Genomic DNA, 226,829 nt, shown 5'->3' with positions numbered 1-226,829 from the left:
CTTCTGCGGGTCGCTGCCGTAGTAGACGTAGAACATGCTGCGCGAACGGCCGATGTCGAGTCCGGAGCTGGCGCCGTAGGCGTAGCCGTGGCGCACGCGTACGTCGACCATCAGGCGCGAGGCGAAGCCGTTGCCGCCGAGCACGTCGTTACCCAGGTCCAGCGCATAGCGGTCGGCGTTCTTCAGGTCCATGTCCAGGTTCTGCGCCATCAGCACGGTGTCCTGCGAGGCGTAGGGGTTGTCCACGACCTCGTAGTGCGCCGGATTCAGCGGCACCTTGTGCGGCACCACCACAGGCTTGTTGCCCTTGGCTTTCCACTGGCCGAAGTACTTCTCGACCGTGGCCTTGGCCTGCTGCGGAGTGACGTCGCCGACCACCACGATGGTGGTCATGTCGGGACGGTAGGTGCTGGCGTAGTAGTTCTTCACGTCGTTCAGCGTGAGCTTCATCACCTTCTGCGGCGTGGCTTCGCGCAGCGCCTCGTCGCCCTTCGGCAGCAGCGCACGCTTCAGCGCCTGGTTCATCTTGTAGCGCGGCGACTGCATGCGTCCGGCCAGCTCGCGTGCGATGGACTGCTGCTTGATGGCGAACGCCTTGGCCGGCAGGGCGGGGTGCAGCTCGTTGTCGGCCAGCAGCTGCATGCCGCGGTCGAAGTCGGCGCTGGGCACGGCCAGGGTGAAGCTGGGGCCGGCCGAGGCGCGCGCGGCGATGTCGTCCAGCGCCTTGTGGAAGGCGTCGCGGTCGAGCGTGGCGGTGCCGTAGTCGAACAGCGCCGACAGCACCTGCGAGACGCCCTTCTGTCCCTCGGGCGCCTGCATGTTCTCGTTCTGGTCGATCTGGCCGTAGACGGTCACCGTCTTGCTGATCTTCTCCGGCTGCACGATGAGGGTGATGCCGTTGTCCAGCTTCATCTGCGTCGGATGCAGCGTCCAGTGCGGCATCTCCAGCCGGTTCAGCGCCTTCTCGGCCCAACTCGGCAGCGGCACGTCCAGCTTGTCGTTGCTGGCGAAGCTCTCGGTGCCGCCGAAACCGGCGCTCTGCGGCGGACGCTTGCCGTCGGGGTTGGGCGTCAGCACCACGGTGACGCGCTGATCGGGTTTCAGATACTCGCGCAGCACGCGATTGACGTCGTCGACGGTGACGTTGCGGATCTGCTCCTCGGCCTGCTGCGGCGAGTCCAGACCCTGCCAGGCCAGCGCCTGCGACCAGGCGCTGGCCAGACTGACCGCGCTGTTCTTCTTGAACTCGGCATCGGCCAGTTCCGAGCGCTTGGCGGCGGCGACCAGATCGGCCGGCACGCCGTGCGTGCGCAGCGCGTCGAGGACGCCGTCCATGTCCTTGCGCGCCTGTTCGGCGTCGCCGCCCTTGGGCACGTCCACTTCGACCACGCCGATGCCGCCGCGGGTGAAGGTCTGCGTGCCGGCGCCGGCGTCGAGCACCTTGCCGTCCGCCGCCAACTTGGACAGCGGGCTGCGCGCGTTGTTGAGCACGTCCATCAGCACCTGCGCCGCCGCCGCGTCCTTGGTCTTGAGGCCGGGCATGCGGTACATGAACTGCACCGAGCCGGTGGCGTCGGGCGTGGTCTTGGTGATGATCCTGGGCTTGAACGGCTTCAGCGCCACGGCGGAGCGCTCCGGCGTGGCGCGCTCGGGAATGTCGCCGAACAGCTGCTTGACCTTGCTAAGCGTGGCCTGCGGATCGACATCGCCGACGATCACGAAGATGGCGTTGTTGGGCACGTACCAGTGGTGATAGAAGTCGCGCAGGATCTTCGAGTCGGTCTTGTCGAAGGTCGGGCGCGAACCCAGCGCGTCTTCGGCGTAGCCGGTGCCGGCGTACAGGGTGCGCTCGGCTTCCTGGAAGGCGAGGTAGCCCGGATCGGAGATGTCGCGCGAGACTTCCTGCTCGATCGCGCCGCGCTCCAGGTTCCAGTCCTTCTCGGTCAGCTTCGCGCCGTTCATGCGCGCGGCTTCGATGTGCAGCAGCACGTCCAGGTAGGCCGACGGCGCCACGAAGTAGTACTGAGTGGCGTCCATGGTGGTGAAGGCGTTGTTCTGACCGCCCATCTTGCCGGTCATCTCGTTGAGCTGTGCGCCGGACAGACCCTTGCTGTCGCGGAACATCATGTGCTCCAGCGCGTGCGCGGTGCCCGGGAAGCCCTTGGGTGTCTCGTAGCCGCCGGCCAGATAGGTGATCTGCGTGGTGACCATCGGCGCCAGCGTGTCACGCACGATGACCACGCGCAGGCCGTTCTTCAGCGTGGCGCGCAGCACCTGTTCGTGCGCGGAAGCGGCAGGCGGCTTGGCCTGGACGGAAGGCGGGACGGCAACGAAGCCGAAGCCGAGCAGAACGCAGGCCAGCACCGGCCGCAACGAGCGGATGGACATGAAACACTCCCTGTGAAGGACGAGAAGACGAGAGCGCGGGCGACGGCCGTTCGGCACATCCATCGCCGCATCCGGCCATGCTACGGCGCAGGGGCGGTCCCGCCAAGCCAACCGATGGCAGGGGCGGTTCGCGACAAGCCGAATCCGGCGAGCAGGTGTGGCCTGCTCGCCGGGGGCGTATTCGGCGCTTCATGTCCTTGAGGTCGTCGCGCGCCCGACAGCAGGGCGATGGCGATCTGCAGCGTGTCGTTGACGGCGCGCTTGCTCAGCGGCGTTTGCAGCAGGGACTCGTCGACATCCGGCAACGCGGCGGGCGAGGCGAGGAAATCCTCGGTCTGGTTGGCCCAGTCGTAGGAGCCGTCGGTCCAGTCGGCGTAGCGCTCGTTCATGTCCGCCAGAATGCCGATGAAGGCGGGCGAGGGCTGGAAGCGCAGCTGGATGTCGAAATGCATGGACGGTTTCCGGCGGGACAGGGGGCCGATGAAGCTCGTGCTCGACATGTGCGGCGCGTGCGCATGTCGTCACGCATGCTACCCGAGCATGCGGTCGGCATCAGCCGGGTTCGTGTTCGCGCCGGGGCGTCGAGCGCGAACGTCTCAGGCGTCGATGGACGCGCCGATGACCTTCGGTTCGGGCTGCAGCAGGATGCCGAAGCGTGCCTGCACGCCGCGTCGGACCTCCTGCGCCAGCGCCCAGAGCTGATCGCCGCGGGCCCGCCCATGGTTCACGAGCACCAGCGCGTGGCGGTTCGAAATACCCGCATCACCTTCGCGCAAGCCCTTGAATCCGCAGGTTTCGATCAGCCAGGCCGCAGACAGCTTGCAGCCGCCGTCCGGTGTCGGCCACTGCGGCATGTCCGGGTATTCGCGCTGCAGCGCGGCGGCGGTTTCGGCGTCCACCAGCGGGTTCTTGAAGAAGCTGCCGGCGTTGCCGATCACGGCCGGGTCGGGCAGCTTGCGGGTACGCAGATGCACCACGGCCTCGGCGACGTGGAACGGCGTCGGCGTGGCGATGCCCATGCGCTTGAGTTGGTCGCCGATGCCGGCGTAGTCCAGACGCAGTTCGCGCTGGCGCGGCAGGGCGAAGCGCACGGCGGTGACGATGTAGCGGTCCGGTTCGCGCTTGAACAGCGAATCGCGGTAGGCGAAGGCGCAGGCGGCCTTGTCCAGCGACACCACCTGCTTCGTGGTGCGATCCCAGGCTTCCACTGCCTCGATGAACTCGGCCACTTCGACCCCGTAGGCGCCGATGTTCTGGATCGGCGCGGCGCCGACCGTGCCGGGAATCAGGATCAGGTTTTCCAGGCCGGCGAAGCCCTGGCTCAGCGACCAGCGCACGAAATCGTCCCAGCGCTCGCCGGCGGCGACGGCGATGCGCGCGACGTCACCGTCTTCCTCCACTAGCACGCCGCGCGTGGCCATCGTCAGCACCGCGCCGTCGACATCGCCGGCGAACAGCACGTTGCTGCCTTCGCCCAGCACCAGCAGCGGCGACTGGGCGATGGCGGGCAGCGCGAGCACTTCCGGCAGGCGTGCGGCGTCGAGCAGTTCCAGCAGCCAGTGCGCGCGCGCATCCACGCGCAGGGTGTTGCGTCCCGCCAGCGAGGCGTTCTCGGTCACGCGGTAGCCGCCCATGTCGACGGCGGGGTTCATGCCTTGCATGCTCGTCCTTATTCGGTGCCGGCGTGGTGCTGGCGGCGGATTTCCTCGACGCATTCGCCGAGCAGCTGCGGGCCGCGGTAGATCATGCCGGAGTAGATCTGCACCAGCGATGCACCGGCGCGGATCTTGCCGGCGGCCGCGTCGCCGTCGAGGATGCCGCCGACGCCGATCAGCGGAATGCGCTCGGGCAGACGCGCACGCATGCCTTGCAGCACGCGGTCCGCGCCGGCCAGCAGCGGCCGGCCGGACAGCCCGCCGGCCTCGTCGGCGTGCGGCGCGCCCTGCACGGCGCTGCGGTCGAGGGTGGTGTTGGTGCAAATCACGCCGTCGATGCCGCTGGCTTCGAGTACGCCGGCGATGGCGTCGAGTTCCTCGTCGCTCAAGTCGGGCGCGATCTTCAGCAGCATCGGCTTGCGCGCGCCGTACTGGCTGCCGAGCGTCTCCTGCTCTTCGCGCAGACGGCCGATGAAGGTGCGCAGCTGCTCTTCGTGCTGCAGGTCGCGCAGGCCCTGGGTGTTGGGCGAGGAGATGTTGACCGTGATGTACGACGCCAGGCCATAGGCGCGACGCAGGCTGTGCAGGTAGTCGTTCACCGCCTGCTCGTTGGGCGTGTCGCGGTTCTTGCCGATGTTGATGCCGAGCACGCCGTCGAAACGGGACTGCTCGACGTTGCGCACCAGCGCATCGATGCCGGCGTTGTTGAAGCCCATCCGGTTGATGATCGCCTCGTGCTCCGGCAGACGGAACAGACGAGGCTTCGGGTTGCCCGCCTGCGGTCGCGGCGTCACGGTGCCGACCTCGACGAAACCGAAACCGAGCGCGCCCAGCGCGTCGAGATGTTCGGCGTTCTTGTCCAGACCGGCGGCCAGGCCGACGGGGTTCGGGAAGTCAATACCGAAGGCGCGCACCGGCAGATTCTTCGGCGGCGGCGCGATGCGGTGGGCGAAACCGCTGCGCTGAGCCACGCCGAGCGCGTACAGGCCCAGACCGTGGGCGGTTTCCGGGTTCAGCGCGAACAGCAGCGGGCGGAACAGTTCGTAGGCATTCATGGCATGGGCCTGGTCGGCGTTCGGAGCAGCTTAGCGGGTCGGTGCCGAGGGATCAGCCGTTCAGCGACTGACCGCCATCGACGGCGAGCACCTGTCCGGTGATCCACGACGCGAACGGCGAGGCCAGGAACAGAGCAGCATGCGCGATATCCTCGGGGCGGCCGTAGGCGCCGAACGGGATGCGCGCCAGGGTGGCAGCGTAGCGGTCCGGATCGTTCCGGCGCACGTCGTCCCACAGGCCGCCGGGAAACTCGATCGAACCCGGCGCGATGGCGTTGACGCGGATGCGCTCGGACGCCAGCGCCTTGGCCTGCGAGGTCGTGTAGTGGCTGACGGCGGCCTTCAGCGCCGCGTAGCAGGCCCCGCTGGGGCGCGGGTTCAGCGCCGCGATGGAACTGGTGTGCAGGATGCTGGCGTGCTCCGACTGGCGTAGGTGCGGCAGGGCATGGCGCGAGGCGCGCACCGCGGCCATCAGGTCGATGCGGAAATCGGCTTCCCAACTGGCGTCGTCGGTGTCGTCGAAACCGTAGCCGCTGGCGTTGTTCATCAGCACGTCGATGCCACCCAGCGCGCCGGCGGCGTGTTCGACCCAGTCCTGCACGGCCTGTGGATCGCGGAGGTCGCACGACTCGGTGTGCACGGTGCCGCCGTGTGCGCTCAGTTCGCCATCGATGGCGGCCAGCGCCTGCTCGCCGCGCGCGCAGACCGAAACCGCCGCGCCGGTCTGCGCGAAAGCCAGGGCGATGCTGCGGCCGATGCCCTTGCTGCCACCGGCCACCAGCACGCGGTAGCCGGAAAAATCGAAAGTGCTGCGCATGGGGATGCCTCGGATGCGGTCGTCGAGTCGGCCATTGTAGAACCCATGCGTGGCGAAGACATGAAAAAGGGGAGCCGGACGCGGGTCCGACTCCCCTCGATGGCGTGCCTGGGCGGTTCGATCAGATCTCGAACTTGATGCCCTGCGCCAGCGGCAGTTCCGACGACCAGTTGATGGTGTTGGTCTGACGGCGCATGTAGGCGCGCCACGCATCCGAGCCGGACTCGCGGCCGCCGCCGGTTTCCTTCTCGCCGCCGAACGCGCCGCCGATCTCGGCGCCGGAGGTGCCGATGTTGACGTTGGCGATACCGCAGTCCGAACCGGTCGCCGACAGGAAGCGCTCGGCGTTGCGCATGTTCAGCGTGAAGAACGCGCTGGACAGACCCTGCGGCACGCTGTTCTGCAGCGCGATGGCGTCGTCCAGGTCCTTGTACGGGATCACGTACAGGATCGGCGCGAAGGTCTCGGTGCGCACGATCTCGGCGTCGCCGGGCAGGCCGGTGACGATGGCCGGGGTGACGAAGTTGCCCTTGCGGTCCAGCACTTCGCCGCCGGTAGCGACGGTGCCGCCCGCGGCCTTGGCGGTATCGAGCGCCTTGGTGAAGCGTTCGACCGAGGCCGGGTCGATCAGCGGACCCATCAGCGTGGCCGGGTCGGTCGGATCGCCGATCTTGCTCTCGATCTGCTTGTACGCCTTGACCAGCTTCTCGGTGACTTCCTCGGCGATGGATTCGTGCACGATCAGGCGACGCGTGCTGGTGCAGCGCTGACCCGCGGTGCCGACGGCGCCGAAGGCGATGGCCGGAATGGCCAGCTTCAGGTCCGCGGTCTCGTCCACGATCATGGCGTTGTTGCCGCCCAGTTCCAGCAGCGAGCGGCCCATGCGCTCGGCCACGCGCACGCCGACCTGACGGCCGACCGCGCTCGAACCGGTGAAGCTGACCAGGTCGATGCGCTTGTCGTCGACGAACTGCTTGGCCAGCGCGTTGTCGCCGTCGTTGAACAGATAGAAGATTTCCGGGAAGCCGCCGGCCTTCAGCGCCTCGTTGCAGATCTTCATGGTGGCGATGGCGGTCAGCGGCGTCTTCGGCGACGGCTTCCAGATGCAGATGTCGCCGCAGGCGGCGGCCAGCATGGCGTTCCACGCCCACACTGCGACCGGGAAGTTGAAAGCCGAGATGATGCCGACCACGCCCAGCGGATGCCACTGCTCGTACATGCGGTGGCCCGGACGCTCCGAATGCATGGTCAGGCCGTACATCATGCGGCTCTGACCGACCGCGAAGTCGGCGATGTCGATCATCTCCTGCACTTCGCCGTCGCCCTCGGGCTTGATCTTGCCGTTCTCCAGGCTGACCAGCGAGCCGAGTTCGTCCTTGTACTTGCGCAGCGCTTCGCCGCACAGGCGCACGGCTTCGCCGCGCACCGGCGCCGGCGTGGTGCGCCAGGTCTCGAACGCTTCGCGCGCGCGCTTCACGATGGTCTCGTAGTCGCCCGCGCTGGTGCCGTGCACCTTGGCGATGACTTCGCCGGTCGAGGGGTTGGTCACCTCGATCAGGCCGGCGCTGGTGTCCGTCGACCACTCGCCGTTGCCCAGGTAGGTGCCTGAATTGACGTCGGAAAGGCCGAGGGCCTTCAGAATCTCGTGCGACATACGTGCTCCTGCGTCGTTGACGGCGGGAATGCCCCGCGCAAAACGGACATTCTATCAGAAGCTTGCGGACGCGCCCGGCGAGCGGACGTGGCGACCCCGGCAGGATTCGAACCTGCGACCTGCCGCTTAGGAGGCGGCTGTTCTATCCAGCTGAACTACGGGGCCGTGAAGCTCAGAAGGATACTAGGTAACGACCTTTTAGACATATGGCTGGTGAGCTAAATAGTGCAGGGGTGTGTACCGTTCAAGAGTCCTAGATGAATATCCTCGGTTCGAGGTACGTCCAGGAATTGCTCGATCAAGGACTCAGTGAAACCCCGAGAGCGTTCAGTGTGGCGGTGCTCATCTTGGCGTCTGCAGGAAGGTTATGCGCGGACTGGAATTTGCGAAGTGCTTGTTTGGTCTGAGTGCTCAGTACGCCATCGATGGCGCCCGGATCATAGCCTTTGGAGTAGAGCGCGGCCTGGACGCGCATGATGATCATCTTGAGTCTGTCAGCCGTCGGCTTCGGTGCGGAATAGAGGCCGTTGACTTCGGGTGATGCCGGGGCGGGCGAGGCCTTTGGGGCTGGAGCGCTGTACGTCGGTGATTGATACGACCCGCCACTCCCTGAGTAATGCGAGCTATGAGAGCTATGCGAACTGTGCCCACCATAGGAACCGCCACTGCTCGAATAATGGGAGCTGTGTGAGCTGTGGCTACTGTGCGATGCATGACTTGCGAACATGTTTACCGCATCGGCCGCATTGGTCGGTACGGCCATGCTGACGGCATAGCTCAGGTCCTTCATCGCGAGGGACGACAGTGCTAGGTGCGCATGGTCCGCTTTGGCATGCGCCACGCCTTGCGCAGCAGCCAGTGCTGTGCCCGTGATGGTCAGAACTTTTTTCATGCTTCCATCCCCTCCTTGATGGGTGAAATGGCTCGACTGGTCCATTCCGCTGTGACCCAGGCGAATACCCCCGCGCATTTGTTTCGCACGGAACAGGTTTGGCAGGCAGGTAAGTACCGTTGTTTCCAGTCCGAGATGCTGCGTTTGGCATATGGCCACAGTGACTGAGGCAGGGCGCATAAGGGCAAGTTGTAGAGCGAGACGTTGAGGCCGCGTCGTGCAAGGTATTCCACGCTATCGAGCAGGACAGGTGCCATGTCCTTTGGGTCCATCCACACGTCCTTATGGTGGGCGCGGGCAAAACCGGTAGGCTCCAACCCCATCAAGGCAATGTGCTCGACGAACGGCAAGTTCCGATACAGGTATTCAGACAACCGCTTGAGTTCTTCGACCACCGGGCGCAGCAAGACCACACGAATCTCGATACGTTGACGTGCGGCGTTCAGGGCATAGAGGCCACGCATCGTTTCGGCAAAGGCTCCCGCGCTTTGCACCACATAATCATGCAGTCCGTAGTGACTGCCGTAGAGCGGCACGCCCCAGGAAAGGCTTGGGTGAAGGTCGATGAATGTGCGGGCATAGTCAGCGTCAGCGAAGCGCCGTCCATTGGACAGGACGTGAATGGCGGTATCTGGAAGGGTTTTGGCACACGTTTCGATGACTCGATTCAATCCCGTGCCAAGCAGCGTGGGTTCTCCCCCAGAGATGGCGAGCGAGATTTCGTCCTTGTCGATGAGTTCGGTGAGACTGCAAAGTTGCGCCACACGCCAATCGTCTTCGACTTGCCGGGGTGGCTGAGAGCACATCACGCAGTAGCTGTTGCAACGCTCGGTGGCGAACAGCACATTGCCATTGCCACCCCTGCGATAGCGAAGAGCTGCTTTCGAAATACGTGGCTGGATCTCAAGTACATCGCCTTGTCCAACACTGGTGCCCACTACGTCCAGAGAGAGCCAAGGGCGTCCGGGAGGAGCGTCTTTGGGATGTTCGACAAGGAATCCCGCCCAGGGGAGCGAACGGAAGTTGTCCGAAGCGAGAGCGGCATCATGGCTGCGCAAGTCCAGAAGCATGCGCTCAAGGTGATAGTGACCGGAAGCAAAGTCGGCCAACCCTGCAACCTTGAACTGCTGGGGACTGTCCCAGCCAGAGGACTGGATTTTGCATTCGAGCGGTCGCATCAGGCGGCCTCTGCTTGCGGGGCACGACTGGCAACGCGAAGCGCCCAGGATTCCAGGATGCGCTTCTCGATCAAAGAGCTCTTATCCCACCGTTCAAGCAGGTGATCGAACATGCCCATCTGCTTGCGGCAAAAGTCACTGCTGGGCCTGTGGCCAATGACATCATGCTGACGGGCGTAGTGGTCGACAGGGTCCGCTCCGCACATCGACACATAGGCGCAATCCGCGCAGGTAGGCAACGCTTCGGCTACGCCAGCTTGCAGAATCTGCGCCATCGCGGGCGAGTTCAGCCATTCGCTGATGGGTTGGTCCACATGGCCGAGGACGAATGAATGATCGCCCATTGCAGCCAGCATTCGGGCTTCGTCAGATGGATAGACCTTGCCGTCGTAGTCGTAGACAACTGCACCGAGTCCGGCTCCAGTGGGCGAGCGCAAATCCACGTAGCCGTGTGAGAAGGGGCTCAAGAGCTGCGACAAAAGCAAGCCAGCATAGATTTCTTCCATGACATAACCCGAGCGATTCATGGCAAGAATGTGGTCGAGGGCGGCGGCGTAAAACCGCAGGAAGTCTTCAATGGGGTAGCCATTGCGGTTGGCGGTTTTCAGCGCAAAGCCGTAGGGACTCAATGGCCGCAGAAAAATGGAGTGAAAGCCTTGTTTCTTGTACTCCTCGACAATCGCTTCGGGTGCTTCGAGGCTGCGCTTCGTCAGCGTGGTCAGGGCAGAGACGGCATGTTCGCCCAGGACCTTGCGGCCCCGCTCGATGCCTTCCAGCGTTCGTCGGTAGCTATCTCGCTCTGGTCTTGGGCGGTTGGCATTGTGCAGCCACTCGGGACCGTCCAACGAGGTTGATAGTTGGAAGCGATGACCTTTCATGAAGGCCAACTGCTCATCGGTCAGGTCATGAAGCGTCGAAGCGATGACGAACTGGATATCGCGGTTTTCATACTTGTTCCGCTTTTCGATGGCCTCGACGAGTGCGCGTATGCGGCCGAAGTGGAGCAAAGGTTCCCCGCCTTGGAATTCTACGGTCAGTGTCTTGGATGGCCATTCGAAGAGGCGCTCAACAGCCTTCAAAGAGGCATTCGCAGGCATGTCGTAGCCACTGTTGGCTTGAGGCTGGCGGGATACTTGGCAGTAGGCGCAGGTATGGTGACAACGAAGAGAGACGACAAAAATATGCAGGGATGGGCCGTGCTCGAGGTAGGACTTCCTTGTCCTGTATTGCGACAAGATCGGCGCAAGTGTTGACCGTTTCTGGTCGGCCATGAGGAGGTGCTTGGCTTGCAGTTCGGCAAACAGGGCTTCGTCCGGCACGATTTGGCCTTCCACGACGCGGGTCAGGTCATCATGTGAAGTGATGAGCCATTCCCCGGACATGGATGAGACGAATACACGTTCTCTGTCCCAGGGGAGGCGGCGGAAACGCAGAGGCAGCAGTTGGTAGGAAGTGTTGCCCGCGAATGCTTGTCGGGGCTGGAACTTCACGGCGCTGGATCCGGTGATAGTGGCTCGGCTTTGAGCAGTGCAGCCTTAACCAATGTGTCGTGAAGTTCTTTGGTTTGCGTTCGGACACTTTCGCGCAGTTGCTCATCAAGCAGGTCGTTGCGAAATTGTCCAACGAGCGCGCTGGTGTCGACCTCCGCAGACTTGGGTGTCAAACGGACGGTGTAATTGCCCTCGGAAGAGAGGATGTTTATGTAGTAATCCGCTGTGTAGCGATGTGTTGTACGCACCACCGCGTCAGCGGAAAAAACACCGCCTTCCAGGCTGATTTCGATAGCGTCCATCGCTACCCCCTTGTTTCCCCTTTTTCCATGGTGCGCTTCTGTCTTGGCAGCTGCAAGTTGGCGGGCATCTGGATGCTTACATCGTGATAACGGCAGGCGTTGTCACGAGTGCGGTCATTTAAGGCGACAGTTTCACGTTGCCAATGGCCCACAGCCCCTGCGTCGGATCGCCGGTGGCGATGAAGCACAGGTCGTGCGTGCCGGTCAGGGGCGGCAGCTCCGCATGCAGCGTGGTCTGCAGTTTGCTGCGGGCGGCCGCAGCCAGCGGCAGGCGCGCGATGCGCGGGCCGTCGCAGGTGTCGCGGTGCACTTCGAGCGCGCCGTGCGGCGAAGCGGTCGGGCGCTTGACCACGCCGGCGGCGTCCTTCCAAAGCGCGTAGTTCCACGGCAGGTTGCCGACGGTCACGGCCAGATGCCGCATGCCGTTCGTCGGCGCCTGCTTCCAGATCCAGCACATGTCGTTGATGTCCATCTGGTAGACCGGGCGCGGGCCGTGCAGCGGGCGGTCGTCTTCGATGCGCAGCACGATCTTGTGCGTGCAGGTGTCGAGCTGGTCGCTGCGGCGGGTGCGCAGGGCGGACGCGTCGATGCGTCGCGTGCGCGGCGCGGCGAGGCGGAAGCCGTCGTCGGCGAAGGTGGCGGCGCGCAGCGTGGTGGTGGCGTTGCCGGACAACGACAGCGGCGCGTCGTAGCGCGGCGACTTTGCTGTCGGTGCGTGGCCGTCGGTGGTGTACCGGATCGCACTCTGGCCGGTCTGGTTGGACAGGGCGACGTCGATGGCGCCGTCGCGTCCGGCGGAGAGCGCGAAGCGCGGCGCCCAGGCGCTGTCGGCATAGTCGATGCCCAGCGCGCGGTAGCGGGCCAGCTGCGCCGGCATGCGGCGCAGGAAATCGTTCCAGTCGTGCGTGCCGGCGGGCGACCAGACGACTTCGGCCAGCGCCGCCAGCCGCGGGAAGATCGCATGCTGGTCGCGGGCGAAGGTCGGCATGTATTCGGCCCACAGGTTGGCCTGCGCGCCGAGTACGTGACGCGCCTGCGAGGCGTCGATGGCGGCGGGGACGGGGTTGAAGTCGTAGATGTCCTTCAGGCTCTCGACCTGCGGCCGACCGGCCGGTTCGTCGGGGGCGTCGCTCTGCAGGTGATCGAGGTACAGCACGGGCGCGGGCGACAGCACCACGTCGTGGCCGGCGTTGGCGGCTTCGATGGCGCCCTTCACGCCGCGCCAGGACATCACCGTGGCGTCGGCGGGCACGCCGCCCTCGAGGATTTCGTCCCAGCCGATCAGGCGGCGATGGTGCGCGTCGAGGTAGGCGCCGATCTTGCTGATCATCCAGCCCTGCAGCGCGTTCTCGTCCTTCAGGCCGAGCTTTTTCATCTGCGCCTGCACTGCCGGCGAGGCCTGCCACTGGTCCTTGGCGGCCTCGTCGCCGCCGATGTGGATGTAGGTGGACGGAAACAGCGCCATCACTTCGTCGAGCACATTTTCCAGGAAGGTCAGGCTGCGCTGGTCGGGCGCGTACAGCCAGGTGTTGATGCCCCAGTCGGTGGACACGGGCGGACGCTTGCCGGTGACGCCCAGCTCGGGATAGCTGGCGAGGGCGGCCTGCGCGTGACCGGGAATCTCGATCTCGGGAACGATGGTGACGAAGCGCTGCTGCGCGTAGCGCACGAGGTCGCGTACCTGCGCCTGGGTGTAGAAGCCGCAGTAGGGCTTGTCCGGGCTGCCGGTCAGCGCGGCGTCGGGGCCGACCGCCTTGCGGCAGGCGCCGATGCGGGTCAGTTCGGGGTAGCGCTTGATCTGCAGGCGCCAGCCCTGGTCGTCGGTGAGGTGCCAGTGCAGCACGTTGAGCTTGTGCAGCGCCATCCAGTCGATCAGTTTCTTGATGTCGGCGACGGACTGGAAGTGCCGCGCCGAATCCAGCATCAGGCCGCGCCAGGCGAAGCGCGGATGGTCGACGATGAGACCGTCGGCAAGCGTCGCGGGGCCGCGTGCTTCGGGCGTCTGCGTGAGCAGCTGCCACAGCGTCACGCTGCCGTAGAACAGTCCCTGCGGCGTGCGCGCATCGATGCGCACGCGGTGTTCGCCGAGGCGCAGACGGTAGCCGGCGTCGCCGGTGATGGCATCGTCGTCGGCCAGCTTCAGCGTGATGGTGGCGTATGGGTCATGATCCGCCGCCAGACGCAGGTGCAGGCCGCGGGTATGTGCGACCAGCGCGATGAACTGCCGCGCGACCGAACGCGTGGCCGCGGTGTCCGGCGTCACCGCGACGGTCGCGCCGTCGGCGAGGCGCACCTGACCGTGCGCGGCCGGCTGCATCTGCGCGGGGCGCGGGATGATCGACCACGCTGAAGCCGCGGGCGGCGTGGCGGCCTGGGCGGCGCAGGAAACAAGCAGGGCGGCGAGCAGCGGCAGGCGGATTCCACGCATCATCAGTCTCGTTCTCCCGGCGCGGTGCGCCATGCGGTTGCGGTCCGAGCGGCCATCATCATGCTGCAGGCCGCGCGGTCCGTTCAAAGTTTCAGGTACAGCCGGCGGCGATCCAGGGTCCACACGATCAGCCACCACAGTGCCGTGAACGCCACGGCGAATGCGAGCGAGGCCACACGCGGTCCCGCCAGCGGCGCGATCCAGTCGGCAAAGCCGTGCCGGTAGATCGGCGTCTGCCAGCCCAGCGCCGGCAGCAGGATCTGCATCAGTTCGGAACCGGCGTAGGCGGTGATCGCGTTGATGCCGAAGCGTCGGCCCCATGCCGGCCAGCCGCGCATGTCGACGGCGAGGTGAAAGCTCAGCAGCGCCAGCGTGGCCCAGCCCGCCGTCCACAGCGTGAAGGACGGCGTCCAGAGATTCTTGTTGAACGGCAACCAGCATGACCACAGCAGACCCAGCGCGAGGCAGGCCAGCGCCAACCCGAGCAGCGCGCGTAGATTCCGCGCGCGCAGCCAGACGCCGGCGCACAGGCCGAGCAGGCTGCTGGCGAAGGCGGGCAGGGTGCTGAGCAGGCCTTCGGGATCGTGGCCGCGGCCGGTCGCCGGGTCGATGCTCCATACGTAGTGCCCGAACACGGCACTGTCGGTGCGGCTGACGATGTTGACCCACGGCGCCAGCGATCCGCCAAGGGCAAGCAGTGCCGCGTAACCGACCAGCAGCGCCGCGATGACGCACCACCACGTGCGCGGACGTGCATACAACGCCAGCAACGCGGTGCCGGCGAAGCACACCCCGATGCGTTGCAGCACGCCGGGCCAGCGCATGTCGCGATGCGGCATCAGCCAGGCCGCCAGCGCGTTGATCGCCAACCCCAGCAGCACGATGCGCAGCGCGCGCCAGAGCGCCGCGTTGCGCAGGGTGGCGGGTGCATCGCCGCGCTCCAGGCGCGGCAGGATCGCCAGGGCCACGGAGACGCCCATGACGAACAGGAAGAAGGGAAAGATCAGGTCGGTCGGCGTGCAGCCGTTCCAGGCGGCGTGTTCGAGCGGGGCGAACACGTGGTCCCAGTCACCGGGATCGTTGACCAGCAGCATCGCGGCCACGGTGCTGCCGCGCAATGCGTCGACGGACGCCAGTCGTGGCGGTTTCGGCGGCATGGCTTCGCTCCCGGTCAGGCGTCCGCGATCATGCGAGTGGCGAGCGGCGGAGAAAAGACCGGCGGCCCGTGCGGCCGCCGGTGCGGAAGAAAAAGACGGATCCGGCACGGAAGTCCGGATCCGCGGGGGAGGTCACGTTGCCTCAGAACTTGAAGCGAGCCGTCAGGTAGTACTGGCGACCGTTGGTATAGAACGAGCGCGGCTGGACGCCGTAGTCGTCACCCTTGACGTAGTAGCGGAGCGTCGGGTTGTTGAGGTTCATCGCGTCCAGCGACAGCGACATCCACTCGTTGACGTTGTAGCCCAGCGACATCGACAGGTAACCGGTGCCGGCCATGTAGAAGAAGCCGCCGCGATCCGGACCCGCGTAGTACGAGGAGCGGTAGGTGTAGCTGATGCGGGCGTTGAACTTGTCGTTCTCGAAGTAGGCCGAAGCGTTGCCCGTTTTCTTCGAGGTGCCCTGCAGGGGTTCGTCGTTGCTCGCGTGTCCGGAGGCGTAGGTGTAATTCATCGCCATGCCGAAGTACTTGCCGATCGGCTGCTGGTAGTTCAGCTCCACGCCCTTGACCTTGCCGTCGGTGTTGCTGGGGATGCTGACGTCGTAGGTGCTGTACACGTCCGGGCCGTTCTGGCTGGCCTGCATGTCCTTGTAGGTACGATTCTGGTGGCTGAAGTTGACGTAATTCTTCAGGTTCATCCGGAAGACGCTGGCCGACAGCAGGCCGCGCGGCGCGAAATACCATTCCAGCGCTGCGCTCACGTTGGTGGCGAGCAGCGGCTTGAGTTTCGGGTTGCCGCCGCTGCCGGTGTGGCCGAGGTCGTCCAGCGATACCGTGCCCGCCATCGCCGAGTAGTCCGGACGCGTCAGGGTCTGCGAGGCCGCGAAGCGGGCCAGCAGGTTGTCGGCTACGTTGATCTTCAGGTTGGCGCTGGGCAGGAATTTGCCGTAGCTGTGGTCGTAGGTGTTGAAGTACCAGCCCGTCGGGAAGAAGGCCGAACCCATGATCGGGCCGACGACCTTGTCTTCCTGTGGCGTGTTGCTGGAGTAACCGATCGCTTCCTTGGTGTGTACGTAGCGCACGCCAAGGTTGCCGCTCCAGTTGTCGCCCTGGAAGTTGGCCTGCAGGTAGGCTGCGCTGTCCTTCTCGTTGACCTTGTAGATGTCGTTCGGATACAGGCGGTCCGGGCCACGGCTGGCGTACTTGGCGTCGTAGGCGGCCAGGTCGCTGGCCGAGTAGTACCAGATGTTGGTCGGGAACGAGCCGCCCAGGCTGCTGCCGAAGTCGCCCGGATAGTGCTGGAAGCCCTGCGGGAAATTGGCTGGGTCGGCAAAGCCGGCCGCCGCGCCCTGCGCGAAGGCGCTCGGGTTCTCGCGGGTGTGGTCGGCGTAGCGCACGCCGAAGTCCAGCGAGGACAGCGTGCCGTCGTCGTAGTACAGCGAGCCGTCGATCTTGCCCCAGTTCTCCTTGTCCTTGGTGTGGATGCCGCCTTCGCCGAAGATCCAGTTGGCGGTGGCGCCGGAGGCGGCCGGCGAGCTGTTGTCGCTGCCCAGCATCCAGTTGGCCGGCTGGCCGGTGCCGCGGAAGCCCCACGCCGCGCCGGTGTTCGGCGAGGTGTTCATCTCCAGCACGTCCTGGCGCGGGCTGTTGCCCTTGCCGGTGGTGGTACCGACCTGGAAGTTGAAGGCGAGGTTGTCGTTGACGTTCCAGTCGGCATCCAGGGTCAGATACTGCGTCTGCGACGAGGCCTTGCGGGCGATCATGTCGTAGATGCCGTAGTTCGTGCCGTCGGCGCTGGGTGCGAAGCTGGCCTGCGTCAGCGTGTTGTTCTGGACGATGTAGCCGGGATTCAGATTCGTCGCGCCGGGGACGAAGTGATTGCCCCAGATCATGTAGTTGCGGTTGTAGTTGTTGGCTTCGAGCTTGCTGTAGAAGCCGTTCAGGTTGAATGTCAGGTTGTCCGCCGCCTTCCACTGGATATCGACGGAGCCGCCCTTGCGCTTGCGCTCCTGGGTGAAGTACACCGCGCCCAGCAGGCTGGGGTAGTACACGCCATTGAGGTCCGGGTGCGCCATCACGATGGGATCGGTGGCCTGCAGCTGATTGAGTCCCAGGATTTCCTGGCCGTTGCGCTGCAGGCTGCGTTCCTCGTAGAAGGCCTGCGCCATGACGCCGAAGGTGTTGTCGTCGTTCTTCCAGTTGAACATGCCGCTGAACTGCGGCTTGGTCTTGCCCGGAAGATCCGCGTACACGCCGCCGATCGAAGCCTGCGCGGTGAACGGCTTGCTGTATTCCAGCGGCTTGCGCGTGATGATGTCGACGGTGCCGGCGCTGCCGCCTTCGACCAGCTTGGCCTCGGAGCTCTTGTAGACCTTCACCTCGCTGACGATTTCCGACGGCAGCAGGCTGTAGCTGACGCTGCGGCCGACGGTGGCGGTCTGGTTGAGCACGAACCAGTCGCCGGTGCCGACGTTGTGGCCGTTGATCAGGGTCTGGGTCATGCTGGGCGCGGTGCCGCGCAGGCTGACGCGATCGCTCTCGTCGAAGCCGCCTTCGCCGGCGCTGGACGTGCTGATGTTCACGCCGGGCAGGCGCTGCAGGGTGTCGGCCACATTCTTGGCGGGAAGCTTGCCGATGTCCTCGGCGGTCACCACTTCCATCTGGGCGTTGGAGTCGCGCTTGAGGTTGAGCGACTCGGCTTCCGAATCGCGAATGCCGACGACCGTGACCGCTTGCAGTTCCTGGATGTGCTTTTTCGCGGCCCGCTGCGAGGACGTGCTCTGGGCATCGTTCTGCTGCGCACCCTGCGCGGTGCCATTGTCCTGGGCCAGGGCGGGACCGGACAGCAGCAATGCCGTCAAGATGCTCGCCGATAGGATGGTCTTGCGCTGATTCATGATCTCCCCTCCAAGTGGTTTTTTTTACTGCGCTTTCGGGTCGCTACAGCGACTGCTCCGTATCCGACCCCAATCAAGATGAGTAACCCGGTGCTCAGCTCCCGTCCTGGTGATCGAGATACCAGCCGGCGGCACCGATGACGCCGAGCTGACCGTGCTCCATCAAACGAATCGGCACGCGTTGCAGGAACGCGCGCATGCGGCCCTTGTCGAGGAAGCGTTCGACGAAGGTGCTGCGTGCAAGAAAACTGCGGATCTGCGGCAGGATGCCGCCGGCCAACCAGATGCCGCCGCTGGCGCCGTACAGCATGGCCAGATCGCCGACGAAACTGCCCAGCAGCGCGCAGAAGACGTCCAGCGCCTGACGCGCGTCCGCATCGCCACCGTGCAAGGCGGCCTCGGTGACCTGTTCCGGTCGCTCGAGCGTGCAGGGCGCCGCGCGCAGGATGCGCAGCGCCTGGTACAGCTGCAGCAGGCCGGGGCCGGACAGTACGTGTTCGTAGGAAACATGGCGGTGCCGGCTTTCCAGCACGCCGAGAATCGCGATCTCCAGTTCGCCGCGCGGCGCCAGAGCGATCTGTCCGGCTTCCGTGGGCAGCACCAGCGGCTGCGGCTGCATCGGCAGAATGGCGGCCGAACCGAGTCCGGTGCCGGGGCCGACCACGACCTGTGGGCCGGGCGTTTCGGGCAGCGGCGCATCGGTCAGCGCCAGCGTTGCCGAGGGTTCGATGTATTGCGTGGCGTAGGCCACGGCTTCAAAGTCGTTGATCAGCGACAGATCGGAAAGATGCAGCGCATCGCGCAGCTCGCCGACCGCCACGCGCCAGGGTAGGTTGTCGTTGACCACCACGCCGTCGATCGCGTAGCCGGCGCAGGCGAGGGCGCCGTGCGTGACCGCCGTGTCCTGGTGATGCGAAAGGAAGTCGCGAAGGATGGCGTCGAGACCTTCGTGCTCGGCGCAGACGTACTTGCGGTAGTCGAGCACGGCCACGCGGCCGCCTTCGCCGACACCGCGGACCAGGCCGATGCGCGCATGGGTGCCGCCGACATCCGCTGCGATGAATGCCCTGGCGGCGGTGTTCACCGCGGACATGGCCGGCTGACTTGCAACTTGCCCCACGCGACGTCCTCCCCGTGACCCTTGCGTGCGTCGCGCATCACCCGCGATGCGCTCGATGGGCCGAGTGTTGCCGAATGATGACAACGTTGTCAAGCGAGTTGTCATGGGGTCACGAAAACGGCTTTCAGGGGGTGCTCCTTGCGTTGCTCGGCGCGCTGTGTGGGCAGGTCATTGCGCATGGATGGCGCACTTGCGGGCCTGTTGCCCGCACAGAATCTATGGATTCCAGCGGCATCCTGCTGCGGGGATGGACGCCTTCGGGAAGGCGATCAGCGAAAGCACTTGACGACACTCGATGACAACGTTAATCCTGATGGGGCTTGATCGGACATTCCGATCTCGGGAGGGGAGTGCATTTCATGACGGGCAATGTCCAGGGCGGCCGCGGCAGCCATTACGCGATGTCGATGTTCATCATCGGCGTACTGTTCTTCATCTTCGGCTTCGTCACCTGGCTCAACGGGCCGCTGACGATCTTCGTGAAGCTGGCCTTCAATCTGGACGACGTCAGCGCGTTCCTGATTCCGGTGGCGTTCTACGTGTCGTACTTCGTGTGGGCGCTGCCCGGCGCGGCGGTGCTCAAGCGCACCGGCATGAAGAAGGGCATGGCGCTCGGGCTGTTCGTGATGGCGATCGGCACCGTGCTGTTCGGCCAGTTCATCGACTGGCGCATGTATCCGGGCGCGCTGGCCGGCCTGTTCGTGATCGGCGCGGGCTTGTCGTTGCTGCAGACGGCGTCCAACCCCTACGTCAGCATCCTCGGTCCCATCGACAGCGCCGCACAGCGCGTGGCGATCATGGGCATCTGCAACAAGGTGGCCGGTGCGCTGGCGCCGCTGGTGTTCGGCGCGCTGGTGCTGCGCGGCATCGGCGATTTCGAGGCCAAGGTGAAGGCCGCACCGACGCCGCAGGACGCCGCGCAGATGCTCGATGCCTTCGTGTCCCGCGTGTACTGGCCGTACATGGTGATGGCCGCGATCCTGGCCGTGCTGGCGATCTGGGTGGTGCGCTCGTCGCTGCCGGAGATCAAGCCGTCCGGCGACAACCGCGAGGATGCTGCGCACACGGGTCGCAGCATCTTCAGTTTTCCGCATCTGTGGCTGGGCGTGCTGTGCCTGTTCATCTATGTCGGCATGGAAGTCATGGCCGGCGATGCCATCGGCATCTACGGGCAGGCGCTGGGTCTACCGCTGGACGCGGTCAAGCACTTCACCTCGTTCACCATGCTGGCGATGCTGGCCGGCTACGTGGCCGGACTGGTGCTGATTCCGCGCTTCATCTCGCAGCAGAGTTACCTGGCGGTGTCGGCGGTGCTGGGCGTGCTGTTCGCCTTCGGCGCGTATGCGACACAGGGCTACGTGTCGGTGGGCTTCGTGGCCGCGCTGGGCTTCGCCAACGCGATGATGTGGCCGGCGATCTTCCCGCTGGCGATCAAGCGGCTGGGCAGCCACACCGAGTTCGGCTCGGCGCTGCTCATCATGGGCATCATGGGCGGCGCGCTGATCCCGCAGATCTTCGTGCACCTGAAGGAACACATCGACTTCCAGCTGGCCTTCCTGCTGGTGATGGTGCCGGGCTACCTGTACATCCTGTTCTACGGTTTGCGCGGGCATCGCGTCGGTCAGCAGGCGTCGGCCCCCGTGTTGGGCGCGGACACCATGCAGTAAACTGCGTGTGGCAACGTTCCGTCCTCGGGCGCGTTGTCCCGATCACCAGTCATAAGGAGTCCGGGTGCCTGCCACCATCAAAGACGTTGCCGAGCGCGCAGGAGTCTCGCTGAAGACGGTCTCGCGCGTCATCAACCACGAAGCGTCGGTCCAGGACGGCACGCGGGCGCGTGTGCAGAAAGCCATCGAGGAACTGAACTACCGGCCGGATCTATCCGCGCGCAGTCTGCGCAGCGCGCGCAACTACGCGCTGGGGCTGGTCTACGACAATCCGAATCCGTACTACATCATCGCGGTGCAGAACGGCGCGTTGTCGGTGTGTCGCGAGATGGGCTTCGGTCTGCAGATCCATCCCTGCGATTCCACTGCGCCGAAGCTGGCGCAAGAGCTGACCGACCTGGTGCACCGCTCGCGTCTGGCCGGACTGGTGCTGGCGCCGCCGATGTCGGAAGACCCGAAGCTGATCCGTCACCTGGCCAAGGCCGGCGTGCATTTCGTGCGCATCCTGTCGGCCGCCGAGGACCCGGACGACGGTTATCCGTGCGTGTTCGTCGACGACCGCGACGCGGCCTACGACATCACCGAGCATCTGATCCAGCTCGGGCACACCCGCATCGGCTTCCTGTGGGGCGGCGAGGAGCATCGCTCCAGTCCGGAACGCTACAAGGGCTACGCCGATGCGCTGCAGGATTACGGCATCGCGCAGGACAAGAAGCTGATAGTGAAGGGCGATTACTCGTTCGACGACGGTTTCCGTGGCGCGCGCAAGCTGCTGGCGCTGAAGGAGCCGCCGACGGCCATCTTCGGTTCCAACGACGAAATCGCGGCCGGCGTGCTGGCAGCGGCGAAGTCGGCGGGCATGGACGTGCCGTTCGACCTGTCCATCGCCGGATTCGAGGACAGCCCGTTCTCCAAGCAGTCCTGGCCGGCGCTGACCACGGCGCGGCAGGCCACCGACGAGATTTCGCGGCACGCCACGCGCCTGCTGATCGCACAGTTGCAGAAGAACGGCCGCTTCGAGGTCCACAACGAGGGTTTCAGCCCCGAACTGGTGGTGCGCGGTTCCACCGCGCCGCCGCGACCGCGGAAGTAGGTCGCAACCCGTCGATCGCTGCGTTCAGCGCGCACGCTTGTCGGCGGTGCTGCCGATATCTTTCTCACATCCCTCATCGCGGCGAAGGCCGGGACCCTGTGACTCGGCGGATAAGGCCCTCAAGGCGCTGGGTTCCTGCTTGCGCAGGAATGGCGGCGTGTGGTCTCTGGCGACGTATGAGGTCTTTTGGAAGGTTTCCGCGGTGTTTGCCACCGGGAGATGGCTGCGCTTATCCGCGATGCGACGATGCTCGAATGGCCGCGGAGTGAGCGAAATTCCTCGGCATGTCATCGCGGTGAAGGCCGGGTCCCCGTGATTCCGCGGATAAGACCTCAAGGCGCTGGGTTCCTGCTTGCGCAGGAATGACGGCGTGTGGTCTTTGGCGACGTATGAGGTCTTCCGGAAGGCTTGCGCGCTGTTTGCCGCCGGGAGATGGCTGCGCTTAACTACGATGCGACGATGCTCGAATGGCCGTGGACGTGGAGTGAGCGGAATTCCTCGGCATGTCATCCCGGCGAAAGCCGGACCCAGCGACTTCATCCAAGCGTGTGTTGAGGCACTGGGCGCTTGGTGTGACGGTCTCGAGGCCTGGTGCCGCCTATCGCAACGCGGCCGCTTCCCGCGCCAGCTGCTCGATGGCGTTCCAGTCGCCGGCGGCGACCAGATCGCGCGGGGTCAGCCAGGAACCGCCGACGCAGATCACGTTGGGCAGCGACAGGTAGTCGCGCGCGTTCTTGGTGCTGACGCCGCCGGTGGGGCAGAAGCGGATGCCCGGCAGCGGGCCGCCCAGCGAGCGCAGCATGGACGCACCGCCGGCGGCCTCGGCCGGGAAGAACTTCTGCAGTACGTAGCCGCGTTCGAGAAGAATCATCGCCTCGCTGGCGCTGGCGGCGCCGGGGAGCAGGGGGACGAGCTGTTCCTCGGCGGCATCGAGCAAAGCGGGCGTGCTGCCGGGCGAGACGATGAAAGTGGCGCCGGCCCGGATCGCTTTGTCCAGGTCGGCAGGGTTGAGTACGGTGCCGGCGCCGACATGCGCGCCTTCGACTTCGGCGGCGATGGCGCGGATGGCGTCGAGCGCCGCCGGCGTGCGCAGCGTGACCTCGATGGCCGGCGCGCCGCCCGCGACCAGCGCGCGTGCCAGCGGCACGGCATCGGCGGCGTTCTCGATGACCACCACCGGCACCACGGGGCCGAGGGTGAGGGTGGCTTCGAGCTGAGCGGTGCGGTCGTTCATGGTCATGGCGTCGTGTCGTTTCGTGTCGGGATGGGGATCAGGCGTCGGCGGCGTGATGCACGTCGGGCGCGCCGAACACGCCGGCGCCGGCGTCGGCCGCGCCGACGGCGTTGCGCATCAACGCGAACAGTTCGCGGCCGAGGCCGCTGTGACTGGCGGAGAGATCGGCGTGCACGAACTCGCGCGCGTTCCACTCGTCGGCGTCGACCAGCGCGTCGAGCGTGCCGGCGTCGGCGTCGAGGCGGATCATGTCGCCGTCGCGCACCTTGCCCAGCGGACCGGCGTCGACCGCTTCCGGGCTGACGTGGATGGCGGCCGGAATCTTGCCCGACGCGCCGGACATGCGGCCGTCCGTGACCAGCGCCACGCGATGGCCGCGGCCCTGCAGCACGCCCAGCGTCGGCGTCAGCTTGTGCAGTTCCGGCATGCCGATGGCGCGCGGTCCCTGGAAGCGCACGACGGCGACGAAATCGCGATCCAGTTCGCCGCGCTCGAAGGCGGCGCGCACGTCGTTCTGGTCGTGGAAGACCACCGCCGGTGCTTCGATCACGTGGCGATCTTCGGGCACCGAGGACACCTTGATGACCGAGCGGCCGAGGTTGCCCTCAAGCACGCGCAGGCCGCCGTCGGCCTGGAACGGTTCGGTGGCCGGACGCAGGATGTTGGTGTTGCCGCTCTCGCCCGGATCGGCCCAGGTCAGCTGGCCGTCGGCGTCGAGCTGCGGCATTTTGCGGTAGGCCTGCATGCCGCCGCCCCACACGGTGGTGACGTCCTCGTGCAGCAGGCCGGCGTCCAGCAGCGAACCGATCAGGAACGGCATGCCGCCGGCGCTGTGGAAGTGGTTCACGTCGGCGTAGCCGTTCGGGTACACGCGCGCCAGCAGCGGCGTGACGCGCGAGATGGCGTCGAAGTCTTCCAGCGTCAACGTGATGCCGGCGGCCGCGGCGATGGCGACCAGGTGCAGCAGATGGTTGGTCGAACCGCCCGTGGCGTTGAGGCCGATGATGCCGTTGACGATGCTGCGCTCGTCGATGACGCGACCGGCGGGCGTGTAGTCCTCGCCCAGCGCGCTGATGGCGACGGCGCGCTGCACGGCGGCGGCGGTCAGCGCATCGCGCAGCGGCGTATCCGGGTTGACGAAGCTGGAGCCGGGCAGGTGCAGGCCCATCATCTCCATAAGCATCTGGTTGGAGTTGGCGGTGCCGTAGAAGGTGCAGGTGCCGGGCGAGTGGTAGGACTGCGCCTCGGCTTCCAGCAGTTGCTCGCGCGTGGCCTTGCCCTCGGCGAACTGCTGGCGGACCTTGGACTTCTCCTCGTTGGGCAGGCCGCTCGGCATCGGGCCGGACGGCACGAAGATCGCCGGCAGATGACCGAAGCTCAATGCCGCGATCAGCAGGCCCGGCACGATCTTGTCGCAGATGCCCAGGTACAGGCCGGCGTCGAACATGTCGTGCGACAGCGCCACCGCGGCGGACAGCGCGATCACGTCGCGCGAGAACAGGCTCAGCTCCATGCCGGCCTGGCCCTGGGTGATGCCGTCGCACATGGCCGGCACGCCGCCGGCGACCTGCGCCGTTGCGCCGGCTTCGCGCGCCAGGCGGCGGATCAGCTCGGGGTAGCGTTCGTACGGCTGGTGCGCCGACAGCATGTCGTTGTAGGCGGTGACGATGCCGATGTTGGGCGTAGCGTTGCCGCGCAGCGCATCCTTGTCATGCGTGCCGCAGGCGGCGAAGCCGTGGGCGAGGTTGCCGCAGGACAGGTGGCGCCGCTTCGGGCCGTTGTCGCGCGCCGCGTCGATGCGCGCCAGATAGGCGGCGCGACCGGGCCGGCTGCGCTCGGTGATGCGTTCGGTGACTTCTTGGAGAACGGGATGCAGGTTCATGGCGTGTCTCGTTTGATGCAGTTCGCGCTGCGGCGATGGAGCCGCGCGCGCAAGGGATTCGGGTTCAGGGGCACCAGTAGGTCTGCAGATTGGGCGCGGCGTTCAGCACCGCGCCGATCGGCAGGTCCGCGCCTTGCGACGCATCGTCCAGCACGCGGCGCTTGGTGTCGCCCTCGATGTGCAGATACAACGCGCGCGCCTTGATCAGCAGGGACAGGCTCAGCGTGATGCGCGGCTCTTCCGCGCCCGGCGCGCGCATCGGCAGGACGCGTGCCGAGCCGTTCGGATCCAGCGCTTCGCGCAGGTGATCGCCTTCGGGAAAGAACGAGGCGGTATGGCCATCCTCGCCCATGCCGAGCACCGCGACATCGAGCGGCAGCGGCAGGGCGTCCAGGCGCGAGGCCACGCGGGGCAGTCCGCTCTCCGGCGTCGGTGCGTGTGCGTACAAGGGGATGAAGGTCGCCTGCGCGGCGGCGCCTTTCAGCAGGTGCGAACGCACCAGACCGGCGTTGGAGCGGGGGTGATCGGCGGGCACCCAGCGTTCGTCGACCAGGGTCACGATGACCTTGCTCCATGCCAGATCGCAGCGCGCCAACTGCTCCATGAACGGCTTCGGCGTGTTGCCGCCGGAGAGCGCCAGGGTGGCTTGTCCGCGGGCCTCGATGGCCGCGCGCAGATCGCCGGTCACGGTTTCGGCCAGGGTGTGCGCGAGTTGTTCGGTGTTTTCGCTGGAATGCCATTGCATGGCGCTTTTCCTCCGTGACGACAGGGCGCTCACCGCGACGCTGCGCAGGGCCAGGCGAACCGGGGTCGTCGCTGTTTGTTCACTGTCCGTCGCCGTCGTGCCAGGTGCGTCCGTCGCGCTCGATCAGCGCCACCGATGCACTCGGACCCCAGGTGCCGGCCGCGTACGGGCGCGGGCTGTCGGTGCTGCGTTCCCATGCGGCCAGGATCGGGTCGATCCAGCGCCAGGCGGCCTCGACTTCGTCGCGGCGCATGAACAGCGTCAGGTTGCCGCGCACCACGTCCAGCAGCAGACGCTCGTAGGCGTCGGGCTGCTGCACGCCGAAGGCCTCGGCAAAGCTCATGTCCAGCGGCACGGCCTGCAGGCGCAGACCGCCCGGCCCGGGGTACTTGGCCATCAGCCACAGCTTCACGCCTTCGTCCGGCTGCAAGCGCAGGACCAGCTTGTTGGCCATGATCGAGCCGCTGCCGGCATCGAAGATGGAATAGGGAATGTCGCGGAACTGGATGACGATCTCGGATACGCGCTCGGGCATGCGTTTGCCGGTGCGCAGATAGAACGGCACGCCGGCCCAGCGCCAGTTGCAGACCTCGGCCTTCAGCGCCACGAAGGTCTCGGTGTCCGAAGACGACTGGCCCAGATCCTCGAGGTAGCCGGGTGCGGACCCACCGTTGGCCGCGCCGGCGCGGTACTGGCCGCGCACGGTGGCCTGGCCGGCGTTGTCGGCGTTGATCGGCTTGAGCGTGTGCAGGACTTTCAGTTTCTCGTCGCGCACCGCGTCCGAGTCGAGCGAGGCGGGCGGTTCCATCGCCACCATGCACAGCAGCTGCAGCAGATGGTTCTGCACCATGTCGCGCAGCGCGCCGGCGGTGTCGTAGTACGGGCCGCGCTGCTCCACGCCGACGGTCTCGGCGACGGTGATCTGCACGTGATCGATGTGCGCGGCGTTCCACAGCGGCTCGAACAGGACGTTGGCGAAACGCAGCGCCAGCAGGTTCTGCACTGTTTCCTTGCCCAGGTAGTGGTCGATGCGGAAGATCTGGTTCTCGTCGAACACCGCGCCGACGGCGTCGTTGATCTCGGTGGCGCTGCTGTAGTCGTGGCCGATCGGCTTCTCGATCACCACGCGCGCGCCGCGACCGTTGAGATCGTGCTGCTTCAGGCGGCGGCAGATGTCGACGAAGATGCGCGGGCTGGTCGACAGGTAGAACACGCGCACATGGTCGTCGACCTCGTTGAGCAGGGCGGCGAAATCGTCCCAGCCCTCGTCGTTGGTCGCGTCCAGCGGACGGTAGGACACCAGGTCGAGAAACGCGTCGACCTTGTCGGCCAGCGTCTGCTTGTCGTTGACCGCCTTGTCCAGCGCCTCGCGCACGCGCTCGCGGTAGTCGTCGTCCGACTGCGTCTCGCGCGCCACGCCGAGGATGCGGCTCTGCAGGGGAATCTGGTCGTCGGCGAAGCGTCGGAACAGGGCAGGCAGCAGCTTGCGCATGGCCAGATCGCCGGTTCCGCCGAAGATCACCAGGTCGAAGGCCGCGACGGGCTTGGCATGGGTGCTCACGAAGTCGCCTCACGAGAAGAATGCTGGTCGATAGCATACCACTACAAAACCACTTCAACGCAAGTTACCGAATGATTACGGTTTCAGTGCGTACCAGTTGCGTGATTGGTATTGCACTGGTATGTTGTCCGCATGGAAAGCGCTCTGCACGACGAATACCGGCGCCAGGCCGAGGACACGCATGCCCCGGCCTATCTGCGCCTGCGCCGTGCCATCCGCACCAGCGTCGAGCGCGGTGCGCTCGGTCCCGGCCATGCGCTGCCGAGCGAGCGCGAGCTGGCCCGTCAGTTGGAGTTGTCGCGGGTCACCGTGCGCAAGGCGCTGGCCGGTCTGGTCGAGGACGGCGTGCTCACGCAGCGCCACGGCGCCGGCACCTTCGTGGCCGAGCGCATCGTCAAGCCGCTGTCGAAGCTGACCAGTTTCACCGGCGATCTGCGCGCGCGCGGCTTGAATCCGCGCTCGGTGTTCATGGAGCGCGAGATCGGCGAAGTCACGCCGGAAGAAGCGATGGCGCTGAATCTTTCGCCGGGTGCGCTGGTGGTGCGTCTGTACCGCCTGCGCTACGGCTCGGACGAGCCGCTAGCGGTCGAGCGCAGCGCGATTCCGCAAGACATCGTCAACGATCCCGAGATGATCGAGGACTCGCTCTACGAAGTGCTCGAAAAACTCGGCTGCCGCCCGGTGCGCGCGCTGCAGCGCCTGCGTGCGGTGAACTTCAACGCCGAACAGGCACGTCTGCTGGATGTGCCCGAGGGCAGCGCCGGTCTGGCGCTGGAACGACGCACCTTCATCGCCAACGGTCGCCTGGTCGAGTACACGCGCTCCTGGTATCGCGGCGATGCCTACGACTTCGTCGCCGAGCTTCAGGGCGAACCATCAAACGGATGACCGCCGGGCCGCGTCGACCGGCGCGGCGGGGGAGCGGTCGAGCAGAGGAATCGATGCCGTGAACGAGCAAGCCGTGGAACCGCAACATACCCTGATGCATCAGGAAGCCGCCGAGGCGTCCCGCGTGGTCGAGCGTCAGCTGGCCGAGAACGATGCCGTCGTGCGCGAACTCGCGGCGCGGCTGCGCGCCGAGCCGCCACGTTTCATCGTGACGTGCGCGCGCGGCAGTTCCGATCACGCGGCGACCTTTGCCAAGTACGCCTTCGAGACGCGCCTCGGCCTGGTCACGGCTTCGGCTTCGCCGTCGGTCGAGTCCGTGTACGCCGCGCCGCAGCAGCTGCGCGACGCGCTGTTCATCGCCATCTCGCAGTCGGGCAAGAGTCCGGACCTGTTGCGCAACGCCGAGGCGGCGCAGGCGTCCGGCGCGCACGTGGTGGCGCTGGTGAACGTCGAGGATTCGCCGTTGGCGGAGATCGCCGACACCGTGGTGCCGCTGCGCGCCGGTCCCGAGCGCAGCGTGGCCGCGACCAAGAGCTACCTCGGCGCGCTGTCGGCGATTCTGCACATCACCGCGCACTGGAGCGCGAACGCCGTACTGCACGACGCCATCGCCGCCTTGCCCGACGCGATGGGCAACGCCTTCCGCCAGGACTGGTCGCCGCTGGTCGACGGCCTGCGCGATGCGCGCAACCTGTTCGTGCTCGGCCGCGGCTACGGTTTCGGCGCGGCGCAGGAGTCGGCTTTGAAGTTCAAGGAAACCTGCTGCCTGCACGCCGAGGCGTTCAGCACGGCCGAGGTCAAACACGGTCCGATGGCGCTGGTCGACGCGGACTTCCCGGTACTGCTGCTGGCGCAGGACGACGGCACGCTGCGCGGCGCACTGGACGTGGCGCGCGAGTTCCGCGGGCGCGGTGCGCGCGTGTGGACGGCCGCGCCCGGCGACCGGCATGCCGACGCACTGCCCATCGTCGCCGCGCCGGACCCGCTGTGCGCGCCGCTGCTGGCGGTGCAGAGCTTCTACCGCGCGGTCAACGCGCTGTCGCTGGCGCGCGGCTACAACCCGGACGTGCCGCCGCATCTGAACAAGGTCACCGAAACCGTATGACGGGCGGCGCGTCCCCGCGCGCGGCCCGACTCCGTCCCCGTTCCCCACACCGTTTACCGTTCGAGATCCACGCCTCATGACCACTGCTTTCATCAACGGACGCATCCTCACCAACCATGGCCTGCAGAGCGGTTGCGCCGTGCTGGTCGAAGACGACCGCATCGCCGGCCTCGCGCTGCCGTCCGACCCGCGCGTGCGCGCCGCCGAGCGGCACGACTTGGAAGGCCGCTACCTGCTGCCCGGTTTCATCGACTGCCAGGTCAACGGCGGCGGCGGCGTGCTGTTCAACGAGGCGCCGACCGTCGAAGGCATCCGCGTCATCGGCGAGGCGCATCGCAAGTTTGGCACCACCGCCTTCTTGCCCACGCTGATCAGCGACGACGTCGAGGTGATGCGCAAGGCGATCGCGGCGGTGGACGAGGCCATCGCGGCCGGCGTGCCCGGCGTGCTCGGCATCCACATCGAGGGGCCGTACCTCGCTGCCTCGCGCAAGGGCGTGCACGATGCCCGCAAGTTCCGCGTGCCCGACGAGGAGGAGATGGCGCTGGTCGCCTCGCTCAAGCACGGCATCACGGTGCTGACCCTGGCGCCAGACCAGATGCCGCTCGACAAGATTCGTCGACTGGTCGAAGCCGGCGTCCTCGTCGCCGGTGGCCACACCGCCGCCGACTACGCCACCACGCGCGCGGCGCTGGACAACGGCCTGCGCGGTTTCACCCATCTGTTCAACGCGATGACGCCGTTCACCAGTCGCGAACCCGGCGTGGTCGGCGCGGCGCTGGAAGACGCCGACAGCTGGTGCGGCCTGATCGTCGACGGCCATCACGTGCATCCGGCCAGTCTGCGCGTGGCCATCGCCGCCAAGGCGCCGGGCAAGATGTTCCTGGTCACGGACGCCATGCCGCCGGTCGGTGCGGACGACCCGCACTTCGTGCTCAACGGCGAGACCATCGAGGCGAAGGACGGCATCTGCCGCACCGCCGACGGCGTGCTGGCCGGTTCTGCGCTGGACATGGCAAGCGCCATCGCCAACTGCGTGCGTCAGCTCGATCTTCCGGTCGCCGAGGCCGCGCGCATGGCGTCGGCGTATCCGGCCGACTTCCTCGGCTTGCAACGCACGCACGGCCACATCAGCGCCGGATATCGCGCCGACTTCGCCGTGCTCGACGATGATTTCGCCCTGCGCGAAACCTGGATCGGCGGCGAACGAGTCATCTGACGCGGTATCCCTGCGACACCACCGCGCGATGGCTCAACGGCGCGTGGCGTCGTGTCTTCCCGGCAGGACGCGCATGGCTTCCTGCGCCGGTGAGCGCTGCCATTCCGGATGCTGCTTGGCGGCTTCCGCCAGTGCCCGTCGCCAGGCCAGGTACTGCGCGGGCGACGGCAGCAGCGGCGTGTGCGCCAACTCCCAGTGAATGCCGTTGATGGGGTCGTCGAAGAACACCGCGTAGTAGCCGGGCGCATACAGCGGATAGGCCTGCGGCGGTTCCGTCACGTGGATGCCGTTCGGCAACAGGAACTCGCGATGGAAGGCATCCACTTCGCGGCGGCGTCGCGCCCACAGGGCGATGTGATGAATACCCACGGCGCGCGCGGCATGGTCGAGACGCTCTCCCGATTTCGCCGGCTGCACGCCGACGTAGCTGTGCGGGAACGGAAAGCGTGCCATGTAGTACGTCGAGCGATAGCCGAGATCGAGCGTCCAGAAGCTGCGGTAGCCGAGCCAGCCGAACATGCGGTCGTAGAAGCGGACCGACGCCTCGTAGTCGAGCACCGAGAATTCGACGTGATGAATGCCGCGCCATCGCATGTCGTGTCCGCCTCCGTTGCATGTGCGTGGCATCGTACGCGAGGCGGGCATGCGGGTGAGTTGATCCTGATCAAGGTGCGCCGTCCGTCGTGCACTTAGGCTGGACATGTCATCCACCCAGCCGGATCGCCGGATAGCGAGGCGATCCAGGAGGCCTGTGTCATGTCCGATGCAAAGACTGCGACGACGTCCGACAACGGCAAGACGCCGTTTCCGCCCGCGCTGCTGAGCGGCGACCACTGGATCGAGGAACTGCACGATGGTCATCACGTGCTGATACGGCCGATCCGTCCGGAGGATCGCGAACGCGAGCGCGCCTTCATCGAGCGACTGTCGCCCGAGGCCAAGCACTACCGCTTCCTCGGCGAGATGCATACGCCGGACGAGCGTCTGCTGGACCTGCTGGTGAACGTCGATGACGAGCACGCCATGGCGTTCATCGCCTTGGTGCACGACAACGGCGAGCTGCGCGAAGTCGGCGTCAGCCGCTATGCCGCCACAAGCGACGAACATCACTGCGAATGCGCCGTGACCGTGGCCGAGGATTGGCAGCATCGCGGACTCGGCGTCGCATTGATGCGCCACTTGATCGACATGGCGCGGCGCCGGGGCTTCAAGCAGATGTTCTCCGTCGACGCCGCCGACAACGAGCCGATGCGCGAGCTGGCAAAGTTTCTCGGATTCCGACGCAGTGCGGATCCGGACGATGCTCGTCAGGTCATCTACACGCGCGATCTGTGAGTGGCTTGCGGTTGGCGGGATCGACAGGCTTGGACGTGCGGGCGACACCGCATGCTTCGATGCGCTCGCGTGTCGCGAAGTCTACGCGCAGGTAGCCCCGATCCGGGCTGTCGATCTTCACTTCGCGAGTGCGTGTCCGATGCATGGGACGCGCAAGACGATCTGAGGCATCGCCGCATGGCGCGCGTTCGGCCCGTGTTGCGCCCCGCAACGGTCGCGCGCGACGTGCGTGTTGGCGTGAGGCGCATGCGGCGCGGTCCGCATCGCGGGACGATTGCGCAAGCCCTTCGGGGCGTAGTATTCGACAGCAAGGAGGGCGACGCATGATCCGACTCAGCAGTCATGGTGCAGCCAAACAGGTGACCGGGTCCTGTCATCTGATCGAGTCCGAGCGGGCGCGCGTGTTGATCGATTGCGGCATGTTCCAGGGTAGCCGCGAACTGGAGGACGACAATGCCGAACCGTTCGCGTTCGACGCGTCGCGCCTGGACGCCGTGCTGCTGACCCATGCGCACCTGGATCACTGCGGGCGACTGCCGCTGCTGCGCAAGCGTGGATTCCGAGGTCCGATTCATGCCACCGACGCCACCCGCGACCTGACTCGACTGCTGCTGATGGACGCGGCGGGGCTGCAGGAGGAAGACACCAAGCGCGCTCGCCGCCGGGCTTCGCGCAGCGGCGAGCGGGTCCCCGAGCCGTTGTACGGTCTCAACGATGCCCTGCGCACCATGGATCTCTTCGCGCGGCCAGTGACCTACGGCGAGACGCGCGAGATCGCGCCGGGCATGCGCGCCACCTTTGTCGACGCCGGACACATCCTCGGCTCGGCTTCGGTGCTGCTGGAGATCGAGGATCAGGGCAAGCGCGTGCGGATGTTCTTCTCCGGCGATATCGGCAACGCCGGCCGGCCGCTGCTGAACGATCCGACGCCGCCGCCGGAACCGCCCGACTACGTGGTCATGGAGACCACCTACGGCGACCGCGATCACCGTTCCTGGGATGCGTCGGTGGACGAGCTGGTCGAGGCGGTGTCCTCGGCGTACCGTCGCGGTGGCAACGTGCTGATTCCGACCTTCGCGCTCGAACGCGCGCAGGAAATTCTCTATGCGCTCCATCACGCCATCGAAGGCGGCCGTCTGCCGCGTCATCTTCCGGTGTTCCTGGATTCGCCGATGGCGATCTCGGCGACGCAGATCTTCACGGAGCATCCGGAAGCGTTGCGCGAAGGCTTTGCCGACGAATTGGCGCGACACGATGCGCTGGAGCTGCCCGGCTTGCGCATGAAGCGGGAAACCGCCGAGTCGATGGCCATCAACCGCATCAGCGGCGGCGCCGTGATCATGGCCGGTTCGGGCATGTGCACGGGCGGGCGCATCCGTCATCACCTCCGGTACAACATCTGGAACGAGAACAGCAGCATCATCTTCGTCGGCTACGCCGCAGCGGGCACGCTGGCGCGGCGGATCGTCGACGGCGCCGAACGCATCCGTCTGTTCGGCGACGACATCGTGGTGCGGGCGAAGGTCCACACCATCAACGGTTTCTCCGCGCATGCGGGGCGCAGCGGATTGCTCGACTGGCTACAGCGCTGCGGCACGCCGAAGCAGGTATTTCTGGTGCACGGCGACTACGACCGCGGCATGCAGGCTTTCGCCGAGGAACTCGATCGACGGGGGCAGCCCTGGCACATCTCGGGCATGGGCGAGCCGATCCTGCTGCAGGCGACGTAACGCGTCTCGGCATCGTGCGAATGCGCGAAGCGCTCCGCAGCCATGCCTTGCGGCACCGCACACCGGAATCGCAGGCAGCGTTGACAGCGCGTGGCGTCGCGGGTGCGATGATGCTTCCGCCGGTATGCATACGCGGACGGGTGGGGCGCGTGCGAAAACCTAAGGCGACGTCGGCTTGATCGACGTCAACGCAGGCGTGCGCGAATGGGACGATACTGATTGCCCATCCCGATGGAGGCTCACGTCATGTATACGCACATTCTGCTTCCGACCGACGGTTCCGATCTCTCGATGCACGCCGTCGACGCGGGCATCCAGCTGGCGTCACGCCTGGACGCCAAGGTGCTTGGACTTCATGTGGCGCCGCGCTATCCGGTCATGAGCTACATGACCGAGATCGTCACCATCAGCGAGTCGCAGTACAACGAGGAATCCGCCGAGCGCGCCGAGCGCTACCTGGCCGAGATCACCGCTCGCGCCAAGGCCGCGGGCGTCGCCTGCGATACGCACTACACCTTCGACGACCACCCGGCCAAGGTCATCGCCGCCATCGCCGAAGAACGCGGCTGCGACCTGATCGTCATGGCCTCGCACGGCCGCCGCGGTTTCGACCGACTGCTGCTCGGCAGCGAGACCCAGCGCGTCCTGCTCGGCTCCAAATTGCCGGTCCTGGTCTGCCGCTGACCCTCGCGAACCGCAACGAAAAAGGCCGCCCCTGCGAGGCGGCCTTTTTCGTTGAATCGAGTGGTGGAGTGGAGCAGAGCGAGCTGCTCGCTCTGTAGGTTGAACATGACGCGACGCCGAGCTTGAGGCAGTCCATGTTCACGTTCGCTCCGTGCATGGATGCCTCTGTCGTAGCCATGTCGTATGGCTCTGAGGCGTCTACAAGATACTGGTCGATTCACGTTTCGGCCCTCGATCAAGACGCTTAAGGCCACATCCCTGGGGCAAACCAGGGCTCGATTGAGTCTCGGAAACGTTTCGGCTTGCTCCCAGTCGGGGGAGGGCACACGGGTTCGTTGTGGCAACAAAAAAAGCCCCGGAAACGCTTGTTTTCCGAGGCTTTCTGTCTGGAATCGATTGGTGGAGCGGAGGAGGATCGAACTCCCGACCTTCGCATTGCGAACGCGACGCTCTCCCAGCTGAGCTACCGCCCCACGTGAGCGGCGCATTCTAGCAGTGCTCGGGGGCGTCGCCAATAGGGGGCGTGCAGATTTATCGATCCGGCAGGCGTGCCATCAGGCGGTCGTGCAGCAGGTCGGTGCGCCAGCCGTGCAGGGTCTGCGGCCAGTCGCGCGTGGCGATGAGTTCTTCGAGCACCTTGCGCGGTGCGAGCAGGCCGGGCGGCAGGTCGAGCGATTCGGCGAGGGTGTGCACGTCCTGCTTCATGGCGGCGAGGATGCGCTTGCCTTCGCTGTCCAGCGGCGCGGGGATGGCGGCGGTCGCCTCGATCTCGGCGTCGTCGACGCCGCGTTGCAGCAGCTCCAGCAGTTCCGCGCGCTGCGGCGCGCGCAGGGCGCGTTGTCCCTGGGTCAGCGCGGTCAGGGAGGCGTCGTTGTTCGGTCGTTCGTCGACTAGGGCCATGATCTGTGCATCCTGCAGCAGCCAGGGGCGCGGTTTGTCGAGTGTGCGGGCGGTGGTCTCGCGCCACAGCAGCACGCGTCGCAACAGGGCCTGCTTGTCCGGCGACCAGAAGGCGCCGCCGCGCAGCGCGCGCTGCGGTTGCGGGTCGATGCCGCGGTCGGAGGCGCGTTGCTTGAGCTGTTCGCAGTCGTGCTCGAACCAGGCCAGGCGATCGCGGTCTTCGAGTTCGCGTCGCAGGTGGTCGTGGATGGCGCGCAGATAGACCACGTCCAGCGTTGCGTAGAGACGCTGCGAGGCGGTCAGCGGGCGCTGCAGCCAGTCCGATCGGGTCTCGCCCTTGTCCAGATGCACGCCGGTGACGTGCTCGACCAGTGCGCGGTAGCTCATGCCCAGGCCGAGGCCGCAGAAGGCGGCGGCGAGCTGGGTGTCGAACAGGTGCGCGGGACCGCCGGGCAGCAACGGCGCCATCACGTCCAGATCCTCGCTGGGGCTGTGCATGACCCACAGCGGTGCACGCGCGCGGTCCATGTTCGCCAGTGCGTCGTCGATCGACAGCGCCAGCGGATCGACCAGCGCGCGACGCTCGCCGTGGCCGAACTGGATCAGCGCCAACTGCGCATAGTAGGTATTGCGGCGCATGAACTCGGTGTCCACCGCCAGCAGGCCGTCGATATCGGCGAGCCAGGCGTCGAGCTGTTCGCGGTTGTCGATCCAGTCGGCGTCGGCGGTGGCGGGTGGCGAAGTGTTCGGGTCCAAGACGGGTTTCCGCAGCGGCGGCGCGCGAAGGCTGACCCTCGTGCGCGGGTTGACTCCAGGGTGATCGGACACGATAGCAGGGCCTCGGGCGCTTGGCATGCCGGTCGGACCGGGTACCATGCGCGCTACAGCCTTTTCACCGCCTGCCCAGCGAGAGTCGTCCATGCCCAGCAGCAAGTCCGAACGTCGTCAGCGCGCCCTCGGTGGCGCCATCGGCGTGGGTCTGCTGGGGCTGGCCATGCTCTATCACTTCTTTCCGTCTCTGCTGCATCTGCCTTCCGAGGCGGATCGTTCGCAGCGTGCGGTGCGCCCGGGTGGTTTCATGGCACCGCCGCTGGGATTCGACCGGCGGCCGCAGGATGCGCAAACGCCGGCGGTGCGGATCAACGAACTGGATGCGGGACCACCGCTTTCGCTGGCGCCGCGCGCGGTCATCGCGGAGCGTTTGCGGCCGGCGGCAGCTTCCTCGGCGACGCCCCAGACCGAGACCCCTGCGCTCACCGATCTGCTCGCGCGCGCGGCCGACGCGCTTGGCAAGGGCAACCTCAGCGGCGATGAAAACAGCGCGATGAATCTGTACATGCAGGCGTTGAAGCTGCGTCCCGACAGCAACCGCGCTCGCACCGGCCTGGCGCATGTGCAGCAGCGTCTGGTCGCCGAGATCGAGGATGACCTGACCAGCGGCGATGCCGATGCCGCGCAGACCACCCTGCAGGCGCTGCAGCAGCTGCCGGATGCCGGCGCCGACAGTCGTCGCCTGCAACGCAGCCTGGAAACGCTGCGTCAGGTTCGTCCGCTGCTGGCGCACGCGGCCGACCTGATGGGCCAGGGCCACGAGATGCAGCCGGACAACGACAGTGCGCTGTCGGTGTATCGCAAGGTGCTCGACATCGATCCGGGCAACAACGTCGCCCGGCAGGGATTGCAGCGCATTCAGCGCAAGCTGCTCGATCAGGCGCTGGGAGCGGTGGCGCAGGACGACTTCGATGGCGCCGACGCGGCGTTGGCCCAGGCGGCCAAGATCGATCCCAACAGCACCGCGCTGCAGGACACGCGCGGGCGCATCGAGGGCATTCGCCGGCAGCGTGCGGAGACCCGACTGCAGCAGGCCGGCACCGCGCTCGACGGCGGCGACCTCGCGCTGGCGCAGAAGCTGCGCGACCAGGCGCTGGCGATCAGCCCGGACGTGCCGGGCGTCAACGCGTTCGATCAGCGGCTGCACAATGCGCGGGTCTACGCCAACTACCGTCCGGGGCAGAATTTCAGCGACGCCTACGTCGACATCAGCGGCAATGCGCCGACGATGGTGGTCATCCCGACCGGCAGCTTCATGATGGGTTCGGCGGACAGCGAATCCGGTCATCAGGCCAGCGAGTCGCCGCTGCACAAGGTCGATATCGAGCATGGCCTCGCCGTGTCGCGCACCGAGATCAGCGTGGCGCAGTTCCGCGAGTTCGTGCGCGAGAGCGGTTACGTGCCGGACTCGGTGCGCCTGCACGGATCGAACATCTACGACGGCCGCCGCGGCACCATGCGCGACGATAGCGACGCGACCTGGGAAGACGACTACGCCGGTCGCCCGTCGCGACCCGATCACCCGGTGGTGAACGTGTCCTGGCGCGACGCCGAGGCGTATGCCGCATGGCTGTCCAAGCACACCGGCAAGAACTACCGCCTGCTCAGCGAAGCCGAATACGAGTACGTGATGCGCGCGGGCACGACCACGCCGTACTGGTGGGGCAGCGGTTCGCCCAAGCGCGAGGTCGAGAACCTGCCGGGAAGCCGCGACCGCTCACCGCTGCGGCGCAGCTGGACGCATGCCTTCAAGGGCTACCGCGACGGTTACTGGGGCGACGCGCCGGTCGGTCACTTCGCGCCCAATCCGTTCGGCTTGTACGACATCGACGGCAATGTGTCCGAATGGGTGCAGGACTGCTGGCACGACAACTACACGCGCGCGCCGCGCGACGGCAGCGCCTGGGTCAATCCCGGCTGCGGCCTGCGCATGATCCGTGGCGCGTCGTGGGGCAGTTCGCCGGAGCAGTCGCGCTCGGCGTTCCGCATCGCGGCCGAGCCGGACACGCGTAGCGGTCGCGTCGGATTCCGCGTCGCGCGCGACCTGTAGACACCCTCGACGCACCCATGCAGAGACGATCGCGGGCCATGCTAGGCTTGCCCGATCGTCCTCAGACTGTTGCGATTCGGGGGTTCCATGGCCTTCGCCACCTTGCGTTCGCTGACCAGCGAGCAGCGTCATACCGTTCTTGCCAGCTTCCTCGGATGGACGCTGGATGCGTTCGATTTCTTCCTGCTGGTCTTCGTGCTCGACGACGTGGCGCGGAGCTTCGGCTCGAACGTCGAAGCGGTGTCCTTCGGCATCCTTCTGACGTTGGCGGCAAGGCCGCTGGGCGCGCTGCTGTTCGGGCGACTGGCCGACCGTTTCGGGCGGCGTCCGGTGCTGATGGTCGACGTCGCGCTGTTCTCGGTGCTGGAATTCCTGTGCGCTTTCGCGCCCTCGCTGACGGTGTTGCTGGTGCTGCGTTTCCTGTTCGGCATCGCGATGGGCGGCGAGTGGGGCATCGGCGCGGCGCTGGCGATGGAGAGCATCCCGGCGAAGGCGCGCGGCGCGGTGTCCGGACTGCTGCAGAGCGGCTATCCGTTCGGTTATTTCCTCGGCGCGCTGGCGTACTGGGTCGTCACCGACGTGCTTGGCTTCGGCTGGCGCGGCATGTTCGTGGTCGGCGCGCTGCCGGCGCTGCTGGTGCTGTACCTGCGCATGAAGGTGCCCGAGTCGCCGGCCTGGGAAGCGCGCGCCAAGACGCAGCGTCGCCAGAACGTTTTCGACGCCATGCGCGGGCACTGGGGACTGTTCGTGTTCATGATGCTGCTGATGGGCGCGTTCAACATGTTCAGCCACGGCTCGCAGGACATGTACCCGACCTTCCTCAAGCAACAACTGCACCTGGGTGCCGGCGCGGTGACGATTCTGACCATGCTGCTCAATGCCGGCGCGATCGTCGGCGGGTTGTCCTTCGGTGCGTGGTCCGAGCGCATCGGTCGGCGGCGCGCGATCATCATCGCGGCGCTGTTGGCGATTCCCGTCGTGCCGCTGTGGATGTTCGGCGGCGCGGTCGCCGCCTGGCTGGGCTGGACGGCGCCGATCGCCTCGCTGGTGCTGCTGGGCGCCGGCGCGTTCCTGATCCAGGTGATGGTGCAGGGCGCCTGGGGCATCGTGCCCACGCACTTGAACGAATTGGCGCCGGGCGCGGTGCGCGGCACGCTGCCGGGCTTCGCCTACCAGCTCGGCAACCTGCTGGCCGCGGCCACGGCGACCGCGCAGGCGGCCCTGGCGGCGCGGCTGCAGGGCGACTATGCCGCGGTGATGGCGGTCTGGCTGGTGGCGGTGGCGCTGCTGCTGGCGTTCCTCGCCTGGCTCGGTCCGGAAGCCCGCGGTCAGCATTTCGACGCGGATCAGGCATGACGGCCGCCGTCTTCGCGGCTATGATCCCTCGCTTTCCCGACGGGTTGGATCGCACGACATGAAAGCCGGCAAAGACAAGGTGGTTTCGTTTCACTACACGCTGTCCGTGGACGGCGCCGAAGTGGAGAGTTCGCGCACAGATAACGAGCCGCTGCACGTGCTGCTCGGTCATGGTCAGATGATCGCCGGGATGGAGCAAGCCATGGATGGGCGCGAGTCGGGTGACTCCTTCAGTGCCCATGTGATGCCGGAAGATGGCTATGGCGCGCATCGCGAGGACCTCGTGCAGCGGCTATCCAAGAAGTACTTTCATCAGGCGACCCGCCTCAAGCCGGGCATGACCACGCTGCTGCAGATGAAGGAGGGAGGCCAGCGTCTGGTGACGGTGAAAAAGGTGGGTATGAGCACCATCGATGTGGATCTGAACCACCCGTTGGCCGGTAAGGAACTGCACTTCGATATCGAGCTTTTGGACGTGCGTGCTGCAAGCGATGAAGAAATCGCGCACGGCCACGTGCACGGTCCGGGCGGCCACGAGCACTGATCGATCAGGCGGCGCCGACGAAGCGCCGCAGCACCGAGCGCACCGCGCCGAGATAGCCGCGACCGAACAGGTTGAGGTGGTTGAGCAGGTGGTAGAGGTTGTACAGCGGCGCGCGTTCGCGCCAGTCGCTGGCCAGGGCCGCATGTTCGGCATACTGCGCGAAGAAGCGCGGCCCCGGATCGCCGAACAGCGTCAGCATGGCCAGATCGGCCTCGGCCCAGCCGTAGTGCGCCGCGCCGGCGTCGATCAGCGCCGGTTCGCCGTTGCTGCAGCAGTGCAGATTGCCGCTCCACAGGTCGCCGTGCAGCAGGGACGGCGAGTAGCGGGGGATGAATTCGGGCAGGCGCTCGCACAGGCGCTGCACGCGTGCGTGGTCGGCATCGTCGATGTACCCGGATCGATGCGCGCGCAGCGCCTGCGGTTGCAGTCGGTGCGTCGCGAAAAAGTGATGACCGTCCGTGTCGACGGTATTGTCCTGCGGACTGTCGCCGCACCAGCCATCGTGTTCGAGGCCGAAGTGCGACGACACGACGAGGTGCTGACGCGCCAGTCCGTGCGCGGCCCGGGCCTGGAAATCCTCGGTCGGCATGCCTTCGCCGAGGTCTTCGAGCAGCAGGGCATGCGGGTATTCCGCGTAGATGTCGGGTACGCGGACGCCGCCGGCGGAACGCAACAGGCGCAGGCCGCGCGCTTCGGCCTGCAGCAACGTGGCTGGCCGATCCCGGCGCTGCTTCAGGAAGGCCGTGCGGCCGTCGCGAAGTCGTACGCGATGCAGCCCGTCGCCCTCGGGGACAGCGCCGTCGATGCTTTCGGATAGGGGGTCGCGTGCCGCATCCATGCCGCAACAGTCAACGCCAGTCTGCGCCCGCATGCAAGTCCGGTCTGCCGCCTTGGCGAGTCCATCGAAGTGCACGAGTGTGATCGGTGTCTCTGGGTACGTCGGGTATCGCCTCGGTATACTGGGCGCTGCGCGCGGAGGAAGCACCGTCGCCGCCTGCGCGTACAGGGGGATTTGCGGATGGTGGACAAGCACATCGACTTCCATTCCTCGCCGCGCGTGGCCGCCGGTCGCGCGCGGGGCGGGCGTGCGAGTCAGCAGGATGCGCTGGTCTGTCTGCATGATGCGGGCGAGGACGCGCTGTTGCTGGTGCTGGCCGACGGCATGGGCGGCGATGGCGCCGGCGAACTGGCTGCCGATGGCGTGGTGGCGGTGGCTCAGCGCCTGTGGTCGCAGAAACGTTGGCTGCAGCAGCCCGCGGCCCTGTTTCTGGAACATCTGTGCGGCGAGGCGCATGAAGAATTGCTGCGGCGTCGCCTGGGCCTGGCCCAGGGCGAGCCGCATTCCACCGTCGTGGCGCTGATGCTGCGCGGCGACCGCGCCAGTTGGGTGCACGTCGGCGACAGCCGACTCTATCTGTTCCAGGGCGCGCGCTGCGTCGATCGGACCCGCGACCACAGTCTGGCCGAATGGCGCGTGCAGCGCGGCGAGCTGCGGCCCGAGGATGTCGCCAGGCATCCCGATCAGCACAAACTGTTGCGCGGGTTGGGTGGGGACGCGATGCCGGAGGTCGAGCACGGCGGCGCGATGCTGCGCGACGGGCAGTCGTTCGCCTTGTGCAGCGACGGCGTGTGGGAGCATCTGACATCGCAGGAGCTGGGCCGTCTCGCCAGCCGCGTGGATCAGGAAGACGCATTGCGCGAGGCGCTGACGCTGGCGGTCGAACGCGGCGGCAGCGAGGGCGACAATGCCGCCCTGATCCTGGTGCGCGCCACGGACGCGGGTCGCCTGCGCGGCGCCGCGGTCAGTTTCTGGCTGCAGATGTCCGATCTGTTGAAGGGAAGGCGCCGCGACGCGGCCGCCTGATATCGTGAATTTCATGGAACGTCTATGACATCGAGATCCAAGCCGCAGCACCGCTATCGCCGCATGCTCCGCATCGCGCCGGCGTGCATTGTCAGTGCGGCCATGCTGGGCGGCTGCGCGCAGATGCAGACGTTCAAGCGCAAGGTGCTGGGCATCCACAAGCCCGAGGTCGTCACGACCACCAGGCCGGTCGCGGCGAAGCCGCCGCCGGCGGTGTCGTCCGAGCCGGTGCTTCCGCTGAAGACGATCATCGCCAGGCAGCTCCAGGTCGGCCATTACGCCGAGGGCCGCAAAGAGCTGCGTCGTTACCTTCAGGCGCATCCGGAGGATCGCTACGCACGCGATCTGTGGCGGCAGCTGACCGTCGATCCGGACAAGCTGCTCGGCAAGGCCTCCAAAATCCATGTGGTGCAGGCGGGTGAGTCGTACGGCTCGCTGGCGGCGCGCTATCTGGGTTCGGCCTCGCGTTTCCTGGCCCTGGCGCGTTACAACCACGCCGCCAACCCGTCGGTGCTGCAATTGGGCGAGAAGCTTCGCGTGCCGGCGAAATCGCCGGATGCGGTCAAGGCCAGCATCGCCGCTGCGCCGGTGGAAAATCCGTCCACGCCTGCGGTGACCGAGTCCCCATCCGAGACGCCGTCTGCTGCGGCAGCGCCTGCATCCGAAGCGCCGCAGGATCGGGCCGAGGCGCTGCAGCGGCAGAGCCTGGCGTTGTTGCACGAGGGGCACAAGCAGCAGGCGCTGGATCGGCTCGGTCAGGCGCTGACGCTGGACCCGAAGCTGAAGCCGTCCGGCAACGACGCGGGCACGCTGCGCCAGCAGCTGCTGGCGTCCTACCACGAGCGCGCCATCGTGCTCTACCGCGACCAGAAGCTCGACCCGGCCATCGCGCTGTGGAACCGGGTGCTGGCGATCGATCCGGACTACGAGCCGGCGATCATCTACCGCGCCCGCGCCCGCGAACTGAAAGACCGGCTCAAGCAGCTCTGAAGCCGCTCAGGACGACGGCGCGTCGTCGTCGGTGTCCTCGTCCCGGGCGCCGGTGTCGGTTGCCGGCAGAATCTGCGTGGTCTGCACGATCCGCTCGACGGTGCGGCGACGCCCGCTCTGACCTGCCGCGCGCAACCGTGCGTACAGCGACTGGTTCATCAGGTTGAAGGCCGTGAACAGGCGACCCAGTTCGTCGTGGCGGACCAGGCGGATGCGGTAGCGGAAGTCGCCGCGGGCGACGCGCAGCAGCGCCTCGCTGAGCAGGTCGAGCAGGATCAGCGGACGGCGGAACAACCAGTAGGCCGCGCCGATCACGGCGGCCAGGGTGACGGCCAGCACGATGGCGATGACCCACAGCGTGGTGTGTTGCGCGGCGATCAGCGGTGCGTTGCTGACGCCCAGTCGCAGGTTGCCCACGACCTTGTCCTGATAGAGGATCGGCGTCGCGAACAGCAGCATTTCGTCCTGCTCGCCGCGCACGCGACTGCGGTAGCTGTCGACGTCGTCCTCGCGCGACAGAAAGTCGTCGGCGCTCAGCGCGGGCAGGGGTTTGCCGACCTCGCTCGGCACGGTGCTGGCGATGGTCGCGCCTTCGTGGTTGGCGATGGCGATGTAGTGGATCTGGCGGTTGCGCGCGATGTCCTCGACCAGCGCGCGGGTCGCGGCGCGGTCGCCGAGCAGCAGGTTCTCCGCCGATTCGTGCGCGATCATGCGTCCGAGCGAACTGCCATAGTCCAGCCCGAGACCGTTCACGGCGGCGCGCTGCTTGCTGTAGATCGCGGCCAGTCCGACCAGCAGGACCAGCGTCAGAGTGACGCCAAGCATGCTGGCCCAGCGCACGCGCAGCGAGATGATGCGGCCGGCGAGCGGGTTTTCCTGCAGGCGTTCGTACTCGCGCTGCGCCAGGCGCAGGTCGTCGATCAGTTCGCGCGCGCTCTGATAGCGCGCATCGGGCGCCTGCGCCAGCAAGGTGCGCACGATGCCGATCAGGATCGAGGGCGTGGACGGGTCGCGCGGCTCGATGCCCGGTTGCGGGTGGCGCTTGCGCTCCTTGACCAGGCGCTGGACATCGCCGATTTCGTTCCACGGCAGCTTGCCGGTCAGCAACCAGTACAGCACCACGCCGAGCGAGAACAGATCGCTGCGCGCGTCGGCGCGATTGCCTTCCAGCCGCTCCAGCGCCATGAAGGACGGCGTGCCGCCGATGAGCCGGCGATGCTCGCCGCCGTCGACGTCGCGCGGCGCGCCGCGGCGTTCGGCAATGCCGAAGTCGCTCAGCTTGGCGTGCTTCCAGCCCTCCATGAACATGATGTTCTCGGGCTTGATGTCGTGGTGGACGACGCCTTCGCCGTGCGCGTAGTCCAGCGCGCCGGCGATCTGCATCGCCATGTTCATGATGACCGGCAGTGGCGGCAGCCCTTCCTTTTCCACGCGACTGGCCAGCGAGTCGCCGGTCAGCCGCTCCATTGCGATGTAGGGGCGGCTGTCCGCAGTCTCGCCGGTGTCGAAAATGGTGACCAGATGCGGGTGGTTCAGATGACCCGCGGCGCGTGCCTCGACCTGGAAGCGGCGACGGTAGCCGGCATCGTCGGCGGCCTCGCGGTGCAGGCACTTGATGGCGACCTTGCGCTCGATCTCCGGGTCGTAACCGGCGTAGACGACGGCCGACGCGCCTTCGCCGAGGATGCCCTCGATGCGATAGCGGCCGACCTGCGCGGGCATGGATTCGCCGTTCATCCGATCAGTGCGTGTACAGCCACCAGGCCAGGGCGGCGAGGCCGCCGGCCGCCGCCACGCCGAGCAGGATGCGCAGCGTGCGCATGCCGCCCAACGGACCGGATTCGCGGGTGCGGAACACGAACTCGGCCTGGCCGAAGCGGATGCGGTCGCCGTGCTTGAGCACCGCGTCGTGCACGCGCTGGTCGTTGACGAAGGTGCCGTTGGTCGACAGCGTGTTCATGATCACGTAGTGGCCGTTCTGATTCATGATCCACGCGTGCGAGGACGACACGCTGAGGTCGTCGATGACGATGTCGCTGTCCTCGTGGCGGCCGATGGTCTGCCGGCCCGAACGCAGCGAGAAGCGCTTGCCCTCCATGCTCTCGCCGACGCCCTGCAGCACCGGGCGATTGGCGCTGGCGCGGTCGAGCGCGTCGTAATGCGGTCCGCTGGCGCTGTGGCGACGCAGTTCCTCGGCCGAGAACAGTTGCGTGCCCTGCGGTCCGGACGTGCGGGCCGGAGCGCCGCGTCTGGGCGGTTCGGCGTGTTGATTCATGGCGGTATCCCCCTGGATGTGCCGGTCAATATACCTGTGTTGCCGCGTTCGGCGTCGAGGCGCAATGGCGAATCGTGCAGCTTGCGATCCCGTGCACATTTGCGCGCGACGGCGGGTTCGACGACGTTCATGCTGGCAACGTCGCAAGGCTTGCGTCGTTCGAGCGGGTCTCGGGTGCGCGCGTGTCGCCGCAGCGGGCCAGATACGGAAAACCCGCCATGCGGCGGGTTTCGTACGAACCGACGATCGTCGTCGGTCGAAGGTGGTGCCGAAGGGGGGAATCGAACCCCCACTCTGTTTCCAGAAACGGATTTTGAGTCCGTCGCGTCTACCAGTTCCGCCACTTCGGCACGGCCGGCGAGTATGCCGCAATCAGTGCAGTTGGTCGAGCGACAGGGCGCGGTCGCCGCGCTCGAACCACTGGCCTTCGAGCGGCGCGAACACGGCGCACTGCGTCATCGGGCCGGAATAGATGTGCAGGCTGACGGCAATGGCGTCGTCGCTGGGGTTGCGGATGCTGTGGTACTCGTGCGGCGGAATCAGGCTGCCGGCCGAGCCGGGACCGGCCTGGATCGCGCCGACCGAGTTGAAGCGGTAGCGGCGCTGCTCGTGTTCGAGCAGTTCGAACTGGGTGATTTCCAGCGCACCGCGCCAGACGCCCTCGACGCACCACATGCCGCTGTGGTCGTGGATCGGCGTGCCCTGGCCGGGTCCCCAGGTCATCGCGGTTACGCAGTAGCCGTGCTTCTCGCTGCGGTACAGTTCGCGGCGCGCGTAGTGCTCGGGATGCGCCTCGTAGACGCAGGCCGGCAGTTCTACTTCCTGGGTGCGGATCAGTCGGCACAGGGTGTTGCGCAGTGCGTCGGTGATTTCGGTGGTGGACGCGTGGTTGACGGCGTCGTCGAGCGCGTCGACCAGGGTGCGACAGCCAGGGAATTCGAGTGCGAGCATACGGCGTACATCGTTGAGCGGGGGACATCTATTCTAGCAGCGTGCACGCCGCGGCACAGGCTTGGCGGGCGGATAGGACGGCGCAGGAATGCTACCCTGTGCCGATTTACTACCTGTCATGACAGTTATTGTGGCCGAATCGCACTACCAACCGCCGAATCAGCTGCTGACCACGCTGGGCCTGTCGCTGGCGACGTTCATGCGCGTGCTGGACACGACCATCGCCAACGTCTCGCTGCCGACCATCGCCGGCAATCTGGGTGTGAGCTACAACCAGAGCACCTGGGTCATCACCTCGTTCACGGTGTGCATGGCGATCTCGCTGCCGCTGACCGGCTTCCTGGCGCGGCGCTTCGGCGAAGTGAAGCTGTTCGTCTGGTGCACGCTGCTGTTCTCGATCACCTCGATGCTGTGCGGCCTGTCCGAGAGCATGGGCATGCTGCTGCTGTTCCGCGCCATCCAGGGCGCGGTGGCCGGACCGATGTACCCGATCACACAGAGTCTGCTGATCGCCGTGTATCCGCCGGAAAAGCGCGGCATGGCACTGGCGCTGATGGGCATGGTGACGGTGGTCGCGCCGATCGTCGGGCCGACGCTGGGCGGCTGGATCACGGACAGCTATTCGTGGCCGTGGATCTTCTTCATCAACGTGCCGATCGGCATTTTCGCCAGCGTCGTCATCGGCGCGCAGCTGGCCGGCAAGAAGGAGATCACTGAACGGCCGCGGGTGGACTATGTCGGCCTGATCGCGCTGATTGTCGGTGTCGGCGCGCTGCAGATCGTGCTCGACAAGGGCAACGATGCGGACTGGTTCCACTCGCCGTTCATCGTGCTGATGTCCATCGTCGCCGTGATCGGCCTGATCGTGTTCGTGATCTGGGAGCTGACCGACCGCGAACCCATCGTCGATCTGCGTCTGTTCCGCCATCGCAATTTCAGCTACGGCACGATCCTGCTGATCCTGTCCTATTCGACGTTCTTCGCGATGGGGCTGCTGCTGCCGCTGTGGCTGCAGCGCACCCTGCATTACACCGCGAGTTGGGCGGGTCTGGCCGGCGCCTCCATCGGCATCATGCCAGTGCTGCTGACCTTCTTCGTCGGCAAGTACGCGCCGAAGACCGACCTGCGCCTGGTCGCCGCGGCCGCCTTCGTGGTGCTGGGGCTGACCTGCTTCGCGCAGTCGCATTTCTATGTCGGCATCGACTTCATGCACGTGGCGCTGGTGCGAGGTTTCCAGGGCCTGGGCGTGGCGTTGTTCTTCATGCCGGTGCTGACGATCCTGCTGTCGGACCTCAAGCCCAACGAGATCGCCGCCGGCTCCGGTCTGTCCACGTTCCTGCGCACGCTGGGCGGCAGCTTCGCGGCGTCGATCACCACCTTTGTGTGGGATCGGCGGGCGGTCGTGCATCACGCCCAGTTGGCTTCGCACATCACGCCCTACAACCCGACCGCGCGCGATGCGCTGGAAAAGATGGGCCAGGGCGGACACGCGCAACGCGCGATGGAGATTCTCAACGACGAGATCACGCGGCAGGGCTTCCAGATGGCGTTCAACGACATCATGCACGTGCTGGGCTGGGTGTTCATCGCCCTGATCGCGGTGCTGTGGCTGACCAAACCGCCGTTCCACGCCAAGTCGAACGCGCGCGCAGCGCCGGTCGAGGACTGAGCTTCAGTCCAGACGATCCAGGAAGCCGCCGATAGCCGGGCCGTAGTGCTCGATGTCGACCAGGAACGCGTCATGCCCCTGCGGCGAATCCAGCGCCACGAACTCCACCTGCGCGCCGGCCGCTTCCAGGCCCTTGGCGATCTGTTCCTGCTGCTCCAGCGGAAACAGGATGTCGGTGCTGACGCCGATCACCATCGCGCGTTCGATGCGGATGCGCTTCAGGCCTTCGTGCACGCTGCCGTCGCCGTATTCGGCCACGTCGAACCAGTCGCTGGCGCGCGACAGGTACAGGTAGCAGTTGGGATCGAAGTGACGCACGAACTTGCGCGCGTGCGCCTGCAGGTAGGACTCGACCTGGAACTCGAAGCCGAACGGGTTGCCGGGGCGTTCCTCGGAGTCGAGGCGGATGCGCGCGAAGCGGCCGTTCCATTCCATCGCCGAGCGGTAGGTGATGACGCCGAGCTTGCGCGCGATGCTCATGCCGCGCTCGGGGTAGGCATCGTCGGAGTAGCGGCCGTGATCCCAGTTGCGGTCCAGGCGGATCGCCTCGCGTTGCAGCGAGCGGATGGCGATCGCGAACGGCTGCGCTTGCGGCGCGGTGTCGACGCTGACGTGGGTGCGCACGGCGCCCGGGTGCTGCAGCATGTAGCCCAGCGCGGCCATGCCGCCCATCGAGCAGCCGATCAGGCAGGCCAGGCATTCGATGCCGAGTCCCTGCACGACGCTGTGCGCGGCGTTGGCGACGTCTTCCAGCGTCAGTTCGGGGAAGTCCAGGCGGTACGGCTCGCCGGTGGCCGGGTTGATCGAAGCCGGCCCGGTCGAACCCTTGTCGCTGCCCAGCGCGTTGACGCAGATGACGAACCAGCGGTCGGTGTCGATCGGCTTGCCGGGGCCGATCATGGCTTCCCACCAGCCATCGGAGGGATCGTCCGCATTGGAGGCGGCGTGTGCGCTGGGCGAGAGTCCGGTCAGGATCAGGATCGCGTTGCCCGCGTCGTCGTCCAGCGTGCCCCAGGTTTCGTAGGCCACGTGTGCGCCATGCAGCGCGCCGCCGCGCTTCATGGCGAAGGGCGAGGGCAGGTCGTGATAGCGGCGGGCGTCGGCCATGCAAAATCCGGTTCGGCGGCGGAGCCGGCACTGTATATCGAGCGCGGACGGAACCCAAACGCCGTCGTCGCATGAGTTCATGCGGGCGGAGCACATGCTCCGCGCATGGGGTCAGTGCACGTGATCGATGGTCACGTCGACCGGTTCGGCAGCGTGCACCGAGACCGGTCCGGCGCTGCCTTCGAGGTCGCCGGCGGTCGCGGTCGGTCGGCCGCTGCGCGAGATGCGCGCCGTCACCGTCACCTCGGGCACGCTGGACAGGCGCATCGCCGGGGTCATGCCCATGCCGTCAGTCAGCATCACCGTGGTCGGCAGCGCCGAAGCCTTCAGGCGTGCGACCGCCAGCGGCATCGGCGGACCGTTCGGCGCCTTGGCAAAGACGTAGAGCGTGTCATCCGGCTTCACCTGGGCGCGCAGGTTCGGAGCCAGCGTCACGCGCACGGCGAGGTGCGCGCCCTGGTCGGCGTCGGCCGGCGCGGCGGTGCTGGCGCTGGACGCGGACGCGGGCGACTGCAGCAGCGCCAGCGCCTGTTCTTGCGTCTTGCCGGCGGCGCGCGCGTTGGCCATCGCGATCTGCTCCTTCACCGCCTCCGCGACCTTGGAGCCGGGTTGCAGCAGCGCCTGCAGGCGCCGCCAAGTCAGCACCGCGTCGGCGAAGTGGCCGTGCTGATAGTCGCTGATGCCCAGCAGCCACAGGCCGCGCTGGTTGCGCGGATCGGCCTTCACGGCGCGTTGCAGCAGCGAGCGCGCGCGGCCTTCGATGCGGTGATCGCTGCGGGCGATGCCGTCGACTTCGGCCCAGGCGACCATCAAATCGGCGTTGTCGGGCGCCAGCTTCAGCGCCTGCGTGTAGGCCTCGCGTGCGGCGGCCGGACGGTCGGTGCCGGCGTAGGTGCGGCCGAGGATCACCCAGCCCTGCAGGTTATCCGGGTGCTGCTTGAGTTCCGCGCGCAGCTTGGCGATGGCCTGGTCCAGCGTCATCTGCGGTTGCAGCGCGGTCTTGTCCAGCGCGGCCGGCGTGCCGACGTGCAGGTACAGGCCCAGCGCCGCCAGCGGCAGCGCGAACAGCGTCAGCAGGGACAGCACCAGCACATGGCGCGGACGTCCGTGACGGCGGCCGCTGCGCAGCATGGGCAGCACGATCAGGGCCAGCGCGATCAGCGTCATCAGGATCGCGGTAAGGGTGAATGCGGTCTTCATTACCAGTCCTCGTCGTCGACGGGCGGCGGGGCGGCGGGCGCGGAGCGGGCGCGCTTGCGAACGGTGAACAGCAGGCCGGCGGCGCCCAGCAGCACGATCGCGCCGGGGCCGAACCACAGCAGCCAGGTGGTCGGCTTCAGCGGCGGATCGTACAGCACGTAGTCGGAATAGCGCGCGACCAGGTACTGCTTGATCTGCGCGTCGCTGCGGCCGTCCTGCATCTGCTTGTAGATGATGTGGCGCATCTGCTGCGCCAGCTCGGCCTGCGAGTCGAGCAGGCTCTCGTTCTGGCACACCAGACAGCGCAATTCGCGCGTGAGGTGCTGGAAGCGCAGCTCCTGCGCGCGGCTGTCGAATTTCAGCGGATCGATGGCGTGCGCGGCGAAGGCGACGCACAGGCCCAGCAGCAGGACGATGCCGTGTCGACGCTTCATGGCGACTCCTGTTTCAGCGCCTGGATCTTCGGTTCCAGCACGTCGGCGATGACCTCCGGCGTCAGCGGTCCGATGCGCTTGTAGCGGATGATGCCCTTGGCGTCGATCAGGAAGGTTTCCGGTGCGCCGTAGACGCCGAAGTCGATCGCGGTGGCGCCGCTGCGGTCGGTGACGACCATGCTGTACGGATTGCCGTGTTCGTTCAGCCAAGCCTTGGCCGCGTCCGGGTCGTCCTTGTAGTTGTAGCCGATCACCGGCACGCCGAGCTGACGCGCCTCCTGCATCAGCACCGGATGCTCCTCGCCGCACGCGATGCACCAACTGGCGAAGACGTTGACCAGATAAGGCTGGCCCAGCATCTCCGCCTTGTTCACGCGCGTGGCCGGATCGTCCAGCAACGGCAGGCTGAAGGCCGGTGCGGGTTTGCCGATCAGCGGCGAGGGCACTTCGCGCTGGTCGTGGCGCGTGTTCCACCAGATGCCGAAGCCGAACAGGCCGGCCAGCAGCACGAAGCCGATCAGGGGCAGCATGCGATTCATGCCTGCGCGCCCTCCGGTTGCGGGTCGCGGTCGGCATGGAGGGCGGACGCGTTTGCCTGTGCCTCGCGACGCAGCCGGAAACGACGATCCGCGGCGGCGATGAAACCGCCGATCATCATCAGGATGCCGCCGCCCCACAGCCAGCGCACGAACGGTTTCACGTAGATGCGCATGGCCCAGGCGCCGTTGTCGAGCGGCTCGCCGAGGGCGACGTAGAGGTCGCGCATCGGGCCGGCTTCGACGGCCGATTCGGTCTGCACCTGGCCGCGTTCGTAGGTGCGCTTCTGCGGATGCAGCACGGTCAGCGGATGGCCGTTCTTCAGTACCTGCACGGCGCCCTGGTCGGCTTTCCAGTTGGGGCCGGTGGTGTGCGTCACGCCCTCGAAGCGGAAGCCGTAGGCGCCGATGGTTTCGGTCTGGCCCGGCGCCATGCGGATGTCGTGCTCGACGCTCAGCGCCGTGGTCAGCAGCACGCCGGCCAGAAAGATGCCGACGCCGAAATGCGCCACCAGCATGCCCAGCATCTCCGCCGGGTAGCGGCGGCCGCGCGGCGCCTCGCGCCAGCGCTTGCGGGCGAAGGCCAGCACGCCGTAGATCACGTACAGCGACGACAGCCCGCCGAGGATGGCGCGCCACGACGGCACGCCGCTCATGCGCGCGGCGAACAGCACGCCGGCCAGGACCACGGCCGACACCGCGGCCTGCAGCCCGATACGCACCAGCAGACGGCCCTCGGCGCGGCCCCAGCGTGCGAACGGCCCCAGCGGCAGCAGCAGGATCGCCGGCGCCATCAGCAGGATGAACAGCGAGCCGAAGTAGGGCGGGCCGACCGAAATGCGCCCCCAGCCGAAGGCGTCGCCGATCAGCGGGAACAGCGTGCCCAGCAGCACCATCGCCGCGGCGCTGGTCAGCAGCAGGTTGACGATCAGCAGCAGCGTCTCGCGCGACAGCGGCGCGAACGGCTTGCCGCCGGCGACTTTGGGCGCTCGCAGCGCGTACAGCAGCAGCGAGCCGCCGATGACGATGCACAGATAGATCAGGATGAACACGCCGCGTTTCGGATCGGCGGCGAACGAGTGCACGCTGGTCAGCACGCCCGAGCGCACCAGGAAGGTGCCCAGCAGCGACAGCGAGAAGGCGAAGATCGACAGCAGCACCGTCCACGCCGGCAGCGAGCCGCGCTTCTCGGTGATGGCTTGCGAGTGGATCAGCGCGGTGCCGACCAGCCACGGCATGAACGAGGCATTTTCGACCGGGTCCCAGAACCACCAGCCGCCCCAGCCGAGTTCGGCGTAGGCCCACCAGCTGCCGGCGACGATGCCCAGGGTCAGGAAGCCCCACGCGACGTTGGTCCACGGCCGCGCCCAGCGCACCCACTGCTTGTCCAGACCGCCGCCGAGCAGGGCGGCGATGGAGAACGCGAACGCCACCGAGAAGCCCACGTAGCCCATGTACAGCACGGGCGGATGGAAGGTCATGCCCGGGTCCTGCAGGACCGGATTGAGATCGGCGCCGTCCAGCGGCGGCGGCAGCAGGCGCGTGAACGGGTTGGAGGTCAGCAGGATGAACAGCAGGAAGCCGACGCTGAGCAGCCCGAGCACGCCCAGCACGCGCGCATGGAACACCTCGGGAAGCCGGGTACCGAAGATCGCCAGCGCCAGCGTCCACAGATTCAGGATCAGCATCCACAGCAGCATGGAGCCTTCATGCGCGCCCCACACCGCGGCGAAGCGGTAGTACCACGGCAGTGCCAGGTTGGAATTGTCGGCGACGTAGGCGACCGAGAAGTCGAAGTGGAGAAAGGCGTAGGCGAGCAGGCCGAAGGCCAGCGCCACGAACAGCGCCTGTCCGATCGCGGCGGGACGCGCCACGGCCATCATCGCCGGGCTTCCGCGCCATGCGCCGAGCAGCGGCAGCACGCCCTGCAGCGTCGCCAGCAGCAGCGCCAGCACCAGCGCGAATTGTCCGAGTTCGGGCAGCATCAGGAGCCTCCCTTCGGATGCGTCATGTGCTTGGGATCGGCGCGTCCGGCCGCCTGGGCCTTGCGGATGGCGTCCGCGACTTCCTTGGGCATGTAGGTCTCGTCGTGCTTGGCCAGCACCTCGGTGCCGACGAAATGACCGTCGTCCATGTGACCGGTGACGATCACGCTCTGCCCCTCGCGGAACAGGTCCGGCAGGATGCCGGTATAGACCACCGGCATGTCGTGGAAACGGTCGGTGACGACGAACTGCACCTTCAGCGACTGCCCGTCGCGCACCACCGAATGCTCCTTGACTACGCCGCCCAGTCGGAACTGATGATGCGGCGGCGCCTTGCCGGCGTCGATCTCGGTCGGCGAGTACAGGTAGTTCATGTTCTGCTGCAGGGCGAACACGGTCAGGCTGATCGCCACCGTGGCGGCCGCGATCACGAGCAGGGCGACGATGAGTCGGCGTTTGCGCTTTGGATTCATGAGTCGAGAGGCGTCGAGGTCGGATCGTGCGGATCCGACGGGGTGCGTCGTGCGGCCTTGCGTGCGTCGCGCGCCTTTTGACGCTGCATGCGGGCATGCAGTTCCCGCAGCAGGCGGCGGCGGCGCAGGTTCGGCGCGAGGAAGTCGATCAGCAGCACGAGGAAGAACACGGCATAGGCCGGCCAGACGTACGCGGCGTAGCCGCCCATGTGCAGGAAGGCGTCCACGTCAGCGACCCTCCCGCTGGGCCAGATCGCGGACCCACTGCTTGCCGCTTTCCAGCGACAGCAGATCGGTGCGCACGCGGCCGCACAGGCTGGCGGCCCAGTACAGGTGGACCGCGCCCATCATCACCAGCAGCGGCCACAGCATGTCGCCCTCGATCTTGGAGGCGCCGAACAGGCGCACCGTGGTGCCCTGGTGCAGCGTGTTCCACCACTTCACCGAGTAATGCACGATCGGCAGATTGATGACGCCGACCAGCACCAGGAACGACGCCGCGCGCGCGCCCTGACGGCGATCCTCGAAGGCGTGGTACAGCCCGATCACGCCCAGGTACAGGAACAGCAGCACCAGTTCCGAGGTCAGGCGCGCGTCCCAGGTCCACCAGGTGCCCCAGGTCGGGTAACCCCACAGCGAGCCGGTGACCAGGGTGATGAAGGTGAAGGCCGCGCCGATCGGCGCCGACTGCATGGCCACCGATTCGGCCAGCTTCAGCCGCCAGACCACGGCGATGAACCCGGCCGCGGCCATCACGCCGTAGACGAACAGGCTCATCTCCGCGCTCGGCACGTGGATATAGATGATGCGGAAGGCGTCGCCTTGCTGGTAGTCGGCCGGCGCGGTGACCAGGCCGCCGTACAGGCCGACCGCGGTCAGGATCACGGCCAGCGCCATGAACCACGGGCGCATCACCGTGGCGAACCGGTAGAAGGTCGGCGGCGAGCTGAGCCGATGCATCCACAGCGGAATCCATTTCATGTCAGCGCGCCTCGTCCGCAGCGATCGGGGTGGATGGAAGGCAACAGGTCATGCATCGACGGCGATTCTCAGGGCGGCGGCGCAGGCCAGCGGCGCCAGGATCAGCAGCAGCGCCAGGGCGGCGCCCAGCCAGGCGATCGGGGCGATCCAGGGGAGGCCCTGCTGCGCCGCGGACACGGCGCCAGCGGCGAAGATGACCACCGGCACGCACAGTGGCAGCAGCATCAGCGCCAGCAGCATACCAGAGCGTCGGGTGCCGGCCGTCAGCGCCACCAGCACCGCGCCGAGCAGGCTCAGCAGCGGCGTCGCCACCAGCAGCGCCAGTATCAGCACCGCGTTGGCGTGCGCGGGCAGGTGCAGCATCGAAGCCAGCATCGGCGCGATCACGATCAGCGGCAGGGCCGTCGACAGCCAGTGCGCGAGAATCTTCATGCCCAGCATCAGCGCCAGCGGCTGCGGCGCGAGCATCAGTTGTTCCAGCGAACCGTCTTCCAGATCGGGGCGGAACAGCGCGTCGAACGCCAGCAGCATCGCCAGCAGCACCGTGACCAGCACCACGCCACCGGCCACGCGCGCCAGCAGGTCGTCGTTCGGACCCAGCGCGAACGGAAACAGGGTGGTGACGATCAGCGCGTACAGCACCGGCAGGGCGATGTCGCCGCGGCGCCGCCAGGCCAGCAGCAGGTCGCGGCGCAGCACGGCGGCGCAGGCGGCGGACAGCGAACCGGGCCTCATGCGCTCAGCCTCAGCCGGCGCGGCTCGCCGTGCAGGAAGGTGACCGCGCCGTGGCTGGTGACCATGACTGCGCCGCCTGCGTCGGCATGTCGCTCGATCAGGCGGTTGACCAGGGCGATGCCTTCGCGGTCGAGGTTGGCGAACGGCTCGTCGAGCAGCCAGATGTCCGCCGGCACGAGCAGCAACCGCGCCAGCGCCGAGCGTTTTTTCTGGCCGGCGGAGAGCTGCCGCACCGGCTCGTGTTCGTAGCCCTGCAGGCCGACGGTGTGCAGGGCCTGTTCCGGCGTGATGGCCTCGCGGCAGCCGTACAGGCCGACGGCCACGCGCAGGTTTTCCAGCGGCGAGAGGTCGGCCTTCAGCCCGAGATGATGGGCGAGAAACAGGATGCGCCCGCGCGACAATTCGCGATCCAGCGCCGCGCCGTCGAGGCGCAGCTCGCCTGCGTCCGCGCGCAGCAGGCCCACGATCACCCGCATCAGCGTGGTCTTGCCGCTTCCGTTGTCGCCCTCGACCAGCAGCACCTCGCCCGCGCACAGGGCGAAGTCGAGCGGGCCGAAGACCGGTTCGTCCTGGCGCAGGAAGGTCAGGCCCTCGGCTTCGAGCAGGGCAGTTGGCGGGTTCTCTGTTGTCATCGCGGTCACGCAGTCAATCGCGCGATTGTCCCAGCGGGTGTGGCGTCTGTCCATGTGACCGCCCGTCGCGGTCCAGGCGTCCCGTGAGGCACGCTGCAGGCGGTTGGGCGCGATGTCGCCACGGTGCATGAACGCTTCGCCGATTTTCCGGTCGATGTCGAGCCCTGCGCATCGGCAAGCGTCGTCACGCGGTGGACATGATGCACGAGCATGCTCGGTCGTTTCTTCCGCGGAATCCCGTCATGCGTCGCGCCCTGGTTCTTCTGTTTGTCTTGTTGCCGACGATGGCCGGCGCCAAGGCCGTGCTGCTGGCCTACGGCAGCCTGCCGGGCACCCACAGCGACCGGGCCGTGGCGACCGCCAAGCGTCTTGCCGACGGCGTGCCGGGCAACCGCTTCGGCGGTCTCGGTTCGGCACTCGACTACGCTGGTTGCGACACGTTCCTGGCCTTGCCCGACCGTGGGCCGAACGCGGTCGCCTGGAATCGCGCGCTCGACGAGACCACGGCCTACGTCAATCGCGTGCAGACGTTGCGTCTGACCCTGGCCAAGGCGGCGTCGGATGGACGTTTTCCCTTGCAGGTGCAGGCGAGGTTGTTGAAGACCACGCTGCTGTGGTCGCGCGAACGCCTGCGTTACGGGAGCGGAGCGGGTCTTCATGCAGCGTCCGGCGTTCCGCCCCTGAACGCGCAACGGCATCGTTTCTATTTCACCGGCCGTTCGGATGGCTACGATCCCGCGCATGCCTCGGACTGGCCCGGCGATGCGCGGCTGGATCCGGAGAGTCTTCGCCTGGCGCCGGACGGACGCAGCTTCTATCTGGGCGACGAATACGGCCCGCATCTGTACCGCTTCGATCGCGCCAGCGGTCGTCGCCTCGGCATCGTGAATCTGCCGGCGGCGTTGGCGGTCGCGCATCCCGCCCCGACGGGCGCTGTCGAGACGAAGCGCAACGCGCGCGGCCGCGTCGGCAATCACGGGCTGGAAGGGTTGGCCATCACTCCCGACGGTCGGACGCTGATCGGCGCCGTGCAGGGCGCATTGATCCAGGACGGCGGCGCGCACGGCGGATTCGCGCGTCTGGTGCGCATCGACCTCGTCACTGGCCGTATGCACAGCTACGCCTACCCGCTGCAGCGGGTAGGTGGTACGGACGCGAAGCCGCGCTACGCGGGCATCAGCGAGATTGTCGCGGTCAACGATCACGTGATGCTGGTCGACGAGCGCGGCGGCGGTGGCGCGGGGAGCGGACAACCCGCGCGCATCAAGCGCATCTATCGCATCGATCTGCGCGGCGCGCGCGCCATCGATGGTCTGCACGGTGTCCGGGCGCTGGCGGCGCGCGCCGTGCACAAGCATCTGTTCGTCGATCTGGTGGCACGGCTCGGACGGCACGGCATCACGCCGGCGCAGGTGCCGGAAAAGTTCGAGGGCTTGAGCTTCGGCCGCGACGTGCGCGTTCACGGTCATTGGCGACATACGCTTTGGGTCAGCACCGACAACGACTTTCTGCCGACGCCGAACCGCTTTCTGGTGGTCGGCTTCGACGACACGGACCTGCCCGGACTGCGGCGCATGCCGAAACCGCTTCGCTGCCGCGACGTGGCCTCGCGGCGTTAGCGTGCGGGCGCGAACGCGAACCGCAGGCTGACGGACAGCCCCGGACGGGCCTGTTCCAGCCGTAGCTCGGCGCCGTGCAGCTCGGCGACCGAGCGCACCAATGCCAGCCCGAGGCCGTTGCCTTGCGTGTGGCGGCTGCTTTCCAGGCGCAGAAACGGTTCCAGCACTTGTTCGTGGTAGGCGTCGGGTATGCCCGGTCCGTCGTCGCGCACGCACAGACGCACGCCGTCCGCATCGCGCGCGAGACCGATGCGGATCGTGGTGCCGGGCGGCGTGTGGCGGATGGCGTTTTCCACCAGGTTCACCAGGGCTTGCATGAGCAGCGCGCGGTCGCCGCGCACGATGGCGTCGGCGGTGGCCTCGCACAGCAGACGATGGTCTTCGCCTTCGGCTACGGCGGCGTAGGTGTCGAACAGTTCCTGCAGCAGCGGGCGCAGGGGCACTTCGGTGAAATCGCGCTGCATCTCGCCGGACTCGACGCGGGCGAGGTGCAGCAGCGCCTGGAACACATGGAGCAGTTCGTCGATTTCGGCCAGCGCCTGTTCCAGCGTTTGCTGCAGGGTCGCCGCGTCTTCGGGCGGGTGGCGCTGCAGGCGTTCCAGGCGCTGACGCACCCGCGTCAGCGGCGTGCGCAGGTCGTGGGCGATGTCCGCGCCCACGCGGCGCACGTCGGCGAGCAGGGCGGCGATGCGGTCGAGCATGCCGTTGATGGTCGCGGCGATCAGATCCAGCTCGTCGCCGTTGTGTCGTCGCGGCATGCGTCGTTCCAGCTGTCCGGCGCTGATCGCCTCGGCGGCGATCGACATCGCGGTGACGCGCCGCGACAGGCGGCGTCCGACCAGCGCCCCGACCAGCAGCGACGCGGCGACGATGAACAGCAGGGCGACCACAAAGATGCGTCCGGCGACGTCGCGCATGCGGTGCAGGTAGAAGGCGTCGCGTCCCACCACCAGCCAGCCGTGCTGCGCCGTGCGCACGGTGTACAGCGCCAGGAGGTGCGACGACGGCACCGGCGCGCGCAGGGTGGCGCGTGGCGTGAAGGTCATGCGGTCCCAGCCGGTGTGCTTGGGCGCGTGCTCCAGATTGCCGGCCAGCTTGATGCCGTTGGCGGCGTACAGGGCGTACCAGCGCGACAGTCCGGCGTTGAGGATGACGCGTTCCTCGATCTCCGTGCTCAGCGCATCCATGCCGTGCTGGTAGGAGAGCAGCGCGAGGTCGCGGGCGTCGGCGCCGATGGCGCGACGCTGCTCGACGCGCGCCTCGTGCGCGGTGCCGATCCACAGCACTGCCGCGGTCAGCAGCGAGAACAGCGTGAACAGTCCGGCCAGCAGCAGGGCCAGCCGGAACGCGCTGGTCGGTCTACGCCGGATCAAGACCGTATCGCAGGCGATATCCGTAGCCGCGCACGGTTTCGATCAACGGCTCGGCGGCGTGCAGATGCACCTTGCCGCGCAGTCGGGACATGTGCGTCTCGACCACGCCGGTGCGCGGGTTGAAATGGAAGTTCCAGACCTGTTCCAGCAGCATTGAGCGGGTCACCACGCGGCCGGCGTGGCGCATCATCACTTCCAGCAGGCGAAACTCCGTCGGCGTCAAATCCAGCGCCTCGCCATGCAGTTGCGCCTCGTGCCGCACCAGATCCAGTCGCAGCGGGCCGGCGCTGAAGCAGGTCTGTACCTGGGCCAGCGCCGGTCGCCGCACCACGGCGCGCAGGCGCGCCAGCAGTTCGGCCAGCGCGAACGGCTTGCCGAGGTAGTCGTCGGCGCCGGCGTCCAGGCCTTCGACGCGCTGTGCAGTCTCGCTCAGCGCGGTGAGCATGATGATCGGCGTGCAGACGCCCGCGGCGCGCGCGGCGCGGATCAGGCCGATGCCGTCGAGTCCGGGCAGGCGGCGGTCCACCACCAGCGCGTCGAACGGTTCGCGCAAGGCCAGCATCAGGCCGTCGCGGCCTTCGCCGACGGTGCGCGTGTTGTAACCCTCTTCATGCAGTCCCGTGGCGACCCACTCGCGGGTTTCCGCGTCGTCTTCGACGATCAGTACGTGCAAGGCCTCTTCCTCGTCCGCCGTGACGGAGCCGGCGACAGCGTCGTCGGGCGCGTCGTTCATCGCGATGTCTCCGATCCGTGGACGATAGGCCGCCAATGTGACGGCCCGGTGAAGTCGCCGGCTGCTTTGTTTCAGTGGTGTTCGAGGTGCGCCCAGTCCACGCCTGGCAGGGTCGGCGTGCCCTGTTTGCGCACGGCTTGCAACGCATCCGGGTCCAGACCCAGCGCCTGCAGCAGCGTCGGCGCCACGGCGGTGGTCGAGACCGGCGCCCGCAGGCGACGTCCCGGATGCGGCAGCATCGGCCCGGATACCAGCAGCGCCACGTGGGTGTCGTCGTCGTCGAAGCCGCCGTGCTCGGCGCGCTTGTTGGCGTCGGGATGGTCGTAGATCACGCCCGCTTGCGGAATCACGATCAGATCGGGCGTGCGCGGGTCCTGCGCGGCCTGCGGAAACTGCAGCGCGAGCCGGCGTCCCCACAGCACCCGCTCGATGCCGAGCGTGCGACGGTCGGCCAGCAGGGTGCGCGCAACGGTGCCGGTGTTGCGCTGATCGTGCAGCCAGACCAGCGCGACCTGGTCGGTGGTCAGCTGCGCGGGTTCGTTCGGCGCCGCATCGTCGATCACCGCGCGCAGACGCTTCATGTCGACGTGACGGATCTGGGCCGGATCGATCGGGCCGTTGCCGTGCTTGGCGGTGACGATGACCAGCGTGCTGGATGCGAGGTGGCGTTGCTTCAGGGTGTCCTGCAGTTCGCCGATCAGGCTGTCGACATGGCTCAGCGCCGCGTCCAGCGACGGCGAGGGCATGCCTTCCGCGTTCTGGTAGCCGGCGAGCTTCTGCGCGACGTTCACGCTCTGCAAGTTCAGGCCTAGCAGGGTCGGCACCGGCGCGCGCGTGCGGCCGTCGTGGCGGAAGCCTTCCAGTTCGTGGATCGTCGCCTGCATCTTGCCGGTGTCGTAGGTCTCGGTGGCCGCGATCGACGCCGTGATGACGTCGGTGTCGCGATGGTCCTCGCCGTCGGTACCGATCTCGGGCGTGTACAGATCGTCGACGCCGTCGCCGGACGGACCCTGCACGATGGCGTAGGCCGGGTGCTTGTCGGACCAGGCGGTGTAGCCGCCGGCCTTGCGCACGACGTTGAAGATCGTGTTCACGCGCAGGTACTGCCACGGATACACGCGGCGGCAGCCATGCGCGGGGTCGCGCGGCAGCCTGGCGGCATCGATGCCGCGACCGCCGGGCTGGTCGATGTATTCGTTGTAGAGCACGTGCGCGCCCGATGCCGTGCACGGTCCGTGGGCGGGCGCCAGGCTGCGGTCCCAGCTGTTGTCGTAGTAGACGCCGGTGACGGCAGGCGTGCCGCCGGTGACCAGCGCCAGCAGGCCGGGAAAGGAGTCGGCAGGCACCACGGTGTGTGCGTCGGTGTATTCCAGTCCGTGCTCGGCGAGCGCGGCCAGGTGCGAATCCGGATGGAAGCGGATGAAGTAGCGCAGGTCGAGGGCATGCAGGCCGTCGACGCTGATCAGCACGACATGACGCACCGGCGAGGGCCGTGCGTGCAGCTTGGCGAATGCCGGGCATGCAGCGGCGGCGATGAGCAAGGCGACGCCCCAGCGCGCCATGAGACTTGAAGGCATGGATGGACTCCCGGTGCGCCGTGGCGCGATAAAAAGGCGGCCCGCGCGCAGAAGGAGAGGCGCGCGGGCCGCAACATGTCCACGGCGCTCAGCGCACCGGGATCTCGAAGCTCGCCATGAAGCTGCGGCCAGGCGTGGCGTAGAACAGCGGCACGTTGCCGGCGGTGTAGCCGGACAGCACGTTGAGCTTGCGCACGTCGGCCAGGTTGAACACCTGCAGGCTGAGGCGACTGCCAGCCGGAAGCACCACGGCATCGGGCAGGGTGTAGTGCACGGAGAAGTTGGTGATCGTGTTCGGCTTGAAGCGATAGATGCCGATGTCGCGACCGCTGCTGTCGGTGCCCATGTCGCCGTAGTTGGCACCGGTGTATTTGGCCGTCAGCGCCGCGTTCCAGGGGCCGTGGTTCCACAGCACGGCCACGGCGCCGAGATATTTCGGCGTGGCGACCAGTTGCAGATTATCCGACTGCTGGGTGGCCTTGTTGTAGGTGGCGTTGGCGTACACGCTCAGCCCGTCGCCGATCAGATAGCTGCCTTCCAGCTCCAGGCCTCGGTACTGCACGCCGCCGACGTTCTGGAAGTAGGTGATGCCGGCGATCTTCTTCTTGGTCACCATGTTGTTGAAGTTGATCGCGTAGACGTCGGCGGTGAAGTTGAAGTCGTCGCCCTGCCACACCGTGCCCATCTGGTAGTTGGTGGTCTGCTCGGGCTTGACGCTGGCGGCCGAGGCCCCCGGATCCGGCACGTAGTACAGGTTCTCGTTCGGCGCCAGATAGCCTTCGGCGGCCTGCACGTAGGCCGACCAGCTGTCGCTGATGGCGTAGTGCAGATCCAGGGCCGGCAGCGCCTTGGACCAGGTTTGGCTGTAGTCCTGCGGCTTGCCGACCTTCTCCTGCACCTCGGCCACGTCGTGACGCTTGAACCAGGCGTACTTCACGCCGCCCGACAGGGTCAGCGCGTCGGTCAGGTTCCAGTCGTATTCCAGATAGGGCTGGAAGGTGGAGAACGTGCCGTCGATGCGGCGATCCTTCTTGCTGCCCGCGAACGCGGCTTCGCGGCTGGGGCCGTTCCAGGCCCAGTGATTGGTCGCGTCCTCGTCGATCTGGTAGCGGTGATACAGCTGCTTGTTGAACCACACGCCGTAGCGCAGCGTGCCCGGTCCGGCATCCTGGGACATGCGCAGGATGTCGCCCCAGTTGCGGTACAGCATGTACATGTTCTGGCCCGGCACGTTGCCGGGGCCGTAGTAGGTGCCGTTGGTCGAGCCGGCGCCCACGGGGAAGGTGCCGTCGCCCGTCGAGCCGGCGGGGCCGTTGCCGGTGCCGTAGTTCAGGTTGCCGCCGTTGGGGTCGAGGCCGTTCCAGCCGCGGTGGTAGTCCGACACCGTGTACAGGTTGTTGTCGATGTGCAGGCCGTCCAGGTCGCTGGTCAGGCGCACGTATTCCATGTCGGTGTTGACGGTGTCGAAGTTATAGCCGGTGTAGGCCTGGCTGGCGGGGTCGTTGCTGAGACCGTAGCGCTTGCCGAACTGCTGCATCTGCCCCGGCAGGTTGCTGGTGGGACCGGTGCCGTCGTTGATCGCGACGTACGGATAGCTGGTGGCTCCGACGATGGCCGCGTTGCTGCCGGTGCCGGTGTTGACCAGCGAGGCGAAGGTCAGCTGGGTGTGGTCGCCGATCGGCTTGATGGCCTTGAAGAAGAAATTGTGCCGGCGCAGGTTAGCTCCGGACAGGTAGCCCTGGGTGGTCAGCTGGCGGTAGTCGATGTAGGCGCGGAGTCCGCCGAGGTCCTGCATGGTGCCGGTGTCCAGCGAGCCGCCCAGCATGTAGCTGTCGAAGCTTCCGGCGCTGCCGTACACGCGCGCGCCGGCCTTGGTGGAGGGATCGCGGCTGTCCATCGAGACGGTGCCGCCGAAGGTCGCGTAACCCAGCGTCGAGGCATTGCCGGGGCCGCGGTCGACGCTGATCTGGCCCATGTCCTGCGCCATGAGGTAGTTCACCGAGTGATGGGTGAAGTCATTGGCGTCGCCGAACGGGATGCCGTCCATGAGCAGGTTGAACTGGCCGTCGGAGAAGCCGCGGATGGTCAGGCCCGTGCTGTTGCCCATGCCGCTGCCGTTGGGCTCGGCGTCGTTGACGCTCGGCGTCAGCGCGATCACGTCGGTGTAGGCGGCGATCGGCGACTGCATGGCGCGGATGGCCTCGCCGGAAACCACGGCGCGAGGCTGCCTGGCTTCCAGCGGCGTGACCGAAGGCAGCCTGGACGAATCGATCACGGTTGCGGTGACGTCGACTTCCGGCAACAGGTTGGGATTCTTGCGGTGCTTCTTGGCCGGCGTCGGTGCCGCTGTCGAGGCTGGCGCATCGATTGCAGGAGTCGCGGCGTGATCCGTGGACGTCGGTGCGGCCGCGAGTGTGGCCGAAAACAGGGTCGATGCGATGGCGAGCGCGATCAGCGTGCGCGAAGGCAGTCGGGAGCGGGGCGGCATGCGGAATCTCCGGGGGCAGAATGGACCCGGGCAGCTTCGGTTCCGCGCATGGCATGCCGCTTACCGGCGGCTCGCAATGTGTCAACGTCCGGTTGACGAAATCGTAAGGTTCGAGGCTTGGCCGAACGCGGCTGTCATGCACGCCTCATGGCGCAGCGCGTGCATCTGTTCGATGAGGATCGAGACAAAACGTCTCAGGTGGGATCGTCCATGACGTGCTGCACCCAGCGCGACCAATGCAGCTCGGCGGGCGAGGCGCCGCGGCCGCGTACGATGGCGAGCTGGTCGAAACGCTGCATCAGCTGGTCGAGCACCGAGTGGCTCGCGTCGACCACGAACAGGCTCGGTTCGCGCCAGCTGCCGAGAGCGCCGCAGGCGGCGCAGAGGCGAGCATTCGGGGCTTGCTCGCGCAGGGCGTTGCGCAGCATGTGCATCGCCCGGCGATTGCTCTCGCGCGGTCGTGTCTGTCCGCGCGGATTGCATGCGGTGATGAAGCCCCAGGGGGTGTCCGATTCGGGGAGCGTATTCAGCAGGGCGGGCGGCAGCGATTCGCCGACGCGGATCACCGCCACCCCGCCGCGTCGCAGGCGCACGCGGTAGCTGGTGCGGTGGAAGATTTCGTGCAGGGGATGCGACGTCGGCATGGCGGCTCAGCCACGCAGCGCCGGCAGCGGTGGCAGGGTGTTGCGCAAGGCGCGTTCGGCCGCGTCGAGATCGAATCCGTCGAGCGTGTCGCGTTCGCCGAGCAACTGTTCCAGCAGCGCGCGCTGCGCGCGTCCGCGCTCGAACGCGTAGGCGTAGGGCAGGTGGCTGAAGGTGACCATGCGGTAGCGCGGCATGAAGTGCGTCGGCACGCGTGCGGCAAGCTGCTGTCCCAGAGCGCGTTGCAGCAGATAGCGCGGATCGGCCACGGAGTCGCGCATCTCGACGTAATTCTCCAGCGCCATCGCGGCGATGGCGTCGGCATTGGGTTTGCGCTGCGCCTGGAAGGCCGCGAACACCGCTTCGGTGTCGGCATCGTCCGCATCGATCAGCATCGGTGCGAGGGCGGCGGCGTCCTCGAAGCCGGCGTTCATGCCCTGGCCGTGAAACGGCACGATGGCATGCGAGGCGTCGCCGATCAGCAGCGCCTTGCCGGCCAGGTGCCAGCGGTCTAGGTACAGCGTGCCGAGCGTGCCGACCGGGTGGGCGTCGAAATCCTCGCGCAGGGCGGGAATCAGCGGCAGCGCGTCGGCGAACTGCGCGCGGAACAGCGCTTCGGCGGCCGTGGCGTCGGTGACCGTGGCAAAGCTCGGCGCGGCGCCTTCGTTGGGCAGGAACAGGGTGACGGTGAAGCTGCCTTCGCTGTTGGGCAGGGCGATGCACATGTAGCCGCCGCGCGGCCAGATGTGCAGGGCGTTGGGCTCGATGGCGAAACGGCCCTCGGCATCGACGGCTGCGGGGCGCAGCGCTTCGGGGAAACGGTCTGGCGGCGGAATCTCCAGTTCCTTGTAGCCGTGCCCCAGCATCTCGGTGCGCTCGCCCAGGTCCTGCACCCGCATCATCGCCGCCCGCAGCGCGGAACCGGCGCCGTCCGCGCCGATGGTGATCGGTGCGTGCAGGTCGCGATGGATGCCCTCGGCATCGGCCAGACGCAGCGTGCCGGTATCGAAGTCGGCATCGACCAGCGTCTGTCCGAAATGCAGCTCCGCGCCGGCGCGTTCGGCGGCGTCCAGCAGCAGCATGTTGAGTCCGCCGCGCGACACCGACCAGATCACCTCGCTGTCGTCGACACCGTAGCGCTGCAGGTTGGTGCGCCCATCCAGGTCGTGCACCATGCGCCCGCGCATCATCACCGCCTGCCGCAGCACCGCGTCGTCCAGTCCGGCGGCGCGCAGGGCGTTGAGGCCGCGTTCGGCCAGGGCCAGGTTGATCGAGCGACCGCCGAGGAAGCCGGCGCTTCGCGGGTCCGGACGTTTCTCGATCAATCGTACCTGGCGTCCGCCGCGAGCGAGCAGCGTGGCCAGCAGCGCGCCGACCAGGCCGGCGCCGACGAGGGTGATCGGAGAACGTTGCATGCGCGGATTCCGTGCGAGTCAGTACGTGACTGTCCGCAAGCGGGGCGCGTTTTGCAATCCCCGGGGGCCGGCCGGGCGCTCAGCGTGAGCGGTCGGTCCCGGTCTTGGCGCCGTTTGCGGTGGCCGATGTGCGCAGTTGCGCCTGCATCGAGCGGCACCATTCGAGATTGCGCTCGACCAGTTCGTGCAGCGTCGTGCCCGGCCCCTCCTTCAGGGCCGCGCCGAGTTCGGCGCGGAACGCCTGCTGCTGGTCGATGAACAACTGCAGGCTGCGTTCCAGATAGGGGCCCATGAAGCCCTGCAGGTCGTCGCCGTAGAAACCGATGATGCGCGTGAGCAGTTGGGTGGACAGCATCGGCTGGCCGTCGTGTTCTTCATGCTCAGCGATGATCTGCAGCAGTACCGAGCGGGTCAGGTCCTTGCCGGATTTGGCGTCGCGAACCTCGAATTCCTCACCGTCCAGCACCAGCTGACGTACCTCTTCCAGCGTGATGTAGCTGGAGATTTCGGTGTCGTACAGACGCCGATTGGGGTACTTCTTGATGGTGCGCTTGGTCTGAGCCATGCGGCGAACCTAGCAGAACATATTGCGCTGCACCAGTTGCCCGTTCAGGCTTTGCCGCCGCCGTGCATCGGCGGTTCATGCGACGCCGTACGCTGTCGGCCAGGGCGCGCTGTAGCGCCGCGGGATGCGCTGCGGATCGAAGTCGTCGACGGCGTGATGCAGCAGGGCGGACACGCTGTCGCCCCGGGGGCGCTCGATGCCGAGAAAGCGCAGTGCCTGACGCAGCGCCGGCAGCGGATCGGCGCGGTCCAGCGGCAGATCGCGGGTGCTCTTGGACAGCTTGCCGCCGTCCGCGCGCAGCGCCAGCGGCAGGTGCAGGTAGCTGGGCGTGGGCAGGTCGAGCAGTTCCTGCAGCAGGATCTGACGCGGCGTCGAATCGAGCAGGTCGCAGCCGCGCACCACTTCGGTCACGCCCTGGAAGGCGTCGTCGACCACGCAGGCGAGGTGGTACGACCAGCAATCGTCGGCGCGCCGGATCACGACATCGCCGACTTCCTCGCGCAGCGCCTGTCGGCACGGGCCCTGCAGCCGGTCCTCGAAGCGCATGGTGCGGTCCGGCACGCGCAGCCGCCATGCGGGCGGGCGATCGTCGAGCGGCGGCGTGATGCAGCGGCCGTCGCGGTGCAGACCGCCGTGGGGCGCCAGATCGTTGCGGCTGCACCAGCAGGCGAAGACGTGGCCGTCGGCGCGCAGCCGGTCGAAGGCGGCCTGGTAGGCCGTTTCGCGCTGCGACTGGTACAGCACCGGCTCGTCGGCGTCGAGACCGTGCTCGCGCAGCGCTTCCAGGATCGAGCGCGCCGATCCCGGCACCTCGCGCGGCGGGTCGAGGTCGTCTACGCGCACCAGCCAGCGGCCGCCGGCGCGGCGCGCGCACAGCCAGCTGCCCAGCGCCGCGACCAGCGAGCCGGCATGCAGTTCGCCGGTCGGCGAGGGAGCGAAGCGTCCACGGTAATGCATGCGCCGATGATGCCAGCGCGGACTTGAAAGTGCGCGTCGCCGCCCCGATTGCTGCGGCATGCCTGCCGGGGAGGGGTTCCCGGCGCTCACCGTTTCCACGTCCTCTATCGGAGCCCGATGCGCATGAACGCGAACGCCACCGAGACCCGCAAGTTTGAAGCCGAAGTTGCCCAGGTCCTGCACCTGGTCACGCATTCGTTGTACTCGCACAAGGAAATCTTCCTGCGCGAACTCATTTCCAACGCCTCCGACGCCTGCGACAAGCTGCGTTTCCAGGCGCTGTCCGATCCGGCCCTGAAGGGCATGGACGCCGACCTGCACATCGACGTGCTGTGGGGCCCGGAGGCGCGCACCCTCAGCGTGCGCGACAACGGCATCGGCATGACCCGCGAGGACGTCATCGCCAACATCGGCACCATCGCCAGCTCGGGCACGCGCAAGTTCCTGGAGAACCTCAGCGGCGACCAGAAGGCCGATGCGCGTCTGATCGGCCAGTTCGGCGTCGGCTTCTATGCCGCGTTCGTGGTCGCCGACAAGGTCACCGTGCACACCCGCCACGCCGGCGCGGACGCCGCACAGGGCGTGAAGTGGGAGAGCGACGGCAAGGGCGAGTACCTGCTGGAAAGCGAGGAACTGCCCGAGCACGGCACCACGGTCACGCTGCATCTGAAGGCCGACGAGGACGAGTTCCTCAAGGCCTGGCAGCTGCGCTCGCTGGTGCACAAGTATTCCGATCACGTCGCGTTCCCGATCCGCCTGCCCAAGGACAAGGACGGCAAGCCGACCGACGAGCTGGAGACCATCAATGCCGCCTCGGCGCTGTGGACGCGGCCGAAGAGCGAGATCACGGACGAGGAATACGTCAATTTCTACAAGAGCATGGGTCACGACTTCAACGACCCGCTGGCCTGGACCCACAACCGCGTCGAGGGCACGCAGAGCTTCACCACGCTGCTGTACGTTCCCGCGCAGGTGCCGTTCGACCTGATGATGGGCGGACGCGACGAGCGCAAGGGCCTGAAGCTGTACATCAAGCGCGTGTTCGTGATGGACGCCGCCGAGCAGTTGCTGCCGGCCTACCTTCGCTTCGTGCGCGGCGTGGTCGATTCGGACGACCTGCCGCTCAACGTCAGCCGCGAGATCCTGCAGCAGAACCGCCAGGTCGACCGCATCCGCGGCGCCTGCGTGAAGCGCGTGCTGGACCTGCTGGACAAGCTGGCCCGCGACGAGGGCGAGAAGTTCGCCACCTTCTGGGGCGCGTTCGGCAACACGCTGAAGGAAGGCGTGGTCGAGGATCCGGACCATCGCGAGCGTATCGCCGGCCTGTTGCGCTTCGCTTCCACGGCGGGCGAGGGCGCGGCGCAGACGGTATCGCTGGACGACTACATCGGCCGCATGCAGGTCGGGCAGGAAGCGATCTGGGTCATCAGCGCCGAGACCCACGCCGCCGCCGCTGGCAGTCCGCAGCTGGAAGCGCTCAAGGCCAAGGGCGTCGAGGTGCTGCTGCTGTCCGACCGCATCGACGAGTGGATGCTGAACTCGCTGACCGAGTACAAGGGCAAGCGTATTCGCAACGCGGCCAAGGGCGAACTGCCGCTGGACGAGAGCGACAAGCAGAAGCAGGAAGAAGCCACCAAGGAAGCCGAGCCGCTGCTGGAACGCATCAAGACCCTGCTCGGCGACCGCGTGGGCGAGGTCAAGGTGTCGGCGCGTCTGGTCGACTCGCCGTCGTGCCTGGCGTTGTCCGATCACGAGATGGCGCCGCATCTGGCGCGTCTGCTGCGCGAGGCCGGTCAGGAGATTCCGCAGAACAAGCCGGTGCTGGAGGTGAACCCGGCGCACGCCTTGCTGAAGCGTCTGCAGGGCACCGAGGACGACGCGCAGGCGGGCGATCTGGCGTTGCTGCTGCTGGAGCAGGCGGAAGTCGCGGCGGGTGCGCCGCTGGCCGATCCGGCGGCGTTCCTGAAGCGCGTCAATCGACTGATCGTCTCGTGAGTCTCGCCGGGAGCGTGGCGCGCGGACGGCGCGCCGCGCACGCTTTCCGCGAACGTGCGAGCATACTCAACATCCATCACTGAGGTCGTTTCATGCACAACCAGATCAACAAAGCCGACGACGAGGCCGGCAAGGGCGAGCGCCGCGACGCGCAGGTCGACAAGCTGATGTTCCAGTCGCGCTTCGTGATGGTGTTCGGCCAGATCGACCATCGTCAGGCGCAGCGCGTGTGCGAGCGCCTGCTGGCGATGTCCGAGGAGTCGGACAAGCCGATCCGCATGCTGGTGTCCTCGCCCGGCGGCCACGTCGAATCGGGTGACGTGATCCACGACATGATCCGCTTCGTGCGCGCGCCGGTCATCACCATCGGCAGCGGCTGGGTGGCCAGCGCCGGCACCCACATCTTCCTGGCGGCGGAGAAAGAGAATCGCCTGTGCCTGCCGAACACCCGTTTCATGATTCATCAGCCCAGCGGCGGCGCGGGCGGTCCGGCCTCGGATATCGAGATTCAGGCCAAGGAAATCCTGCGCACCCGCGAGCGCATCGCGCGCGTCATCGCCGAGCGCACCGGCCAGTCGTACGACAAGGTGCTGGCCGACGTCGAACGCGATTTCTGGATGAATCCGGAGCAGGCCATCGAGTATGGCGTGGTGTCGAAGGTGATCCAGCGCCATTCCGATCTCGACGCGGTCTGAGTCCGCGTTCCGAGCGAAATGGAAACGCGCGGCGAGCATGCTCGCCGCGCGTTTTTTTATCTGCGTCTGCCGTGCGCGACAGTGTTCAGTCGTCGTACTTGGCCGGCGCCGGGTTGAGATGCCCGCAGGCGTCGCAGGTGCGAGCCTCGCGCGAACCGTAGAAGCGGTCGAAGACCGGCGGGAAGTCGTTCTCGATGCTTTCGAGGGTGAAATACGCCTCGAACAGCTTGTGGTTGCACTGCTCGCAGTACCACAGCAGGCCGTCTTTCTCGTGCGGCAGGCGCTTGCGCTCGATCACCAGTCCGATGGAATCCGCCATGCGCTGCGGCGAGTGCGGCACGCGCGGCGGCAAGTAGAACATCTCGCCGGCGCGGATCGGCAGATCGCGCGCCTGGCCGTCGTCCTGCACCTTCAGCACCATCTCGCCCTCGATCTGGTAGAAGAATTCCGGCCCCTCGTCGTAGTGGTAGTCGGTGCGCGCGTTGGGGCCGCCGACGATCATGACGATGAAATCGCCGTCGACGATGCACTTGTTGCCGACCGGCGGTTTCAGCAGGTGGCGATGTTCGTCGATCCATTGCTTGAGATCGAAGGGCGGGGTCAGGGCCATGCGTGGACTCCATTGCGGGAGCCCACGGTAACGCCGGTTCGCGCGTCTGCAAAGTGCGCGCTAGGAGCGTGACCGCTTCAGGGTGCGGTTGATGGTGTCGCACAGCGCGCGTACGCTGCGGTTGCCGCCGGTGCGGAGCGTGATGCCGGTCTCGCCGGATGCCGCGCGTTCGAGAATGCCTCGCATGGCGTCGAGCGGGCGGAAGGTGCGTGTATGCAGGATCAGCACGGCCAGGGCGGCCAGCGCGCCGAGCAGGGCGATGCCGGCAAGCAGCGGCCACGCTTCGGGCGGAATCGACCATCCATCCAGCGAAGCCTGATTCGCGTCCAGCAGCACCAGGGCGGCGCGGCCGTCGCTGCTGCCGATCGGCGTGATCCAGGCACTGGCCATGCCCGCGGCGGTCGGTAGTGACGCGGCGTGCTCGTTGCCGAGGTCGGAGGCCAGCAGTCCGAGATCGTTCGACGTCAGCGCTTGCAGCGTGCTGGCATCCATGCCGGATGCGACCGCCACCGTGGCGCCGGTCTGCGCGGAGGGCACGATGATGGCCACGCCGGTGTGCGCGGTGGCCGTCAGGTGCTCGACGAATCGGGGCTTCACCCGAGTCGCCGCGACCAGCACGCCCTGAAGCGTGTCGCCGCGAAGCAGCGGTTCCACGGCGACGCGGGCCAGCGAACCGTGTCCGGACCACAGGCCGGATGTGGGCTGGTGCGTCCGCAGGGTCTTTTCGACCAACGGGTCGTTGCGGAAATTCGAGTTGCTGCGCAGCGGCAAGCCCGAGCGCGTCACCAGGTCGCCGTTGGGACCCAACACCACGGCGGTGTCGTATCTGTGTCGACGCTCGTCCAGAAGGTTGCTGATCGACGCGCTGTCGATGCCGCCGCCGAGTTGCGGATTGGGTATCAGCGATTGCGCCACGTAATCGACGAAGGCCGGGTCCGCCGCTAGCGTGTGCGCACGCAGCTGCAACTCGCGCATGCGGCTGGACTGCAAGCTGATCGCCATCGCGCTGGACTGCCGGTAGTGCTGGATCAGGTGGTCCTTGGCCATGGCGCGAAACTGCCAGACCACGCCCGCCGCCGCCGCGGCGGCCAGGGCGACCACGAGCAGCAGTCCGTACGCGAGGTAGCGGGTGGCGATAGTCATGAACCGCCACCGACGTCGATTTGCGTCTTCACGCTCGGTTGGTCGATGACCAGTTGCTGCCTGACCGCGGAGAAGGGCAGAGCGATCTGCTGGGTCGCGGCCTGGCTGCGCGGATTCCAGAAGTACAGCGTGCCGGAGACATGCGGCAGATGGCGCAGCCTGAAATGGCCGTTCGCCGATACCGTGGTGACGTAGCGCGAAGGCACCACCAGCACGCCACCCTTCATATAGCGATGCACGTGGCAGCTGATCAGCACCATGCCCGGCTGGTCGAAGCGATGCGGGTCCGACTGTCCTGCCGACTGGTAGCCGAGATCGAAGCCGGCGCCGGGCGTGACCGAGAATACGTTGTGCGTGACCTGGTCCAGATTGGTGAAGGTCACCGTGCTGCCTTCAGGAATGGCCAGCCATGCCGGATCGAAGTCGCGGTTGTGGGTGTAGACGGTGTACGTGCCCGGTCGCGGGCGGGCATCGCCGGTGGAGGGCACGAAATAGACCACGGTGTTGGCAAAATCGGCGGCGCTGACGTGCTGTCCGCCGGCGGCCTTGAGCTGCAAGGTGCCGTTGAGCGCATGACTGTCCTGCGCGACGGACTTTTTCGCCGTCGTGGTTTGCTCAGTGGCAGCCGGGCGGGCAGGCGCGACGCGCTTGGGCTGCGTGGCCGCGGATTCGCGTGCCGTCTGCGGGGCGTGCATGGGCGCTGCGTTCGCGTGAATCGTCCGGGCTGTCCGGTTGGCGGAAGCGACGTCTGGCGTCACTGCCGGAGTGTGCATCGCGGGCGCCGCCTCTGCATGGTGGTTGACCGTTGCCTGGGGCGGCGTACGCGTAGTCATGGCATCGGGCGCGGACGGCGCTGTCGGCGCCGCTGCTTGCGCGGTGGGCGGTGCGGCTGCAGTCGGGGTTGTTGCGCTGGGCTGGGCCGGTGTTGGCGTCGGGGTCGGCGCGGGCGGCGTAGTGGCACAGCCGGCAAGCATCACCAACGCACACAAAATCGATGTGTTGCGATTGAACATGTTCAGCCCCCTGTTTCGTATCGGATGAGCGCATCGAGGAACGCGACCTGCCGTCGAAGCCAGGCCGCGTTCACAACGATCACTGCTTGGTGACGATGTCGCGATGCATCGGCGCCAGCTTGGCCAGGAGCTTGTTCTGCGCCCGGAACGGGATGTTGTGCTTGTTCATGGCCTTCTGCAGGTCCTCGACCAGTGCATTGAAGTCAGCGCGCTTGATGCCGAGGCCGCGGTGCGCCTGGGCCATGCTCGCGCCGGTGTAGGTGCACGGGCCGTCGAGAATGACGCAGAACTGATCCACCAGTTCGTGCTTGATGCGCGTGCGATCCACGTGGGCGAAGAACGGCTGCGTGCGCGGATCGGCCATCAGATTGGCCATGAAGTCTTCCATCAACGCTTTGAGTCCGGCCTTGCCGCCGAAGTCGGCGAAATACGGCTTGAGTGCCGGATCGCGCGGCGCCGATGCGGCCATGGCCTTAGCGTTGCTGCTGTCTTGCATGGCCTGCATCGAACCGCTGGCCTGTTGCGCGTGGGCGCTGGCGCCGAGGAAAAGTGCCGAGGCAAGCAGCCCGGCATATACGAATGCGTTTTTCATGGTGGTACTCCCGAATAGTTGCAACAGCGGTCAGAATCCGACCTGGAAGGAGGCGTAGACGCCGCGTTGCTTGTCCTTGATGACGATGTTGCCGAGGTCGGCGTAGGCCAGCGTCAGCGAGACGTGCTTGGTCGGCGCCCAGGCGACGAAGGCGTCGTACCAGTCGTCTTCCTTGGCGATGCTGAGGTTGTTCGGCTTCTGTCGATACTCGGCGCCGATGGCGACCTTGCGGCTCAGCAGATAGGCGACGGAGCCTTCGAATTCGGCCTGGTAGCCGTTGTGCTTGTCACCGCCGAAGCCGAGGATGCCGATCTGGTTGGCCTTGGTGAAACGCACGGTGGCGTTGGCCAGCAGACTCTGACTCAGGAACAGCTTGGTGGCGCTGATGTAGTAGTCGGTGCCCTGATCGCTTTTCGCGCCGACAAACTTCACGACCGCACCCTGATCGTTCTTCTTGTGCTGCGCGCCGATGGAGACCTGCGGTACCCAGCTGTCCTGCTCGAGCACGGCATCGCCGAACAGGCGCACTTTCACGCCGACCACGGTCTGCTTGAAGGTGAAACCGTTGCCGAGGCCGAGCAGACCGCCGACCTTCTCGGTGTTAAAGCGCTGCTGGGCGACCGAGAATTCCACACGGTTGTACAGGCCGATCATCGCGCCCGCATCGTCGAGGTGGTAATCGGGCAGCTGCACGCGGGTGTAGAACGCGTTGCCGCCGATCTGATCGTTGGTGCCGTAACCGCCGATGACGGCCCAGGGCGTGAGTCCGCCGCCGGCCGCGCCTTCGATCTGACTGACGCCGCCGGTCAGCAGCAGCTTGCCGCCGGTGGAGGTATGGCTGGTGTCCTGTGCCGAAGCCGTCGTGGCCATCATGCAGCCGCTGACAAGCAGTGCCCCAAGCAGAATTGCTGGGGTCGTGCGATGCGTGTCCATGGAATCTCCCGTTGCGCTCAAGGGCGCGTTGCATGCTCAGGAGCAGATACGCAGCGATGGCGGCGACGGATGCACAGCCGTACGAAGACGGCGCACATGCAGCGCGGATGGCGATGCGAATCGGGGTGCAACGCGAGCACAAAAAAACGCCGGCACGAAGACGTGCCGGCGTCGGAGTCATGCCGGGTGCGGCGTCAGGCGCCGGTGATCGAACCCTTGGCGATCACGGGGCCGGTCGGCTGACCGGTCGGCGAACCGCCCTTCGGTTCGACCGAGACGGCGAGCAGGGCCTTGTCGCTCAACTGTTTCACGAGTGCGATGGGCAGGTCCATGCTGTTGGCCTTGTCCGGTATGAACACGCCTACCGAGACCGGTTTCTGGCCCGGCGGGATCAGCCACAGTTGGGTCGAACGGTCGCTGGCGATGGCCTGCGGCGTGGCCGGCACCAGGATCATGCGGTGATGGGTGACGTCCATCGTCGCGGTCCAGCCGGCGACGCCGTTGTCCTGCTCGATCTTGGCGACCATGAAGGTGGTCGGCGGCGTGGGCGTCGTGGCCGTCGGCACCGGCGTAGGCGTCGGCATCGGGCGTGGCAGGGTGACCAGCATGACGACGCAGGCCGCGGCGACGGCGCTGGCGCCGATGCCGATCCAGTGCCACAGGCGCAGGTTGTTCCACAGACCGCCGCTGGCGCTCGGTTCGGGCGCGCTGCGCGCCATCACGCTGCCGCCGAGGCCGAGTTCGGCCAGAATGCGCGGCCACACGTAGGCGGCGGGTTGGGTGGCGGCAATTTCCTCGGCCAGCGGCGCCAGCCGTTCCTGCCAGGCTTCGACGGCGGCGGCCAGCTCGGGGTCGTCCAGCAGTTGCCGTTCGACTTCGCGCCGTTGTTCGGCGTCGAGCACGCCGAGCACGTATTCCGCGCCGCGAAGCTTCTCGTGTCCGTGGGGGTCGGTGGTCGTGGTCATCGTTCCAGACAGGTGCGAAGTTTGATCAGGCTACGGCGAATCCAGCTTTTCATGGTGCCGAGGGGGACCGCACACCGGTCCGCCAATTCGTTATACGTAGCGCCGGTGAAAAAAGCTTCACGCACCGCGTCGCGATGTTTGTTTTCGAGCTCGTCCAGGCAGTGTTCGAGCTGCTGATGCTCCTGGCTGGTCTGCGCGTGGGCGGCCGGCGAGGGCGCATCGTCGGCCAGGCCGTCGATCATGTCGTCGTCGCCATGGGCCTCGTGCCGCTTGCGCAGGCGGTCGATGGACTTGTTGCGGCTCAGCGTGATCAGCCAGGTCATGGCGCTGGCCTTGGACGCGTCGAAGCTCGATGCGCGGCGCCACACGGTGGTGAAGATTTCCTGCAGCGTGTCTTCGGCTTCGCCACGATCGCGCAGCATGCGCAGGCAGACGCCGTAGAGCTTGGCGGAGCTGCGTTCGTAGAGCTGGGCGAAGGCTTTTTCGTCTCCACGTCCGGACAACGTCAGCAACTGTGCGAGTTGCTCCCTGTCGATCGCGGCCTCGGGGCTTTGAACCATGCAGTCACCCTGCGTCATGCATTTGGATTACGGAGTGGCTTGCCTGGGCGGCAGGCGCCGAGCCAGCATGGCATCGGCGTTCGCGGGGCGCAACACGATGTCGCGCGGTGCGTGTTCAGACTTCCAGCGAGGCAAGGTCGCCCTTCTGCTCCAGCCAGGCCTTGCGGTCGCTCGCGCGCTTGCGCGCCAGCAGCATGTCCATGACTTGCGCGGTGCCTTCGTTGTCGTCGACGGTCAGCTGCACCAGCCGGCGCGTATCGGGGTGGATCGTCGATTCGCGCAGCTGCGAGGGGTTCATCTCGCCCAGACCCTTGAAGCGGGTCACGGAGACCTGGCCCTTCATCTTCTCGCGCTCGATGCGTTCGAGCAGGATGCGCTTTTCCTCTTCGTCGAGGCAGTAGAACACCTGCTTGCCGACATCGACGCGGAACAGCGGCGGCATCGCCACGAACACGTGGCCCTCGCGCACCAGCGACGGGAAATGCTTGAGGAACAGCGCCGACAGCAGGGTGGCGATGTGCAGGCCGTCGGAGTCGGCGTCGGCGAGGATGATGACCTTGCCGTAGCGCAGGCTTTCGAGATCGTCCTTGCCGGGATCGCAGCCGATGGCAATGGCCAGGTCGTGGACTTCGTTGGAGGCCAGCACGCCGGAGGACTCCACTTCCCAGGTGTTGAGGATCTTGCCGCGCAGCGGAAGGATCGCCTGGTAGTCCTTGTCGCGCGCCTGTTTGGCGCTGCCGCCGGCCGAGTCGCCCTCGACCAGAAACAGCTCGGTGCGGGTCAGGTCGGTGGAGGCGCAGTCGGCCAGTTTGCCGGGCAGGGCGGGGCCCTGCACGATCTTCTTGCGCACCACTTTCTTGGCGGCCTTGAGGCGCGCGCTGGCATGCTCGATGGCCAGCTGGGCGATGAGCTCGCCTTCGCCGACGTTCTGGTTCAGCCACAGTGTGAAGGCGTCGTGCACGGCGTTCTCGACCAGCGCTGCGGCCGGTCGCGAGGACAGGCGTTCCTTGGTCTGGCCAGCGAACTGCGGATCGCGCATCTTCACGCTGAGCACGAACGCCAGGCGTTCCCAGACGTCTTCCGGCGCCAGCTTCACGCCGCGCGGCAGCAGGTTGCGCAGGTCGCAGAACTCGCGCAGGGCGTTGGTCAGGCCGGTGCGCAGGCCGTTGACGTGGGTGCCGCCCTGCGCGGTTGGGATCAGATTGACGTAGGACTCCTGCACCAGTTCGCTCTCGGGCACCCAGGCGAACGCGGCGTCCACGGTCTCCTCGTCGCGCTCCAGGTGCTGCACAAACAGGTTCGCGGGCAGGCATTCGGCGCCGCCGAGCTCGGTCTTCAGGTAGTCGGCCAGGCCGTCCTCGAAGTGCCACTCGATGGTTTCGCCGCTGGCTTCGTCGGTCAGCTTGACGTTCAGTCCGGCGCAGAGCACGGCCTTGGCGCGCAGAAGGTGCTTGAGCTTGGACAGGGAAATCTTTGAAGAATCGAAGTATTTCGGGTCCGGCCAGAAGCGGAGCGTGGTGCCGGTGTTGCGCTTGCCGACGGTGCCGATGACTTCCAGTTCGGAGGCGCGGTCGCCGTTGGCGAAGCGCATCTGGTACTCGTTGCCGTCGCGGCGGATGGTCACGTCCAGGCGCGTCGACAGCGCGTTCACCACCGATACGCCGACGCCGTGCAGGCCGCCGGAGAAGGCGTAGTTCTTGTTCGAGAACTTGCCGCCCGCGTGCAGGCGCGTGAGGATCAGCTCGATGCCCGGCACGCCTTCTTCGGGATGGATGTCCACCGGCATGCCGCGTCCGTCGTCGCGCACTTCCACCGAGCCGTCCTTGAACACGGTCACCTCGACGTTCCTGGCATGACCGGCCAGGGCCTCGTCGACGGAGTTGTCGATGACTTCCTGCGCCAGATGGTTCGGACGCGTGGTGTCGGTGTACATGCCGGGCCGGCGCTTGACCGGATCCAGGCCCGAGAGAACTTCGATGTCGGCGGCGTTGTAGCGACTGCTCATGTTGCGGTGGTCTTCGATCCGGTCGGGGAATGGCGGTGCAGCATGGCCAGCGCCATGCATGCGGTCAAGTGTGAGGCATGTGCGGACGCCTGTCTGCTTTCTGAATCGAATCCGGCGTCGTTTAGGTGCGATTCGGTCGCGGGTTCCTAGGGTGCGCCCCGTGGTCGGACGCATCTGCGCCGCCACCGAGATGTCCATCCAGCAGGAGGTTTCACCATGAACAAGCTACTCGGCAGTGTCTTGATCGCCAGTGCAGGTTTTCTCGCCGCGCCCGTGTTCGCGCAGGTCGCCATCGGTGGCGGCGCAGCCGGTCATGTCGGCGGACAGGTCGGTGGTCTCGCGAATGGCGTGACCCAGGCCAGCGGTCACATGAGCGCACAGGCGCAGGCGCATACGGCCGACACCATGCAGCGCGTGCAGACCCGCACGGAGCAGGCCAAGGAACGTGCCGCCAAGGCCAAGCAGCGCAGCGATGCCATGGCCGCCGACGCGCGCATGCGTGCCGAGCATGCCGCGCAGGCCAGTGCGGACGCCGCCGAGCGTGCAGGTGGCAGCGTGCGTTCCTCGGATGTGCCGCGCGCCAGCGTGAGCGGGCAGAGCAACCTGTCCGCGCAGGGCATGACCAGTGCCGGTCACGCGACCACCCACGCGTCCGCCGACAGCTCGTTGCATGCGGGCACCAGCGGCGCCAGCGCCGACGCGCGCATGCATGGCGGCGTTTCGGCCAGCGGCGGTCACTGACCCACGAAGTTCTGCGCCGGTTGCGCCCCGGCGGTTTTGAAGCAAGATCACCCACAACAACGTATCCGCATTTCGCGCCCGGCTTCGTGCCGGGCGTTTTTTATGCGGTGTAAGCCAACTGGTCGTGGGTCAGGCCCGGCTTGCGCTTGTCACACCGGCGCGCAGCGTTGCTGCAGCCAGCGGCGGTCTTCGTCGTCCAGCAGCGGCGACAGGGCTTTCTCGACGCGAGCGTGGTAGTCGTTCAGCCATGCGCGCTCGGCGTCGTCGAGCAGTTCGACGTCCAGCGCGCGGGTGTCGATCGGGCACAGGGTCAGGGTCTCGAATTCGAGGAAGCTGCCGAATTCGGTGTCCTGCCAGGTGCGCACGACGGCGAGGTTCTCGTGGCGCACGCCGTGTCGGCCCGACTTGTAGAGGCCCGGTTCGATCGAGGTGATCATGCACGGTTCCAGCGGCACCAGCGCGCCGCCGGGCGCGGGCGGACGGATGCCGTGCGGGCCTTCGTGCACGTTGAGGAAGTAGCCGACGCCGTGGCCGGTGCCGTGGCCGTAATCGCCGCCCTCGGCCCAGATCGGCGCGCGCGCCAGCGCATCGAGCTGCGGTCCGCTGGAACCGGCGGGAAAGCGCGCGCGGCTCAGCGCGATGGTGCCTTTCAGGACCAGACTGCAGTCGCGGCGCTGCTCGGGCGTGGTCTCGCCGAACGCCCACATGCGGGTGATGTCGGTGGTGCCGCCTTCGTACTGACCGCCGGAATCGACCAGCAGCAAGCCGTCCGCATGCAGCTGGGCGTGATGCTCGGGCGTGGCGTGGTAGTGGGGCAGCGCGCCGTTGGCCATGTAGCCGGCGATGGTGCCGAAGCTCTCGCCGACGAAGGCCGGGCGCTGTGAGCGTTTCTCGCGCAGCACGTCGGCCACGTCCAGTTCGCTGACCGTCTCGCCGGCCTGCAGGCGGCGCTCGATTTCGCGCATGCCCTGCACCAGGGCGGCGCCGTCTTCGCGCATGGTGGCGCGGATGTGCTCGATCTCCGCCGCACTCTTGATCGCCTTGAAGGCGGTCGACGGGTTGGCGCGTTCGATCAGGCGCGCCGTGTCGGGCAGCGCGTCGACGATGTCCACGACCACGCGCGCGGGGTCGAGCAGGACGCGTGCGTCGCTCGGCAATTCGTTCAACGCGGTAACGGTGTCGGCGTAGGCGCGCACGACGATGCCGTCGGTCTGCAGTTGTGCGGACAGCTTTGCGTCGATCTTGGTCGGGTCGACGAATAGCGTGCACTGCGCCGGTTCCACCAGCAGGTGCGCCAGGAACACCGGGTTGTACTCGACGTCGCTGCCGCGCAGGCCGGTGATCCAGGCGATGTCGTCGAGGCTGGACACGAGATGGTGACTCGCGCCCGCGGCCTGCATCGATTCGCGCAGGCGTGCGATGCGTTGCGCGCAGGTGCCGTCGCGCCAGCCCTCGGCCTGCGCGCGCACCGGAGCCTGCGGCAGCGCGGGGCGATCGCTCCACACGGCGCCGGGAAGATCCAGGTCGGTGCGCAGATGTGCGCCGATCTTTTCCAGTCGCTTGCGCAGCATGCGCGCGCCGGACAGCGACATGCTGTCGCCGGCCACCGCCAGCGTATCGCCTTCGCCGAGGCGTTCCAGCAGCCAATCCACATGCTCGGCCGTGTGCGGCACGCGCAGCCGCATCAGGGTGACGCCGGTGTCGGCCAACTGCTGCTCGGCCTGTTCGAAGTAGCGCGAGTCGGTCCACAGACCGGCGAAGTCGGCCGTCACCACCAGGGTGCCGGCCGAGCCGTCGAAACCGGATAGCCATTGCCGCGCCTGCCAGTGGTCAGGCAAATATTCGGACAAGTGCGGGTCGGCGCTGGGGACCAGGCAGGCCTGCACGTCGTGTTCGCGCAGCGCGTCGCGCAGCGCGGAGATTCGGGAGGGGATGCGTGCGTTCATCCGCGAATGCTAACAGTCGTCGGGCATCGCGGGCATGGGCCACAGGTACGCCGTCCGCGCTCAGAGGCGATCGCCGAGACCGGGCTGCAGGCGTTCCAGAAAGGCGTGCTGCAGCGGCGCCAGTGCGGCGGTGGCGCGGTGCAGCACTTTCAGCGGGCGACGGATGTGCAGCGAACGCAGCCCGAGTTCGCACAGCAGGCCGTCGCGCAGTTCCGTCTGCATGCAGATGCGCGGCAGCCAGGCCACGCCGCCGCCGTGGATCGCCGCTTGCTTCAGCGCTTCGGTGTTGCCGAACTCCATGATCCTGTCCGGAGCGTCCATGCCCCGTTCGCGCAGCAGCGTGGTGATGACTTCGCGCGTGCCCGAGCCGCGTTCGCGCATCAGCAGCGGTTGCCGCACGACCTGTTCGAGATGCAGCCGCTTGCGCGCCAGCAGCGGATCGCCGGCGGCGACGACCGGCACCAGTTCATCTTCCTGGAAGGTGACCGCGGCCAGGCCGTCCACATGCAATGGCCCCTCGATGAAGCCCAGCATGAAGCGCAGATCCACCACGCCGCGCGAGACCTGTTCGGTGTTGCCTACGAACAGTGTCACTTCGATGTCCGGATGCTGCGTGCGCATGCCGGCCAGGATGCGCGGCAGCACGTAGGTGCCGATGGTGTTGCTGGCGCCAAGCGTGAGCCGCCCGCTGCGCGCCTCGGCGACCTCGCGCACGGCGGCCTCGGCGGCGTGTTCGATCGCGAACAGGCGGGTGGCGTGTTCGTACAGCACCTGTCCGGCCTGGGTCAGCTGCATGCCGCGCGGCATGCGCTCGAACAGCGTCACGCCGAGGCGGGCCTCGAACGTCTTCAGCTCGCGCGACAGCGCCGGCTGCGAGATGTGCAGGCGGCGTGCGGAGGCGCTGATGCTGCCGGTCTCGGCAATCGCGTGGAAGATCGACAGGTGATGAAGATTCATATCATGAATATATAGATAGCTTGCTTTATTTGCATTGGATGCATTGGTTAGCCTTGCGCCATGATCGACGCACGTCCATCCCACGAAGAGGTGCGCCGTGCGCAAGTACCGTCTAATCCATGTCGCGACGATCATGTTGGTGGCGCTGCTGGCCCTGCCGCTGCAGGCGCTGGCCGCCGGCGATGGCTTCTGGTCGACGCCGACCATCCACGGCTACGGCAAGATTCACTACATGCCGGATGCCGCCTACAAGCCGGACCCGCACGCGACCTACAAGATCGTGTTCGCGCTGACCAAGGGGCCGAAGTCGCCGGATCAGGTCAACGGTTCGCTCGATCACGTGGCGCGCGCCGTGAACCTGTACGTCGCATCGGGTGTACCGCTGGATCACCTCAAGATCGTCGCGGTGGCTTCCGGCGCGGCGACGCCGCTGGCGCTGGACAACGCGCATTACCGCGCCAAGTTCGGCGTCGACAATCCGAACCTGAAACTGATCGAGGAGCTGCGCAAGGCCGGCGTCGACGTGTCGGTTTGCGCGCAGGCCGTGGCCGAGCATCACTTTGAATACGGCTGGGTGTCCAAGCAGGTGACGCTGGCGCTGTCCGGGCTGACCACGATCACCGTCCTGCAGCAGCAGGGCTACGCACTGGCTCCGTTCTGATCGAGGCCATCGCCAGGAGATCGCCATCATGACATCGCGTATCGCAAAACGCGCCGCGACGCTGATGCTGGCCGCGCTCGCGGCGGCGGCCGGCATCGCGCCGATAACCGCCGTGGCGCAGGCTGCACGGCAAGCCATGCCGCTGGGCGTGTTCCCGCCGTGGCAGGGCGGGCGCAACAACGACAGCCTGCATCGCGGCCTGGAGTTCACCATTCCGCAGGTCGACAATCTAGCCGACTTCCACGGCAACCCCGGCACGGCGCAACTGGTGCTGTACGTGGCCGGCAACTACTACTTCGCGATGGCGCCGCTGGTGCAGGCCTTCGAGCGGCAGCATCCGCAGTACCGCGGCAAGCTGTACTGGGAGACGATCCCGCCGGGACTGCTGCAGACGCAGATGCAGGCTGGCGGCACGATCACCGTCGGCAACATGACCTGGACCGCGCCGCCGGACGTGTACATGGCGGGGCTGGGCCGCGTGAAGAAGATGGTGCAGGAGGGTGCGCTGGAGGCGCCGGTCGTGCCGTTCGTGACCAACGATCTGACCATCATGGTGCCGAAGGGCAACCCGGCGCACATCCGCAGCCTGGCCGACCTGGCGCGCGCCGACGTCAAGCTGGCCATGCCCAATCCGGCCTTCGAGGGCATCGGTAAGCGCATCGAGAAGGCGCTGGTGAAAGCCGGCGGGCCGGAGCTGCTGAAGGCTGTCTACACGGACAAGGTCAAGGCCGGCAGCACCGAGCTGACGCACATCCATCATCGGCAGACGCCGCTGTGGATCATGCAGGGGCGGGTGCAGGGCGGCGTCACCTGGCAGTCGGAGGCGCGCTTCCAGGAGATGGCCGGTCACCCGATCGCGCATGTCGCCATCCCCGCCGCGCACAACGTCACCGCGATCTACGCCGGCGCCATCGTGCGCGGCGCGCCGCACGCCGAGGCGGCGCGCGACTGGCTGACATTCTCCATTCGTCACAGGCGCTGGCCATCTTCAAACGCTACGGCTTCAAGGCGTACGATGCCGAAGCGCGCTGAAGCACACGGGGAACAGGTCATGACGATATCAACGGGGTGGCGATCGCTCGCCGCATGGGCCGCGCTGCTGACGATAGCCATGGCGATCTGCGGCGTCGCCGGCGCGCAAACGCCGGATGCCGCGAAGATCGCGACGATGGGCAACGGTCGCGGCGCGGCGCCGTGCTCGGCCTGTCACGGCGACCATGGCGGCGGTCAGGATGCGGCCGGTTATCCGCGGCTGGCGGGTCTCGACAAAGCGTATCTGCTGAAGCAACTGAACGACTTCGCCAGCGGCGCGCGCAGCAATCCAGTGATGCAGCCCAACGCCAAGACGCTCAGCGTGGCCGAGCGCGAGGCGATGGCGGCGTACTACAGCGCGATGCCCGTACCGGCCGCGGCGCAGCATCGCGACGCCAAGCCCGTGCCGGACGACGATCCGGGCGCGCGCCTGGCGCTGCAGGGGCGCTGGAGCGACAAGCTGCCCGCCTGCGTGCAGTGTCACGGCCCACACGGTGTCGGCGTGGGCGCGAACTTTCCGCCGCTGACAGGGCAGCCGGCGAACTACCTGATCGCGCAGCTCAATGGCTGGAAGCAGGGCCTGCGCAGCAACGATCCGCTGCAGCTGATGCAGCACGTCAGCTCGGCGCTGAGCGAGAGCGACATCCGCCACGTGGCCGCCTGGTTCGCGGCCCAGCCGATCGACGCCAAGGGAGCGACGCCATGACCGCCGTACCGCATCCGCTGCGCTGGCTGACGCCGGTTCTCGCCCTGACGCTCGCGGCGTGCTCCGGTTCGTCGCCACCGGCCGCGCCCGCCGCACCGGCCACGGCGCCCGCGCCTGCCAAGGCCGCCACGGCTTCGCCCGCGCCGTCGAAGGACGTGGCGAAGACCTTCACGCCGCCGCCCGCCGACAGCATTCCGGACACGCCGTTCGGCAAGATGGTGCGCGAAGGGCGGGCGATCTTCACCGACACACAGACGCACGCCAAGGCCTACGTCGGCAACGGTCTGAACTGCAGCAACTGCCACCTCGACGCCGGCCGCCTGCCCAACGCCGCGCCGCTGTGGGCGGCCTGGGGCATGTACCCGGCCTACCGCAGCAAGAACGGCCACGTGAATACGTTTGCCGAGCGCCTGCAGGGCTGCTTCCGCTACAGCATGAATGGCAAGGCGCCGCCGCCCGACAGCGAAGTCATCGTGGCGCTGGAAAGCTATAGCTACTGGCTGGCGCAGGGTGCGCCGACCGGCGTGGCGCTGGCCGGTCGCGGCTATCCGAAGCAAGGCTTCAAGCCGCCGCAGCCGCCCGATTTCGCGCGCGGACAGAAGGTCTTCGAGACGAGCTGCGCGCTTTGCCACGGCAAGGACGGTCAGGGCCAGAAGGTGGCCGGTCGCTACGTGTTTCCGCCGCTGTGGGGGCCGGACTCGTTCAACTGGGGCGCGGGCATGCACCAGCTGAACAACGCCGCGGCCTTCATCAAGGCGAACATGCCGCTGGGACGCGGCGGCATGCTCAGCGATCAGGATGCCTGGGACGTGGCCATGTTCATGGACGCGCACGAGCGTCCGCAGGACCCGCGCTTCAATGGCAACGTGGCCGAGACGCGCAAGAAGTACCACGACAGCAAGATGTCGCTGTACGGCACGGTGGTGAACGGCCATTTGCTGGGGTCCGGTCCGGACCGCTGAGGCGCGGCGCGATCGATCCGCGCGTCCACGACCGAGGCCCGGCTTGTGTCGTGGACGCCAACGGCGGTCCCGCGCCTGAACCACGACGCATGCCGGACTCGCAGCATCGGGTGCGAGTCTGTAGAATGGCCTTTTACCAGCATGAGCCGTCGTTCATGACCCCTCTGATCTTCGTCACTGGCGGTGTGGTGTCCTCGCTTGGCAAGGGCATCGCGGCGTCGTCGCTGGCGGCCATTCTCGAGGCGCGCGGCCTCAACGTCACCATGATGAAGCTGGATCCCTACATTAATGTGGATCCGGGCACCATGAGTCCCTTCCAGCACGGCGAGGTGTACGTCACCGACGACGGCGCCGAGACCGATCTGGACCTGGGGCATTACGAACGTTTCGTGCGCACGCGCCTGACCGGCCGCAACTCCATCACTACCGGCAAGATCTACGAGAGCGTGATCCGCAAGGAGCGCCGCGGCGACTACCTGGGCGCGACGGTGCAGGTGATTCCGCACATTACCGATCAGATCAAGCATTCGGTCTACGAGGCCACCCGCGGCCACGACGTCGCCCTGGTCGAAATCGGCGGCACGGTCGGCGACATCGAGTCGCTGCCGTTCCTCGAAGCCATCCGTCAGCTGCGCATCGAGCACGGCCCGGAGAAGTGCCTGTTCATGCACCTGACCCTGGTGCCGTACATCAAGGCCGCTGGCGAGATCAAAACCAAGCCGACCCAGCATTCGGTCAAGGAACTGCGCTCGATCGGCATCCAGCCGGACATCCTGGTGTGCCGCTGCGAGCAGCCGCTGCCGGACGGCGAGCGCCGCAAGATCGCGCTGTTCACCAACGTGCCGGAGAAGGCCGTCATCAGCGCGGTCGATCTGGACGTCATCTACAAGCTGCCCTCGTGGCTGCACAAGCAGGGCCTGGACGACATCGTGGTGCGTCAGCTGGGACTGGAGGCCAAGCCGGCCGACCTGTCCGAGTGGGACGCCACGGTCGAGGCTGTCGAGCATCCGCGCGACGTGGTCACGGTCGCCATCGTCGGCAAGTACGTCGAGCACAAGGATGCCTACAAGTCGCTGGGCGAGGCGCTGCGTCATGGCGGCATCAAGCAGAACACCGCCGTGCACCTGAAGTGGCTGGATTCCGAGCAGATCGAGGCCGAAGGCGCCGAGGCGGTGCTGGGCGACGTCGACGCCATCCTGGTGCCGGGCGGTTTCGGCAAGCGCGGCTTCGAGGGCAAGGTGCAGGCGGCGCAGTACGCCCGCGAGCGCAAGGTGCCGTACTTCGGCATCTGCTACGGCATGCACGCGGCGGTGGTCGATTTCGCCCGTCACGTGGCCGGTCTGGAAGGCGCCGATTCCAGCGAGAACGACCGCCACGCCAAGGACCCGGTGATCGCCCTGGTGACCGAGTGGACCACGGCCAGCGGCGAGGTCGAGAAGCGCAGCGAGCAGTCCGACCTGGGCGGCACCATGCGCCTGGGCGCGCAGGAGGCGCGACTCAAGCCGGGCACGCTGGCGCATCAGTTGTACGGCCGCGACGTGGTGCGCGAGCGCCACCGCCATCGCTACGAATTCAACAACCGCTATCGCCAGTCGTTCGAGGATCTCGGCATGGTGGTGTCGGGCAAGTCGATGGACGACCTGCTGGTCGAGGTGATCGAGCTGCCGCCGCAGGCGCATCCGTGGTTCCTGGCCTGCCAGGCGCATCCGGAATTCACCTCCACGCCGCGCGACGGCCATCCGCTGTTCATCGGTTTCGTGCGCGCCGCGCGTGAGTTCCATGCCGTGCGCGAAGGCCATACGCTGGCCGAAGCGCAGGAGGCCTCGGCATGATGCTGTGCCATTTTGAAGCCGGCCTGGACCGGCCGCTGTTCCTGATCGCCGGCCCGTGCGTGGTCGAGTCCGAGCAGCTGCAGATCGACACCGCCGGCACGCTGAAGGAGATCACGTCCGCGCTGGGCATGCCGTTCATCTTCAAGTCCAGCTTCGACAAGGCCAACCGTTCGTCCGGTTCGAGCTTCCGCGGACTGGGCATGGAAGAGGGCCTGCGCATCCTCGGCGAGGTCAAGCGCCAGGTCGAGGTGCCGGTGCTGACCGACGTGCACGAGTACACGCCGTTCGACGAGGTCGCGGCGGTGGTCGACGTGCTGCAGACGCCCGCGTTCCTGTGCCGCCAGACCGACTTCATCCAGAAGGTCGCGTCGGTCGGCAAGCCGGTCAACATCAAGAAGGGCCAGTTCCTGGCGCCGTGGGACATGAAGAACGTCGTCGACAAGGCGCGTGCCGTCGGCAACGAACAGATCATGGTCTGCGAGCGCGGCGTCAGCTTCGGCTACAACAACCTGGTCTCGGACATGCGCAGCCTCGCGGTGATGCGCGAGACGCAGTGTCCGGTGGTGTTCGACGCTACCCATTCGGTGCAGCTGCCGGGCGGGCAGGGTTCGAGTTCGGGCGGACAGCGCGAGTTCGTGCCGGTGCTGGCGCGCGCGGCCGTGGCGGCCGGCGTGGCTGGTCTGTTCGCGGAGACGCATCCGGACCCGGACAAGGCGCTCAGCGACGGTCCCAATGCCTGGCCGCTGGATCGCATGAAGGCGCTGCTGGAAACGCTGATGGAGCTGGACGCCGTGGTCAAGCGGCGCGGATTTCTCGAACAGGCCTGAACGCGCGCAGCGGATCGAATCGACATCGGAACACCAGGGGGGAGAGTGTTACATGAACGAAAGCATCGCCATCCAGCCACCGCCGATTGCACCGCCCGCCGAACCGCGCAGCCAGTCAGGCCTCGGCATCGCATCCTTCGTGCTGGGTCTGCTCGACATGCTGCTGCTGATTGTCATGTTCTTCATGGCGGTGGCCATCAACGTCAACAACGGTGGCGTATCGCCTGGCGAAGATGACCCGCAGACAATCATGCTCGGTCTGTTCGTCATCCTCATCGGCATCTTCGCCTTGGTCGGTCTCGGCCTCGGCATCGCCGCCACGGTGCAGACAGCGCGCCGTCGTGCGCTCGGGATCACCGGTCTGTGCCTGAACGGCGCGGTGTGCCTGCTGATCGTCCTTCTACTCATCATCGGTCTGACCGCAAGCTAGCTGACAGGAAACCATGAGCACAGTCATCCAACGCATCCACGCCCGCGAAATCCTCGATTCGCGCGGCAATCCCACCCTCGAAGCCGACGTCACGCTGGCCGACGGCAGCACCGGCCGCGCCGCGGTGCCGTCCGGCGCCTCGACCGGCACCCGCGAAGCCGTCGAGCTGCGCGACGGCGACAAGGGCCGCTACCTCGGCAAGGGCGTCACCCGGGCCGTCGGCAACGTCAACACGGTCATCGTCGATGCCCTGAAGGGTTTCGATGCCGCCGATCAGAGGGGGCTGGATGCGAAGCTGATCGCGCTCGACGGCACCGACAACAAGGGCAAGCTGGGCGCCAACGCGCTGCTCGGCGTGTCGATGGCCGCCGCGCATGCGGTCGCGGCCTCGCGCGGCGTGCCGCTGTGGCAATACCTGGCTGGCGGTCGCTCCGTACAGTTGCCGGTGCCGATGATGAACATCATCAACGGCGGCGCGCACGCCGACAACAACGTCGACGTGCAGGAATTCATGGTCATGCCGGTGGGCCTGCCGAGCTTCCGCGAAGCATTGCGCGCCGGCGCGGAAATCTTTCATGCACTGAAGAGCGTGCTGAAGGGCCGCAGCCTGCACACCACCGTGGGCGACGAGGGCGGCTTCGCGCCGGACCTGCGCTCCAACGAGGAAGCCATCGAGACCATTCTCGAAGCCATCGGCAAGGCCGGCTACAACGCCGGCGGCGACGTCTGGCTGGGTCTGGACGCGGCCTCGTCCGAGTTCTACAAGGACGGCAAGTACGATCTGGCGGGCGAGGGCAAGGCCTACGATTCGGCCGGCTTCATCGACGTGCTGGCCGGCTGGTGCGACAAGTACCCGATCCTGACCATCGAGGACGGCATGGCCGAGCAGGACAACGCCGGCTGGAAGGCGCTGACCGAGCGTCTGGGCAGCCGCATCCAGCTGGTCGGCGACGACAATTTCGTGACCAACCCGAAGATCTTCCGCAAGGGTATCGACGATGGCATCGCCAACGCCATCCTCATCAAGGTCAACCAGATCGGTACGCTCAGCGAGACCCTGGAGACCATCGCGATGGCCGATGCGGCCAAGTACGCGGCGGTGATCTCGCATCGTTCCGGCGAGACCGAGGACACCACCATCGCCGACATCGCGGTGGCGACGACGGCCACGCAGATCAAGACCGGTTCGCTGTCGCGCAGCGATCGCGTCGCCAAGTACAACCAGCTGCTGCGCATCGAGGAACAGTTGGGTGATGCGGCGCGCTACGCTGGACGCGACGCGTTCCCGAACCTGTCGTCCTTCCCGGACGCATGACGGGACGCGGGCCGCTGCCATGCTGCGCTGGATCGGACTGCTGCTGATCGGACTGCTGCTGGTCCTGCAGTGGAAGCTGTGGATCGGCGCCGACGGTATTCGCGAAGTGCACGCGCTGCGTGCCAGTGTGGCCGCGCAGCGCGAGGAAAACACACAGCTCACGCGCCGCAATCAGGCGCTGGAGGCCGACGTGAAGGACCTCAAGCACAACGGTCAGGCCGTCGAGTCGCGCGCGCGGTCCGAACTGGGCCTCATCAAGCCCGGCGAGACCTTCTATCAGGTGGTCGAGCCGGCATCGGCGAGCAGCAGCCATGACCGCTGAGCGCGCTTTCTGGTGCGTGGTGCCGGCGGCCGGACACGGTCGCCGCTTCGGCAGCGAAGTGCCCAAGCAGTACATGCCGCTGGCCGGACAGCCGCTGATCCTGCGCACGCTGGAGCGACTGGCGGCGCATCCGCGCATCGCCGGTCTGATGGTGGTGCTGGCCGAGGGCGACAGCGCCTGGGTCGGCATCGACAGCATGGACGGCAAGCCCGTGCGTACCGCCATCGGCGGCGACGAACGCGCGCATTCGGTGCTGGCCGGCGTGCGCGCGTTGCCGGACACGGTAACCGCGGATGACTTCGTGCTGGTGCATGACGCCGCGCGTCCCTGCGTGCGCGCGAGCGACATCGAGCAGCTCGTCGTGCGCGTCACGCAGGCCGACGGCGGCCTGCTTGGCGCACCGCTGCGCGACACGCTCAAGCGCGCCGACGCCCACGGCTGCAGCACCGGCACGGAGCCTCGCGAAGGTCGCTGGCGCGCCTTCACGCCGCAGATGTTCCGTCGTGGCGCGCTCGATCGCGCGCTGGCGCAGGCGCTGGCCGACGGCGTGGCGATCACCGACGAAGCCATGGCGATGGAGCGCGCTGGGGTCACGCCGCTGTTGGTCGAGGGCAGCGAGGACAATCTCAAGATCACCACCCGCGCCGACCTGGCGCTGGCCGAGTTTCTGCTGCCGCGCACGCGGTAGCGCACGGAGTTCGACGATGCGGATTGGACAGGGCTTCGACGTGCACGCCTTTGCTCCCGGCGACCATCTGATGCTGGGCGGCGAACGCATCGCGCACACCCACGGCGTGGCCGCCCACTCGGACGGCGACGTGGTGATCCATGCCCTATGCGACGCCTTGCTCGGCGCGCTGGCGCTGGGCGATATCGGCCGACACTTCCCGCCGTCCGACCCGCAGTGGAAGGACGCCGACAGCCGCGATTTCCTCGGCGCCGTTGCCGGCATGATCGAGGCGCGCGGGTATCGCGTGGGCAATGCCGACATCACGGTCGTCTGCGAACGTCCCAAGATCGGCCCGCACGCCGACGCCATGCGCGCCAACCTCGCGCTGGATCTGAACGTCGATGCGTCCCGCATCAGCGTCAAGGCCACGACCACCGAACGCCTGGGCCTGACCGGCCGCGGCGAGGGCATCGCCGCGCTGGCCGTTGTCCTGCTGGAATCGCTGGACTGATTCCCGGCCGCGTCCGCAAACGCGCGCCCCAAGCCGGGACGCTGCTGGTATCATGTGCGGATTCACCGGCACAACGTCGGAACTCACCGTTATGGACGTACCCAGTCAACCTCCCAGTTTGAACGTAACGTTCACCTTGACCCGGTAACTCCGAAGGCGCGCTCCGCCCTCGGGGACGGAGCGTGTCATGAGCGAAGTCGAAACTCGCAAGCCGCAGAGCCGCCTGCAGGAGCAGTTCGCGCAGATCAACGATTTGCTGCAGCGTCAGCGTCAGGCTGAGGAACTGCTGCGCCGTCACGGCGGCGAACACAAGCGCGTCGAGAACCTGATGCAGCGGCAGAATCGTGCCGAACTGCAGCGCTGTCTCGACGGTCTGCATCCGGCCGATATCGCCTACATTCTCGAAGCCCTGCCGCTGGAAGACCGTCTGGTCGTGTGGCAGCGCGTGAAGGCCGACCGCGACGGCGACATCCTGCTGGAAGTCTCCGACGCGGTGCGCGAAAGCCTGATCGCGGACATGGACGAGGGCGAGATTCTCGCCGCTATCGAGCCGCTGGATTCGGACGAACTGGCCGATCTGGTCGAGGACCTGCCGCCGGAGGTCCTGCCCGAGCTGATGGCCAGCCTCGACCCGCAGCAGCGCGAGCAGGTGCAGTCGGCGCTGTCCTACGACGAGGACCAGGTCGGCGCGCTGATGGACTTCGAGATGGTCACGATCCGCGAGGACGTGACGCTGGAAGTCGTGCTGCGTTACCTGCGCCGCTTCGACGAGTTGCCGGAGCAGACCGACAAGATTTTCGTCATCAACCACGACAGCGTGCTGACCGGCGTGCTGCCGCTGAAGTGGCTGGTGGTCAATTCGCCGGACAAGAGCGTCGGCGAGGTGATGGCGCGCGACGTCAACACCTTCCTGCCGACCGACGACGCCGACGATGCGGCGCAGGCGTTCGAGCGCTACGACTTGATTTCCGCGCCGGTCGTTGATGGCGGCGGGCGCCTGATCGGCCGCCTGACCATCGACGTCATGGTCGACCGCATCCGCGAGGAGAGCGAGTCCGAGGCGCTCGGTCGCGCCGGTCTGCGCCAGGAAGAAGACATCTTCGCCTCGGTCTGGGCCTCGGTGCGCAACCGCTGGTCGTGGCTGGCGATCAACCTGGTCACGGCGTTCCTGGCCTCGCGCGTGATCGGCCTGTTCCAGGGCTCCATCGAGAAGCTGGTGGTGCTGGCCACGCTGATGCCTATCGTCGCCAGCATCGGCGGCAGTTCGGGCAACCAGACCATCATCAAGATCGTGCGCGCGATCGCCACGGACCAGGTCGGTCTCAACGCGATCTGGCGTCTGTGGCGCAAGGAGCTCGGCGTCGCCTTCTTCAACGGTCTGATCTGGGGCGGCGTGATCGGCGCGGTGGTGGCGCTGATGTACCACGACATTCCGCTCGGTCTGGTGATGACCGTGGCCATGGTGCTGGAACAGATGCTGGCGGCGGTGATGGGCGTGGGCATTCCGATGCTGATGCTGCGTCTGGACCGCGATCCGGCGATGGGCTCGAACATCTTCCTGGTCTTCATGACCGACAGCGGCGGCTTCTTCATCTTCCTGGGGCTGGCCTCCATCTTCCTGTTGCACTGAGACGCGCGGGCCGCGAGCGGTACTTGCCGCGTTGCGCCGTGCGTCCGATGCACTTTTCAACAACGACTCGTTTCCTGCCATGACGTCATCCGATCACGAACTCCCCCACGCCCACGGCGGCCCGCCGCTGACCGGCCGGCTACGCGCCGCGCCCGAAGATTTCGTGGTCGAGGAAATCCTCGGTTATGCGGCGGACGGCGAGGGCGAGCATGCGCTGCTGACGGTGGAGAAGCGCGGTCACGACACGCAGTGGGTGGTGCGCGAGTTGGCGCGCTTCGCGGACATCTCGCCGGTGGGCGTCGGTTTCGCCGGTCTCAAGGATCGGCATGCCGTGACGCGCCAGGCGATCTCGGTGCATCTGGCCGGTCGTGCCGAACCGGACTGGGCGGCGTTTCCGCACGAGGGCGTGCGCATCCTCGACAGCACGCGCCACCGGCGCAAGCTCAAGCGCGGCGCACTGTCCGGCAACCGTTTCGTGCTGACCCTGCGCAACGTGCAGGGCGACCGCGACGCCGCCGAACGCGTGCTGAGCGCCATGGCCGAGCGCGGCGTGCCCAATTACTTCGGCGATCAGCGCTTCGGTCGCGGCGGCGCCAACGTCGACCGCGCACGCGCGATGTTCGCCGGCCAGCGCGTGGACAAGCGCACCCGCTCGCTGCTGCTTTCGGCCGCGCGTTCGGAACTGTTCAATCGCGTGCTCGCCGGCCGCGTCGCCGACGCCTGCTGGGACTCTCCGCTGGACGGCGAGGTCTGGGCGCTGGCCGGCTCGCGCTCGTGGTTCGGTCCGGAGCCGTTCGACGACACGCTGGCCGATCGTCTGCAGCGCGGCGACATTCATCCGTCCGGCCCGCTGTGGGGCAAGGGCGAGCCGCCGACCGCGGGCGCCGCCGGCGCGCGTGAGCGCGAGGTCGGCGACGCCGAGCCGGAGCTCGTCGCCGGTCTGATCGCCGCGGGCATGGACCAGGAACGTCGCGCTCTGCGCCTGATGCCGCAGCAGCTCAGCTGGGCGTGGCTCGACGATGCCTCGCTGCAACTGCGCTTCGCATTGCCGGCCGGCAGCTACGCGACGGTGGTCGTGCGCGAACTGGCGCGCACCGTCTGAAACACCGCTCGGGAGCGCTTCAGATCGCGTCTGCATCCTCGCGCGGCATCGTTCGCGCGGGCGTCTTCTTCGGATAGGCGAAGCGCGCGATCAATGGCGCGTAGCGCATCAGCAGCAAACCGACGGCCAGGTGGGTGATGCCCTGCAGGAAGAAGCCGAACGGCGTCGTGTAGCCGGGGGAATAGAATCCCTTGATCTCGTTGAACTCCGCCACGAAGTCGCCGAGGCTGTAGTAGACGCTCCACGCGCCCAGCACGCGCAGCGCGAGACAAAACCATTTGTAGGTCGACATACATGGCTCCCCAGTGGATGTGTGATGCCGCAAGCGTGCGTTCGCGACGGAATGTCGATTTGTCGGTACGTCGCGGTGCGGCGCATCGCGCCCGTTCCCGATCGGTACCGTTCCCCCACGGCAGGTTCGATGCGTCGAAAGGGCGCATCGTCGGCCAGCATAGCGGGCTTTGGAGGCGGGTGCGTCAGGTTATCGTTCGGGCCATAACTTGCCTCTGGCAAGGACCCGTCTCCGGCGCATTTCCATCGACATGCGGTTCGCGCAAATGCGCCGCATCGACTTGTCGATTCATGCGCTGATGCGCTTACAGCGCGTGAAGCGCCGTGTGCGGAAGATGGCCATGGCGTTGTCGAGGCGATCGGGCGACGGGCGCGAAACCGTCGCCACAACCCGATTCCGTCAAGCGAAGCTGTAAACCAGCGCCCGCACCAGCTGCTGCGCCTGCTCGCGGTCGCGGGCGTCGATGGTGAACACCGGCAGGGTCGTCTTGCGCTCGGCCAGCAAGGCGCGCAGGGCGTCCATGCGGAAGTCGCGCGCCTGGTCGCTGCGGGTGATGCCGATGGCGATCGGGGTGTCCGGGGTGATGCTCTGGATGGCATCGAGCCACTCGCTGCACATCGTCAGGATGTCCGGCTGATCGGCCGCCAGCAGCACGATCACGCCCAGCGCACCTTGCAGAATGATCGGGCGCATGTGTGCGAAGTGATCCTGCCCGGGCAGGCCGAACATCTGCAGCGGCGTGCCGTCGTCGAGCATGACCGTGGAGAAATCCAGCGCCACGGTCGTGGTGGTCTTCTCGCCCATCGGCCCGTCGGTCAACGGCATTTCGGTGGAGACCGGTTCGTCATCGGACAGCGAGCGCAGCGTGGTGGTCTTGCCAGCGCCGACCGGACCGGCGAGGACGATTTTCACCATGCCATCAAACATGATCGTGTTCCGTATCGAGGTGTGTGCGGGAAAAATGGTTCATCGTTTCAGTCCGAAGTGACGGGCGATGCTCGCCCAGATGCCCTGCTTGCGGGCATCGGCGACGGGACGAGGCGCGGTCTGCGGTGCGACGGCATCCGCTTGCAGCAGTCCCGCAGCAGAGAACGCCCACAGCGAGGGTCGGATCAGCGACGCGGCGGGACTCCCGTTCAAGGCGGTTTCCAGCTCGCTCGGCGAGGTCGGTCCCTGGGTCAGACGTGCGACCACCGCCATCGCGTCGCGTAGCGCGGGCACGCTGCCCAGGTCGGGCCAGGCCTTCAAGTGATAGCGGCCGTCCGGATAGGGCGGCAGTTTTTCGTTCGCGGCGTGCGCGATGTGCAGCAGGTAGGCTTCCAGGCTCGAAGAAATGGCGTGTTCCGGCAGCGCTTCCGGCGCACGCAGGCCGAGTTCGCCGGAGTCTTCCGCCAGCGCCTGCTGAATCGCCAGCAGGTCCGAGTGCGTGGCCGCGAAAATGCGGCCGGTCTGCGGGCGCAGATAGACGACGCGTCGGTCCAGCAACACGTCCACCGGGCGATGGCGCCATGCGCCATCGAACAGCGCATGCAGCGCCGTGGCTGCGTCATCGGGTTTCGCGGTTGGCGCAAAGGTCGTCGGTTTCAGCAGTTCGCGCATGCGGCGCGCGATGTCCACGGCCGCCGCATCACGACCGATGACGGGATACTCGGCGTCGTTGACCGCTGCGCCGACGGCGAGCACGGCGGTGCCGCGACGGTGGGCGATGTCGAGGGCTTTCTGGCCGTACAGATCATCGCCGGCGGCGATCAGGAGATGACAACGCGTGCCGTTCCAGGCATCGACCTGCATGTTGATCTTGTACGCACCGAGAAGGGAAGCCGCGATGCGCAGGCGTTGCTCGAACGCCTGACTGAGTGCGGCGATACGGATGTCGAAGCGCATGCGTCCAGCTCCAATGGGGGAGGGGGAGAGGAACGGCCGCCATCCATGGCGGCCGGGCGCGCGATCAGGAGAAGTCCAGCGTCTTCTCGAAGGCGCGCAGTTCGTGACGAGCCATGGCGAGGTTGGACTTGCTGCGGTCCAGAACCACGTACAGGAAGAGGTTCTGGTTGCTTTCCAGCGGGCGGATCAGGTGGTACTGCTTGGACAGGTTGATGAGGATGTCCTCGATGGTGTCGTTGAGCTGCAGTGCAGCCGCGACCTTGCGCTTGGCGCGCACCACTTCGGTATTGCCCGCAGCGGCGACTTCCAGATCGACGGCGTTGCCATCGCCGGCCAGCAGCATGCCGCTGTCGGCGTCGACCAGAGCGCCAGCCAGGTAGCCGTCGATTTCGCGCAGCGCATCGAGTGTGATCTTTGCCATGGTTTTCAGTTTCCTTGTTGTGGGTTGTGGGTATGGGTTGCGGGCAGGCCCGCCTTGGGGTCAGGCACCGTCGTCGAGCACGGCGGCCAGTTTGGAGGCCGTGTCCAGCGCGTGGCGCAGGGTCATGGCGAAGGTTTCCGAACGGTCGGTCCACAGGCACAGGGCGTGGGTCTTGTGATTGGACGGCACGCGCACCAGCACGATCGTGCCGTGCTCGGTGGCGATGCTGTTGTACGAGGCGGTGCTTTGCAGGGACTCACGGCTGAAGGACTCGGCCAGTCCGAGCAGCGAGCTGGTGATGGCCGCCACCCGTGGCGCCTTGGCGACTTCCTGGTTCGGATTGCCGCTGGCGTATGCGCGGCCGTCGACGGTCGCCATCACGGCATTGCCTACGGCAGGCTGTTCCTGCAGCAGGCGCTGCAGGATTTCGGTGCAGCGTGTTTGCGTGGATGCTTTTTTTGTGACGGTATCGACAGGTTGTGTCGTTGCTGCGGGGAAGGTTGCGGAAGTCATGTGTAAACGCTTTCTGTGGGTAGTCGATTCAAGCAGAATCCATTCCAGATCATATGTTTATCGGGAAGAAACGGCTCCGCGGGGCTTGGTTGGGTCATGTCTGTATGTGTGATGCATTTCACATTTGCTGGCAACGCAAAAAGAATGCCGCCCATGGTCTATACGTGACGAAAAGGGGCATGGATGCATCGCGGCGCCATCGGCGCCGTTGCGGGTCAGCGCAGCAGGACGACGACGGCCCCGGTGCCGCCCTGGGCGGGACGGGCCGAAGCGAACGCCAGCACGTCGCTGCGGCGTCGCAGCAGGCGGTCGGTCAGACCCTTTAGGACCGGTCCGCCCGGCCGTGAGCGCAGGCCCTTGCCGTGCACGATGCGCACGCAGCGCCAGCCTTCGGCGTGGGCTTCGTCCAGCAGGTCCAAGATGCTGGCGCGGGCCGCCTCGGCATTCATGTGGTGCAGGTCGATCTCGCCCTGGATGCTGAACTGGCCGCGCTTGAGCCGACGCAGCAGCTTCGGCGAGTGGCCTTCGCGCAGGTAGCTCAGCTCCTCACCGATTTCGATCAGCGCCGGGTCGTAATCGGCACGCAGCAGGTCGCCGGCCACGGCGGCTTCGTCCGCCTCGCGCATGTGCGCCCGCGGGCGGGGACGCGGTTTCTCGGGCACCGGCGGCTCGGCTTCGATGCGACGCACGGGACCGACCGCATCGCGGAACAGCGCGATGTCGTCGGTGCTCGGCTCGGGCGGGGCGCGGCGGGACATGGGCCTATCCTAGCGCGGGGCAGGTCGGGCCTGAATCGGCTAGAATGCGAGGCTGTTCCCCGGTGCCGCTGGGCGCCGGTTTCTCCGCTTCAAGATGGTCCCCGATGCGAGTTCTAGTTAGCAATGACGACGGCGTGGATGCACCGGGCATCCATGTCCTGGCCGAGCGCCTTTCCGCCCTGGGCGAAGTCACCGTGGTCGCGCCCGACCGCGACCGTTCGGGGGCCAGCAACTCGCTGACGCTGGACCAGCCGATCCGCGTGTTGACCATGGAGAACGGCTACCACCGCGTGGCCGGCACGCCGACCGATTGCGTGCATCTGGCACTGTCGGGCCTGCTCGACACGCAGCCGGACATCGTGGTGTCGGGCATCAACAATTCCGCCAACCTCGGCGACGACGTGATCTATTCGGGCACGGTCTCCGCGGCGATGGAAGGGCGTTTTCTCGGCCTGCCGGCGATCGCCGTGTCGCTGGTCAGCGAGGACCATCGCGGGCAGCATTACGAATCGGCGGCGCGCGCCGTGCTGATTCTGGTGCAGCACCTGCTGAAGGACCCGCTGCCGGCCGACACCATTCTCAACGTCAACGTGCCGGATCGGCCGTGGTCGGAGATCCGCGGCTTCGAGGTCACGCGTCTGGGCAAGCGGCATCCGTCGGCGCCGTGCATTCGCCAGGAAGATCCGCGCGGACGGCCGGTGTGGTGGATCGGCCCGGCCGGCGAGGTCGACGACGACAGTCCGGGCACCGACTTCAACGCGGTCAGCCGCGGCTACGTGTCGGTGACGCCGATTCATACCGATCTGACCCGCTTCCAGGCGCTGGACAAGGTTAGCGGCTGGGTCGGCGCGATGAGCCACGAGCTGCACGGCGAGGACGCCGCATGAAGACGCATGCCCTTTCGGCTTCGGCTCTGCGTGGCGAAGGACTGACCTCGCAGCGCGCGCGCGATCGTCTGGTCGCGCATCTGCGCGAGGAGGGCATCAAGGATCTGCGCGTGCTCGACGCGATTCGTCGCCTGCCGCGTCATCTGTTCATCGACGAGGCGCTGGCCTCGCGCGCCTACGAGAACACGGCACTGCCGATCGGCCACGGCCAGACCATCTCGCAGCCGTGGGTGGTGGCGCGCATGACCGAGGCGCTGATCGAACGCGGCGTGCCGCAGCGCGTGCTGGAGATCGGCACCGGCTCCGGCTATCAGGCCGCGGTGCTGGCGTCGCTGGTGCCGCAGATCCACACTGTCGAACGCATCGAGGAGCTGCTGCGCAAGGCGCGTCGCCGCTTCCGTCAGCTGGGCATCGAGAACCTGCGCTCCAAGCATGACGACGGCAACCTCGGCTGGCCCGAGGAAGCGCCGTTCGACGCGATCATCCTTACCGCCGCGGGCGAGGGCATTCCGCAGGGGCTGTTCGACCAACTGGCGCCGGGCGGCGTGCTGGTGGCGCCGGTCGGGCCGAGCGGCGCGCAGACGCTGCTGCGTCTGACCCGCGACGCGCAGACCGGCGAGGTCCTGCCCGAGGATCTGGGCCAGGTCAGCTTCGTGCCCCTGCTGGGCGGATTGGTCTGAATGGCCGCACATAGGCGCCGGTCGACCCGGCTTGCGCAGGAGTTTCCGCACTGATGCGACTTTTCGGTCCCCTGTACGAGCGTGCGCTGCGTTGGTCGAAGCACCCGCACGCGGAACGCTATCTGGCCGGTCTCAGCTTTATCGAGGCGTTCATTTTTCCGATCATGCCCGAGGTGATGCTGGCGCCGATGGCGTTGGCCAAGCCCGAACGCGCGTTCCGCTTTGCCAGCGTCAGCCTGATTTTCTCGTTGCTCGGTTCGCTGGTCGGTTACGCGCTGGGCCACTACGCGTTCGAGGCGCTACGGCCGCTGCTGGCCGATCTGCATCTGCTGGCGTCGATCGAGCATGGCGTGACCAGCCTGCGTGCGCAGATGACCACGCACTTCTGGGGCATGATGCTGGTGCTGCTGTTGGCCGCGCTGCAACCGGTGGTGCCGATGAAGTTCATCACCTGGGCTTCGGGCATCGTCGGCGTGCCGTTGATTCCGTTTCTGCTGTGCATGGCGCTCGGCCGTGGCAAGCGCGTGTATCTGCTGGCGTTGCTGATCCGTTTGTTCGGCAAGCGCGCCGAGGACATCCTGCATCGCCATATCGAACGCATCGGTTGGGCCGCGCTGATCTTGCTGGCGGGACTGGTGGTCTGGTGGCTGTTGGCACGATGAAATTGATCGTGCGCCCGGCTATGCTGATCGCCATGCTCAGGAATGTCGTCGCCAGTCTTCTCGTCGCCTGCCTGCTGACCGCGTGCGTGGTGCCGCACCACTCGGTCGTGATCGAGTCCACGCCCGGTCCGCAGACCGACGCCCGCGGCGTGCCGGTGCATGCCAGCGGTCCGATGACGGACTCGCACTACACCGTGGTGCGCGGCGACACGCTTTACAGCATCGCTTTCCGCGCGGGTGTGGATTTCCGCGACCTGGCGCGCTGGAACGGCATCCCCGCACCGTACGTGATCCATCCCGGTCGTCGCCTGCGGCTGACGTCGCCGCCGCGCGTGGCCGGTGTACCCAGCCGACCGGTCTTTCAGCCGGTGACGCCGCCGAGTTCGGCGAAGCCGCCGGTACCGCATCCGCCGACGCATGCAGCGGTTCCCGCCACACCGGCGCCGGAGGCCGCGCGCGCCGTCAGTACCACCATTCCGGTGGCGGGCGAGGTCACGCCGCCGGATCGCGCGCCGGTGTCGGCCGCGGCCGTGCCATCCGCGCCGTCCCGCAGCACCGGCGGCGTCGCTTGGCGCTGGCCGGCCGACGGCGCGATCATCAATGCTTTCAACCCGTCCGACCCGATCCCCGGCATCGAAATCGCGGGCAAGGCTGGCGATCCGGTGCGCGCGGCTGCCGACGGCGTGGTGGTCTACAGCGGCAATGGCCTGGTCGGTTACGGCGAACTGATCATCATCAAGCACAACGACACCTACCTGTCCGCCTATGGCCACAATCGCAAACGCCTGGTGCGCGAAGGCGAGCGCGTGCGCGCGGGGCAGGTCATCGCCGAGATGGGTTCCACCGGCGCATCGCGCAACGAGCTGGAATTCCAGGTCCGCAAGGACGGCAAGCCGGTCGATCCGACGCATTACCTGCCATCGCGTTGACGCGGCTAGGTGCGCCGAACGGTGCGTGCTTGGATTACACTCGCAGGGTCTCCTGCGCCTGCGCGCAGGCGTCTTTATCGAAGCGATACAGGGGGAGTGCGATGTTTTGCAGTCATTGCGGTAGCGAAGTGGCCGACCATGCCGTGGTCTGCGTGAAATGCGGTGCCTCGGTCGCCGGGCGCATGCCGCCGCAGGCGGCGACGGCGAGCGCGGGCGTGGCGCCGCCGGTGCAGGGGAGCACCACGACCATCGGCAAGAGCCGCGTCGCCTATGTCCTGTTCGGCGTGTTCCTGGGTGGTCTGGGCATCCACAATTTCTATGCCGGCTATGCGGGACGCGGGGTGGCGCAGTTGCTGGTCAGCCTGTTGCTGGGCTGGTTGATCGTTCCGCTGCTGGCGGTCTACATCTGGGTGATCGTGGAAGTGTGCACGGTGGAGCAGGACGCCTACGGCGTACCGTTCACCTGAGATCGCCGCACCGTCTCGATGGCAAGCATGCGAAAAGGGCGCGTCCGTCACCGGGCGCGCCCTTTGTCATGTCGTTGTCGACCGATGGTCAGGCGGAAATCTGCTTCGGGTTCGGGCCGTATTCGTTGGCCGGCGCGCTGTCGAGCACCATGAACACCAGCAGCACGATGCCGCCGATGATCGGAATCAGGCCGATCAGAATCCACCATCCGCTCCGCCCGGTATCGTGCAGCCGACGCACCGTGACGCCGAGCGACGGCAGGAACACAGCCAGCGCGTACAGACCCGTGAGCAGATTGAGACCGTGCCGGTTGGTGTGCATGCCCAGCAGCATGGCGAGCAAGAAGAGCACGATGTAGGCGATCGTGTTGAACAGCTGGAACATCCAGTATTCCATGCGCCGCGCGCGACCGTCGAAGACGAAGTACTTCTTGAGAACGTCCAGGTACCCGTTCAAGGTCTTTCCCCCGATGAGCATCTTGCGGTGCGTTGTCGTTGCGGTTCCGATGTCTCGGAGCCTCCCCCTCCGGCAGGCGCTGACGACCTCGGCCTGCTCGGTCGAGCATCGCAGTCCGGCACATGCACGGCAAGGTGCGGGCGTGCGCGTGCAAGACGTTCACACGGTCGGATTCGGCGCGTAGAGTGAGGCTTTCTTGTTGCGGCTGCCGACATGATGACGCGCGATCCCGAGACCTTCCTGCACGCCTTTGCGGCCTTGCCCTACACCGCATCGCGTCGAACGACGGCACGGGCCGCGTTTCTGGTTGCGCCGTCGCGGTTCGCGCTGGCCGAGGAGTCGGCGCAGGACAACGTCTACATGCGCATGCAGGAGGCGGTCGATCCGCAGCGTGCGCTGCGCCAGCATGCCGATCTGGCCGAGGCCTTGCGCGCGGACGTTCCGGTGTTCACGTTTCCCGGTGCCGCCGAAACGCCGGACGCGGTATTCCCGAACAACGTCTTCGCCACGCGACCCGGCGCGCTGATCGTCGGCCGCATGCGCCACGCGGTGCGTCGTCGCGAGGCGGAGCGTGCGGACATTCGCGGTTTCTTTCGCGACGTGCTCGACTACGAGGAGATCGACCTCTCCGGCCCGTCGCAGCCGGTGGCCGAACTGACCGGCTCGCTGGTGATCGACCATGCGCGCAACGTGGGTTTCTGCGGTCTCGGCGAGCGTTGCAGCGAAGCCGGCGCCGCGGCGATGCAGGCGGCTTTCGGTCTCGACCTGATGTTTTGCTTCGATCTGGCCGAGGGCGAGTATCACGCCAACGTGCTGATGGCCTCGCTGGCCGGCCGCGGCATGCTGCTGGCGCCGGATGGCTTTGCCGACGCGGCGGCCGCCGAGGCGATCGAGCGCGCCTATGCCGGCGCGACCGTGCTGCTCGATCCGCAACAGAAGGCCCGTTTTGCCGCGAACGCCATCACGCTCGATCCGCATCGCGTGTGGATGAGCGCCACGGCCGCGGATAGTCTCTCGTCCGCGCAGTGCGCGCAGTTGGAAGCGCTGGATGTTCGCATCGGCGCGGTGGCGCTGGACGAGATCGAAAAGGCGGGCGGCAGCCTGCGTTGCTGCGTGGCCGAGATCTTCTGAGCACGGCGCGCGATCCCGCCTCATGGCGCTACCATGAGCGCCTCACGTCCGCATAGAAACGCCATGAACGCCAAACCGTACGCCACCGTCGCGCTGCCTGCGCGCGAACCGATGACCGATGCCGAGCGCGAGCAGCGGGCGGCCGCGTTTGCGCACAGCATGGCGCAGCGGCGCACGGTGCGCGACTTCGCGTCCACGCCGGTGCCGCGCGCCGTCATCGAGCAGTGTCTGCGCGCCGCGGGTACCGCGCCCAGCGGCGCCAACCAGCAGCCGTGGCGGTTCGTGGCGGTCAGCGATCGCGCGATCAAGCACCGCATCCGCGAAGCGGCCGAGGCCGAGGAACGCAGCTTCTACGAGCATCGCGCGCCGGAGGCCTGGCTGCAGGCGCTGGCGCCGCTCGGCACCGATGCCGACAAGCCGTTTCTGGACGTGGCGCCGTGGTTGATCGCCGTGTTCTACGAACGCTTCGCACTGGATGCGGAAGGCCAGAAGGAGAAGCGTTATTACCCGCACGAGTCGGTCGGTCTGGCCACGGGCCTGTTGATCGCCGCGTTGCACCAGGCCGGATTGGCGACGTTGACGCACACGCCCAGCCCGATGGGTTTCCTCAACGAGATTCTGCAGCGGCCGCGCAACGAGATGGCGTACCTGCTGCTGGTGGTCGGACACCCGGCCGAGGACTGCCGAGTGCCGGACATCCAGCGTTTGCCGTTGGAGGAATACACGCGCTTCTTCTAGCGGGCTTGCGGTCGATGAAGTCGGTCCTGCGCGAACCAGAAGGTAGGCATCTTCGCGACGCAACCACACGGCGCGCAGGCGGACGACGTCCGCCATGCAGTCTTTCCGCGACAGGTCGTGCGGACCCCATCCGTGTCGCGCCGTGGACCGATTCGCCGCTCAGTGACCGCCGCTGGCGATACGCACTTCTTCGCCGATCAGCCGCCGCTTGATGAGGCGGCTGAACAGCGCCAGCACCACGCCGACGCCGATCGAGATCGCGGCGATGGTCAGGTAGATGCGCGGCATCTCGCCGACGTCGTGCGCGCTGAAGCGGCCGGCGATCAGTCCGGCCAGCAGGTCGCCCAGCGCCATGAACAGGAACCACGTGCCCATGAGGCGGCTGGCGTAGCGGCGCGGCGACAGTTTCGTGGTGGCCGACAGACCGACCGGACTCAGGCACAGCTCGCCGACGGTGTGCAGCAAGTAGGTCAGCGCCAGCCAGGTCGGTAGCACCTTGTGACCGGCGACGACGATCCAGGCCGCGCCCATCATGACCAGAAAGCCGACGCCGATGAACAGCATGCCCAGGGCGAATTTCATTGGCGTGGACGGGTCCAGCTTGCGTCGGCCGAGCCACACCCAGAACCAGGCGAAGAAAGGCGCCAGCAACAGGATCAGGAGCGAGTTTTCGCTCTGGAACCAGGCCGCCGGGAAGGCATAGCCGAACACCTGCAAGTCGGTGTAGCGTTCGGCGAACAGGTTGAAGTTGGAGCCTGCCTGTTCGTAACCGGCCCAGAACAGCACCTGCACCAGGAACAGGATGGTCAGCGCGGCGAGGCGCTTCTTTTCGACCGTGCTCAGCTTGCCGTACACGAACAACCACGCCAGGAAGCCCAGTCCCAGCAGCAGGATGAACAGTCCCGACCACAGTGCCAGCGGGACCGGCGCGTAGGTGACGATGCCGGCATAACCGAGTCCGACGACGACGACGACGGCGGCGACGCCGAGCCACAGCACTTTCCAGGCATTTTTCAGGAACCGCTGCTGACGGCCGGCATCGTCATGCACGGGCAGCGCGTGCGCGCCCGCCTGGCCGAGACTGCGCCGGGTCAGGCGGTACTGGATCAGGCCGAGCACCATGCCCACGCCAGCGGCGGCGAATCCGTAATGCCAGTTGAGTTGCTGTCCCAGCAGACCGCAGATGATCGGTCCCAGGAAACCGCCCAGATTGATGCCCATGTAGTACAACGAGAAGCCGGCGTCGCGTCGGCTTCCGCCTTCCGGGTACAAGTCGCCGACCATGGAGCTGGCGTTGGGCTTGAGCAGGCCGGTGCCGAGCACGATCAACACCAGTCCGAGGAAGAAGGTCGTATGGCTGGGAATGGCCAGCGTGAAGTGACCGGCGGCGATGATCAGGCCGCCGTACCACACCGTGCGCTGCGCACCGAGCAGGCGGTCGGCGATCCAGCCGCCGGGCAACGAGGTCAGGTACACGCCGGCGGTGTAGAGGCCGTAGATGGCCGTCGCCGTGGCGTCGTCCATCGCCATGCCGCCTTTCGTGATGGCCGCGGTCATGAAGAGAATCAGCAGGGCGCGCATGCCGTAGTAGCTGAAGCGCTCCCACATCTCGACGAAGAACAGCGTCATCAGGCCGCGCGGGTGGCCGAGGATGGTGGATTCGCCGGTCGGCGCGGTGTCGGTCATGCGTGGGATTCCCTTGACTGCGGATCGCCCAAGCGTCGGGCATGCACCCACGCGGCGTCAACTTGCCATCCGGGCTTTCGTATACGCGTTGCGGAACATGCCCGTGAGCGAGACGCTGCGTCGTTTGAAACCGCGCGCTGCGCGGGCGGTGCAAGCGCGGCTGTTCCGCGAGGCATCGGCGTGTACCGAAGCGCTGGACCGACTGCGCGCGATCGCGGTCGCGCCGACCCTGCGGGATGCCGCGCCGGTGCAGGCGCCGGCCGCGCAGGCCGCGTGCAGCGATTGAATCGGGCCTGACATCCGTCACTTGTCGGCGCGTGACGCCAGCTCTAGGCTTGATCGTGTCCCCTTCGGAGTTTTCGCCTTGAACGACGACGCCAACAAGCCCGCTCCCCGAGCTCCGCAGAACGTGGTGGCGGGTCTGATCGTGATCGCCATCGGCGTGTTCTTCCTGCTGCGCAATCTCGGCATCGAGATGCCGTGGATGCAGATTCCCAACTGGTGGGCGTTGTTCATCCTGGTCGCGGCCGTCGGTCCATTGACGCAGGCGATCACGCGTTACCGCCATGTCGGACGTTTCGACGGCACGGTCGGACGGCATCTGCTCAGCGCGTTGACCATCGCCACCATCGGCGCGATGTTCCTGATGGACGTGCGCTGGCATCTATGGTGGCCGCTGTTCATCATCTACGGCGGCCTGTGGATCGTGCTGCGCGATCGCGACGGCTAACGCTGCGCATCGAACCGGCGGCGGTAGGCGTGCTGGGTCTTGATGCGTTCGTAGCCCAGGCGCTCGTAGAACGGATGGGACGCCTCGCGCGCCGCGTTGGAGCGCAGGAATACCGTGTCCAGACCGCATGCCGCACACCAGCGCTCTGCCGAAGCGACCAGCGCGTGGCCGACGCGCTGACGGCGCACGCGCTCGTCGACCACGAGGCCGATCAGTTCCACGCGTTCGTCGCTGGTCAGCAAGAACCGGCGTTCGGCGGCGATCCATCCCACAAGCGCGCCGTCGCCGTCTTCCGCGACGAGCAGGAAGTGGCGCTCGGAATCCAGCAGCGCCTGCATCCTGCGACGCACGGCGACGAGAGGGTCGGGATAGCCAAGCTGTACGTTCAGCTGCCGTATTTCCGCGGCGTCGTCGAGGCGCATGCGACGGAGGTGTGGCGGTGTGGGCATGGTCGGAAAGCCTGCGTGATGGAAAGAGCGCACAGTGGAATACGCGGGTCGGGCCTGTCGATGGCGGGACGAGGGCGGAAACGCGATGTGTCCGGGTCGCGTGCGGCGGACCTCGTGTCCGCGTTAGCATCGCCGGATTGCCGAATGCGTTGAAGGCCGCACGTGTCGTACCAGTCCATACTCGACCAGATTCACGAGGAAATCGCGCCGACCCTGCCGCAGGGGCGCATCGCCGACTACATTCCGCAGCTCGCCTGTGTCGACGAGCGCAAGTTCGGCATGGCGATCTGCGACGTCGACGGTGGCTATGCCAGCGTGGGCGATGCCGACGAGCGCTTCTCGATCCAGAGCATCTCCAAGGTGTTCACGCTGACCCAGGCCATGCGTACGGCGGATGCGCAGCTGTGGCGTCGGGTCGGCCGCGAGCCGTCGGGCACGGCGTTCAATTCGCTGGTGCAGTTGGAGTTCGAGAACGGCATTCCGCGCAATCCGTTCATCAACGCCGGTGCGCTGGTGGTGACCGACATTGTGCTCTCGCATCTGGGCGACGCCAAGGCGGCGCTGCGTGAGTTCGCGCGGCGGCTGAGCGGCGCGAGCGACATCGACTACGACCTGCGCGTGGCCGATTCCGAGGCGCGGCTGGGTTACCGCAACGCGGCGCTGGCGTATTTCCTGAAGAGTTTCGGCAATCTGGAGAATCATCCCGACCAAGTGCTGGACGCCTATTTCCACCACTGTGCGCTGTCGATGAGCTGCGCCGAGCTGGCGCGGTCCTTCATGTATCTGGCGCGGCACGGCATCAACTCGGACGGCGCGGTGATCTCGTCGAGCCAGGCCAAGGCCATCAACTCGCTGATGCTGACCAGCGGCACCTACGATGCCGTGGGTGCGTTTGCCTACAGCGTCGGCCTGCCGGCCAAGAGCGGCGTCGGCGGCGGCATCGTCGCGGTGATGCCGGGTCAGTTCAGTCTGTGCGTGTGGTCGCCGGGTCTGGACGGACGCGGAAACTCGATGGCCGGCAGCCTGGCGCTGGAGCGCTTTGCCGCGCTCAGTGGGCAATCGATCTTCTGATGCGTTTGCGCGGCGTGGGATGCGTCGCACGACGTCGGCGTTGCGATTCGGGTATCGTGCAGCGCAGGCACCGACAGGGGGCATGCATGCAGTACAGGCAGGTATGCGGTCGCAGAGGTATTCGCACGGGTCTGGCGTTCGTGCTTGCGTGTGCGGTGCTGTGCGCCGGATGCGGATCGAAGCCCGGCCGTCTGGCCGATATCCGCAAGCGCGGCACGCTGATCGTGCTGACGCGCAATGCGCCGACCACCTACTACATCGGCCGCAATGATCTTCCGCAGGGCGTCGAGTACACGTTGGCGACGGAGTTCGCGCATTCGCTCGGGGTGAAGCCGAAGTTCGTGTTCAAGCATTCGGTCGCCGAGTTGTTGCAGGCGCTGGCCAACGGCGAAGGCGACATGATCGCGGCGGGCCTGACGCGCACGCCGCAGCGCGACCGTCGGTTCGATTTCGGTCCCGACTACCAGCAGGTCACGCAGCAGGTGGTGTGCCGACGCGGTGGCCCCGATCCGGATTCGGTCGAGGCACTGGCCGGCGTCGATCTGGAAGTCGTCGCCGACAGCAGCTACGTGGCGCGACTGCAGGCATTGAGGAAGACGCACCCGAAGCTGCATTGGCGCGTGAACGCGACCGACGGCACCGAGCAGCTGCTGCGCAAGGTGTGGGCCGGCAAACTCGACTGCACGGTGGCCGATTCCGATATCGTCGCCATCAACCGACGCTATTTCCCGAATCTGGTGATCGCCTTCGATCTCAGCGAGCCGCAGTCGTTGGCGTGGGTGGTGCCGAGCGGCTCCGACGACCTGCGCCGGGCGATGGACGGCTGGATGGACGGATATCGCGACAGCGGCCATCTCGAGCACCTGATGGCGCACTACTACGGCCTGGCCTCGGTATTCGATTACGTCGATACCCGCACCTACGTGCGCCGCATCGAGAACGTGTATCCCGACTATGCCGGGCTCTTTCTGCAGGCGGCGGATGCCTACGACCTGCCACCGCTGATCCTGGCGGCGCAGGCCTATCAGGAATCGCACTGGAACCCGGATGCCGTCAGCTCCTCCGGCGTGCGCGGCATGATGATGCTGACGCGCAACACGGCCGATGCGTTGGGCGTGAAGAACCGACTCGATCCGGCCGCCAGCATCCGCGGCGGCGCGCGTTATCTGGCGCGACTGCGTCATCGGCTCGGGCCGGGCATCCGTAAGCAGGATCGCATCTGGTTCGCGCTGGCGGCCTACAACGTCGGCCTCGGTCACGTGCGTGATGCGCGTCGACTGACCAAGCGGCTGGGCAAGCATTCGGGGCGCTGGGCCGACGTCAGCAAGGTGTTCCCGCTGCTCAGCGAACCGCGCTATTACCGCCACCTGCCGCATGGCTATGCGCGTGGCCTGGAGCCGGTGCGCTATGTGCATCGCATCCGCAACTATGCGGACATCCTGCGTTATCGGCTGAACATGGTGGACGCGCCGGAGAATTTGGCGGCCGCACCGCCTCAGTAACGTCGCCAGGTCATCAGACGGCCGCGGTATGGCGCGGTTTCGTTCGGTTCAAAGCCCATGCGCTGCACTTCCAGCGCGTAGCCTTGTTCGATCAGCATGCGCGAGAGCCGGTTGGCGTTGCCGCGGCCCGGATCGGTGATGACGATCTCCGCGCACGGCTTGGCGTGTCGCGCCAGCACCTCGGCCAGCTGCGGCACATGCTGGGCTTCGTACAGGATGTCGCTGCCGATGATGACGTCGAACAGGCCCAGTTCCGGAGCGGGCACCGGCCAGTCCAGCGCGTGGAATGCGATATCCGGTAGACGGTTGCCGCGGCTGTTGATGTCCAGGAACTCGGCGGCCAGCGGATGATAGTCGCTGGCGGTGATGTCGGCGCCGCGGCGGCTCAGCACGAGGCTCGACAGGCCCAGTCCGCAGCCCAGTTCGAGGATGCGCTTGCCGTCGATCTCGAAGGCGCACATGTGATCGGCCAGCACGCGACCGGCCGGCCACAGATGACCGAACAGGCTCCACTGCGCCGAGGAGATGCCGGCGCGTTCGGCGACTTGATCGGGATCGTCGTACTGCTGCAGATCCTTCAGTGCTTGCAGCCGGTAGGCATGGCCGCCGAGTTCGACCTGGAGTTCGCGCGTGAGGTATCCCGACATGTGACGCTCCTGAAGAAGACGAACACCCCCGCAAGGGGCGGTAACGCAAAAAACGGAGCGAAACGGGGACGGTGGCGCGGCGGACCGGCGAATCGCGGGAAAGGGCTGTGCCTCGATTCTAGCCCATGCCCGCACCGCGCGTCCGGCGCGCGGTGCGGCAGGGCTCACATGGACTTGGTGCAGTTGATCATCCAGGGCACGCCGAAGCGGTCGACGAACATGCCGAAGCGCTGCGCCCAGAAGGTCTCGCCGATCGGCATGCGCACTTCTCCGCCCGCCGAAAGTGCTTCAAAGCAGCGCTCGGCCTCGGCGGGGTCGTCGATCTGCAGCGAGACGCTGAAGCCGCCCATCGGCGACTGGCGTCCCGGCGGCGCGTCCGAGGCCATCAGCAGACTGTCGCCGATGCGCAGGCAGGCGTGCATGATCTTGTCCTTCCAGGCCGGGTCGCCGGCATCGTCCGGCGGTGCGTCCGCGTAGGGCATGACGGCCAACAGTTCGCCGCCGGTGCAGTCCGCATAGAAGCGGAAGGCCTCTTCGCACTGGCCGTTGTAGAACAGGTAGGGGTTGGCGTTCACGGTAAGGTCCTCATCGCAATGAACGGGCCGCGCCGTCGACGCGGCGGGAGTACGGCTTCAGGCCGCTTGGCGTTGCGGGAAGGGTTCGCGCCAGGCGTCGAGCGCGTTCAGGCGTTCGTGCCAGCGCTGCACGGCGGGGAAGGCGTCCAGTGGCAAGTGCATCGGCTGAGCGTAGGGCAACGCCACCGCGACGGCGAAGTCGGCCACGCTGAGGCGTTCGCCGACCAGCCACGTGCGCGAGGCGAGGTGCGCGTCGAGCACGGCGGCATGGGTGTGGAAATGCTTCAGCCCGCGCTCGACGGCCCTCGGGTCCGGGTCGGCGTCGGCGAAGCGTCGTTTGACGATGTGCTCGAAATACAGCTCGCCGCAGGTGCGACCGAAGTGCTGCTTGTCCCAGCTCAGCCAGCGCAGGATTTCGATCTGGCGATCGCCGTCGTTCGGCCACAGGTCGGCGCCGGCGCGTCGCGAGAGTTCGCACATGATCGCGTCCGCTTCCCACAGCGTGCGTTCGCCGTCGACCAGGGTCGGCACCTTGCCGTTCGGGTTCAGGGCCAGGTAGTCGGGCGTCTTGTGCTCGCCGCGGGCCAGGTCGAGGTAGACGTACTCGACCGGTGCATCCAGGTACGCGGCGACCGCGCAGGCTTTGCGGGGCGACAGCACGTCGGCGTAGTAGAGCTTCATGCGGGCAACTCCTTTTCGTCAGGTTCGGAAGAGAAAGCGGGGAAAGGCATGACGCAGGGGCCGCCGGCGAGCTGATGCAGGCTGTGCATCGTCGATTCGCCCAGTTCCTCGGTGAGTGCGCGCTGTACCCTGCGCCAGGTCGGCATGGCCGCGACGAGCATGTCGTTCCCGTGCGGGGTCAGGGTGGCAATGCGGCTGCGGGCGTCGTCGGGATCGGTGCGCAGGATCAGCAGATCACGCTGCGCGGCGAGGGCCAGGTTGCGGCTCATGGTGGTGCGTTCGATGTCGAGCAATTCGGCCAGCGCGCCCACGCTCTGCGGTCCGGCCAGGCGCAGCGCGGCCAGCATGGTGAACTGCGTGGCGCGTAGCCCGTGGGCTCTCAGCGCCTGATCGAAACGGCGGGTGATGCGTCGGGCCGCGCGTCGCGTGGCCAGGCAGGCGCAGCGGGTGGTTTCGAGTAGAGTCCATCGATCGTCCATGAAATATGTATATACACATATATGTCGCGGGACAACCGGCTGTATGGCGTAGGGGCTGGTTTCAGAGGGTCGCCAGCCTGCGCAGGTGACGTTCGATGGCGAACACGTGCGCGTCGTCGTCGCCGAGTTCGCGCAGCGCGTCGGCCAGACGCAGCAGGTAGTCGCGGTTGCTGCCGCTGGGGCCGTGCGCGCGTGCGATGTGACCGGCGATGGCCGCCTCGCTGGCGGGGCCGAGGTAGGCGGCGTTGTCGTCGCTGGCGATGTAGACCAGCCCCTCGGCGTGGGTGCCGTCGTCGAAGCGCATCTCGGTCGTGAAACGCAGGTAGCCGTTCTTCTCGCGCACATCCAGATGCGCGAACACGTCGGGCCGGATGCGATAGGCCATGCCGGCGCAGATCGCGTCGTCCTGCGGCACCAGCGTGACCACGCGGCCCGGCGCGTCGGGCGTGCCGCGGTGGTCGTGCGAACCCTGCCAGAAGCGCCGAGCCCAGCCGCGGATGCGTGCCGGACGCCGTTCGATGTAGGGGAAATCGGCCTTGTAGATCAGCGAACCGTAGCCGAACAGCCAGACGCTCTCGCGTCCGCGGAAATCATGGCGATGACGGTTGGCTTCCGTGGTGTCGTGGGACATGCGATGGAGCTGGGGACGCGGCGATGTGGATCAAGGCGAGGAGGATGATGCGGCCATCTTGGGCGTACCGGCGAAGGTCAGCGTCTCCTGATCGCTGGTGGCCATATGCAGTTGAGGCGCGGCGTCGCTGCCGCTCAGCGACAGCTGCGGATTCTGTTGCAGCACGTGCAGCGCGATTTTCTCCATGCGGTTCAGGGCGGGATCGGCGCAGGCCATCATGGTGTGCAGCAGGCCGTCGATCTTCAACGCGCCGTCCTGCACGCTGTAGGTGCCGCCGATGGCGTTGCAGGTGTTGGCGACATGGATCTGCGTGCCCTCGAAGCGGATTTGCAGCGGCGGGTGACCGCTCGGCATCAGCGCATTGAGCGGCGCGCCGTCGGCGTTGCGGGCCTCTTGCAGGGTCCAGACGAAATGCGTCAGATCGCGCCCCATGCGCGCCGTCGAAGCTTCCGGGTGATGCAGCACCCGGGTGACGACCGGCGGTGACTTGCTGCTCTGCGAGCAGGCGGCGAGGGGCAGCGCAATGAGCGCGGCGGCGATCCAGCAGGGGGCGGTGCGGTGCATGGTCCATGACTCCTTGGTCCGTGATCCCCTGAGCGTACATCCACTCGGGCCACGGCAGCTGAACGCCGCTGGATTCGGCGTGCGCGAGCCGACAGACTAGGCACTATGAGCATTGCCATCGTCTGGTTCCGCCGCGACCTGCGCCTGCAGGATCATCCGGCCCTCGTCGCCGCCGCCACGCGCCACGAACGCGTGCTGCCGGTCTACATCCACGCGCCGGACGAGGAGGGCGATTGGGCGCCGGGCGCGGCCAGCCGCTGGTGGCTGCACCACGCGCTGGACGCCCTGCAGCGCGACCTGCATCGCCATCACGGCGAGCTGCATCTGCGCATCGGCCCAAGCCTGCAGACGTTGCAGGCGCTGATCGAGGCGACCGGTGCGGAGGCGGTGTACTGGAACCGCCTGTACGAGCCGGCGCTGGTGGCGCGCGACACGCAGATCAAGCAGACGCTGCGCGAACAGGGCGTGCATGTGGCCAGCTTCGACGCGGCACTGTGGCGCAATCCGTGGCAGGTGCTGACCAAGCAGGACGAGCCGTACCGCGTGTTCACGCCGTTCTGGCGCAACCTGCGCGCGCAGCTGGGCGACGAGCCGCCGCTGGACACGCCGTCGCCGCTGCGGCTGGAAAAGGCGAAGGACGGTGCGACGCTGGACGCGCTCGACCTGCTGCCGCGACGGGACTGGGCCGACGGCTTCTCCGAACACTGGACGCCTGGCGAGGCCGGCGCGATGGAGATGCTGGAGCGGCTCGCCGACGACGCCCTGCGCGGTTACGGCGAGCTGCGCGACCGTCCGGCGCTGGTGGGCACCTCGCGGCTTTCGCCGCACCTGCATTTCGGCGAGATCACGCCGCGCATGGCGCGCGCGAAGCTGCGCGCCGCGGTCGATGCCTCGGGCGAGGAAAAAGGGCTGGAACCATATCTGCGCGAACTGGGCTGGCGCGATTTCGCGCATCACGTGATGTACCACTTCCCGCACAGCGTCGACCGCAATCTCGACGAACGCTTCGACCGTTACCCGTGGCGCGACGACGACGCGGCGCTGGAACGCTGGCAGCAGGGCCGCACCGGCGTGCCGCTGGTCGATGCCGGCATGCGCGAACTGTGGGCCACCGGCTGGATGCACAACCGCGTGCGCATGATCGTCGCCAGCTGGCTGACCAAGAACATGGGCCAGCACTGGCTGCACGGCGCGCGCTGGTTCTGGGACACGCTGGTCGACGCCGATCTGGCCAACAACAGCCTCGGCTGGCAGTGGGTCGCGGGCAGCGGCGTGGACGCGGCGCCGTACTTCCGCATCTTCAATCCGGTCACGCAGGCGCAGCGCTTCGATCCCGAGGGCGAATACATCCGTCGCTGGGTGCCGGAACTTCGCGACGCGCCGAAGAAGCTGCTGCACGAACCGTGGGCGCAGGACGGCTTCGCGGCATCCCGCGGTTATCCGCTGCCGATGCTGGACATCAAGGATTCGCGCCAGCGCGCGCTGGACGGCTACGAGGCGGTGCGCAACGGCTGAAGCTCAGACGTGGTCCTGGCTCGAGGTGGCCGCATCGCCCTCGGTTGTGGCTGGCGGCGACGGCTCTTTGTCGCTGCGTTTGAGCAGCATCGACAGCACCGGTGGCGTGACCACGGCCGTGAGCAGCGACATCGCCACGATCACCGCGTAGACGCGCTCGCTGAACACGCCGGCGGCCAGACCCAGCGCCGCGATCACCACGCCGACCTCGCCACGCGGCACCATGCCGAAACCGACGATCAGCGCGCCGCGCTTGCCCAGCGCCAGCGATCCCAGAAAGCCGCCCAGCAGCTTGGACAGGATGGCGATCACCGTCACCACGAGCAGCATCCAGACCGCGTCCCAGCTGGCCAGTTCGGTCAGGTTGACCTTGGCGCCGGTGACCACGAAGAAGAACGGCGTCAGCAAGGCCAGCAGCGGTTCGGTGCGCTTTTCCAGAATCTCGCGCTGCTTGGTTTCCGAGGCGATCATGCCGGCCAGGAACGCGCCGATGATGGCGGCGAGGCCGAATTTGGTCGACAGAAAGGCCAGGCCCAGGCACAGCGCGAGCACGATGGTCAGCGGCGAGTGCGAATTGATCGGCTTGTCCAGCCAGTACGAGCGGCGGCGCGCCATCTGCGTGCCGGCCCAGCCGAAAATGGCCAGGAAGCCGACCGCGCCGAGCAGGGTGAACAGCAGCGATTGCACGTTGATCTCGCCGCCGCCCTGCAGCGACGACACCACGCCCAGCAGCAGCATGGCGAGGATGTCGTCGATCACCGCCGCGCCCAGGATCACGCGGCTTTCGGTACGCCGCAGCACTCCCAGTTCCTGCAGCACGCGCGCGGTGATGCCGGCCGAGGTGGCGACGAAGGCCGCGGCCACGAACATCGACTTCACCCAGGCGAAACCCGAGCCGTGCGCCCACAGCACGCCGGCGGCGAAGGGAATGATGACGCCGAGCACGCCGACCAGAAAGGCGCTCTTGCCGACCTTCTTCAGGTCCTCCAGACGCGTTTCCAGGCCGACCGAGAACAGCAGCAGCACCACGCCGATTTCGGCCAGCGCGTCGAGCGGTTCGCCGGGAGCGATCTGGTCCAGCGTGATCCAGCCGAGCAGTGACGGGCCGATGATGCAGCCGGCGGCGATTTCGCCGACCACACCGGGCATTTTCAGGCGCTGGGCAATTTCCGAGCCGATCTGGGCGGCGACGAAGATGATGAACAGCGTCAGCAGGATGTCACTGGCGTGATGCATGGCGGAACGGTGTCGTCATGGAAGGGGTTGCCCCGATCCTACATGAGCGCGCATCGCTGTACGCGGACAATCGGTTGAGGATGCCGCCGCGCGCTCAGGACACGCCGAACAGATGCAGCGCGTCGAAGGCCAGATGCACCAGCACGCTGGCGATGAAGCCCAGGGCGATGGCCCAGCTCCACTTCAGGTGCGAGCGGAACGTGTACATGCCGCGCGACACGCCCATCAGCGCCACGCCCGCGGCCGAGCCGACCGACAGCAGACTGCCGCCGACGCCGGCGGTCAGCGTGATCAGCAGCCACTGGCCGAGGTCCATCGCCGGATTCATCTTCAGCACCGCGAACATGATCGGGATGTTGTCGATGACGGCCGACAGCAGGCCCATGCTGGTATTGGCGAGGGTGAAGCCGAGGCCGCCGTAGAGCAGGCGCGAGGCCATCTCCAGGTAGCCGATCGCGGCCAGACCGCCGACACAGGCGAACACGCCGTAGAAGAACAGCAAGGTGTCCCATTCCGCGTTGGCGATGATCTTGAAGATCGAATAGCCGCGCTCCTCGACGTTGTCCTGGCCCTGCGCGATGGCGTAGCGGCGCAGACGATGGTCGATGCGCGAGGCGACCAGGTTCAGCAGCGCCAGACCCGTCAGCATGCCGAACGCAGTGGGCATGCCCAGCCATTGCTTGCCGATCACGGTCATCAGGATGGTCAGCGCGAAGCTGATGCAGATGCCGATGCCGCCGTGCTTGATGCGCGCGGTGCCGGGCAGACCCTCCGGCTTGCCGCGCGGCACCGCGAAGTTCATCGCCAGCGCCGGCACCAGCCAGTTCACCAGCGACGGCACCAGCAGGGCGAAGAAGTCGGCGAACTCGGCCTTGTGCGCCTGCCACACCATCAGCGTGGTGATGTCGCCGAACGCGCTCCACGCGCCGCCGGCGTTGGCGGCCACGACCAGATTGATCATCGCCAGGGTGATGAAGCGCGCGTTGCCCTGGCCGAGCGCCAGGATCACCGCCGACATCACCAGCGCGGTGGTCAGGTTGTCCAGCATCGGCGACAGGAAGAAGGCCAGGGTGCCGGTGATCCAGAACAGCTGGCGGAAGCTGAAGTGACGCTTGGTGATCTGTGCGCGCAGCGCCTCGAACACGCCGCGTTCGCCCATCGCGGTGACATAGGTCATCGCCACCACCAGGAAGAAGAACAGTTCCGAGTAGTCCAGGAACATCGACTCGAATGCGGCCTTCACCGGCGAGGCCGCGTCGTGGCCGGCGCCGACCTTCCACGCCAGCATGCCCCAGATCAGCGCCGCGGCCAGCAGCACCGGTTTGGACTTGGCGATCTGGATGCGCTCCTCGGCGACCACGGCGGCGTAGGCCAGCACGAAGAACAGCAGCGCCAGCCAGCCGATTGGGTGGTGGGTCAGGTGGAAGTTCGCCTCGGTCGATTCGGCCGAAGCCGACAGCGGGGCCAACGCCAGCGCGAGGAAAGCGGTCATCGAGCGCATGCAGGGTCCTGGGTCGAGTCGTGGCCGCGCGCATCCGCGCCGGCGATCCGGCAAAGGTACGCGGTTTGCCCCGCCGCTGTCAGCCTGACGCGCGCAGGCCGGGTACACTTTGCGGGTCATTGAAGGAAGACGCATCGATGCCGAACGATCCCGCCCACGCCGACCTCGCGCAGCGCGCCGAGCAGCTGCGCAAGCGTCTGGAGGACGCCAACTACCGCTACCACGTGCTCGACGATCCGGACATTCCGGACGCCGAATACGACCGCCTGCTGCGCGAGCTGGACGCGCTGGAAACCGAGCATCCGGAACTGGCGCGGCCCGACTCGCCGACGCGCAAGGTCGGCGCCCGTGCCGACGGCGGTTTCGCCGAGGTGCGCCACGCGATCCCGATGCTGTCGCTGGGCAACGCTTTCGAGCAGGACGGCGACGACGACGCCACGCGCTTCGTCGAGGTCGGCGATTTCGTGCGCCGCATCGAGCAGACGCTGGATCGCAAACCGCCGGTGTTCTCGGTCGAGCCGAAGCTGGACGGCCTGGCGATCAGCCTGCGCTACGAGCACGGTGTGTTCGTGCAGGGCGCGACGCGTGGCGACGGCGAGACCGGCGAGGACGTCACCGCCAATCTGCGCACGGTACGCGCGATCCCGCTGCGGCTGCGCGGCGAGGACTGGCCGGACGTGCTGGAAGTGCGCGGCGAAGTCGTCATGCTGCGCAAGGACTTCGAGGCCTTCAACGACTGGGCGCGCGCGCACGACGTCAAGCCGCTGGCCAATCCGCGCAACGGCGCGGCCGGTTCGCTGCGTCAGCTCGATCCGGCCAAGACCGCGCAGCGGCGGTTGAGCTTCTTCGCCTACGCGGTCGGCGTGGTCGAGGGCGGCGAGCTGCCGGCCACCCATTCGGCCACGCTGCAGCGCCTGCGCGACTGGGGCTTTCCGGTATCGCCACTGGTCGACACCGCGACCGGCTTCGACGGCCTGATCGCCTACTTCCGCCGCATCGGCGCGCAGCGCGACCGCCTGCCGTACGACATCGACGGCGTGGTCTACAAACTGGACGACTACGAAGGCCAGCGCGAACTCGGTTTCGTCTCGCGCGCGCCGCGCTGGGCCATCGCGCACAAGTATCCGGCGCAGGAACAGATGACCGTGCTGGAGGACATCGAGATCCAGATCGGCCGCACCGGCGCGGCCACGCCGCGCGCGCGCATGCAGCCGGTGCAGGTCGGCGGCGTCACCGTCACCCACGCCACGCTGCACAACGCCGATCAGGTGGCGCGGCTGGACGTGCGCATCGGCGACACCGTGATCGTGCGCCGCGCCGGCGACGTCATTCCCGAAGTCGTGCGGGTGGTGCCCGAGCGTCGCCCGGCGGACGCGCAGCCGTGGCAGATGCCCGAGACCTGTCCGGTGTGCGGTTCCGAGCTGCTGCGCGAGGACGACAAGGCGGTCTACCGCTGCACCGGCGGCCTGATCTGCGCGGCGCAGCGGAAAGAGGCACTGATCCACTTCGCCTCGCGCAAGGCGATGGACATCGACGGGCTGGGCGAGCGCTACGTCGACGCACTGGTCGAGCTGGAGATCGTGCATACCCCGGCCGACCTCTACGGCCTGACGGTCGAGGCCTTCGTCGACATGAAGCGTCGCGCCGACGAACGCGACGGCACCACGCCGGAAACCGTCAAGCAGGGCAAGATCGCCACCAAGTGGGCGGAGAACCTGGAGGCGGCGATCCAGGCCAGCAAGCACACCACGCTGCCGCGCTTCCTGTTTGCTCTCGGCATCATGCATATCGGCGAAAGCACGGCAAAAACACTTGCCAAGTGGTTGGGATCCTTGAAGATCATCGAGTCGATGCCGGCGCAGATTCTGCGCGTGCTGCCCGACGTTGGCGGCGAGGTGGCGACCTCGATCGCGACCTTCTTCCAGCAGCCGGGCAACCGCAAGGTGGTCGACCAGCTGCTGGCCGCAGGCATCGAATTCAGCGACGTCGGCACGCCGTCGCCATTGCTGCGTGAGCGGCTCGACTTCCGGGTGCTGCTGGACCAGGCCGGCATCCAGGGACTGGGGCCGACCAACGCCGGTCGTCTGGCGGAGCAGTTCCCGTCGCTGGATACGCTGAGGACGGCCGGGCCGTCGCACTGGAGTTCGGCGGGACTGACCAAGCCGGCCGTGGCCGGGCTGGAAGCCTTCTTCGCCGACGACAAGCGCGTGGCGCGCCTGCGCCGGGCCGAGCAGGCCATGCATGAACTGCTCGACGCGATTCCGGACACCGCCGACGCGGGCGAGGCCGATCAGCCGCTAGCCGGCAAGACCGCCGTGCTGACCGGCACGCTGTCGACGATGACCCGCGACGAAGCGAAGGAGAAGCTGGAAGCGCTCGGCGCCAAGGTCAGCGGCAGCGTGTCGAAGAACACCGACTTCGTGGTCGCTGGCGAAGCGGCCGGCTCGAAGCTGGACAAGGCGCAGAAGTTGGGTGTCGAGGTCTGGGACGAGGCGCGGCTGCAGGAGTTCCTGGCCGCCCATGCAGACGCGAACGCGTAACGCGCCATGACGGCTCCGCGACCGGCATCTTCGCTTCGGATCGTCCTTGGCTGTGCCGATCTGGATGCCGCGCTGGCGTTCTACACGGAGGAGCTGGATTTCCGGCTGGACATGATCATGCCGGCCGATGCGCCGCGCATGGCGGCATTGTCCGGATACGGTCTCACGCTGGTTCTGCGGCGCGTCGCGGCCGTGGCGCATCCCGGCGATACCGGGCGCGAGGCGGCGAGCATGTCGGCGAACCGCGATGTCGTCGCCGCGACAGACTGGGTCGTCGGACGCGCGGGGATGCAGTACCGCGATCTGATTCCGGGTCGCTGGGAGGGGCGCATCATCGCCTCGCACATCCGCATTCCGCAGGGCGGGCCGGTGCCCGACTACGTGCATTACCACCGGGTCGGCTTCCAGATGATCTTCTGTCGCCGCGGCTGGGTGCGGGTGGTCTACGAGGATCAGGGGCCGCCGTTCGTGATGCAGGAAGGCGATTGCGTGCTGCAGCCGCCGACCATCCGGCATCGCGTGCTGGAAGCTTCGCCGGGTCTGGAAGTGGTCGAGGTCGGTTGCCCGGCGGAGCACGAAACCTGGCGCGATCACGCCTTGACGCTGCCGACCCCGCAACGGCGTCCGCAGCGTCTGTTCGACGGGCAGCGCTTCGTACGTGCCGTGGCGGCCGATGCGCCGTGGCGAATCGCGTCGCCCTCAGCGTCGCATTGCATGCATCGCGATACGGGTATCGCCCAGGCTACCGACGGCGTGGCCGACGTGCGCATCCTGCGTGCCAGCTCCGGTTCGGCGTGCCGCGCACCGACCGCGATGCCGGAGGGTGGCGCGCGGTTCGTGTTCGTGCTGCGCGGGCGGCTGGGTATCCACGGCGCGGACGGCGGCATGCAGGAGCTGCGGACCGACGAGGCATGCCTGCGTGTGCTCGCGCAAGCCGACACGTTCGAGGCGCTCGACACGGACGCCGAATGGCTGGATGTTTGTCTGTCGCCGCGGGCGTTGGCGTCATGACGGTCCGGCGCGACGCGAGCGTGCGACGGACATGCCTTCCGGCAGTCGCCGCTGGCTGCGGGTTCGGCTAGGCTGCTCTTCGATCTGTCAGGGGGATGTATCGGTGTCTGCTCACTGGATGACCTATGCGATTGCGGTGCCCATCGTGGCGCTGCTGATAGGACGCCGCATCAGCCGGCAGTTCGGGCGTCAGCCGGTCCGCCGCAAGCGCATGATCGCGCGCATCGCGATACTCGCCGTGCTGGCTGTCTCGCTCGGCCTCAGCGGGCTGCACGACCCGCGACTGCTGGAAGGTCTGGCCGGCGGCATCGGTCTCGGCGCGCTGGTCGGGTTCGTCGGGTTGCGTCTGACCACCTGGACCGTTGACCCGAAGTTGGGCGATTGCTATATCCCCAACCGCTGGATCGGCGCCTTGCTGACTGCGCTGCTGCTGGGACGATTGGCCTGGCGTTTCATCGTGGTGTGGCCACAGATCGAGGACAGCGCGCGCGCCGCGGGCGTGACGCCGATCCAGCATGCCTCGACGCCGCTGACCTTGCTGGTCTTCGGCCTGCTGGTCGGTTACTACATCGTCTACTACGCCGGTTTGCTGATGCATCACCGGCGTTTCCTGCGCGCTGCGCGCGACGGTGCGGCGACGCCGCCCGTCTGATGCGCTGCATGCGGCGCGGTCAGTCCGCGTCGCGCTCGTCCAGGTGCGCGCGTCGTGCCGCGATGGTGGCCAGCGACGCCCAGTCGCGCTCGCCGTCGCCGCCGGCCAGGGCTTCGAGCAGCGCCTCGCGCGCCACGCCGGCGAAGGGCAGCGGCACGCGTGCATCGTCGCCGGCCTGCAGCGCCAGTCCGACATCCTTGAAGCCCAGGCGGACCGGGAAGCCGGCCGGTTCGTAGCGCGATTCGGCGATCAGCTTGCCGTAGCCCTGATAGGCCGGCGCCGCGAACAGGGTCTGGGTCATGATCTCCAGAAAATCGCTCGCGGATACGCCGTGCGCGCGGGTCAGTGCGGAAGCTTCGGCCATGCTCTCGATGGCCGAGGCCAGCATGAAGTTGCCGGCGATCTTGGCGACGCTGGCGCGCACCGGGTCGTCGCCCAGCGGCCAGGTGCGCTGACCGACGGCGTCGAACAGCGGTTGCAGGCGCTCCAGGCTGGCCGCGTGCCCGGCGCAGACCACGTTGAGCTTGCCGGCGGCGGCCATGTCCGGGCGTCCGAACACCGGCGCGGCGATGTAATGCAGCTTGCGCTTGGCATGCCGTTCGGTCAGTTCGCGCGCCAGGCGCACGGAAATGGTGGCGTGGTTCGCGTGGATGCCGTTCTTAGGCAGGGCGTCGAGTACGCCGCCGTCCAGGATCACCGCGCGCACGGCCGCGTCGTCGGCCAGCATGCTCAGCACCACTCCCTCGGACGCCGCCTCCGCGGGCGTTTCGGCAGCGCGGGCGCCCTGGGCCTGCAAGGCTTTCACGGGTTCGGGCGAACGGTTCCACACGGTGACGTCGTGCCCGGCCGCGAGCAGGTTGGCGGCCATGCCCTGGCCCATGGAACCCAAGCCGATGAATCCTACGTGCATGAGAGCCTCCTCGAAGCGTGGTGGAATAGCCGATTATTTCATGCGCGGACTGCATCGTTGCTGAGTCGCCGTCGGGTCCCTGCCGTCGCAGGACCTTGCCTGGGCGATGCGCGATCTCGAACCGCGTCGTCGCACATGCCGGTGCGGCATCCGATCATCGCTTCATGGACCTACGCGTCCCGCAGCTTCCTTGCCTGACGGCGAATCTGCTGCAGCTCCTGCGCATCGCGCCGATCGAGATTCCGGACCTGCAGTTTCAGGCGCGGGTGATCGGCGAAGCGTTCGCGATGACGATCGAGAAAGTCCCAGTACAGCACGGTGAACGGACATGCGCGCGGTCCGGTGGTGTCGCCGGGACGGAAGCGGCAGGATGCGCAGTAGTTGCTCATGCGTTCGATGTACTTGCCGCTGGCGATGTAGGGCTTGGACGCCATGATCCCGCCGTCGGCCCATTGCGACATGCCGATCACGTTGGGCAGCTCCACCCACTCCACGGCATCGACATAGATCGCCAGATACCAGGCATGCACCTGGCGCGGTTCGACGCCCAGCAGCAGCGCATACAGCCCGGTGACCATCAGGCGCTGGATGTGATGCGCGTAGCCGGTGTCGAGCGTGTCGCGCAGACAGCCGCGCAGGCAGTTCATGTCGGTGTCGCCGGTCCAGTAGAACGCCGGCAGCTCGGCCTGCGCGTCCAGCGCGTTGTCCTCGGCGTGCGCAGGCATGCGATGCCAGTACAGACCGCGCACGTATTCGCGCCAGCCGAGAATCTGGCGCACGAAACCCTCGACGGCCTCCAGCGGAGCGTCACCGCGATCGAGCGCGTCGCACGCAGCCCGACATACTTCGCGCGGGTCGAGCAGTTTCAGGTTCAGCGCCGCCGACAGTCGCGCGTGATACAGCGCCGCACGATGCGGCGGCAGTTCGTCCCACATCGCGTCTTGCCAGCGACCGAAGCGGGGTAGGCGGTGGGCGATGAAATCTTCCAAAGCCTCCAGTGCCTGCGCGCGCGTGACCGGCCAGTCGAAGTGGTCCAGACGGCCGGGATGGTCCGCGAAGCGCTCCGCCACGAGCGTGAGCACGTCACGCGTGCAGGTATCGGGCGCGAAGCTGCGGTGCGGCGGAAGATCGGCCGGCGGGCCGTCGCGCCCGAAGGCGGCGCGGTTGTCGTGGTCGAAGTTCCAGCGTCCGCCGCGCGGCGCATCGCCGTCCATCAGCAGGTCGTACTCGCGGCGCAGGCGACGGTAGAAGTGCTCCATGCGCGGCTGGCGACGGCCACGCATCCAGGTGTCGAAGGCGTCGTGCGAGCACATGAAGTGCGTGTCTTCGCGCAGGCGTACCTCGATGCGTCCTTCGAGCCGTGCTTGCAGGTGCAGGAAGTCGCTGCGCAGGCGCCATTCGCCCGGTTCGACCACGATCAGCTTGCGCGGCTTGAGCCGTTCCAGATCGCGTTCCAGACAGGCAACGAGTCCGTCGTCGTCTGCGGCATCGAGCTCGCGGTAGTGCACCGTCAGACCGCGTTCGCGCAGGGCGTCGCGAAAGTGCCGCATGGCGGCGAGAAACAGCGCGATGCGCGCCTTGTGGCTCCAGACATGGGTGGCTTCGCTCGCGCATTCGGCCATCCACACCGCATCGTCGGCGGGATCGATGTCCGCCCATGCGGCGGAGTGCATGTCGAGTTGATCGCCCAGGATCACGATCAGATTCCGCATCGTTCGGGTTCCATGTGATGTACCGGGACAGGTACGGCCGCGGTGGCTGCAAGGATGCGCGAGGCGTACGCGGCGCGCACGATCTGGCCGGACCTCACCATGGAGCGTTCGCGCACGGGTCGGAAATGCGCGGAAGCTCGTGAATATGCACGTATTTTCCGTGCTTCCAATCATGCACTTTCCCGGCAATTAGGCATGGAATGTGTGTCTCGTCACAAAACGAATTGCGCGCGGAGGGCTAACTGAAATCGCAGGAACGTTCGACGAACGCCATGCCACGCATGGCCTGTGCAGAAATCAGGATGATGAGGGGGTGCGCAGTGGAGAACGAACTTCTGGAACATGTCATGGCCGAACGGCAGCCGCAGGACGCGACACGCGGTTACGGACACGTCCGCTCCGAGCGAACCTGGGGCCAGCGGCCCGTCATGCATGCGATGGCATCCTCTTCATCGGACCTCTCTTCCGTCGTCGCATCGGATGCTCGTCCCCCAGACGAAGCGGCGGCGGAAGGGCTCGCCCGTGTGCTCGATGCCTTGCGCAAAGGCAGCGTCCGCGGTACTGGACGAGCCTTGATTTTGGACGGGGCAACCGAGCGTTTTCACGTCGATTTCGTCACGCAACGCGTGTTCTATCGCGGCGGCGAATCGCTGGACGACCGCATGCTCGGACGTCGACTTCTGGCCATGAGCGCCGGCGTGCGGTTGCTGGACGATCCGACCGGCAAGGTCTTCGCGAAGCCCGATGGAGCGCGCGGCCAGGCGCTGACCAGCATGATCTGGGATGCGGCGCTGGATCTGGATGAAGAGCAGCGCGATTCCGCCATCGACGAAAACACGGTGGTGCGGCTGCTGCGCTGGCCGGGTTTCCACCTGCTCGCGCATCGGCATGACCACTTCCGTTTGTGTTCGCTGATGTTGCGGCGTCCCAGCAGCGCGCGCGAGTGCGTGGAGTTGCTGGATATCGATGTCGAGCAGACCATGGCGTTCGCGCGCGCGGCGTACTGCACGGGATGCGCGGAACTGCAGCCCGGCGTACCGGTCGAGCCGAACGTGAAGACCGGCTGGCGGCAGAGCGGTTCACGACTGGTGGACTGGTGGCGCAGCGTTCGCGACATGCAAAGGAACGCTTCGTGAAGGAATACAAGATTGTCGTGCTCGGCTCGATGGGCGCGGGAAAGTCCACCCTGGTGCGCGCCGTGGCGGCGGGCAACATCGTCGATACCGACGTGGCCAACACCGATCCGGATTCGGACAAGCGGACCACGACGGTAGCGCTGGATTATGCCGACATCGCGTTGCCCGGCGGCGACCGCCTGCGGCTCTACGGCGCGCCCGGCCAAACGCGTTTTGAATTCGTCTGGCCGACGCTCCTGCGCGGCGCGGCGGGTGTGGTGCTGATGGTCGATGCCACCCGCGAACCGCTGGATGTCGAAGTCGAGCGTTACCTCAGGGTTGCCCGCGAGGCCGGCGACATGCCGATCGTGGTCGGCCTGAGCCGTCTCGACCTGGTCGACGGCGACCCGCAGGACGTCATGGCGCGCGCGGATGCCGTGATCGCCGGCCGCGTGCCGCTGGCTCCGGTCGATGCGCGCAGCGAGGAGCAGGTGCTGATGCTGATGGACGTGCTGGTGAGCGAAATCGAATCCGCCGAACTGATGGGGTATGCATGAAATCCACGGCCAGGGATGTGCCGACGCGCACGCAACGCACCGATCTTCAACACCACCTGGACGCGCTTGGCAAGGATCTCGTCGGCATCCGTTCGGCGGTCGTAGCCAGCGTCGACGGCTTCGCGATCGCACATGCCAGCGTGTCCCAGGTCAGCGAGGAAAAGCTCGCCGCGATGACCAGCTCCATGCTGGCGCTGGCATCGGCGATCGGTCGCGAGCTGGCGATGGGCCGGCTCCAGACGCTGATGCTGGATGCCGACATCGGCAAGGTGCTGATGCTGACCATCGACACCCCGCGCGAACCGCTGTTGTTGATGGTCGCCTGCTCGCAGAAGAGCGTGATGGGAAAGGTCCTGTGGGCCGCCCGCGAATGTGCCAAGGAAATCAGCGCCACGCTGTCCGCGGCCTAACGATGGCCACGGTCGTCCGTGGTCGGGAATGAACCAACCGGGAAGGGGAACGAAGATGTCCAATCTGTCCGAAGCGCTGCAGGAACTGATGTCCATCGACGGCGCGCAGGCCGTGTCGCTGGTGGATTACAGCAGCGGCATGCTGCTGGGTGAGGCTGGCTCGGGAATCGACATGGAAGCGGCGGCGGCCGGCAACACCGAGGTGATCCGGGCCAAGATGCGCACCATGGACGCGCTGAAACTGGACGACGAGATCGAGGACGTCCTCATCTCGCTGCACAAGGCGTACCACATCATCCGTCCGGTCGCCTCGAACGACGGACTGTTCATCTACGTCGTGCTCGACCGCAACAAGTCCAACCTCGCGCTGGCGCGACGCAAGGTGCTGGACGTGGAGAAGAAGCTGGAAATGTAGGCACCGTTGCGTGCGTTCGATGCGCGCGCCGCCCGCCGCATCCACGGCGGGAGGCGCGCGTGTGATGTGCCGTAAGTCCCGTAGACCGGCAGCCGAACCGGCGCTAGGGTGACATCGCCCATCCAGGGTGATCGCGCGGTCCTCCTTGACGGAGACGTGCATCATGAAAACCAAGCTCATGGTTCTGGCGGTCGCGTTCCTGTTGCCGGCGGCTGCGGTCGCCGAAAACGGCAGTCCGTTGCATGGCATCTGGAAAGTGGACCCGGGTTCGATCCGGGCGACCCATCCGCATGCGTTCGAGATCAGGGACGGTATCTACGCATGCCTCAGCTGCAGACCGCAGTACCGGATTCCCGCGGATGGCGCGTTCTATCCAGTACCGACCGCCTCAGGCGGCGATGAGGTCGCGGTGATCGTGGTCAACACGGGCAAGGTGCAGATCACCGAGCGCAGAAACGGCATCGAGATGGCCAGTACAGTGCGTGAACTGACGGGCGATGCCGGGTTGACCCGCGTGACGCGTACGGACCTCTCCGGCGAGAAGCCCGTCGTAAGCACGTTCCATCATCGTCGCGACGGACTTCCATCGGATGCCACGCACGCGACTTCGGGATCGTGGAAAGATGCGACTTATACGGAGCTGTCGGACAGCGGTCGAACTTTTACCTATCACGTCAGCGGCAACCGCCTGCAGATGACCGATCCGCGCGGACACGCATTCGTGGCATCGATGGATGGCCGGGAAACGCCCTACGCCGGATCACATCTGATCAGCACGGTCAGCGTGCAGAAATTGGCACCGCACCGGATGCGGATGACGACCCGGCATGACGGGCGGGTCGTGGGCGTCACGACGGTGCATGTGATGCCCAATGGTGAATGGATGCGCGTGGTGCAGGAACAGGCTGATGGTAGCCATATGGTCTATCTCGCCACGCGTCTTCGTTCGACAGCGCTGCGTTCCGCGCAGGTGCCGCTCGGTGGCGAGGTGCCGCAGGACTGTGCGTTGCATGGATGCGCGTTGGAACATTGAGCAAACCCGCGGATGGCGTCGCATGCGCACGAACACGAGGAGGTTCAAGTTGACGTCTGCAAGAACCCGTCGTGCGGACGGATGTTCACATTGGTCCGCACGACGTTCGCCGGCCTTCGAGACGGCTTCTCCGTGCAGCGCCCCAGTGTGTGCTAACCGCGATCGGGTTCGAAAGCAACGGCGCAGCTGCGGTCGTGCAGATCGTCGCTGTTGCCGTGGCTGCCCTCGGCGTTGGCGCGTGTGCTGAGCAGCACGAAGCCCGGTTGCCCGTCGGCGCGCTGCGCGCCGACGACGACGAGACTGTGCCACTGCATCTGTGCGGGATCGCGCAGGAACTGTGCCAGCGACTTGAACGGATTGATGGAGAGCTGCGCGCCACCGACCCAGCGAGCGATGTAGCGGTCGCCCTGCGCATCGGGCAGGCGCATCGGCAGCGTCGTCCAGCGCGTGGTCAGTTGCGGCAGGGCCTGCCGTAACGCTGCGCGCACGGTGGGCTTCACGCAGTCCACATGGATGTGCAACTGGTTCTGCGAGCGGCCGTGGGCGGAATTGACGACCAGCGCGATGTCTTCGCGCGGCACGGTTCGGTGCAGGGCTGCTTCGGTGTACATGCGCGCCGTCCAGGCATCGGCCAGGTAGTTCGGCGCATCGGGGCGCAGCAGGAGCGGGCTCTCGATGCCGGGGATGCGCGCCAGCGGAAGCACCAGATACTGATGCGCGCCGGTGCGGTCCTTGAACACGGCGTAGCCGCGATCGGGATGCTGCGCCGACGTCACCTCGACGCACGGTGCGGGCGGGTAGCGCCCCTGGCTGGCCGCGGGCGTGCACTGGTCGTGCACGAAGTGCCACAGGATGTCGGGATTCTCCCGCGGCGCCGCCGCCTTGGCCATCCGCTCAGGCGGCGTGCTGCAGGCGGCGAGCAACACGGTCGCCAACGCTGCGAAGGCGAGAGCGCGCCGCGAGAGCGAGCGTCCGGGGTCGGAATCTGAAGATCGGTGCATGGCGATTCGTGAGCGGGGGGAGCGGTTCAGCGCGCGATCTAGGATGGCGGGCTGTGTCGTTCGTGGCGCTCGACTATATTGCAAACCTTCCCTTGCAGGAAACGACGAACATGCATTCATGCGTTCCCGCGCACATGCGTAACGCGCACGCTGTGCCTTGCTGTCTTCCGCGGAGAGCCGCATGCGGGATCTGACCCTGACACAGGCTCGTGCCCTGCATCTTGCCGCGCAGGGGGTGCTGCGCCCGCCGCCCCGGCGCGCCCGGCCGGCCGATGTCGTGGCGGCGATCCAGCGCATGCTGCTGCTGCAGATCGACAGCATCCACGTGGTCGCTCGCAGTCCGTACCTGGTGCTGTTCTCGCGGCTCGGTGCGTATCCGCAGGCATGGCTGGAGGAAGCCCTGGCGGATGGCCGCATCTTCGAGTGCTGGGCTCATGAAGCCTGTTTCGCGCCGGCCGATGATTTTCCGCTGCACCAGGCGGCGCGAACTCTCCGCACGCGGCACTGGGCCTTCAGAAACGCACAGCGCATGCACCGGGAGCAAGGCCCCTTGCTGCGCAAACTACTGGCGCAGGTGCGCACAGAAGGTCCGCTGCGTGCCGGCGATCTGGCCTCCAACCAGCCACGGACATCGGGCTGGTGGGAATGGAGCGCGGAGAAAAAGGGTATCGAGGCGCTGTTCGCACTTGGCGAGGTCATGGTGTCGCGACGCGAGCGCTTCCAGCGTGTCTACGACCTGGCCGAACGGGTGCTTTCGCGCATGCCGGTCTCAACGCAGGAGAGCTGGACGCGGGACGCCCTGCGTCTGCGCTTGGCCGAAGATGCCATACGCGCGCTGGGCGTCGCCCGATCGGGCTGGGTCGGCGACTACCATCGCCAGGGCGCGGTGCCGGACGCCGTGCTGCAGACGCTCCTGGAGCAGCAGCGCGTGCTGCCGGTCGCGGTGCGCGGATGGGACGAGCCGGCGCTGGTGCATCGCGATCACGAAGCGCTGCTTTCACGCGCGACCGGCGGCCGGCTGCGTGCCACGCACAGCACGCTGCTTTCGCCGTTCGATCCGGTGGTGTGGGATCGCGCTCGCGCGCGCGAGCTGTTCGACTTCGACTATGCGTTGGAGTGCTACACGCCATCGCACAAGCGGCGCTACGGCTACTTCGTGCTGCCGTTGCTGCATCGTGGGCGACTCGTCGCCCGCGTCGACGCCAAGGCGCATCGGCGCGAGGGCGTGTTCGAGGTGCGCTCGATGCATCTGGAGTCCTGCGCAATCAAGCCGACCGACGCGCAACTGCAGGGCATGGCGCGAGCCTTGCTGGACTGCGCGCAATGGCATGGGACGCCGCGCGTGGAACTCGCTTCGTGCGAGCCGGTCGAAGCCGGCAGGATGCTTGTGAAGCGCTTGCGCACATCGTGAACGGCGCAGTCGTGGAGCGACTGCGCCGTCGGTTACCACGTGAAGCGATGGGTCAGCGAGCCGCCAGGCGTTCGGCGACGTAGCCGTGGGTCTGCACGATGCGTGCATGCATCTGTGCCAGACGCGGCTTGTCGGCCGCGTACCCGCGATCCATTGCGGTGCTGTCGGAATGCACGGATGGGCAGTAACGTAGACAAACGCGGTACTGGGTGTCGCAGTCGGTCGCGCCGGAAGCCACGCAGTTTTCGTAGGCAGGCATACAGGTGTCGCAGTTCGGCAGCGCGCGGGCCGGAGAGGCCGCCAGGCCGGCCACCAGGGCGACGCCGGTCAGAACAAGAGCAGTGCGAATATCCATCTTCAGACTCCATGTCCGCTCCTTCATTGGAGCGATTTCAGCATAGGAGCGAAGTCGGCGGGCATTTGGTGATCTGATTCCCAGTGGCGCAACAGTTGAAAGGAGGCGTTTTCTCCAAGACGCAGACATCGTGTCTTGCAAACGCGCCATCCGCGCCCAGATCGATCTTTTCGGAAGTGGAGTTCGGCTGTGCGAACGTTCGGTAGTCAGTCCAAGGGCGAGCGCCTGGAGCGCCTGCGCGATCTTCCTCTGTGGGACGGCGAACGGCTCCGCAATGTGCATCCGGTGCTGCCGGACCTGCGCGATCCGAACGCCGAACGACCGACGTTGCGCGAGTTCCTGTGCGCCGACGATGGGCGTCGTCCGCCGCAACCGCTGCGGTCGCTGGATCCACGCACGACCTGGACGCGCCGCGCCGCCAGCGGTCTGCGCGTGACTTGGCTGGGTCATTCCACCGCGCTGATCGAGATCGACGGCTATCGCGTGCTGACCGATCCGGTGTGGGGACAGCGTGCTTCGCCGTTCCGACTGATCGGACCCAAGCGCTTCCAGCCGGTGCCGGTGAGTCTGCGGCAGATCCCTAGCGTCGACGCCGTGGTCATTTCGCACGATCATTACGATCACTTGGACTATCCCACCATCCGCGCGCTGGCGAAATCGGACGTGCCGTTCATCACTTCGCTCGGCGTCGGCGCGCATCTGGAAGCCTGGGGCATCGCGCCCGAGCGCATCACGGAACTGGTCTGGTGGCAGCGACACCGACTGCCAGGTACCGGGCTCAGCGTGACCGCCGCGCCGTCGCAGCATTTCTCCGGGCGTGGTCTCAAGGATCGCAACATGACGCTGTGGTCGTCGATGGTGATCGAAGGCGAGCGGCATCGCGTGTTCTTCAGCGGCGACACGGGCCTGACCACCGAATACGAGACCATCCGCGACCGCCTCGGTCCGTTCGATCTGACGATGCTGGAAGTGGGCGCGTTCCATCCATCCTGGGGCGACATCCATCTCGGTCCGGAGAACGCGTTGAAGGCGCACCGCATGCTCGGCGGCGGCGTGTTGATGCCGGTGCACTGGGGCACGTTCGCCCTGTCCACGCACGATTGGGATCAGCCAGTCGAGACGCTGCTGGAACAGGCCGATCCCGCGCACACCCATCTGTTGCTGCCCAGGCTGGGCGAGGCCGTCGAGCCGTCCGAACGGCGACCGGCGCAGGCGTGGTGGCGGGAGAGTCGTGCGGTCGCGTCGGCGCCGATGTCCGGGGATGTGCAGGCCGAGGACGTCGCCGAGGACGAACGCATGTCGTCGCAGCTTCCCTGGCCGCTGGACTGACCGTCGACTGCTCGTGACGGGCGACGGTGGCGCGCTGTCCGGAAACTCAGCCCTCGGGTGCCGAAATCCGGGCGTTGTCTGATTTCTTGTCAGGCAGCCCGAAGATCGCGAATGCCAGCCCCAGCACACACAGCGCGGTGACGTAGTGCGCCGGCGCCATGCGCTCACTTCGGAGCCACAGCGAGATGACCAGCGGGGTGAGGCCGCCGAACAGGGCGTAGGCCACGTTGTAGGCGAAGGAGATGCCGGAGAAGCGGACCGCGGGCGGGAAGCTGCGCACCAGGGCCACGGGCACGGTCGCCACCATGCCGACGAACAGGCCGGTCAACGCGTAGAGGGCGGCGACATGGGGCGTGTTGGCAGCGAGGCCGGCGAACAGCAGATAGGTCGTGGCCGCCAGGCCGGTCGCGCCGACGCCGAGCGTGACGCGCAGGCCGAAGCGGTCGGTGGACAGGCCGGTCAACACGCAGCCGATCGTGAGAGCCAGTGTTGCCGCGGTGTTGGCGCGCAGCGCGGTCATCGTGTCGATGTCGAACAACTTGGGCATCAGCGCGGGCAGCATCAGGATCACCACGACGATGGCGGCGGTGAGCATCCAGGTCAGCAGCATCGACTGGATCACCGCCAGCCGGTGGCGGCGCAGCACGACACCCAGCGGCATGCCCTGTTCCAGTTCGCGGCGCTCGCGCATGGCGCGGAATACCGGCGTCTCCGCCAGATAGCGGCGCAGGATCACCGCCAGAAAGCCGAACACGCCACCGATCAGAAACGGAATGCGCCACGCCCAGCGCAGCACGGCGTCGGCGTCGAAGATGCTGTGCACGGCGTCGGCGATCAGCGAGCCGAGCAGAATGCCGGCGGTCAGGCCGGCGGTCAGCACGCCGCAGGCCAGGCCCACCCGGCGTGCCGGCACGTGTTCGGACACGAACACCCATGCGCCGGGCACTTCGCCGCCGACCGCCGCGCCCTGCAGCACGCGCATCAGCAGCAGGAGCAGCGGCGCGGCGTAGCCGATCGCGGCGTAGGTCGGCAGCAGGCCGATCACCAGTGTCGGCAGCGCCATCAGGAAGACGCTCAGGGTGAACATGCGCTTGCGGCCGTGGCGGTCGCCGAAGTGCGCCATGACGATGCCGCCCAGCGGCCGCGCCAGATAGCCGGCGGCGAACAGACCGAAGGTCTGCAGCGTGCGCAGCCATTCGGCGGTTTCCGGCGGAAAGAACAGTTGACCGATGGCGCCGGCCAGGAACACGAAGATGACGAAGTCGTAGAACTCCAGCGCGCCGCCCAGCGCGGACAGCACCAGCGTCTTCACGTCCTGTCGGCGCAACCGGTGTGCAGGCACGGAAGCGGCGTCCATGTTCGCGCTCATGCGCAGCGGACCCGTGGATGGAACCGGTTCGGTGTCGTGTGCATGCCGGATGTCCCCTGGAAATGTTCCGGCCAGCATAGCGAAGCCCGGACGCGATGGCGCGGGACTGGCCTAGTCGACGTGGGGCGGGTGTCGGTGTCGATGCGTGGGAGCCGCTTTGCCATGGGCATGGCGTCGAATGGCGTACGCCCATGACATGCGCAGACCTGTCTTCGGTGCGAATGAGAAAACGGCATGAGGTCGCCGCCGCGCTTTCATGTTCGGCGAGGCGAATGCACGGGGCGGATACGGATGCCGGAAAGCACGGCCGGTCCCGTGCGCGGCACGAATTGCAGATGCAGACGACCGTGGGACGAGCGCACCACGAAGCTGCGCGTGACGCTGCGCAGCGTACCGCCCGCGGCGCGCGCGGGCTCGAAGGCGGACAGCAACGTGTGGCCGTCGGCGCGCACGTCGAAGGATCGCGGCGCATGCTTGCCGGTGCCTGGATCGACGAAGGTCAGCGTCACGCGCCAGAGGCCGTTCGGCAGCGGGATCGCGTAGCCGAAGCGTCCTTCGCGATAGCCCGCGCGCATCGCCACCGGTGCGTCGCCGTGCGAGCGTTTTTGCTGCTTGTCGGAGAAGCGATGCGGCGTGCCGCCGATGAACGCATCGTCCGAACCGTAGCGGAAACCCTGGCCGTCGACGAAACCCGCCAGGTCGCCGACGTTGATACCCACCCCGTCGCGCGCGTCCGGTGCGATCCAGCGCACGCGGTCGGTCACGGTGCGATTGCCGAAGCGCGCGGACGCGCGAAGCATATTCGCGCCCGGCGACAGCTGCACGTTGCGGCGAACGCAGACTTTGTTGCGGCAGGGCACGGTGCCGAGATCGCGACCGTTCAAGCGCAGGTCGACGGCCGGCGCATTGGCGAAGACGTGCACATCAGCGAAGGCGTAATCGCGATGCACGTAACGATGCTGGGTGATGTGCACGACCGGCTGCGACGACCACTGCGCCTGGTAGTAGTAGAAGGCGTCCTTCCGGATCTTGCGGTCGAAGGTCACCAGTCCCTTGTCGTTGATGTCGGTCGAGTCGCCGCTGTGCCGGATCGGCGAGGAGAAGTCGAACATGTTCCACACCCACGCGGCCCACACGAACGGTCGGCGGGCGATTTGCGGCCACGTCTTTTCGTGCCACCAGGTCTCGAATGCCTCCGGATGCGGACGGCCTTCGGTATCGATGGGGCCGCCGAGCGGGTTGTCAGTGTGCTGGCTCACCGCGCCGCCGGCGCCCAGCTCGCTGACCGCGATGGGCTGCCTGGGATGACGCGCGTGCATGGTGTCGAGGTAGGGGCCGAGGTCGCTGACCTGACCGTAGTACCAGCCGAAGTAGCGGTTGTAGCCGATGGCGTCGCTGATGCCGGTGACGTCGGGCAAGACTTTCTTCGGCGCGACTTCCTCGCAGCAGTCGGCCAGCGTGGTCGGCCGGGTCGGGTCGAGTCGATGCGCCAGCTTCTGCAGGTCGCGCAGCACCGGCACTGGGTCGGCCTTCGCACCGAGCTGGCCGGTGGCCATCAGCAGGTCGGTCTCGTTGCCGATGCCCCACACCGCGACGGACGGATGATTCATGTTCTGGCGAATCAGTTCGGTCAGCTGCTGGCGCGCGTTGGCGATCAGCGCCGGATCGGCCGGCGAGTCATTCAGCGACACGGCGTTGACCAGCGGCGCTTCGGCCCACACCACCATGCCGGCGCGGTCGGCCAGTTGGAACCAGTGCGGCGATTGCTGGTAGTGCGCCATGCGGATCGTGTTCGCGCCGATGTCCTCGATCAGCGCCATGTCCTGATCCTCGTCGGCGCGGCTGACCGCCCAGCCCTTGCCCATGCGGTCCTGGTGTCGCGACACGCCGTGCAGGGCGAGGTGCCGGCCATTGAGGAAGAACCCGCGGTCCGGGTCGATGCGCATCGTGCGCACACCGAGCGGCTGGCTGACGCGGTCGAGTATCCGGCCGTGTTCGCTCAGGGTGAGCGTCACGCGGTACAGATACGGATCGCGGCGACCGTCCCAGCGGTGCGGGTGCGGTAGCGTCAGCGTGGTCGTGCGCACCGTGGTCGCCTGCGCCGGCAGGCGGGCGCTTTCTGATGCGCTCGCCACGATGCGGCCTTGAGCATCGCGAACCACGGCGCGTACGTCGACTTGCCGCGCCCGGTTCGCGTCGTTGCGCAGGCGCGATCGCACACGCAACGTGGCCTGCGCGTCGTCGACGTCCGGCGTGGTCAGGTAGACGCCGGGCCCGCCGAAATCCATCAGGTCGACGTGCTGCTCGCCGACGCCGATCAATGACACGCCGCGGTACAGCCCGCCGTGGATGAAGAAGTCGCCGCTCAGCGGGATCACATGTTCGGTGCGGCTGCCCGGTGCGGGTTTGCTGTTGTCCGCGCGCACGGCGATGACGTTGTCGGCATGGTGGTGCAGAAGACCGGTCACGTCGATGCGGAACCGCGAGAAGGCGCCGGCGTGATGGCCGACGTGACGGCCGTTGACCCACACGTCGGCGACGTTGCCGACGGCATCGAACTGCAGATAATGCCGTGCGCCCGGCGGCAGCTGCGCGCCGGGCAGATGCAATCGATACCAGCCCACGCCCTGGCGCATGTCGATGCCGGCGGTGCGGTGCGTCGTGTATTCGCCGAAGTGGTTCCAGGTGTGCGGCAGCGTCACGCGTTGCCACCCGCGGTCGTCGAACGCCGCGCCGGCCAGCGTGTGCGCATCGCCGGGATGGCCGGTGTAGCGGAAACGCCAGTGCGTCATCAGCGGTCGAACGTGCCGGCCGCTTTCGACCGCAGGCGTCGAAACCGTAGCCTGCGTCGTCGGCAGCATGCTCGTGCATGCCAGCAGAAGGGCGGCGAGAAGAAACTTGGTCATGCGGATCGCTTGCGAGGGGACGCCGACAACATCGCGGTCGCCTCGACGCCTGTCAACACACGAGCCTTGCGGATGCGGCGCGAACGCGCAGTTTCAGCCCTGCTTGCGGCAGATCAGCAGCGTCGTGTCGATGCCGGGCTCGTCGTGGAATCCCTGCTTCCACTGCAAGGGTTTCTGCATGCGCAGCCCGAGCGGCATGAATACGCGGTTGTACCACCACATCGCGCGCTCGCGCTGATGGGTCAGAAACCACATGCCCAGGTCGAGCAGGCGCGAGGATTTCGGCTGCATGCCGAACACCGCACTGCGCTCGATGGCGAAGCCGTGGCGGGCGAGCTTGTCGGCCAGATCGTTCGGCTCGTAGCGGCGGCGATGGCCGACAAAGTCGTCGAACGGCGTCCACGCCGACGCATGCAGCGGCACCGAGAGCAGCAAGGCCGCACCGGGCGCGGCGACGCGCGCGAGTTCGGCGAAGGCGGTCTCGTCATCGTCGACGTGTTCGACGATGTCGAAACTGCACACGAAATCGAACGCGCCATCGGCGAAGGGCAGGGCATGAATGATGCCGACCGAGGCCGCGGCGCCCCGGCTCCGGAAGCGCGTCATCGCCGCGCGGCTGATGTCGACGAACTGCGCGCGATCCAGCGGCAGGCGCGGTCGCAGACCCGGCGCGACCTCAAGCATGCGCCGCGCTCGGGCGGCCAGTTCGGACACCAGCGGCCAGGTGTTGAACCGCTGCGGCTCGACTAGTTGAGCCTCGCTCCATAGACGCTCGTAGAAGCGGCGATTCGTTTCGGTGAGCGACAATTTTCCACGATGGCTTGGCACGTTCACAGTGGTTTCATATTCCCGGAATGTCTGTCGCGATGCCTTCGCGTTCGAACAGTTCGTGTAGTTCGTGCACGTGCGATTCGTAGTGCTTCCATTGGCCACGTGCGGTCTTGAAGATCGGTGTGCGCACCTGCCAGGCCTTTGGTGTCTTCACCGGAGCATGGTTGCTTTCGAAGTGAAGGCATGCGTCGTCCCAGGGGAGGTCGCAGAATGCAAGCGCTTCGCGGATAACAGTTTCGGGATTATCCACCAGTGTGTCGTAGGACACTTCGTGGATGCGTCCGGGCAACACCTTGTGCCAGTGCGCCATCAAACGATCGAATTGGATGTAGTAACGACCGGTGTCGAGCAGGTCCAGCGAGTAGTCGTAGTACCCGGATTCCAGCTCGAACAGGTGACGGAAGTTGCTCAGGCAGGTGTCGAGGGGATTGCGGCGTAGGCACAGGATGCGTGCGTGCGGCAGCGCGCGCGCGATGAATCCGGCGTACAGAAAATTATGCGGCATCTTATCGGTGAAGCGTGGTTCGGCCGTCACTGGGTGGACGCTTGCCATGTAATCTTCGCCAAGTCTTGTCCAGTCGACGTTGCGTGTCTGCGCATCGATGTCGGTGGTGGACAGCAGCGCCACAGTACTACCGGAAGCGCGTTGCAGCGCGGCCGCGAAATGCTGGGTTTCGCCGACGGAATGCACATCGGGATGACTGGAGATGATGCGGTCCAGCAACGTCGTACCGGTACGCGGCATGCCGATGATGAAGATGGGGGCCGCGGGTGGTCCCGCGTCGGGTTCGGGCATCGGATTCGTAACGGGAAATGCACGAATCAGGGCATCGAACATGTTCTTGTCACGGTCCGTCGAGGCTGGGCGCGTTCGGCGCGCCGCAGCCTTGCCCTGCGCGTAGTGGGCAAACGCACGGTCGTAGTCAGTCAGATCCTCACATTCTTTGCCCAGTGCTAGATGAAGGAACGTTTGCGCGCCGGGATCGTTCGTATGTGCTTCTAGCAGGGTTTTCAGGCGTTCGATGTGCTGGGTTTCCGGCGTCTGACGTTTGAGCATCGACAGACTCAGATGTGCGCGCCAGTAGCGAGGCTCCCTGTGCACGCATGCCTCCAGTGCGGCCTCGGCACCTTCGATGTCGCCAAGTGCAGTCAGTGCGTAGCCGAGATTGAAGCGAAAGCGCGCGATGTCCGGTCGTAGCGCTACCGCCTGTCGAAAGGCCTGCGCCGATGGTTCGATGGCGTTGGCTTGCATGTAGATCACGCCTAGCATGTCCAGGAGGAACGGGTCTCGCTGAGCAAGGGGCATGGCGCGATCCGCTGCTTCACATGCCTCGACGAGTCTGCGTAGCAGCGCAAGCGCCTTGGCGTGGTGCGCGACGTATTCCGCCTGCGCCGGGTCCAGTTGGGCGGCTCTGCTCAGTGCTTGCAGCGCCTCGGACATGCGTTGGTGCTGCAGGAAAGCGATACCAGCCATATAGTGAAGCTCGGCATCCTCCGGGTAATGTGGGAGCAACTGACGGGCACGGTGCTCCACCATCGACCAGTGGCCCTGCTCAAAGGCGGAAACCAGTCGGGCACGTGTACGGGATGAATCCATCTGCATGATTGAGCGCTGCTGCAGTGAGGGAGAGACATTCGACTTTCATCTGCGTTTGGCCAGAATCAGCGAACGACGTTTTCGCATCATAACCGCAGTAAACTCTCACGCCAGGGCTGGCGGGCAAGCAAACTCCAGCTCCGGTCAGTCCATGCCAGACTGCATGCATCGCACTGGCCGCCGAAGTATATACAGACGTCCATCGACCGCCGACGGGATTTTCTCTGCAGTCGACCAGGATGCGTACTCCAAGCGTCATTATGAGTCGCCAGTGATCGTTTGTGAGTCGACTTTCTCCAACCTTGGACCTGGATCACGATTGCACCTCTTGATCTTCAGGGTGAGGTTGTGCGCTTATGGTGTCACGGGGTTTCACGGATGCGAGCCTCGTGCGGTCCGCGATTTCCATTTGGCGACACGGATCGATGTACGGATGCATCCATCGTCAATGGATTCAGCAAACGGAGTATTTGCCATGAAAAAGAGTCAGATGATCCTGAACACGCTCGCCGTCGCAGTGATCTTTTCCGGCGCAGCGTTCATGACGCAAGCGGCGACCCGCACGGCCGAGGGTCATGCGGTCAAGGGCGTTTCGACACAGCTCTTGCCGAAGTGCCCGGTCGGTTACGAGTACTGCCCAGATCTGCGACAGTGCGTAGAGATGGGAACCTGCCCGCAGTCGACCAACTGAGCTGCCGGCGACGGTTCGGCAGCTGCCGAACCGTCGCCGTCTGGAGAGGCGGTGTGCCGCCTTTCCATTTGAATGTGCGCAATGATCGGTTGCTTGCAGAAGTCGTGCGCATGGTTCTGCGGGACGCTTGGTTGCATTCGCGTCACAAACGACTTCTCCCTCAGTTCGACTCGCGTACATCGTTGGGCGAGTTTTATCTGCTCCGCCTGCCGCAGGAATTCTTGCCTCGGCATGACCGTGGGGACATCGTTCGCGATGTCTCACGTTTCGGCAAATGTTCCGATCGATTGTCTGAGCCGCCATGCGGTTGTCAGTCTAAAAAGCCATGGCTGCAACCTACGCATGTGGCCGGAAGATGTTCACGTGGATGAGTCCTGTTTGAGTGATTTTCGCTAGTAGGCGACTACGTTCATCCGCACGACTGCAAAACTGCATAGAACCAAGCGGCATGAGGATATGCATACCGGTTGGATTCGAATACCTAGAGCTAATTCGCGTTCTGTCTCGCCACGCGTGCGCACCATGAAAGACGGCCTGCCGGGATGCGACAGGCCACCGTGCCCTCACAGGGGCGGTGCTTCGGACCATCAGGAAGATCACAAGGAGGAAACGACATGAAACGGATAGTCACATGGATATCCCTGCTTGCCGTGATGCTGGCGCTTTGGGCGCCGGCGCAAGCGCAGACGGCGAGCGACTACAACCAGGGCGTGGACGTCGCGGGTTCCACCGCGACCATCTGGTTTGCGCCGACCGGCACTACGACCACATGGGTCGACGTGCACTACGTGCTCAATGGCGGCGTGCAGCAGAACATCCGCATGACCTACAACAGCGCGAACGCGCGCTACGAGACGGCGGTGTCGCCGGTCTCGACCGGTTCGAACCTGAGTTACTCGTTCACCTACAACAAGGGCTCGCCGGCCTACGACAGTGCGACCTACGCCTACACGGTCAACGGCGACACCGGCGGCGGTACGGGTTCCGGTGGCGGCGGTGGCGGTGGAAGCGGCAGCTGGAACGGCCAGACCACCTTCCACATCGTCAATCAGACCAACGGGCACTGGGCCGACAGCCAGGTCTACTGGGCCATCATCGGCAAGTCCTGGTCGACGGGGCAGTTCGTCTATGTCGACGCCTCCGGCAATCTGCAACCGATGTCGACCGCCGACAACGGCGCGCTGGTGAAGAACGGCGTGGGCTACACCAACTACTTCCACACCATTGCGCAGATGGGCTCGGTGACGATTCCGCCGATCAATTCGGCGCGCATCCTGTTCTCGGTCGGCTCGCCCATGTATATCCGCGTGGTGGTCGACGGCAACGGCAACATCGGCTACGCCGGCGCCAACATCGAGAACCCGACCGACCCCAACATCGATGTCTATTTCGATTTCGGCGAGATGGCGATCTTGCCGCCGGGTTCGGGCAACCCCGGCATCTTCGTCAATACCACGCGCGTGGACCAGTTCGGTTTTCCGCTGAAGCTGCACGTGCAGGGATTGAACGGCTACGACCAGACCGTCGGCGAGCCGCTGACCGAATCGCGCAGTCAGCTGTTCTCGGACTTCCAGTCCTCGCTGCCGTCCGCGTTCGCATCGCTGGCGCAGTCGCAGGCGCCGTACCGCATACTGGCTCCCGCCCACGGAAGCTTCGGATCGGGGCAGCCGAACGCGAACTATCTGCAGAGCTACATCGATGCCGTGTGGAACCAGTTCCGCAGCCAGAACCTGGTCTTCACACTGGACAACCTGGGCACGTTCACCGGCCATGTCTACGGCAACACGTTCGTGTTCACCGGCGGCAACGCCAACGGCACGTACTACATCAACGGCGAGCCGACGACGTCCGAAGTGCTGCTCGGCAACGGGCTGCTGAACGATGCCAGCGGCGCCAGCGACGTGGGCACGCAGTTGCAGATCCAGGCGCAGTTGTGCGCGGCGTTGAACCGTCACGTCGCCGCGAATCCGTCGCTGTGGTACGACCAGTTCGCGCATTACCCGGCGGGCACCCTGGCCAACTGGTATGCGAAGTTCTGGCATGACCACAGCATCGACGCCAAGGCCTACGGCTTCGCCTACGACGACGTCGGCGGCTTCAGCCCTTCGCTGCACACCGCGGCGCCGACGGACGTGACCTTCACGATCGGCTGGTAATCGCCATCGTCGATCGAATGCACGCTGTCCGTTTTCGGGCAGCGTGCTTTTTGCGGCGTTTGTCATGCACTCGAAAAGTGTGAATGGCGATGGCCCGGCATTGGATGGCATCGCTGCATTCGTTCGCGAGACGTTATCAAAGTCCTCTTAATTCGGAGATATATGCGGACAAAGAAAGTTTTTCGCGACTTCATGCCATAAGCATATTCGCGGCCTTTCTTGACAGCGAAGCCTTCGCCCACCTATACCTCGTAGGGATCGCGTCTCTGCACGCGACGCGCCCGTGCATGGCCGTGGGGAGTTCGATAGGCCTGCCGGACGCCTTCCATCTCGAGGGAATCACGTTTTTCTAGCGGAGGGATTCATTATGTTTCGCCGTACCTTATGTGCCTTGCTGCTGACGTCGGCGGCAGGGATGACGGGGCTTTTTGCCACGTCTCCGGCCCGCGCCGATACGCAGCAGCTCGGGCCGACCAACGACACCATCACCACCACGATCGTGTTCGGTGTGCGTAATCCGTATCAGCTGGAGCGGTACATCCAGGAGACGGTCACGCCGGGCAGTCCGCATTACCGGGACTTTCTCACTCTGCGCGAATTCGTCACCCATTTCGCGCCGGCACCCGGTCAGCTCAAGCGCACGCAGCGTTATCTGGAGAGCCAGGGCCTGACGGTCGACAAGATCTTCGACGATCATCTGGCCATGACCGTGAGCGGTCCGGCGAGCGTGTTCGAGAGCGTGCTGCAGACGCAGGTGGACGATTTCCAGGAGAACGACGTCCGTCATCATCCGCATCGTCGGCATCGCTTCCATCGTCCGCGTCATCAGCCGCGCATGCCCAAGCTGCTGCTGGACAACGACGTCATCGCCATCGTCGGTCTCAGCAACGAGTATCAGTTCAAGCCGATGAACGCATCGACGACGCGCATCGCCCATGCCGATGCGCTCAAGCTCGTGCCCAGCTCGAACACCATCGCCACTGGCGTGCCCGGGCAGTACACCGTGGCGGACGTGGCCAATCTGTACGACATCAATCCGCTGTACGCCGAGGGCACCACGGGTGCTGGCACCACGCTGGGCGTGGCGACCTACGCGGATTTCCTGGCCGACGACGCCTACACCTACTGGAATCTGATCGGTCTACCGAGCAAGGCCGATCGCATCAGCAAGATTCATGTCGACGGTGGCGGCGATTTCGGTGCCGATGCGGGTTCCGGCGAGACCTCACTGGACGTCGAGCAGGCCGGTGGACTGGCGCCGTACGCCGACGTGGTCGTGTACGACGCGCCCAACAGCAGCCAGGGCGGCATCGACATGTTCTATCAGGTCGTGTCCGACAACCGGGTCGATTCGCTGTCCTACAGCTGGGGCCTTCCGGAGATCTACTACTACCCGGAACTCAACGGTGGCGTCGATTACACGGACACGATGAAAGCGTTGAACCAGGCCTTCATGGAGGCGGCGGTCCAGGGCATCACCCTGTTCACCGCCAGCGGCGATTCCGGTGCCTATGACACCAACCGGACGCTGTCCGCGCCCAGCTTCACCACGCCGCTGTCGGTCGACTGGCCGTCCAGCTCGCCGTACATGACCGCGGCCGGCGGCACCACCGAGCCGGTTTCGCTGTCGGGCAACTGCGGTTCGGGCACTTACCCGATCCAGGTGACTGGCGAACGTGCCTGGTCGTGGGACTACCTGTCGGACTTCTTCCAGACCTGCTACGGGCTGTCGCCGGTCGATGCCGGTATCTTCTCGTCCGGCGGTGGCGGCGGCGTCAGCGTGTACTGGCATCGTCCGTGGTACCAGTACGGCGTCGCCGGCATGCAGCGCAGCGCGTCGGGACAGAGCCTGACCGAGCTGGATGTCGATCCGACCGTCACTTATCTCGATCTGCGCGCGAACTATGCCGGTCGCAACGTGCCGGACATCTCGATGAATGCCGATCCGTTCACCGGCTATCTGGTCTATTCCAGCGCCGACGGCGGCCTCGGCCAGGGCAGTGGCGGCACCAGCTTCGTGGCGCCGCAGTTGAACGGCATCACCGCGCTGGTCAATCAGCGCAACGGTGGCCGCATCGGTCTGCTGGCCCCGCAGCTCTATCGTCTGCTGCGTCAGTACGGGTATGGCCCGGATTCCCCGTTCAACGACATCGCCTCCGGCGACAACTGGTTCTGGCAGGGAGCACAGGGGTACGACCCCGCGACCGGCGTCGGCACGCCCGATGTGACTCGACTGGCCATCCTGCTGAGTTCCTACGAGGGCCATGGGCACCACGGTCACGGCCACTGAGTCGTTTGTCAGGTGATTTTCAAGCGCCCGCGGATACGCGCGGGCGCTTTTTTATGGCGGGTCGCCGGGACGCAACGCTCCGTCGATGCGCGATACGGTTGCCGCGTGACGCATGGGGATGAATCAGACGAGCGGCGTCGCTCAAGCGTGGCGTCCGTTGCAGACAGGGCGCTTTCGCCGAAGATGACCTCATCGACACCGGGGCATGGCGTCGATCGTCGCTTGCGCGCATGCCTCTGCAGGCCGATGACGCGAATCTGGAGCTTATGCCAGGCGTTCTGGCTGATCCGCGGCGGTTTGTCGTCCGCGCAGCGCGTTCCAGAATCGCTGCAATCCGGCCCATTGCTGACCCAGGAAGCTCTTCTCGTTGTCGGCGTCGATGGCCGGATCGTCGACGCCGCAGGGATGCCTCTTCTCACCGTACAGCGCCGTGCCGAACAGGATGTCCCACAGCGGAAACACCAGCGCGAAATTGCAGTCGTGAAGATGCGGTCGTTCGGGATCGATCACCATGTGGTGATGACGGTGATACACCGGGTCAACCAGGATCTTGTCCAGCACCTTGCCGAAGCGCACGCGCACGTTGGCGTGCGAGAAGATCTGCACCAGATCGCCGAGCACGATCAGCAGGGCGTAATCGACCGGCTGCACGCCGATGACGTAGGACACGCCGGTGATGATGAGCAGCTCGAACAGGTCGTCCAGGTAGTGGTCGCGGTCGTTGGACCAGCAGTTCAGCTGGCGCTGACTGTGATGCAGGCTGTGCAGCGCCCACCACCACGGCACCGCATGCTGCAGGCGGTGAATCAGGTAGTAGACCAGGTCGAAGAGGGCGAAGTAGATCACGAACTGCACCACGTCGTGGCCGCGCAGCCAGGGAAGCAGTTCCTGCAGCGAGATCAGCGAAGACGGCCCGTCCGCGCCACTGCCGCTGTCGCCGAACAGTCGCCCGATCTCGAACACGGCCGGCTGGAACAGCAGATAGACGAAGATCGGCAGCACGCCGAAATATTTCAGCAGCGTGTAGAAACGGTCGATGCGCGCGAAGCGCCGGTCGGGCCAGTGTTCGGCCGGAATCAGCGACTCCAGCGGTCGGAACAGCAGCACGATGCAGGCGACTTCGGCGGCGCTGATCATCAACGCGGTGGCGATGTCGGTCGGCGAATCCGTCATGCCTTGCACATGCAGCCAGACAAGCAGCGGCGCGATCCCATGCACGGCCAGTGCATGAACGGCGAAATGCCAGAGATTCCACGAATCGTGCATGGGGCATGGGCGGCGGTACGGGGCCGTTCGAGGCTAGCCCGGTAAGCTTGCGTCTGCCTTTCAACCGCTGTCGTGCGCATCGTCGGCACGGCATGAACCGGAGCCGTGCATGGAGTCGTCTATGGATTTCTGTGCCGCGACCGTGCGACCGCGAGCACGACACCCAGCATTACGCCGATGCCGGAGCCGAAGCTCGTTCCCAGACCCACGGCGAGAGCCAGGTGACCGGTCAACGCGCCTATCATGGCGCCGAACGCCACGCCCAGACCTGCGCCGATGGCCAGGCTCAGCCCGATCCAGCGTCCTGTGTGGGCCGCGTCTTCCGTGGGCGTCTTCGGTGCATGTTCGTTCATGGCGTTGCCTCGTTCGTCCGGGATGGCATTCTCACGTTCAGGAAACACCCTGGTTCGCCATTTGGCAACATCCGCAGGCGAATGTCTGCGGACGGAGCCTGTTACCGTTCCCTTCGGTTTTCACTAGGAAACAGCATGTCCGGCACGTCATCGACACCCTCCGCGCCTTCGCTGGAAGACAACGGCTGCGTGCGGGTGCGCGGCGCTCGCGAGCACAATCTCAAGCAAGTGAATGTGGATGTGCCGCGCGACGCGCTGGTGGTGTTCACGGGCGTGTCCGGTTCGGGCAAGTCGTCGCTGGCATTCGGCACCGTGTATGCAGAGGCGCAGCGGCGCTACTTCGAGTCGGTGGCGCCGTATGCGCGACGCTTGATCGAGCAGGCCGGCGTACCGGATGTCGATGCGGTCGACGGATTGCCACCCGCGGTGGCGCTGCAGCAGCGCCGTGGCGGCAGCAGCGCGCGTTCGTCCGTGGGCAGTCTGACCACACTCTCCAACGCACTGCGCATGTTGTATTCGCGCGCCGGCGACTATCCCGCCGGCCAGGCGATGCTGGAATCGGACGCGTTCTCGCCCAACACACCAGCCGGCGCGTGCCCGGCCTGCCACGGCATCGGCAAGGTGTTCGATGCGACCGAGGCATCGATGGTGCCCGATCCTTCGCTGACCATCCGCGAGCGCGCCATCGCGGCCTGGCCGCCGGCCTGGCAGGGCAAGAACTATCGCGACATCCTGGTCACGCTGGGATACGACGTGGACGTGCCGTGGCGCGACCTGCCGCAGTCCGACCGCGACTGGATCCTGTTCACCAAGGAACAGCCGGTGGTGCCGGTGTTCCGCGACACGCCGCCGGCCGAGGCGCGCGCCGCCTATGCGCGCGGCGAGGCCGGCAACTACAAGGGCACCTACGTCAGCGCCCGCGAATACGTGATGCACACGTTCGCCAATGCGACCAGCGAGAACATCAAGAAGCGCGTATCGCGCTATCTGGTGTCCAGCCCGTGTCCGACCTGCGGCGGCGGACGCCTGCGCCGCGAAGCGCTGGCGGTGACGTTCGCCGGCATGGACATCGCCACTGCTTCGCAGTTGCCGATGCGTCAGCTTGCCGAGCGTCTGCGCGATGCCGGGCCGGCAGCCGACGAGGCCCGCGCGCATCCGCAAACGCGCCTGGTGGCCGAACGCATCGTGCAGGATCTGTGCGAGCGCATCGCCACGCTGGACGATCTCGGCCTGGGCTATCTGTCGCTGGACCGCAGCACGCCGACCTTGTCGCCGGGCGAACTGCAGCGCCTGCGTCTGGCGACGCAGCTGCGGGCCAAGCTGTTCGGTGTGGTCTACGTGCTGGACGAACCGTCGGCGGGCCTGCATCCGGCCGACACCGAAGCGTTGCTGCGGGCGCTGGCGCGCTTGCGCAGCGGCGGCAATTCGGTGTTCGTGGTCGAGCACGAGCTGGACGTGATCCGCGCGGCCGACTGGCTGGTCGACATCGGGCCGGACGCGGGCGAGCAGGGTGGCGAAGTGCTCTACAGCGGGCCGCCCGACAGGCTGCGCGACTGCACCGCCTCGCACACGCGGGACTATCTGTTCGCGGCCGATGCCGGGCCGCGCCGCACGCCGCGCGAAGCGCAGGCATGGCTGCGGCTGGAGGGCATCACGCGCAACAACGTGCAGGGACTCGACGTGGACGTGCCGCTGGGCGTGATGACGGCCGTCACCGGCGTGTCCGGCGCCGGCAAGTCCAGCCTGGTCAGTCAGGCGCTGGTGGAACTGATCGGTACGCATCTCGGCGTGCAGGCGGAAGCGCCGGACGAGGGGGACGAATGGGCCGCTGGCGACACGCCGCTGCCTGCGGGAGGTCGTCTGGCCGCGGGCGCGGAACGCATCACGCGTCAGGTCGTGGTCGACCAACGGCCCATCGGCCGTACGCCGCGCTCCAATCTGGCCACCTACACCGGCCTGTTCGACCATGTGCGCAAGTTGTTCGCCGCCACGCCCGAAGCGCGTCGGCGCAAGTACAGCGTCGGCCGCTTCTCTTTCAACGTCGCCAAGGGGCGCTGCCCGACGTGCGAGGGCGAAGGCTTCGTGTCGGTCGGATTGCTGTTCCTGCCCTCGGTGTTCGCGCCGTGTCCGACCTGCCACGGCGCGCGCTACAACGAGGACACTCTCGCCGTGCGCTGGAACGGCAAGAACATCGCCGAGGTGCTCGATCTGACCGTCGATGCCGCGGCCGCTTTCTTCGGCGACGAGGTGCCGGCCCTGGCGCGCGCCCTGGCCACGTTGCGGCAGGTGGGTCTGGGTTACCTGCGCCTCGGCCAGCCGGCGACGGAGCTCTCCGGCGGCGAGGCCCAGCGCATCAAGCTGGCGACCGAGCTGCAACGTCAGGCGCGCGGCCATACGCTGTACGTGCTCGACGAGCCGACCACAGGCCTGCATCCGGCCGATGTCGACCGTCTGATGCGGCAGCTGCAGGGACTGGTCGAGGCCGGACACAGCGTGCTGCTGGTGGAGCACGATCTGCGCGTGATCGCCGACTGCGACTGGGTCATCGACATGGGGCCGGGTGCGGGCGACGAGGGCGGTCGCGTGGTGACGCAGGGCACGCCTGGGCAGGTGGCCGCCTCTGCCGCGGGCAAAACCGCCGGCTATCTGGCGCGTCTGCTTTGAGGCAGACTGACCGCCTTATCTCCCACGCACCGTGATTGCCATGTTTGATGACCTGCTGCAGCGCCGTCTGCTCGACCTGTTTGCCGAGCGCGAGGTCGAACTGGAGCCGGACGAAGAGGGCTGGCTGCTCAGCGAGGACGGCTGGCCCGCCATTCGCGCCACCTGGCACGAAGCGCAGGGCGCGGAGCCGGGGCGGCTGGATATCGACGTGGCGCTGGACGAGGATCGTCGCATCGAGGAAAGCCTCGCCGGGGAGGGCGAAGGCGAGGCCGGCGTGCGCGATGCGCTGTCGCGCTTCGAGTCCGGCCTGCTGCCGGTGCTGTTGGCCGCGTGCTGGTACGTCACCGACGACCGCACGCTCGATCTCGCTCGTTGGGAGTTGGGTGTGCGCGGCTGGGACGTCTTCCTTGGGCGCTGGATGCTGCGCGGCGAGCTGGCACCGGCCGATGTACCCGCGGACGTCGCTTCCGCCATCGAGACCGCCATGCAGTGCGAGTCGCTGTCGCCCGGCCTGCATGTGTTGCGCCTGTTCCATGCCTGCGACGACGTGGCCTTGTCGCGCAGCGAAGTGTTGCTCGACAACGCGCCGTGGTCCGCCGGGACACAGGCGCTGGCAGCGTGCCATTGGCCGACCAAAGCGCGCGCCTATCGGGCACACAGAGTCGTCGTGCTCGACGTCTGCGACTACTGAGCCGATGCGCCATTTCGGCACGATGCGGTCGCGAATCTTGCTGCCGCGACTTTTTCTTATTGCTACCCTGCCCAATAGCGCGTAATCTAGCGCCGCTGAGTTTCAAGGGTCACAGTGAATCGTGGCCTGATGCTGTAGATCGAAGTAGCACTACATCGTTGAACCCTTTTCCTCCTTGCGACCAGCTCCCTGCCGCCCAGCGGCTTTCATCCGTTCCAAGGAGTAATACGATGTCTCAGACCGAAACCGGTACCGTCAAGTGGTTCAACGACGCCAAGGGCTTTGGCTTCATCAGCCGTGAAAACGGCGGTGAGGACCTGTTCGTGCATTTCCGTTCGATCCAGGGCTCGGGCTTCAAGAGCCTGCAGGAAGGCCAGAAGGTTTCCTTCGTGGTCACCCAGGGTCAGAAGGGCATGCAGGCCGATCAGGTTCAGGTGCTCTGATCCAGTCCGCCATGTAACGAAAAAGCCCGGCCATGCGCCGGGCTTTTTTTATGCGTGACATCCCAAGCGACGCATCACCGCCGAATAGGGGGGCCGCGCGAGGCGCGCTTCGACCAGCGCTCCGGCTCTGCGGATGGAATCAGGGCATCATCGGACACGGCTGCGTACGCTTTTTGCCGTGGTCGGGTTGCTCGGTCGATATCGACGAGCGATCCCCGCGCTCCGTGTAGCGGACAAGCCAGGATGTCGGCGCTATCGTGATGACCCGTTCTCAATTTGCTTCGTCCGCCATGGTTCCGCTCGGGAAATCATGACGTTGGCCACTTTTTCCAGGTCGGGGTCATGCAAGTCTGCGTGCGTGTGAGGGGAGCGGAGACACGCGATGAAACCGTTAGGCTTGCTGGCGGGCGCCTGCCTGCTGGCTGGGCTGACCGGCTGTACGGCCCAGCAGTTGTATGCGAGCGGTCAGTCCTGGCAGCGCAACGAGTGCTTCAAGTTGATCGACAGTGTCCAGCGCGATCAGTGTCTGGCACAGACGTGGTTGTCCTACGATCAGTATCAGCGTGAACTTCGCGCGGACTATGCCCAGCGTACGCAGCTGGCGAAGCCTTGAGTACGGCGCATGTGTTGCGTGCCGGGAAGGTGACCCTGGCCGTTGTTCGCAAGCTCACGCCTGCGCGCGGATGATCCAGGTGCTCGAAGGCGCCCACACGCCATGCTCGCCAAGATAGGGTGCGAAGGTTTCACGCAGCGCCACGTCCACTTCATCCATGCAGGCTTCGGCGAGGTCTCCTGCCAGACGTATGATTTCGCCGGCCGGGCCCAGCGCCTTGGCAAAGGCCACGGCATCGTCGATGTCGCGGCCGATGCAGATATCGCAATCGTGCCGCTCGAAGGTGATGCGCGAGAACCCTGAGCCGGTCAGCAGATCGCTGACCATGTCCGCGCCCGCCATCGAGAAAGGTCCGGGGCCGCAATGCACGGCGTCGGTGTCCTCGTGCGACACGACCGGTACCATCGACTTCACGCGCAGTTCGGCTTCGTGAAGCCAGGGGTTGTCCTCGCGCTTGCGCCATACGACCTGCGTGAACGTGCCGCCGGGCTGGAGCGACTTGCGTACATTCCGCATGGCCGCGCCGGGCATGGCGAAAAACATCGTGCCGAAGCGCGAAAATGCATGGTCGTAGGGGCCGCCAAGATCGTCCCATTCCACGTCACGGACCTCGAACCGCGCATTCCCGGCATGGCTTGCGCTGGCGTCCTGCCGGGCCGCCTCGATGAAATTTTCCGCGCAATCGACGCCGATGGCGTCGCCCTCCGGTCCGACCTGTTCGGCAATCCGCACGGTGCTGTCACCGAACCCGCAGCCGACGTCGAGCACATGGGCGCCGCTCGGGAAAGGATGACCTTGCAGGGCCGCGTCGCTGTGCTGCGAAAGACCGTCGACCAGCAGATGCTTGAAGCGCACGAACTTCTCGTACAGGACGGTGTTCCACGCTTCGATGATGATGTCATTCCCACTGTTCGTCGCCATCGCGGTCGCTCCAGTTCGGGATGCATGGTGCGGGTATCCTACGTGCCTGGAGCGCATGGCATACATAGGCCATTCCGCCATGACGTGGCCTATCGGCTAGGTCAGGCGTCCGCGGCAGGGCGCCCATAGTCGACAGCCGAACGCACGGCTTCCGGCACCCGTTCGGCCAGCGCCGCATCCGGCTGGATGCCGAGCGCATCGTTGAGACTCGAAAAAGCGATGCGAAGGGTGACGATGGCGGTGGCCTCGAACACCTCGCGGCGACCGATCGCAGGGCATCGACGTCGGCCTGCGTGGTGCCATTGGGATCGACGACCACCTTTCTTGCCCAGTCCGCCAGCGCCGCATCGCGCGCGGTGATGCCTTCCGCATGCCGCGCGGTGAGCAGGGCGGCCGCAACCTCCGCGTCCGCCAGTTCGGACAGCACATCACCCCAGGCGAGCGAGCAATAGGAATCGCGCAGCGCGGAAGCCGTCGCGCAGACGAGCACGGCAACATCCCGCTTGCTCAGGGCCGAGCCCTGCGTCAGCCCGCTTCGCAGCGCAACAAATCCCTCGAAGAAGTCCGGACGCCAGGCCCAGGCCTTGGCCATGTTCATGACGAATCCGAACGACGATGCGCTGGACACATACACCTGGGCGTTTTCGGCGGAATCCGGAGGTGCTGTGATGAACATGAGGTCTCCCGGGAACAGCAGTCATGTCCGTAGTACTGGATGCGTATGTTTGCATCCAGCAAAGGGTCGATGTTCGCTTGAGCATAGACGCCGAGGTCTGACGAACATATACGCCTTTATGTCGATTCAAGAGTAGTCGTGACGATGTCGACGGCGTCTTACAAGCCGCCATGTTGGGTCCAGTAGCGTCCGGCACACTTTTCTTAAGCGGGAATAGTGCTGGATAAGTCATATGTTTTTCGGCCGCGATGGCTGTCTCACCATCAGGGTTTCTGAATCACGATGGCCGTGGGGCGGCCGTCGACTCCTTTGCCGTTTCATTGTCCGGTTGAGCCACAGCAGGTCCACAAGGCACCATCAAGGCCTCAGCCAGCAGGACAATTTATGCATATCGCACTACATGAATCCGATCTCCCTGACTATTGGGAGATCGGCCGCGTGTGCACCTGCAGATGGGGCAGCAAAGTGGTGCTCGTTTTTGTTACGTATATCGCCTTCAGCGCCACGGGGGTGGTGTCGCACCGTTTCCTTTAGCCCCAATCACATACCAGCCTTCTGGATAGCTCCATTGAGTTAATGTCCGGTAAGGCGCATTTCCGGATATTTCCAGAGGAATATGGTCTCCCTGGAGGACTCCAGTTGAAATCACGTGATGGGCGGGGTCCGTTGCATACAAGTTGCTGGATTGATTGTGGATGAAGTAGGAGGCAGAGGAGGGGTTGTCGACCCAGACCCCACCGTTGCTCCAAATGGGAGTAATTTGCACATCAATTTGCCGTGCATCAGAGTCGAAAGTGCGAGTGATGGTATAACCGGCGCTTGAGTAACCGTCGGAACCTTTCCACTCTAATCCCATGCCCTGTCCTGACGAGCCTCCACCCAATGCCCAGGTCCCACTCAAGTTCAAAGTCGTCGAATTCAGTTGTAGTGTAGTCGTCAAATCGTAACTCCTGAAACCTCCATTGGACTGACTGTCCCACATGTAAAGATCGCCAGCGCCACTCGTCCAGAGAATGCTGAGTCGTTTTGTGGGTGTGTAATAGCCAATGCTCAAGGGGTAATATCCACAAGTTACATTGAATACACGCCAACCGATGCGATGACTTCCGTTCATTAGCCAGTAGGCAAATTGACACCCGGAAGGATCCATCCAAAGCAGGTCGTCCATGCCGTCGCCATTGACATCGCCAGCACCTACAAGCTGCCAGCTAGCAGGGTAGTCGCCGATTTTTGTGGATTTGAAGCCTGTACCTTTGATATTGGTCCAGAGCCACAGATCGTGGGCGGGGCTTGTGTAGACTAAATCGGTATAACCGTCGCCGTTCAAATCACCGCTTGCTCCGACGAAATAGCCAGCGGTGACACTGTAAGTGCGAGTACCGGTTCTTTCGATTTTTTGACCAGTCGAGTCGACGTTCATGGTCCAGTATCCGACTTGGCTTGTGCCGGGATTGAACCAGAGTAAGTCTGAGCTGCCGTCACCATTGAAATCATTTGGTACGTGTGTGCTGCCGGGGGTGGGGGTGTTTGGCTGGAGTGCGGGGAGTGTATTGAATGAGACGAGTGGGTCATAGCTTCCCGTGTCAGCGGCGACACTTACGTCGACAGTTGCACTAGCTGCCGCCATTCCATAATGAGCTGTGTAAGTGAAGCTATCGGTTCCTGTAAATTCAGGATCGGGGACATAAGTCGCCTTGCCATCGTTAATGAATGCATGCCCGTGAGATGGGGGTGATTTTATGCTGTAGGTTAATTCACCGTTGTTTCCGATATGCCCTTTCAAAGGAATAGAAATACGGCTTCCGTAAGTGTTGGTGCTGATGTTGTCGGCTCCGAGTGGCGCATAGAGATGTATGTACCGTATGCCCCCGGTAACAGAAACCATTAACAGTGAGCCGTCTCGCGATAAACGAATGCGCCCTTGTGAATAAGTTGTGCTGTTCGCAGGCAAGGAAAATGTGTCGCCAGTGTCATAGCTGGCGATCTGTTTAAACGTACTCATGTCATATGCCTGAACCATCGTGGTTCCAGACCATGGGAAATAGGCTATCGGTGCGCCGGGAGAATATGCGACTGCTACTGGCATGCCGTCCAATGAATTACCCAGGCTCGCCAAGTGTTGGTTTCTTATGTCTCTAATCATGGTCCCGCTAGGGGTTACGATAGCGAATTGTGTGCCGTCTTCATTGGCTCCAATGCCAATGGTTTCAAAACCACTTTCAAACGATTGGTTGCCTGATGGATAATATGATTGGCCATAGGTTAATTCATTGACTGCGACCCATTCCGAAACGCCGAGGTTGGCTATTCCTAGATATTGGCCGTTGCCGCTCACGGAGAGCATGCCTGTGGAGTGTAAGTTCACATTGGTCAGTGTGACTCCTGGGTATATTGGAGATAATTCAGCTTCGGAATTATAATCTGTCGTTGCAAGGGTTCCGTCTTTTAAGTAGGTTGCGGAATATAGTCCTAAAGTGGAACTGTATGATTTGACGGGTGTGGGTGTATCTTCAAGTGTATCGAGGTTGATCTCGTGAACGTATGAATTATTTCCAGTATATGGGTTGGAGTCAGTTACCGCTAGCGTGTTCTCATCGGGCGATATATCCATGCCCAGAAGGTTTCCTCCAGTGGTTATGTCTTGTAGAAATGAATCAGTGGCCATGTCATATCGCAACACGCGATCACCGTCGGCAATATAGATTAATCCACGAGTATCATCGTAAACCATGTCGGTTCGATTGCCGGCTGTAATGAATGTTCCATCCGCAGCAGCTCTGCTGGTTCCCGTATAGCCGCACCCAAGTACGCTCAAGGTTATGACAAGGATGGCTTTCTTAAGAACTTCGGTATCGGTCATGACCATGTGAATTCGGTTGGTCTCGAAGGGTTTTTTATGAAATTTCGAAGTCCGAAGATAATCGTTGTGCGATGCCCGAACTAAACTTCTTTCGTTTATTGTAACTTTCTTTCTTGAGGTTTTTTTCTTTTCAACTTCAATCATAACCTGCATGGTATGCCCCCTTGGTTTTCTTGCTCAAGCTGTGCGGTTCGTAAAACCGTACACATGATCGTTGTGATTAATTGGTTTGGCGGCTATATGCGCTACTTCTTGATTGCCTTTGTGCGTCGCGCACGCAGGGCTTCGCTTGTCGTTTCCCAGTTTTGCCATCCAAGTTTGAGTATCTCTGTAATGGGTGCGTCTAGCAATTGGCCAGTTCTTGCCGGTGCACATGCTGCTTGGCGCACACGCCAAAAAAAGCGGGCCGAAGCCCGCTTTTTCAATCACTTGCAGCCAAAACTTCAGGCTTTCTTGTGCTTCGCCAACCGCAGCCAAGTATCGACCACGGTGTCGGGATTCAACGAAACCGACTCAATCCCTTGATCCATCAACCACTCGGCAAGGTCGGCATGATCGGACGGCCCCTGGCCACAGATGCCGACATACTTGCCCTTGGCGCGGGCGGTGGAGATGGCCATCGCCAGCAGTTTCTTCACCGCCGGGTCGCGTTCGTCGAACAGGCTGGCGACGAGACTTGAATCGCGATCCAGTCCCAGGGTGAGCTGGGTGAGGTCGTTGGAGCCGATGGAGAAGCCGTCGAAGATGTCCAGGAATTCCTCGGCCAGCAGGGCGTTGGAAGGCACTTCGCACATCATGATGATCTTCAGCGGCTTTTCGTCGCCGCTGTGCGCGCCCTGCTTGAGGCCGTTCTTTTCCAGCACCTCGACGACCTTGCGGCCTTCGTCCAGCGTACGCACGAACGGGATCATCACCCAGACGTTGTCCAGGCCCATGACTTCGCGGACCTTCTTCACGGCCTTGCATTCCAGGCCGAAGGCTTCGCTGAAGCTGGGGTCGACGTAGCGGCTGGCGCCGCGGAAGCCGATCATCGGGTTTTCTTCGTGCGGTTCGTACTTGTCGCCGCCGATGAGGTTGGCGTATTCGTTGGACTTGAAGTCGGACAGGCGCACGATCACCGGCTTGGGGTACACCGAGGCGGCGATGGTGGCGATGCCTTCGGCCAGACGGTCGACGTAGAAGGGCACCGGGCCGTCGTAGCCGGCGATGCGCTCGTCGATCTTGGCCTTCACCTCGGCGCTCTGGCGGTCGTATTCCAGCAAGGCCTTGGGGTGCACACCGATGTGGCTGGCGATGATCATCTCCAGGCGCGCCAGGCCGATGCCGGCGTTGGGCAGCATGCCGAAGTCGAACGCGCGCTCGGGGTTGGCGACGTTCATCATGATCTTCAGCGGGGCTTCGGGCATGTCGCCCAGGTCCGTGGTGATGCGCTCGAAGTCGAGCAGGCCTTCGTAGATGTAGCCGGTGTCGCCCTCGGCGCAGGACACGGTGACTTCCGTGCCGTCGGCGATGCTTTGCAGCGCGTTACCGGTGCCGACCACTGCGGGCACGCCCAGTTCGCGGGCGATGATGGCGGCGTGACAGGTGCGGCCGCCGCGGTTGGTGACGATGGCCGAGGCGCGCTTCATGATCGGCTCCCAGTCGGGATCGGTCATGTCGGCGACCAGCACGTCGCCGGCCTGGAACTGGTTCATCTGCTCCAGCGACTTGATGACGCGGGCCTTGCCGGAACCGATTTTCTGGCCGATGGAGCGGCCCTCGACCAGCACGGGGCCTTTCTGCTTCAGCTCGAAGCGCTCGCGTTGGGTGGCGCTGGCGCGGGATTTCACGGTTTCCGGGCGCGCCTGCACGATGTACAGCTTGCCGGTGTTGCCGTCCTTGGCCCATTCGATGTCCATCGGGCGCTGGTAGTGCTTCTCGATGGTCAGGGCCTGGCGCGACAGTTCCTCGACGTCGGCGTCGGTGATGCAGAATTTCTGCCGCAGCGCGTCCGGCGTCGCCTCGATCTTCACGCGTTCACCGGGGGCGTCCGAATAGACCATGCGCTGCTGCTTGGCGCCGAGCTGGCGACGCAGCACGGCGGGCTTGCCGTCGCGCAGGGTGGGCTTGAAGACGTAGAACTCGTCCGGGTTCACCGCGCCCTGGACGACCATTTCGCCGAGGCCGTAGCTGCCGGTGACGAAGACCACGTCGCGGAAGCCGGACTCGGTGTCCAGCGTGAACAGCACGCCCGACGCGCCGATGTCCGAGCGCACCATCAGCTGCACGCCGGCGGACAGGAACACGTCCTCGTGCTTGAAGCCGTGGTGCACGCGGTAGGCGATGGCGCGGTCGTTGTACAGCGAGGCGAAGACTTCCTTCACCTTGTGCAGCACGTCGTCGATGCCGACCACGTTGAGGAAGGTTTCCTGCTGGCCGGCGAAGCTGGCGTCCGGCAGGTCCTCGGCGGTGGCCGAGGAGCGCACGGCGACGGCGATGTCGTCGGCGCCGGCGTCCTTGCACAGCTTGATATAGGCGTCGCGGATGGCCTGCTCCAGATCGGCGGGCAGGGCGGTGTCGGTGATCCAGCCGCGGATCTCCTTGCCGCCCGCGACCAGTTCATCGACGTTGTCCACGTCCAGGGTTTCCAGCCGCTTGCGGATGCGCTCGGCCAGACCGCTCTTTTCGAGGTAGGTCTGGTAGGCGTCGGCCGTGGTGGCGAAGCCGCCGGGCACGGACACGCCGAGCTGGGCCAGGTTGCCGATCATCTCGCCGAGCGAGGCGTTCTTGCCGCCGACCTTGGCAAGGTCGGTCATGCGCAGGCTGTCGAGCCAAAGCACCAGGTCACTCAAAACGGGAACTCCCTTGGGATGGACGGGCGTGCACGCGTGAAAACGGGTGAAACGCCATGAAAAGAATCGGTATTGTCGCCTGCCGGACCGTCCGCAACAAGGTTTGCGCGGGCGCGGATTCAGGCCGGAGCCGGTTGCGGGTCGCTCGGGTAGACTGCGAAAACGCTTTCAGGGAGTTCTTGCGCATGCGCCGCACGGTGTTTTTCATTTCCGATTCGACCGGCGTCACCGCCGAAACCATCGGTCATTCGATTCTGGCCCAGTTCGACGGCATCGATTTCGATGCGCATCGTCTGCCGTTCGTGGACGACCCGGAGAAGGCGGCCGCGGCGGCGCTGCGCATCAAGACGGCGTACGCGAAAAGCGGCGAGAAGCCGATCGTGGTCAACACCATGGCCGATCAGGCGCTGTGCAACGTGGTCGCCAGCAGCGGTGCGCTGATGATCGATCTGTTTGCGCCGTTCATGGGACAGCTGGAGCAGGAGTTGGGCACCAAGCGTTCGGGCGCGGTGAACCGTTCGCACGGTCTGATCGATACCAGCCGCTACGACCGCCGCATCGATGCCACCAACTATGCCCTGACGCACGACGACGGCATGAGTACGAAGTTCGACGACGCCGACGTGATCCTGGTCGGCGTGTCGCGCTCGGGCAAGACGCCGACCTGTCTGTACATGGCGCTGCAGTACGGGGTGAAGGCGGCCAACTACCCGCTGACCGACGACGATCTGGAAGCCGAGCAACTGCCGTCGTTTCTGCGCGAGCAGCGTTCGCGCCTGTTCGCGTTGAACATCGACGCGGAGCGCCTGGCGCAGATCCGTTCCGAGCGCCGGCCGAACAGCCGCTATGCCAGTCTGGAGCAGGCGCGCTGGGAGCTGGGCCGCGCGCAGCACATGTTCCTCGCGCACCACATTCCGCAGATCAACACGACCCATCTGTCGATCGAGGAGATCGCTTCGCGCATTCTCAGCCATCTGGGGTTGGAACGGGACATGTTTTGAACCTGCGCCGACAGGGAAGTCCGGCCTATCGCGGCTGCGGTCGCGGCGATGCTAGCATCGGGCCATGAGCGAAATTCTTGACCGCCCGACCAGTGTCCTGCCCAGCCGCTTCGGTTATCTGATGGGGCTGTATGCGGAGAACTACGCGCGCCTGGCGCGCCTGTTCGCGCCGCATCGGCTGGAGGCCGGGCATTACGTATCCGACCCCGGCGACGGCATCCAGGTACACATGCACGTACTGGAGCGCCATCGCTACACGCTGGAGCTGGACCTCAGCTACGGCTTCGTCGACGAGCGCACCGGCCTGCCGACGCCGTCGGCGCAGCTGCGCATGTACACCGACGCCAAACAGGCCGAGGCGTGGCACTGCGAGCCGGGCCGGCATCTGTGGCAGGTGCTGGGCCCGTTCCCCGAAGCGCGCACGGTGATGCAGCATCGCCTGCGCATGAACAGCTTTCTCAATCGCTGGCTGGAATACCTGGCCGAGCAGGGGCATTCCATCGGCACCCTGCAGCGCATCGACGAACCGCCGAAGGTGCGCTACGCCTGAAGGCGAGACCGTACCGCGCGGACGAAGTGCGGGTTGGACGGATGGACAGCCAGACTTCGGCCCGAGTCGAGACGCTCAAGGCATCGATTCGGATGGACGGGCGGGAGCCTGGCGAGCGGCTGCTTTCCGTGCAAGATCGTGATGGCATGAAGCGACACATCGAAGGCCGTATCGCGGACTTGCGCAATCTTTTGGATAGATGGGGCGGAGGCGCGCATGTGTGTCATGCGCTTCTTCGGCGCGGCACGGCCAGTCCATGCTTGCCGGAAAAGATCCATGCTTGCCGGAAAAGATCCATGTTGCCGGAAAAGATCCATGTTGCCGGAAAAGATCCATGTTGCCGGAAAAGATCCATGTTGCCGGAAAAGATCCATGTTGCCGGAAAAGAAAAAAGCCCGCGCAAGGCGGGCTTTTTTCTCGAATAGTGGCGGAGCGGACGGGACTCGAACCCGCGACCTCCGGCGTGACAGGCCAGCATTCTAACCAACTGAACTACCGCTCCGCGTTTTGTTTCCAGCGTTGACCCTGTTGCCTAACTTGGCGTCCCCACGGGGATTCGAACCCCGGTCGCCACCGTGAAAGGGTGGTGTCCTAGGCCTCTAGACGATGGGGACAGGGTTTAGTGGTGGAGCCAGCCGGGATCGAACCGGCGACCTCTACAATGCCATTGTAGCGCTCTCCCAGCTGAGCTATGGCCCCGCCGCTGGAAGCGCGAAAGAATAGAGATGTGACCTGTCTTCGTCAAGCGTTTTCGTGCAGACAATTTCAACTTTTTTTCCAGCGCCATCGAAAACCGCGGTGCGAAGGCGATTGCAACAAGGTTCGGCAAGCGTCCGGCATACTGCAGTGGACACCTCGGGGAGCATCTATGCACGACATCGGGTTCATCCGCGACCTTGCCATCGTCATGTTGGTGGCCGGTGCGGCGACGCTCATCTTCCACCGACTGCGGCAACCGGCGTTGCTGGGTTACATCCTGGTCGGCGTGCTGATCGGTCCGCATACGCCGGGGCCGCTGGTGAACGACCCGCGCACCATCAACGACATTTCCAATCTCGGTGTCGTGCTGCTGATGTTCACGCTCGGTCTCGAGTTCAGCGTGCGCAAGCTGCGCAGTGTCGGCGCGGGCGTGCTGGTGGCGGCGGTGGCCGAGGTCGGACTGATGCTGTGGTTCGGCTACAGCCTGGGCGAGTGGCTGGGCTGGTCGCGCATCGACGCCTTGTTCCTGGCGGCGATGGTGGCGCTGTCCTCGACCATGGTGGCTTCGCGCATGCTGGCCGAGGGCAAGCGCAGGCATCAGCCGTTCGCACGTCTGGTGGTCGGCGTGCTGGTGGCCGAAGACGTGATGGCGGTGGTGCTGCTGACGGTGCTCACGGCCGTGGCGCTGGGCGGCACGGTGACGGCCGACGCGATCAGCGTGGTGTGGCATCTGGGGTTGTTTGTGGTGGTGGGCCTGATCCTGGGCCTGCTGCTGCTGCCGAGACTGGTCGATCACGTCGCCGGATACGGTCGCGACGAGGTGCTGCTGATCTGCGTGCTGGGCATCTGCTTCGGCGCCTGCCTGCTGGCGGCGAGCCTGGGCTTCAGCGTGGCGCTGGGTGCATTCCTGGCCGGTGCGGTGGTGGCCGAGTCGCGCAGTTCCGGTCGCGTGACGCATCTGGTCGAGCCGCTGCGCGACATGTTCGCGGCGCTGTTCTTCGTCGCCATCGGCCTGAAGATCGATCCGGCGATGCTGTATCAGTACCTCGGTCCGGCGCTGATCATTGCCGCGGTGGTGCTGGTGGGCAAGACGTTCGCGGTCAGCCTCGGCGTGTTCCTGACCGGGCACGATGCGCGCACCTCGATGCGCACCGGGCTGAGCATGGCGCAGATCGGCGAGTTCTCGTTCGTGATGGCGACGCTGGGCGTGTCGTTGGGCGTGGTCAGCGACTTCATTTATCCGGTGGCCGTGGCGGTGTCGGTGCTGTGCATGGCGATGTCGCCGTACCTGGTGCGTTCGGCCGACCGCATCGTGGATGGCATGACGAAAGTGGTGCCGCGTCCGGTGCGCAGCCTGGCGCGCAGCTACAGCGAGTGGCTGGAAAACCTGCGCCCGGTGGACGAGAACGCGGTGATCGCGGCGATGTTCCGCCGCTTCCTGTGGCACATCGGCGTGAACATCGCGCTGGTGGTGACGTTGTTCGTGATCGGCGCTTACGTCAACGCGCACAACTGGCGGCTGTTCTCGCAATTGGGCATCGACCGCGACACGCGGCATTCGGTGATCTGGGCCTGTGCGCTGTTCCTGTCGTTGCCGATGCTGATCGCGGTGTACCGCAAGTCCGGTGCGCTGGGCATGCTGCTGGCCGAGCTGGGTATCCGCGAGCGTTTTGCCGGGCAATACACCTTCGCGATCCGCAACGTGCTGGCGCGCATCATTCCGCTGTTGACGCTGGTGGCGCTGGCGTTGCTGGTGGTGGCGCTGAGTTCGGCGATTCTGCCGCCGCGCGGCGTGGCCTTGATGCTGATGGTGGCCGGCGTGCTGGCGGCGCTGGTCCTGTGGCGCGGTCTGGTGCGTCTGCATGCGCGCCTGCAGGCAGCGTTGAAGGACACGCTCAGTGCCGACGGACCGGCCAAGGCGCTGCCGGCAAAAGCCGACGCAAAACAGGAGCGTGCCGGAACAAGCTGATGCGGAATATGCGGTGTGGCGTGAACGCGCGCCCGAAATGCCGCGCGCCCGTACACGGAACGGAACCTTTACGGGGCCTTCCGGTCCCATGGTTCGCCGTTGCCAAGCCGGCGAAAAGACCGGCACAATGATCGGCCTGTCCGCGTCTGGGGAGGTCGATTCCGATGGCGCCGGCAACAAAACACACACGAGGGAGTATCGAATGAAGCATTTTCCGCGTTACGCGATGACGGTCGCCGCCGTCGCCGCGCTGGCTCTGTCCGCAGGCGCGTTCGCGCAGACGGGCGCCAAGTCCAAGGCGGCTCCGCCGAAGGTCAACAAGAACGAGGCCAGCTACGTGGTGGGCTGGGATCTGGCGAGCCAGTTGCCGCCGATCGTGCGTGACGAGATCAATCCGTCCATCGTCGCCAAGGCGCTGCAGGACGCGCTGTCCGGCAAGAAGCCGCAGATCGACGAAGCCAAGGCCAAGCAGGTGCGCGAGGCGTTCGTGACCGAGCTGCGCAGCAAGGCCAAGGCCGAATACGAACAGCTGGCCGCCAAGAACAAGCGCGAAGGCGCCGCGTTCCTGGCCGCGAACAAGAAGAAGCCGGGCGTGAAGACGACCGCTTCGGGTCTGCAGTACCAGGTCATCAAGCAGGGCACGGGTCCGCACCCGGGTCCGAAGGACACCGCCGACATCAATTACGTGGGCACCTTCATCGACGGCAAGAAGTTCGATGCCTCGGCCGACCACAAGGGCGGCGGTCCGACCCCGATTCCGCTGTCCAACGTCATTCCGGGTTTCCGCGAGGGTCTGGAGCTTATGCAGGTGGGCGGTCACTACAAGCTGTTCATTCCGTCCGACCTGGCCTACGGCGAACAGCCGCAGAACGGCTTCCCGCCGAACGCCACGATCATCTTCGACGTGACGCTGGTGAAGACCACGCCGCCGTCGCCCAGCAGTGGCGGCAGCGACGACAGCGGCAACTGATCGCCGTCGTTCATGTGGTTCGTACGGGGCGCGGAGCGATCTGCGCCCCGTGCTTTTTCCGGCCCGCGACGATCTGCGCGCTGGTCGCGGTCGCGCGGGCTGCCTACAATGTGCAGTCTGACTTTGCCAGTGGATGAACGACCATCATGAAGGTGACGATTTTCGGTACGGGGTATGTCGGTCTGGTCACGGGTACCTGTCTGGCCGAAATGGGCAATCACGTGGTCTGCGTGGATGTCGATGCGGACAAGATCGCCGGCCTGGAGCGCGGTCAGATTCCGATCTACGAACCCGGCCTGGAACCGATGGTCAAGCGCAACCACGCAGGGGGACGCCTTCGGTTCACCACCGATCCGGTCGCGGGGATCGAGCATGGCGAAACCATCTTCATCGCCGTGGGCACGCCGCCGGACGAGGATGGCAGCGCCGATCTGCGCTACGTGCTGGAAGTGGCGACGACCATTGGCAAGCACCTCGATCACTACGCCGTGGTGGTGGACAAGTCGACGGTGCCGGTCGGCACCGCGGACCGCGTGCGCGCGACGCTGGGCGCGGCGCTGGAAGCGCGCGGCGCCAAGGTGGCGTTCGACGTGGTCTCCAATCCCGAGTTTCTGAAGGAAGGCGATGCGGTCAACGATTGCATGCGCCCGGACCGCATCGTCATCGGCAGTTCCAGCGAGAAGGCGGTCGCGCTGCTGCGCAAGTTGTACGCGCCGTTCAACCGCAATCATGAGCGTCTGGTGGTGATGGACGAGCGCTCGGCCGAACTGACCAAGTACGCGGCCAACGCGATGCTGGCGACCAAGATCAGCTTCATGAACGAGATCGCCAACATCGCCGAGCGCGTCGGCGCGGACGTGGAACAGGTGCGTCTGGGCATCGGTTCGGACCCGCGCATCGGCTTCCACTTCATCTATCCCGGCGCCGGCTACGGCGGTTCGTGTTTCCCCAAGGACGTGCAGGCGCTGGAGCGCACCGCGCGTGCGCATGACTACACGGCGACGCTGCTGGGCGCGGTCGAGGCCGTGAATGCCAGACAGAAGCACAAGCTGTTCGACCTGATCCAGCGGCATTTCGACGGTGCGCTGCAGGGGCGTACCATCGCCGTGTGGGGGCTGGCCTTCAAGCCCAACACCGACGACATGCGCGAAGCCCCCAGCCGCTACCTGATGGAAGCGCTGTGGGAGGCCGGTGCGAAGGTGCGGGCGTTCGACCCCGAAGCGCGCGAGGAGACGCGGCGCATCTACGGCGAGCGGGACGACCTGGTGCTCTGCGATTCGTTGCAGGCGACTCTGGAGAACGCCGACGCCGTGGCCGTGGTCACCGAATGGAAGGCGTTCCGCAGCCCGGATTTCGAGCTGCTGGCCAAGACCCTGCGCGAGCGCGTGCTGTTCGACGGCCGCAATCTCTACGATCCGGAGCAGGTCGAGGCGGCCGGGCTGGCGTACTACGGCATCGGCCGCGGACGCTCCACGCAGATCGGTCGCGGTTGAGCGCCGTCATGTCGCAGGAATCCGAACGTCTGCAGGACATCGAGGTCCGTCTGACCTTCCTCGACGATGCGGTTGGCGGCTTGTCGCAAGCGGACGCCGACATCAGTCAGCGTCTGTTGGCTGTCGAGCAGGCGCTGCGGGCGCTGCGCAGCGAGATCACCTCGCTGCGCGCCGCGGTCGGTCACGACGCACACGACGAACCGCCGCCGCCACATTACTGAAATCCCGATCTGCTGGGATGCAGATCGCCGTCATGATCGAAAGGGTGCCACGTCATGGCCGACTCGTTGCGAGACCAATTGCTCAAGGCCGGCTTCGTCAGCAAGGCGAAACCGGCGTCGGAGCGCCGCGAATCCGGTAACAAGAAGCGAGGCGGCAAGCGTCGTCCGCCGCAGGCTGCGTCCGGCGGCTCGGCCGCGCCGGCGTCGGGCGAGGTCGATCTGGCCCGCGCCTACGCGATGCGCGCCAAGGCCGAGGCGAGCGAGCGTCGCCGCGAGAAGGAAGAAGCCGAGCGCCAGGCGCGCGAGCGCAAGGAGCGCAAGCGCAAGCTGCAGGACGCGTTGCAGGGCGCTGTGCTGAACAAGCCCGATGCCGAGTTGATGCGGCATTTCGAGTACGGCGGCAAGATTCGTCGCGTGCACGTCGACGCCGATCAGTTGGCACGAATCAATGCCGGCGAGCTGGTCGTGGTGCAGCAGGGCGGGCGCTATCTGCTGGTGACGCTGGAAGTGGCCGAAAAGATACTCGCCTTCGCGCCGGAGCACATCGCGCTGCAGGTCGATCCCGATGCCGCGCCGGCCGAGGGCGACGACGGCGTGCCGGACGATCTGGTCTGGTAGTCGCGCAAAGGCGACGCCGGCCGGCGTCGCCCGAGTATGGGCGTCAGACGGTGCTTTGCTCGCGCAGCAAGGGCAGGTCCCAGCCTTCGCGCGGACGGAAGCGATCGCCGTGGCTGCGCGCGAGCGTCTGCAAGCGTTCGCGCAGTTCGTCGACGCCGGTTTCGCGCACGTACTGGATCGGACCGCCGCGGAACGGCGCGAAGCCGGTGCCGAAGATCACGCCGGCGTCGAGCAGATCCGCTTCGTCGACCACGCCATCGTGCAGGCAGGCCACCGCCTCGTTGACCATCGGCAGGATCATGCGGTCGGTGATGTCGTCGGCGGCCTTGTAATCGGCGTCGACGTCCGGTTTCTTCGGCTTGCCGTCCTCCCAGACGTAAAAGCCGCGACCGTCCTTCTTGCCGCGCTTGCCGTCCTCCAGGCGGTCTTCCATGCCCGGCGGAATCTGCAAGCCCAGGAAGGGAGCCAGCTCCTTGCCCACCGACACGCAGACGTCCAGGCCCACGGTGTCGGCCAGTTCGATCGGTCCCATCGGCATGCCGAACTTGCGCGCGGCCTTGTCCAGCACCGCGCCGGGCACGCCCTCGCCGAGCATGCGGATGGATTCGAGCAGGTAGGGCATGAGGATGCGGTTGACCAGGAAGCCGGGGGTGCCGGCCACGGCCACGGGCAGCTTGCCGATGGCCTTGCAGAAGGCCAGGGCGCGCTTTTCGGTCTGCGCGTCCATGCGGTCATGGCGCACCACTTCGACCAGCGGCATCTTCGCCACGGGGTTGAAGAAGTGCAGGCCGAGGAAGCGTTCCGGATGCTTCAGATTCGCGCGCAGTTCGTCGAGCGGAATCGACGAAGTGTTGCTGGCCAGCAGTTCGTCGGCCTGGAATTGCGGTTCGATGCCTGCGTAGAGCTTCTGCTTGGCCTCGGCGTTCTCGTAGATCGCCTCGATCACCAGGTCGGCGTCGGCCACGCCTTTGCCCTCGACGTCCGCCTTCAGGCGCGCCATCGGTTCGGCGGCTTTCTCGGCGGACTTCAGCTTCTTTTCGTACAGCGTCCGGGCACGGTCCAGCGCCGGCTGTATGTACTTCATCTCGCGGTCTTGCAGGGTGACCTGGAAGCCTTTCAGTGCGCTCCAGGCGGCGATGTCGCCGCCCATCACGCCCGCGCCGATCACGTGCACGCGATCGATGCCGTGCTCGGTATCCGCGCCCAGCTTCTTCAGACGCTCCTGCAGGAAGAACACGCGAATGAGGTTGCGGGCCGTCGGCGTGGCGGCCAGCCGGGTTACTGAATTGGCTTCCAGAATGAGGCGCTGGCGGATGTCGCTGCCGCCGCGGCGCCACACTTCGATCAGTGCAAAGGGCGCCGGGTAGTGTTCCTTGCGGACCTTGGCGGCGGTCTGCTTGCGCACCATCGGCGCAAGAACCTGCCGGGTCGGCCACAGATTGGTGGCCCAGGCCACGAAGCGTTGCTTGAACGGTCGTTTGCGCGGGCGATGAGCCAACTTGCGCGCGGTTTCCAGCAGAGCGTCGGCCTCGCACAGCTTGTCGACCAGGCCTACGGCGCGTGCGCGACCGGCCGAAAAGGGACGGCCGGTGAGCATCGCCGGCAGCGCCTGCGGCGCACCGATCAGACGCGGCAGGCGCGCGGTGCCGCCCCAGCCGGGATGAATGCCGAGCATCACCTCGGGCAATCCGATGCGCGTCTTCGGGTCGTTGACGGCTACGCGCTGGTCGCAGGCCAGTGCCAGTTCGGTACCGCCGCCCATGCAGGCGCCGTGAATCGCGGCGACGGTGGTGCAGGGCAGACTCGCCAGCTTCTGGAACACCTTCTGGCCGTTGCGAATGTTGTCGCGCACGCTGTCCTGACGCGCGAACTCGATGAACTCGTGCACATCCGCGCCGACCGCGAAACCGGTCGCCTTGGCGGAGTGAATCACCACGCCGCGCGGCGCTTCGATGGCCAGTCGCTCGACGATTTCGTCCAGCTCTTCGATCACGGCGCGCGACAGCGCGTTGGCGCTGCTGTCGGCCCGATCCAGGGCCAGGGTCACGATGCCGTCGTCGTCGCAGCCCGTCTGCCAGTGCCTGAAGCGCAATCCCTCGAACATGAGCTCTGTATCGCTAGCGGAATGGGACGATCACGATACCGCGAGGTCTTCGTGAATGCGAGACGCTTCACAACGCGTCGTAACCTTGGCGTAGATCGGTTCAGGCAACCCGTGCGCAACGTGCGAGCATCGCTTATGCTGCGCCATGCGATGCAGCTGCGTAGAAGGGGGCGGGTGTTGCGTCGCGTTGCATTGGAATGACCCATACGATGGAAGCGGCAGGACTTCAGCCAGGCATTGACACCCTCGACCGCATCGTCGACGCCGAGTCGGCGCTGGTGGTGCTGCGCACCGATCAGCCCGAGGTCGTGGTCGAGCAGTTTCGACAGATCACGCGCCGCAGCGGCCAGAGCGCCTATGTCTGGTATCGCGACGACGGATTGCGCAGCCTGCGTGAAGGCGATGTCCGCGTGCCGGGCTGCCGTCGGGTCAGCGATACCCTGCGCTACGTGCTGCAGAGCATGCACTTCGGCATCTATCTGATGATCGGCGTGGAAGGTCCGCTGGACCGGGCCGAACAGACCCTGCTTCGCCAGCTCGAGCGCGGCCGTTCCGATCAGGTGCGGCGCGTGGTGCTGCTGACCGACGACGAGGCCCTGATCGATTCGGTCGAGGGTCTGGCGACCATGATGGGCGGCTCCGTGGCCGGCGCGCGACCGCGGTTGCGCGACGGGCGCTGGGTGGTCTGAGTCATGTTCGCCAAGCTCGCTCCGCAGATTCTGATCGTCGCCTCCGACCGCGACGACCGCCGCCGCCTTTTCGATGCCCTGGACGGCCAGGGGCTGGCTGCCCTGTACACCGCGCGCGATGCGCGCCAGGCGCGCAGCCTGCTCTCGGAGAACGCCGACCTGCAGGCAGTCATTGTCGATTTCCACGGCGAGGCGCACGACAACGTGGCGCTGTGCGCGTATCTGCACAGCCTGCCCGGTGCGTCCGGCATCCGTGTCCTGGGCATGCTCAGTGCCGATCCGGCACAGCGTGTCTGGGGCTATCAGCACGTCCCGCCGGGCGTCGATGACTGGGTGCGCAGCCCGGTCGACGCCGACGAGGTGCGCATCAAGCTGCTGACCGTTTTGTCGAAGGATGGCGTGTCGTCGCCGCTGCAGAGCGCCGGTGCGATCGGCGATTACCGCTTCGCGTTCGAGTGCGACGACGACGAACTGCTGGTGCTGGATGCCGCCACCGGCGAGATTCTCGATGTGAACCCGGCGTTCGAGCGCGGTTCCGGCTATGGGCGCGAGCAATTGCGCGGGCGCGACGTGGCCCCGCTGCTGGGTTTGAGCGAGAGCCAGTTCGCGAAGATGCGCGAGTCGATGGAGAAAGACGGCAGCGCGCGTCGCCGCTGCAGCCGCGGACGCGCCAATGGCGAGTCCGACGTGGTCGACATGACGCTGCAGCCCGTGACTCGCGGCGGCGAGGTGGTGCATCTGGCCAGCTTGCGCGATCGCCGAGAACTCGAGGCCGCGCGCATGGCCATGGGCCTGCTCGCGCGCATGCAGGCGACGGGCAAGGGCGAGGACCGCATGGGCGCGTCGGCGCGTCTGCTGGCGGATCTGCTGCAGCTCGACTACGTGGCGGTCTACTCGGCGCGCCCCGAGCTCGAGGACGGCCCGCAACTGCTGACGCGCGAGCTGCGCCGCCAGTTCACCAGCGACGCGCCCGATCCGCTCAACGGCGGGACGCTCAAGCTGGTGCTCGACGGTCGCCCGGTGCTGCTGCCGGCGATCAGTCCGCAGGTGGCGCAGAACGACGATTTCATCGCCAGGATGGGCTTCGGCGCGTTCGCAGGATTGCCGCTGCTGGACGAACGCCGCAACGTGCTCGGCGCGTTGCTGATCGGCTCGCGCGATTCCTGGCGCGGTCGGCCGCTGTTGGCCGAGACGCTGCGCGTGGCCGCGGCGCGCTTCGGCTTCGATCTGGAATTGCAGCGCGCACGCGAGCAGGGCCGGGCCAAGGGCTTGCAGGACGGCCTGACCGGACTGCCCAACCGCCTGCTGTTCAACGATCGCCTGGAAACGACGCTGCGCGAGGCGCGCCGCACCGGCGAAATGTTCTCCGTGCTGTTCGTCGACCTGGATCGCTTCAAGAGCATCAACGACTCGCTCGGCCACTCGGTCGGCGACAAGGTGCTGAGCGCGGTGGCGGAGCGCCTGCGCAAGTCGGTGCGCGGTTCCGACACGGTGGCGCGCTACGCCGGCGACGAATTCACGGTGATCCTGCGGCACATCACGCAGCGCGACGACGTCAAGCGCATCGCCGAAAAGATCGTCAATCTGATGGAGGTGCCGCTGTCGCTGGAGGGCGATTCCGAGCTGCGCATGACGGCCTCGATCGGCATCAGCTTCTATCCGGACGACGCCACCAGCGCCGACGATCTGCTCAAGTACGCCGACGTGGCGATGTACAACGCCAAGGGCATGGGGCGTAACAACTACCAGGTCTACCAGGCGGTGTCGGAGGAGTCGAACCAGCAGCGCATCGCCCTGGAGAGCAATCTGCGCAAGGCCGAGGACAACGGTGAGCTGCGCGTCTATTACCAGCCGCAAATCGATGTCGAATCGGAAGACATCGTCGGCATGGAGGCGCTGGTGCGCTGGGAGCATCCCGAGCTGGGCATGATCAGTCCGGGCTTCTTCATTCCGCTGGCCGAGGAGACCGGTCTCATCGTCGGCATCGGCGAGTGGGTGCTGCGCACGGCCTGCGCCGACGCCTACGCCTGGCAGCAGCGCTACGGACTGCGCCTGCGCGTCGGCGTGAACCTGTCGGCGGTGCAGCTGCGCCAGAAGAGCCTGCCGAAGATGGTGGCCGATGCGCTGTCGTCCAGCGGTCTCGATCCGAGCAGCCTGGAGCTGGAGGTGACCGAGAGCATCAGCGTGAAGTCGGTCACCAACCTGATGGAAAACCTCGACGCGCTGCACGAGATCGGCTGCCAGATCGCCATCGACGACTTCGGCACTGGGCACGCGTCGCTGGACTATCTGCGCCGACTGCCGGCGCGGCGCATCAAGATCGATCAGAGCTTCGTGCGCAATATCGGCGTGGATCCGGACGACGAGGCCATCGTCAAGGCGACCATCGACATGGCGCACAGCCTCAAGCGCGACGTGGTGGCCGAGGGCGTGGAGATCGAGCCGCATCTGCGCTTTCTGCGCGAACACCACTGCGACGAGGTGCAGGGCTACCTGTTCTGCCGTCCGCTGCCGGCACAGGCCTTCGACCGCATGATGGCCGAACGCCAGCGTCTGTTCGGTCGCCGCATCGAGAGCGACGCGATCGGCTGAGTCGCGACAAGGCGTCGCCTTGACGACCTTCGCGAGCGTCCCCATGCTCGTAGCGAACTCCGGGCGGATTTGCCGGTCACAGTCAGGATTGCGTGTGTCGGCGCTCATGTCGATGCCGGGTGAATACCTGATACGGGCGCGGTCCTGCGGGATCGCAGAGGAGAATGGCCCGGCATGGGCGAGAACGAATTGGACCGCGCGCTCGTCGAGCGCGTACAAAAAGGCGAAAGGGGCGCGTTCGACCTGCTGGTGCGCAAGTACCAGCACAAGGTGATCGGACTCATCTCCCGCTACATTTCCGATCGCAGCGAATGCGAGGACGTGGCGCAGGAGGCGTTCGTGCGTGCCTGGCGCGCGCTGAGCTCGTTCCGCGGCGACAGCGCGTTCTACACGTGGATGTACAAGATCGCCGTCAACACCGCCAAGAACCACCTGGTGGCGCGCGGACGGCGTCCGCCGGCGGACGACATCGCCGTCGAGGACGCGATGTACGGTCCCACCGCGGACCGTCTGTACGAGACCGCCACCCCCGAACGCGAAATGATGCGCGAGGAAGTGGAACAAACGGTCTTTTCCACTGTCCAAGAACTGCCGGACGAGCTGCGCACGGCCATTACCCTCAGGGAAGTGGACGGTCTCAGCTACGAGGAGATTGCCGAGGCCATGGATTGTCCGATCGGCACCGTGCGTTCCCGCATCTTCCGGGCCCGTGAGGCCATCGATCGGCAGTTGCGGCCCCTGCTTTCCCATCGTGAGGAATCGTGAACATGAACGAAGCCCACCGTGAGAACCTCTCCGCCTTCACCGATGGCGAGCTCGAGTTCGAACAGGTTCGCTTCCTGCTGCGGCGCGTCGAGCACGACGCCGAGCTGCGCGCCTCGTGGACCCACTACCACGTCGGGCGCGAATGCCTGCGTCGCGAATTTGCCGGAGCGGCCCGCGCCGACTTCGCCGATCGCGTGATGGCGGCGCTGGACGCGGCGCCGGCCGATGTTGCCGTCGGTCATGGTTCGCGGCGCTGGTTGCGGTGGTCCGCAGGCGGCGCGATCGCGGCCAGCGTGGCGGCGGTCGCCCTGATGGTCGCGCAGCCGACCGCACCGACCAGCGACGCGGCCGGCAACAGTCCGACCATCGCTGCGGCGAGCACGTCCGCGGAAGATACGACCAACACCATCGCCCGGGCGCCCGAAGTGCCGCGCTGGCTTTCGGTCACGCCGATGGCCGGTCAGCTCAGCCAGCGGGCTTCGGCCAGCACGCTGGACGGTCAGCTACGCGGCGACACGCTGACGCCCGCCACCTATCAGTTGAGCGGCGACGCCCTCATCCCCACCACCTACGCGCAGCACGTCGTGCCCTACATGAGTACGCGCGGCTACCCGGCGCGCGAGGCGGCCAACGCCCGCCAGTACGGCAGGACGGACGTCGGTGGCTGGGTCATGCCGACGACGCCGGATTCCCAGGCGCCGGTGCAGACGCACTGACGCATGTTCGCGACGGCGGCTCCAGCCGCCGTCGCTGCGTCCGATGTGGGCGCAACCCCCCGTTTCAGACCATGTGGGCCGCGGAAGGTCCGCAGGGCGATCCCGTGTTTGCCGTGTTCCGGCGCGGCCGCTATTTCCGATGAAACGATCCAAGGAGGCAAATTCCCCATGAGAGCCATCATGATGCGTTTCGGCGCCACCTTTGGCTTGCTGCTGGTGGCCGTCGGCGCCCAGGCGGCGCAGCTGCCGGACTTCACCGGCATCGTCTCGAAGAACGCACCCGCCGTGGTGCACGTCGAGGCCAAGTACGACGGCGGCAAGTCGCCTTCCATGCAGTTGCAGGGACCGGATCAGAGCGGGCCGGATCAGCAGCAGATTCCCGAAATTCTTCGCCGTTTCTTCGGCGGACCGATGGGGCCGCAGGAAGATCCTGCGCACACCTCGCTGGGCTCGGGTTTCATCATCTCCAGCGACGGCTACATTCTGACCAACGACCACGTGGTCGAAAACGCCGACAAGGTCACCGTGCGGCTGCAGGATCGTCGCACCTTCACCGCCAAGGTCGTGGGTTCGGACAAGCTCTACGACATCGCGCTGCTGAAGGTGAAGGCGCATGACCTGCCGACCGTCACCATCGGCGATTCCACCAAGCTCAAGCCGGGGCAGTGGGTACTGGCGATCGGTTCGCCGTTCGGCTTCGACTACACCGTCACCCAGGGCATCGTCAGCGCCGTCGGTCGCAATCTGGGGCGTCAGGATCAGCCGTACACCTCCTTCATTCAGACCGACGTGCCGATCAACCGCGGCAATTCCGGCGGTCCGCTGTTCAACCTGGATGGCCAGGTCGTCGGCATCAACTCGCAGATCTATTCCAACACCGGCGGCTACATGGGCGTGTCGTTCTCGATCCCCATCGATCTGGCCATGAACGCCGTGCAGCAGCTCAAGACCAAGGGTCATGTGTCGCGCGGCATGATCGGCGTGGGCATCCAGAACGTCGATCAGGACAAGGCTGAAGCGTTGGGTCTGAGCGACGTGCGCGGCGCGCTGGTGCGCACGGTCACGCCGGGCAGTCCCGGCGACCGGGCCGGGCTGCAGGTCGGCGACGTCATCATGGCTTTCGACGGTCGCGAAGTGAACACCGCCTCGGATCTGCCGCCGATGGTCGCCGCCACCGCGCCGGGCACCGAGTGCACGCTGCAGGTGATTCGTGACGGCAAGTCCCGCACGCTCAAGGTCAAGCTGGGCGAGTTGAAGGGCAATGGCGACGATGCGTCTTCCGGCGGTTCCGGTACGAGCAGCACCTCGAAACTGGGCTTCAGCGTGCAGTCGCTGACCGACGACCAGCGCGACATGCTGGGCCTCAAGCGCAGCGAGGGCGGCGTGGTGATCGACCAGGTCGATGGCCGCAATGCCGCCGATGCCGGACTGCGTCCCGGCGACGTCGTGCTGATGGTCGGTCGCACCAAGGTCGCCTCGGTGGCACAGTTCGACAAGGCCGTGGCCGGCTTCAAGCCGGGCAGCACGGTGATGCTGCTGGTTCGCGATCGCAGCAACAACACAGCTTTCGTCACCGTGACCGTGGCCAAACCGGACAGCGAATGAGCTCCGTTCATGCGCGTCGCCCCGACCGGCGGCGGCGCGCATGGGCACGGCGTTCCATGCGATAATCGACGCCTTGCACCGTCCGCTACGCGGGCGGTGTCTTGCCATGTACGCATGTCGGCATGGCCCAAGCCAAGCACGGATTCCATGGACCACATTCGCAACTTCTCCATCATCGCCCATGTCGATCACGGCAAGTCCACGCTTGCCGATCGCATCATCCAGCTCTGCGGCGGCCTGACCGAACGCGAGATGGCCGAGCAGGTGCTGGACAACAACCCGATCGAGCGCGAGCGCGGCATCACCATCAAGTCGCAAGCCGTGTCGTTGCCGTATACCGCGCGCAACGGCAAGACCTACCAGCTCAACTTCATCGACACGCCAGGCCACGTCGACTTCTCCTACGAGGTCAGTCGTTCGCTGTCGGCCTGCGAAGGCGCGCTGCTGGTAGTGGACGCCGCGCAGGGCGTGGAGGCGCAGTCGGTCGCCAACTGCTACACGGCGGTCGAGCAGGGCCTGGAAGTGGTGCCGGTACTGAACAAGATCGATCTGCCGACGGCCGATCCCGATCGCGTGAAGGAAGAGATCGAGGCAGTGATCGGCATCGAGGCCGACGACGCCATCGCGGTCAGCGCCAAGACCGGCGAGAACGTGACCGAGGTGCTGGAGGCCATCGTGCAGCGCATCCCGGCGCCCAAACCGGGTGACACCGACAAGCTGCAGGCGCTGATCATCGACTCCTGGTTCGACAACTACCTCGGCGTGGTCATGCTGGTGCGCGTGATGCAGGGCGAACTCAAGCCCGGCAGCAAAATCCAGGTGATGTCGACCGGACGCACCCACGGCGTCGACGAGGTCGGCGTGTTCACGCCCAAGCGCACCAAGCTCGCCCGCCTGGGTCCGGGCGAGGTCGGCTGGGTCAATGCCGCCATCAAGGACGTGCACGGCGCGCCGGTCGGCGACACGCTGACCCTGTCCAGCGATCCGGCGGACAAGCCGTTGCCCGGTTTCCAGCAGATGCAGCCGCGCGTGTTCGCGGGTCTGTTCCCGGTCTCGGCCGACGACTATCCCAGCCTGCGCGAGGCGCTGGACAAGCTGCGCCTGAACGACGCCGCGCTGTTCTTCGAGCCCGAATCCTCCGAGGCCATGGGCTTCGGCTTCCGCTGCGGCTTCCTCGGCATGCTGCACATGGAGATCGTGCAGGAGCGCCTGGAGCGCGAATACGATCTGGACCTGGTGACCACCGCGCCGACCGTGATCTACGAAGTCGCCAAGACCGACGGCGAAGTGGTCAGCCTGGACAATCCGGCCAAGCTGCCGCCGTCGCCGCAGATCGACGAGGTGCGCGAGCCCATCATCGTCGCCAGCATTCTGACGCCGCCCGATCACGTCGGCTCGATCATCACGCTGTGCGAGGAGAAGCGCGGCGTGCAGAAGAGCATCCAGTATCTCGGCACGCAGGTGCAGATCAGCTACGAGCTGCCGCTGGCCGAGGTCGTGCTGGACTTCTTCGACCGACTGAAGTCGGTCTCGCGCGGCTACGCCTCGATGGAGTACCACTTCCAGCGTTTCGAGGCCGGTCCGTTCGTGCGCGTGGACGTGCTCATCAACGGCGAACGCGTCGACGCGCTCAGCCTGATCGTGCATCGCATGCAGGCCGAAACGCGCGGCCGCGATCTGGTCGAGCGGATGAAGGAGCTGATTCCGCGCCAGCAGTTCGACGTTGCCATCCAGGCCGCCATCGGCGGGCAGATCATCGCCCGCTCCACGGTCAAGGCGCTGCGCAAGAACGTGCTCGCCAAGTGTTACGGCGGCGACGTCAGCCGCAAGAAGAAGCTGCTGGAGAAACAGAAGGAAGGCAAGAAGCGCATGAAACAGGTGGGCCGCGTGGAAATTCCGCAGGAAGCCTTCCTGGCCGTGCTGAAGGCCGACAAGTAAGCGAGGCCGGGATTTAGGGCACAATCGGCGGCAGGAGTGCCGGCGATGTCCCGGCATTTCAGGGCAGGGCGTGCGTCATCCGATGCGACGTCCGCGTGATTTTCAGGAAATAGGCATGGCATTCGATTTTGCGTTGGCGCTGTTGATTCTCACTGTGCTGTTCGGACTGGTCTGGGGTCTGGATCGCGCCTTCCTTTACCGTGCGCGCAAGCGTCGCGCCGAAGAGGCCGGCAAGGACTATCGCGACCCGTGGCCGGTGGACTGGTCGCGTTCGCTGTTCCCGGTGGTGCTGCTGGTGCTGGTGCTGCGCTCGTTCGTGGCCGAACCGTTCCGCATTCCGTCGCCTTCGATGTATCCCACGCTGAAGGTCGGCGATTTCATCCTGGTCAACAAGTTCAGTTACGGGCTGCGCCTGCCGGTGTTCCACACCAAGATCCTGCACCTGGGCGAACCCAAGCGCGGCGACATCGTGGTGTTCCGTCCGCCGTGGTCGAAGAATCAGGACTGGATCAAGCGCATCGTCGGCCTGCCGGGCGACAAGGTCGTGGTGCGCGGCGAGCAGGTGTTCGTCAACGGCAAGCGCGTCGAGGCGACGCCGATCGGACCGTATGCGGGCGATGTGTCGGACCAGTACGACCGCACCATCATGAGCCGGCAGGGCATGGTGCTGGACGAGAACCTCGACGGCGTGCATCACCACATCATCGAGACGCCGCTGGCGCACTTCGCGCCGGACGTGCCCAATGGCGACAATCCGGTCACGGTGCCGCAGAATTGCTATTTCGTGATGGGCGATAATCGCGATGACAGCGACGACAGTCGCTACCACGGCTGTGTGCCGGAGAAGGACCTGGTCGGCAAGGCCTTCTTCATCTGGCTGAGCCTGCATTCGATGAAACGCATCGGAACGGTGCTGCACTAATTTCCATCAGGGCGGCGTCCACAGGGAGCCGCAAAGGGGAGTCGGAATCATGAAATCCAGGCAGAAAGGCATCACGCTGTTCGGTTTTATCTTCATCATCCTGATCGTGGGTTTCTTTGCCTACATGGCCATGAAACTGTGGCCGCCGTACTACCACTACATGGGCGTGCAGAAGGCGATGCAGGAGATTTCACAGGAAGATCTGACCGGCAAGAGCCGCGACCAGATTCGTCGCGATTTCATGTTCAAGCTGAGCTTCCAGTACGCCGACGATCAGTTCGGTCCGGACACCGTCCGCTTCGAGCAGAGCAACGGCGCGACCACGATGCATGTGGCTTACGACAAGCGCGTCCACTTCCTGTACAACATCGACTTCCTGCTGCATTTCGACAAGACCGTTCCCCTCACCGGGAGCGTCGAGTAGGGCGTGAAGTTCGATCATGTCTTTCGCGATCCGGCGCTGTACGAACTCGCGCTGACCCATCGCAGCATCGGTCGCCCGAACAACGAGCGGCTGGAATTCCTCGGCGACGCCTTGCTCGACCTGGTGGTCGCCGAGATGCTTTTCGAGGCGCACCCGAATGCCAGCGAGGGCGAGCTGACGCGGCTGCGTTCGGAGCTGGTCAACGGCAAGCGTCTGGCCGGTCTGGCGCGCAAGCTGGAGCTGGGCGACAAGCTCCGCCTGGGACCGGGCGAACTGAAGAGCGGTGGCTATCGTCGTGACTCGATCCTGGCCGACGCCTTCGAGGCACTGATCGCCGCGGTCTATCTCGACGCCGGCTTCGATGCCTGCCGCCACGTGGTCAAGCGGCAGTTCGAGGCGCTGGTGCAGGACATGCCGCGTTCGCACAAGGATGCCAAGACCCGCCTGCAGGAATGGCTGCAGGCGCGAGGGCTGAGCCTGCCGAGCTATGCGTTGCTGGCGGCGCACGGCGAAGATCACGCACGCACGTTCGAGGTTGCCTGCAGCCTCGACGAACCCCAGGCGACGCGCTTTGAAGCGCAGGGGCGCAGTCGCCGTGCCGCCGAGCAGTCGGCTGCCGAACAGGCGCTGGCATGGCTCGAGCGCGGAGAAACCTCATGAACGAACACGAAGCGCAGGACTTTCGCTGCGGCATGGTCGCCCTGGTCGGGCGGCCCAATGTCGGCAAGTCCACTTTGCTCAACGCCCTGATCGGATTCCGTCTGAGCATCGTCAGCCCGAAACCGCAGACCACGCGGCACCGCATTCTCGGCATCGCCAACAGCGAAGACGGACAGATTCTGTACGTCGATACGCCCGGCCTGCATCGCGGTGCGCGCAAGGCCATGAATCGCAGCCTGAACCGCGCCGCGCGCGCGGCCATCGCCGAGGTCGACGTCGCGATCCAGGTGATCGAGGCCGGGCGCTGGACGGACGAGGACGAGGCGGTGCGCGCCGCGCTGGCCGAGCGTTCGCTGCCGGCGCTGCTGGCGATCAACAAGATCGACAAGTTGCGCGACAAAGAGGCGCTGCTGCCGTTCGTCGCCGAGTTGACCGAGCGGCATCGTTTCGACGAGGTGTTCTACGTCAGCGCGCTCAAGCGCAAGGGCCTTCAGGATCTGGAGCGGGGCATTCTGGCCCGCTTGCCGGAACGCGCGCCGGTGTTCGGTCCGGACGACGTCACCGACCGCAGCGAACGCTTCCTGGCGGCCGAGATGGTGCGCGAGCAGCTGATGCTGCGGCTGGATCAGGAATTGCCGTACGCCACCACGGTCGAGATCGAGCGTTTTGCCGATCGCGAGGACGGCCTGGCGGAAATCCACGCGGTGATCTGGGTCGAGCGCGACAGCCAGAAGGCGATCGTGATCGGCGCCCGCGGCGAGCAGCTCAAGGCTGTCGGCGCGGCGGCGCGGCGCAGCATCGAGCGGGTGTTCGGCCGGCGCGTCTTCCTCAAGCTGTGGGTGAAGGTGCGTACCGGTTGGGGCGACGACGAGAATGCGCTGAAGCGCTTCGGTTACACCGACTGAGCTGCGCGCACCACGGCGGCGCGGGCTGCGCTAGCCTAGCGTCTCCGTGACGAGGTCCGTTCTCCGATGCTTCTGGTCCAGCAGCAGCCTGCCTACGTCCTGCATGCGCGCGCCTATCGCGAGACGTCGCTGTTGCTGGAATGCCTGACGCGCGATCACGGCCGCCTCGGCGTGGTGGCGCGCGGCGTGCGCGGACCGCGTTCGCGGCTGCGTCGTGCCGACCTGGAACCGTTCCAGTCGCTGGCGCTCGATTACAGCCAGCGCGGCGAGCTGGCGACCCTGCGCGGCGTCGAACCGATCGGCGCCCTGAACCGTCTGCGCGGCGACGGTCTGCTTTCCGGGCTGTATGTCAATGAACTGGTCGTGCGTCTGTGCGCCCGCCAGGATGCGCAGCCGGGACTGTTCGATGCCTACGCCGAAATCCTGAGCCGTCTCGATGCCGGGGCGGCGCCGGCATGGCCGCTACGGCGCTTCGAGCGCGATCTGCTGCAGGCGCTTGGTTACGCGATGCAGCTTCGCTACGACGCCCAGGACGGGGAAGCTCTGGACCCGCAAGCGTTTTACCGCTACCAGCCCGACGGCGGTCCCGAGCGTTGCGGGCCGCAGACGCCGCAGGCGGTGCGCGGAGAGGATCTGCTGGCGCTGGCCGACGATCGCTGTCCGGATGACGACGGACTGCGCCGCCTGCGCGTGCTCATGCGCGATGTGTTGCGCTTTCATCTCGGCGGTACCGAGCTGCGCGCCTGGCGCATGCTGCGTCCGGGGCCACCGCCCGCATTGCGTTGAGAGCTTCAGGCGTTGGCGGCGGTGCGTTCGCGCAGTGCCTGCAAGGTGCCGGTCAGGCGCTCGCGGAATGTTTTCACCCGCGGGTCCGTCGCCGCGTCGGCGATGTCGGCGGACGCCAGTCGTTCGCAGGCGTGCGACAACGGCGTTGCGCCGCAGAAGCCGCAAGAGGCGCGCAGCCGGTGCAGACGTTCGCGCAGTTCGGCGTGATCGTCCAGCAGCGTATCGAATTGGGTGGACAGCGTTTCCAGTTCGGTCTGGAACAGACCCCGCAGCGCTTCGAGGGTACGGGCATCGCCGCTGGCTTCCAGGGCGGCGGCTTCGTCCAGCAGCGGCGCGGCGCCCGCCAGCACGGCCGTCAAGGCTTGTTCGAGGTCCTGTACCTGCATGGGCTTGCGCAATACGCGGGCGAAGCCCTGGGCGTGCAATGCGTGCTCCTGCGCGGCGGTCATCTCGGCGCTGCTGGCGATGGCCGGTACGCCGTGCGAGGCCATCGTCGCGTCTGCGGCGAGCGTCCCGAGGATGCCTTGTGCGCCGAGTCCAGGCAGCCGGCAATCGAGCAACAGCAGGTCGTAGCGGCGTACCCGCGCTCTCGCCAGCGCCAGCAGTCCGTCGTCGCATGCATCGACGTCCAGACCCAGGCTGCGCAGGGCTTCGGCGAGGAACAGGGCGCTGACCGGATCGTCCTCGGCGAGCAGAACGCAGGCGCGCGCGGCAGGGGCTTCGACGACGTCGGACATGGCCGTTGATGTGCCGTTGGGGAAGAGTTTGGCAGAATGACGCGCGATGAACCTGCGATCAAGCCGTAATCTGTGTGTCTGCTGGGCGCTGTTGGCGATTTCCCTGATGGGAGCGCGAGCGGCTTGCGCGGCCACGACCGTGCGGGCGGATTCGATTGCGCTGCCGGGGGTGACACTGAAGCAGGTGGACGGCACGCTGCAGCCCGGCGCCGATGGCCAGTTGCAGCTGCAGTTGAAGATTGCCAGCGCCGATGTCGCCGCGCTCGGGTGGAAACACGTGGGCATCGACTTGCAGGGCGCATTGGTGCGCAGCAGCGAGGACGCGTGGTACTGCCGCGGCACGCTGACTCTCAAGGGCGCGCCCGGCGGCCTGATGCGCAAGCAGGGACAGTTCGACCTGATTCTCGATGTCGGTGCGAATACCCTGCAGCTGGATCTCGGTCAAGACCAGAATCCGGCCGTGTCGCTGGCGCTTCCGCTGGATCAGACCTCGCATGTCCAGGCGCGATTCATCCACATGCCGCTGGCCTGGCTGCAGGGGCCGCTGTCGCGCGCCTGGGCGGGGCGGCTCACCGGCGGTCAGCTCGATGGCACGCTGGCGATGGACTTTCTTCCGGACGGCCTGCAGGGCGCGGCCTCGCTGCGGCTGACCAAGGCGAACTTCGACGGCGGTTCGCTGGCGGGACAGAGTGTCGGGCTGCACGGGCGCCTGAAGATCGACGTCAACGCCACGCGCAGCCAGGTCGGCCTGTCCGGCACGCTCCACGGCGGCGATCTGCTGCTCGGTCCGGTCTACGCCAATCTGCCGACCCATCCGACCCAGCTCGCGTTCGATCTGACCGCGCAGGGCGGGAGCATGCGCGTCGACCATCTCAGCTACATCGATCCGGACACCCTGTCGCTGGCCGGCGGTTTCATCTTCGGCGCGGACGGCAGCCTGCACAGCATGACGATGAGCCGCTTCGGCGCGCATTTCCCGTCGGCCTACGAGCACTACGGAAAGACCTGGCTGGCGACGCTGGGCTTGAACAATCTGAAGACCGACGGCGACCTCAGTGGCGCCGTGGTGCTGGGTGCGAATGGCTTGCACACCCTGCGCTTGCGCGCGAACGGCCTGGATGCGCGGGATGGCGGGGGGCGCTTCCGCATCGAGGGTCTGAACGGCGCGCTGGACTGGAACCGCAACGGCACGCGTCCGGCGACCACGTTGGCGTGGAATGGCCTGAGCATGTACCGCATTCCGCTCGGCGCCGGCCGCAGCCAGTGGCGCAGTCGGGATGGTGTGTTGCGCCTGCAGGCCCCGTTCTACGTGCCGGTGTTCGCCGGTCAGTTCGGCGTGCAGCGCTTCGAGTGGCAGCCGGACGCCCGCAAGGGCAATCGCGTGGACATGGCCACGACCGTGACCGGCGTGGACATGTCCAAGCTCAGTCAGGCCCTCGGATGGCCACGCTTCCACGGCACGCTGGCCGGTTCGATGCCGGGCCTGAACTACGTCGACGGCACGATGCGCCTGCAGGGCGGACTGTCGTTGAACGTGTTCGACGGCTTCGTCGACGTCACCGACCTCTCGCTCAAGCATCCCTTCGGCGACACCCCCGAACTGGCGGCCGACGTCCGCATGCAGAAGCTCAACCTGGGTGCGATGACCGATGTGTTCGACTTCGGCAAGATCACCGGCGACCTGCACGGCGACATCGACAACCTGCGCCTGGTGGACTGGTCGCCGGTCGGCTTTGACGCGCATCTGCTGGCCGATTCGGGCGGACGCATCAGCCAGCGCGCCGTCAACAATCTGACCTCGGTGGGCGGCGGCGGTATCGCCGGCGGCCTGCAGGGCGCGGTGCTGAAGCTGTTCAAGAGCTTCCGCTACGACCGCATCGGTCTGAACTGCAAGCTGCAGGGAAGCGTGTGCACCATGAGCGGACTGGAACCGCAGGGCGGCGGCTACCTCATCGTCGACGGCGAGGGGCTGCCGCACCTGACCGTGATCGGCCACCAGCATCGGGTCAGTTGGCCGACGCTGGTGGCGCGCCTGCGGGCCGCGATCGACAGCGGCGGCCCGGTCGTGAACTGAGCGCCTCGGCGGGTGCGCCGAGGCGGCCTTTTGTGGGACCATGCAGTATCTTCAGGAGATTCGATCCATGCGCAAGTTCGTAGTCCTTTTTGCCGTTCTGGCGCTGACCTCGCTGGTCGGGTGCGTCACCATCAACGTCTACTTTCCCGAGGCGGCGGCACAGAAGGCGGCCGACCAGTTCATCGGTTCGGTCATCGATCAGGGCACGGCGGCGCAGAAGAACGGCGCGCCGGCTGCCCAGGATGCGCAGAAGCCCGCCGAGGGCGGTCCGTCGGCCAGCGTGATCGATCTGCTGATCCCGGCCGCCTATGCCGCCGGGACGCCGGACCTGCGCATTCACACGCCGACCATCGATGCGATCCATGCGCGCATGAGCAAACGCTTCCGCGAATCGCTGCAGGCGCTGCTCGACGAGGGCGCGGTCGGTTTCACCCAGGACGGTCTGGTCGCGGTGCGCGATCTTTCCGCCGCGCCGCTGGCGCAGCGTGCCGGGGTCAAGAGCACGGTCGCGGCCGAGAATGCCGATCGCAACCAGCTGTATGCCGAGATCGCCAAGGCCAACGGCCATCCCGACTGGCAGTCGCAGGTACGCGAAACCTTCGCGCGGCTGTGGATCGAGCGTGCCCACGCGGGCTGGTACTATCGCGACAGCGCCGGCGGCTGGAAGCGCAAGTAACGTCTCCCGCCGCGCGCATCGTCCTTTGCATCCGATACCGCCCGGGTCGATCCCCGGGCGTGTTTTTTAGGCCATGAAGAAACAAACCCAAGTCGAAGTCGATGTCACCGATCTGAGCCACGACGGGCGCGGTGTCGCCCATGTCGATGGCAAGGCCATGTTCGTGCGCGGTGCGCTGCCGGGCGAACGCGCGACCGTGCGCGTCACGCGCAGCAAACGCCATTTCGACGAGGCCGAGGTCCAGACGCTGCATACGCGCAGCCCGGACCGTGTCGAACCGCGCTGTGCGCATTTCGGTCAGTGCGCTGGCTGCAGCCTGCAGCATCTGGATCCGATGGCACAGATTCTCGCCAAGCAGCGGGTGCTGGCGGAGAACTTCGAGCGCATCGGCAAGGTGGCCCCCGAACGCTGGCTCGATCCGTTGCACGACGAACCCTGGCAGTACCGTCGCAAGGGCCGTCTGTCGGTCAAGCAGGTGCTGAAGAAGGAGCGCGTGCTGGTCGGTTTCCGCGAGTCCAATCCGCGTTACGTGGCCGATATCCGCCGCTGCGAGGTGCTGCATCCGGCGATCGGGCCGAAGATCGAGGCGATCGGCGACATGCTGGCGACGCTGCAGAGCGCGGCGCAGATTCCGCAGATCGAATTCGCCGCCGGCGACGACGTCGTGGCGCTGGTGATCCGTCATCTCGAACCGCTGCCGGACAGCGACAAGGCCACGCTGATCGCGTTCGCGCGCGAGCACGGCTTTGCGATCTATCTGCAGCCAGGCGGTCTCAGCAGCGTGCATCCGCTGTGGCCGGACGCACCGCAGCTGTCGTTCGCGCTGCCCGATCACGACGTGAAGCTGGACTTCGAGCCGCTGGACTTCGTGCAGGTCAACGGCGGCATGAACCAGCGCATGATCGCGCTGGCGCTGGATCTGTTGCAGCCGCAGCCGGACGACCGCGTGCTCGACCTGTTCTGCGGGCTGGGCAACTTCACGTTGCCGGTCGCGCGCCGGGTTGGGCAGGTCGAGGGCGTCGAAGGCGATACCGAACTGGTGCGGCGCGCCGGCGCGAATGCGGCGGCCAACGGCATCGCCAACGCGCAGTTCCACATGGCCAACCTGTTCGAGGACCACAGCAAGGCGGCCTGGGCGCGTCAGCCGTGGGACAAGCTGCTGCTGGATCCGCCGCGCGCCGGCGCCGACAAGGTGCTGGAGTATCTGCCTGGCAAGCACACCCATCGCGTGGTGTACGTGTCCTGCCATCCGGGCTCGCTGGCGCGCGACGCCGAAATTTTGGTGCGCAAGCACGGCTTCCGCCTCAGCGCCGCCGGGGTCATGGACATGTTTCCGCACACCGCGCACGTCGAATCCATTGCCCTGTTCGAGCGTGACTGATGGCGACCGAGATCGAACGCAAGTTCCTTCTCGCCGGCGACGGCTGGCGCGCGCAGATCGCGTGCAGCCAGGCCATGGAACAGGGCTATCTGGTCGATGCGGCGGCCATCGAGGCCGGCCATGCGCGCTGCTCGGTGCGCGTGCGCGTGTCCGACGATGCCGCCTGGATGAATGTGAAATCGGCCCGGCTCGGCATCGAGCGCGCGGAGTACGAGTATCCGCTGCCGCTGGACGACGCGCGCGCCATGCTGCGCGACTTGTGCCGCGGTCGCCTGACGAAGACGCGGCATTTCGTGCCGGTCGACGGGCATACCTTTGAAATCGATGTCTTCGAGGGCGAGAACCAGGGCCTGGTCGTCGCCGAAATCGAATTGGCCCAAGTCGATGCCGATTTCCCCCGGCCCGCATGGTTGGGACGCGAAGTCAGTCACTTGCCGCGCTACTACAATGTGAATCTCATTGCGCACCCGTATGCGCAATGGACGCCGCGCGAACGCGCGGGAGAGGATGCCTGATGCTGCTGATCGGAACCTCCGGAACCGCACTGAGCGCGCATGAGCGCCAGCAGCTTCGCTCGCCGATGGTGTGCGGACTGGTGCTGTTCAAGCGCAATTTCGCGTCGCGCGACCAGGTCGCCGCGTTGATCGCCGAGGTGCGCGAGGTGCGCCCGGATCCCGGTTTCGTCATCGCTGTCGATCAGGAAGGCGGCGTGGTGCAGCGCTTTCGCGAGGGTTTCACGCGGCTGCCCGCGCTGGCCACGCTCGGCGCCTTGTACGACCGCGATCCCGAACAGGCGCGCGCCCTGGCCGAGGAGCATGCCTGGGTCATGGCCAGCGAATTGCGCGCCACGGACGTCGACATCAGTTTCGCGCCGGTGGTCGATCTGGCGCGCGGCAACCGCATCATCGGCACGCGCGCGCTGCATGCGGAACCGGAGGTCGTCAGCGCGCTGGCCGACGCCTACATCCGCGGCATGCACATGGCCGGCATGGCGGTGACGATCAAGCACTTCCCCGGTCACGGCACGGTGCTTGAGGACACGCATGTCGAATCGGCCATCGATCCGCGTCCGCTGGACGATCTGCGCGCCAGCGACCTGCAGCCGTTCGCCGAGAGCATCGCGCTCGGCGTCGAGGCGGTGATGATGGCGCACATCGTTTATCCGCAGGTCGATACCGCATCGGCGGGCCAATCGCGCATCTGGATCGAAGATATTCTGCGTCGCGAGATGGGCTTCCAGGGCCTGATCTTCAGCGACGACATCAGCATGGTCGGCGCCGGCCAGTCCGGCAGTCTCGAACAGCGCGTGAAGGCACACGCCGAGGCTGGCTGCGACTTGATCCTGGCGTGTCAGCCGGATGCCGTCGACGCGGCACTGCAAGCAGTCGAGAACTTGGCGCTGGAACCGTGTCCGGCGGATCGCGTGGAAACCCTGCGCGGCGCGGTGGCGGCGACCTGGACCGATCTGATCGACAACCCGCAGCGCGACGTGTTCGTCGCCCGCCTGGACGCGCTGCGCAACGAGGAGACGCAGGCATGAGTGAGGCATCCTCCACCTTGAGTTTCGCGCAGGCCGTGCAGGCCTCGGACGTGCTGTTCGACCGCGAGTCCCTGCAACGGGCCGTGGCCGAGGTCGGCGCGCGCGTCGATGTGGCGCTGGACGGCGAACGCGCGCTGTTCCTGACCATCATGCACGGCGGCCTGATCTTCGCCGGACAACTGGCGCTGTCGATGCGCACCGACGTCGAGTTCGACTACGTGCACGCCACGCGCTATCGCGGCGATACCCGCGGCCACGAGTTGCAATGGCTGCGCAAGCCGGAGGCCGAGATGCAGGGGCGCACGGTGTTGCTGGTCGACGACATCCTCGACGAAGGACGCACTCTCAAGGCCGTACGTGAGGCGTGCCTGGCGATGGGCGCACGGCGGGTGTTGATCGTGACCCTGTGCACCAAACTGCACGATCGCCGCGTGCCGGATCTGGAGGCCGATTTCAACGGCGTCGAGGTGCCGGATCGCTACGTGTTCGGTTTCGGCATGGATTATCACGAGCAGGGCCGGAATCTTCCCGAAATCCGCGCTTTGCGCAGCGTTTCCTGAAATGACATCGGAATTCTTCCTCCCTATGAGTACATCGCACATCGCGTACGCCGTGATCGGCGGGACGGGGTTGTATCAATTGCAGGGACTGGAGAATATCGAGCGCGTGGCGCTGGATACGCCTTACGGAAAACCGTCCGGCGACGTGGTCTGCGGTGATTTTCACGGCCGTCGATTCGCGTTTCTGGCGCGCCACGGGGAAAGTCATTCGCTGGCGCCGCATCGGGTCAATTACCGCGCGAACGTGCACGCGCTGCATCAGCTTGGCGTCGGCGCGGTGATCGGCGTCAATGCCGTCGGCGGTATTCGCGAGGACATGGGGCCGCGGGTGCTCGCGTTGCCGGATCAGATCATCGATTACACCTACGGTCGCTTGAACAGTTTCTGCGACGTCGAAGGCGCAGAGGTCCAGCACGTCGATTTCACCGAACCGTACACGGCGTCCCTGCGCAAGGCCTTGCTGCAGGCCGCGGAGCGCGCGGGGGTGCCGGTGGTGGACGGCGGCTGCTACGGCGCGACGCAGGGGCCGCGTCTGGAGACACGGGCGGAGATCGCGCGCATGCGCCGTGACGGTTGCGATCTGGTCGGCATGACCGGCATGCCCGAGGCGGTGCTGGCGCGCGAGATCGGATTGCCCTATGCCTGTCTGTCGCTGGTGGCGAACTGGGCCGCGGGCTGCGGTGATGCCGTCGAAATCAGCCTGGACGAGATATTCGCCCATCTGGCCGCAGCCACGGCCGAGGTGCCGAAGATTCTGGCCGAATTGCCGTAAATGACCGGAATGAAATGAAAATGCCGGATCGGGCGTAAAGTCATGTAGTTTTTTTGCCGAATACATGCATACGTTTTACTTGCGTCGGCTACAAAAACATGGTGATACTGCGCATGTGCCGCGTTTTGGGGCGTGCCGGGGGGTACGTGTGGCGTGGCGCTTCCGGTTCATTTGAGAGGTTCCAGCAATGCGTTTTGGTACGGTGAAATGGTTCAACGACGCCAAGGGGTTCGGCTTCATTGCGCCCGAGGACGGCGGGGAGGACGTGTTCGTCCACTATTCGGCGATCGTTTCCGAAGGCTTCCGTAGCCTGAAGGAAGGTCAGCGAGTCAGCTTCGAAGTGGTGGAAGGTCCCAAGGGCGCGCAGGCGTCCGGAGTCACGGAAGCGGCTTGACCGCACCGAGATCCACACCAGATGCTTGAAACCCCGCGCCTGGCGCGGGGTTTTTTTATGCGCGGGAACCGTCGATTCAGGCCGCGAACTGCAATCGCGCCAGTTCGGCGTACAGACCGCCTTCGCGCAGCAGACTCTCGTGGGTACCCTGGGCGACGATGCGGCCGCCGTCGAGCACCACGATGCGGTCGGCGCGTTGGACCGTGGCCAGCCGATGGGCGATGACCAGGGTCGTGCGGCCCTTTTCCAGGTGCGCCAGCGCCTGCTGGATGGCGGCTTCCGACTGTGCGTCCAGCGCCGAGGTGGCCTCGTCCAGCAGCAGGATGGGCGCGTCGCGCAGGATTGCGCGGGCAATCGCCACGCGCTGGCGCTGCCCGCCCGAGAGACGCACGCCGCGCTCGCCCAGTTCGGTGTCGTAGCCGTCGGCGAGTGCGCGCAGAAAACCGTCGGCCTCGGCGGCGATGGCGGCCTCGCGCACGTCCTCGTCGCTGGCGTCGGCGCGGCCGAAGCGGATGTTCTCGGCCGCGCTGCCGCCGAAGATGACAGTCTCCTGCGGCACCAGCGCGAACGATCCGCGCAGGTCCGGCAGCGCCAGCGCACGCAGGTCGACGCCGTCCAGCGTGATGCGTCCGCGCTGCGGGTCGTAGAAGCGCAGCAGCAGCGAGAACACGGTGCTCTTGCCGGCGCCGGACGGACCGACCAGGGCGACGGTCTCGCCAGGCTGCACATCGAGATCGAAATCGTGCAGCGCCAGCGTGTCCGGCCGCGTCGGGTAGTTAAACGCCACACCCTCCATGCGCAGGGCGCCGCGTGCGCGGCCGGGCAGCGGAACGGGTTGGCTCGGTGACTGGATGTCGGGAACCTCGTCGAACAGTTCGCTGATGCGCTCCATCGCGCCGGAGGCCCGCATGACCTGGCTCCAGAGACCGCTCATCGTACCGACCGCACCCGCGGCGAAGATTGCATAGAGGATGAACTGGCCGAGGATGCCGGCGTCCACATGGCCCTGGATCACGTCGCGCGCACCGATCCAGAGCACGAAGGTGATGGCGCCGAAGACCAGCGTGATGACGGTCGCGGTCAGCCCGGCGCCGAGGCCGATGCGCCGACGGGCCGTGGACAGGGCCAGCGCAATGGCCTTGGCGTAGCGGTTTTCCTCGATCTCCTCGCGCGAATACGCCTGGATGGGCGACGTGGCGTGGAGCGTTTCGTTGGCGATCGCCGCGGCATCCGCGAGCCGGTCCTGGCTGAAGCGCGAGTAGCGGCGCACTCGGCGGCCGAAGGTCAGGATCGGAACCATCACCGCGGGAATGACCAGCGCGCTCAGTCCGGCCAGGCGCGGACTGGTGATGATCATGGCGGTGGTGGCGCCGACCAGCATGACCACCGAACGCAGCGCCACCGAGATGCCCGAGCCGACCAGCGTCTGCACCAGTTCGGTGTCGGTGCCCAGGCGCGAGATGAGTTCGCCCACGCGCGACTTCTCGAAGAAACCGATATCGAGGCGGATCAGGTGGCTGTAGAGCTTGCTGCGCAGCGTGGCCAAGGAGCGCTCGCTCAGCAGGGTGATGCAGTAGTAGCGCGCGGCCGTGGTGGCGGCGATGATCAGCGACAGGGCGAACAGACCCAGGAAGATCTGGTTGATCACGTTGATGTCGGTGCCGACGAAACCGTGGTTGATCATCTTGCGCACGGCGATCGGCAGCACCAGGTTCGCGCCGGACGAAATGCCCAGGAAGATCAGCCAGCTCAGCGCGAGCTTCCAGTGCGGGCGCATGAACGGCCACAGGCGGCGCAGCGCGCCGATGCCCGCCTTGCCGGCAGTGGATTCGGTGCGATCGTGTTCCTTGTCGGTACTCATGAGGCTTTTCGATTCCTTTCGTCCAGACGTTGCACGGCACTCTGGCCGCGGCTGAGGTCGGCCAGAAGCTGTTCTAACCGATCCAGTTGCGCGGTGGCCACGGACGCGGTCACACATACCGCATCGGCGCCGAACGCCTCGTCCAGCAGCTGCAGATGCCAATGCTCGACGCGCGCCTTGAACAGAGCCAGCTCAGCATAGCCCAGCGCGAAGCGAACGCGAGCGGTCTCCACGATCGGTTCGCGGGGCGCTTGCCGTAGGCACTCGGCGGCCGTGCCGCCGTAGGCGCGGATCAGCCCGCCGACGCCGAGTTTGATGCCGCCGAACCAGCGGGTGACCACGGCGACCGTGCCGTCCAGTTCCTGTCCGTCGATGGCCTGCAGGATCGGCTTGCCGGCGCTGCCGCCCGGTTCGCCGTCGTCGCTGAAGCGGTAGTTCTGGCCGATGCGATAGGCCCAGCAGTTGTGGTTGGCGGTGGGATCGGACACGCGCTCGATGAACGCCACGGCGGACGCCACGTCCGCAACGGGCGCAACGTGCGCAAGAAATCGGCTCTTGCGGATTTCTTCCTCGTGCCGGTGCTCGCGGGTCAGGGTGAAGGTGTCGCTCACGGGGTTCCGGCACCGTGGGAGACACTGGGCGCGTACGGTGCGAGATCGGACGGCAACGATGCGCCGGGGAAGCGCTGCGTGAAGTCGCGCAGCAGTTGGCGGACGCGGTTCTTGTCGTTGCGCGCAAGGGCCTGCCTGGCCTCATCGATCAGCTGTTTTGCTGTCGGGGACGGTGTCGCCCGTTCTGACGATGCCTTGTCGTACCGGGTGTCGGGCTGCGCCGGTCGGGCGGCATTCGATGCGGCGGGAAGCGCGGGGGCGGGCAGGGCGACCGACGCGGCTTGCCGCGAAGCTGCATCGGCCGGGAGAACCCGCACGGGAATGACCAGACGTTCCGCCGCCGTATCGGCCGCGGTGATCGTCGAGGGGGTGGGCGAGTGATCCGCCGCGTCGCTTTCGCGTCCGGCTAGCGCCTGGTTCATGTAGGCCTTTGCCTGGGGCGCGGCGGCGGCCGGAGCCGGCGGCGCTGCGGCCGGCGCGCGATGCTCGCTGGGCAGGATGCGCACGGCGATGACCTGCCGGTTCGAGTCCGCAGCGCCGGTTGCGGTCGGGGCAGCGGGTTTGATCGCTCCCGCTTGCAAGCCGGCCGGGGCTTGCGTCCGGGTGACGGTGTCCTGTCCGTTGGAATGCATGTACCAGGTCAGTCCGGCCGCCATGACCAACGAGGCCGCACTGCCGAAACCGACGAACAGGCCGCGATAGGGACGGCGCTTTGGTTTGGGCGCAACGGCACGACGCGCGGCATCGAGGATGCGCGCGTCCAGCGCCGCGTCCGGTTCGACGGCGGGCAGCTGCCGGTACAGCGAGGCCAGTTCGCGCTCCTCGCGGTCCAGCATCGGATCGCTGTTCGGTGACGTTGGCGTGCTCATGGTGTGACCAGCTCGCGGATGCGTTTGAGGGCATAGCGAAGACGCGATTTGGCGGTTTCGCGTCCACAGCCCGTTATGGTGGCGATTTCCTCCAGACCAAGTCCCTTCTCCATGCGCAGCAGGAAAACCGTGCGCTGCTCGTCGGGCAGTTGTTCCAGTGCCAGTTGCAGGCGTCGCCGTTGTTCAAAGGTGGACAGCACGCACTCCGGCTGTTCGCCTTCGTCGGCGGCCTGCATCTGCAGAATCCGTTCGTTTTCCTCGCCGGACGCCTGCGGCCGCTTGCGGCGGTAGCTGTCGACGACCAGGTTGTGCGCGATCTGGAACAGCCAGGTCCGGAACTGCGCTTCGGGTCGGTAGCGCTCGCGCGAGGCGATGACGCGACTCCAGGTTTCCTGGAACAGCTCGTCGGCGGTGTGCCGCGTGTCGACGCGATACAGGATGAAGCGATACAGCCCGCCGCGGTGGCGTTCGTAGAGGACACGGAACGCCTCGGCATCGCCTGCGACGTAGGCTTGCATCAGGGCGTGGTCGTGGTCGCGGCGTTCGTCCATGAACGCCGAGGGTACGGTATTTGCGAGCAAGCGGCATCCGCTCCTAGCGATACATGGTCGCGGTTCGGTCGGCGCCGGAATCCGCGCCTGGCGGCGTGGCTGCGGCGGTCTGCAGACCTTCGGCCAGCTCGACCAGGCGCACGAAGCCGGCGCGGTCGCCGCGCGGGTCGTCGCCGCGTGCGGCGCGGGCGAGCGCGGCGATGTCATGGAGCGTGTAGCCATCCAGTTCCTTGCCGCCGCGCAGCGCGTCGGCGAAGGCGGCCACGGCGGCGGCGAAGCGCATCCGCTGGCTGGCCCGTGCGTGCACGTCGCGGTCGGTGATAGGACGCTCGATCAGGCGACTGCGGGTCTGCTCCGGCTGCTTGTAGCGCAGGCGCAGCCAGGCGATCTCGCGGCTGCTGGCGCGCGTTTCGCGGTCCTGCGGCGCGTAGCGCAGCGGGTCGATGCGCGCGGCCGAACTGCCGGCCGGCGTGATCTCGTACAGCGCGGTGACGTTGGCGCCGGCGCCGATGTCGCCAGCGTCGACCTGGTCGTTGTTGAAGTCTTCGCGGCGCAGCTTGCGCTTCACGTAGCCGATCAGACGGTACTCGGACACGCGCGCCGGGTTGAACTCGATCTGCACCTTCACGTCCTTGGCGATGGTCAGCAGGGTCTGCGCCATCTCGTCGACCAGCACGCGTCGGCCTTCGTCGAGCGAGTCGATGTAGTGATGACTACCGTTGCCAGCGTCGGCCAGGCGCACGGCCATGGCGTCGTTGTAGTTGCCGCTGCCGAAGCCGAGCGTGCTCAACGCGATGCCGCTGCGGCGCTTGTCGGCGATTTCGTCGGTCAGTGCCTGGATGCCGGTCTGGCCGACGTTGAAGTCGCCGTCGGTGGCCAGGATCACCCGGTTCACGCCGCCCTGGATGAAGCCCTGGCGTGCTTGCGCGTAGGCCAGTTCGATGCCGGCCTGGCCGTTGGTCGATCCGCCCGGCTGCATGGCGTCGATGGCGGCGAGAATGCGCGCGTGCTGGTCGCCGGGCGTGGAGGGCAGTGCGATGCCGGCGCTGCCGGCGTAGGTGACCAGGGCGACGCGGTCGCGATGACGCAGCTTCGGCACGACCTGGCGCAGCGAGGCCTTCAGCAGCGGCAGCTTGTCGGCGCTCATCATCGAGCCCGAGGTATCGATCAGGAACACCAGGTTCGCCGCCGGAATATCCTGCGCCGGCACGCGATAGCCCTGCACGCCGACCAGCAGCAACTGGCGCTTCGGATTCCACGGCGCGGGCGCGACTTCGGTGGTCACGCTGAACGGCTGGCTGCGGTTCTTCGGCGGCGCGTAGCCGTAGTCGAAGTAGTTGATGAATTCCTCGGCGCGCACCGCATCGCCGGGCGGCAGTTGGCCCTGTTCGATCATGCGGCGCACGTTGGTGTACGAGCCGGTGTCGACGTCCAGACCGAAGGTCGAGACCGGATGCTCGGCGACGCGCTGCACGGGGTTGTCCTCGTAGTGCGCGTAGTGTTCGCGGTCCTGCGTGGCGGGCGGCTGCCAGCCGTAGGCGGGTTGGACCGCCATCGATGCGCGTCCCTGCATGCCGGACGGCATCGGTGCGGCAAGCGCGATGGCATCCGCTTGCCGCTCGGCCACGGGCGGCGGCGGAGGTGGCGTCACGATACCGGCCATCTTGGCGGCGGGCGAAGTGGGTTGGGGCTGTACGGTCTTGTCGCGCTCCGTGGCGGACGGCGCGCGGGTGGTCGAGCAGCCGGTCAGCACGACCAGCAGGGCAGTCAGCAGCAGGTAGAGCATCGATTTCGCGTTCATGGCGCATGCCTCCGGTGAAGGTCATGGGGTGGAACGCACGACGCGGCGGAACGGGGTTAATCGCGATGTGCCCGCGCAAGGCATGCGGCCGGGGAACGGTCAGGTGATCGAGCCGGGCACAAAAAACCGGCGCGCCGCGAAGGGTGCGCCGGTCGGCGTGATACCTGCGCGTCGCCCTCAGGCGTCGCGGATGACCATCAGGCGCAGCTCGCTCATGTCCTCGATGGCGTACTTGATGCCTTCGCGGCCCAGACCGGAGCGCTTGATGCCGCCGTAGGGCATGTTGTCGACGCGGAAGCTGGGGATGTCGCCGATCACCACGCCGCCCTGTTCGAGGCGGTCCCAGGCGCGCATGGTGCGGGTCAGGTCGTTGGTGAACACGCCCGCCTGCAGGCCGTAGTCGGAATCGTTGACGCGGTCGATGGCCTTGTCGAAGTCCTTGAAGGGTTCGAGCAGGGCGACCGGGCCGAAGGCTTCCTCGCGGCTGACCTTGGCGTCGTGCGGCACGTTTTCCAGCACGGTGGCGTCGAGCATGCTGCCGTTGCGCTTGCCGCCGCACAGCACCTTGGCGCCGCGCTCCTTGGCTTCGTTGATCCAGCCGTGCAGACGCTCGGCGGCGTCCTCGGTGATCATCGGACCGAGGAAGGTGTCCTTTTTCTTCGGGTCGCCGGCTTTCAGCTTCTTGGTCTTGGCGACGAACGCGCGCTTGAGCCGGTCGTAGATCGACTCGTGCACCAGGATGCGCTGCACGCCGATGCAGCTCTGACCGGACTGGTAGAACGCGCCGAAGATCAGGCGGTCGACGACGAAGTCGAGGCGGTCGGCCTGGTCGGCATCGACGATGCAGGCGGCGTTGCCGCCCAGTTCCAGCACGACTTTCTTGCGGCCGGCCTTGGCCTTCAGGTCCCAGCCGATCTGGCCGCCGGTGAACGACAGCAGCTTCAGGCGCTCGTCCTCGACGAACGGCGCGGCCTTGCCGCCGGTGACCGGCAGCACCGAGAACGCGCCCTTGGGCAGGTCGGTCTCGGCCAGCACCTCACCGATGATGAGCGCGCCAACCGGCGTCTTCTCCGACGGCTTGAGCACGAACGGGCAGCCCGCGGCGATGGCCGGCGCGACCTTGTGCGCGACCAGGTTGAGCGGGAAGTTGAACGGCGTGATCAACGACACCGCACCCAGCGGCATGCGCTTGGTGAAACCGCGATAGCCCTTGGCGCGTTCGGAGATTTCCAGATTGATGACTTCGCCGCCGATCTGCGGCGCCAGTTCCGCGGCGATGCGGAAGGTATCGATCAGGCGCGTGACTTCGCCCTTGGCATCGTTGATCGGCTTGCCGGCCTCGATGCACAGCGCCTTGGCCAGTTCGTCACTGCGTTCGGTCATGCGTTTCACGCAATGGTTGAGCACGGCCTGGCGCTGGTAGGGCTTGAAGTCGCGCATCGGTTGCTCGGCCTTCACTGCGGCGGCGATGGCCTTCTCGATGGCCTTGTCGTCGGGCAGGGCGACGCGCGTGGCGATGCGGCCGGAGAACTTGTCGCGGACTTCCAGATCCGCGTTCGGCTGCATCGGTTTGTTGGCGAGATAGTAGGGGTAGCGTTTCTGCACGGGGAACCTCCTTGAATGCAAAACGGGGAAGGCGTTGCGATGGCGCGCGGCGAGTGGGGGCGCGCGCCGCGAGGTCAGGCCTTGAGCTTGGCCGAGCGTTTCTTGATTTCTTCGTCGAGCACGGCGTGGTTGACCGAGTAGTCGATGGCCAGGTCGACGACGTGCACGCCGCCTTCGCGGAACGCGCGTTCGAGCGTCGGCGCGAACGCGTCGGCGCTGGCCGGGCGGTGACCCTTGGCACCGTGGGCTTCGGCGAAGGCGACGAAGTCGGGGTTGCCGAACTCCATGCCGTATTCGTCGAAGCCCATGTCGGCCTGCTTCCAGCGGATCATGCCGAAGCCGTTGTCCTGCAGGATCAGGATCACCAGGTCCAGCTTCAGGCGCACGGCGGTCTCCAGCTCCTGCGCGTTCATCATGAAGCCGCCGTCGCCGCAGATCGCCATCACGCGGCGATCCGGGTGCACCATCTTCGCGGCCATCGCCGAGGGCAGGCCGGCGCCCATCGAGGCCAGCGCGTTGTCGAGCAGGATGGTGTTGGACTGACGCGCACGGTAGTAGCGCGCGAACCAGATCTTGTACATGCCGTTGTCGAGACAAATGATGCCGTCGTCCGGCATGACCTTGCGCACGTCGTCGACGATGCGCACCGGATGTACCGGGAAGCGGTCGTCGTCGCGATGCTCGACGAGCTGCTTGTTGAAGGCGTCGCGCACGGTGTCGAAGAAGCTGAAGTCCCAGCGTTTCTGCGGCTCCAGCGCTTCGGTCAGGCGCTCGACGGTGTGCGCGATGTCGCCGACCACCTCGATCTGCGGGAAGTACACCGCGTCGACCTCGGCCGAGGAGAAGTTGATGTGGATGACGGTGCGCTTGCCGCGGCGCATGAAGAACGGCGGCTTCTCCACCACGTCGTGGCCGACGTTGATGATGGTGTCGGCGGCGTCGATGGCGCGATGCACGAAGTCGCCGTCGGACAGCGCCGCGTTGCCCAGCCACAGCGGGTGTTCCTCGTCGACCACGCCCTTGCCCATCTGCGTGGTGAAGAAGGGAATCGACAGCTTGTCGACGAAGGCGCGCAGGGCCTTGGCCGTGCGTTGGCGGTTGCCGCCGGCACCGATCATCAGGACCGGGTGCCTGGCCTGGGTGATCGCTTCGGCGGCTTGCACCAGTGCGGCCTCGTCGGCGGACGGACGGCGCGCGTATTCGGTCGGCAGCAGGATCGGATCGTCGACGTCGTCGCGGGCGACGTCCTCGGGCAGTTCCAGATGCACCGCGCCGGGGCGTTCTTCCTCGGCCTGGCGGAAGGCTTCGCGGATGCGCGCGGGGATGGTCTGGCCGGACACGATCTGCGTCGTGTACTTGGTCAGCGGATGCATCATGTCGACCACATCGACCAACTGGAACATGCCCTGTTTGTGCAGCCGGATCGGCTTCTGGCCGGTCAGCATCAGCATCGGCATCGCGCCGAGCTGGGCGTAAGCGGCGGCGGTGACCAGGTTGGTCGCGCCGGGGCCGAGCGTGGACATGGCCACGCCGGCCTGGCCGGTCAGGCGGCCGTAGGTGGCGGCCATGAAACCGGCGGCCTGCTCGTGGCGGGTGACCACGAGACGGATCGAGGAATCACGAAGCGATTCGACGATGTCCAGGTTCTCTTCGCCGGGAACGCCGAAGATGCACTGGACGCCTTCAGCTTCCAGCGCTTTGACAAACAGGTCCGAGGCTTTCACGCGCGCTCCTTTCCGGAGGAATCCGGAGGACGGCGTCCGGCCCGGATCGTGCCGGGCGCCAGGGTTACTTGGGGATGTGCTTCACAGGCAATATGCCGTCGCGAAGTCGAACTTCAAGTGTGGCATCCGGCCCCACACTCTGCACTGAACGCACCGTCTTGCCGTGTTCGTCGAACACGATCGCGTAGCCGCGGTCGAGGGTGGCGAGTGGGCTGACGGCATGCAGCGCGCGGCGCATCGAAGCGCATTCGCGTTGCACGTTGTCCAGGCGATGCGCGATGCCGGCGCGCAGTCGTCGATGCTGTTCGCGCAGGTGCTGTTCGAGCAACGCAACGCGATGCCGCGGATGCTGGTTGCGCAGGCGCAGCGTGTCGTGTTCCAGGCGCTGCTCGGACGCGCGCAGCATGCGTTGCATGCACTGCGTCATGCGCGTGCGGGCGGCGTGCAAACGTTCCTGTCCCTGCGCCAGGCGTGCCTGCGGTCGTTGCGTTTGCAGGCGCGTCATCGCGTGATCGAGACGCTGCGTGGCGGTCTGCAGGCGACGTTCCAGCAGCGAGTGCAGGCGCTCGCGCTGGCGCCGCAGATCCTGCAGCAGCTCGGTGCGGTCCGGCACCAGCAGCTCGGCCGCGGCCGAGGGCGTCGGTGCGCGCAGATCGGCGACGAAGTCGGCGATACTGAAGTCCACTTCATGTCCGACGGCGGACACCACCGGCACCGCGCTGGCGTGGATGGCGCGCGCCACGGCTTCGTCGTTGAAGGCCATCAGATCTTCCAGCGAGCCGCCGCCGCGCGTCAGCAGCAGCACGTCGTAACGTGCACTGGCGGACGCTTTGCGCAGCATGGCTTCGATGGCCGGCGGCGCTTCGCGGCCCTGCACCGGCACGGGTAACACGTCGACGCTTGCCAGGGGGAATCGGCGTTCGAGCACGCTGAGCACATCGTGGATGGCGGCGCCGCTGGCCGAGGTGATGACGCCGATGCGCCGCGCGAATCGCGGCAATGGACGTTTGCGCTCCTCGGCGAACAGGCCTTCGGCCTGCAACTTCGCCTTCAGCTCCTCGAAAGCCCGGCGCAGCGCGCCTTCGCCGGCTTCCTCCATGTGATCGACGATCAGCTGGTAGTCGCCGCGGGGCGCGTACAGGCTGACGCGGGCGCGCATCAACACGTGCATGCCGGCTTCCGGACGGAACTTCAGCCAGGTGCTCTTGGGTTTGAACATGGCGCCGCGGATCTGTGCGCCGGCGTCCTTCAAGGTGAAGTAGAGGTGGCCGGAGGCGGGACGCGCGACGTTGGACAGTTCGCCTTCGATCCAGATACGCGGCAGCGCGTCTTCCAGCAGATCGCGCACCAGTTGGTTCAGCGCCGTGGGCGTGAGGATTTCGGTGGCGGAACCGGGGCGGTCGACGGCGGGCATGCGGGAATTCGGGCGGTGAGGCGACGGGGCGCTCACCCTAGCATGCGGGATCGTCGTCGGCGTCGATCTGCTGTTCGCGTCGGCGACGCCGGTGCAGACGCGCACCGCGCGCGGCCAGACCGAGGCCGAGCCACAACACGATCACGGCCATCGGCCAGCCAAGGATCGCCGGCCACACCAGCGTCAGCGCACCGAGCAGCAACAGCACCACGGCGCCGACAACCAGCGGCGTGGCCTCGGCGCTGCCCAGCACGCGTCGTTCGGTCAGCGCCGCGCCGACGGTGTTAGCCAGACGCAGGCCGGCGGCGGCGGCGCGGCTGGAACTGCCGCCGGGGCGGCGCGGACGGCGCGGTCGTTCCGACTGCTGATGCACGCGGGTGCCGCGACGGCGGCGGCGCGGCGCCAGCACGATTTCGGTGGCGTTCTCCAGATCCTGTTCGTAGCGCAGCTGCATTTGCGCGGCGAACGCGTCGTCCTCGACGGCGACATCGATTTCGCAGTTGCCCAGCCAACTGGCGAGATTGAGGTTGGACGAGCCGACCCGCGCCCACTGGCCGTCGGCGACGGCGGTCTTGGCGTGCAGCATCGAGCCGTTCCACTCGAACACGCGCACGCCGGCTTCCAGCAGCGGCCGGTAGCCGGCGCGCGAGAATCCGGCGACGACGGGAATGTCGCTCGACCCCGGCACCAGCAGGCGCACGTCGACGCCATCGCGCGCGGCCGCGGCCAACTGCTGCACGTAGGGCGCGATGCCGACGAAGTAGGCGTCGGTCAACCACAGCGTCTCGCGCGCCATGCCGGCGATGGTCTGGTCCAGACGATAGACGCCGGCGGTGGCCGGGCGCGTGGCGATGATGCGCACGCTGGTGTCGCCGGCGCGCGCGATGTGCTCGGCATCGTCGAGCAGGGTCTCGTCGAGCGGCACGCCTAGCGTGCGCCAGTTGTCGGCGAAGGCACATTGCAGGGCAGCCAGCGCCGGGCCGTGCAGGGCCACGCCGGTATCGCGCCAGGGCGGCACGTTGCGTTCCGGCTTGCCCAGCCATTTCTCGCTGATGCACACGCCGGAAAGAAAGCCGATGCGGTCGTCGATGCACAGCATCTTGCGGTGATCGCGGCTGAGCATGGCGATGGGGCGGGTCAGCTGCGGCGGCGCGTACACGCGGACCTGACCGCCGGCCTGGATCAGCGGACGCCAGAACGCGGCGCGCGACTGACCGACGCAGCCGAGCCAGTCGCGGATCACGTGCACGGCGACGCCGGCGCGCGCGCGCTCGACCAGCGCGTCGCGTAGATCTCGGCCGATGCGGTCGTCGCGGATGATGTAGTTCTCCAGCAGGATCGAGCGCTGCGCGCGGCCGATGGCGTCGAGCCAGGCATCGAAGTGCGCGGCGGCGTCGATCAGCAGTTCGATGCGGTTGCCGTCGATGCGTTCGGCGCCGGCGGCGCGACTGAAGGCGCGCTCGGCCAGATGGCGCACGGCGGTGGCGGCGGCAAAGCGGGCGTTCGACATGTGTCGAGTTTAGCGCGAGCCGGGCGGCATGCCTGCCCTGACGCGCACAGGCGTCCGGTCCGGGTTCAGCCGCGCGCGACGGCTTGAACGTCCATGGCGACATGCCATGATGGGCGCCCCGCGAACGGATCACGCCGATGACCCAGCCCGAGACCGTCGAAGCCGTCGATGTCTGCGTCGAACGCATCCTGCAGCGCTGCGGTGCTGCGCTGCGCGTGGCGACGCCGCTGGGACTGGGCAAGCCGAACGGCCTGCTCAACGCGTTGTACCGGCACGCGCAGCGCGAGTCGAACTTCTCGCTGACGCTGTTCACGGCGCTGTCGCTGACCCGGCCCGCGGCGGGCGAGGGGTTGCAGGCGCGGTTCCTGAAACCGTTCCTATCGCGCCACTTCGGCGACGACTACGTCGATCCGGCCTACGCTGTCGACATGCGCCGCGGGCGGCTGCCCGGCAACGTGCGCGTGCACGAGTTCTATCTGCAGTCCGGCGCCTACCTGCAGGCGGACGGCGTGCAGCGCGACTACATCAGTCAGAACTACACCCACGTCGCGCGCGATCTGGTCAAGCGCGACATCAACCTGATCGTGCAGCTGGTCGCGGTGCGCAAGAGCGGCGACGGCGTGCGCATCAGCCTGGGCAGCAATCCCGACGTGACGCTGGATCTGCTGGATCGCCTCGAAGCGGCCGGTCTGCCGCGACCGATGCTGGTCGCGGTGGAGCATCCGGACATGCCGTTCACCGGCGGCGGCGCGGAAGTGTCCGCCTCGATGTTCGACGTGCTGCTGCGCGAGGCCGCACCGCAGCCGCGCCTGTTTGCGTTGCCGCGCGAACCGGTCGACGACACCGAGTACGCGATCGGCCTGCATGCCAGCGGTCTGGTGCGCGACGGCGGCACGCTGCAGATCGGCATCGGTTCGTTGTCCGATGCGCTGGTGCATGCGCTGACCCTGCGTCAGCGCGAGAACGCGCGCTACCGCGCCATGCACGAAGCGCTCGATCCACACGGCGCACATCATGCGCTGGCGCAGGAACTGGGTGGTCTGGCGCCGTTCTCGTTCGGCCTGTACGGCGCCAGCGAAATGGTCATGGACGGTTTCATGCATTTGCATCGGGCCGGCATTCTCGGACGCCGCACCTACGACGACATGGCGCTGGAGCAGGCGGTGGCCGACGGGCGCATCGCTTCGCCACTGCCGGCGCATGCCGCCGAGACCCTGTACGCCACCGGCGTGCTGCCCGAGACCGTCGACGCCAAGCAGATGGCGCGCCTGAAGCGTTTCGGTCTGCTGCCGGAAGAAGCCGCGTTGAGGACGGACGAGATTGCCTGTCCGGATGGCCGTCGGTTGCCGTGCCGACTCGACAGCGCTCAGGCGCGCGCCGCGTGGAGCGCGATGCTGGAAGGGCGCGCGTTGCGTGACGGGCGTTATCTGCGCGGCGCGTTCTTTCTCGGGTCGCACGATTTCTACACCTGGCTGCGCGAGCTCGACGGCGAGGACTGGTCGGGCCTGGACATGACCCGCGTGTCCGACGTCAATCAGCTGTACGGCGGTCGCGAGCGACTCGACGCGCTGCAGCGCCGCGACGCGCGCTTCTTCAACATCTGCATGATGGCGACGCCGCTGGGCGCGGTGGTGTCCGATGCGTTGGAGGATGGCCGCGTGGTCAGCGGCGTGGGCGGGCAGTACAACTTCGTGGCGATGGCGCATGCGCTCGACGACGGCCGCTCGGCGCTGATGCTGCGCAGCACGCGCACGGCGCATGGGCGCGTGCATTCCAACATCCGCTGGAACTACGGACACACCACGATTCCGCGTCATTTGCGCGATCTGGTCATCACCGAATACGGCGTGGCGGACCTGCGCGGTCGCTCGGACGAGGATTGCGTGCGCGCCATGCTGGCGATCAGCGATGCGCGCTTTGTCGACGGCTTGGTGGCCGAGGCGCAGGACGCGGGCAAGCTGCCTGGGGATTTTCGCGTGCCCGACGCCTGGCGCGCCAACACGCCCGAACATCTGCGCGCCGCGTTGCAACCGTTCCACGCCGATGGCCTGTTGCCCACCTTCCCGCTGGGCAGCGATTTCACCGAGGTCGAACAGCGCCTGTTGCCGGCGCTGGGCTGGCTGCGCGATCACGCCGAGGGCTGGGGCCGCCGTCTGCGCCTGCTCGCCGCGCTGCTGGCACCGGGCAAGGCCGTGGCCGGCGAGACCGAAGCGCTTCAGCGCATGGGATTCGGGCCGGTTCGCGGCATCGGTGAACGCCTGCAGCGGCGGTTGTTGCGTACGGCGTTGCGGCGAGGCGGCCGGGATTCGGTTTCCGGTACGGAATGAGGCGCTGGATTCCTGCTTGCGCAGGAAGGACGGACTTTTTTTGTGGATGCACGGCGGAGAGCCGTCGCTGGGACGTATGCGGCGAGGGTTCGGGGTGCTGCGCGAGGCGCTGGATTTCTGCTTTTTGCAGGAATGACCGGTTTGTGGATGTTCGCGGCGAGTCGCTGCAGGGCCGGGCGCGGCGAGGATGGGGCGCGTTGCGCAAGGCGCTGGGTTCCCGCTTGCGCAGAAAGGGCGGATTCTCGTGGATGTCCGCGGAGGCCTGCGTGAGGGCATGTGCGCGAGGGTAGGCGCGTGCTGCACCCGGTAGTCGTTGCTGCTTGCGCTGGAATGACGTGGGCGGTTCAGTCGCAGGCCCGTTTTCCGCGACCGACGCCGTCAGCTGCATCGGGACGTCATCCCGGCGAAAGCCGGGACCCCGCGCCGGTCTTGCGACAAGTGTCCAGCGCGGACAGGATTTCCGGATTGCCGCAGGCATCCGGGGGCGATCGGACGCGTCGCCGCATCGGTTATCCTAAGCGTCCTCGCACACCTCGATCCGACCATGTCCGCCGTCCCCAACGCTTCCACCGAACTGTCGCCCCGCAACGCCGAGTCCGAACCGCGCCGACGCAGCGTGGGTGTGCGCATCGGTTCCGTCGAGGTCGGCGGCGGCGCGCCGGTGGTGGTGCAGTCGATGACCAACACCGACACCGCCGACGTGCTGGGCACGGCGAAGCAGGTGGCGGAACTGGCGCGCGCCGGTTCGGAGCTGGTGCGCATCACGGTGAACAATCCCGAGGCTGCCGCCGCGGTGCCGCGCATCCGCGAGCGTCTGGACATGATGGGCGTGTCCGCGCCGCTGGTCGGCGATTTCCACTACAACGGCCACCAGTTGCTGGAGGCCGAGCCGGCCTGCGCCGAAGCGCTGGCGAAGTACCGCATCAACCCGGGCAATGTCGGTTTCGGCAAGAAGAAGGACACGCAGTTCGCCGCCATCATCGAGAAGGCGCTGCAGTACGACAAGCCGGTGCGCATCGGCGCCAACTGGGGTTCGCTGGACCAGTCCATGGTGGCCGCGCTGATGGACGAGAACCACCAGCGCGCGAAGCCGTGGGACGCCGCACACGTGGCGCGCGAGGCGCTGATCCGCTCGGCGCTCGATTCGGCCGCACGCGCCGAGGAACTCGGCCTGGCGCGCGATCGCATCATCCTGTCGGCCAAGGTGTCCGGGGTGCAGGAGCTGATCGCCGTCTATCGCGATCTGGCTGCGCGTTCGGACTATGCGCTGCACCTCGGGCTGACCGAGGCCGGCATGGGCTCGAAGGGCATCGTCGCTTCCAGCGCTGCGCTGGCGGTGCTGTTGCAGGAAGGCATCGGCGACACCATCCGCATCTCGCTGACGCCGGAACCGGGGCAGTCGCGCACGCAGGAAGTCATCGTCGCGCAGGAGCTGCTGCAGACCATGGGCCTGCGCGCGTTCACGCCGCTGGTCACGGCCTGTCCGGGGTGCGGACGCACCACCAGCACGGTGTTCCAGGAGCTGGCCATGGCCGTGCAGGAGCATGTGCGCGCGAAGATGCCGGAATGGCGCGTGAAGTACGACGGCGTCGAGAACATGACGCTGGCGGTGATGGGTTGCGTGGTCAACGGGCCGGGCGAATCCAAGCACGCCAACATCGGCATTTCGCTGCCGGGCACGGGCGAGGCGCCGTCGGCGCCGGTGTTCGTCGACGGCAAGAAGACCGTGACCCTGCGCGGCGAAGGCATCGCGCAGGAATTCATCGGCATCGTCGAGAATTACATCGGCACGCACTACGCCGCGCGCGGCGACTGACGCCCGCGGCGCATGGATCGCGAAACCCGCATTCGCGCCCTCTGGGATGCCAACGCGGCTGCCTGGACCGATGCCGTGCGCGGCGGCGGCATCCGCAGTCGGCGCGTGGCCACGGATGCCGCCATCGTCGAGGCCGTGCTGGCGCGGCAGCCGCGTGCGGTGCTGGACGTCGGTTGCGGCGAAGGCTGGCTGGCGCGTGCGCTGGCGCGGGAAGGCGTCGACGTACTCGGCGTGGACGGCGCGCCGGCATTGATCGCGCAGGCGCAGGCGTCCGGGGCGGGGCGGTTCCAGGTCCTGACCCAGGAAGCGCTTGCCGAAGAAGGACTCGATGCGCGTTTCGATGGGGTCGTCTGCAACTTCGCCCTGTTCGGCAAGACCGTGGTCGAGCGGCTGTTCGCACGCATGCCGGACCTGCTGCAGCCGCGCGGCGCGCTGATCGTGCAGACCCTGCATCCAAGCGCCGTCGATGACGAGGGCGCGCGCCGCGATGGCTGGCGCGACGGTTCCTGGCAGGGCTGCGGCGACGGTTTCGGCGAAGCGCCGCCCTGGTACTTCCGCACGCTCGACGGCTGGCGTCAGTTGATCGAGGCCAGCGGCATGCGCCTGATCGAGTACCGCGAACCCTCCGATCCGGCGGACGGCCGACCGCTGTCGCTGTTGCTGATCGCCACGCCGTCCTAGTCGCGGACGGGGCGCGGTTCCGATAGAGTCGATCCGCATCGTGCGCCGCAAGGGCGTTCGCGATGCGAAAACACGATCACGGAATCGGGGGATCAAGGATGTTGAAACGCACGCTCATCGGGCTGGTGCTGCTTGGCGCGTTCCTGCTCTGGCATTTTGGCCGCAACGCGACCATGCCTTCGCTGGCGCTGGAAGCCGCGATGGCGCCGCCAGCCAGCGCCACTTCGGTCACGTTCAAATCGGGTTCCTGGGCCTGCACGGCCGAGGAATTCAAGTTGCAGGTGCACCAGCACCAGCGCTACTACGCAAGCCCGGTGGTGATCCGCATGGCCGGCAACGGGCCGCCGCAGTTCTGTCGCGAGATCAACGCCAACCACGGGTACGCGCTGATCTCGGGGGCAGCCGGGACCGTGCCGTGCCCGGATCACAGCTGTGTCGCGTTCCGTGCCGACGTTCAGCTGAAGGGCCGTACCTACCCCTGGGTGTTGTACGCGCCGAACAGCTTCATCGCATCGACCAACTGACCCGCGCGACGTCTACGGCGCGGCGGCGAGCAGCTCGTCGATGCGGTCGCGGAGCACGGCGTCCGCGGGGATCGTCGGCAGGTTCCGCCAGCGCTGCGCATCGACGGGTGTCGTGGTCAGCGCGCGGACGCTGGCGAGGAAATCCGCACGCGGCCATTCCTCCGCGCCGAGCGCCATCAGGTGCGGATTGCGCACCTGGGCGTCGAGCAGCGGACAGTCCCAGGCGCGCAGCAAGGCGGCGAGCGCGCACAGCGCCAGCTTGGAGCCGCCGCTCTGTGCACTGAACATCGACTCGCCGCAGAACAGTCGCCCCACGGCCACGCCGTACACGCCGCCGGCCAGACGCTCGCCGTCCCAGACTTCCACGCTGTGCGCGTGGCCGAGACGGTGCAGGGTGGTGTAGGCGTCGATCATGGCCGCACAAATCCAGGTGCCGTCCTGGCCGGGGCGCGGTGCGGCGCAGGCTTCGATCACGCTTCTGAAGTCGCGGTTTACGGTGATGCGCCAGTCGTTGCCGGCCAGTTGCCGGCGCAGGCTGCGGTTGGGTCGCAGGCGGTCGGTGCGGAACACGCAGCGCGGATCCGGCGACCACCAAAGGATCGGCTGGCCTTCGCTGAACCACGGGAAGATGCCGTGCCGATAGGCCGCGAGTAGGCGTTCCGGTGCAAGATCGCCGCCGACGGCGAGCAAACCGTCGGGATCGCGCAGCGCCTGCGCGGCCGACGGGAAATGCGGCGGCGAGCCGGGTTCGATGAACGTCAGAGGTACGCGCGTCATGGCTTGGCGATGGTGCCACGATGCAGGCCGTCGCGCTTCAGGCGCGGCGCACGAAGCTGCGCATGGTCAGTCCCTGTGTGGTGCGGAATTGCGTGGGGCGCGCCATGCCCGGATCGGCGGCGATGAACACGAAGCGGTCGTCGTCCAGTCGGTAGCTGGCCAGGATCGGTTGACCGGCCTCTTCGCCGATGGCATCGACCCAGGTGATGGACTTGGGCGTGGTCGTGGCGTCGAGGGTGAAGCGGCCATGCAGCAGGAGGCTTCCGTCCGCAGTGCGTACCTCGAAACGGTGGCCGTCAATCAAGGTGGTGACGTCCGGGCCGCTGTACGTGTCCGGCGGATTGACGATGCCGTTCTCCTCGATGCCGACCTGTATCCATGTGCCCTGCAACAGGGCGAGGTCACGCTCGCAGGCACTCGGAGTATCGCTGCGGTTCTCTTCGTTTGCGTGCACGATCCCACCGGTTCCCGAAGTGAGCGGCGCATTCTACGCTTCGGCGTACGGGCTGTGCGTGCGCAGCTCTTCGGCGTAGTCGCGCATGTCCTCGGCTTCGGCACGCAAGGCGCGCGCCACGGCGGCGCGAAAGCCTTCATGGACCAGGAAATGGCGCGAATGCGTGCGGGTGGGCATGAAGCCGCGCGCCATCTTGTGACGGCCCTGTGCACCCGGCTCGAAGCGCTGCAATCCGTGCGCGATGGCGTGTTCGATGCCGAGGTAGTAGCACAGCTCGAAGTGCAGGCCGGGCAGGTCCACGCGCGCCCCCCAGTAGCGGCCGTACAGGGTGTCCTTGCCGCGCAGGAACAGCGCCATCGCGAGGATGGTTTCGCCGTCGCGCGCCAGGGCGACCTGCACGCCGTCGCCGAGCGAAGCGGCCAGGTGGCGGAAGAAGTCGAGCGTGAGCGCGGCGTGGTTGCCTTTCTCGTCGAAGGTGGCGCAGTACAGTGCGTGAATCTGCGCCCATTCGACCTCGCTCAGCCGATCGCCGGCGACCATCGCGCATTCCAGGCCACTGTCGGCAACCTGGCGGCGTTCGTGGCGGATGTTCTTGCGTTTCTTGTGCTTGAGCGCGGCGAGGAAGTCCTCGAAATCGGCGTAGCCGCGGTTGTGCCAGTGGTACTGGATATCGTGGCGCGGCAGCCAGACGTCGTCGAAGGCGTCCAGGTCGGTGTCGAGCAGAAAGTTGGCGTGCGCCGAGGACAGACCGTGGCGACGAGCTTCCTCGGCGAGTGCGTCGACCAGAGCGCGGCGCAGCGCCGGTGCTTCGTCGCCGTCGGCGACCAGCAGGCGCGGGCCGGGAATGGGCGAGTAGGGCACGCCCAGCAGCAGCTTCGGATAGTAGTCGCCGCCGGCCTGTTCCCAGGCATGCGCCCAGCCCCAGTCGAACACGTATTCGCCGTGCGAGTTGCCTTTCAGGTACACCGGTGCCGCGCCGAGCAGGCGGTCGCCGTCGTGCAGGGTCAGCGGGTGCGACTGCCAGCCCCATTCCGGACGAATGCAGCCGTTGCGTTCCAGCCCGGCGAGGAAGGTATGCGAGACGAACGGGTTCGTCGCGCCGGCCAGCGCATCCCAGGCTGTCGCGTCGATGTCGTCCAGGGAGTCGTGAAAGCGGGCCGTGAGCATGCGGTCAGGATAGCCGGGCCGGCCGGTGCACCGCGATGCGCCGGCCGGCCGGAGCGCGGCGGATCAGCCGTTGAGGTTCTGCTGGTCCAGCCAGCGCTCGGCGTCGAGCGCGGCCATGCAGCCGAAACCGGCGGAGGTGACGGCCTGGCGATAGACCTGGTCGGCCACGTCGCCGGCGGCGAACACGCCCGGCACCGAGGCCATCGTGGCCATGCCGGCCAGACCGCTCTTGATGGTGATATAGCCGTTCTTCATGTCGACCTGGCCGTCGAAGATGCCGGTGTTGGGCGTGTGGCCGATGGCCACGAACATGCCGGTGACTTCGAGGTCGCGGGTGCTGTCGTCCTTGGTACTGCGCACGCGCACGCCGTTGACGCCGCTGTCGTCGCCCAGCACCTCGTCAACGGTGTGCTCCCAGACCATCTCGATCTTGCCCGCGTCGACCTTCTCGAACAGCTTGTCCTGCATGATCTTTTCGGCACGCAGCGAGTCGCGGCGATGCACCAGGTAGACCTTGCGGCAGATGTTGGCCAGGTACAGCGCTTCCTCGACCGCGGTGTTGCCGCCGCCGATGACCGCCACGTCCTGCTCGCGGAAGAAGAAGCCGTCGCAGGTGGCGCAGGCCGACACGCCCTTGCCCTTGAAGTGCTCTTCCGAGGCCAGGCCGAGGTACTTGGCGGTGGCGCCGGTGGTGATGATGAGCGCGTCGCAGGTGTATTCGCCGCTGTCGCCCTTGAGGCGGAACGGACGCTGGGTCAGGTCGGCGGTGTGGATGTGATCGAAGATCATCTCGGTCTTGAAGCGCTCGGCGTGTTCGGCCATGCGCTGCATGAGCTCCGGACCCTGCACGCCGTTCTGGTCGCCGGGCCAGTTGTCGACGTCGGTGGTGGTCATCAGCTGACCGCCCTGTTCGAGGCCGGTGATCATGGTCGGCTTCAGATTGGCTCGGGCGGCGTAGACCGCCGCGGTGTAGCCGGCGGGGCCGGAGCCGAGGATCAGAAGACGGCTGTGCTTGGGGGTGCTCATGTATAATCCTTGGGGTTCGGTACGGCGTGTCTGGTCGTGCCCGCCTGCTCCATTCGGAGCGCTTTCCGCCACGTTTTCACGGTGCCTTCGACGGTACCGCGGCGTTGCGGGCAGGTGCTGCGGAGTGAAACAGAATGGGGAAGGCGGCGCGGCGATTCAAGACGTACCTGTCGGTGCGCAGCGCGAACCCGCGTGGCGCGTCCTTTTTCAGCAGAAGTTCTTGCGAGGTTGTTCGTCCCATGCGTATCGGCATTCCTTCCGAAACCAAGACCCTCGAAGGCCGTGTGGCCCTGGTGCCCGCCGCCGCCGGCGATCTGGTCCGTCGCGGTCATGAGGTCTTCATCCAGTCCGGCGCGGGCGAGAAGAGCGGCTTCTCCGACGAGGCCTACACCCAGGTCGGCGTGCAGATCGCCGCCGATGCCGCGTCGCTGTACGCGGCGGGCGAACTGATCGTCAAGGTCAAGGAGCCGATCGCGGGCGACCTGGAGCATCTGCAGAAGCACCATCTGCTGTTCTGCTACCTGCATCTGGCCGCCGAGCCGGCGCTGACCGAGCGTCTGCTCGAGATCGGCCTGACCGGCGTCGCCTTCGAGTCGGTCGAGGAAAACGGCACGCTGCCGCTGCTGACGCCGATGTCGATCATTGCCGGTCGCATCGCCACCCAGGTCGGCACCACGCTGCTGCACCGCCCGAACGGCGGCAAGGGCAAGCTGCTGGGCGGTCTGGCCTCGGCCGAGCGCGGCAAGGTGGTGGTGCTGGGCGCGGGTGCGGCGGGCGGCGCGTCCGCTTCGCTGGCGGCGCAGGCCGGCGCCAACGTGGTGGTGTTCGACAAGCGCCAGGACCGCATGGCCGAGATGATGGCGCTGGGTCACAACGTCACCGCGCTGTACGCCTACGAGCAGGCCGTGGCCGAGCACGTGGCCGACGCCGACCTGGTCATCGGCGCGGTGCTGATTCCCAGCGCCAAGGCGCCGCGCGTGGTCACCGAGGACATGGTCAAGACCATGGAGAAGGGCAGCGTGCTGGTGGACATCTCCATCGACCAGGGCGGCTGCTTCGAGACTTCCAAGCCGACCACCTGGGCCGAGCCGACCTACGACGTGCACGGCGTGACCCATTTCGCCGTCACCAACATGCCGGGCGCGGTGCAGCAGACCTCCAGCCAGGCCATCTCGGCGGCGATTCTGCCGTACGTGCAGCGGCTTGCGGCCGGCGTCAGCTGGCGCGAGCATGAGCCGCTGCGCGTGGGCATCAACGTCGAGGGCGGCGAGATCGTGCATCCGGCGCTGCGCGCCGACGCCTGAGTCGAAAAGGCCGGTCATCCAGACATCGTTCGTAGGGGGACGTCTGGATGACCGGCGTGTGCCGACCGTCGGTCCGGCCGGGCGGCTTGCTCCGGCCAGACCGTAGTTCCATGGCCCGAGGCGCGATCGGCGCCGGCGAACGCGACGCGGGGCATGTATCGTTACACAGGACGTGCTATAACGTTTCCTGCAATTTCATGCATTTGCCATGATTTCCTGAGGTAATACACCACGTGCCACGCAAGACCAGCGCCAAGGCGAAGACCAAGACGCAGGAACCGGGGAGCGGCCTGAACGAGGACCTTCGCCGGCGCCTGCGCGAGGCTGGCGTGCTGCTGCTGGTGCCAGTGGCGGTGTATCTGCTGGTGTGCCTGTTCAGTTACAGCCCGCAGGACCCCAGCTGGTCGCACGCGGCCGATGCCGGCGACGTGCGCAACTTCGGCGGCATGGTCGGCGCCTGGATCGCCGACCTGCTGCGCTATCTGTTCGGCGTGGTGTCCTACGCTTTCCCGCTGCTGCTGCTGGCGCTCGGGCTCAAGGTGCTGCGTCGCGACGTCGAGGACGTGGTCACCACGCCCTACGAGCCGGCGCTGCGGCTGGTCGGTTTCGTGCTGTTCTTCATTGTCGGTCCGGCGCTGGCGGCGCTGGACTTCAACCGGCAGTGCCCGGTCACGCCGAACGGCATGCCCGCCGCCGGTGCGGATGCGCTGGCGACCTGGGCCTGTCCGGAAGGCTCGGGCGGCGTGCTGGGACGTGCGGTCAGCGGCGGCCTCTATCACGCCTTCGGCAGCGGCACCTCGCTGTTTCTGCTCGCCTTGCTGCTGATCGCGGTGACGCTGGCGACGGGGCTTTCCTGGTTCCGCGTGATGGATACGGTCGGCCGCTGGGTGCTGGCCGCGATGGCCTGGATCGGCGGTCGTCTGCGTCGCGCGCCCGATTACCTTGCTGCTCGCGCCGCGCGCGCCGAGCGCACGGCGGTGAAGAAGGTCGAGGCGGTCAAGCAGGCCCGGCGCGAGCCGATCCGCATCGAACCGATCGAGCCGCGCGTGGAGAAGAGCGAGCGCGCCACGCGCGAATCGCAGATTCCGCTGTTCAAGAGTTCCTCGGCCAAGGGCGAACTGCCGCCGCTGTCGCTGCTGGACGAACCGCCGCCGCAGGGGCCGGGCTACAGCGAGGAAACGCTGGAAGTGTTGTCGCGTCAGGTCGAGCTGAAACTGAAGGACTTCCGCATCGAGGCGCGCGTGGTCGGGGTCTATCCCGGCCCGGTGATCACCCGCTTCGAGCTCGAACCCGCGCCCGGCGTGCGTGGCAGCCAGGTGTCGAACCTGGACAAGGACATCGCCCGCGGCCTGTCCGTGGTCAGCGTGCGCGTGGTCGACGTGATTCCGGGCAAGAACGTGATCGGCCTGGAGATTCCCAACACCAAGCGCGAGATCGTGTATCTGTCCGAGATCCTGCGCTCGAAGGAATACGACGCCGCCAAGAGCGCGTTGTCGCTGGCGCTGGGCAAGAACATCGGCGGCCGGCCGGTGGTCGTGGACCTGGCCAAGATGCCGCATCTGCTGGTCGCCGGTACCACCGGTTCGGGCAAGTCGGTGGCCGTCAACGCGATGGTGCTGTCGCTGCTGTACAAGGCCAGCAAGAACGACGTGCGTCTGATCATGATCGATCCGAAGATGCTGGAACTCTCCGTCTACGAGGGCATTCCGCATCTGCTGGCGCCGGTGGTCACCGACATGAAGGAAGCCGCCAACGCGCTGCGCTGGTGCGTGGCCGAGATGGAGCGCCGCTACAAGCTGATGGCCTCGGTCGGCGTGCGCAATCTGGCCGGCTTCAACAAGAAGGTGGCCGAGGCCGAGAAGAACGGCCAGCCGATTCTCGATCCGCTGTTCCGGCCCAATCCGGAGATGCCGGAGGTGACGGCCGAGCCGCTGCAGACGCTGCCCAACATCGTCGTCATCATCGACGAATTCGCCGACATGATGATGATCGTCGGCAAGAAGGTCGAGGAGCTGATCGCGCGTCTGGCGCAGAAGGCGCGCGCCGCCGGCATTCATCTGATCCTGGCCACGCAGCGCCCGTCGGTGGACGTCATCACCGGTCTCATCAAGGCCAACATCCCGACCCGCATCGCGTTCCAGGTGTCGAGCAAGATCGACTCGCGCACCATCCTCGACCAGTCCGGCGCCGAGACGCTGCTGGGCCACGGCGACATGCTGTACCTGCCGCCCGGTACGGCCACGCCGGACCGCGTGCATGGCGCGTTCGTCGACGATCACGAGGTGCACAGCGTGGTCGAATGGCTGAAGTCGCAGGGCGAGCCGGACTACATCGAGGGTGTGCTGGAAGAAGTGCAGACGCTGGGCGACGGCAAGGTCATCAGCGAATCCGGACTGCCGCAGGACGCCGACGAGGGCGGTGGCGGCGACGCGGTGCTGTACGACAAGGCCGTGGCCATCGTCACGCAGACCCGCCGCGCGTCGATTTCGGGCGTGCAGCGCCATCTGCGCATCGGCTACAACCGCGCCGCACGCCTGATCGAGCAGATGGAGGCCGACGGCGTGGTCAGCGCGCCGCAGCACAACGGCACCCGCGAAGTGCTGGCGCCGCCGCCTCCGCGCGACTGAACGCCCTTCAGCGCGGCTTCAAATCGACTGCATCAAGCTGAACATGCATTGTTGCCCCCGTTTACCGAAGGCCCCTTCATGAAGATCCGTTTTGCCACGCTGTTGCTGACCCTGTGTCTGGTTCCGCTGGCTTCGCAGGCCGCGCAGACGGCGCGCGCGCGCCTGGATGCCTTTGCGCACGATCTGCATGCGCTGCGCGGCGATTTCACGCAGACGCTGACCGATGCCAACGGCCGCAGCGGGCAGACCAGCCAGGGCACGGTGGCGCTGCAGGCGCCGCGACAGTTCCGCTGGCAGACGAAGACGCCGTATCAGCAGCTCATCGTCGCCGACGGCAGTCATGTGTGGACCTACGATCCGGATCTGGAGCAGGTGACGGTGCAGGCGCAGAGCCTGCAGGAAGCGCACAGTCCGCTGACGGTGCTGACCGATCCGGGACGGCTGGACAAGGAATTCAAGGTCACCGAACTGGGCACGCGCGACGGCCTGCAGTGGCTGCAGCTCAGCCCGCGCGACAACGCGCAGAACATCCAGTCGGCGCAGCTCGGCTTCGACGCCAATGGTCTGGCCGAGATGCAGTTCACCGACCGCCTCGGCGCGAAGTCGGTGATCCGCTTCAGCCATTGGCAACGCAATCCGCCGATGTCGTCCGCGCTGTTCACCTTCACGCCGCCCAAGGGCGCCGACGTCATCGGCGACACCAGCGGCGTGCCCGAGGTGCATCCGCTCGGCGGTTCCTGATCCGCCGATGGGCCACAGGGGATGATCCGTCGTCTGCCACGCTGGGTCTGGTTCGGCGGCACGTTGCTGGCGCTGCTGGCCGGCGTGGTCAACGCGGTCGGCTACCTCAGCTTCGATCATCAGGCCATCACCCACATGACCGGGACCACGACCCTGGTCGGCGTGAGCGCGGTCGAAGGCGACGGCGCGGGTCTCGTTCGCTACCTCGGGGCCATGCTTTCCTTCCTGCTCGGCGCTGCCGTCAGCGGCATGATCGTGCGCGATACCTCGTTGCAACTGGGTCAGCGCTACGGCGCGGCATTGGTGATCGAATCCCTGCTGCTGTTCGCGGCCGTGCCGCTGATTCATGACCACGCCAATGCCGGGCTGTGGGTCGCGGCGGCGGCCTGCGGTCTGCAGAACGCGATGGTCACGACCTTCAGCGGCGCCGTGGTGCGCACCACGCATGTGACCGGCATCCTTACCGACCTGGGTCTGCTGATCGGCCATCGCCTGCGCGGCCTGGAGGTCGACCGTCGGCGTCTGCGGCTGTACATGCTGCTGTTCGGCGGTTTTCTCGGCGGCGGTTTCGCCGGCGCTTTCGCGTTCGGATTCTGGCGTGAGCGCACGCTGCTGCTGCCGGCGGTGATGGCGGCGCTGACCGGGCTCGGCTACATCGCCTATCGCCGCCGCGGCCTGCGAGTTTCCGACAGAAGCGGCTAGGGCGCGGCCTCGCAGCGGTTGCGCCCGGCATCCTTGGCCGCGTAGAGCGCCGCGTCGGCGCGCGATATCCATTGCTGCAGGGATTCGCCCTCGCGCAGGGCGGCGACGCCGATACTCACGGTCACGATGATCTCGTCCTGCTCGTGACGAATGCAGGTCTGCGCCAGGGTTTCGCGCATGCGTTCAGCCATGCGCAGGGTCTGTTCCAGGGTGCTGTCGGGCAGGCAGATCACCAGCTCCTCGCCGCCGAAGCGTGCCGCCAGATCGTCGGCACGGCAGTGCGCGCGCATGATCTTGGCCACCGCGCGAATGGCGTCGTCGCCGACCAGATGGCCGAAGGTGTCGTTGACCTGTTTGAACCGATCCAGATCGAGCAGGGCGATGCAGGCCTTGCCCGGTTTCGCGTGTTTGCGCACGGCTTCGGCCAGTTCAAGGAAACGGCGACGGTTGTACAGACCGCTCAGTTCGTCGGTTCCGGCGAGCTGGTCGAGACGCTCGTTGGCCGCCTGCAGATCGCGCGTGCGTGCATCGACCTCTTCCTGCAGTCGTCGTGCCTGGCGGCGCAGGTACAGCGTGCGCAGGTGCACCAGGGCGACGATCAGCGCGATGGCCAGCAGCACCATCGCCACGCGGAACGTCAGCGTCTCGAACCACAGCGGGCGCACGACGACGGGATAGTTCGTCGCCACCGTACGCGCGTTCATGCCGTGCGTTTGCGCGCGCAGCTGCAGGGTGTATTCGCCATGCGGAAGGTTGGTGTAGATGGCGGCGGGCGGCGTGCCCTTCGGAGTCTGCGTCCAGGCGCTGTCGAAGCCTTGCATGCGGTAGCTGTAGGTCGTTTCGCGCGGTGCGTGGTAATCGAGCAGGGCGAAGTCCACGCGCAGGCTGCGGCCGCTGCGGTCGACGATCAGCGGCTGGCCGTTGCGCGGCAGCTTGCCGGGCGTCAGCGCGCGGCCATTGAGGGTCGCGGCGGTGATCGCCAGGCGCCCGGATGTTCCGTGGTCCGCAAGCACGTGCGGGCGGACCACGGTCAGGCCGCCGAGGCCGCCGAACAGCAGATGATCGTCTGCCCGGGCCGCGGCGATATAGATGTAGCTGGCGATGTGCAGACCGTCGCGCATGCCGAGGTTGCGCACGCGTCCGGTGACGGCATCGATCCGTGCCACACCGTTGGACACGCTGACCCAGGGATGGTCCTCGTCATCGAGCAGCACCGCGTTGACCTTGCTGCTGCCCAGGCCCTGCGCCTGTCCGATGGTGCGAAAGCGGACCGTTTCGCCGGGGCGGTAGTGATCGATCACCGCCAGACCGCCGAACGTGCTGACCCAGATGCGACCCTTCGCGTCGCGCGCGATGCCGCCGACGTAGTCTTGCGGCAGGCTGGTGTCGTCGCCGTCGCGATGACGCAGTTGGCGGAATCCGCCGTCGGCCTGCGCGTTCGGCGCGATGCTGATGCCGCGGGTGGTGGCGTACCAGATTTCGTCGCCGACGCGGACGATCTGCCGCACGGTGTCGCTGGCGAGACTGTGCGGATCGTCGGCGCGGTGCTCGAAGTGCGTCAGCTGGCCATTGCGGAAGTCGTAGCGGTAGGCGCCTTCGTAGGTACCGATGAGCAAGTACGGATCGGTCCGGAGCAAGGTCAGCACGGGCTTGCCGTCCAGCGTCGGCAGTACCGCATCGTGCACTTGCATCGTGTCGGGGTCGATCCGGGCCATGCCCTGGGAACCGATCCAGATACGGCCATTTGGATCTTCGGCGAACGCCTGCACGTCACGATGTGCCTGGCTTCCGCCCAGACGCAAGTGGCGCAGATGCTGACGGTCGGGATCGATCACGTCGATGCGTCCCATGCCCAGGCCAAGCCATATCCGGTCATGACTATCGACGAACACGCCATGCACGTTGGGATTGGCGAGGGTGCGTGGGCGCAGCGGCGAAGGCAGCACGGAGAACGCGGTGCGCGCGCGGCCATCGTCGCGTGCGACGCCGAGATCGGTGGCGACCCAGCGGTTGCCGGACGCATCCTCCAGCAGACCGCGTACGGTGTCGCCGGGCAGGGAGGACGCGCGCGCCGGATCGTGGTTGTACACGCGCGTGTTCGGGTCGCCGGCGCGGTAGGCGATGATGCCCGCGCCGTCGGTGCCGATCCACATGGTGCCGTTGCCGACTTCGAGCAGCGCGCGCACGGTCGGACGGCGCGCGCCGGCATCGTAGCCGGTGAAGCCTGGCACCGCGTGCCATGCGCCGTCGCGGTCGCGGTAGGCGGCGCCGGATTGCCCGCTGCCGACCCAGATGCGTCCCGCGCCGTCTTCGGCGATCGACCAGATCTGATCGTCCAGCACCGTGGCGATTCTCGGGTCCTGCGTCGTCGTCCGCACGAACGAGCGCGAACCGGCGCGGCGTTCGAACAGGCCACGGTCGTTGCCGACCCAGAGATTGCCGTCGGTGTCCTCGAATACGCTGAAGTTGCGCGGCGCCAGATGCGCGCCCAACGCTACGGTCTGGATTCGGTTGGTGCGCAGGTCGAGGCGGTCCACGCCGCGGTCGGTGGCGATCCAGACGTCGTGCTCGCGTCCCTGCGCCAGCGTGTAGATCTTGCGGTCCGAGGTGCCGCCGGGGCCGACGGGGTAGGTATGGAAACCGTTCGTGGACGGCTCGAACACGGCCAGTCCGCCGGCGTTGGTGCCGACCAGCACGCGGCCGTCCGGCAGGGCCAGCAGGGCGCGCACGTAGCTGTCCGGCAGGTTCGATGCGTCCTTGCCATCGGCTTCGAAGCGCTGCATGCGGTAACCGTCGTAACGCACCAGGCCGCCCATGGTGCCGATCCAGATCAGGCCGTCGCGATCCTGCGCCACGGCGGTGGTCACCGAGTGCGGCAGGCCTTCATCGATGCCGATGCGTACGAACCAGGGCGCGTCGAACGCCGACCACGGCGTGGCCGGCGCGGGTGTCGGGATCGTGATGGCGATCAGCAGCCACCCGAGCAGGAGCATCCATCGGTGTGTATGCGTGAGGCGATTCATGCGGCGCCGGTGCGCGTCGATCGACCATGCGAATGGATCGTGTCGGCCTTCAAGCGGACGTTCCCCGGCAGATACCCTGATGAATGTTTGCGCATCATACAAGGCGTGGGCCTGGCTGTGAGGCCGTCATGACCGGCGTATTGAGGCGCTGGGCCGACGCGCGGCGTCCACCCGGTCATGCAGCGGCCTCGACGAATCTCTATCATGCCGTCATGACGCAGCGTAACGTCCCCACCACGCCGGGCCTGTTCGCCGAGCCGGAGGCGCTCAAGCCGCTGGCCGAGCGCATGCGGCCGCGCACGCTGGACGAAATCGTCGGCCAGCCGCGCTTGGTCGGCGCCGACAGCGCGCTGCGCCGCGCGCTGGAGGATGGACGCGTGCATTCGATGGTGCTGTGGGGGCCGCCCGGATGCGGCAAGACCACCCTGGCGCTGCTGGTGGCGAAATATGCCGATGCTGAATTCCGCGCGATTTCGGCCGTGCTGTCGGGACTGCCCGACGTGCGCAAGGCGCTGGCCGAGGCCGAGGCCCACTTCGCCCAGGGACGCCGCACGGTGCTGTTCGTGGATGAGGTGCACCGCTTCAACAAGGCGCAGCAGGACGCCTTCCTGCCGCACATCGAGAAGGGCGTGATCCTGTTCGTCGGCGCCACGACCGAGAATCCTTCGTTCGAGCTGAATTCGGCGCTGCTGTCGCGTTGCCGCGTCCACGTGCTGGACGCCGTTGGGCGCGACGACATCGTGCACGCGCTGCGTCATGCGCTGGACGACGCCGAGCGCGGACTGGGCGGGCAGGGCCTGGATGTCGACGACGACGCACTGGCGCTGATCGCGCAGGCCGCCGATGGCGACGTACGCCGCGCCCTGACGCTGCTGGAGATCGCCGCCGAGCTGGCCGAGGGCGGTGCCATCGGTCAGGCCACGCTGGAGCAGGTGCTGGCCGACCGAACGCGCCGTTTCGACAAGGGCGGCGAGCAGTTCTACGACCAGATCTCGGCGCTGCACAAATCCGTGCGCAGCTCCGATCCGGACGCCGCGGTGTACTGGCTCACGCGCATGCTCGACGGCGGTTGCGACCGCAGCTACCTGGCCCGCCGCATGACACGCATGGCGGTGGAGGACGTCGGTCTGGCCGACCCGCGTGCCTGGCGCATGGCGCTGGACGCCTGGGACACCTACGAGCGCCTGGGCACGCCGGAAGGCGAGTTGGGGTTGGCACAACTGGCGATTTATCTGGCCATCGCGCCCAAGAGCAACGCTGCCTACAAGGCCTACAACCAGGCGCGCGCGGCGATCGGCGACACCGGCACCCTGGAGGTGCCGATGCATCTGCGCAATGCGCCGACCAAGCTGATGAAGGGACTCGGTTACGGCAAGAACTACCAGTACGACCACGATGCCGAGGGTGGCGTGGCGCTGGATCAGCAGTGCCTGCCCGACGCGCTCGATGGCACCGTGTTCTACGAGCCGGTCGAGCGCGGTCTGGAGATCAAAGTCAAGGAGCGTCTGGACGCCCTACGCGAGGCGCGGCGCAAGGTGCGCGGAGAGTAAATGCCCTCAGGGCGTGTTCGCGGCCGGCGGCGTTTTCGAGGCGGGCTGGGGCGCGAGTTGCAGGTCGCCGAACCAGGCCTGCGCCTTGCCGCCGGTGTTGTCGGTGTCCGCCGCCAGCGCGATGCCGGTGATGTGCGGCGCGGCGTGGCCGAACGCGGCACGGAAATCCGCGGCCAGGTCGCGACTCTCGGTCTGCCAGATGCCGGCGTGCGCGTTGCCGCTCTGCAGCACGATGGTGCGCATGCCGCTGAAGAACGGGCTGGGCGCGATGGTGCCGACGGCGTGGCGATTGTCCCAGACGTAGCAGATCGCCGCGGTCGGCATCGGGTGGCCGAGCACGCGCTGGGCCAGACTGAGCTTCATGCGCTGGTACAGCGACAGGTGGCTGCGCGGCACGTCGAAGAAGACGTAGACGCGGGCGGCGAAGTCGTCGCCGGAACGCCGGTTCATGTCGGCGGCGGCGACGCTGTGGTCGACCTTCCAGCGCCAGCGCAGCCGGGTCGCGGCCGGCAGGTCGAGCGGGTAGGCGATGGCGCCGGCATCGTGGTCGGCGTCGATGTGCAACACGGTGACGCCGTCGTCGCGCACCAGTCGAATCGCCGCGGCGGGCTTGTGCCTCGACATGGCGTAGTCGTGCCAGCCGGCGGGCAGTTGCGTGCCTGGCGCGGCGTCGGAGAAGCGCAAGGCGGTGACGCCGTGAGGCGCGGGAGCGGTCAGCGCGGCGAGGCCGAAGGCAAGGTACAGCAGGGCGTTCAAGCGAAGCTCCGGACAGGGCATGCAGGGTTTCGGCACCCTAGCAGGAATCTTGTTGCCGTCGAGCGCTTCGCGCATCATCCGGGCATGGTCCTCGAATTCCTTCGCGACGCGAGCCGTCGGTGCCGACACCTGCCTGACGGAACCGCTGCATGAAGCGCGCCTTCCGCGCATTGCGCGGCCTGCCGAGCACGGTCTGGCTGCTGGGCCTGATCAGTCTGGTCAACGACAGCGCCAGCGACATGATCTATCCCCTGGTGCCGTTGTACCTGGCCTCCGTGCTGATGGCGGGGCCGCGTGCGCTGGGCTTGATCGAGGGCGTGGCTGAGGCCCTGAGCAGTCTGCTGAAACTGGTCGCGGGCGTGCTGTCCGACCGCATGCGCAGCATGCGATTGTGGGTGATCGGCGGGTATGCCGTGGCTGGCCTGGCGCGCCCGCTGATCGGTCTGGCGCAAAGCTGGCTGGGCGTGTTCGGCGCGCGATTGCTGGATCGTGTCGGCCGCGGCTTCCGCGCCGCGCCGCGCGACGCCATGCTGCGCGAGAGCGTGCCCGCGCATCGGCGCGGCCTCGCCTTTGGGCTGCATCGGGCGATGGACAATACCGGCGCCGTGATCGGACCGTTGATCGCCGCGGGCCTGCTGGCGGCGGGGTTGAGTCTGCGCCAGGTGTTCCTCTGCGCCATCGTGCCCGCCGTCGTGGTGTTGATCCTGACGTTCCGGCTGAAGGATCCCGAGCCCGACCAGGTTCCCGTGATGGCGGGCATGCGCTGGAATCCGGCCAGTCTGCCGCCCGCGCTGCGCCGCTATCTGCTGGCGCTGACGCTGTTCACGCTCGGCAATTCGTCGAACATGTTCCTGTTGCTGCGCGCGCAGGACCTGGGCACCGATACCGAGCGGGTCGTGCTGATGTGGGCGCTGTTCTCCGGTGTCGCGGCCGTGTTCTCCACGCCGCTGTCGGCGCTGTCGGACCGCTTCGGGCGCGTGCGCGTGCTGGGCGCGGCGTGGTGCGCGTACGCGCTGGCCTACCTGACCCTGGGGTTGCTGCCGGCCACGGGCTGGACGCTGTGGATGTCGTTCGCCGGCTACGGGCTGGTGATGGCCGCGCTGGAGGGCACGGAGAAGGCGCTGGTCGCCGACCTCGTCGACAGCGGCCGCGCCGGGACGGCGTTCGGCTGGTACAACCTGGTCGCGGGGCTGATGCTGCTGCCGGCGTCGATCGTGTTCGGGGCGCTTTGGCAGTCGATTTCGCCGCTGGCCGCGTTCGCATTCGGCGCCGTCTGCTCTGGCAGTGCGGCGCTGTTGCTGCTGACCTGGGTCCGCCGCGGCATCGCGCGCAGCCAGTGAGCGCATCGCCGCGCGCGGAACGGTTTGCGCCGTGCCGGGGCCTGCCGCGATAATGCTCGGTCTGCGATTGGTAGAAGGATATTCCCATGCTCGATCCGGTGTTGCTGCGCGCGCAGCTTGCCGACACCGCTGCGCGCCTGAAGACGCGCGGCTTCGCTCTCGACACGGCGGCCGTGGAGGCGCTGGAGGCCGAGCGCAAGCAGCTGCAGACGCGCACGCAGGAACTGCAGGCCGAGCGCAACACGCGCTCCAAGAGCATCGGCAAGGCCAAGGCCGCCGGCGAGGACATCGCGCCGCTGCTGGCCGAAGTCGCGGGTCTGGGCGATCAGCTCAAGGCCAACGAACAGGCGCTGGCCGACGTGCAGGCGCGCTTGTCCGACATCGCCCTGGGCATCCCCAACCTGCCGCACGCTTCGGTGCCGGTCGGCAAGGACGAACACGACAACGTCGAGCAGTCGCGCTGGGGCGAGCCGCGCGCGTTCGATTTCGAGGTCAAGGATCACGTCGAGCTGGGCGAGCGTCACGGCTGGCTGGACGGTGAGGCCGGCGCCAAGCTCTCCGGCGCACGCTTCACCGTGCTGCGTGGCCAGCTGGCGCGGCTGCATCGCGCGCTGGCGCAGTTCATGCTCGACGTGCAGACCGAGCAGCACGGCTATCTGGAATGCAATGTGCCGGTGCTGGTCAACAGCGACAGCATGCAGGGCACCAGCCAGCTGCCGAAGTTCGAGGACGACCTGTTCGCCACGCAGGTCGGCGAGTCCAAGCGCTACCTGATTCCCACGGCCGAAGTGCCGCTGACCAACCTGGTCCGCGACAGCATCGTCGACGCCGACGCGCTGCCGATGCGCATGACCGCGCACACCCTGTGCTTCCGCGCCGAGGCCGGCAGCTACGGCAAGGATGTGCGCGGCATGATCCGCCAGCACCAGTTCGAGAAGATCGAGATGGTGCAGATTGCGCATCCGGATCATTCCTACGACCAGCTCGAGGAGATGGTCGGGCATGCCGAGAAGATTCTGCAGCTGCTGCAGCTTCCGTACCGCAGGATGCTGCTGTGCACGGGCGACATGGGCTTCGGTTCGGCCATGACCTACGATCTGGAAGTGTGGCTGCCGAGCCAGCAGGCCTACCGCGAGATTTCCAGCTGCTCGAATTTCGAGGATTTCCAGGCGCGCCGCATGCAGGCGCGCTGGCGCAATCCCGAGACCGGCAAGCCGGAGCTCGTGCATACCCTCAATGGCTCCGGTCTGGCGGTCGGTCGCTGCCTGATCGCGGTGATGGAAAACGGGCAAAACGCGGACGGTTCGATTACTATTCCCGAGGTCTTGCGTCCGTACATGCGCGGTGCATCCACCATCACGTGAGACCAGGGACGTCATGAAGACCAAAGATCGCTGGCAGCAGGGTCTGGCCATTGCCGAGCTGGCGATCATGATCGCAGGCATTCTGTTGTTCTCGCAGTTGTGCGGGTTCGCGCAACCGTGGCGGTTCGCCGGCTTTCTGGCCGGCTTCGCCGTGCCGCTGATCTGGCTGCGTCTGGTGCGCGGAAAGTTGCGGCGTCAGCTTGCGGTCGTGTTGCTGCTGGCCGCTTACGCTTCGTTCGTGCCGATGTTGCTGGGTAGCGAAATCTCGCCGCGCGTGTTCTTCTTCGGCATGATGCTGCCGACCACGGTGATCGGTGCGGCGCTGTACTTCGGCGCATTCCGCCGGATTCCGCGCAAACGTCCGCTGGGACCACCGGGCGTCTGAGCGGCATGCCGCGCTCTCGCTGGTTCGAGGGCATCGACAATGCAACGGCGAGACGGCCGAGCGGTGTAAGGCACCGGTCTTGACGCGGAGGCAGGATGCCGAAGCGAACATCGGCGTAGCCGATGGCCCGAAGGGCGCAGGGCAGGATGCCCGGAGTCAAACCGGCGTGGTGGCGCGCAACGCGCGCCTGGCCGGAACAACGTAAACGGTGAGGTGGCCGAGCGGTTTAAGGCACCGGTCTTGACGCGGAGGCAGGATGCCGAAGCGAACATCGGCGTAGCCGATGGCCCGAAGGGCGCAGGGCAGGATGCCCGGAGTCAAACCGGCGTGGTGGCGCGCAACGCGCGCCTGGCCGGAACAACGTAAACGGTGAGGTGGCCGAGCGGTTTAAGGCACCGGTCTTGACGCGGAGGCAGGATGCCGAAGCGAACATCGGCGTAGCCGATGGCCCGAAGGGCGCAGGGCAGGATGCCCGGAGTCAAACCGGCGTGGTGGCGCGCAACGCGCGCCTGGCCGGAACAACGTAAACGGTGAGGTGGCCGAGCGGTTTAAGGCACCGGTCTTGACGCGGAGGCAGGATGCCGAAGCGAACATCGGCGTAGCCGATGGCCCGAAGGGCGCAGGGCAGGATGCCCGGAGTCAAACCGGCGTGGCGGCGCGCAACGCGCGCCTGACCGGAACAACGTAAACGGTGAGGTGGCCGAGCGGTTTAAGGCACCGGTCTTGAAAACCGGCGTGGTAGCGATACCACCGTGGGTTCGAATCCCACCCTCACCGCCATTCTTCGCTCAGGCGCTTTTTTCGTTGCGCTGGTCGGCGATGACTTCGCCGATGTCCAGTTCGTTGCCGTCCGGGTCCGCTACCCGGAAATCCCGCAGCCCATACACGCGATCGTCGATGGGCACCGCGATGCGTGCGTCGTGGCGTTGCAGTCGCGCATAACAGGCATCGACGCCGTTGACGCGCAAGTACAGGCGCGAAGACCCCTGCATATCGTCTTCGGCGCGCTGCGCCAGCGTGATCTGGACGCGCTCCCTGCACACGGCAGCCAGGTGTGGCGGTTCGCCCCAGGTCCAGGCGATCTCGAAGTCCAGCGCGTCACGATAGAAGGCCAGTGCCCGCTGCAGGTCGGCGACTGCGAAGATCGGCGATGCCGACTCCATGCGCACGGCGTCGCTCATGCGTGCGGTCCTCCGAGGTTGGTGCCGATGCGCCACGTGACGCCGGAAGGGTCGGCGAGGACAAAATCGCGGATGCGCCAGGGTCGGTCTGCCGGCGGCTCGGCGCGCACGCCATAGCGTTCGCGCAGACCCTGCTCCTCGACGTGCCGCCACCAGGCGTCCACGTCGGCGACCAGCAAGTGCATCATGAAGGAAGCTGCGTGCGCCTCGTCGTCCAGCGAGCGCAGCAGAAAGCTGCAGTCGCCGGCGTGCAGGTAGGCGAGGTCGTCCGACGACCACGGAATCTCGAAGCCGAGGTCACGGTAAAAGCGTTTCGATTGCTCGAGGTCGCGTGCCGGCACGAAGGCCTTGATCTCGACGGTCTGCATGTTCGCGGGCATCGGCGATTCCTCAGGCATCGTGTTCGCACAGTTGATCGATCAGCGCCACGAGCGTGCGCCGGGTGGACTGGATCGCTTCTGCGCCCACGCTTTCCAGCAGTCGCGCATCGACCTTCTCGCGCGCGGTAGTCTGCACGCGCGCGGCGTCCTGGCCGCGTTCGGTCAGCGTGACAGTGAGCTTGCGGCGGTCGTCCGGATCGGTCGTGCGCTGCAGGTAGCCGCGCGAGACGAGTGTATCCACCAACTGACTGGCGGCCTGGCGCGAGACGCGCAGTTCGCGCACCAGTTGCGTCAGTGCGAGCGGATTCGCGTTCATGGCAAGACCGCCAATCACGTACAGGCCGTTGCCGGGAATATCGTCGTAGCCAGCGGCATCGAGGGCGCGACGCATGGCAACGCCATACGTGGTCCGGGCATGGCGCAGGAGCGCGGGCAGCACGATGGCGTCTTGTCGGGAAGTGGGCGTATTCATGCCTGCATTATTCGTCAATTTTCGTGACTGTCAATAAAGTTGACAAAATGCAGTTGTGCGAGACTCCGGGCAGGTTCCGTGGCTCGCCACCAATACTCATATGAGTCATTGAATAAAAAGGACAAATGGCCTGTTTTCCAGAGCTTTTGATACTCGGGCGCTTGAGCATGCGTGACGGCTCGGGGGCATCCACCGCGTCGATGTGGTGAAACGCAAAGGGGATTCGCGCGCTAGCTACCCGTGTTGCATGTGTGCTGATTCGCTGAGCCTGGGATGGGGTAAAGAGCGGCGGATCGTCCGACCTACCGCTGGATCGCGGGCACAAAAAAAGCGCTGCGACGGACCGGAATCCATCGCAGCGCGGGTATGCAACGAGGCGGGATCAGGCTGTGCGGCGCGCCAGACCGTGGATCGTGTCGCGCGCCTTCTTCAGCGCGTTCTGCTTGTGTTCCGGACTCATGGCCACGCCTTCGGCGCGAACGACGTCGATGTCGGTGATGCCGATGAAGCCGAGGAACCCGCGCAGGTAGTTCTCCTGGAAATCCAGGGCGGCGGCCGGGCCTTCGCTGTAGATGCCGCCGCGCGAGGACGCGATGATCACGCGCTTGTCGCCGGCCAGGCCCTCGGGGCCGTTCTCGGTGTAGCGGAACACTTTGCCGGGCACGGCGATGCGGTCGACCCAGGCTTTCAGCTGCGAAGAAATGCCGAAGTTGTACATCGGCGCGCCCATCACGACGATATCGGCGGCCAGGAATTCGTCGAGAATTTCCTCGCCCAGCGAGCTCGGTTCGCGGCTGACGTCGGCGACGGGCTGCCAGTGCGGAATCGGATTCGCCACCAGGTCGCGGTAGACGACCTTCGCGTCGGGATGCGCCTGGCGCAGATGAGCAACGATGTTCGCGGTCAGTTCGCGGCTGACCGAATGTGCGCCGAGAGCGCTGGCGTCCAGATGCAGAATATTCATGGGTGACTCCGTGGTGAGTGGCTACTTCCAGCTGAGGACTATTCTGGTATCTGGACAATCTTCTAAAAAGAGGGCATAAACGAACATATCGTTCATAGAGGAGAACGGTCGTGGAAAACCGCGACGGTGCGCTGCACGATCTCAACGATCTGTATTTTTTTGCCGCCGTGGTCGAACACGGCGGTTTTTCGGCGGCGGGGCGCGCTCTGGGCGTTCCCAAGTCGCGTCTGAGCAAGCGGGTATCGCAGCTGGAGGAGCGGCTCGGCGTGCGCCTGCTGCAGAGAACCACGCGTCGTTTCGTGGTCACCGAGGTCGGCGAACGTTTCCACGCGCATTGCCGGGCGGTGCTGGAAGAGGCGCAGGCGGCGCAGGACGCCATCGACGAGCTGCGCAGCGAACCTCGCGGCGTGGTGCGGGTGACCTGCCCGATTTCGCTGTCGCAGACGGTGATGGCCCAGTTGTTGCCCGAATTCATGGAGCAGCACCCGAAGGTGCAGGTTCGTCTGATCTCGACCGATCGCCGCGTGGACCTGATCGGCGAGGGCATCGACATCGCGGTGCGCGTGCGCGCGAAGCTGGATGCCGATGCGACGCTGGTGATGCGAAGCTTTGGCGAATCGCGGCTGCTGGCCGTGGCGAGTCCGACGCTGCTCGATCGGTTGGGACGGCCGAAGGCGGCGATGGACTTGTCGAAGCTGCCTGCACTGTCGCCGTATGAACACGATGCGCCGCAGGTGTGGTCATTGACCGATGGTCATGGCGCGAGCGTCGACGTGCCGATGCAGGCGCGTCTGGTCACTGGCGAATTTTCGGTGCTGCTGGCGGCGGCCTGTGCGGGCATGGGTGTGACCATCCTGCCGGAGTGGATCGTCGCACCGGCCATGGCCAGCGGCGAGCTGGAGGCGGTGCTGCCCGGCATGGGCACCGTGCCCGGCACCATGCACTTCGTATATTCCAGTCGGCGCGGTCTGCTGCCGGGCGTGCGCGCGCTGGTCGATTACCTGGCCGAGCGTTTGCCGCAGGCGGCCCAGCGCAATCACATGGATTGCCGCAAGATGCGCGCCGGATAGGGTCTGACGACACGCCTTTGGCGGTGCGGACCGCATGCTAGTATCGGCAGCATTTCGGTCCTTCGCAGAGGCGTTCAGCGCATGCATATCGAGACCCGGCTGCCGAAGGTCGGCACCACCATCTTCAGCGTCATGAGTCAGTTGGCGTTGGAGCACAAGGCCGTGAATCTGGGGCAGGGCTTTCCCGATTTCGAGCCGCCCGAAGCGCTGCGCGAGGCGGTGACGCGCGCCATGCAGGAAGGCCACAACCAGTACGCGCCGGGCATCGGCGTGGCGAAGCTGCGCGAACAGATCGCGCGCAAGACCGAGCGTTCCTACGGTCGTCGCGTCAGCGCCGACACCGAGATCACCGTGACCTCCGGCGCGACCGAGGCGATCTTCGCCGCCATCGCCGCGACGGTGCGCTCGGGCGATGAGGTGATCGTGTTCGATCCGGCCTACGACTGTTACGAGCCGGCGATCAACCTGCAGGATGCGCGCGCCGTGCACATTCCGCTGACGCTGCCGGATTTCTCGGTGGACTGGCAACGCGTGCGCGACGCGATCACGCCGAAGACGCGCATGATCATCGTCAACACGCCGCACAATCCGAGTGGCGCGATCTTCGGCGCGGACGATCTCGACGCGCTGGCCGACGTGGTGCGCGATACCGGTATCGTGGTGCTGTCCGACGAGGTCTACGAGCACATCGTCTACGACGGCGCGCTGCATCAGAGCGTGCTGCGTTATCCCGAACTGGCCGCACGCAGTTTCGTGGTCAGCTCGTTCGGCAAGACCTGGCACTGCACTGGCTGGAAGGTCGGCTACTGCGTGGCGCCGAAGCCGCTGTCGGCCGAGTTCCGCAAGGTGCATCAGTACCTCACGTTCTGCACCTTCAGTCCGGCCCAGTTCGCCTTCGCCGAGGTGCTCGAACGCATGCCCGATCACGCCGAGGAACTGCCGGCGTTCTACCAGGCCAAGCGCGACCGCTTCCGCACCTTGCTGGCCGATTCACGCCTGCAGCTGACGGACGTGCCCGGCGGCTATTTCCAGCTGGTGGACTATTCCGAGATCAGCGACAGCGACGACATCAATTTCAGCGAGTGGCTGGTGCGCGAGGGCGGCGTGGCCGGCATTCCGTTGACGCCGTTCTACGAGACGCCGCCGACCGCGCGTCTGCTGCGCCTGTGCTTCGCCAAGAACGACGCGACCATGCAGGCCGGCGCCGAACGGTTGTGCGCGCTGTGAGCATGCGCTCGTTGCGGCTCACGCTCGTGCAGGCCGACACGCGTTGGCACGATGCGGCCGCCAATCGCGACTACTACAGCGAGTTGCTGTATCGGCAGGGCGAGGTCGGCGATCTGGTGGTTCTGCCGGAAATGTTCCTGACCGGCTTCACCAACGAGACCGACAGCCAGTCCGAACCGCTGGATGGCCCGGGACTGCAGTGGATGCGTGCGCGGGCCGCGGAGTTCGACGCCTGTATGGTCGGGTCGCTGGTGATCCGCCGCGAGGACGATCGTTGCGTCAATCGCCTGCTGTGGGTGCGTCCGGACGGCTCGTTCGAGCTATACGACAAGCGGCATCTGTTCCGCATGTCGGGGGAGCATCACCACTACGCGGCGGGCGACGCGCCGTTGACCGTCGAACTGCACGGCTGGCGGGTGCGGCCACTGGTCTGCTACGACCTGCGTTTTCCGGTGTGGTCGCGCAATCGTCGTCGCGAGGATGCTCCCGGTGGCATGGACTACGATCTGTCGCTCTATGTGGCCAACTGGCCGGCGCCGCGACGCACGGCCTGGCGCACGCTGTTGCGGGCGCGGGCGATCGAGAATCTGGGCTACTGCGTCGGGGTGAACCGTGTCGGCACGGACGGTAACGGGATCGCCTATGCCGGCGACAGCGCGGTGATCGATCCACTCGGCGAAGCGATGGTGGATCTCGGCGCGCAGGAACAGGTGGTCACGGTATCGCTGCATCCGGCGCCGCTGCTGGCGCATCGCGAGCGCTTTCCCGCCTGGATGGATGCCGACACGTTCCGTCTCGGCGATCCGGTCGGCGACGGGACGACGGCTTAGTCGTTAGTCCAGCAGCGAGAGCACGTTTTCCGGCGGTCGACCCACGGCCGCGCGCGAACCCTTCAGCACGATGGGACGCTCGATCAGGATCGGATGCGCGACCATGGCCGCGATGAGCGCCTCACGGTCCAGCGCAGGATCGTCCAGACGTTGTTCGGCATACACGGCCTCGCCGGTGCGCATCAGTTCGCGCGGCTGGAGATCCAGCGCGCGCAGGATGCGGTCCAGTTCGGCGGCGTCGGGCGGAGTGTCCAGATACAGGCAGACATCCGGTTCGACGCCATGTTCGCGCAGCAGTGCCAGCGTGGCGCGGGATTTGGAGCAGCGCGGATTGTGCAGGATGCGGATCGTCATCGGCGCGTTTCGTCTCAGCGGTTGCCGTTGCCGTTGCGGTTGCCGCCGCGACCCGGACCGCCACCGCGTCCACCGCTCGGCTTCGCGCCGGGCTTGCCGCCCGGTTTGCCGCCCTTGCGGCGACCGGCGTTGTTGCCGCCACCGCCGCCCGGCTTGCCGGCACGCGCCGCACC

At 66.5% G+C, this 226,829-nt stretch carries 206 protein-coding genes and 7 tRNA genes (1 of these 213 running past the window's edge); 102 read left to right on the top strand and 111 right to left on the bottom strand.

Features of this window, described 5'->3' with window-relative positions; genetic code table 11:
* The 15 genes from LF63_RS09720 to glk all read right to left on the bottom strand — a co-directional run.
* Positions 1-2,388: the 5' portion of a M16 family metallopeptidase gene (locus LF63_RS09720; protein ID WP_043101387.1), read on the bottom strand. 312 nt of this gene lie to the left of the window's left edge; only the first 2,388 of its 2,700 coding nucleotides appear in the window; its start codon is at positions 2,386-2,388; the stop codon falls past the left edge of the window.
* 80 nt (positions 2,389-2,468) lie between these two features.
* Positions 2,469-2,840, bottom strand: a complete 372-nt coding sequence (locus LF63_RS09715) for a hypothetical protein (RefSeq protein ID WP_043101385.1) — start codon at positions 2,838-2,840, stop codon at positions 2,469-2,471.
* Positions 2,841-2,984: 144 nt separating this feature from the next.
* A complete protein-coding gene (gene murB / locus LF63_RS09710) occupies positions 2,985-4,022 on the bottom strand; it encodes a UDP-N-acetylmuramate dehydrogenase (RefSeq protein WP_043103609.1) in 1,038 nt (345 codons plus the stop codon).
* A gap of 35 nt (positions 4,023-4,057) precedes the next feature.
* Complete coding sequence (locus LF63_RS09705) at positions 4,058-5,098, bottom strand: quinone-dependent dihydroorotate dehydrogenase (protein WP_043101382.1); 1,041 nt, start codon at positions 5,096-5,098, stop codon at positions 4,058-4,060.
* Positions 5,099-5,150: 52 nt separating this feature from the next.
* The gene (locus LF63_RS09700) at positions 5,151-5,915 is read right to left on the bottom strand and encodes an SDR family NAD(P)-dependent oxidoreductase (RefSeq protein WP_043101378.1); all 765 of its coding nucleotides are present in this window, start codon (positions 5,913-5,915) and stop codon (positions 5,151-5,153) included.
* Between the two features lie 121 nt (positions 5,916-6,036).
* Positions 6,037-7,569, bottom strand: a complete 1,533-nt coding sequence (gene amaB, locus LF63_RS09695; RefSeq protein WP_043101376.1) for an L-piperidine-6-carboxylate dehydrogenase — start codon at positions 7,567-7,569, stop codon at positions 6,037-6,039.
* Positions 7,570-7,657: 88 nt separating this feature from the next.
* Positions 7,658-7,734, bottom strand: a tRNA-Arg gene (locus tag LF63_RS09690).
* 133 nt (positions 7,735-7,867) lie between these two features.
* A complete protein-coding gene (locus LF63_RS16280) occupies positions 7,868-8,461 on the bottom strand; it encodes a peptidoglycan-binding protein (protein WP_221265649.1) in 594 nt (197 codons plus the stop codon).
* On the bottom strand, positions 8,458-9,639 hold the full coding sequence (hxsC, locus tag LF63_RS09685; protein WP_043101373.1) for a His-Xaa-Ser system radical SAM maturase HxsC: 1,182 nt from the start codon (positions 9,637-9,639) through the stop codon (positions 8,458-8,460). Before hxsC ends, LF63_RS16280 begins: the two co-directional genes overlap by 4 nt.
* Entirely contained in the window at positions 9,639-11,129 is a 1,491-nt protein-coding gene (hxsB, locus tag LF63_RS09680; RefSeq protein WP_052394923.1) for a His-Xaa-Ser system radical SAM maturase HxsB, read from the bottom strand. The genes hxsC and hxsB overlap by 1 nt, the downstream gene beginning before the upstream one ends.
* The gene (gene hxsD / locus LF63_RS09675; protein WP_043101371.1) at positions 11,126-11,431 is read right to left on the bottom strand and encodes a His-Xaa-Ser system protein HxsD; all 306 of its coding nucleotides are present in this window, start codon (positions 11,429-11,431) and stop codon (positions 11,126-11,128) included. The genes hxsB and hxsD overlap by 4 nt, the downstream gene beginning before the upstream one ends.
* A gap of 118 nt (positions 11,432-11,549) precedes the next feature.
* The gene (locus tag LF63_RS09670; RefSeq protein WP_043101369.1) at positions 11,550-13,862 is read right to left on the bottom strand and encodes a beta-N-acetylhexosaminidase; all 2,313 of its coding nucleotides are present in this window, start codon (positions 13,860-13,862) and stop codon (positions 11,550-11,552) included.
* A gap of 80 nt (positions 13,863-13,942) precedes the next feature.
* Entirely contained in the window at positions 13,943-15,016 is a 1,074-nt protein-coding gene (locus LF63_RS09665) for an acyltransferase family protein (RefSeq protein ID WP_043101367.1), read from the bottom strand.
* A 142-nt stretch (positions 15,017-15,158) separates the two neighbouring features.
* Positions 15,159-17,912 (bottom strand): TonB-dependent receptor, encoded by a 2,754-nt coding sequence (locus tag LF63_RS09660; RefSeq protein WP_043101365.1) that lies wholly within the window; start codon positions 17,910-17,912, stop codon positions 15,159-15,161.
* 94 nt (positions 17,913-18,006) lie between these two features.
* Positions 18,007-19,032 carry a glucokinase gene (glk, locus tag LF63_RS09655; protein ID WP_081945171.1) on the bottom strand — a complete coding sequence of 342 codons (1,026 nt, stop codon included), beginning with the start codon at positions 19,030-19,032 and terminating at the stop codon, positions 18,007-18,009.
* Positions 19,033-19,391: 359 nt separating this feature from the next.
* On the opposite strand from glk, the gene LF63_RS09650 reads away from it, so the two are divergent.
* The gene (locus LF63_RS09650) at positions 19,392-20,699 is read left to right on the top strand and encodes a sugar MFS transporter (protein ID WP_052394921.1); all 1,308 of its coding nucleotides are present in this window, start codon (positions 19,392-19,394) and stop codon (positions 20,697-20,699) included.
* Positions 20,700-20,763: 64 nt separating this feature from the next.
* Positions 20,764-21,792, top strand: coding sequence for a LacI family DNA-binding transcriptional regulator (locus LF63_RS09645; RefSeq protein WP_043101360.1), 1,029 nt, complete (start codon positions 20,764-20,766; stop codon positions 21,790-21,792).
* A 598-nt stretch (positions 21,793-22,390) separates the two neighbouring features.
* Here the strand turns inward: LF63_RS09645 and LF63_RS09640 are convergent.
* From LF63_RS09640 to zwf, 4 genes are all read right to left on the bottom strand, one after another.
* Positions 22,391-23,026: a bifunctional 4-hydroxy-2-oxoglutarate aldolase/2-dehydro-3-deoxy-phosphogluconate aldolase gene (locus tag LF63_RS09640; RefSeq protein WP_043103602.1), complete on the bottom strand. Its 636-nt coding sequence runs from the start codon at positions 23,024-23,026 to the stop codon at positions 22,391-22,393.
* 37 nt (positions 23,027-23,063) lie between these two features.
* On the bottom strand, positions 23,064-24,908 hold the full coding sequence (edd, locus tag LF63_RS09635; RefSeq protein ID WP_043101358.1) for a phosphogluconate dehydratase: 1,845 nt from the start codon (positions 24,906-24,908) through the stop codon (positions 23,064-23,066).
* A gap of 64 nt (positions 24,909-24,972) precedes the next feature.
* Complete coding sequence (gene pgl, locus LF63_RS09630; RefSeq protein WP_043101356.1) at positions 24,973-25,653, bottom strand: 6-phosphogluconolactonase; 681 nt, start codon at positions 25,651-25,653, stop codon at positions 24,973-24,975.
* Positions 25,654-25,732: 79 nt separating this feature from the next.
* Complete coding sequence (gene zwf, locus LF63_RS09625) at positions 25,733-27,214, bottom strand: glucose-6-phosphate dehydrogenase (protein WP_043101354.1); 1,482 nt, start codon at positions 27,212-27,214, stop codon at positions 25,733-25,735.
* Between the two features lie 132 nt (positions 27,215-27,346).
* Here zwf and LF63_RS09620 point away from each other — a divergent pair, with 132 nt between their 5' ends.
* The 3 genes from LF63_RS09620 to nagA all read left to right on the top strand — a co-directional run bounded on the left by LF63_RS09620 (position 27,347) and on the right by nagA (position 30,426).
* Positions 27,347-28,102: a GntR family transcriptional regulator gene (locus tag LF63_RS09620; RefSeq protein ID WP_043101351.1), complete on the top strand. Its 756-nt coding sequence runs from the start codon at positions 27,347-27,349 to the stop codon at positions 28,100-28,102.
* Positions 28,103-28,196: 94 nt separating this feature from the next.
* Positions 28,197-29,207, top strand: coding sequence for an SIS domain-containing protein (locus tag LF63_RS09615; protein WP_043103600.1), 1,011 nt, complete (start codon positions 28,197-28,199; stop codon positions 29,205-29,207).
* Positions 29,208-29,283: 76 nt separating this feature from the next.
* Complete coding sequence (gene nagA, locus LF63_RS09610) at positions 29,284-30,426, top strand: N-acetylglucosamine-6-phosphate deacetylase (RefSeq protein WP_043101349.1); 1,143 nt, start codon at positions 29,284-29,286, stop codon at positions 30,424-30,426.
* A gap of 33 nt (positions 30,427-30,459) precedes the next feature.
* Here the strand turns inward: nagA and LF63_RS09605 are convergent, their stop codons facing one another.
* Positions 30,460-31,020: a VOC family protein gene (locus LF63_RS09605; protein ID WP_043101346.1), complete on the bottom strand. Its 561-nt coding sequence runs from the start codon at positions 31,018-31,020 to the stop codon at positions 30,460-30,462.
* Positions 31,021-31,182: 162 nt separating this feature from the next.
* On the opposite strand from LF63_RS09605, the gene LF63_RS09600 reads away from it, so the two are divergent.
* The 3 genes from LF63_RS09600 to LF63_RS09590 all read left to right on the top strand — a co-directional run bounded on the left by LF63_RS09600 (position 31,183) and on the right by LF63_RS09590 (position 34,175).
* Complete coding sequence (locus LF63_RS09600; protein ID WP_043101344.1) at positions 31,183-31,761, top strand: GNAT family N-acetyltransferase; 579 nt, start codon at positions 31,183-31,185, stop codon at positions 31,759-31,761.
* A 323-nt stretch (positions 31,762-32,084) separates the two neighbouring features.
* Complete coding sequence (locus LF63_RS09595) at positions 32,085-33,491, top strand: MBL fold metallo-hydrolase (protein ID WP_043101341.1); 1,407 nt, start codon at positions 32,085-32,087, stop codon at positions 33,489-33,491.
* Between the two features lie 246 nt (positions 33,492-33,737).
* Positions 33,738-34,175, top strand: coding sequence for a universal stress protein (locus LF63_RS09590; protein ID WP_043101338.1), 438 nt, complete (start codon positions 33,738-33,740; stop codon positions 34,173-34,175).
* A gap of 397 nt (positions 34,176-34,572) precedes the next feature.
* On the opposite strand, the gene LF63_RS09585 is transcribed toward LF63_RS09590, so the two are convergent.
* Positions 34,573-34,648 (bottom strand) — tRNA-Ala (locus LF63_RS09585).
* A 58-nt stretch (positions 34,649-34,706) separates the two neighbouring features.
* Entirely contained in the window at positions 34,707-35,831 is a 1,125-nt protein-coding gene (locus LF63_RS09580) for a ribonuclease D (protein ID WP_043101336.1), read from the bottom strand.
* Between the two features lie 163 nt (positions 35,832-35,994).
* Between LF63_RS09580 and LF63_RS09575 the strand changes: the two genes are divergently transcribed.
* The 3 genes from LF63_RS09575 (at position 35,995) to LF63_RS09565 (ending at position 39,856) form a co-directional block, all read left to right on the top strand.
* On the top strand, positions 35,995-37,956 hold the full coding sequence (locus tag LF63_RS09575) for a formylglycine-generating enzyme family protein (RefSeq protein WP_043101334.1): 1,962 nt from the start codon (positions 35,995-35,997) through the stop codon (positions 37,954-37,956).
* Positions 37,957-38,043: 87 nt separating this feature from the next.
* Positions 38,044-39,312, top strand: a complete 1,269-nt coding sequence (locus LF63_RS09570) for an MFS transporter (RefSeq protein ID WP_043101332.1) — start codon at positions 38,044-38,046, stop codon at positions 39,310-39,312.
* A gap of 58 nt (positions 39,313-39,370) precedes the next feature.
* Positions 39,371-39,856 carry an FKBP-type peptidyl-prolyl cis-trans isomerase gene (locus LF63_RS09565; protein ID WP_043101330.1) on the top strand — a complete coding sequence of 162 codons (486 nt, stop codon included), beginning with the start codon at positions 39,371-39,373 and terminating at the stop codon, positions 39,854-39,856.
* Between the two features lie 4 nt (positions 39,857-39,860).
* Here the strand turns inward: LF63_RS09565 and LF63_RS09560 are convergent, their stop codons facing one another.
* Complete coding sequence (locus LF63_RS09560; RefSeq protein ID WP_052394919.1) at positions 39,861-40,694, bottom strand: fructosamine kinase family protein; 834 nt, start codon at positions 40,692-40,694, stop codon at positions 39,861-39,863.
* 180 nt (positions 40,695-40,874) lie between these two features.
* Here LF63_RS09560 and LF63_RS09555 point away from each other — a divergent pair, with 180 nt between their 5' ends.
* Both LF63_RS09555 and LF63_RS09550 read left to right on the top strand, forming a co-directional pair.
* Positions 40,875-41,720 carry a PP2C family protein-serine/threonine phosphatase gene (locus LF63_RS09555; RefSeq protein WP_052394917.1) on the top strand — a complete coding sequence of 282 codons (846 nt, stop codon included), beginning with the start codon at positions 40,875-40,877 and terminating at the stop codon, positions 41,718-41,720.
* A 24-nt stretch (positions 41,721-41,744) separates the two neighbouring features.
* Positions 41,745-42,710, top strand: coding sequence for a LysM peptidoglycan-binding domain-containing protein (locus LF63_RS09550; protein ID WP_161782342.1), 966 nt, complete (start codon positions 41,745-41,747; stop codon positions 42,708-42,710).
* A 6-nt stretch (positions 42,711-42,716) separates the two neighbouring features.
* Here LF63_RS09550 and LF63_RS09545 read toward each other — a convergent pair whose 3' ends face one another.
* The 4 genes from LF63_RS09545 to LF63_RS09530 form a co-directional block, all read right to left on the bottom strand.
* The gene (locus LF63_RS09545; protein ID WP_235205300.1) at positions 42,717-44,432 is read right to left on the bottom strand and encodes a protein kinase domain-containing protein; all 1,716 of its coding nucleotides are present in this window, start codon (positions 44,430-44,432) and stop codon (positions 42,717-42,719) included.
* A gap of 19 nt (positions 44,433-44,451) precedes the next feature.
* On the bottom strand, positions 44,452-44,985 hold the full coding sequence (locus LF63_RS09540; protein ID WP_081945170.1) for an FHA domain-containing protein: 534 nt from the start codon (positions 44,983-44,985) through the stop codon (positions 44,452-44,454).
* 263 nt (positions 44,986-45,248) lie between these two features.
* Positions 45,249-45,335: transfer RNA gene (locus LF63_RS09535), tRNA-Leu, on the bottom strand.
* A 22-nt stretch (positions 45,336-45,357) separates the two neighbouring features.
* Positions 45,358-45,936 carry a cysteine dioxygenase family protein gene (locus tag LF63_RS09530; RefSeq protein WP_043101326.1) on the bottom strand — a complete coding sequence of 193 codons (579 nt, stop codon included), beginning with the start codon at positions 45,934-45,936 and terminating at the stop codon, positions 45,358-45,360.
* A 118-nt stretch (positions 45,937-46,054) separates the two neighbouring features.
* Between LF63_RS09530 and LF63_RS09525 the strand changes: the two genes are divergently transcribed.
* On the top strand, positions 46,055-47,605 hold the full coding sequence (locus tag LF63_RS09525) for a DHA2 family efflux MFS transporter permease subunit (RefSeq protein ID WP_043101323.1): 1,551 nt from the start codon (positions 46,055-46,057) through the stop codon (positions 47,603-47,605).
* Between the two features lie 3 nt (positions 47,606-47,608).
* Here the strand turns inward: LF63_RS09525 and metX are convergent, their stop codons facing one another.
* From metX to ccmA, 10 genes are all read right to left on the bottom strand, one after another.
* Entirely contained in the window at positions 47,609-48,712 is a 1,104-nt protein-coding gene (gene metX, locus LF63_RS09520) for a homoserine O-acetyltransferase MetX (RefSeq protein ID WP_043101320.1), read from the bottom strand.
* A gap of 111 nt (positions 48,713-48,823) precedes the next feature.
* Positions 48,824-49,912: a tetratricopeptide repeat protein gene (locus LF63_RS09515; protein ID WP_043101318.1), complete on the bottom strand. Its 1,089-nt coding sequence runs from the start codon at positions 49,910-49,912 to the stop codon at positions 48,824-48,826.
* The gene (locus LF63_RS09510; RefSeq protein WP_043101316.1) at positions 49,912-50,346 is read right to left on the bottom strand and encodes a cytochrome c-type biogenesis protein; all 435 of its coding nucleotides are present in this window, start codon (positions 50,344-50,346) and stop codon (positions 49,912-49,914) included. The genes LF63_RS09515 and LF63_RS09510 overlap by 1 nt, the downstream gene beginning before the upstream one ends.
* Entirely contained in the window at positions 50,343-50,885 is a 543-nt protein-coding gene (locus tag LF63_RS09505) for a DsbE family thiol:disulfide interchange protein (RefSeq protein ID WP_043101315.1), read from the bottom strand. The genes LF63_RS09510 and LF63_RS09505 overlap by 4 nt, the downstream gene beginning before the upstream one ends.
* Positions 50,882-52,867: a heme lyase CcmF/NrfE family subunit gene (locus tag LF63_RS09500; RefSeq protein ID WP_043101312.1), complete on the bottom strand. Its 1,986-nt coding sequence runs from the start codon at positions 52,865-52,867 to the stop codon at positions 50,882-50,884. The genes LF63_RS09505 and LF63_RS09500 overlap by 4 nt, the downstream gene beginning before the upstream one ends.
* Complete coding sequence (gene ccmE / locus LF63_RS09495; RefSeq protein WP_043101309.1) at positions 52,867-53,340, bottom strand: cytochrome c maturation protein CcmE; 474 nt, start codon at positions 53,338-53,340, stop codon at positions 52,867-52,869. The genes LF63_RS09500 and ccmE overlap by 1 nt, the downstream gene beginning before the upstream one ends.
* A complete protein-coding gene (gene ccmD, locus LF63_RS09490; protein WP_184655022.1) occupies positions 53,337-53,567 on the bottom strand; it encodes a heme exporter protein CcmD in 231 nt (76 codons plus the stop codon). Before ccmD ends, ccmE begins: the two co-directional genes overlap by 4 nt.
* Position 53,568: 1 nt before the next feature.
* Complete coding sequence (locus LF63_RS09485) at positions 53,569-54,321, bottom strand: heme ABC transporter permease (RefSeq protein ID WP_043101306.1); 753 nt, start codon at positions 54,319-54,321, stop codon at positions 53,569-53,571.
* Between the two features lie 48 nt (positions 54,322-54,369).
* Complete coding sequence (ccmB, locus tag LF63_RS09480; RefSeq protein ID WP_043101304.1) at positions 54,370-55,056, bottom strand: heme exporter protein CcmB; 687 nt, start codon at positions 55,054-55,056, stop codon at positions 54,370-54,372.
* Complete coding sequence (gene ccmA, locus LF63_RS09475; protein ID WP_043103590.1) at positions 55,053-55,688, bottom strand: heme ABC exporter ATP-binding protein CcmA; 636 nt, start codon at positions 55,686-55,688, stop codon at positions 55,053-55,055. Before ccmA ends, ccmB begins: the two co-directional genes overlap by 4 nt.
* A 242-nt stretch (positions 55,689-55,930) precedes the next feature.
* Here ccmA and LF63_RS09470 point away from each other — a divergent pair, with 242 nt between their 5' ends.
* Positions 55,931-57,307: an esterase-like activity of phytase family protein gene (locus LF63_RS09470; RefSeq protein WP_052394916.1), complete on the top strand. Its 1,377-nt coding sequence runs from the start codon at positions 55,931-55,933 to the stop codon at positions 57,305-57,307.
* On the opposite strand, the gene LF63_RS09465 is transcribed toward LF63_RS09470, so the two are convergent.
* The 8 genes from LF63_RS09465 to gluQRS form a co-directional block, all read right to left on the bottom strand.
* Positions 57,304-58,680 (bottom strand): sensor histidine kinase, encoded by a 1,377-nt coding sequence (locus LF63_RS09465; RefSeq protein WP_052394915.1) that lies wholly within the window; start codon positions 58,678-58,680, stop codon positions 57,304-57,306. The genes LF63_RS09470 and LF63_RS09465 overlap by 4 nt on opposite strands.
* Positions 58,667-59,413, bottom strand: coding sequence for a response regulator transcription factor (locus LF63_RS09460; RefSeq protein ID WP_081945168.1), 747 nt, complete (start codon positions 59,411-59,413; stop codon positions 58,667-58,669). Before LF63_RS09460 ends, LF63_RS09465 begins: the two co-directional genes overlap by 14 nt.
* Positions 59,414-59,484: 71 nt before the next feature.
* Positions 59,485-60,990 (bottom strand): alkaline phosphatase family protein, encoded by a 1,506-nt coding sequence (locus LF63_RS09455; protein ID WP_043101302.1) that lies wholly within the window; start codon positions 60,988-60,990, stop codon positions 59,485-59,487.
* Between the two features lie 88 nt (positions 60,991-61,078).
* Positions 61,079-63,478 (bottom strand): TonB-dependent receptor, encoded by a 2,400-nt coding sequence (locus LF63_RS09450; protein WP_043101300.1) that lies wholly within the window; start codon positions 63,476-63,478, stop codon positions 61,079-61,081.
* Between the two features lie 194 nt (positions 63,479-63,672).
* The gene (locus tag LF63_RS15270; protein ID WP_052394912.1) at positions 63,673-64,122 is read right to left on the bottom strand and encodes a DUF3293 domain-containing protein; all 450 of its coding nucleotides are present in this window, start codon (positions 64,120-64,122) and stop codon (positions 63,673-63,675) included.
* Between the two features lie 6 nt (positions 64,123-64,128).
* Positions 64,129-65,535: an FAD-dependent oxidoreductase gene (locus tag LF63_RS09440; RefSeq protein ID WP_043101298.1), complete on the bottom strand. Its 1,407-nt coding sequence runs from the start codon at positions 65,533-65,535 to the stop codon at positions 64,129-64,131.
* 79 nt (positions 65,536-65,614) lie between these two features.
* Positions 65,615-66,100, bottom strand: a complete 486-nt coding sequence (phaR, locus tag LF63_RS09435; RefSeq protein WP_043101296.1) for a polyhydroxyalkanoate synthesis repressor PhaR — start codon at positions 66,098-66,100, stop codon at positions 65,615-65,617.
* Positions 66,101-66,175: 75 nt separating this feature from the next.
* Positions 66,176-67,057, bottom strand: a complete 882-nt coding sequence (gluQRS, locus tag LF63_RS09430) for a tRNA glutamyl-Q(34) synthetase GluQRS (protein WP_043101293.1) — start codon at positions 67,055-67,057, stop codon at positions 66,176-66,178.
* A 123-nt stretch (positions 67,058-67,180) separates the two neighbouring features.
* Between gluQRS and htpG the strand changes: the two genes are divergently transcribed.
* Both htpG and LF63_RS09420 read left to right on the top strand, forming a co-directional pair.
* Positions 67,181-69,052, top strand: coding sequence for a molecular chaperone HtpG (htpG, locus tag LF63_RS09425; protein ID WP_043103581.1), 1,872 nt, complete (start codon positions 67,181-67,183; stop codon positions 69,050-69,052).
* 92 nt (positions 69,053-69,144) lie between these two features.
* A complete protein-coding gene (locus tag LF63_RS09420; protein WP_052394910.1) occupies positions 69,145-69,747 on the top strand; it encodes an ATP-dependent Clp protease proteolytic subunit in 603 nt (200 codons plus the stop codon).
* 85 nt (positions 69,748-69,832) lie between these two features.
* Here the strand turns inward: LF63_RS09420 and LF63_RS09415 are convergent, their stop codons facing one another.
* The 8 genes from LF63_RS09415 to parE form a co-directional block, all read right to left on the bottom strand.
* Positions 69,833-70,357: a 3-hydroxyanthranilate 3,4-dioxygenase gene (locus LF63_RS09415; protein WP_043101290.1), complete on the bottom strand. Its 525-nt coding sequence runs from the start codon at positions 70,355-70,357 to the stop codon at positions 69,833-69,835.
* Between the two features lie 60 nt (positions 70,358-70,417).
* Positions 70,418-71,500 carry a hypothetical protein gene (locus LF63_RS09410; RefSeq protein ID WP_043101288.1) on the bottom strand — a complete coding sequence of 361 codons (1,083 nt, stop codon included), beginning with the start codon at positions 71,498-71,500 and terminating at the stop codon, positions 70,418-70,420.
* Complete coding sequence (locus LF63_RS09405; protein ID WP_161782341.1) at positions 71,497-72,513, bottom strand: cupredoxin domain-containing protein; 1,017 nt, start codon at positions 72,511-72,513, stop codon at positions 71,497-71,499. The genes LF63_RS09410 and LF63_RS09405 overlap by 4 nt, the downstream gene beginning before the upstream one ends.
* Positions 72,514-72,592: 79 nt before the next feature.
* Positions 72,593-73,105, bottom strand: a complete 513-nt coding sequence (locus tag LF63_RS09400) for a group I truncated hemoglobin (protein WP_043101284.1) — start codon at positions 73,103-73,105, stop codon at positions 72,593-72,595.
* Positions 73,106-73,135: 30 nt separating this feature from the next.
* A complete protein-coding gene (locus LF63_RS09395; RefSeq protein WP_425477063.1) occupies positions 73,136-73,978 on the bottom strand; it encodes a DUF3034 family protein in 843 nt (280 codons plus the stop codon).
* A 254-nt stretch (positions 73,979-74,232) separates the two neighbouring features.
* Positions 74,233-75,003: an anti-sigma factor gene (locus LF63_RS09390; protein WP_043101278.1), complete on the bottom strand. Its 771-nt coding sequence runs from the start codon at positions 75,001-75,003 to the stop codon at positions 74,233-74,235.
* Positions 75,000-75,581, bottom strand: coding sequence for a sigma-70 family RNA polymerase sigma factor (locus LF63_RS09385; protein ID WP_235205299.1), 582 nt, complete (start codon positions 75,579-75,581; stop codon positions 75,000-75,002). The genes LF63_RS09390 and LF63_RS09385 overlap by 4 nt, the downstream gene beginning before the upstream one ends.
* Before the next feature lie 97 nt (positions 75,582-75,678).
* The gene (gene parE, locus LF63_RS09380) at positions 75,679-77,568 is read right to left on the bottom strand and encodes a DNA topoisomerase IV subunit B (RefSeq protein WP_043101276.1); all 1,890 of its coding nucleotides are present in this window, start codon (positions 77,566-77,568) and stop codon (positions 75,679-75,681) included.
* A gap of 216 nt (positions 77,569-77,784) precedes the next feature.
* On the opposite strand from parE, the gene LF63_RS09375 reads away from it, so the two are divergent.
* Positions 77,785-78,309, top strand: coding sequence for a hypothetical protein (locus LF63_RS09375; protein WP_043101273.1), 525 nt, complete (start codon positions 77,785-77,787; stop codon positions 78,307-78,309).
* Between the two features lie 149 nt (positions 78,310-78,458).
* On the opposite strand, the gene LF63_RS09370 is transcribed toward LF63_RS09375, so the two are convergent.
* Together LF63_RS09370 and LF63_RS09365 are read right to left on the bottom strand one after the other, a co-directional pair.
* Positions 78,459-80,255: an aminopeptidase P family protein gene (locus LF63_RS09370; protein ID WP_043101271.1), complete on the bottom strand. Its 1,797-nt coding sequence runs from the start codon at positions 80,253-80,255 to the stop codon at positions 78,459-78,461.
* Between the two features lie 60 nt (positions 80,256-80,315).
* On the bottom strand, positions 80,316-81,212 hold the full coding sequence (locus LF63_RS09365) for a LysR family transcriptional regulator (RefSeq protein ID WP_043101269.1): 897 nt from the start codon (positions 81,210-81,212) through the stop codon (positions 80,316-80,318).
* A 97-nt stretch (positions 81,213-81,309) separates the two neighbouring features.
* Here LF63_RS09365 and LF63_RS09360 point away from each other — a divergent pair, with 97 nt between their 5' ends.
* The 12 genes from LF63_RS09360 to truD all read left to right on the top strand — a co-directional run bounded on the left by LF63_RS09360 (position 81,310) and on the right by truD (position 93,212).
* Complete coding sequence (locus LF63_RS09360; protein ID WP_235205298.1) at positions 81,310-81,873, top strand: DsrE family protein; 564 nt, start codon at positions 81,310-81,312, stop codon at positions 81,871-81,873.
* Between the two features lie 28 nt (positions 81,874-81,901).
* Positions 81,902-83,611, top strand: a complete 1,710-nt coding sequence (locus LF63_RS16140; RefSeq protein WP_200877545.1) for a substrate-binding domain-containing protein — start codon at positions 81,902-81,904, stop codon at positions 83,609-83,611.
* Positions 83,608-84,573, top strand: a complete 966-nt coding sequence (locus LF63_RS09345) for a c-type cytochrome (RefSeq protein WP_052394908.1) — start codon at positions 83,608-83,610, stop codon at positions 84,571-84,573. The genes LF63_RS16140 and LF63_RS09345 overlap by 4 nt, the downstream gene beginning before the upstream one ends.
* A 155-nt stretch (positions 84,574-84,728) precedes the next feature.
* Complete coding sequence (pyrG, locus tag LF63_RS09340; RefSeq protein ID WP_043103570.1) at positions 84,729-86,405, top strand: CTP synthase; 1,677 nt, start codon at positions 84,729-84,731, stop codon at positions 86,403-86,405.
* Positions 86,402-87,232 carry a 3-deoxy-8-phosphooctulonate synthase gene (gene kdsA / locus LF63_RS09335; protein ID WP_043101265.1) on the top strand — a complete coding sequence of 277 codons (831 nt, stop codon included), beginning with the start codon at positions 86,402-86,404 and terminating at the stop codon, positions 87,230-87,232. The genes pyrG and kdsA overlap by 4 nt, the downstream gene beginning before the upstream one ends.
* A 52-nt stretch (positions 87,233-87,284) precedes the next feature.
* A complete protein-coding gene (locus tag LF63_RS09330; protein ID WP_043101264.1) occupies positions 87,285-87,662 on the top strand; it encodes a hypothetical protein in 378 nt (125 codons plus the stop codon).
* Positions 87,663-87,675: 13 nt separating this feature from the next.
* Positions 87,676-88,977 (top strand): phosphopyruvate hydratase, encoded by a 1,302-nt coding sequence (eno, locus tag LF63_RS09325; RefSeq protein WP_043101263.1) that lies wholly within the window; start codon positions 87,676-87,678, stop codon positions 88,975-88,977.
* Positions 88,978-88,996: 19 nt separating this feature from the next.
* On the top strand, positions 88,997-89,299 hold the full coding sequence (gene ftsB, locus LF63_RS09320) for a cell division protein FtsB (RefSeq protein ID WP_043101262.1): 303 nt from the start codon (positions 88,997-88,999) through the stop codon (positions 89,297-89,299).
* On the top strand, positions 89,289-89,987 hold the full coding sequence (gene ispD / locus LF63_RS09315) for a 2-C-methyl-D-erythritol 4-phosphate cytidylyltransferase (protein ID WP_043101260.1): 699 nt from the start codon (positions 89,289-89,291) through the stop codon (positions 89,985-89,987). Before ftsB ends, ispD begins: the two co-directional genes overlap by 11 nt.
* Positions 89,988-90,003: 16 nt before the next feature.
* Positions 90,004-90,480 carry a 2-C-methyl-D-erythritol 2,4-cyclodiphosphate synthase gene (gene ispF, locus LF63_RS09310; protein WP_043101258.1) on the top strand — a complete coding sequence of 159 codons (477 nt, stop codon included), beginning with the start codon at positions 90,004-90,006 and terminating at the stop codon, positions 90,478-90,480.
* A 187-nt stretch (positions 90,481-90,667) separates the two neighbouring features.
* Positions 90,668-92,110: a magnesium transporter gene (gene mgtE, locus LF63_RS09305; RefSeq protein WP_043101254.1), complete on the top strand. Its 1,443-nt coding sequence runs from the start codon at positions 90,668-90,670 to the stop codon at positions 92,108-92,110.
* Positions 92,111-92,189: 79 nt separating this feature from the next.
* On the top strand, positions 92,190-93,212 hold the full coding sequence (gene truD, locus LF63_RS09300; protein ID WP_043101251.1) for a tRNA pseudouridine(13) synthase TruD: 1,023 nt from the start codon (positions 92,190-92,192) through the stop codon (positions 93,210-93,212).
* A gap of 19 nt (positions 93,213-93,231) precedes the next feature.
* Here truD and LF63_RS09295 read toward each other — a convergent pair whose 3' ends face one another.
* The 6 genes from LF63_RS09295 to LF63_RS09270 all read right to left on the bottom strand — a co-directional run bounded on the left by LF63_RS09295 (position 93,232) and on the right by LF63_RS09270 (position 97,080).
* On the bottom strand, positions 93,232-93,504 hold the full coding sequence (locus LF63_RS09295) for a hypothetical protein (RefSeq protein WP_043101248.1): 273 nt from the start codon (positions 93,502-93,504) through the stop codon (positions 93,232-93,234).
* 399 nt (positions 93,505-93,903) lie between these two features.
* Positions 93,904-94,431, bottom strand: coding sequence for a GTP-binding protein (locus LF63_RS09290; protein WP_043101246.1), 528 nt, complete (start codon positions 94,429-94,431; stop codon positions 93,904-93,906).
* A 39-nt stretch (positions 94,432-94,470) separates the two neighbouring features.
* Complete coding sequence (locus LF63_RS09285) at positions 94,471-95,388, bottom strand: hypothetical protein (RefSeq protein WP_043101244.1); 918 nt, start codon at positions 95,386-95,388, stop codon at positions 94,471-94,473.
* Between the two features lie 64 nt (positions 95,389-95,452).
* Positions 95,453-95,809, bottom strand: a complete 357-nt coding sequence (locus LF63_RS09280; protein ID WP_043101241.1) for a hypothetical protein — start codon at positions 95,807-95,809, stop codon at positions 95,453-95,455.
* A 60-nt stretch (positions 95,810-95,869) separates the two neighbouring features.
* A complete protein-coding gene (locus LF63_RS09275) occupies positions 95,870-96,322 on the bottom strand; it encodes a roadblock/LC7 domain-containing protein (RefSeq protein ID WP_152569307.1) in 453 nt (150 codons plus the stop codon).
* A 215-nt stretch (positions 96,323-96,537) separates the two neighbouring features.
* On the bottom strand, positions 96,538-97,080 hold the full coding sequence (locus LF63_RS09270; protein WP_043101235.1) for a Smr/MutS family protein: 543 nt from the start codon (positions 97,078-97,080) through the stop codon (positions 96,538-96,540).
* A gap of 104 nt (positions 97,081-97,184) precedes the next feature.
* Between LF63_RS09270 and surE the strand changes: the two genes are divergently transcribed.
* From surE to LF63_RS15265, 5 genes are all read left to right on the top strand, one after another.
* Positions 97,185-97,967 carry a 5'/3'-nucleotidase SurE gene (gene surE / locus LF63_RS09265; protein WP_043101233.1) on the top strand — a complete coding sequence of 261 codons (783 nt, stop codon included), beginning with the start codon at positions 97,185-97,187 and terminating at the stop codon, positions 97,965-97,967.
* Entirely contained in the window at positions 97,964-98,647 is a 684-nt protein-coding gene (locus LF63_RS09260) for a protein-L-isoaspartate(D-aspartate) O-methyltransferase (RefSeq protein ID WP_043101230.1), read from the top strand. The genes surE and LF63_RS09260 overlap by 4 nt, the downstream gene beginning before the upstream one ends.
* Positions 98,648-98,700: 53 nt before the next feature.
* The gene (locus LF63_RS09255; RefSeq protein ID WP_043101228.1) at positions 98,701-99,309 is read left to right on the top strand and encodes a YqaA family protein; all 609 of its coding nucleotides are present in this window, start codon (positions 98,701-98,703) and stop codon (positions 99,307-99,309) included.
* On the top strand, positions 99,306-100,238 hold the full coding sequence (locus LF63_RS09250; protein ID WP_043101226.1) for a peptidoglycan DD-metalloendopeptidase family protein: 933 nt from the start codon (positions 99,306-99,308) through the stop codon (positions 100,236-100,238). The genes LF63_RS09255 and LF63_RS09250 overlap by 4 nt, the downstream gene beginning before the upstream one ends.
* A 101-nt stretch (positions 100,239-100,339) precedes the next feature.
* On the top strand, positions 100,340-100,705 hold the full coding sequence (locus LF63_RS15265) for a zinc-ribbon domain and TM2 domain-containing protein (protein ID WP_052394905.1): 366 nt from the start codon (positions 100,340-100,342) through the stop codon (positions 100,703-100,705).
* 88 nt (positions 100,706-100,793) lie between these two features.
* On the opposite strand, the gene LF63_RS09240 is transcribed toward LF63_RS15265, so the two are convergent.
* Positions 100,794-101,162, bottom strand: coding sequence for a DUF805 domain-containing protein (locus LF63_RS09240; protein ID WP_043103565.1), 369 nt, complete (start codon positions 101,160-101,162; stop codon positions 100,794-100,796).
* A gap of 213 nt (positions 101,163-101,375) precedes the next feature.
* On the opposite strand from LF63_RS09240, the gene LF63_RS09235 reads away from it, so the two are divergent.
* Positions 101,376-102,293, top strand: coding sequence for an arginine deiminase-related protein (locus LF63_RS09235; protein ID WP_043101222.1), 918 nt, complete (start codon positions 101,376-101,378; stop codon positions 102,291-102,293).
* A 63-nt stretch (positions 102,294-102,356) separates the two neighbouring features.
* Positions 102,357-103,031 carry a nitroreductase family protein gene (locus LF63_RS09230; RefSeq protein ID WP_052394904.1) on the top strand — a complete coding sequence of 225 codons (675 nt, stop codon included), beginning with the start codon at positions 102,357-102,359 and terminating at the stop codon, positions 103,029-103,031.
* Positions 103,032-103,190: 159 nt separating this feature from the next.
* Here the strand turns inward: LF63_RS09230 and LF63_RS09225 are convergent, their stop codons facing one another.
* Positions 103,191-104,717 (bottom strand): peptide MFS transporter, encoded by a 1,527-nt coding sequence (locus LF63_RS09225; RefSeq protein ID WP_043101220.1) that lies wholly within the window; start codon positions 104,715-104,717, stop codon positions 103,191-103,193.
* 103 nt (positions 104,718-104,820) lie between these two features.
* Here LF63_RS09225 and LF63_RS09220 point away from each other — a divergent pair, with 103 nt between their 5' ends.
* Positions 104,821-105,003 (top strand): hypothetical protein, encoded by a 183-nt coding sequence (locus LF63_RS09220; RefSeq protein WP_152569306.1) that lies wholly within the window; start codon positions 104,821-104,823, stop codon positions 105,001-105,003.
* Between the two features lie 78 nt (positions 105,004-105,081).
* Positions 105,082-105,447, top strand: a complete 366-nt coding sequence (locus LF63_RS09215; protein WP_043101214.1) for a LiaF transmembrane domain-containing protein — start codon at positions 105,082-105,084, stop codon at positions 105,445-105,447.
* Here LF63_RS09215 and LF63_RS09210 read toward each other — a convergent pair.
* Positions 105,444-105,869 carry a GNAT family N-acetyltransferase gene (locus tag LF63_RS09210; RefSeq protein WP_043101211.1) on the bottom strand — a complete coding sequence of 142 codons (426 nt, stop codon included), beginning with the start codon at positions 105,867-105,869 and terminating at the stop codon, positions 105,444-105,446. The two genes, LF63_RS09215 and LF63_RS09210, sit on opposite strands and share 4 nt — an antisense overlap.
* 189 nt (positions 105,870-106,058) lie before the next feature.
* On the opposite strand from LF63_RS09210, the gene LF63_RS09205 reads away from it, so the two are divergent.
* Both LF63_RS09205 and mltF read left to right on the top strand, forming a co-directional pair.
* Positions 106,059-106,967 (top strand): glutaminase, encoded by a 909-nt coding sequence (locus LF63_RS09205; protein WP_043101208.1) that lies wholly within the window; start codon positions 106,059-106,061, stop codon positions 106,965-106,967.
* 86 nt (positions 106,968-107,053) lie between these two features.
* Entirely contained in the window at positions 107,054-108,469 is a 1,416-nt protein-coding gene (gene mltF / locus LF63_RS09200; RefSeq protein WP_052394902.1) for a membrane-bound lytic murein transglycosylase MltF, read from the top strand.
* On the opposite strand, the gene LF63_RS09195 is transcribed toward mltF, so the two are convergent.
* The 6 genes from LF63_RS09195 to LF63_RS09170 all read right to left on the bottom strand — a co-directional run bounded on the left by LF63_RS09195 (position 108,463) and on the right by LF63_RS09170 (position 112,046).
* Positions 108,463-109,116: a class I SAM-dependent methyltransferase gene (locus LF63_RS09195; RefSeq protein WP_043101205.1), complete on the bottom strand. Its 654-nt coding sequence runs from the start codon at positions 109,114-109,116 to the stop codon at positions 108,463-108,465. The two genes, mltF and LF63_RS09195, sit on opposite strands and share 7 nt — an antisense overlap.
* A 164-nt stretch (positions 109,117-109,280) precedes the next feature.
* A complete protein-coding gene (locus tag LF63_RS09190; RefSeq protein ID WP_043101201.1) occupies positions 109,281-109,691 on the bottom strand; it encodes a VOC family protein in 411 nt (136 codons plus the stop codon).
* A 57-nt stretch (positions 109,692-109,748) separates the two neighbouring features.
* Complete coding sequence (locus tag LF63_RS09185; protein WP_043101198.1) at positions 109,749-110,372, bottom strand: glutathione S-transferase family protein; 624 nt, start codon at positions 110,370-110,372, stop codon at positions 109,749-109,751.
* Entirely contained in the window at positions 110,369-110,851 is a 483-nt protein-coding gene (locus LF63_RS09180; protein WP_081945166.1) for a MarR family winged helix-turn-helix transcriptional regulator, read from the bottom strand. The genes LF63_RS09185 and LF63_RS09180 overlap by 4 nt, the downstream gene beginning before the upstream one ends.
* Before the next feature lie 61 nt (positions 110,852-110,912).
* The gene (locus LF63_RS09175) at positions 110,913-111,482 is read right to left on the bottom strand and encodes a gamma-glutamylcyclotransferase (RefSeq protein WP_043101195.1); all 570 of its coding nucleotides are present in this window, start codon (positions 111,480-111,482) and stop codon (positions 110,913-110,915) included.
* A 30-nt stretch (positions 111,483-111,512) separates the two neighbouring features.
* Entirely contained in the window at positions 111,513-112,046 is a 534-nt protein-coding gene (locus LF63_RS09170; RefSeq protein ID WP_052394901.1) for an META domain-containing protein, read from the bottom strand.
* A gap of 105 nt (positions 112,047-112,151) precedes the next feature.
* Here LF63_RS09170 and LF63_RS09165 point away from each other — a divergent pair, with 105 nt between their 5' ends.
* Positions 112,152-113,561, top strand: a complete 1,410-nt coding sequence (locus LF63_RS09165) for a cryptochrome/photolyase family protein (protein WP_043101192.1) — start codon at positions 112,152-112,154, stop codon at positions 113,559-113,561.
* Positions 113,562-113,564: 3 nt separating this feature from the next.
* Here LF63_RS09165 and LF63_RS09160 read toward each other — a convergent pair whose 3' ends face one another.
* On the bottom strand, positions 113,565-114,797 hold the full coding sequence (locus LF63_RS09160; RefSeq protein WP_052394899.1) for a cation:proton antiporter: 1,233 nt from the start codon (positions 114,795-114,797) through the stop codon (positions 113,565-113,567).
* Positions 114,798-114,891: 94 nt separating this feature from the next.
* The gene (gene nhaD / locus LF63_RS09155) at positions 114,892-116,298 is read right to left on the bottom strand and encodes a sodium:proton antiporter NhaD (protein ID WP_081945165.1); all 1,407 of its coding nucleotides are present in this window, start codon (positions 116,296-116,298) and stop codon (positions 114,892-114,894) included.
* A gap of 137 nt (positions 116,299-116,435) precedes the next feature.
* On the opposite strand from nhaD, the gene ligA reads away from it, so the two are divergent.
* The 3 genes from ligA (at position 116,436) to LF63_RS09140 (ending at position 120,501) form a co-directional block, all read left to right on the top strand.
* Positions 116,436-118,838, top strand: a complete 2,403-nt coding sequence (gene ligA / locus LF63_RS09150) for an NAD-dependent DNA ligase LigA (RefSeq protein WP_043101188.1) — start codon at positions 116,436-116,438, stop codon at positions 118,836-118,838.
* A gap of 6 nt (positions 118,839-118,844) precedes the next feature.
* Positions 118,845-119,849 carry a hypothetical protein gene (locus LF63_RS09145; RefSeq protein ID WP_052394897.1) on the top strand — a complete coding sequence of 335 codons (1,005 nt, stop codon included), beginning with the start codon at positions 118,845-118,847 and terminating at the stop codon, positions 119,847-119,849.
* A 103-nt stretch (positions 119,850-119,952) separates the two neighbouring features.
* Complete coding sequence (locus LF63_RS09140; protein ID WP_043101185.1) at positions 119,953-120,501, top strand: CcdC protein domain-containing protein; 549 nt, start codon at positions 119,953-119,955, stop codon at positions 120,499-120,501.
* 19 nt (positions 120,502-120,520) lie between these two features.
* On the opposite strand, the gene LF63_RS09135 is transcribed toward LF63_RS09140, so the two are convergent.
* Positions 120,521-121,411 carry an NAD(P)-dependent oxidoreductase gene (locus LF63_RS09135; RefSeq protein WP_043101183.1) on the bottom strand — a complete coding sequence of 297 codons (891 nt, stop codon included), beginning with the start codon at positions 121,409-121,411 and terminating at the stop codon, positions 120,521-120,523.
* 170 nt (positions 121,412-121,581) lie between these two features.
* Positions 121,582-123,123 carry a cryptochrome/photolyase family protein gene (locus LF63_RS09130; protein WP_043101181.1) on the bottom strand — a complete coding sequence of 514 codons (1,542 nt, stop codon included), beginning with the start codon at positions 123,121-123,123 and terminating at the stop codon, positions 121,582-121,584.
* Positions 123,124-123,470: 347 nt separating this feature from the next.
* Here LF63_RS09130 and LF63_RS09125 point away from each other — a divergent pair, with 347 nt between their 5' ends.
* From LF63_RS09125 to LF63_RS09105, 5 genes are all read left to right on the top strand, one after another.
* Complete coding sequence (locus LF63_RS09125) at positions 123,471-124,259, top strand: hypothetical protein (protein WP_152569305.1); 789 nt, start codon at positions 123,471-123,473, stop codon at positions 124,257-124,259.
* Complete coding sequence (locus LF63_RS09120) at positions 124,256-124,795, top strand: GTP-binding protein (RefSeq protein ID WP_043101177.1); 540 nt, start codon at positions 124,256-124,258, stop codon at positions 124,793-124,795. The genes LF63_RS09125 and LF63_RS09120 overlap by 4 nt, the downstream gene beginning before the upstream one ends.
* Positions 124,792-125,205: a roadblock/LC7 domain-containing protein gene (locus tag LF63_RS09115; RefSeq protein ID WP_043101176.1), complete on the top strand. Its 414-nt coding sequence runs from the start codon at positions 124,792-124,794 to the stop codon at positions 125,203-125,205. The genes LF63_RS09120 and LF63_RS09115 overlap by 4 nt, the downstream gene beginning before the upstream one ends.
* A gap of 55 nt (positions 125,206-125,260) precedes the next feature.
* The gene (locus LF63_RS09110) at positions 125,261-125,620 is read left to right on the top strand and encodes a hypothetical protein (RefSeq protein WP_043101173.1); all 360 of its coding nucleotides are present in this window, start codon (positions 125,261-125,263) and stop codon (positions 125,618-125,620) included.
* Positions 125,621-125,783: 163 nt separating this feature from the next.
* Entirely contained in the window at positions 125,784-126,653 is an 870-nt protein-coding gene (locus LF63_RS09105) for a hypothetical protein (protein WP_043101168.1), read from the top strand.
* Positions 126,654-126,805: 152 nt separating this feature from the next.
* Here the strand turns inward: LF63_RS09105 and LF63_RS09100 are convergent, their stop codons facing one another.
* Positions 126,806-127,654 carry a CDP-diacylglycerol diphosphatase gene (locus LF63_RS09100; protein ID WP_161782339.1) on the bottom strand — a complete coding sequence of 283 codons (849 nt, stop codon included), beginning with the start codon at positions 127,652-127,654 and terminating at the stop codon, positions 126,806-126,808.
* Positions 127,655-127,835: 181 nt separating this feature from the next.
* Here LF63_RS09100 and LF63_RS09095 point away from each other — a divergent pair, with 181 nt between their 5' ends.
* Positions 127,836-129,065 (top strand): winged helix-turn-helix domain-containing protein, encoded by a 1,230-nt coding sequence (locus tag LF63_RS09095; RefSeq protein ID WP_043101164.1) that lies wholly within the window; start codon positions 127,836-127,838, stop codon positions 129,063-129,065.
* A gap of 52 nt (positions 129,066-129,117) precedes the next feature.
* On the opposite strand, the gene LF63_RS09090 is transcribed toward LF63_RS09095, so the two are convergent.
* Positions 129,118-129,420: a hypothetical protein gene (locus tag LF63_RS09090; RefSeq protein ID WP_043101162.1), complete on the bottom strand. Its 303-nt coding sequence runs from the start codon at positions 129,418-129,420 to the stop codon at positions 129,118-129,120.
* A 189-nt stretch (positions 129,421-129,609) separates the two neighbouring features.
* Here LF63_RS09090 and LF63_RS09085 point away from each other — a divergent pair, with 189 nt between their 5' ends.
* Entirely contained in the window at positions 129,610-130,749 is a 1,140-nt protein-coding gene (locus tag LF63_RS09085; protein WP_043101160.1) for an MBL fold metallo-hydrolase, read from the top strand.
* A 46-nt stretch (positions 130,750-130,795) separates the two neighbouring features.
* Here LF63_RS09085 and LF63_RS09080 read toward each other — a convergent pair whose 3' ends face one another.
* The 4 genes from LF63_RS09080 to LF63_RS09065 form a co-directional block, all read right to left on the bottom strand.
* A complete protein-coding gene (locus tag LF63_RS09080; protein WP_043103548.1) occupies positions 130,796-132,106 on the bottom strand; it encodes an MFS transporter in 1,311 nt (436 codons plus the stop codon).
* 266 nt (positions 132,107-132,372) lie between these two features.
* Positions 132,373-135,024 (bottom strand): glycoside hydrolase family 2, encoded by a 2,652-nt coding sequence (locus LF63_RS09075; protein ID WP_052394892.1) that lies wholly within the window; start codon positions 135,022-135,024, stop codon positions 132,373-132,375.
* A 93-nt stretch (positions 135,025-135,117) separates the two neighbouring features.
* The gene (locus tag LF63_RS09070; protein WP_221265652.1) at positions 135,118-135,831 is read right to left on the bottom strand and encodes a class I SAM-dependent methyltransferase; all 714 of its coding nucleotides are present in this window, start codon (positions 135,829-135,831) and stop codon (positions 135,118-135,120) included.
* A gap of 34 nt (positions 135,832-135,865) precedes the next feature.
* Positions 135,866-137,458, bottom strand: coding sequence for a tetratricopeptide repeat-containing sulfotransferase family protein (locus LF63_RS09065; protein WP_052394890.1), 1,593 nt, complete (start codon positions 137,456-137,458; stop codon positions 135,866-135,868).
* A gap of 469 nt (positions 137,459-137,927) precedes the next feature.
* Between LF63_RS09065 and LF63_RS09060 the strand changes: the two genes are divergently transcribed.
* The 3 genes from LF63_RS09060 to LF63_RS09045 all read left to right on the top strand — a co-directional run bounded on the left by LF63_RS09060 (position 137,928) and on the right by LF63_RS09045 (position 142,589).
* Positions 137,928-138,143 (top strand): hypothetical protein, encoded by a 216-nt coding sequence (locus tag LF63_RS09060; RefSeq protein WP_043101156.1) that lies wholly within the window; start codon positions 137,928-137,930, stop codon positions 138,141-138,143.
* Between the two features lie 614 nt (positions 138,144-138,757).
* Positions 138,758-140,299, top strand: coding sequence for a glycoside hydrolase family 64 protein (locus LF63_RS09055; protein ID WP_235205297.1), 1,542 nt, complete (start codon positions 138,758-138,760; stop codon positions 140,297-140,299).
* Between the two features lie 415 nt (positions 140,300-140,714).
* The gene (locus LF63_RS09045) at positions 140,715-142,589 is read left to right on the top strand and encodes a S53 family peptidase (protein ID WP_052394886.1); all 1,875 of its coding nucleotides are present in this window, start codon (positions 140,715-140,717) and stop codon (positions 142,587-142,589) included.
* Positions 142,590-142,853: 264 nt separating this feature from the next.
* Here the strand turns inward: LF63_RS09045 and LF63_RS09040 are convergent, their stop codons facing one another.
* Both LF63_RS09040 and LF63_RS09035 read right to left on the bottom strand, forming a co-directional pair.
* Entirely contained in the window at positions 142,854-143,762 is a 909-nt protein-coding gene (locus LF63_RS09040) for a sterol desaturase family protein (protein ID WP_161782338.1), read from the bottom strand.
* Positions 143,763-143,974: 212 nt separating this feature from the next.
* Positions 143,975-144,208, bottom strand: coding sequence for a hypothetical protein (locus LF63_RS09035; protein WP_043101150.1), 234 nt, complete (start codon positions 144,206-144,208; stop codon positions 143,975-143,977).
* A 135-nt stretch (positions 144,209-144,343) separates the two neighbouring features.
* On the opposite strand from LF63_RS09035, the gene LF63_RS09030 reads away from it, so the two are divergent.
* From LF63_RS09030 to LF63_RS09015, 4 genes are all read left to right on the top strand, one after another.
* Complete coding sequence (locus tag LF63_RS09030) at positions 144,344-146,872, top strand: excinuclease ABC subunit UvrA (protein WP_043101147.1); 2,529 nt, start codon at positions 144,344-144,346, stop codon at positions 146,870-146,872.
* Positions 146,873-146,912: 40 nt separating this feature from the next.
* Positions 146,913-147,563, top strand: coding sequence for a DUF6348 family protein (locus LF63_RS09025; RefSeq protein ID WP_043101144.1), 651 nt, complete (start codon positions 146,913-146,915; stop codon positions 147,561-147,563).
* A 230-nt stretch (positions 147,564-147,793) separates the two neighbouring features.
* On the top strand, positions 147,794-148,006 hold the full coding sequence (locus tag LF63_RS09020) for a cold-shock protein (RefSeq protein ID WP_043101141.1): 213 nt from the start codon (positions 147,794-147,796) through the stop codon (positions 148,004-148,006).
* Between the two features lie 382 nt (positions 148,007-148,388).
* The gene (locus LF63_RS09015) at positions 148,389-148,619 is read left to right on the top strand and encodes a hypothetical protein (RefSeq protein WP_052394882.1); all 231 of its coding nucleotides are present in this window, start codon (positions 148,389-148,391) and stop codon (positions 148,617-148,619) included.
* 54 nt (positions 148,620-148,673) lie between these two features.
* On the opposite strand, the gene LF63_RS09010 is transcribed toward LF63_RS09015, so the two are convergent.
* From LF63_RS09010 to ppsA, 4 genes are all read right to left on the bottom strand, one after another.
* Entirely contained in the window at positions 148,674-149,474 is an 801-nt protein-coding gene (locus LF63_RS09010; protein ID WP_200877543.1) for a class I SAM-dependent methyltransferase, read from the bottom strand.
* Between the two features lie 43 nt (positions 149,475-149,517).
* On the bottom strand, positions 149,518-150,216 hold the full coding sequence (locus tag LF63_RS15880) for a carboxymuconolactone decarboxylase family protein (protein ID WP_152569303.1): 699 nt from the start codon (positions 150,214-150,216) through the stop codon (positions 149,518-149,520).
* A gap of 496 nt (positions 150,217-150,712) precedes the next feature.
* Complete coding sequence (locus tag LF63_RS15550; protein WP_081945161.1) at positions 150,713-153,229, bottom strand: FG-GAP-like repeat-containing protein; 2,517 nt, start codon at positions 153,227-153,229, stop codon at positions 150,713-150,715.
* A gap of 290 nt (positions 153,230-153,519) precedes the next feature.
* On the bottom strand, positions 153,520-155,907 hold the full coding sequence (gene ppsA, locus LF63_RS09000; protein ID WP_043101137.1) for a phosphoenolpyruvate synthase: 2,388 nt from the start codon (positions 155,905-155,907) through the stop codon (positions 153,520-153,522).
* A gap of 185 nt (positions 155,908-156,092) precedes the next feature.
* Here ppsA and ppsR point away from each other — a divergent pair, with 185 nt between their 5' ends.
* From ppsR to LF63_RS15875, 3 genes are all read left to right on the top strand, one after another.
* Positions 156,093-156,908 (top strand): posphoenolpyruvate synthetase regulatory kinase/phosphorylase PpsR, encoded by an 816-nt coding sequence (gene ppsR, locus LF63_RS08995; protein ID WP_043101133.1) that lies wholly within the window; start codon positions 156,093-156,095, stop codon positions 156,906-156,908.
* 64 nt (positions 156,909-156,972) lie between these two features.
* Positions 156,973-157,458 carry a DUF1249 domain-containing protein gene (locus LF63_RS08990; protein WP_043101130.1) on the top strand — a complete coding sequence of 162 codons (486 nt, stop codon included), beginning with the start codon at positions 156,973-156,975 and terminating at the stop codon, positions 157,456-157,458.
* Positions 157,459-157,499: 41 nt separating this feature from the next.
* On the top strand, positions 157,500-157,883 hold the full coding sequence (locus LF63_RS15875) for a hypothetical protein (protein WP_152569302.1): 384 nt from the start codon (positions 157,500-157,502) through the stop codon (positions 157,881-157,883).
* Here the strand turns inward: LF63_RS15875 and LF63_RS08985 are convergent.
* The 3 genes from LF63_RS08985 to LF63_RS08975 all read right to left on the bottom strand — a co-directional run bounded on the left by LF63_RS08985 (position 157,884) and on the right by LF63_RS08975 (position 158,157).
* A tRNA-Asp gene (locus LF63_RS08985) sits at positions 157,884-157,960 on the bottom strand.
* Positions 157,961-157,996: 36 nt separating this feature from the next.
* Positions 157,997-158,072, bottom strand: a tRNA-Glu gene (locus tag LF63_RS08980).
* 9 nt (positions 158,073-158,081) lie between these two features.
* Positions 158,082-158,157, bottom strand: a tRNA-Ala gene (locus LF63_RS08975).
* A gap of 169 nt (positions 158,158-158,326) precedes the next feature.
* Here LF63_RS08975 and LF63_RS08970 point away from each other — a divergent pair.
* The 5 genes from LF63_RS08970 to LF63_RS08950 all read left to right on the top strand — a co-directional run bounded on the left by LF63_RS08970 (position 158,327) and on the right by LF63_RS08950 (position 163,428).
* Entirely contained in the window at positions 158,327-160,126 is a 1,800-nt protein-coding gene (locus tag LF63_RS08970; RefSeq protein ID WP_052394881.1) for a cation:proton antiporter, read from the top strand.
* A gap of 202 nt (positions 160,127-160,328) precedes the next feature.
* Complete coding sequence (locus LF63_RS08965; protein WP_043101128.1) at positions 160,329-161,096, top strand: FKBP-type peptidyl-prolyl cis-trans isomerase N-terminal domain-containing protein; 768 nt, start codon at positions 160,329-160,331, stop codon at positions 161,094-161,096.
* A gap of 146 nt (positions 161,097-161,242) precedes the next feature.
* Positions 161,243-162,589 (top strand): UDP-glucose dehydrogenase family protein, encoded by a 1,347-nt coding sequence (locus LF63_RS08960; RefSeq protein WP_043101125.1) that lies wholly within the window; start codon positions 161,243-161,245, stop codon positions 162,587-162,589.
* An 8-nt stretch (positions 162,590-162,597) separates the two neighbouring features.
* Complete coding sequence (locus tag LF63_RS08955) at positions 162,598-162,810, top strand: SlyX family protein (protein ID WP_043101123.1); 213 nt, start codon at positions 162,598-162,600, stop codon at positions 162,808-162,810.
* 54 nt (positions 162,811-162,864) lie between these two features.
* The gene (locus LF63_RS08950) at positions 162,865-163,428 is read left to right on the top strand and encodes a DUF2058 domain-containing protein (protein WP_043101121.1); all 564 of its coding nucleotides are present in this window, start codon (positions 162,865-162,867) and stop codon (positions 163,426-163,428) included.
* A gap of 43 nt (positions 163,429-163,471) precedes the next feature.
* On the opposite strand, the gene LF63_RS08945 is transcribed toward LF63_RS08950, so the two are convergent.
* The gene (locus LF63_RS08945; RefSeq protein WP_043101119.1) at positions 163,472-165,532 is read right to left on the bottom strand and encodes a 3-hydroxyacyl-CoA dehydrogenase NAD-binding domain-containing protein; all 2,061 of its coding nucleotides are present in this window, start codon (positions 165,530-165,532) and stop codon (positions 163,472-163,474) included.
* A 209-nt stretch (positions 165,533-165,741) separates the two neighbouring features.
* Between LF63_RS08945 and LF63_RS08940 the strand changes: the two genes are divergently transcribed.
* The 11 genes from LF63_RS08940 (at position 165,742) to recO (ending at position 177,534) form a co-directional block, all read left to right on the top strand.
* On the top strand, positions 165,742-166,221 hold the full coding sequence (locus LF63_RS08940) for a hypothetical protein (protein ID WP_052394879.1): 480 nt from the start codon (positions 165,742-165,744) through the stop codon (positions 166,219-166,221).
* Positions 166,222-166,224: 3 nt separating this feature from the next.
* Positions 166,225-168,813, top strand: coding sequence for an EAL domain-containing protein (locus LF63_RS08935; RefSeq protein ID WP_043101115.1), 2,589 nt, complete (start codon positions 166,225-166,227; stop codon positions 168,811-168,813).
* A gap of 174 nt (positions 168,814-168,987) precedes the next feature.
* Positions 168,988-169,578, top strand: coding sequence for an RNA polymerase sigma factor RpoE (rpoE, locus tag LF63_RS08930; RefSeq protein WP_043101114.1), 591 nt, complete (start codon positions 168,988-168,990; stop codon positions 169,576-169,578).
* 2 nt (positions 169,579-169,580) lie between these two features.
* The gene (locus tag LF63_RS08925) at positions 169,581-170,294 is read left to right on the top strand and encodes a sigma-E factor negative regulatory protein (protein ID WP_052394878.1); all 714 of its coding nucleotides are present in this window, start codon (positions 169,581-169,583) and stop codon (positions 170,292-170,294) included.
* Positions 170,295-170,462: 168 nt separating this feature from the next.
* Complete coding sequence (locus LF63_RS08920; RefSeq protein ID WP_043101113.1) at positions 170,463-171,899, top strand: DegQ family serine endoprotease; 1,437 nt, start codon at positions 170,463-170,465, stop codon at positions 171,897-171,899.
* A gap of 147 nt (positions 171,900-172,046) precedes the next feature.
* Positions 172,047-173,837, top strand: coding sequence for a translation elongation factor 4 (gene lepA, locus LF63_RS08915; RefSeq protein WP_043101112.1), 1,791 nt, complete (start codon positions 172,047-172,049; stop codon positions 173,835-173,837).
* A 115-nt stretch (positions 173,838-173,952) separates the two neighbouring features.
* Positions 173,953-174,759, top strand: coding sequence for a signal peptidase I (gene lepB / locus LF63_RS08910; RefSeq protein WP_043101111.1), 807 nt, complete (start codon positions 173,953-173,955; stop codon positions 174,757-174,759).
* Between the two features lie 49 nt (positions 174,760-174,808).
* A complete protein-coding gene (locus LF63_RS08905) occupies positions 174,809-175,183 on the top strand; it encodes a DUF4845 domain-containing protein (protein WP_043101110.1) in 375 nt (124 codons plus the stop codon).
* Between the two features lie 3 nt (positions 175,184-175,186).
* Positions 175,187-175,843, top strand: coding sequence for a ribonuclease III (rnc, locus tag LF63_RS08900; protein WP_043101109.1), 657 nt, complete (start codon positions 175,187-175,189; stop codon positions 175,841-175,843).
* Positions 175,840-176,748: a GTPase Era gene (gene era / locus LF63_RS08895; protein ID WP_043101108.1), complete on the top strand. Its 909-nt coding sequence runs from the start codon at positions 175,840-175,842 to the stop codon at positions 176,746-176,748. The genes rnc and era overlap by 4 nt, the downstream gene beginning before the upstream one ends.
* A 66-nt stretch (positions 176,749-176,814) precedes the next feature.
* Positions 176,815-177,534 (top strand): DNA repair protein RecO, encoded by a 720-nt coding sequence (gene recO / locus LF63_RS08890; RefSeq protein WP_043101107.1) that lies wholly within the window; start codon positions 176,815-176,817, stop codon positions 177,532-177,534.
* 5 nt (positions 177,535-177,539) lie between these two features.
* Here recO and LF63_RS08885 read toward each other — a convergent pair whose 3' ends face one another.
* Complete coding sequence (locus LF63_RS08885; protein WP_043101106.1) at positions 177,540-178,271, bottom strand: response regulator; 732 nt, start codon at positions 178,269-178,271, stop codon at positions 177,540-177,542.
* Positions 178,272-178,440: 169 nt separating this feature from the next.
* Between LF63_RS08885 and LF63_RS08880 the strand changes: the two genes are divergently transcribed.
* The 8 genes from LF63_RS08880 (at position 178,441) to LF63_RS08845 (ending at position 185,668) form a co-directional block, all read left to right on the top strand.
* Complete coding sequence (locus LF63_RS08880) at positions 178,441-180,345, top strand: translocation/assembly module TamB domain-containing protein (protein ID WP_235205296.1); 1,905 nt, start codon at positions 178,441-178,443, stop codon at positions 180,343-180,345.
* Positions 180,346-180,412: 67 nt separating this feature from the next.
* Positions 180,413-181,021 carry a YdbL family probable chaperone protein gene (locus LF63_RS08875; protein ID WP_043101104.1) on the top strand — a complete coding sequence of 203 codons (609 nt, stop codon included), beginning with the start codon at positions 180,413-180,415 and terminating at the stop codon, positions 181,019-181,021.
* A gap of 73 nt (positions 181,022-181,094) precedes the next feature.
* Complete coding sequence (rlmD, locus tag LF63_RS08870) at positions 181,095-182,402, top strand: 23S rRNA (uracil(1939)-C(5))-methyltransferase RlmD (RefSeq protein ID WP_043101103.1); 1,308 nt, start codon at positions 181,095-181,097, stop codon at positions 182,400-182,402.
* Entirely contained in the window at positions 182,402-182,917 is a 516-nt protein-coding gene (locus tag LF63_RS08865) for a CYTH domain-containing protein (RefSeq protein ID WP_043101102.1), read from the top strand. Before rlmD ends, LF63_RS08865 begins: the two co-directional genes overlap by 1 nt.
* Positions 182,917-183,942, top strand: coding sequence for a beta-N-acetylhexosaminidase (gene nagZ / locus LF63_RS08860; protein ID WP_043101100.1), 1,026 nt, complete (start codon positions 182,917-182,919; stop codon positions 183,940-183,942). The genes LF63_RS08865 and nagZ overlap by 1 nt, the downstream gene beginning before the upstream one ends.
* Positions 183,939-184,502: a hypoxanthine-guanine phosphoribosyltransferase gene (locus LF63_RS08855; RefSeq protein WP_043101098.1), complete on the top strand. Its 564-nt coding sequence runs from the start codon at positions 183,939-183,941 to the stop codon at positions 184,500-184,502. The genes nagZ and LF63_RS08855 overlap by 4 nt, the downstream gene beginning before the upstream one ends.
* Positions 184,503-184,527: 25 nt before the next feature.
* Positions 184,528-185,274 (top strand): S-methyl-5'-thioinosine phosphorylase, encoded by a 747-nt coding sequence (locus tag LF63_RS08850; RefSeq protein WP_043101097.1) that lies wholly within the window; start codon positions 184,528-184,530, stop codon positions 185,272-185,274.
* Positions 185,275-185,461: 187 nt separating this feature from the next.
* On the top strand, positions 185,462-185,668 hold the full coding sequence (locus LF63_RS08845) for a cold-shock protein (protein WP_043101096.1): 207 nt from the start codon (positions 185,462-185,464) through the stop codon (positions 185,666-185,668).
* A 76-nt stretch (positions 185,669-185,744) separates the two neighbouring features.
* On the opposite strand, the gene LF63_RS08840 is transcribed toward LF63_RS08845, so the two are convergent.
* From LF63_RS08840 to LF63_RS08800, 9 genes are all read right to left on the bottom strand, one after another.
* A complete protein-coding gene (locus tag LF63_RS08840; protein ID WP_043101095.1) occupies positions 185,745-187,529 on the bottom strand; it encodes an ABC transporter transmembrane domain-containing protein in 1,785 nt (594 codons plus the stop codon).
* The gene (locus LF63_RS08835) at positions 187,526-188,140 is read right to left on the bottom strand and encodes an IMPACT family protein (RefSeq protein ID WP_043101094.1); all 615 of its coding nucleotides are present in this window, start codon (positions 188,138-188,140) and stop codon (positions 187,526-187,528) included. The genes LF63_RS08840 and LF63_RS08835 overlap by 4 nt, the downstream gene beginning before the upstream one ends.
* The gene (locus LF63_RS08830) at positions 188,137-189,009 is read right to left on the bottom strand and encodes a hypothetical protein (protein WP_152569301.1); all 873 of its coding nucleotides are present in this window, start codon (positions 189,007-189,009) and stop codon (positions 188,137-188,139) included. Before LF63_RS08830 ends, LF63_RS08835 begins: the two co-directional genes overlap by 4 nt.
* Positions 189,006-189,590: an RNA polymerase sigma factor gene (locus tag LF63_RS08825; RefSeq protein ID WP_338047241.1), complete on the bottom strand. Its 585-nt coding sequence runs from the start codon at positions 189,588-189,590 to the stop codon at positions 189,006-189,008. The genes LF63_RS08830 and LF63_RS08825 overlap by 4 nt, the downstream gene beginning before the upstream one ends.
* Positions 189,591-189,603: 13 nt before the next feature.
* Positions 189,604-191,361 (bottom strand): vWA domain-containing protein, encoded by a 1,758-nt coding sequence (locus tag LF63_RS08820; protein WP_052394876.1) that lies wholly within the window; start codon positions 191,359-191,361, stop codon positions 189,604-189,606.
* Between the two features lie 177 nt (positions 191,362-191,538).
* On the bottom strand, positions 191,539-192,927 hold the full coding sequence (locus LF63_RS08815) for an aldehyde dehydrogenase family protein (RefSeq protein WP_052395220.1): 1,389 nt from the start codon (positions 192,925-192,927) through the stop codon (positions 191,539-191,541).
* A gap of 113 nt (positions 192,928-193,040) precedes the next feature.
* A complete protein-coding gene (locus LF63_RS08810) occupies positions 193,041-194,690 on the bottom strand; it encodes an acetolactate synthase large subunit (protein ID WP_043101089.1) in 1,650 nt (549 codons plus the stop codon).
* Between the two features lie 64 nt (positions 194,691-194,754).
* Entirely contained in the window at positions 194,755-196,104 is a 1,350-nt protein-coding gene (gene xseA, locus LF63_RS08805; protein WP_043101087.1) for an exodeoxyribonuclease VII large subunit, read from the bottom strand.
* Between the two features lie 37 nt (positions 196,105-196,141).
* On the bottom strand, positions 196,142-197,614 hold the full coding sequence (locus LF63_RS08800; protein WP_043101086.1) for a phospholipase D-like domain-containing protein: 1,473 nt from the start codon (positions 197,612-197,614) through the stop codon (positions 196,142-196,144).
* 137 nt (positions 197,615-197,751) lie between these two features.
* Here LF63_RS08800 and LF63_RS08795 point away from each other — a divergent pair, with 137 nt between their 5' ends.
* From LF63_RS08795 to LF63_RS08780, 4 genes are all read left to right on the top strand, one after another.
* Positions 197,752-199,941, top strand: coding sequence for an acetyl-CoA hydrolase/transferase C-terminal domain-containing protein (locus LF63_RS08795; protein WP_043101084.1), 2,190 nt, complete (start codon positions 197,752-197,754; stop codon positions 199,939-199,941).
* A gap of 544 nt (positions 199,942-200,485) precedes the next feature.
* The gene (gene ispG / locus LF63_RS08790) at positions 200,486-201,757 is read left to right on the top strand and encodes a flavodoxin-dependent (E)-4-hydroxy-3-methylbut-2-enyl-diphosphate synthase (RefSeq protein WP_052394875.1); all 1,272 of its coding nucleotides are present in this window, start codon (positions 200,486-200,488) and stop codon (positions 201,755-201,757) included.
* A 12-nt stretch (positions 201,758-201,769) separates the two neighbouring features.
* Complete coding sequence (locus tag LF63_RS08785) at positions 201,770-202,438, top strand: class I SAM-dependent methyltransferase (protein WP_043101082.1); 669 nt, start codon at positions 201,770-201,772, stop codon at positions 202,436-202,438.
* A gap of 101 nt (positions 202,439-202,539) precedes the next feature.
* Positions 202,540-202,962, top strand: coding sequence for a hypothetical protein (locus LF63_RS08780; protein ID WP_152569300.1), 423 nt, complete (start codon positions 202,540-202,542; stop codon positions 202,960-202,962).
* A 12-nt stretch (positions 202,963-202,974) separates the two neighbouring features.
* Here LF63_RS08780 and aat read toward each other — a convergent pair whose 3' ends face one another.
* The 4 genes from aat to trxB form a co-directional block, all read right to left on the bottom strand.
* Positions 202,975-203,739, bottom strand: a complete 765-nt coding sequence (gene aat, locus LF63_RS08775; protein WP_052394874.1) for a leucyl/phenylalanyl-tRNA--protein transferase — start codon at positions 203,737-203,739, stop codon at positions 202,975-202,977.
* A gap of 37 nt (positions 203,740-203,776) precedes the next feature.
* Positions 203,777-204,193 carry a TIGR03067 domain-containing protein gene (locus LF63_RS08770; RefSeq protein WP_200877542.1) on the bottom strand — a complete coding sequence of 139 codons (417 nt, stop codon included), beginning with the start codon at positions 204,191-204,193 and terminating at the stop codon, positions 203,777-203,779.
* 33 nt (positions 204,194-204,226) lie between these two features.
* Positions 204,227-205,360 carry a GNAT family N-acetyltransferase gene (locus LF63_RS08765; RefSeq protein WP_043101079.1) on the bottom strand — a complete coding sequence of 378 codons (1,134 nt, stop codon included), beginning with the start codon at positions 205,358-205,360 and terminating at the stop codon, positions 204,227-204,229.
* A gap of 63 nt (positions 205,361-205,423) precedes the next feature.
* A complete protein-coding gene (gene trxB, locus LF63_RS08760; protein ID WP_043101077.1) occupies positions 205,424-206,386 on the bottom strand; it encodes a thioredoxin-disulfide reductase in 963 nt (320 codons plus the stop codon).
* Positions 206,387-206,625: 239 nt separating this feature from the next.
* Here trxB and LF63_RS08755 point away from each other — a divergent pair, with 239 nt between their 5' ends.
* The 4 genes from LF63_RS08755 (at position 206,626) to LF63_RS08740 (ending at position 211,760) form a co-directional block, all read left to right on the top strand.
* Positions 206,626-207,690 (top strand): alanine dehydrogenase, encoded by a 1,065-nt coding sequence (locus LF63_RS08755; RefSeq protein ID WP_043101075.1) that lies wholly within the window; start codon positions 206,626-206,628, stop codon positions 207,688-207,690.
* Between the two features lie 233 nt (positions 207,691-207,923).
* Complete coding sequence (locus LF63_RS08750; protein WP_043101073.1) at positions 207,924-210,317, top strand: DNA translocase FtsK; 2,394 nt, start codon at positions 207,924-207,926, stop codon at positions 210,315-210,317.
* Positions 210,318-210,395: 78 nt separating this feature from the next.
* Positions 210,396-211,058, top strand: a complete 663-nt coding sequence (lolA, locus tag LF63_RS08745) for an outer membrane lipoprotein periplasmic chaperone LolA (RefSeq protein ID WP_043101072.1) — start codon at positions 210,396-210,398, stop codon at positions 211,056-211,058.
* Between the two features lie 21 nt (positions 211,059-211,079).
* Positions 211,080-211,760 carry a YoaK family protein gene (locus LF63_RS08740; RefSeq protein WP_043101070.1) on the top strand — a complete coding sequence of 227 codons (681 nt, stop codon included), beginning with the start codon at positions 211,080-211,082 and terminating at the stop codon, positions 211,758-211,760.
* On the opposite strand, the gene LF63_RS08735 is transcribed toward LF63_RS08740, so the two are convergent.
* Positions 211,757-214,753 (bottom strand): diguanylate cyclase, encoded by a 2,997-nt coding sequence (locus tag LF63_RS08735; RefSeq protein WP_081945159.1) that lies wholly within the window; start codon positions 214,751-214,753, stop codon positions 211,757-211,759. The genes LF63_RS08740 and LF63_RS08735 overlap by 4 nt on opposite strands.
* A gap of 242 nt (positions 214,754-214,995) precedes the next feature.
* On the opposite strand from LF63_RS08735, the gene LF63_RS08730 reads away from it, so the two are divergent.
* Positions 214,996-216,333, top strand: a complete 1,338-nt coding sequence (locus tag LF63_RS08730; protein WP_043101067.1) for a replication-associated recombination protein A — start codon at positions 214,996-214,998, stop codon at positions 216,331-216,333.
* Between the two features lie 6 nt (positions 216,334-216,339).
* Here LF63_RS08730 and LF63_RS08725 read toward each other — a convergent pair whose 3' ends face one another.
* Positions 216,340-217,089, bottom strand: a complete 750-nt coding sequence (locus LF63_RS08725) for a DUF3047 domain-containing protein (RefSeq protein WP_235205295.1) — start codon at positions 217,087-217,089, stop codon at positions 216,340-216,342.
* A 149-nt stretch (positions 217,090-217,238) separates the two neighbouring features.
* On the opposite strand from LF63_RS08725, the gene LF63_RS08720 reads away from it, so the two are divergent.
* The 4 genes from LF63_RS08720 (at position 217,239) to LF63_RS08705 (ending at position 220,958) form a co-directional block, all read left to right on the top strand.
* The gene (locus tag LF63_RS08720; RefSeq protein WP_043101065.1) at positions 217,239-218,429 is read left to right on the top strand and encodes an MFS transporter; all 1,191 of its coding nucleotides are present in this window, start codon (positions 217,239-217,241) and stop codon (positions 218,427-218,429) included.
* Positions 218,430-218,515: 86 nt separating this feature from the next.
* A complete protein-coding gene (gene serS / locus LF63_RS08715; RefSeq protein WP_043101063.1) occupies positions 218,516-219,793 on the top strand; it encodes a serine--tRNA ligase in 1,278 nt (425 codons plus the stop codon).
* Positions 219,794-219,806: 13 nt separating this feature from the next.
* On the top strand, positions 219,807-220,178 hold the full coding sequence (locus LF63_RS08710; protein ID WP_043101061.1) for a hypothetical protein: 372 nt from the start codon (positions 219,807-219,809) through the stop codon (positions 220,176-220,178).
* Between the two features lie 690 nt (positions 220,179-220,868).
* Positions 220,869-220,958 (top strand) — tRNA-Ser (locus LF63_RS08705).
* Positions 220,959-220,966: 8 nt separating this feature from the next.
* Here LF63_RS08705 and LF63_RS08700 read toward each other — a convergent pair.
* From LF63_RS08700 to LF63_RS08685, 4 genes are all read right to left on the bottom strand, one after another.
* Positions 220,967-221,359 carry a VOC family protein gene (locus LF63_RS08700; protein WP_052394872.1) on the bottom strand — a complete coding sequence of 131 codons (393 nt, stop codon included), beginning with the start codon at positions 221,357-221,359 and terminating at the stop codon, positions 220,967-220,969.
* On the bottom strand, positions 221,356-221,739 hold the full coding sequence (locus LF63_RS08695; RefSeq protein ID WP_043101060.1) for a VOC family protein: 384 nt from the start codon (positions 221,737-221,739) through the stop codon (positions 221,356-221,358). The genes LF63_RS08700 and LF63_RS08695 overlap by 4 nt, the downstream gene beginning before the upstream one ends.
* 10 nt (positions 221,740-221,749) lie before the next feature.
* The gene (locus tag LF63_RS15260; protein ID WP_052394871.1) at positions 221,750-222,211 is read right to left on the bottom strand and encodes a MarR family winged helix-turn-helix transcriptional regulator; all 462 of its coding nucleotides are present in this window, start codon (positions 222,209-222,211) and stop codon (positions 221,750-221,752) included.
* Positions 222,212-222,593: 382 nt separating this feature from the next.
* Positions 222,594-223,175: an FMN-dependent NADH-azoreductase gene (locus LF63_RS08685; protein WP_043101058.1), complete on the bottom strand. Its 582-nt coding sequence runs from the start codon at positions 223,173-223,175 to the stop codon at positions 222,594-222,596.
* Positions 223,176-223,285: 110 nt separating this feature from the next.
* Between LF63_RS08685 and LF63_RS08680 the strand changes: the two genes are divergently transcribed.
* From LF63_RS08680 to LF63_RS08670, 3 genes are all read left to right on the top strand, one after another.
* Positions 223,286-224,245 (top strand): LysR substrate-binding domain-containing protein, encoded by a 960-nt coding sequence (locus LF63_RS08680; protein ID WP_235205294.1) that lies wholly within the window; start codon positions 223,286-223,288, stop codon positions 224,243-224,245.
* 81 nt (positions 224,246-224,326) lie between these two features.
* Complete coding sequence (locus LF63_RS08675) at positions 224,327-225,472, top strand: pyridoxal phosphate-dependent aminotransferase (RefSeq protein WP_043101056.1); 1,146 nt, start codon at positions 224,327-224,329, stop codon at positions 225,470-225,472.
* Between the two features lie 2 nt (positions 225,473-225,474).
* Positions 225,475-226,302, top strand: a complete 828-nt coding sequence (locus LF63_RS08670; protein WP_043101054.1) for an amidohydrolase — start codon at positions 225,475-225,477, stop codon at positions 226,300-226,302.
* Positions 226,303-226,305: 3 nt separating this feature from the next.
* Here LF63_RS08670 and arsC read toward each other — a convergent pair whose 3' ends face one another.
* Complete coding sequence (gene arsC, locus LF63_RS08665) at positions 226,306-226,656, bottom strand: arsenate reductase (glutaredoxin) (protein WP_043101052.1); 351 nt, start codon at positions 226,654-226,656, stop codon at positions 226,306-226,308.
* Between the last annotated feature and the right edge of the window lie 173 nt (positions 226,657-226,829).

Source organism: Oleiagrimonas soli (assembly GCF_000761445.1).
GTDB lineage: Bacteria > Pseudomonadota > Gammaproteobacteria > Xanthomonadales > Rhodanobacteraceae > Oleiagrimonas > Oleiagrimonas soli.
The sequence above is the reverse complement of the archived record's forward strand: the minus strand, read 5'-3'. Positions and strand labels throughout refer to the sequence as shown.

Excerpts from the sequence above, each read along its gene's own strand:
- LF63_RS09715 (WP_043101385.1), bottom strand. The coding sequence starts at position 2,840 with ATGCATTTCGACATCCAGCTGCGCTTCCAGCCCTCGCCCGCCTTCATC.
- murB (WP_043103609.1), bottom strand. The coding sequence starts at position 4,022 with ATGGGCGGCTACCGCGTGACCGAGAACGCCTCGCTGGCGGGACGCAAC.
- LF63_RS09705 (WP_043101382.1), bottom strand. The coding sequence starts at position 5,098 with ATGAATGCCTACGAACTGTTCCGCCCGCTGCTGTTCGCGCTGAACCCG.
- LF63_RS09700 (WP_043101378.1), bottom strand. The coding sequence starts at position 5,915 with ATGCGCAGCACTTTCGATTTTTCCGGCTACCGCGTGCTGGTGGCCGGT.
- amaB (WP_043101376.1), bottom strand. The coding sequence starts at position 7,569 with ATGTCGCACGAGATTCTGAAGGCCCTCGGCCTTTCCGACGTCAATTCA.
- LF63_RS16280 (WP_221265649.1), bottom strand. The coding sequence starts at position 8,461 with ATGAAAAAAGTTCTGACCATCACGGGCACAGCACTGGCTGCTGCGCAA.
- hxsC (WP_043101373.1), bottom strand. The coding sequence starts at position 9,639 with ATGCGACCGCTCGAATGCAAAATCCAGTCCTCTGGCTGGGACAGTCCC.
- hxsD (WP_043101371.1), bottom strand. The coding sequence starts at position 11,431 with ATGGACGCTATCGAAATCAGCCTGGAAGGCGGTGTTTTTTCCGCTGAC.
- LF63_RS09670 (WP_043101369.1), bottom strand. The coding sequence starts at position 13,862 with ATGATGCGTGGAATCCGCCTGCCGCTGCTCGCCGCCCTGCTTGTTTCC.
- LF63_RS09665 (WP_043101367.1), bottom strand. The coding sequence starts at position 15,016 with ATGCCGCCGAAACCGCCACGACTGGCGTCCGTCGACGCATTGCGCGGC.
- LF63_RS09660 (WP_043101365.1), bottom strand. The coding sequence starts at position 17,912 with ATGAATCAGCGCAAGACCATCCTATCGGCGAGCATCTTGACGGCATTG.
- LF63_RS09650 (WP_052394921.1), top strand. The coding sequence starts at position 19,392 with ATGACGGGCAATGTCCAGGGCGGCCGCGGCAGCCATTACGCGATGTCG.
- LF63_RS09640 (WP_043103602.1), bottom strand. The coding sequence starts at position 23,026 with ATGAACGACCGCACCGCTCAGCTCGAAGCCACCCTCACCCTCGGCCCC.
- edd (WP_043101358.1), bottom strand. The coding sequence starts at position 24,908 with ATGAACCTGCATCCCGTTCTCCAAGAAGTCACCGAACGCATCACCGAG.
- pgl (WP_043101356.1), bottom strand. The coding sequence starts at position 25,653 with ATGCAATGGCATTCCAGCGAAAACACCGAACAACTCGCGCACACCCTG.
- LF63_RS09620 (WP_043101351.1), top strand. The coding sequence starts at position 27,347 with ATGGAAAGCGCTCTGCACGACGAATACCGGCGCCAGGCCGAGGACACG.
- LF63_RS09615 (WP_043103600.1), top strand. The coding sequence starts at position 28,197 with ATGCATCAGGAAGCCGCCGAGGCGTCCCGCGTGGTCGAGCGTCAGCTG.
- nagA (WP_043101349.1), top strand. The coding sequence starts at position 29,284 with ATGACCACTGCTTTCATCAACGGACGCATCCTCACCAACCATGGCCTG.
- LF63_RS09605 (WP_043101346.1), bottom strand. The coding sequence starts at position 31,020 with ATGCGATGGCGCGGCATTCATCACGTCGAATTCTCGGTGCTCGACTAC.
- LF63_RS09600 (WP_043101344.1), top strand. The coding sequence starts at position 31,183 with ATGTCCGATGCAAAGACTGCGACGACGTCCGACAACGGCAAGACGCCG.
- LF63_RS09595 (WP_043101341.1), top strand. The coding sequence starts at position 32,085 with ATGATCCGACTCAGCAGTCATGGTGCAGCCAAACAGGTGACCGGGTCC.
- LF63_RS09590 (WP_043101338.1), top strand. The coding sequence starts at position 33,738 with ATGTATACGCACATTCTGCTTCCGACCGACGGTTCCGATCTCTCGATG.
- LF63_RS09575 (WP_043101334.1), top strand. The coding sequence starts at position 35,995 with ATGCCCAGCAGCAAGTCCGAACGTCGTCAGCGCGCCCTCGGTGGCGCC.
- LF63_RS09570 (WP_043101332.1), top strand. The coding sequence starts at position 38,044 with ATGGCCTTCGCCACCTTGCGTTCGCTGACCAGCGAGCAGCGTCATACC.
- LF63_RS09565 (WP_043101330.1), top strand. The coding sequence starts at position 39,371 with ATGAAAGCCGGCAAAGACAAGGTGGTTTCGTTTCACTACACGCTGTCC.
- LF63_RS09560 (WP_052394919.1), bottom strand. The coding sequence starts at position 40,694 with ATGGATGCGGCACGCGACCCCCTATCCGAAAGCATCGACGGCGCTGTC.
- LF63_RS09555 (WP_052394917.1), top strand. The coding sequence starts at position 40,875 with ATGGTGGACAAGCACATCGACTTCCATTCCTCGCCGCGCGTGGCCGCC.
- LF63_RS09550 (WP_161782342.1), top strand. The coding sequence starts at position 41,745 with ATGACATCGAGATCCAAGCCGCAGCACCGCTATCGCCGCATGCTCCGC.
- LF63_RS09545 (WP_235205300.1), bottom strand. The coding sequence starts at position 44,432 with ATGCCCGCGCAGGTCGGCCGCTATCGCATCGAGGGCATCCTCGGCGAA.
- LF63_RS09540 (WP_081945170.1), bottom strand. The coding sequence starts at position 44,985 with ATGAATCAACACGCCGAACCGCCCAGACGCGGCGCTCCGGCCCGCACG.
- LF63_RS09530 (WP_043101326.1), bottom strand. The coding sequence starts at position 45,936 with ATGCTCGCACTCGAATTCCCTGGCTGTCGCACCCTGGTCGACGCGCTC.
- LF63_RS09525 (WP_043101323.1), top strand. The coding sequence starts at position 46,055 with ATGACAGTTATTGTGGCCGAATCGCACTACCAACCGCCGAATCAGCTG.
- metX (WP_043101320.1), bottom strand. The coding sequence starts at position 48,712 with ATGGCCGACGCCCGCCGCTATCACGACCTGCCCTCGCCCTTCGCCATG.
- LF63_RS09515 (WP_043101318.1), bottom strand. The coding sequence starts at position 49,912 with ATGAAGACCGCATTCACCCTTACCGCGATCCTGATGACGCTGATCGCG.
- LF63_RS09510 (WP_043101316.1), bottom strand. The coding sequence starts at position 50,346 with ATGAAGCGTCGACACGGCATCGTCCTGCTGCTGGGCCTGTGCGTCGCC.
- LF63_RS09505 (WP_043101315.1), bottom strand. The coding sequence starts at position 50,885 with ATGAATCGCATGCTGCCCCTGATCGGCTTCGTGCTGCTGGCCGGCCTG.
- LF63_RS09500 (WP_043101312.1), bottom strand. The coding sequence starts at position 52,867 with ATGCTGCCCGAACTCGGACAATTCGCGCTGGTGCTGGCGCTGCTGCTG.
- ccmE (WP_043101309.1), bottom strand. The coding sequence starts at position 53,340 with ATGAATCCAAAGCGCAAACGCCGACTCATCGTCGCCCTGCTCGTGATC.
- LF63_RS09485 (WP_043101306.1), bottom strand. The coding sequence starts at position 54,321 with ATGAAATGGATTCCGCTGTGGATGCATCGGCTCAGCTCGCCGCCGACC.
- ccmB (WP_043101304.1), bottom strand. The coding sequence starts at position 55,056 with ATGAGGCCCGGTTCGCTGTCCGCCGCCTGCGCCGCCGTGCTGCGCCGC.
- ccmA (WP_043103590.1), bottom strand. The coding sequence starts at position 55,688 with ATGACAACAGAGAACCCGCCAACTGCCCTGCTCGAAGCCGAGGGCCTG.
- LF63_RS09470 (WP_052394916.1), top strand. The coding sequence starts at position 55,931 with ATGCGTCGCGCCCTGGTTCTTCTGTTTGTCTTGTTGCCGACGATGGCC.
- LF63_RS09460 (WP_081945168.1), bottom strand. The coding sequence starts at position 59,413 with ATGAACGACGCGCCCGACGACGCTGTCGCCGGCTCCGTCACGGCGGAC.
- LF63_RS09455 (WP_043101302.1), bottom strand. The coding sequence starts at position 60,990 with ATGCCTTCAAGTCTCATGGCGCGCTGGGGCGTCGCCTTGCTCATCGCC.
- LF63_RS09450 (WP_043101300.1), bottom strand. The coding sequence starts at position 63,478 with ATGCCGCCCCGCTCCCGACTGCCTTCGCGCACGCTGATCGCGCTCGCC.
- LF63_RS15270 (WP_052394912.1), bottom strand. The coding sequence starts at position 64,122 with ATGCCGACGTCGCATCCCCTGCACGAAATCTTCCACCGCACCAGCTAC.
- LF63_RS09440 (WP_043101298.1), bottom strand. The coding sequence starts at position 65,535 with ATGCAACGTTCTCCGATCACCCTCGTCGGCGCCGGCCTGGTCGGCGCG.
- phaR (WP_043101296.1), bottom strand. The coding sequence starts at position 66,100 with ATGGCTCAGACCAAGCGCACCATCAAGAAGTACCCCAATCGGCGTCTG.
- gluQRS (WP_043101293.1), bottom strand. The coding sequence starts at position 67,057 with ATGCATTACCGTGGACGCTTCGCTCCCTCGCCGACCGGCGAACTGCAT.
- htpG (WP_043103581.1), top strand. The coding sequence starts at position 67,181 with ATGAACGCGAACGCCACCGAGACCCGCAAGTTTGAAGCCGAAGTTGCC.
- LF63_RS09420 (WP_052394910.1), top strand. The coding sequence starts at position 69,145 with ATGCACAACCAGATCAACAAAGCCGACGACGAGGCCGGCAAGGGCGAG.
- LF63_RS09415 (WP_043101290.1), bottom strand. The coding sequence starts at position 70,357 with ATGGCCCTGACCCCGCCCTTCGATCTCAAGCAATGGATCGACGAACAT.
- LF63_RS09410 (WP_043101288.1), bottom strand. The coding sequence starts at position 71,500 with ATGACTATCGCCACCCGCTACCTCGCGTACGGACTGCTGCTCGTGGTC.
- LF63_RS09405 (WP_161782341.1), bottom strand. The coding sequence starts at position 72,513 with ATGTTCAATCGCAACACATCGATTTTGTGTGCGTTGGTGATGCTTGCC.
- LF63_RS09400 (WP_043101284.1), bottom strand. The coding sequence starts at position 73,105 with ATGAAAAACGCATTCGTATATGCCGGGCTGCTTGCCTCGGCACTTTTC.
- LF63_RS09395 (WP_425477063.1), bottom strand. The coding sequence starts at position 73,978 with ATGATGGCCACGACGGCTTCGGCACAGGACACCAGCCATACCTCCACC.
- LF63_RS09390 (WP_043101278.1), bottom strand. The coding sequence starts at position 75,003 with ATGACCACGACCACCGACCCCCACGGACACGAGAAGCTTCGCGGCGCG.
- LF63_RS09385 (WP_235205299.1), bottom strand. The coding sequence starts at position 75,581 with ATGACGCAGGGTGACTGCATGGTTCAAAGCCCCGAGGCCGCGATCGAC.
- parE (WP_043101276.1), bottom strand. The coding sequence starts at position 77,568 with ATGAGCAGTCGCTACAACGCCGCCGACATCGAAGTTCTCTCGGGCCTG.
- LF63_RS09375 (WP_043101273.1), top strand. The coding sequence starts at position 77,785 with ATGAACAAGCTACTCGGCAGTGTCTTGATCGCCAGTGCAGGTTTTCTC.
- LF63_RS09370 (WP_043101271.1), bottom strand. The coding sequence starts at position 80,255 with ATGAACGCACGCATCCCCTCCCGAATCTCCGCGCTGCGCGACGCGCTG.
- LF63_RS09365 (WP_043101269.1), bottom strand. The coding sequence starts at position 81,212 with ATGAATCTTCATCACCTGTCGATCTTCCACGCGATTGCCGAGACCGGC.
- LF63_RS16140 (WP_200877545.1), top strand. The coding sequence starts at position 81,902 with ATGACATCGCGTATCGCAAAACGCGCCGCGACGCTGATGCTGGCCGCG.
- LF63_RS09345 (WP_052394908.1), top strand. The coding sequence starts at position 83,608 with ATGACCGCCGTACCGCATCCGCTGCGCTGGCTGACGCCGGTTCTCGCC.
- pyrG (WP_043103570.1), top strand. The coding sequence starts at position 84,729 with ATGACCCCTCTGATCTTCGTCACTGGCGGTGTGGTGTCCTCGCTTGGC.
- kdsA (WP_043101265.1), top strand. The coding sequence starts at position 86,402 with ATGATGCTGTGCCATTTTGAAGCCGGCCTGGACCGGCCGCTGTTCCTG.
- LF63_RS09330 (WP_043101264.1), top strand. The coding sequence starts at position 87,285 with ATGAACGAAAGCATCGCCATCCAGCCACCGCCGATTGCACCGCCCGCC.
- eno (WP_043101263.1), top strand. The coding sequence starts at position 87,676 with ATGAGCACAGTCATCCAACGCATCCACGCCCGCGAAATCCTCGATTCG.
- ftsB (WP_043101262.1), top strand. The coding sequence starts at position 88,997 with ATGCTGCGCTGGATCGGACTGCTGCTGATCGGACTGCTGCTGGTCCTG.
- ispD (WP_043101260.1), top strand. The coding sequence starts at position 89,289 with ATGACCGCTGAGCGCGCTTTCTGGTGCGTGGTGCCGGCGGCCGGACAC.
- ispF (WP_043101258.1), top strand. The coding sequence starts at position 90,004 with ATGCGGATTGGACAGGGCTTCGACGTGCACGCCTTTGCTCCCGGCGAC.
- mgtE (WP_043101254.1), top strand. The coding sequence starts at position 90,668 with ATGAGCGAAGTCGAAACTCGCAAGCCGCAGAGCCGCCTGCAGGAGCAG.
- truD (WP_043101251.1), top strand. The coding sequence starts at position 92,190 with ATGACGTCATCCGATCACGAACTCCCCCACGCCCACGGCGGCCCGCCG.
- LF63_RS09295 (WP_043101248.1), bottom strand. The coding sequence starts at position 93,504 with ATGTCGACCTACAAATGGTTTTGTCTCGCGCTGCGCGTGCTGGGCGCG.
- LF63_RS09290 (WP_043101246.1), bottom strand. The coding sequence starts at position 94,431 with ATGTTTGATGGCATGGTGAAAATCGTCCTCGCCGGTCCGGTCGGCGCT.
- LF63_RS09285 (WP_043101244.1), bottom strand. The coding sequence starts at position 95,388 with ATGCGCTTCGACATCCGTATCGCCGCACTCAGTCAGGCGTTCGAGCAA.
- LF63_RS09280 (WP_043101241.1), bottom strand. The coding sequence starts at position 95,809 with ATGGCAAAGATCACACTCGATGCGCTGCGCGAAATCGACGGCTACCTG.
- LF63_RS09275 (WP_152569307.1), bottom strand. The coding sequence starts at position 96,322 with ATGACTTCCGCAACCTTCCCCGCAGCAACGACACAACCTGTCGATACC.
- LF63_RS09270 (WP_043101235.1), bottom strand. The coding sequence starts at position 97,080 with ATGTCCCGCCGCGCCCCGCCCGAGCCGAGCACCGACGACATCGCGCTG.
- surE (WP_043101233.1), top strand. The coding sequence starts at position 97,185 with ATGCGAGTTCTAGTTAGCAATGACGACGGCGTGGATGCACCGGGCATC.
- LF63_RS09260 (WP_043101230.1), top strand. The coding sequence starts at position 97,964 with ATGAAGACGCATGCCCTTTCGGCTTCGGCTCTGCGTGGCGAAGGACTG.
- LF63_RS09255 (WP_043101228.1), top strand. The coding sequence starts at position 98,701 with ATGCGACTTTTCGGTCCCCTGTACGAGCGTGCGCTGCGTTGGTCGAAG.
- LF63_RS09250 (WP_043101226.1), top strand. The coding sequence starts at position 99,306 with ATGAAATTGATCGTGCGCCCGGCTATGCTGATCGCCATGCTCAGGAAT.
- LF63_RS15265 (WP_052394905.1), top strand. The coding sequence starts at position 100,340 with ATGTTTTGCAGTCATTGCGGTAGCGAAGTGGCCGACCATGCCGTGGTC.
- LF63_RS09235 (WP_043101222.1), top strand. The coding sequence starts at position 101,376 with ATGATGACGCGCGATCCCGAGACCTTCCTGCACGCCTTTGCGGCCTTG.
- LF63_RS09230 (WP_052394904.1), top strand. The coding sequence starts at position 102,357 with ATGAACGCCAAACCGTACGCCACCGTCGCGCTGCCTGCGCGCGAACCG.
- LF63_RS09225 (WP_043101220.1), bottom strand. The coding sequence starts at position 104,717 with ATGACCGACACCGCGCCGACCGGCGAATCCACCATCCTCGGCCACCCG.
- LF63_RS09210 (WP_043101211.1), bottom strand. The coding sequence starts at position 105,869 with ATGCGCCTCGACGACGCCGCGGAAATACGGCAGCTGAACGTACAGCTT.
- mltF (WP_052394902.1), top strand. The coding sequence starts at position 107,054 with ATGCAGTACAGGCAGGTATGCGGTCGCAGAGGTATTCGCACGGGTCTG.
- LF63_RS09195 (WP_043101205.1), bottom strand. The coding sequence starts at position 109,116 with ATGTCGGGATACCTCACGCGCGAACTCCAGGTCGAACTCGGCGGCCAT.
- LF63_RS09185 (WP_043101198.1), bottom strand. The coding sequence starts at position 110,372 with ATGAAGCTCTACTACGCCGACGTGCTGTCGCCCCGCAAAGCCTGCGCG.
- LF63_RS09180 (WP_081945166.1), bottom strand. The coding sequence starts at position 110,851 with ATGGACGATCGATGGACTCTACTCGAAACCACCCGCTGCGCCTGCCTG.
- LF63_RS09175 (WP_043101195.1), bottom strand. The coding sequence starts at position 111,482 with ATGTCCCACGACACCACGGAAGCCAACCGTCATCGCCATGATTTCCGC.
- LF63_RS09170 (WP_052394901.1), bottom strand. The coding sequence starts at position 112,046 with ATGCACCGCACCGCCCCCTGCTGGATCGCCGCCGCGCTCATTGCGCTG.
- LF63_RS09165 (WP_043101192.1), top strand. The coding sequence starts at position 112,152 with ATGAGCATTGCCATCGTCTGGTTCCGCCGCGACCTGCGCCTGCAGGAT.
- LF63_RS09160 (WP_052394899.1), bottom strand. The coding sequence starts at position 114,797 with ATGCATCACGCCAGTGACATCCTGCTGACGCTGTTCATCATCTTCGTC.
- nhaD (WP_081945165.1), bottom strand. The coding sequence starts at position 116,298 with ATGCGCTCGATGACCGCTTTCCTCGCGCTGGCGTTGGCCCCGCTGTCG.
- ligA (WP_043101188.1), top strand. The coding sequence starts at position 116,436 with ATGCCGAACGATCCCGCCCACGCCGACCTCGCGCAGCGCGCCGAGCAG.
- LF63_RS09145 (WP_052394897.1), top strand. The coding sequence starts at position 118,845 with ATGACGGCTCCGCGACCGGCATCTTCGCTTCGGATCGTCCTTGGCTGT.
- LF63_RS09135 (WP_043101183.1), bottom strand. The coding sequence starts at position 121,411 with ATGCACGTAGGATTCATCGGCTTGGGTTCCATGGGCCAGGGCATGGCC.
- LF63_RS09130 (WP_043101181.1), bottom strand. The coding sequence starts at position 123,123 with ATGCGGAATCTGATCGTGATCCTGGGCGATCAACTCGACATGCACTCC.
- LF63_RS09125 (WP_152569305.1), top strand. The coding sequence starts at position 123,471 with ATGGCCGAACGGCAGCCGCAGGACGCGACACGCGGTTACGGACACGTC.
- LF63_RS09115 (WP_043101176.1), top strand. The coding sequence starts at position 124,792 with ATGAAATCCACGGCCAGGGATGTGCCGACGCGCACGCAACGCACCGAT.
- LF63_RS09110 (WP_043101173.1), top strand. The coding sequence starts at position 125,261 with ATGTCCAATCTGTCCGAAGCGCTGCAGGAACTGATGTCCATCGACGGC.
- LF63_RS09105 (WP_043101168.1), top strand. The coding sequence starts at position 125,784 with ATGAAAACCAAGCTCATGGTTCTGGCGGTCGCGTTCCTGTTGCCGGCG.
- LF63_RS09100 (WP_161782339.1), bottom strand. The coding sequence starts at position 127,654 with ATGCACCGATCTTCAGATTCCGACCCCGGACGCTCGCTCTCGCGGCGC.
- LF63_RS09095 (WP_043101164.1), top strand. The coding sequence starts at position 127,836 with ATGCGGGATCTGACCCTGACACAGGCTCGTGCCCTGCATCTTGCCGCG.
- LF63_RS09090 (WP_043101162.1), bottom strand. The coding sequence starts at position 129,420 with ATGGATATTCGCACTGCTCTTGTTCTGACCGGCGTCGCCCTGGTGGCC.
- LF63_RS09080 (WP_043103548.1), bottom strand. The coding sequence starts at position 132,106 with ATGGACGCCGCTTCCGTGCCTGCACACCGGTTGCGCCGACAGGACGTG.
- LF63_RS09075 (WP_052394892.1), bottom strand. The coding sequence starts at position 135,024 with ATGACCAAGTTTCTTCTCGCCGCCCTTCTGCTGGCATGCACGAGCATG.
- LF63_RS09065 (WP_052394890.1), bottom strand. The coding sequence starts at position 137,458 with ATGCAGATGGATTCATCCCGTACACGTGCCCGACTGGTTTCCGCCTTT.
- LF63_RS09060 (WP_043101156.1), top strand. The coding sequence starts at position 137,928 with ATGAAAAAGAGTCAGATGATCCTGAACACGCTCGCCGTCGCAGTGATC.
- LF63_RS09055 (WP_235205297.1), top strand. The coding sequence starts at position 138,758 with ATGAAACGGATAGTCACATGGATATCCCTGCTTGCCGTGATGCTGGCG.
- LF63_RS09045 (WP_052394886.1), top strand. The coding sequence starts at position 140,715 with ATGACGGGGCTTTTTGCCACGTCTCCGGCCCGCGCCGATACGCAGCAG.
- LF63_RS09040 (WP_161782338.1), bottom strand. The coding sequence starts at position 143,762 with ATGACGGATTCGCCGACCGACATCGCCACCGCGTTGATGATCAGCGCC.
- LF63_RS09035 (WP_043101150.1), bottom strand. The coding sequence starts at position 144,208 with ATGAACGAACATGCACCGAAGACGCCCACGGAAGACGCGGCCCACACA.
- LF63_RS09030 (WP_043101147.1), top strand. The coding sequence starts at position 144,344 with ATGTCCGGCACGTCATCGACACCCTCCGCGCCTTCGCTGGAAGACAAC.
- LF63_RS09025 (WP_043101144.1), top strand. The coding sequence starts at position 146,913 with ATGTTTGATGACCTGCTGCAGCGCCGTCTGCTCGACCTGTTTGCCGAG.
- LF63_RS09020 (WP_043101141.1), top strand. The coding sequence starts at position 147,794 with ATGTCTCAGACCGAAACCGGTACCGTCAAGTGGTTCAACGACGCCAAG.
- LF63_RS09015 (WP_052394882.1), top strand. The coding sequence starts at position 148,389 with ATGAAACCGTTAGGCTTGCTGGCGGGCGCCTGCCTGCTGGCTGGGCTG.
- LF63_RS15880 (WP_152569303.1), bottom strand. The coding sequence starts at position 150,216 with ATGTTCATCACAGCACCTCCGGATTCCGCCGAAAACGCCCAGGTGTAT.
- LF63_RS15550 (WP_081945161.1), bottom strand. The coding sequence starts at position 153,229 with ATGCAGGTTATGATTGAAGTTGAAAAGAAAAAAACCTCAAGAAAGAAA.
- ppsR (WP_043101133.1), top strand. The coding sequence starts at position 156,093 with ATGCGCCGCACGGTGTTTTTCATTTCCGATTCGACCGGCGTCACCGCC.
- LF63_RS08990 (WP_043101130.1), top strand. The coding sequence starts at position 156,973 with ATGAGCGAAATTCTTGACCGCCCGACCAGTGTCCTGCCCAGCCGCTTC.
- LF63_RS15875 (WP_152569302.1), top strand. The coding sequence starts at position 157,500 with ATGGACAGCCAGACTTCGGCCCGAGTCGAGACGCTCAAGGCATCGATT.
- LF63_RS08970 (WP_052394881.1), top strand. The coding sequence starts at position 158,327 with ATGCACGACATCGGGTTCATCCGCGACCTTGCCATCGTCATGTTGGTG.
- LF63_RS08965 (WP_043101128.1), top strand. The coding sequence starts at position 160,329 with ATGAAGCATTTTCCGCGTTACGCGATGACGGTCGCCGCCGTCGCCGCG.
- LF63_RS08960 (WP_043101125.1), top strand. The coding sequence starts at position 161,243 with ATGAAGGTGACGATTTTCGGTACGGGGTATGTCGGTCTGGTCACGGGT.
- LF63_RS08955 (WP_043101123.1), top strand. The coding sequence starts at position 162,598 with ATGTCGCAGGAATCCGAACGTCTGCAGGACATCGAGGTCCGTCTGACC.
- LF63_RS08950 (WP_043101121.1), top strand. The coding sequence starts at position 162,865 with ATGGCCGACTCGTTGCGAGACCAATTGCTCAAGGCCGGCTTCGTCAGC.
- LF63_RS08945 (WP_043101119.1), bottom strand. The coding sequence starts at position 165,532 with ATGTTCGAGGGATTGCGCTTCAGGCACTGGCAGACGGGCTGCGACGAC.
- LF63_RS08940 (WP_052394879.1), top strand. The coding sequence starts at position 165,742 with ATGGAAGCGGCAGGACTTCAGCCAGGCATTGACACCCTCGACCGCATC.
- LF63_RS08935 (WP_043101115.1), top strand. The coding sequence starts at position 166,225 with ATGTTCGCCAAGCTCGCTCCGCAGATTCTGATCGTCGCCTCCGACCGC.
- rpoE (WP_043101114.1), top strand. The coding sequence starts at position 168,988 with ATGGGCGAGAACGAATTGGACCGCGCGCTCGTCGAGCGCGTACAAAAA.
- LF63_RS08925 (WP_052394878.1), top strand. The coding sequence starts at position 169,581 with ATGAACGAAGCCCACCGTGAGAACCTCTCCGCCTTCACCGATGGCGAG.
- LF63_RS08920 (WP_043101113.1), top strand. The coding sequence starts at position 170,463 with ATGAGAGCCATCATGATGCGTTTCGGCGCCACCTTTGGCTTGCTGCTG.
- lepA (WP_043101112.1), top strand. The coding sequence starts at position 172,047 with ATGGACCACATTCGCAACTTCTCCATCATCGCCCATGTCGATCACGGC.
- lepB (WP_043101111.1), top strand. The coding sequence starts at position 173,953 with ATGGCATTCGATTTTGCGTTGGCGCTGTTGATTCTCACTGTGCTGTTC.
- LF63_RS08905 (WP_043101110.1), top strand. The coding sequence starts at position 174,809 with ATGAAATCCAGGCAGAAAGGCATCACGCTGTTCGGTTTTATCTTCATC.
- era (WP_043101108.1), top strand. The coding sequence starts at position 175,840 with ATGAACGAACACGAAGCGCAGGACTTTCGCTGCGGCATGGTCGCCCTG.
- recO (WP_043101107.1), top strand. The coding sequence starts at position 176,815 with ATGCTTCTGGTCCAGCAGCAGCCTGCCTACGTCCTGCATGCGCGCGCC.
- LF63_RS08885 (WP_043101106.1), bottom strand. The coding sequence starts at position 178,271 with ATGTCCGACGTCGTCGAAGCCCCTGCCGCGCGCGCCTGCGTTCTGCTC.
- LF63_RS08875 (WP_043101104.1), top strand. The coding sequence starts at position 180,413 with ATGCGCAAGTTCGTAGTCCTTTTTGCCGTTCTGGCGCTGACCTCGCTG.
- rlmD (WP_043101103.1), top strand. The coding sequence starts at position 181,095 with ATGAAGAAACAAACCCAAGTCGAAGTCGATGTCACCGATCTGAGCCAC.
- LF63_RS08865 (WP_043101102.1), top strand. The coding sequence starts at position 182,402 with ATGGCGACCGAGATCGAACGCAAGTTCCTTCTCGCCGGCGACGGCTGG.
- nagZ (WP_043101100.1), top strand. The coding sequence starts at position 182,917 with ATGCTGCTGATCGGAACCTCCGGAACCGCACTGAGCGCGCATGAGCGC.
- LF63_RS08855 (WP_043101098.1), top strand. The coding sequence starts at position 183,939 with ATGAGTGAGGCATCCTCCACCTTGAGTTTCGCGCAGGCCGTGCAGGCC.
- LF63_RS08850 (WP_043101097.1), top strand. The coding sequence starts at position 184,528 with ATGAGTACATCGCACATCGCGTACGCCGTGATCGGCGGGACGGGGTTG.
- LF63_RS08845 (WP_043101096.1), top strand. The coding sequence starts at position 185,462 with ATGCGTTTTGGTACGGTGAAATGGTTCAACGACGCCAAGGGGTTCGGC.
- LF63_RS08840 (WP_043101095.1), bottom strand. The coding sequence starts at position 187,529 with ATGAGTACCGACAAGGAACACGATCGCACCGAATCCACTGCCGGCAAG.
- LF63_RS08830 (WP_152569301.1), bottom strand. The coding sequence starts at position 189,009 with ATGAGCACGCCAACGTCACCGAACAGCGATCCGATGCTGGACCGCGAG.
- LF63_RS08820 (WP_052394876.1), bottom strand. The coding sequence starts at position 191,361 with ATGAACGCGAAATCGATGCTCTACCTGCTGCTGACTGCCCTGCTGGTC.
- LF63_RS08815 (WP_052395220.1), bottom strand. The coding sequence starts at position 192,927 with ATGCAGCCGAACGCGGATCTGGAAGTCCGCGACAAGTTCTCCGGCCGC.
- xseA (WP_043101087.1), bottom strand. The coding sequence starts at position 196,104 with ATGCCCGCCGTCGACCGCCCCGGTTCCGCCACCGAAATCCTCACGCCC.
- LF63_RS08800 (WP_043101086.1), bottom strand. The coding sequence starts at position 197,614 with ATGTCGAACGCCCGCTTTGCCGCCGCCACCGCCGTGCGCCATCTGGCC.
- LF63_RS08795 (WP_043101084.1), top strand. The coding sequence starts at position 197,752 with ATGACCCAGCCCGAGACCGTCGAAGCCGTCGATGTCTGCGTCGAACGC.
- ispG (WP_052394875.1), top strand. The coding sequence starts at position 200,486 with ATGTCCGCCGTCCCCAACGCTTCCACCGAACTGTCGCCCCGCAACGCC.
- LF63_RS08785 (WP_043101082.1), top strand. The coding sequence starts at position 201,770 with ATGGATCGCGAAACCCGCATTCGCGCCCTCTGGGATGCCAACGCGGCT.
- aat (WP_052394874.1), bottom strand. The coding sequence starts at position 203,739 with ATGACGCGCGTACCTCTGACGTTCATCGAACCCGGCTCGCCGCCGCAT.
- LF63_RS08765 (WP_043101079.1), bottom strand. The coding sequence starts at position 205,360 with ATGCTCACGGCCCGCTTTCACGACTCCCTGGACGACATCGACGCGACA.
- trxB (WP_043101077.1), bottom strand. The coding sequence starts at position 206,386 with ATGAGCACCCCCAAGCACAGCCGTCTTCTGATCCTCGGCTCCGGCCCC.
- LF63_RS08755 (WP_043101075.1), top strand. The coding sequence starts at position 206,626 with ATGCGTATCGGCATTCCTTCCGAAACCAAGACCCTCGAAGGCCGTGTG.
- lolA (WP_043101072.1), top strand. The coding sequence starts at position 210,396 with ATGAAGATCCGTTTTGCCACGCTGTTGCTGACCCTGTGTCTGGTTCCG.
- LF63_RS08740 (WP_043101070.1), top strand. The coding sequence starts at position 211,080 with ATGATCCGTCGTCTGCCACGCTGGGTCTGGTTCGGCGGCACGTTGCTG.
- LF63_RS08735 (WP_081945159.1), bottom strand. The coding sequence starts at position 214,753 with ATGCTCCTGCTCGGGTGGCTGCTGATCGCCATCACGATCCCGACACCC.
- LF63_RS08730 (WP_043101067.1), top strand. The coding sequence starts at position 214,996 with ATGACGCAGCGTAACGTCCCCACCACGCCGGGCCTGTTCGCCGAGCCG.
- LF63_RS08720 (WP_043101065.1), top strand. The coding sequence starts at position 217,239 with ATGAAGCGCGCCTTCCGCGCATTGCGCGGCCTGCCGAGCACGGTCTGG.
- serS (WP_043101063.1), top strand. The coding sequence starts at position 218,516 with ATGCTCGATCCGGTGTTGCTGCGCGCGCAGCTTGCCGACACCGCTGCG.
- LF63_RS08710 (WP_043101061.1), top strand. The coding sequence starts at position 219,807 with ATGAAGACCAAAGATCGCTGGCAGCAGGGTCTGGCCATTGCCGAGCTG.
- LF63_RS08700 (WP_052394872.1), bottom strand. The coding sequence starts at position 221,359 with ATGAGCGACGCCGTGCGCATGGAGTCGGCATCGCCGATCTTCGCAGTC.
- LF63_RS08695 (WP_043101060.1), bottom strand. The coding sequence starts at position 221,739 with ATGCCCGCGAACATGCAGACCGTCGAGATCAAGGCCTTCGTGCCGGCA.
- LF63_RS15260 (WP_052394871.1), bottom strand. The coding sequence starts at position 222,211 with ATGAATACGCCCACTTCCCGACAAGACGCCATCGTGCTGCCCGCGCTC.
- LF63_RS08685 (WP_043101058.1), bottom strand. The coding sequence starts at position 223,175 with ATGAATATTCTGCATCTGGACGCCAGCGCTCTCGGCGCACATTCGGTC.
- LF63_RS08675 (WP_043101056.1), top strand. The coding sequence starts at position 224,327 with ATGCATATCGAGACCCGGCTGCCGAAGGTCGGCACCACCATCTTCAGC.
- LF63_RS08670 (WP_043101054.1), top strand. The coding sequence starts at position 225,475 with ATGCGCTCGTTGCGGCTCACGCTCGTGCAGGCCGACACGCGTTGGCAC.
- arsC (WP_043101052.1), bottom strand. The coding sequence starts at position 226,656 with ATGACGATCCGCATCCTGCACAATCCGCGCTGCTCCAAATCCCGCGCC.